The 225,662-nt window shown below is 65.0% G+C and carries 200 protein-coding genes, 4 tRNA genes, 3 rRNA genes and 4 pseudogenes (2 of these 211 cut by a window edge); 132 read left to right on the top strand and 79 right to left on the bottom strand.

All coding sequences use genetic code 11. From position 1 onward, the window contains the following. From fliD to fliJ, 13 genes are all read left to right on the top strand, one after another. Window positions 1-154 carry the end of a flagellar filament capping protein FliD gene (gene fliD, locus ACYCAX_RS05400; RefSeq protein ID WP_460247546.1) on the top strand. It extends 1,295 nt beyond the left edge of the window, so 154 of the gene's 1,449 nt are visible here — the last part of the coding sequence; the start codon falls outside the window, past its left edge; the stop codon is at window positions 152-154. A 131-nt stretch (window positions 155-285) separates the two neighbouring features. Then, entirely contained in the window at window positions 286-666 is a 381-nt protein-coding gene (fliS, locus tag ACYCAX_RS05405; RefSeq protein ID WP_460247547.1) for a flagellar export chaperone FliS, read from the top strand. A 14-nt stretch (window positions 667-680) separates the two neighbouring features. After that, the gene (fliT, locus tag ACYCAX_RS05410; protein WP_370601076.1) at window positions 681-977 is read left to right on the top strand and encodes a flagellar protein FliT; all 297 of its coding nucleotides are present in this window, start codon (window positions 681-683) and stop codon (window positions 975-977) included. 260 nt (window positions 978-1,237) lie between these two features. Further along, window positions 1,238-2,713 carry a sigma-54 dependent transcriptional regulator gene (locus tag ACYCAX_RS05415; protein ID WP_460247548.1) on the top strand — a complete coding sequence of 492 codons (1,476 nt, stop codon included), beginning with the start codon at window positions 1,238-1,240 and terminating at the stop codon, window positions 2,711-2,713. Between the two features lie 120 nt (window positions 2,714-2,833). Continuing rightward, a complete protein-coding gene (locus ACYCAX_RS05420; protein ID WP_294973487.1) occupies window positions 2,834-4,060 on the top strand; it encodes a sensor histidine kinase in 1,227 nt (408 codons plus the stop codon). Window positions 4,061-4,065: 5 nt separating this feature from the next. Continuing rightward, entirely contained in the window at window positions 4,066-5,472 is a 1,407-nt protein-coding gene (gene fleR, locus ACYCAX_RS05425) for a sigma-54-dependent response regulator transcription factor FleR (RefSeq protein ID WP_460247549.1), read from the top strand. 151 nt (window positions 5,473-5,623) lie between these two features. Continuing rightward, window positions 5,624-5,962: an endonuclease domain-containing protein gene (locus ACYCAX_RS05430; protein WP_294973483.1), complete on the top strand. Its 339-nt coding sequence runs from the start codon at window positions 5,624-5,626 to the stop codon at window positions 5,960-5,962. Window positions 5,963-6,354: 392 nt separating this feature from the next. After that, entirely contained in the window at window positions 6,355-6,687 is a 333-nt protein-coding gene (fliE, locus tag ACYCAX_RS05435; RefSeq protein WP_015476516.1) for a flagellar hook-basal body complex protein FliE, read from the top strand. Window positions 6,688-6,698: 11 nt separating this feature from the next. After that, window positions 6,699-8,489, top strand: a complete 1,791-nt coding sequence (gene fliF / locus ACYCAX_RS05440; protein WP_460247550.1) for a flagellar basal-body MS-ring/collar protein FliF — start codon at window positions 6,699-6,701, stop codon at window positions 8,487-8,489. 6 nt (window positions 8,490-8,495) lie between these two features. Beyond that, window positions 8,496-9,512: a flagellar motor switch protein FliG gene (gene fliG / locus ACYCAX_RS05445; RefSeq protein WP_460247551.1), complete on the top strand. Its 1,017-nt coding sequence runs from the start codon at window positions 8,496-8,498 to the stop codon at window positions 9,510-9,512. After that, window positions 9,513-10,295, top strand: a complete 783-nt coding sequence (gene fliH, locus ACYCAX_RS05450; RefSeq protein ID WP_294973477.1) for a flagellar assembly protein FliH — start codon at window positions 9,513-9,515, stop codon at window positions 10,293-10,295. After that, window positions 10,285-11,640, top strand: a complete 1,356-nt coding sequence (fliI, locus tag ACYCAX_RS05455; protein WP_015476520.1) for a flagellar protein export ATPase FliI — start codon at window positions 10,285-10,287, stop codon at window positions 11,638-11,640. The genes fliH and fliI overlap by 11 nt, the downstream gene beginning before the upstream one ends. Window positions 11,641-11,668: 28 nt before the next feature. Then, on the top strand, window positions 11,669-12,112 hold the full coding sequence (gene fliJ / locus ACYCAX_RS05460) for a flagellar export protein FliJ (RefSeq protein WP_294973474.1): 444 nt from the start codon (window positions 11,669-11,671) through the stop codon (window positions 12,110-12,112). A gap of 3 nt (window positions 12,113-12,115) precedes the next feature. Here the strand turns inward: fliJ and ACYCAX_RS05465 are convergent, their stop codons facing one another. Together ACYCAX_RS05465 and ACYCAX_RS05470 are read right to left on the bottom strand one after the other, a co-directional pair. Next, on the bottom strand, window positions 12,116-12,793 hold the full coding sequence (locus ACYCAX_RS05465) for a tetratricopeptide repeat protein (protein ID WP_015476522.1): 678 nt from the start codon (window positions 12,791-12,793) through the stop codon (window positions 12,116-12,118). A 13-nt stretch (window positions 12,794-12,806) separates the two neighbouring features. After that, entirely contained in the window at window positions 12,807-13,478 is a 672-nt protein-coding gene (locus ACYCAX_RS05470) for a hypothetical protein (RefSeq protein ID WP_015476523.1), read from the bottom strand. A 132-nt stretch (window positions 13,479-13,610) separates the two neighbouring features. Between ACYCAX_RS05470 and ACYCAX_RS05475 the strand changes: the two genes are divergently transcribed. Further along, the gene (locus ACYCAX_RS05475) at window positions 13,611-14,420 is read left to right on the top strand and encodes an aminoglycoside phosphotransferase family protein (RefSeq protein WP_460247552.1); all 810 of its coding nucleotides are present in this window, start codon (window positions 13,611-13,613) and stop codon (window positions 14,418-14,420) included. 146 nt (window positions 14,421-14,566) lie between these two features. Here ACYCAX_RS05475 and ACYCAX_RS05480 read toward each other — a convergent pair whose 3' ends face one another. Next, window positions 14,567-15,283 carry a TorF family putative porin gene (locus ACYCAX_RS05480; RefSeq protein ID WP_015476525.1) on the bottom strand — a complete coding sequence of 239 codons (717 nt, stop codon included), beginning with the start codon at window positions 15,281-15,283 and terminating at the stop codon, window positions 14,567-14,569. A gap of 323 nt (window positions 15,284-15,606) precedes the next feature. On the opposite strand from ACYCAX_RS05480, the gene ACYCAX_RS05485 reads away from it, so the two are divergent. The 28 genes from ACYCAX_RS05485 (at window position 15,607) to ACYCAX_RS05620 (ending at window position 41,857) form a co-directional block, all read left to right on the top strand. Continuing rightward, entirely contained in the window at window positions 15,607-15,912 is a 306-nt protein-coding gene (locus tag ACYCAX_RS05485; RefSeq protein ID WP_294973467.1) for an STAS domain-containing protein, read from the top strand. A gap of 28 nt (window positions 15,913-15,940) precedes the next feature. Then, entirely contained in the window at window positions 15,941-17,638 is a 1,698-nt protein-coding gene (locus ACYCAX_RS05490; RefSeq protein WP_294973465.1) for an ATP-binding SpoIIE family protein phosphatase, read from the top strand. 53 nt (window positions 17,639-17,691) lie between these two features. Beyond that, complete coding sequence (locus tag ACYCAX_RS05495; protein ID WP_015476528.1) at window positions 17,692-18,033, top strand: Hpt domain-containing protein; 342 nt, start codon at window positions 17,692-17,694, stop codon at window positions 18,031-18,033. Window positions 18,034-18,110: 77 nt separating this feature from the next. Continuing rightward, complete coding sequence (locus tag ACYCAX_RS05500) at window positions 18,111-19,385, top strand: flagellar hook-length control protein FliK (RefSeq protein ID WP_460247553.1); 1,275 nt, start codon at window positions 18,111-18,113, stop codon at window positions 19,383-19,385. A 307-nt stretch (window positions 19,386-19,692) separates the two neighbouring features. Further along, complete coding sequence (fliL, locus tag ACYCAX_RS05505) at window positions 19,693-20,217, top strand: flagellar basal body-associated protein FliL (RefSeq protein ID WP_460247554.1); 525 nt, start codon at window positions 19,693-19,695, stop codon at window positions 20,215-20,217. Between the two features lie 9 nt (window positions 20,218-20,226). Next, window positions 20,227-21,198: a flagellar motor switch protein FliM gene (gene fliM, locus ACYCAX_RS05510; protein ID WP_015476531.1), complete on the top strand. Its 972-nt coding sequence runs from the start codon at window positions 20,227-20,229 to the stop codon at window positions 21,196-21,198. A gap of 16 nt (window positions 21,199-21,214) precedes the next feature. Further along, entirely contained in the window at window positions 21,215-21,685 is a 471-nt protein-coding gene (gene fliN, locus ACYCAX_RS05515) for a flagellar motor switch protein FliN (RefSeq protein ID WP_460247555.1), read from the top strand. A gap of 1 nt (window position 21,686) precedes the next feature. Then, window positions 21,687-22,163: a flagellar biosynthetic protein FliO gene (fliO, locus tag ACYCAX_RS05520; protein WP_015476533.1), complete on the top strand. Its 477-nt coding sequence runs from the start codon at window positions 21,687-21,689 to the stop codon at window positions 22,161-22,163. A 59-nt stretch (window positions 22,164-22,222) separates the two neighbouring features. Continuing rightward, the gene (fliP, locus tag ACYCAX_RS05525; protein ID WP_086009603.1) at window positions 22,223-22,951 is read left to right on the top strand and encodes a flagellar type III secretion system pore protein FliP; all 729 of its coding nucleotides are present in this window, start codon (window positions 22,223-22,225) and stop codon (window positions 22,949-22,951) included. Between the two features lie 31 nt (window positions 22,952-22,982). Next, window positions 22,983-23,252: a flagellar biosynthesis protein FliQ gene (gene fliQ / locus ACYCAX_RS05530; protein WP_015476535.1), complete on the top strand. Its 270-nt coding sequence runs from the start codon at window positions 22,983-22,985 to the stop codon at window positions 23,250-23,252. After that, window positions 23,252-24,028, top strand: coding sequence for a flagellar biosynthetic protein FliR (gene fliR / locus ACYCAX_RS05535; protein ID WP_015476536.1), 777 nt, complete (start codon window positions 23,252-23,254; stop codon window positions 24,026-24,028). Before fliQ ends, fliR begins: the two co-directional genes overlap by 1 nt. A gap of 6 nt (window positions 24,029-24,034) precedes the next feature. Continuing rightward, a complete protein-coding gene (gene flhB, locus ACYCAX_RS05540; RefSeq protein ID WP_460247556.1) occupies window positions 24,035-25,171 on the top strand; it encodes a flagellar biosynthesis protein FlhB in 1,137 nt (378 codons plus the stop codon). 101 nt (window positions 25,172-25,272) lie between these two features. Beyond that, on the top strand, window positions 25,273-25,545 hold the full coding sequence (locus tag ACYCAX_RS05545; protein WP_460247557.1) for a hypothetical protein: 273 nt from the start codon (window positions 25,273-25,275) through the stop codon (window positions 25,543-25,545). 970 nt (window positions 25,546-26,515) lie between these two features. Then, window positions 26,516-28,639: a flagellar biosynthesis protein FlhA gene (gene flhA, locus ACYCAX_RS05550; RefSeq protein ID WP_294973446.1), complete on the top strand. Its 2,124-nt coding sequence runs from the start codon at window positions 26,516-26,518 to the stop codon at window positions 28,637-28,639. A 36-nt stretch (window positions 28,640-28,675) separates the two neighbouring features. Then, on the top strand, window positions 28,676-29,977 hold the full coding sequence (gene flhF, locus ACYCAX_RS05555; RefSeq protein ID WP_460247558.1) for a flagellar biosynthesis protein FlhF: 1,302 nt from the start codon (window positions 28,676-28,678) through the stop codon (window positions 29,975-29,977). 168 nt (window positions 29,978-30,145) lie between these two features. Further along, window positions 30,146-30,976: a flagellar synthesis regulator FleN gene (gene fleN, locus ACYCAX_RS05560; RefSeq protein WP_015476555.1), complete on the top strand. Its 831-nt coding sequence runs from the start codon at window positions 30,146-30,148 to the stop codon at window positions 30,974-30,976. Continuing rightward, the gene (fliA, locus tag ACYCAX_RS05565; protein WP_041711844.1) at window positions 30,973-31,722 is read left to right on the top strand and encodes an RNA polymerase sigma factor FliA; all 750 of its coding nucleotides are present in this window, start codon (window positions 30,973-30,975) and stop codon (window positions 31,720-31,722) included. The genes fleN and fliA overlap by 4 nt, the downstream gene beginning before the upstream one ends. 177 nt (window positions 31,723-31,899) lie before the next feature. Continuing rightward, window positions 31,900-32,274: a chemotaxis response regulator CheY gene (locus ACYCAX_RS05570; protein ID WP_085988857.1), complete on the top strand. Its 375-nt coding sequence runs from the start codon at window positions 31,900-31,902 to the stop codon at window positions 32,272-32,274. A gap of 66 nt (window positions 32,275-32,340) precedes the next feature. Further along, on the top strand, window positions 32,341-33,126 hold the full coding sequence (locus ACYCAX_RS05575) for a protein phosphatase CheZ (protein ID WP_015476558.1): 786 nt from the start codon (window positions 32,341-32,343) through the stop codon (window positions 33,124-33,126). Between the two features lie 31 nt (window positions 33,127-33,157). Then, the gene (locus tag ACYCAX_RS05580; RefSeq protein WP_460247560.1) at window positions 33,158-35,395 is read left to right on the top strand and encodes a chemotaxis protein CheA; all 2,238 of its coding nucleotides are present in this window, start codon (window positions 33,158-33,160) and stop codon (window positions 35,393-35,395) included. Window positions 35,396-35,451: 56 nt separating this feature from the next. Beyond that, window positions 35,452-36,564, top strand: a complete 1,113-nt coding sequence (locus tag ACYCAX_RS05585) for a protein-glutamate methylesterase/protein-glutamine glutaminase (protein ID WP_460247561.1) — start codon at window positions 35,452-35,454, stop codon at window positions 36,562-36,564. Then, window positions 36,564-37,304 carry a flagellar motor protein gene (locus ACYCAX_RS05590; RefSeq protein WP_015476561.1) on the top strand — a complete coding sequence of 247 codons (741 nt, stop codon included), beginning with the start codon at window positions 36,564-36,566 and terminating at the stop codon, window positions 37,302-37,304. Before ACYCAX_RS05585 ends, ACYCAX_RS05590 begins: the two co-directional genes overlap by 1 nt. Window positions 37,305-37,317: 13 nt before the next feature. Next, window positions 37,318-38,202 carry a flagellar motor protein MotD gene (gene motD, locus ACYCAX_RS05595; protein ID WP_015476562.1) on the top strand — a complete coding sequence of 295 codons (885 nt, stop codon included), beginning with the start codon at window positions 37,318-37,320 and terminating at the stop codon, window positions 38,200-38,202. 47 nt (window positions 38,203-38,249) lie between these two features. Further along, window positions 38,250-39,038 carry a ParA family protein gene (locus tag ACYCAX_RS05600; RefSeq protein WP_015476563.1) on the top strand — a complete coding sequence of 263 codons (789 nt, stop codon included), beginning with the start codon at window positions 38,250-38,252 and terminating at the stop codon, window positions 39,036-39,038. A gap of 91 nt (window positions 39,039-39,129) precedes the next feature. After that, window positions 39,130-40,026 (top strand): CheW domain-containing protein, encoded by an 897-nt coding sequence (locus ACYCAX_RS05605; RefSeq protein ID WP_460247562.1) that lies wholly within the window; start codon window positions 39,130-39,132, stop codon window positions 40,024-40,026. 71 nt (window positions 40,027-40,097) lie between these two features. After that, window positions 40,098-40,577 carry a chemotaxis protein CheW gene (locus ACYCAX_RS05610; RefSeq protein ID WP_015476565.1) on the top strand — a complete coding sequence of 160 codons (480 nt, stop codon included), beginning with the start codon at window positions 40,098-40,100 and terminating at the stop codon, window positions 40,575-40,577. Window position 40,578: 1 nt separating this feature from the next. Further along, a complete protein-coding gene (locus tag ACYCAX_RS05615) occupies window positions 40,579-40,989 on the top strand; it encodes a DUF2802 domain-containing protein (RefSeq protein WP_015476566.1) in 411 nt (136 codons plus the stop codon). 442 nt (window positions 40,990-41,431) lie between these two features. After that, the gene (locus ACYCAX_RS05620) at window positions 41,432-41,857 is read left to right on the top strand and encodes a hypothetical protein (protein WP_460247563.1); all 426 of its coding nucleotides are present in this window, start codon (window positions 41,432-41,434) and stop codon (window positions 41,855-41,857) included. A 9-nt stretch (window positions 41,858-41,866) separates the two neighbouring features. Here ACYCAX_RS05620 and ACYCAX_RS05625 read toward each other — a convergent pair whose 3' ends face one another. Both ACYCAX_RS05625 and fliK read right to left on the bottom strand, forming a co-directional pair. Continuing rightward, window positions 41,867-42,196, bottom strand: coding sequence for an EscU/YscU/HrcU family type III secretion system export apparatus switch protein (locus ACYCAX_RS05625; protein WP_460247644.1), 330 nt, complete (start codon window positions 42,194-42,196; stop codon window positions 41,867-41,869). A 2-nt stretch (window positions 42,197-42,198) separates the two neighbouring features. Beyond that, entirely contained in the window at window positions 42,199-43,770 is a 1,572-nt protein-coding gene (gene fliK / locus ACYCAX_RS05630; RefSeq protein ID WP_460247564.1) for a flagellar hook-length control protein FliK, read from the bottom strand. Window positions 43,771-44,028: 258 nt separating this feature from the next. Here fliK and ccmA point away from each other — a divergent pair, with 258 nt between their 5' ends. From ccmA to ACYCAX_RS05680, 10 genes are all read left to right on the top strand, one after another. Beyond that, window positions 44,029-44,685, top strand: a complete 657-nt coding sequence (gene ccmA, locus ACYCAX_RS05635) for a cytochrome c biogenesis heme-transporting ATPase CcmA (protein WP_086009555.1) — start codon at window positions 44,029-44,031, stop codon at window positions 44,683-44,685. Continuing rightward, window positions 44,682-45,353 (top strand): heme exporter protein CcmB, encoded by a 672-nt coding sequence (gene ccmB / locus ACYCAX_RS05640; RefSeq protein WP_015476571.1) that lies wholly within the window; start codon window positions 44,682-44,684, stop codon window positions 45,351-45,353. The genes ccmA and ccmB overlap by 4 nt, the downstream gene beginning before the upstream one ends. Window positions 45,354-45,420: 67 nt before the next feature. Continuing rightward, entirely contained in the window at window positions 45,421-46,167 is a 747-nt protein-coding gene (locus ACYCAX_RS05645; protein ID WP_086009556.1) for a heme ABC transporter permease, read from the top strand. After that, complete coding sequence (gene ccmD / locus ACYCAX_RS05650) at window positions 46,164-46,340, top strand: heme exporter protein CcmD (RefSeq protein WP_015476573.1); 177 nt, start codon at window positions 46,164-46,166, stop codon at window positions 46,338-46,340. The genes ACYCAX_RS05645 and ccmD overlap by 4 nt, the downstream gene beginning before the upstream one ends. After that, entirely contained in the window at window positions 46,337-46,822 is a 486-nt protein-coding gene (gene ccmE, locus ACYCAX_RS05655; RefSeq protein WP_015476574.1) for a cytochrome c maturation protein CcmE, read from the top strand. The genes ccmD and ccmE overlap by 4 nt, the downstream gene beginning before the upstream one ends. A gap of 1 nt (window position 46,823) precedes the next feature. Further along, entirely contained in the window at window positions 46,824-48,797 is a 1,974-nt protein-coding gene (locus ACYCAX_RS05660; protein ID WP_015476575.1) for a heme lyase CcmF/NrfE family subunit, read from the top strand. Window positions 48,798-48,799: 2 nt separating this feature from the next. Beyond that, the gene (gene dsbE, locus ACYCAX_RS05665; RefSeq protein WP_015476576.1) at window positions 48,800-49,342 is read left to right on the top strand and encodes a thiol:disulfide interchange protein DsbE; all 543 of its coding nucleotides are present in this window, start codon (window positions 48,800-48,802) and stop codon (window positions 49,340-49,342) included. After that, window positions 49,339-49,809, top strand: coding sequence for a cytochrome c-type biogenesis protein (locus ACYCAX_RS05670; RefSeq protein ID WP_294977063.1), 471 nt, complete (start codon window positions 49,339-49,341; stop codon window positions 49,807-49,809). Before dsbE ends, ACYCAX_RS05670 begins: the two co-directional genes overlap by 4 nt. Next, complete coding sequence (gene ccmI, locus ACYCAX_RS05675) at window positions 49,806-51,017, top strand: c-type cytochrome biogenesis protein CcmI (protein ID WP_015476578.1); 1,212 nt, start codon at window positions 49,806-49,808, stop codon at window positions 51,015-51,017. The genes ACYCAX_RS05670 and ccmI overlap by 4 nt, the downstream gene beginning before the upstream one ends. 23 nt (window positions 51,018-51,040) lie before the next feature. Beyond that, a complete protein-coding gene (locus ACYCAX_RS05680; RefSeq protein ID WP_294977065.1) occupies window positions 51,041-51,454 on the top strand; it encodes a hypothetical protein in 414 nt (137 codons plus the stop codon). A gap of 308 nt (window positions 51,455-51,762) precedes the next feature. Here the strand turns inward: ACYCAX_RS05680 and ACYCAX_RS05685 are convergent, their stop codons facing one another. After that, complete coding sequence (locus ACYCAX_RS05685) at window positions 51,763-52,965, bottom strand: GGDEF domain-containing protein (RefSeq protein ID WP_460247565.1); 1,203 nt, start codon at window positions 52,963-52,965, stop codon at window positions 51,763-51,765. 218 nt (window positions 52,966-53,183) lie between these two features. On the opposite strand from ACYCAX_RS05685, the gene ACYCAX_RS05690 reads away from it, so the two are divergent. Both ACYCAX_RS05690 and ACYCAX_RS05695 read left to right on the top strand, forming a co-directional pair. After that, complete coding sequence (locus tag ACYCAX_RS05690) at window positions 53,184-53,897, top strand: lipoate--protein ligase family protein (protein WP_294977068.1); 714 nt, start codon at window positions 53,184-53,186, stop codon at window positions 53,895-53,897. Between the two features lie 74 nt (window positions 53,898-53,971). Further along, on the top strand, window positions 53,972-55,786 hold the full coding sequence (locus ACYCAX_RS05695) for a monovalent cation:proton antiporter-2 (CPA2) family protein (protein WP_015476582.1): 1,815 nt from the start codon (window positions 53,972-53,974) through the stop codon (window positions 55,784-55,786). Between the two features lie 101 nt (window positions 55,787-55,887). Here the strand turns inward: ACYCAX_RS05695 and ACYCAX_RS05700 are convergent, their stop codons facing one another. Beyond that, entirely contained in the window at window positions 55,888-56,121 is a 234-nt protein-coding gene (locus ACYCAX_RS05700; RefSeq protein WP_460247566.1) for a hypothetical protein, read from the bottom strand. 246 nt (window positions 56,122-56,367) lie between these two features. After that, entirely contained in the window at window positions 56,368-57,054 is a 687-nt protein-coding gene (locus tag ACYCAX_RS05705) for an RNA pseudouridine synthase (protein ID WP_015476584.1), read from the bottom strand. Window positions 57,055-57,159: 105 nt separating this feature from the next. Between ACYCAX_RS05705 and ACYCAX_RS05710 the strand changes: the two genes are divergently transcribed. After that, window positions 57,160-57,783, top strand: a complete 624-nt coding sequence (locus ACYCAX_RS05710; protein WP_015476585.1) for a hypothetical protein — start codon at window positions 57,160-57,162, stop codon at window positions 57,781-57,783. Between the two features lie 63 nt (window positions 57,784-57,846). On the opposite strand, the gene ACYCAX_RS05715 is transcribed toward ACYCAX_RS05710, so the two are convergent. Further along, complete coding sequence (locus tag ACYCAX_RS05715; RefSeq protein WP_294977073.1) at window positions 57,847-58,947, bottom strand: AI-2E family transporter; 1,101 nt, start codon at window positions 58,945-58,947, stop codon at window positions 57,847-57,849. A gap of 163 nt (window positions 58,948-59,110) precedes the next feature. Beyond that, window positions 59,111-59,311 carry a hypothetical protein gene (locus ACYCAX_RS05720; protein ID WP_041711847.1) on the bottom strand — a complete coding sequence of 67 codons (201 nt, stop codon included), beginning with the start codon at window positions 59,309-59,311 and terminating at the stop codon, window positions 59,111-59,113. Window positions 59,312-59,464: 153 nt separating this feature from the next. Between ACYCAX_RS05720 and ACYCAX_RS05725 the strand changes: the two genes are divergently transcribed. Both ACYCAX_RS05725 and ACYCAX_RS05730 read left to right on the top strand, forming a co-directional pair. Continuing rightward, the gene (locus ACYCAX_RS05725; RefSeq protein ID WP_460247567.1) at window positions 59,465-61,234 is read left to right on the top strand and encodes an ABC transporter transmembrane domain-containing protein; all 1,770 of its coding nucleotides are present in this window, start codon (window positions 59,465-59,467) and stop codon (window positions 61,232-61,234) included. A 137-nt stretch (window positions 61,235-61,371) separates the two neighbouring features. Then, window positions 61,372-62,208: a CvfB family protein gene (locus ACYCAX_RS05730; protein ID WP_015476589.1), complete on the top strand. Its 837-nt coding sequence runs from the start codon at window positions 61,372-61,374 to the stop codon at window positions 62,206-62,208. Here ACYCAX_RS05730 and ACYCAX_RS05735 read toward each other — a convergent pair whose 3' ends face one another. From ACYCAX_RS05735 to ACYCAX_RS05745, 3 genes are all read right to left on the bottom strand, one after another. Then, window positions 62,209-63,042: an FkbM family methyltransferase gene (locus ACYCAX_RS05735; protein ID WP_294977079.1), complete on the bottom strand. Its 834-nt coding sequence runs from the start codon at window positions 63,040-63,042 to the stop codon at window positions 62,209-62,211. It lies immediately after the preceding gene. 77 nt (window positions 63,043-63,119) lie between these two features. Further along, window positions 63,120-63,533 (bottom strand): DUF5064 family protein, encoded by a 414-nt coding sequence (locus ACYCAX_RS05740; protein ID WP_015476591.1) that lies wholly within the window; start codon window positions 63,531-63,533, stop codon window positions 63,120-63,122. A gap of 199 nt (window positions 63,534-63,732) precedes the next feature. Then, window positions 63,733-64,287 (bottom strand): magnesium transporter, encoded by a 555-nt coding sequence (locus ACYCAX_RS05745; protein ID WP_460247568.1) that lies wholly within the window; start codon window positions 64,285-64,287, stop codon window positions 63,733-63,735. Between the two features lie 217 nt (window positions 64,288-64,504). Between ACYCAX_RS05745 and def the strand changes: the two genes are divergently transcribed. Beyond that, window positions 64,505-65,044, top strand: coding sequence for a peptide deformylase (gene def, locus ACYCAX_RS05750; RefSeq protein WP_294977083.1), 540 nt, complete (start codon window positions 64,505-64,507; stop codon window positions 65,042-65,044). A gap of 178 nt (window positions 65,045-65,222) precedes the next feature. On the opposite strand, the gene ACYCAX_RS05755 is transcribed toward def, so the two are convergent. From ACYCAX_RS05755 to ACYCAX_RS05765, 3 genes are all read right to left on the bottom strand, one after another. Beyond that, entirely contained in the window at window positions 65,223-65,351 is a 129-nt protein-coding gene (locus ACYCAX_RS05755; RefSeq protein ID WP_269078306.1) for a hypothetical protein, read from the bottom strand. An 82-nt stretch (window positions 65,352-65,433) separates the two neighbouring features. Next, window positions 65,434-65,622, bottom strand: a complete 189-nt coding sequence (locus ACYCAX_RS05760) for a hypothetical protein (protein ID WP_015476594.1) — start codon at window positions 65,620-65,622, stop codon at window positions 65,434-65,436. Window positions 65,623-65,633: 11 nt separating this feature from the next. Further along, window positions 65,634-66,080 carry a hypothetical protein gene (locus ACYCAX_RS05765; RefSeq protein ID WP_294977086.1) on the bottom strand — a complete coding sequence of 149 codons (447 nt, stop codon included), beginning with the start codon at window positions 66,078-66,080 and terminating at the stop codon, window positions 65,634-65,636. A gap of 225 nt (window positions 66,081-66,305) precedes the next feature. Here ACYCAX_RS05765 and ACYCAX_RS05770 point away from each other — a divergent pair, with 225 nt between their 5' ends. Further along, the gene (locus tag ACYCAX_RS05770; protein ID WP_015476596.1) at window positions 66,306-67,211 is read left to right on the top strand and encodes a YihY/virulence factor BrkB family protein; all 906 of its coding nucleotides are present in this window, start codon (window positions 66,306-66,308) and stop codon (window positions 67,209-67,211) included. Here ACYCAX_RS05770 and ACYCAX_RS05775 read toward each other — a convergent pair. The 4 genes from ACYCAX_RS05775 to ACYCAX_RS05790 all read right to left on the bottom strand — a co-directional run bounded on the left by ACYCAX_RS05775 (window position 67,208) and on the right by ACYCAX_RS05790 (window position 70,681). Beyond that, window positions 67,208-67,759, bottom strand: a complete 552-nt coding sequence (locus ACYCAX_RS05775) for a hypothetical protein (protein WP_294977090.1) — start codon at window positions 67,757-67,759, stop codon at window positions 67,208-67,210. The two genes, ACYCAX_RS05770 and ACYCAX_RS05775, sit on opposite strands and share 4 nt — an antisense overlap. Before the next feature lie 329 nt (window positions 67,760-68,088). Beyond that, window positions 68,089-69,213, bottom strand: a complete 1,125-nt coding sequence (locus ACYCAX_RS05780; RefSeq protein WP_015476598.1) for a PilT/PilU family type 4a pilus ATPase — start codon at window positions 69,211-69,213, stop codon at window positions 68,089-68,091. Window positions 69,214-69,581: 368 nt separating this feature from the next. Further along, window positions 69,582-69,863, bottom strand: coding sequence for a peptidylprolyl isomerase (locus ACYCAX_RS05785; protein ID WP_015476599.1), 282 nt, complete (start codon window positions 69,861-69,863; stop codon window positions 69,582-69,584). A gap of 227 nt (window positions 69,864-70,090) precedes the next feature. Beyond that, entirely contained in the window at window positions 70,091-70,681 is a 591-nt protein-coding gene (locus tag ACYCAX_RS05790; RefSeq protein ID WP_015476600.1) for an NADPH:quinone oxidoreductase MdaB, read from the bottom strand. Between the two features lie 169 nt (window positions 70,682-70,850). On the opposite strand from ACYCAX_RS05790, the gene ACYCAX_RS05795 reads away from it, so the two are divergent. Further along, complete coding sequence (locus ACYCAX_RS05795) at window positions 70,851-71,150, top strand: putative quinol monooxygenase (RefSeq protein WP_015476601.1); 300 nt, start codon at window positions 70,851-70,853, stop codon at window positions 71,148-71,150. A gap of 7 nt (window positions 71,151-71,157) precedes the next feature. On the opposite strand, the gene ACYCAX_RS05800 is transcribed toward ACYCAX_RS05795, so the two are convergent. Beyond that, the gene (locus tag ACYCAX_RS05800; protein ID WP_460247569.1) at window positions 71,158-72,600 is read right to left on the bottom strand and encodes a sensor domain-containing diguanylate cyclase; all 1,443 of its coding nucleotides are present in this window, start codon (window positions 72,598-72,600) and stop codon (window positions 71,158-71,160) included. A 239-nt stretch (window positions 72,601-72,839) separates the two neighbouring features. Between ACYCAX_RS05800 and ACYCAX_RS05805 the strand changes: the two genes are divergently transcribed. Continuing rightward, window positions 72,840-73,688 carry a CAP domain-containing protein gene (locus tag ACYCAX_RS05805; RefSeq protein WP_460247570.1) on the top strand — a complete coding sequence of 283 codons (849 nt, stop codon included), beginning with the start codon at window positions 72,840-72,842 and terminating at the stop codon, window positions 73,686-73,688. A gap of 319 nt (window positions 73,689-74,007) precedes the next feature. Here the strand turns inward: ACYCAX_RS05805 and ACYCAX_RS05810 are convergent, their stop codons facing one another. From ACYCAX_RS05810 to ACYCAX_RS05820, 3 genes are all read right to left on the bottom strand, one after another. Next, window positions 74,008-74,844, bottom strand: a complete 837-nt coding sequence (locus ACYCAX_RS05810; RefSeq protein WP_015476604.1) for a bifunctional allantoicase/(S)-ureidoglycine aminohydrolase — start codon at window positions 74,842-74,844, stop codon at window positions 74,008-74,010. A gap of 185 nt (window positions 74,845-75,029) precedes the next feature. Next, on the bottom strand, window positions 75,030-75,914 hold the full coding sequence (locus tag ACYCAX_RS05815) for a LysR family transcriptional regulator (protein ID WP_015476605.1): 885 nt from the start codon (window positions 75,912-75,914) through the stop codon (window positions 75,030-75,032). An 80-nt stretch (window positions 75,915-75,994) separates the two neighbouring features. Then, window positions 75,995-76,228: a hypothetical protein gene (locus tag ACYCAX_RS05820; RefSeq protein WP_015476606.1), complete on the bottom strand. Its 234-nt coding sequence runs from the start codon at window positions 76,226-76,228 to the stop codon at window positions 75,995-75,997. 268 nt (window positions 76,229-76,496) lie between these two features. Here ACYCAX_RS05820 and ACYCAX_RS05825 point away from each other — a divergent pair, with 268 nt between their 5' ends. Continuing rightward, on the top strand, window positions 76,497-76,820 hold the full coding sequence (locus ACYCAX_RS05825; RefSeq protein ID WP_460247571.1) for a hypothetical protein: 324 nt from the start codon (window positions 76,497-76,499) through the stop codon (window positions 76,818-76,820). Window positions 76,821-77,986: 1,166 nt separating this feature from the next. Here the strand turns inward: ACYCAX_RS05825 and ACYCAX_RS05830 are convergent. From ACYCAX_RS05830 to ACYCAX_RS05850, 5 genes are all read right to left on the bottom strand, one after another. Then, the gene (locus ACYCAX_RS05830; protein WP_460247572.1) at window positions 77,987-78,385 is read right to left on the bottom strand and encodes a BRO-N domain-containing protein; all 399 of its coding nucleotides are present in this window, start codon (window positions 78,383-78,385) and stop codon (window positions 77,987-77,989) included. A gap of 368 nt (window positions 78,386-78,753) precedes the next feature. Next, window positions 78,754-79,344 (bottom strand): HEPN domain-containing protein, encoded by a 591-nt coding sequence (locus ACYCAX_RS05835; protein WP_460247573.1) that lies wholly within the window; start codon window positions 79,342-79,344, stop codon window positions 78,754-78,756. After that, complete coding sequence (locus ACYCAX_RS05840) at window positions 79,344-80,378, bottom strand: ParA family protein (protein WP_460247574.1); 1,035 nt, start codon at window positions 80,376-80,378, stop codon at window positions 79,344-79,346. Before ACYCAX_RS05840 ends, ACYCAX_RS05835 begins: the two co-directional genes overlap by 1 nt. Before the next feature lie 132 nt (window positions 80,379-80,510). After that, on the bottom strand, window positions 80,511-81,758 hold the full coding sequence (locus ACYCAX_RS05845) for a ribonucleotide-diphosphate reductase subunit beta (RefSeq protein WP_460247575.1): 1,248 nt from the start codon (window positions 81,756-81,758) through the stop codon (window positions 80,511-80,513). Between the two features lie 238 nt (window positions 81,759-81,996). Beyond that, window positions 81,997-84,888 carry a ribonucleoside-diphosphate reductase subunit alpha gene (locus ACYCAX_RS05850; protein ID WP_460247576.1) on the bottom strand — a complete coding sequence of 964 codons (2,892 nt, stop codon included), beginning with the start codon at window positions 84,886-84,888 and terminating at the stop codon, window positions 81,997-81,999. A 768-nt stretch (window positions 84,889-85,656) separates the two neighbouring features. Here ACYCAX_RS05850 and ACYCAX_RS05855 point away from each other — a divergent pair. From ACYCAX_RS05855 to modC, 5 genes are all read left to right on the top strand, one after another. Then, window positions 85,657-86,361, top strand: a complete 705-nt coding sequence (locus tag ACYCAX_RS05855) for a response regulator (RefSeq protein ID WP_015476617.1) — start codon at window positions 85,657-85,659, stop codon at window positions 86,359-86,361. A 15-nt stretch (window positions 86,362-86,376) separates the two neighbouring features. Beyond that, a complete protein-coding gene (locus tag ACYCAX_RS05860; RefSeq protein WP_015476618.1) occupies window positions 86,377-87,993 on the top strand; it encodes an ATP-binding protein in 1,617 nt (538 codons plus the stop codon). A gap of 251 nt (window positions 87,994-88,244) precedes the next feature. Further along, complete coding sequence (modA, locus tag ACYCAX_RS05865) at window positions 88,245-89,000, top strand: molybdate ABC transporter substrate-binding protein (RefSeq protein WP_460247577.1); 756 nt, start codon at window positions 88,245-88,247, stop codon at window positions 88,998-89,000. A gap of 18 nt (window positions 89,001-89,018) precedes the next feature. Continuing rightward, window positions 89,019-89,699: a molybdate ABC transporter permease subunit gene (gene modB / locus ACYCAX_RS05870; RefSeq protein WP_015476620.1), complete on the top strand. Its 681-nt coding sequence runs from the start codon at window positions 89,019-89,021 to the stop codon at window positions 89,697-89,699. Window positions 89,700-89,724: 25 nt separating this feature from the next. Beyond that, window positions 89,725-90,810, top strand: a complete 1,086-nt coding sequence (gene modC, locus ACYCAX_RS05875) for a molybdenum ABC transporter ATP-binding protein (protein WP_015476621.1) — start codon at window positions 89,725-89,727, stop codon at window positions 90,808-90,810. 322 nt (window positions 90,811-91,132) lie between these two features. Here the strand turns inward: modC and ACYCAX_RS05880 are convergent, their stop codons facing one another. From ACYCAX_RS05880 to ACYCAX_RS05890, 3 genes are all read right to left on the bottom strand, one after another. Then, the gene (locus tag ACYCAX_RS05880; protein WP_460247578.1) at window positions 91,133-92,506 is read right to left on the bottom strand and encodes an OprD family porin; all 1,374 of its coding nucleotides are present in this window, start codon (window positions 92,504-92,506) and stop codon (window positions 91,133-91,135) included. A gap of 202 nt (window positions 92,507-92,708) precedes the next feature. Further along, complete coding sequence (locus ACYCAX_RS05885) at window positions 92,709-93,422, bottom strand: 4'-phosphopantetheinyl transferase family protein (protein ID WP_294977726.1); 714 nt, start codon at window positions 93,420-93,422, stop codon at window positions 92,709-92,711. Between the two features lie 237 nt (window positions 93,423-93,659). Then, on the bottom strand, window positions 93,660-94,451 hold the full coding sequence (locus tag ACYCAX_RS05890) for a dienelactone hydrolase family protein (RefSeq protein ID WP_460247579.1): 792 nt from the start codon (window positions 94,449-94,451) through the stop codon (window positions 93,660-93,662). Window positions 94,452-94,617: 166 nt separating this feature from the next. Between ACYCAX_RS05890 and ACYCAX_RS05895 the strand changes: the two genes are divergently transcribed. The 5 genes from ACYCAX_RS05895 to ACYCAX_RS05915 all read left to right on the top strand — a co-directional run bounded on the left by ACYCAX_RS05895 (window position 94,618) and on the right by ACYCAX_RS05915 (window position 99,564). Beyond that, window positions 94,618-95,292 (top strand): polysaccharide lyase family 7 protein, encoded by a 675-nt coding sequence (locus ACYCAX_RS05895; protein WP_294977729.1) that lies wholly within the window; start codon window positions 94,618-94,620, stop codon window positions 95,290-95,292. A gap of 11 nt (window positions 95,293-95,303) precedes the next feature. Beyond that, window positions 95,304-96,497, top strand: coding sequence for a lytic murein transglycosylase (locus tag ACYCAX_RS05900; protein WP_294977731.1), 1,194 nt, complete (start codon window positions 95,304-95,306; stop codon window positions 96,495-96,497). A 381-nt stretch (window positions 96,498-96,878) separates the two neighbouring features. Further along, window positions 96,879-97,490, top strand: coding sequence for a hypothetical protein (locus ACYCAX_RS05905; RefSeq protein WP_294977733.1), 612 nt, complete (start codon window positions 96,879-96,881; stop codon window positions 97,488-97,490). A 56-nt stretch (window positions 97,491-97,546) separates the two neighbouring features. Further along, entirely contained in the window at window positions 97,547-98,224 is a 678-nt protein-coding gene (locus tag ACYCAX_RS05910; protein ID WP_015476628.1) for a response regulator, read from the top strand. Next, on the top strand, window positions 98,221-99,564 hold the full coding sequence (locus ACYCAX_RS05915; RefSeq protein ID WP_015476629.1) for an ATP-binding protein: 1,344 nt from the start codon (window positions 98,221-98,223) through the stop codon (window positions 99,562-99,564). Before ACYCAX_RS05910 ends, ACYCAX_RS05915 begins: the two co-directional genes overlap by 4 nt. A gap of 260 nt (window positions 99,565-99,824) precedes the next feature. On the opposite strand, the gene ACYCAX_RS05920 is transcribed toward ACYCAX_RS05915, so the two are convergent. Beyond that, on the bottom strand, window positions 99,825-100,826 hold the full coding sequence (locus ACYCAX_RS05920) for an AraC family transcriptional regulator (RefSeq protein WP_015476630.1): 1,002 nt from the start codon (window positions 100,824-100,826) through the stop codon (window positions 99,825-99,827). A gap of 372 nt (window positions 100,827-101,198) precedes the next feature. Here ACYCAX_RS05920 and ACYCAX_RS05925 point away from each other — a divergent pair, with 372 nt between their 5' ends. After that, the gene (locus ACYCAX_RS05925; protein WP_460247580.1) at window positions 101,199-102,500 is read left to right on the top strand and encodes a dicarboxylate/amino acid:cation symporter; all 1,302 of its coding nucleotides are present in this window, start codon (window positions 101,199-101,201) and stop codon (window positions 102,498-102,500) included. 374 nt (window positions 102,501-102,874) lie between these two features. On the opposite strand, the gene ACYCAX_RS05930 is transcribed toward ACYCAX_RS05925, so the two are convergent. The 11 genes and pseudogenes from ACYCAX_RS05930 to gcl all read right to left on the bottom strand — a co-directional run bounded on the left by ACYCAX_RS05930 (window position 102,875) and on the right by gcl (window position 116,487). After that, window positions 102,875-104,266, bottom strand: coding sequence for an adenylate/guanylate cyclase domain-containing protein (locus tag ACYCAX_RS05930; RefSeq protein WP_015476632.1), 1,392 nt, complete (start codon window positions 104,264-104,266; stop codon window positions 102,875-102,877). Between the two features lie 151 nt (window positions 104,267-104,417). Next, window positions 104,418-105,002: an HD domain-containing protein gene (locus ACYCAX_RS05935; RefSeq protein WP_015476633.1), complete on the bottom strand. Its 585-nt coding sequence runs from the start codon at window positions 105,000-105,002 to the stop codon at window positions 104,418-104,420. Between the two features lie 161 nt (window positions 105,003-105,163). Continuing rightward, window positions 105,164-105,406 (bottom strand): annotated as a pseudogene (locus tag ACYCAX_RS05940) (helix-turn-helix domain-containing protein); the annotation flags it as partial. Between the two features lie 326 nt (window positions 105,407-105,732). Next, complete coding sequence (locus ACYCAX_RS05945; protein WP_015476635.1) at window positions 105,733-106,731, bottom strand: sulfate ABC transporter substrate-binding protein; 999 nt, start codon at window positions 106,729-106,731, stop codon at window positions 105,733-105,735. A 204-nt stretch (window positions 106,732-106,935) separates the two neighbouring features. Next, a complete protein-coding gene (gene sstT, locus ACYCAX_RS05950; RefSeq protein ID WP_041711853.1) occupies window positions 106,936-108,180 on the bottom strand; it encodes a serine/threonine transporter SstT in 1,245 nt (414 codons plus the stop codon). Window positions 108,181-108,563: 383 nt separating this feature from the next. After that, entirely contained in the window at window positions 108,564-109,466 is a 903-nt protein-coding gene (locus ACYCAX_RS05955) for an urea transporter (protein ID WP_015476638.1), read from the bottom strand. 427 nt (window positions 109,467-109,893) lie between these two features. Continuing rightward, on the bottom strand, window positions 109,894-111,324 hold the full coding sequence (gene pyk / locus ACYCAX_RS05960; RefSeq protein ID WP_015476639.1) for a pyruvate kinase: 1,431 nt from the start codon (window positions 111,322-111,324) through the stop codon (window positions 109,894-109,896). After that, complete coding sequence (locus ACYCAX_RS05965; protein ID WP_460247581.1) at window positions 111,314-112,585, bottom strand: glycerate kinase type-2 family protein; 1,272 nt, start codon at window positions 112,583-112,585, stop codon at window positions 111,314-111,316. The genes pyk and ACYCAX_RS05965 overlap by 11 nt, the downstream gene beginning before the upstream one ends. A gap of 289 nt (window positions 112,586-112,874) precedes the next feature. Next, a complete protein-coding gene (locus tag ACYCAX_RS05970; protein ID WP_460247582.1) occupies window positions 112,875-113,765 on the bottom strand; it encodes a 2-hydroxy-3-oxopropionate reductase in 891 nt (296 codons plus the stop codon). Between the two features lie 70 nt (window positions 113,766-113,835). Continuing rightward, window positions 113,836-114,618 (bottom strand): hydroxypyruvate isomerase, encoded by a 783-nt coding sequence (hyi, locus tag ACYCAX_RS05975; protein ID WP_460247583.1) that lies wholly within the window; start codon window positions 114,616-114,618, stop codon window positions 113,836-113,838. Between the two features lie 93 nt (window positions 114,619-114,711). After that, window positions 114,712-116,487 (bottom strand): glyoxylate carboligase, encoded by a 1,776-nt coding sequence (gene gcl, locus ACYCAX_RS05980; protein WP_460247584.1) that lies wholly within the window; start codon window positions 116,485-116,487, stop codon window positions 114,712-114,714. A gap of 339 nt (window positions 116,488-116,826) precedes the next feature. Between gcl and ACYCAX_RS05985 the strand changes: the two genes are divergently transcribed. Continuing rightward, complete coding sequence (locus ACYCAX_RS05985) at window positions 116,827-117,258, top strand: GlcG/HbpS family heme-binding protein (RefSeq protein ID WP_015476644.1); 432 nt, start codon at window positions 116,827-116,829, stop codon at window positions 117,256-117,258. Window positions 117,259-117,428: 170 nt separating this feature from the next. Here the strand turns inward: ACYCAX_RS05985 and ACYCAX_RS05990 are convergent, their stop codons facing one another. Then, window positions 117,429-118,082: a TetR/AcrR family transcriptional regulator gene (locus ACYCAX_RS05990; RefSeq protein ID WP_015476645.1), complete on the bottom strand. Its 654-nt coding sequence runs from the start codon at window positions 118,080-118,082 to the stop codon at window positions 117,429-117,431. A gap of 199 nt (window positions 118,083-118,281) precedes the next feature. Between ACYCAX_RS05990 and moaA the strand changes: the two genes are divergently transcribed. The 6 genes from moaA to ACYCAX_RS06020 all read left to right on the top strand — a co-directional run bounded on the left by moaA (window position 118,282) and on the right by ACYCAX_RS06020 (window position 122,529). After that, a complete protein-coding gene (gene moaA / locus ACYCAX_RS05995) occupies window positions 118,282-119,277 on the top strand; it encodes a GTP 3',8-cyclase MoaA (protein ID WP_460247586.1) in 996 nt (331 codons plus the stop codon). A 64-nt stretch (window positions 119,278-119,341) separates the two neighbouring features. Beyond that, window positions 119,342-120,169 (top strand): substrate-binding periplasmic protein, encoded by an 828-nt coding sequence (locus ACYCAX_RS06000; RefSeq protein ID WP_460247587.1) that lies wholly within the window; start codon window positions 119,342-119,344, stop codon window positions 120,167-120,169. A gap of 59 nt (window positions 120,170-120,228) precedes the next feature. After that, window positions 120,229-120,564: a low molecular weight protein tyrosine phosphatase family protein gene (locus ACYCAX_RS06005; protein ID WP_460247588.1), complete on the top strand. Its 336-nt coding sequence runs from the start codon at window positions 120,229-120,231 to the stop codon at window positions 120,562-120,564. Continuing rightward, window positions 120,561-121,046, top strand: coding sequence for a hypothetical protein (locus ACYCAX_RS06010; protein WP_015476649.1), 486 nt, complete (start codon window positions 120,561-120,563; stop codon window positions 121,044-121,046). Before ACYCAX_RS06005 ends, ACYCAX_RS06010 begins: the two co-directional genes overlap by 4 nt. A 131-nt stretch (window positions 121,047-121,177) precedes the next feature. Next, entirely contained in the window at window positions 121,178-121,573 is a 396-nt protein-coding gene (locus tag ACYCAX_RS06015) for a PA2779 family protein (protein WP_041711856.1), read from the top strand. A gap of 35 nt (window positions 121,574-121,608) precedes the next feature. Next, window positions 121,609-122,529: a PA2778 family cysteine peptidase gene (locus ACYCAX_RS06020; RefSeq protein WP_015476651.1), complete on the top strand. Its 921-nt coding sequence runs from the start codon at window positions 121,609-121,611 to the stop codon at window positions 122,527-122,529. A gap of 66 nt (window positions 122,530-122,595) precedes the next feature. Here ACYCAX_RS06020 and ACYCAX_RS06025 read toward each other — a convergent pair whose 3' ends face one another. Beyond that, window positions 122,596-123,879, bottom strand: coding sequence for an NAD(P)/FAD-dependent oxidoreductase (locus ACYCAX_RS06025; RefSeq protein ID WP_015476652.1), 1,284 nt, complete (start codon window positions 123,877-123,879; stop codon window positions 122,596-122,598). 185 nt (window positions 123,880-124,064) lie between these two features. Between ACYCAX_RS06025 and ACYCAX_RS06030 the strand changes: the two genes are divergently transcribed. Next, window positions 124,065-124,141: transfer RNA gene (locus ACYCAX_RS06030), tRNA-Val, on the top strand. Between the two features lie 118 nt (window positions 124,142-124,259). Beyond that, on the top strand, window positions 124,260-124,781 hold the full coding sequence (locus tag ACYCAX_RS06035; RefSeq protein ID WP_294980791.1) for a DUF4946 domain-containing protein: 522 nt from the start codon (window positions 124,260-124,262) through the stop codon (window positions 124,779-124,781). 79 nt (window positions 124,782-124,860) lie between these two features. Here the strand turns inward: ACYCAX_RS06035 and ACYCAX_RS06040 are convergent, their stop codons facing one another. Continuing rightward, window positions 124,861-125,085, bottom strand: a complete 225-nt coding sequence (locus ACYCAX_RS06040; RefSeq protein ID WP_015476654.1) for a hypothetical protein — start codon at window positions 125,083-125,085, stop codon at window positions 124,861-124,863. A 443-nt stretch (window positions 125,086-125,528) separates the two neighbouring features. Then, window positions 125,529-125,882, bottom strand: a complete 354-nt coding sequence (locus tag ACYCAX_RS06045) for a histone-like nucleoid-structuring protein, MvaT/MvaU family (RefSeq protein ID WP_015476655.1) — start codon at window positions 125,880-125,882, stop codon at window positions 125,529-125,531. A gap of 237 nt (window positions 125,883-126,119) precedes the next feature. Between ACYCAX_RS06045 and ACYCAX_RS06050 the strand changes: the two genes are divergently transcribed. The 10 genes from ACYCAX_RS06050 to ACYCAX_RS06095 all read left to right on the top strand — a co-directional run bounded on the left by ACYCAX_RS06050 (window position 126,120) and on the right by ACYCAX_RS06095 (window position 134,635). Continuing rightward, window positions 126,120-126,953: an alpha/beta fold hydrolase gene (locus ACYCAX_RS06050; RefSeq protein WP_460247589.1), complete on the top strand. Its 834-nt coding sequence runs from the start codon at window positions 126,120-126,122 to the stop codon at window positions 126,951-126,953. Between the two features lie 243 nt (window positions 126,954-127,196). Then, window positions 127,197-129,119, top strand: a complete 1,923-nt coding sequence (gene thrS / locus ACYCAX_RS06055) for a threonine--tRNA ligase (protein ID WP_015476657.1) — start codon at window positions 127,197-127,199, stop codon at window positions 129,117-129,119. Beyond that, window positions 129,119-129,670: a translation initiation factor IF-3 gene (infC, locus tag ACYCAX_RS06060; protein WP_169942760.1), complete on the top strand. Its 552-nt coding sequence runs from the start codon at window positions 129,119-129,121 to the stop codon at window positions 129,668-129,670. Before thrS ends, infC begins: the two co-directional genes overlap by 1 nt. A gap of 60 nt (window positions 129,671-129,730) precedes the next feature. Beyond that, window positions 129,731-129,925, top strand: a complete 195-nt coding sequence (gene rpmI / locus ACYCAX_RS06065; RefSeq protein ID WP_009617012.1) for a 50S ribosomal protein L35 — start codon at window positions 129,731-129,733, stop codon at window positions 129,923-129,925. A gap of 21 nt (window positions 129,926-129,946) precedes the next feature. Beyond that, window positions 129,947-130,303, top strand: coding sequence for a 50S ribosomal protein L20 (gene rplT / locus ACYCAX_RS06070; protein ID WP_003099086.1), 357 nt, complete (start codon window positions 129,947-129,949; stop codon window positions 130,301-130,303). 97 nt (window positions 130,304-130,400) lie between these two features. Then, window positions 130,401-131,417 carry a phenylalanine--tRNA ligase subunit alpha gene (gene pheS, locus ACYCAX_RS06075; protein ID WP_015476659.1) on the top strand — a complete coding sequence of 339 codons (1,017 nt, stop codon included), beginning with the start codon at window positions 130,401-130,403 and terminating at the stop codon, window positions 131,415-131,417. A 34-nt stretch (window positions 131,418-131,451) separates the two neighbouring features. Continuing rightward, window positions 131,452-133,830 (top strand): phenylalanine--tRNA ligase subunit beta, encoded by a 2,379-nt coding sequence (gene pheT / locus ACYCAX_RS06080; RefSeq protein ID WP_460247590.1) that lies wholly within the window; start codon window positions 131,452-131,454, stop codon window positions 133,828-133,830. Window positions 133,831-133,833: 3 nt separating this feature from the next. Beyond that, window positions 133,834-134,136: an integration host factor subunit alpha gene (gene ihfA / locus ACYCAX_RS06085; protein WP_003090661.1), complete on the top strand. Its 303-nt coding sequence runs from the start codon at window positions 133,834-133,836 to the stop codon at window positions 134,134-134,136. Continuing rightward, window positions 134,117-134,473: a MerR family transcriptional regulator gene (locus ACYCAX_RS06090; protein WP_015476661.1), complete on the top strand. Its 357-nt coding sequence runs from the start codon at window positions 134,117-134,119 to the stop codon at window positions 134,471-134,473. Before ihfA ends, ACYCAX_RS06090 begins: the two co-directional genes overlap by 20 nt. Before the next feature lie 85 nt (window positions 134,474-134,558). Next, window positions 134,559-134,635, top strand: a tRNA-Pro gene (locus ACYCAX_RS06095). A gap of 81 nt (window positions 134,636-134,716) precedes the next feature. On the opposite strand, the pseudogene ACYCAX_RS06100 reads toward ACYCAX_RS06095, so the two are convergent. Beyond that, window positions 134,717-134,863 (bottom strand): annotated as a pseudogene (locus ACYCAX_RS06100) (tyrosine-type recombinase/integrase); the annotation flags it as partial. Window positions 134,864-135,400: 537 nt separating this feature from the next. Between ACYCAX_RS06100 and ACYCAX_RS06105 the strand changes: the two are divergent. Then, window positions 135,401-135,785 (top strand): annotated as a pseudogene (locus tag ACYCAX_RS06105) (SDR family NAD(P)-dependent oxidoreductase). A gap of 170 nt (window positions 135,786-135,955) precedes the next feature. Here ACYCAX_RS06105 and ACYCAX_RS06110 read toward each other — a convergent pair. Further along, on the bottom strand, window positions 135,956-136,672 hold the full coding sequence (locus ACYCAX_RS06110; protein ID WP_294980720.1) for a GntR family transcriptional regulator: 717 nt from the start codon (window positions 136,670-136,672) through the stop codon (window positions 135,956-135,958). A gap of 171 nt (window positions 136,673-136,843) precedes the next feature. Here ACYCAX_RS06110 and ACYCAX_RS06115 point away from each other — a divergent pair, with 171 nt between their 5' ends. From ACYCAX_RS06115 to ACYCAX_RS06170, 12 genes are all read left to right on the top strand, one after another. After that, the gene (locus ACYCAX_RS06115) at window positions 136,844-137,677 is read left to right on the top strand and encodes a fumarylacetoacetate hydrolase family protein (protein WP_294980722.1); all 834 of its coding nucleotides are present in this window, start codon (window positions 136,844-136,846) and stop codon (window positions 137,675-137,677) included. 74 nt (window positions 137,678-137,751) lie between these two features. Further along, window positions 137,752-138,657, top strand: a complete 906-nt coding sequence (locus ACYCAX_RS06120; protein ID WP_294980725.1) for a VOC family protein — start codon at window positions 137,752-137,754, stop codon at window positions 138,655-138,657. A 167-nt stretch (window positions 138,658-138,824) separates the two neighbouring features. Continuing rightward, window positions 138,825-140,591 (top strand): FAD-dependent monooxygenase, encoded by a 1,767-nt coding sequence (locus ACYCAX_RS06125; protein ID WP_015476666.1) that lies wholly within the window; start codon window positions 138,825-138,827, stop codon window positions 140,589-140,591. 131 nt (window positions 140,592-140,722) lie between these two features. Then, window positions 140,723-142,081, top strand: a complete 1,359-nt coding sequence (locus ACYCAX_RS06130; protein ID WP_294980731.1) for an outer membrane beta-barrel protein — start codon at window positions 140,723-140,725, stop codon at window positions 142,079-142,081. Between the two features lie 69 nt (window positions 142,082-142,150). Next, window positions 142,151-143,383, top strand: coding sequence for an MFS transporter (locus ACYCAX_RS06135; RefSeq protein WP_015476668.1), 1,233 nt, complete (start codon window positions 142,151-142,153; stop codon window positions 143,381-143,383). A 306-nt stretch (window positions 143,384-143,689) separates the two neighbouring features. After that, window positions 143,690-143,845, top strand: coding sequence for a hypothetical protein (locus tag ACYCAX_RS06140; RefSeq protein ID WP_460247591.1), 156 nt, complete (start codon window positions 143,690-143,692; stop codon window positions 143,843-143,845). Between the two features lie 341 nt (window positions 143,846-144,186). Then, window positions 144,187-145,723, top strand: a 16S ribosomal RNA gene (locus tag ACYCAX_RS06145). A gap of 151 nt (window positions 145,724-145,874) precedes the next feature. After that, window positions 145,875-145,951: transfer RNA gene (locus ACYCAX_RS06150), tRNA-Ile, on the top strand. 27 nt (window positions 145,952-145,978) lie between these two features. Continuing rightward, window positions 145,979-146,054: transfer RNA gene (locus ACYCAX_RS06155), tRNA-Ala, on the top strand. A gap of 227 nt (window positions 146,055-146,281) precedes the next feature. Beyond that, window positions 146,282-149,172 (top strand): 23S ribosomal RNA (locus ACYCAX_RS06160). Between the two features lie 134 nt (window positions 149,173-149,306). Next, window positions 149,307-149,422, top strand: a 5S ribosomal RNA gene (gene rrf / locus ACYCAX_RS06165). The 16S, 23S and 5S rRNA genes sit together here with 2 tRNA genes alongside, the layout of an rRNA operon. A 416-nt stretch (window positions 149,423-149,838) precedes the next feature. Continuing rightward, window positions 149,839-150,741, top strand: coding sequence for a helix-turn-helix domain-containing protein (locus ACYCAX_RS06170; protein ID WP_460247592.1), 903 nt, complete (start codon window positions 149,839-149,841; stop codon window positions 150,739-150,741). A gap of 38 nt (window positions 150,742-150,779) precedes the next feature. Here ACYCAX_RS06170 and ACYCAX_RS06175 read toward each other — a convergent pair whose 3' ends face one another. Genes ACYCAX_RS06175 through ACYCAX_RS06185 form a run of 3 tightly spaced genes read right to left on the bottom strand, consistent with a single transcriptional unit; the run spans window position 150,780 to window position 154,578 of the window. Beyond that, window positions 150,780-152,075, bottom strand: a complete 1,296-nt coding sequence (locus ACYCAX_RS06175) for an NAD(P)/FAD-dependent oxidoreductase (RefSeq protein WP_460247593.1) — start codon at window positions 152,073-152,075, stop codon at window positions 150,780-150,782. A gap of 14 nt (window positions 152,076-152,089) precedes the next feature. Next, window positions 152,090-153,175, bottom strand: coding sequence for a polyamine ABC transporter substrate-binding protein (locus tag ACYCAX_RS06180; RefSeq protein WP_460247594.1), 1,086 nt, complete (start codon window positions 153,173-153,175; stop codon window positions 152,090-152,092). A gap of 44 nt (window positions 153,176-153,219) precedes the next feature. After that, entirely contained in the window at window positions 153,220-154,578 is a 1,359-nt protein-coding gene (locus ACYCAX_RS06185) for a glutamine synthetase family protein (RefSeq protein ID WP_460247595.1), read from the bottom strand. 218 nt (window positions 154,579-154,796) lie between these two features. Between ACYCAX_RS06185 and ACYCAX_RS06190 the strand changes: the two are divergent. Next, window positions 154,797-155,174, top strand: a pseudogene (locus tag ACYCAX_RS06190) (ATP-dependent zinc protease family protein); the annotation flags it as partial. A gap of 1 nt (window position 155,175) precedes the next feature. Here ACYCAX_RS06190 and ACYCAX_RS06195 read toward each other — a convergent pair. The 3 genes from ACYCAX_RS06195 to ACYCAX_RS06205 all read right to left on the bottom strand — a co-directional run bounded on the left by ACYCAX_RS06195 (window position 155,176) and on the right by ACYCAX_RS06205 (window position 156,027). Then, window positions 155,176-155,556 carry a YkvA family protein gene (locus ACYCAX_RS06195; RefSeq protein ID WP_460247596.1) on the bottom strand — a complete coding sequence of 127 codons (381 nt, stop codon included), beginning with the start codon at window positions 155,554-155,556 and terminating at the stop codon, window positions 155,176-155,178. A gap of 61 nt (window positions 155,557-155,617) precedes the next feature. Next, window positions 155,618-155,773, bottom strand: coding sequence for a hypothetical protein (locus ACYCAX_RS06200; protein ID WP_460247597.1), 156 nt, complete (start codon window positions 155,771-155,773; stop codon window positions 155,618-155,620). Next, window positions 155,770-156,027: a hypothetical protein gene (locus ACYCAX_RS06205; RefSeq protein WP_460247598.1), complete on the bottom strand. Its 258-nt coding sequence runs from the start codon at window positions 156,025-156,027 to the stop codon at window positions 155,770-155,772. The genes ACYCAX_RS06200 and ACYCAX_RS06205 overlap by 4 nt, the downstream gene beginning before the upstream one ends. A 354-nt stretch (window positions 156,028-156,381) precedes the next feature. Here ACYCAX_RS06205 and ACYCAX_RS06210 point away from each other — a divergent pair, with 354 nt between their 5' ends. Next, window positions 156,382-158,127, top strand: coding sequence for a SulP family inorganic anion transporter (locus ACYCAX_RS06210; protein ID WP_460247599.1), 1,746 nt, complete (start codon window positions 156,382-156,384; stop codon window positions 158,125-158,127). Here ACYCAX_RS06210 and ACYCAX_RS06215 read toward each other — a convergent pair. The 9 genes from ACYCAX_RS06215 to ACYCAX_RS06255 all read right to left on the bottom strand — a co-directional run bounded on the left by ACYCAX_RS06215 (window position 158,124) and on the right by ACYCAX_RS06255 (window position 168,064). After that, window positions 158,124-159,155, bottom strand: a complete 1,032-nt coding sequence (locus ACYCAX_RS06215; RefSeq protein ID WP_460247600.1) for a DUF2955 domain-containing protein — start codon at window positions 159,153-159,155, stop codon at window positions 158,124-158,126. The genes ACYCAX_RS06210 and ACYCAX_RS06215 overlap by 4 nt on opposite strands. Then, window positions 159,145-160,269, bottom strand: coding sequence for an HlyD family secretion protein (locus ACYCAX_RS06220; protein ID WP_460247601.1), 1,125 nt, complete (start codon window positions 160,267-160,269; stop codon window positions 159,145-159,147). Before ACYCAX_RS06220 ends, ACYCAX_RS06215 begins: the two co-directional genes overlap by 11 nt. After that, a complete protein-coding gene (locus ACYCAX_RS06225) occupies window positions 160,266-161,792 on the bottom strand; it encodes an efflux transporter outer membrane subunit (protein WP_460247602.1) in 1,527 nt (508 codons plus the stop codon). Before ACYCAX_RS06225 ends, ACYCAX_RS06220 begins: the two co-directional genes overlap by 4 nt. Window positions 161,793-161,805: 13 nt before the next feature. Beyond that, the gene (locus ACYCAX_RS06230) at window positions 161,806-162,909 is read right to left on the bottom strand and encodes an AI-2E family transporter (protein WP_294975992.1); all 1,104 of its coding nucleotides are present in this window, start codon (window positions 162,907-162,909) and stop codon (window positions 161,806-161,808) included. A 22-nt stretch (window positions 162,910-162,931) separates the two neighbouring features. After that, window positions 162,932-164,749, bottom strand: coding sequence for a monovalent cation:proton antiporter-2 (CPA2) family protein (locus tag ACYCAX_RS06235; RefSeq protein ID WP_460247603.1), 1,818 nt, complete (start codon window positions 164,747-164,749; stop codon window positions 162,932-162,934). A gap of 245 nt (window positions 164,750-164,994) precedes the next feature. Beyond that, entirely contained in the window at window positions 164,995-165,747 is a 753-nt protein-coding gene (locus tag ACYCAX_RS06240) for a hypothetical protein (protein WP_294975986.1), read from the bottom strand. A 156-nt stretch (window positions 165,748-165,903) separates the two neighbouring features. Beyond that, complete coding sequence (locus ACYCAX_RS06245) at window positions 165,904-166,374, bottom strand: arsenate reductase ArsC (RefSeq protein WP_294975983.1); 471 nt, start codon at window positions 166,372-166,374, stop codon at window positions 165,904-165,906. A gap of 28 nt (window positions 166,375-166,402) precedes the next feature. After that, complete coding sequence (locus tag ACYCAX_RS06250) at window positions 166,403-167,686, bottom strand: arsenic transporter (protein ID WP_294975980.1); 1,284 nt, start codon at window positions 167,684-167,686, stop codon at window positions 166,403-166,405. Between the two features lie 30 nt (window positions 167,687-167,716). Then, window positions 167,717-168,064, bottom strand: coding sequence for a metalloregulator ArsR/SmtB family transcription factor (locus ACYCAX_RS06255; protein WP_015477136.1), 348 nt, complete (start codon window positions 168,062-168,064; stop codon window positions 167,717-167,719). A gap of 425 nt (window positions 168,065-168,489) precedes the next feature. Here ACYCAX_RS06255 and ACYCAX_RS06260 point away from each other — a divergent pair, with 425 nt between their 5' ends. Both ACYCAX_RS06260 and cfa read left to right on the top strand, forming a co-directional pair. Continuing rightward, on the top strand, window positions 168,490-169,872 hold the full coding sequence (locus tag ACYCAX_RS06260; RefSeq protein WP_294975975.1) for a nitronate monooxygenase: 1,383 nt from the start codon (window positions 168,490-168,492) through the stop codon (window positions 169,870-169,872). A 34-nt stretch (window positions 169,873-169,906) separates the two neighbouring features. After that, window positions 169,907-171,064, top strand: a complete 1,158-nt coding sequence (gene cfa / locus ACYCAX_RS06265) for a cyclopropane fatty acyl phospholipid synthase (RefSeq protein ID WP_460247604.1) — start codon at window positions 169,907-169,909, stop codon at window positions 171,062-171,064. A 56-nt stretch (window positions 171,065-171,120) separates the two neighbouring features. Here cfa and ACYCAX_RS06270 read toward each other — a convergent pair whose 3' ends face one another. Beyond that, window positions 171,121-171,744: a TetR/AcrR family transcriptional regulator gene (locus tag ACYCAX_RS06270; protein WP_294975971.1), complete on the bottom strand. Its 624-nt coding sequence runs from the start codon at window positions 171,742-171,744 to the stop codon at window positions 171,121-171,123. Window positions 171,745-171,866: 122 nt separating this feature from the next. Between ACYCAX_RS06270 and ACYCAX_RS06275 the strand changes: the two genes are divergently transcribed. Both ACYCAX_RS06275 and ACYCAX_RS06280 read left to right on the top strand, forming a co-directional pair. Beyond that, window positions 171,867-172,769, top strand: coding sequence for a crotonase/enoyl-CoA hydratase family protein (locus tag ACYCAX_RS06275; RefSeq protein ID WP_015477140.1), 903 nt, complete (start codon window positions 171,867-171,869; stop codon window positions 172,767-172,769). A gap of 80 nt (window positions 172,770-172,849) precedes the next feature. Then, window positions 172,850-174,604, top strand: a complete 1,755-nt coding sequence (locus tag ACYCAX_RS06280) for an AMP-binding protein (protein WP_460247605.1) — start codon at window positions 172,850-172,852, stop codon at window positions 174,602-174,604. A gap of 99 nt (window positions 174,605-174,703) precedes the next feature. Here ACYCAX_RS06280 and ACYCAX_RS06285 read toward each other — a convergent pair whose 3' ends face one another. Continuing rightward, entirely contained in the window at window positions 174,704-176,206 is a 1,503-nt protein-coding gene (locus tag ACYCAX_RS06285) for an acyl-CoA synthetase (protein WP_460247606.1), read from the bottom strand. Between the two features lie 296 nt (window positions 176,207-176,502). Beyond that, window positions 176,503-178,149 carry an isovaleryl-CoA dehydrogenase gene (locus tag ACYCAX_RS06290; RefSeq protein ID WP_460247607.1) on the bottom strand — a complete coding sequence of 549 codons (1,647 nt, stop codon included), beginning with the start codon at window positions 178,147-178,149 and terminating at the stop codon, window positions 176,503-176,505. A 115-nt stretch (window positions 178,150-178,264) separates the two neighbouring features. Here ACYCAX_RS06290 and ACYCAX_RS06295 point away from each other — a divergent pair, with 115 nt between their 5' ends. The 5 genes from ACYCAX_RS06295 to ACYCAX_RS06315 all read left to right on the top strand — a co-directional run bounded on the left by ACYCAX_RS06295 (window position 178,265) and on the right by ACYCAX_RS06315 (window position 185,860). After that, a complete protein-coding gene (locus ACYCAX_RS06295; protein ID WP_015477144.1) occupies window positions 178,265-179,086 on the top strand; it encodes a PaaX family transcriptional regulator C-terminal domain-containing protein in 822 nt (273 codons plus the stop codon). A 247-nt stretch (window positions 179,087-179,333) separates the two neighbouring features. Continuing rightward, window positions 179,334-181,232, top strand: a complete 1,899-nt coding sequence (locus ACYCAX_RS06300) for a DUF1302 domain-containing protein (RefSeq protein ID WP_294975949.1) — start codon at window positions 179,334-179,336, stop codon at window positions 181,230-181,232. 16 nt (window positions 181,233-181,248) lie between these two features. Further along, window positions 181,249-182,619 carry a DUF1329 domain-containing protein gene (locus ACYCAX_RS06305; protein ID WP_294975946.1) on the top strand — a complete coding sequence of 457 codons (1,371 nt, stop codon included), beginning with the start codon at window positions 181,249-181,251 and terminating at the stop codon, window positions 182,617-182,619. Window positions 182,620-182,768: 149 nt separating this feature from the next. Continuing rightward, window positions 182,769-185,300, top strand: coding sequence for a LuxR C-terminal-related transcriptional regulator (locus ACYCAX_RS06310; protein ID WP_460247608.1), 2,532 nt, complete (start codon window positions 182,769-182,771; stop codon window positions 185,298-185,300). A gap of 143 nt (window positions 185,301-185,443) precedes the next feature. Beyond that, a complete protein-coding gene (locus tag ACYCAX_RS06315; protein ID WP_041712582.1) occupies window positions 185,444-185,860 on the top strand; it encodes a glycine zipper domain-containing protein in 417 nt (138 codons plus the stop codon). Window positions 185,861-185,944: 84 nt separating this feature from the next. On the opposite strand, the gene ACYCAX_RS06320 is transcribed toward ACYCAX_RS06315, so the two are convergent. The 8 genes from ACYCAX_RS06320 to ACYCAX_RS06355 all read right to left on the bottom strand — a co-directional run bounded on the left by ACYCAX_RS06320 (window position 185,945) and on the right by ACYCAX_RS06355 (window position 200,255). Further along, the gene (locus ACYCAX_RS06320) at window positions 185,945-186,616 is read right to left on the bottom strand and encodes a DUF3313 domain-containing protein (protein WP_460247609.1); all 672 of its coding nucleotides are present in this window, start codon (window positions 186,614-186,616) and stop codon (window positions 185,945-185,947) included. Window positions 186,617-186,689: 73 nt separating this feature from the next. Then, window positions 186,690-187,991, bottom strand: coding sequence for an OmpP1/FadL family transporter (locus ACYCAX_RS06325; protein WP_041711951.1), 1,302 nt, complete (start codon window positions 187,989-187,991; stop codon window positions 186,690-186,692). Window positions 187,992-188,595: 604 nt separating this feature from the next. Next, window positions 188,596-188,820 carry a hypothetical protein gene (locus ACYCAX_RS06330; protein ID WP_460247610.1) on the bottom strand — a complete coding sequence of 75 codons (225 nt, stop codon included), beginning with the start codon at window positions 188,818-188,820 and terminating at the stop codon, window positions 188,596-188,598. 17 nt (window positions 188,821-188,837) lie between these two features. Then, window positions 188,838-190,580 carry a ShlB/FhaC/HecB family hemolysin secretion/activation protein gene (locus tag ACYCAX_RS06335; protein ID WP_460247611.1) on the bottom strand — a complete coding sequence of 581 codons (1,743 nt, stop codon included), beginning with the start codon at window positions 190,578-190,580 and terminating at the stop codon, window positions 188,838-188,840. A 2-nt stretch (window positions 190,581-190,582) separates the two neighbouring features. Further along, window positions 190,583-196,504, bottom strand: coding sequence for an MBG domain-containing protein (locus ACYCAX_RS06340; RefSeq protein WP_460247612.1), 5,922 nt, complete (start codon window positions 196,502-196,504; stop codon window positions 190,583-190,585). A 100-nt stretch (window positions 196,505-196,604) separates the two neighbouring features. Further along, the gene (locus tag ACYCAX_RS06345) at window positions 196,605-198,290 is read right to left on the bottom strand and encodes a LuxR C-terminal-related transcriptional regulator (RefSeq protein WP_460247613.1); all 1,686 of its coding nucleotides are present in this window, start codon (window positions 198,288-198,290) and stop codon (window positions 196,605-196,607) included. Between the two features lie 113 nt (window positions 198,291-198,403). Beyond that, on the bottom strand, window positions 198,404-199,432 hold the full coding sequence (locus ACYCAX_RS06350; RefSeq protein WP_460247614.1) for an AraC family transcriptional regulator: 1,029 nt from the start codon (window positions 199,430-199,432) through the stop codon (window positions 198,404-198,406). A gap of 151 nt (window positions 199,433-199,583) precedes the next feature. Continuing rightward, entirely contained in the window at window positions 199,584-200,255 is a 672-nt protein-coding gene (locus ACYCAX_RS06355) for a DUF3313 domain-containing protein (protein ID WP_460247615.1), read from the bottom strand. A gap of 473 nt (window positions 200,256-200,728) precedes the next feature. On the opposite strand from ACYCAX_RS06355, the gene ACYCAX_RS06360 reads away from it, so the two are divergent. The 9 genes from ACYCAX_RS06360 (at window position 200,729) to ACYCAX_RS06400 (ending at window position 212,422) form a co-directional block, all read left to right on the top strand. Next, window positions 200,729-201,709, top strand: a complete 981-nt coding sequence (locus ACYCAX_RS06360) for an AAA family ATPase (protein WP_460247616.1) — start codon at window positions 200,729-200,731, stop codon at window positions 201,707-201,709. A gap of 10 nt (window positions 201,710-201,719) precedes the next feature. Then, window positions 201,720-202,670, top strand: a complete 951-nt coding sequence (locus tag ACYCAX_RS06365; protein ID WP_460247617.1) for a DUF58 domain-containing protein — start codon at window positions 201,720-201,722, stop codon at window positions 202,668-202,670. Next, complete coding sequence (locus tag ACYCAX_RS06370; protein WP_460247618.1) at window positions 202,667-203,173, top strand: DUF4381 domain-containing protein; 507 nt, start codon at window positions 202,667-202,669, stop codon at window positions 203,171-203,173. Before ACYCAX_RS06365 ends, ACYCAX_RS06370 begins: the two co-directional genes overlap by 4 nt. Continuing rightward, window positions 203,160-204,164, top strand: a complete 1,005-nt coding sequence (locus ACYCAX_RS06375) for a vWA domain-containing protein (protein ID WP_460247619.1) — start codon at window positions 203,160-203,162, stop codon at window positions 204,162-204,164. The genes ACYCAX_RS06370 and ACYCAX_RS06375 overlap by 14 nt, the downstream gene beginning before the upstream one ends. A gap of 1 nt (window position 204,165) precedes the next feature. Then, window positions 204,166-205,752: a VWA domain-containing protein gene (locus tag ACYCAX_RS06380; protein ID WP_015477159.1), complete on the top strand. Its 1,587-nt coding sequence runs from the start codon at window positions 204,166-204,168 to the stop codon at window positions 205,750-205,752. Continuing rightward, on the top strand, window positions 205,749-207,071 hold the full coding sequence (locus tag ACYCAX_RS06385; RefSeq protein ID WP_460247620.1) for a hypothetical protein: 1,323 nt from the start codon (window positions 205,749-205,751) through the stop codon (window positions 207,069-207,071). The genes ACYCAX_RS06380 and ACYCAX_RS06385 overlap by 4 nt, the downstream gene beginning before the upstream one ends. 37 nt (window positions 207,072-207,108) lie before the next feature. Next, the gene (locus ACYCAX_RS06390; protein ID WP_460247621.1) at window positions 207,109-208,098 is read left to right on the top strand and encodes an HAD family hydrolase; all 990 of its coding nucleotides are present in this window, start codon (window positions 207,109-207,111) and stop codon (window positions 208,096-208,098) included. A gap of 112 nt (window positions 208,099-208,210) precedes the next feature. Beyond that, entirely contained in the window at window positions 208,211-209,788 is a 1,578-nt protein-coding gene (locus tag ACYCAX_RS06395; protein WP_041711954.1) for an arylsulfatase, read from the top strand. A 123-nt stretch (window positions 209,789-209,911) separates the two neighbouring features. Next, window positions 209,912-212,422, top strand: a complete 2,511-nt coding sequence (locus tag ACYCAX_RS06400; protein ID WP_460247622.1) for a spermidine synthase — start codon at window positions 209,912-209,914, stop codon at window positions 212,420-212,422. A gap of 49 nt (window positions 212,423-212,471) precedes the next feature. Here the strand turns inward: ACYCAX_RS06400 and ACYCAX_RS06405 are convergent, their stop codons facing one another. Further along, window positions 212,472-213,605, bottom strand: a complete 1,134-nt coding sequence (locus ACYCAX_RS06405) for an AI-2E family transporter (RefSeq protein WP_294979492.1) — start codon at window positions 213,603-213,605, stop codon at window positions 212,472-212,474. Between the two features lie 408 nt (window positions 213,606-214,013). Here ACYCAX_RS06405 and ACYCAX_RS06410 point away from each other — a divergent pair, with 408 nt between their 5' ends. From ACYCAX_RS06410 to ACYCAX_RS06425, 4 genes are read left to right on the top strand one after another with little or no spacing between them, the layout of a single operon-like run. After that, window positions 214,014-214,610, top strand: a complete 597-nt coding sequence (locus ACYCAX_RS06410) for a paraquat-inducible protein A (RefSeq protein WP_294979489.1) — start codon at window positions 214,014-214,016, stop codon at window positions 214,608-214,610. Then, window positions 214,607-215,254, top strand: a complete 648-nt coding sequence (locus tag ACYCAX_RS06415) for a paraquat-inducible protein A (protein WP_460247624.1) — start codon at window positions 214,607-214,609, stop codon at window positions 215,252-215,254. The genes ACYCAX_RS06410 and ACYCAX_RS06415 overlap by 4 nt, the downstream gene beginning before the upstream one ends. Beyond that, the gene (locus ACYCAX_RS06420) at window positions 215,235-216,875 is read left to right on the top strand and encodes a PqiB family protein (protein WP_460247625.1); all 1,641 of its coding nucleotides are present in this window, start codon (window positions 215,235-215,237) and stop codon (window positions 216,873-216,875) included. The genes ACYCAX_RS06415 and ACYCAX_RS06420 overlap by 20 nt, the downstream gene beginning before the upstream one ends. Window positions 216,876-216,903: 28 nt before the next feature. After that, the gene (locus ACYCAX_RS06425) at window positions 216,904-217,455 is read left to right on the top strand and encodes a PqiC family protein (protein WP_294979480.1); all 552 of its coding nucleotides are present in this window, start codon (window positions 216,904-216,906) and stop codon (window positions 217,453-217,455) included. Window positions 217,456-217,491: 36 nt separating this feature from the next. Here ACYCAX_RS06425 and ACYCAX_RS06430 read toward each other — a convergent pair whose 3' ends face one another. Further along, window positions 217,492-218,535, bottom strand: a complete 1,044-nt coding sequence (locus ACYCAX_RS06430) for an AraC family transcriptional regulator (RefSeq protein ID WP_460247626.1) — start codon at window positions 218,533-218,535, stop codon at window positions 217,492-217,494. A gap of 126 nt (window positions 218,536-218,661) precedes the next feature. Between ACYCAX_RS06430 and ACYCAX_RS06435 the strand changes: the two genes are divergently transcribed. Then, window positions 218,662-220,248, top strand: coding sequence for a GMC family oxidoreductase (locus tag ACYCAX_RS06435; protein ID WP_294979475.1), 1,587 nt, complete (start codon window positions 218,662-218,664; stop codon window positions 220,246-220,248). A gap of 89 nt (window positions 220,249-220,337) precedes the next feature. Then, window positions 220,338-221,888, top strand: coding sequence for a long-chain-fatty-acid--CoA ligase (locus ACYCAX_RS06440; protein WP_460247627.1), 1,551 nt, complete (start codon window positions 220,338-220,340; stop codon window positions 221,886-221,888). Between the two features lie 42 nt (window positions 221,889-221,930). Here the strand turns inward: ACYCAX_RS06440 and ACYCAX_RS06445 are convergent, their stop codons facing one another. After that, on the bottom strand, window positions 221,931-223,523 hold the full coding sequence (locus tag ACYCAX_RS06445; RefSeq protein WP_460247628.1) for an arylsulfatase: 1,593 nt from the start codon (window positions 223,521-223,523) through the stop codon (window positions 221,931-221,933). Window positions 223,524-223,862: 339 nt separating this feature from the next. On the opposite strand from ACYCAX_RS06445, the gene ACYCAX_RS06450 reads away from it, so the two are divergent. After that, window positions 223,863-225,662, top strand: partial view of a DUF1302 domain-containing protein gene (locus tag ACYCAX_RS06450; RefSeq protein WP_460247629.1) — the 5' portion only. The gene runs 57 nt beyond the window's last position; 1,800 of the gene's 1,857 nt are visible here — the first part of the coding sequence; its start codon is at window positions 223,863-223,865; the stop codon falls past the right edge of the window.

A 225,662-nucleotide genomic window follows, 5' to 3' on the forward strand; every position in this document is an offset into this window, starting at 1 on the left:
GGCCGATCTGGATCGCCGCATCTCTGCCTTGCAGGATCGTCTGAACAAGCAGTTCTCGACCATGGACAATCTGGTCGCTCAGCTCACCAAGACCGGCAACAACCTCGCAAGCCAACTGGCCAGCATGCCCTTCGCCAACAAGAGCAGCAGCTAAGCCCATGATTCGCGCGACGCCCTGGCCGGGCTCGCGCGGCCACGGCAAAAAATTTCTCCAACCCGCCTTCAAGCTCCTGCTTCACTGGCCGATACCCTGGTCAGTAGATGAATTCCCCGCAGGAGCCTGCCATGTACGCCATGAGAGCCATGAAGCAATACCAGCAAGTCAGTCTGGAGTCGCGCGTTGCCGAGTCCTCGCCGCACGCTCTGATCCAGATGCTGATGCAGGGTGGTCTGGAGCGCATGGCGCAGGCTCGTGGCGCCATCGAGCGTGGCCAGCTGGCCGAGCGTGGCGAGCTGATCAGCAAGGCCATCGGCATCGTCGGCGGTCTGCGCGAGGCGCTGAACCTGGAGCTGGGCGGCGAACTGGCGTTGAACCTCGATCGACTTTACGGTTACATGACCGAGCGCCTGCTGGAGGCCAACCGCAGTGGCGATGCCGCGATCCTCGACGAGGTGTCCGGCCTGCTGCGTGAAGTGAAATCGGGCTGGGATGCGATCTCCGCCTGAAGGAAGGACGAGTCATGAATCAGGCCATGCAACAACTCAACGAAACCCGCGCCGCGCTCTCCGCAGCGATGCACAGCAAGGACTGGGACGCCATCGGCGAACTGGACCGCATGTGCCGCGAGCAGGTGGACGTGGCCATGCAGGACGCCGAGCGCGACGAGCAGGCCCTGCGTGACACCATGGAGCAGCTGCTGGCGCTCTACGGTGAGCTGGTCAAGGTCTGTACCGCCCAGCGTACCGCCATCGGCGAGGAACTGACCGCCGTGCGTCGCTCCAGCCAGGGCGCCAAGGTCTACCAGATGTTCGGCTGATCCGGTCGGATCAGCTTCCCCCCGGCGGCCCGCGGGCCGCCGCCGTGTTTGTGCGAACCGCTCCTCGGTTCGATTGCCATGATCCGGGTCAACGCCCTTCGTCGGGCAGTATCAAAAAAAGCACGCCATAAATTTGACTCTTCCCGTGTTTTTGACTTTACTAGTGGCCAAATGCTGGCGATCACGGGGAATTGTGTCATCGCCAGGCTCGTGTCAGCAGCCGTTCGACGGCCTCAAAGCCCCGGGATGACAAGCTAAAGATGTGGCGCGAAACCAAGATTCTCCTGATCGACGACAACCAGGATCGGTGCCGTGACCTCTCGGTCATCATCGGTTTCCTGGGTGAAGACCAACTCTCCTGCGGCAGCCGCGAGTGGCGCCAGGCGGTCGACGCGTTGCCCAACGGCAGCCGCGACGTGCTCTGCGTGCTGCTCGGCAACGTGGAAAGCAAGGGCGGATCGCTGGAACTGCTCAAGCAACTGGCGAGCTGGGACGAGTACCTGCCCGTGTTGCTGCTCGGCGAGCCGGCGCCCGGCGACTGGCCCGAGGAGTTGCGCCGCCGCGTGCTGGCCAGTCTCGAGATGCCGCCCAGCTACAACAAGCTGCTCGACTCCCTGCACCGCGCCCAGGTCTACCGCGAGATGTACGACCAGGCCCGCGAACGCGGCCGTCAGCGCGAGCCCAACCTGTTCCGCAGCCTGGTCGGCACCAGCCGTGCCATCCAGCAGGTGCGGCAGATGATGCAGCAGGTCGCCGACACCGACGCCAGCGTGCTGATCCTCGGCGAGTCCGGGACCGGCAAGGAAGTGGTGGCGCGCAACCTGCACTACCACTCCAAGCGCCGCGACGCGCCTTTCGTGCCGGTCAACTGCGGCGCGATCCCGGCGGAGCTGCTGGAAAGCGAACTGTTCGGCCATGAGAAGGGCGCCTTCACCGGCGCCATCACCAGCCGCGCCGGCCGCTTCGAACTGGCCAACGGCGGCACCCTGTTCCTCGACGAGATCGGCGACATGCCGCTGCCGATGCAGGTCAAGCTGCTGCGCGTGCTGCAGGAGCGCACCTTCGAGCGCGTGGGCAGCAACAAGACGCAGAACGTCGATGTGCGCATCATCGCCGCGACCCACAAGAACCTCGAGAAGATGATCGAGGACGGCAGCTTCCGCGAGGACCTGTACTACCGCCTCAACGTCTTCCCCATCGAGATGGCCCCGCTGCGCGAGCGCGTGGAGGACATCCCGCTGCTGATGAACGAGCTGATCTCGCGCATGGAGCACGAGAAGCGCGGGTCGATCCGCTTCAACTCCGCCGCCATCATGTCGCTCTGCCGCCACGACTGGCCGGGCAACGTGCGCGAGCTGGCCAACCTGGTCGAGCGCCTGGCGATCATGCACCCCTATGGCGTGATCGGCGTGGGCGAGCTGCCGAAGAAATTCCGTCACGTCGACGACGAGGACGAGCAACTGGCGAGCAGCCTGCGCGAGGAACTGGAAGAGCGCGCGGCGATCACCGCCGGCCTGCCGGGCCTCGACTCGCCGGCCATGCTGCCGGCCGAGGGCATCGACCTGAAGGACTATCTCGCCAACCTGGAGCAGGGGCTGATCCAGCAGGCGCTGGACGATGCCTCCGGCGTGGTTGCCCGTGCCGCCGAACGCCTGCGCATCCGCCGCACCACTCTGGTGGAGAAGATGCGCAAGTACGGCATGAGCCGTCGTGAAGAGGAAATGGCGGAGGATTGACGCCTCCGTCATGCTCGTTTCTATAAGTCATTGAAAGTAAACGATTAATTTTTAGGCACGCGGTTTGCTAAGACTCATCCGACCGACAGTTCTACGACGTCGGACGGATGAGAGAACCGCATGATGCCAGTCGCCCAACGCCAGCCCGAAACGACCTCCCACGCTCCCGTCGCCGTGAGCGGTTCGCTGGAGGAAAGTAGCCGCGCGAACCTGGAACAGGCTTTCGCCCTGTTCAACCAGATGTCCAGCCAGCTCAGCGAGTCCTACAGCCTGCTGGAAGCGCGCGTCACCGAGCTCAAGGGGCAACTGGCCCTGGTCAGCGCCCAGCGCATGCAGGAGCTGGCCGAGAAGGAGCGCCTGGCCAACCGCCTGCAGAGCCTGCTCGACGTGTTGCCCGGCGGCGTTATCGTGATCGACGGCCAGGGTGTGGTGCGCGACGCCAACCCGGTGGCGGTGGCGCTGCTCGGCAAGCCGCTGGTGGGCATGCTCTGGCGCGAAGTGATCGCCCGCAGCTTCGCCCCGCGCGCCGACGACGGTCATGAAGTGTCCCTGCGCGATGGGCGCCGCGTGTCCATCGCCATTCGCTCGCTGAACGGCGAGCCCGGCCAGCTCATCCTGCTCAACGACCTGACGGAAACCCGTCGCCTGCAGGACCAACTGGCCCGCCACGAACGCCTGTCCGCGCTGGGCCGCATGGTCGCCTCGCTGGCTCACCAGATCCGTACGCCGCTGTCCGCCGCCATGCTCTATGCCAGCCACCTGAGCGAGCAGGCCCTGCCGCTGGAACAGCAGCAGCGTTTCGCCGGGCGCATCAAGGAGCGCCTGCACGAGCTGGAAAACCAGGTGCGCGACATGCTGGTGTTCGCCCGTGGCGAACTGCCGCTGCCGGATCGACTGGCGCCGCCGCAGTTGTTCGCCAGCCTGCGTGCCGCCGCCGAATCCCATGTCACCGGCCTGAATGTCCGTTGGCAGTGCGACGCCCGCGCGGGCGACTTGCTGTGCAACCGCGACACCCTGGTCGGCACGCTGCTCAACCTGGTGGAGAACGCCATCCAGGCCGCCGGCCGCGAAGTGCGGCTGAAGGTGCACCTGTATGCGCGCGGCGACAGCCTGCGCCTGTCCATCAGCGACAACGGGCCGGGCATGAGCGCCGAAACCCTGGCGCGCCTGGGCGAGCCCTTCTTCACCACCAGGACCACCGGCACCGGCCTCGGGCTGGCCGTGGTCAAGGCCGTCGCCAAGGCCCACCAGGGCGAGCTGCGCCTGCGCTCGCGCCCCGGCCGAGGCACCTGCGCCACCCTGATCCTGCCGCTGATCGTGGCTCAATCCATCGCTCACAAGGAATGAACACCATGACCGCCAAAGTCCTGCTGGTCGAAGACGACCGTGCCCTGCGTGAAGCCTTGTCCGACACCCTGATGCTCGGCGGGCACGACTTCGTCGCCGTCGACTGTGCCGAGGCCGCGCTGCCGGCGTTGGAGAAAGACGCCTTCAGCCTGGTGATCAGTGACGTGAACATGCCGGGCATGGACGGGCACCAGTTGCTGGGCCTGATCCGCGCGCGTTATCCACAGCTGCCGGTGTTGCTGATGACCGCCTACGGCGCGGTGGACCGCGCGGTGGAAGCCATGCGCCAGGGCGCGGCGGATTACCTGGTGAAACCTTTCGAGCCGAAGGCCCTGCTGGAGCTGGTGGCGCGTCATGCCCTCGGAACCGTCGCCAGCGGCGAAGACGACGGGCCGGTGGCGCTGGAGCCGGCCAGTCGGCAATTGCTGGAATTGGCCGCCCGCGTGGCGCGCAGCGATTCCACCGTGCTCATCTCCGGCGAGTCCGGCACCGGCAAGGAAGTGCTGGCGCAGTACATCCACCAGCAATCGCCGCGTGCGGCCAAGCCGTTCGTGGCGATCAACTGCGCGGCGATCCCGGACAACATGCTCGAGGCCACCCTGTTCGGCCACGAGAAGGGCGCCTTCACCGGCGCCATCGCCGCCCAGCCGGGCAAGTTCGAACTGGCCGACGGCGGCACCATCCTCCTCGACGAAATCTCCGAGATGCCGCTGGGCCTGCAGGCCAAGCTGCTGCGCGTGTTGCAGGAGCGCGAAGTGGAGCGCGTCGGCGCACGCAAGCCGCTCAGCCTGGACATCCGCGTGCTCGCCACCACCAACCGCGACCTGCTCGGCGAAGTGGCGGCGGGGCGCTTCCGCGAGGACCTGTACTACCGTCTTTCGGTCTTCCCGTTGGCCTGGCGCCCGTTGCGTGAGCGTCCCGCCGACATCCTGCCGTTGGCCGAGCGGCTGCTGGCCAAGTACGTCCGCAAGATGAACCTGGCGCCGGTCAGCCTCGGTGCCGATGCCCGCGCCGCCTTGCTGGCGCACCCCTGGCCGGGCAACGTGCGCGAACTGGACAACGCCATCCAGCGCTCACTGATCCTGCAGCAGGGCGGTCAGGTGCAGGCTGCCGACCTGTGCCTGACCGCGCCTATCGGCCATGCGCCGCGTCCGGTGCTGGCCGCCGTGCCCATGCCGCAGGCTCCTGCCAGCGTCGAATTTCCGTCGCCGGCCGTGCAGGACGCGGGCGCGCTGGGGGAAGACCTCAAGCGCCGGGAGTTCCAGATGATCATCGACACCCTGCGCAGCGAGCGCGGCCGCCGCAAGGAAGCCGCCGAGCGCCTGGGAATCAGCCCGCGTACCCTGCGCTACAAGCTGGCGCAGATGCGCGATGCGGGGATGGATGTGGAGGCCTATCTGTACGCCAGTTGATGGATTGCGAGTTCCCCTCTTGGCCCGCCGTTGTGCGGGCTTTTTCTTGGTGGCGCTCGGTGGTTTCTTCGGTGAGAAACAACCCTCGTCCGGCAGCAGGCGGATTCGAAATGCCGGACCGTCTTCCTGGTTGGCTATCAGGGAGTGGGTTATGGACGACGTGGAATTTGCGAGGGAGCTGCGGCGACGGCAAACCGATGCGGAGCGGCGGTTGTGGGGATGTTTTCGAGATCGAAGATTTCTCGGATTGAAGTTTCGCCGGCAGGTGCCCTGCGGGATGTACGTTCTGGACTTCTACTGCCATGAGTTGAAGCTGGCGGTGGAGCTGGATGGTGGGCAGCACTTGGAGTCTGCATACGATGCTGAGCGGGATGCCTGGTTGGTGCGGCAGGGAATTAGGGTTTTGCGCTTCTGGAATCATGACGCTCTGGTGCGAACTGATAGTGTGCTGGAGGCTATTCGTTTGGTGGTCGAGTCCGGCGCGGGCTGATTGCCCTCACCCCAACCCTCTCCCGGAGGGAGAGGGGGCTGTCCTCTGCCTATCGGAATATTGGCGTTCGTCCTGATAGGTGCGCGGTGAAAGACTTGCGCTGGTAGCGAGGAACGCCTATTGAGTGGCAGCGGATTCATGATTCACGAAGTCTCACCGAAGTTTCCGGCGAAGCACCGTCCTTCACGCAGGCGCCGATCTACCCCCTCTCCCTCTGGGAGAGGGCTGGGGTGAGGGGCTCTTGCTCTGTTCCGGACTCGCCTTGAATGCCTGATTCCAGAGCTGTTGCTCAACGATCCCATCCATCCTGAAAACCTGGCACCCAAGTTGCAATCCCCTGTGCAAAGCGCCGCGTAGCGTCAAAAAACCGCGGCCAGTCGGAGGGGTAGGTAATGAGTCAGGGTGTCGAATTCAATCGTCTGCTGCTGGAAATGCGCTCCATGCAGATGGAGGCGATGGCCAAGTCGAAGGCGCAGGCTGCGCAACCGGCCGAGCCTGGCGCGCCGAGCTTTTCGCAGATGCTCACCCAGGCGGTCGACAAGGTGAACGGCACCCAGCAGGTCGCCACCGACATGGCTTCCGCCTTCGAAGTCGGCCAGAGCGGCGTCGATCTCACCGACGTGATGATCGCCTCGCAGAAAGCCAGTGTGTCCTTCCAGGCCATGACCCAGGTACGCAACAAGCTCGTCCAGGCGTACCAGGACATCATGCAGATGCCGGTCTGAGGTAGCAGGTCATGGCTGAAGCCACCGTAGACAGTCAGGTTCCCGCCAAGCTCGGCGCCGATGCGTCGAAAAAGCCGCTGCTGGGCCTGACCTTCCTCGAAAACCTCGCGGACATGCCGGTGCTGCGCCAGGTCGGCCTGCTGGTCGGTCTCGCCGCGAGCATCGCCATCGGCTTCGGCATGGTGCTCTGGTCGCAGCAGCCGGACTACAAGCCGCTGTACGGCAGCCTCAACGGCGTCGATGCCAACAAGGTGGTCGAAGCACTGGGCGCCGCCGACATCGCCTACAAGGTCGAACCCAATTCCGGCGCGCTGCTGGTGAAGGCCGACGACCTGGGTCGCGCGCGCATGAAGGTCGCCAGCGCCGGGGTTGCGCCGACCGACAACAACATCGGTTTCGAAATCCTCGACAAGGAACAGGCCCTGGGCACCAGCCAGTTCATGGAAGCGACCAATTACCGTCGCGGCCTGGAAGGCGAGTTGGCGCGCACCATCTCCAGCCTGAACAACGTCAAGGCCGCCCGCGTGCACCTGGCGATCCCGAAGAGTTCGGTGTTCGTCCGCGACGACCGCAAGCCCAGCGCCTCGGTGCTGGTGGAGCTGTATCCGGGCCGCAGCCTGGAGCCGAGCCAGGTGATGGCGATCGTCAATCTGGTGGCGACCAGCGTGCCGGAACTGGACAAGTCCCAGGTCACGGTGGTCGACCAGAAGGGCAACCTGCTGTCCGACCAGCAGGAGCTCTCCGAGCTGACGATGGCCGGCAAGCAGTTCGACTACACCCGCCGCATGGAAAGCAACCTCAACCAGCGCGTGCACAGCATCCTGCAGCCGGTGCTGGGCAGCGGCCGCTACAAGGCCGAAGTCTCCGCCGACGTCGACTTCAGCGCGGTGGAGTCCACCTCCGAATCCTACAACCCCGACCAGCCGGCGCTGCGCAGCGAGCAGAGCAACAATGAGGAACGGCAGAGCAGCAACGGCCCGCAAGGCGTGCCGGGGGCGTTGTCGAACCAGCCGCCGGGGCCGTCCAGCGCGCCGCAGACCACCGCGCAGAACGCGCCGTCCGATTATGTCGCGCCGGGCCAGCCGCTGAAGGACGCCAACGGCCAGCCGATCATCGATCCGAAGACCGGCAAGCCGGAACTGGCGCCGTACCCGACCGACAAGCGCCAGCAGAACACCCGCAACTACGAGCTGGACCGCTCGGTGAGTTACACCAAGCAGCAGCAGGGCCGCCTGCGCCGGCTTTCCGTCGCGGTGGTGCTGGATGACCGGATGATCACCGACGCCAAGACCGGCGAGGTGACCCACAAGCCGTGGAGCGCCGACGAATTGTCGCGCTTCACCCGCCTGGTGCAGGATGCCGTGGGCTACGACGCCAGCCGTGGCGACAGTGTCAGCGTGATCAACGCGCCGTTCGCCCCCGAGCAGGGCGAGGAGATCGTTTCCCCGCCGTTCTACTCGCAGCCCTGGTTCTGGGACGTGGTCAAGCAGGTGCTGGGCATCGTCTTCATCCTGGTGCTGGTGCTGGGCGTGCTGCGCCCGGTGCTGAACAACCTGTCCGGCAGCAAGGGCAAGGCCCTGATGGCCGGCGGCGTTGGCGCCGACGGCGGCCTGGGCGAGCTGGGCGGCCTGGACGGCGAGCTGTCGGACGACCGCGTCAGCCTCGGTGGCCCCGCCAGTATTCTGCTGCCCAGCCCTTCCGAGGGGTACGATGCGCAGCTCAATGCGATCAAGAGCCTGGTCGCGCAGGACCCCGGGCGTGTCGCTCAGGTGGTGAAAGAGTGGATCAATTCCGATGAGTGACCGCACATGAGCGAACCTCGGGCGAACGCCAAACTGAACAAGGTCGACAAGGCCGCCATCCTCCTGCTGTCCCTCGGCGAGACCGACGCGGCGCAGGTGCTGCGGCACATGGGGCCCAAGGAAGTACAGAAGGTCGGCGTGGCGATGGCGCAGATGCGCAACGTGCACCGCGAGCAGGTCGAGCAGGTGATGGGCGAGTTCGTCGAGATCGTCGGCGACCAGACCAGCCTGGGCGTCGGCGCCGACAGCTACATCCGCAAGATGCTCACCCAGGCCCTGGGCGAGGACAAGGCCAACAACCTGATCGACCGTATCCTGCTGGGCGGCAACACCAGCGGCCTGGACAGTCTGAAGTGGATGGAGCCGCGCGCCGTGGCCGACGTGATCCGCTACGAGCACCCGCAGATCCAGGCCATCGTGGTCGCCTACCTCGATCCGGATCAGGCCGCCGAAGTGCTCGGCCACTTCGACCACAAGGTGCGCCTGGACATCGTCCTGCGCGTGTCCTCGCTGAACACTGTGCAGCCGTCCGCGCTCAAGGAACTGAACCTGATCCTGGAGAAGCAGTTCGCCGGCAACGCCAATTCCACCCGCACCACGATGGGCGGCGTGAAGCGCGCGGCGGACATCATGAACTTCCTCGACAGCTCCGTGGAAGGCGCGCTGATGGACGCCATCCGCGACGTGGACGAAGACCTTTCCGGGCAGATCGAAGACCTCATGTTCGTCTTCGACAACCTGGCCGACGTCGACGACCGTGGCATCCAGGCGCTGCTGCGGGAGGTGTCCTCCGACGTGCTGGTGCTGGCGCTCAAGGGCTCCGACGAGGCGATCCGCGAGAAGATCTTCCGCAACATGTCCAAGCGCGCCGCCGAACTGCTGCGCGACGACCTGGAGGCCAAGGGCCCGGTGCGCGTCAGCGAAGTGGAGAGCGCGCAGAAGGAGATCCTCACCATCGCGCGGCGCATGGCCGAGTCCGGCGAGATCGTGCTCGGCGGCAAGGGCGGCGAGGAGATGATCTAAGTGGTGCCCCCGGCGAAAGACGAACAGGAGCTCAGCGAGCTGATCCGCGCCCGCGACGTCTCGGGCTTCGACCGCTGGTCGCTGCCCAGCTTCGACCCGGTCAAGCCGCTGCCCGAACCCGAGCCTGAGCCCGAACCCGTGGCCGAGGAGCCGCAGATCGAGGAAGTGCCGGAGGAAGAGGTCAAGCCGCTGACGCTGGAAGAGCTCGAGGCGATCCGCCAGGACGCTTACAACGAGGGGTTTTCCACCGGCGAGAAGGACGGCTTTCATGCCGGCCAGTTGAAGGCGCGCCAGGAAGCCGACGCCGCCCTGCAACTGCGCCTGCAATCCCTGGAAACCCTGATGGGGCAACTGTTCGACCCCATCGCCGAACAGGACCAGATGCTCGAGCAGGGCATGCTCAGTCTGGTGACCCACGTGGTGCGCCAGGTGGTGCAGCGCGAACTGGCCACCGATTCGAGCCAGATCCGCCAGGTGCTGCGCGAGGCGCTGAAGCTGCTGCCGATGGGCGCGGGCAATATCCGTATCCAGGTCAACCCGCAGGACTTCGAGCTGGTCAAGGCACTGCGTGACCGTCATGAGGAAAGCTGGCGTATCGTCGAGGACGACAGCCTGCTGCCGGGCGGCTGCCGTATCGAGACCGAACACTCGCGCATCGACGCGAGCATCGAGACGCGCCTGACCCAGGCGGTCAAGCAGCTCTTCGAACAGCAGCGCGAGCAGGCGACCCACGCGCTGGCGCCGGACCTGCATATCGACCTGGGCTCGACCGATGCGTCTTGAGCGGGTCAGTTTCGCCCGCCGCCTGCAAGGCTACAGCGAGGCGGTGACCCTGCCGGCGCAGCCGGTGGTGGAAGGCCGCCTGCTGCGCATGGTCGGCCTGACCCTGGAGGCCGAAGGCTTGCAGGCGTCGGTCGGCAGCCGTTGCCAGGTGATCAACGACGGCGGTTACCACCCGGTGCAGGTAGAGGCCGAGGTGATGGGCTTCTCCGGCAGCAAGATCTACCTGATGCCGGTGGGCAGCCTCGCCGGCATCGCCCCCGGCGCTCGCGTGGTACCGCTGCCGGATTCCGGCCGCCTGCCGATGGGCATGTCGATGCTCGGCCGCGTGCTCGATGGCGTCGGCCGCGCGCTGGACGGCAAGGGCGGCATGCGCGCCGAGGATTGGGTGCCGATGGAAGGCCCGATCATCAACCCACTGGCGCGCGACCCGATCCACGAGCCGATGGACGTCGGCATCCGCTCGATCAATTCCCTGCTCACCGTCGGCCGCGGCCAGCGCCTGGGCCTGTTCGCCGGTACCGGTGTGGGTAAGTCGGTGCTGCTGGGCATGATGACCCGCTTCACCAAGGCCGACATCATCGTGGTCGGGCTGATCGGCGAGCGGGGCCGCGAGGTGAAGGAATTCATCGAGCACATTCTCGGCGAGGAAGGCCTGAAGCGTTCCGTGGTCGTCGCCTCGCCAGCGGATGACGCGCCGCTGATGCGCCTGCGTGCCGCGCAGTACTGCACGCGCATCGCCGAATATTTCCGCGACAAGGGCAAGAACGTCCTGCTGCTGATGGACTCTCTGACCCGCTACGCCCAGGCCCAGCGCGAGATCGCCCTGGCCATCGGCGAGCCGCCGGCGACCAAGGGCTATCCGCCGTCGGTGTTCGCCAAGCTGCCACGCCTGGTGGAGCGCGCCGGCAACGGCGAGAAGGGCGGCGGTTCGATCACGGCCTTCTACACCGTGCTCAGCGAGGGTGACGACCAGCAGGACCCGATCGCCGACGCCGCCCGGGGCGTGCTCGACGGCCACTTCGTGCTGTCGCGCCGGCTGGCCGAGGAAGGCCATTACCCGGCCATCGACATCGAAGCCTCGATCAGCCGGGTGATGCCGCAGGTCACCAGCCCCGAGCACCTGCGCGACGCCCAGCGCTTCAAGCAGCTGTGGTCACGCTACCAGCAGAGCCGCGATTTGATCAGCGTCGGCGCCTACGTGGCCGGCGGCGACCCGGAGACCGACCTGGCGATCCAGCGCTTCCCGATCATGCGCCAGTTCCTCCGCCAGGCCCTGGACGAAAGCCAGAACCTCGACGACAGCCGTTTGCTGCTCGACGCCGTGGTCAGCGGCAAGGCCGGCTGATGCCCGGCGGCTTCCATAAGGACCGACCATGAACCGCCGCGCCGAACGCCTCGCGCCGGTGGTGGACATGGCGCTCAAGGCCGAGCGCGAAGCCGCGCGCCAGCTCGGCCTGGTGCAGAACCAACTGCTGCAGGCGCAGCGCAAGCTCGCCGAGCTCGAACGCTATCGCCTGGACTACCAGCAGCAGTGGATTCGCAACGGCCAGCAGGGCGTAACCGGGCAGTGGCTGATCAACTACCAGCGCTTCCTCTCGCAGCTGGAAACCGCTGTCGAGCAGCAGAACCGCGCGGTGGAATGGCACCAGGGCAGCGTCGACAAGGCCCGCGCCGCCTGGCAGGAGAAGTACGCCCGCCTGGAAGGCCTGCGCAAGCTGGTGGAACGCTACCGCGAGGAAGCGCGCGCCGCCGCCGACAAGTACGAGCAGAAGCAGCTCGATGAATTCGCCCAGCGTTTGAGGCCGGGCGGGCCCTGAGCCTCAGAGGCTGATCTGATACTGCTCCAACTGCTGCTTGTGTTCGGGCTCGACGTATTGCTTGTCGACGCTCTTGGCGAACGCCTGGAAGTCGCTGCGGGCGTCGGATCTCTGCCCCAGCCGGTCGTACGCGACGCCGCGATAGTAATGGGCCCAGGCGTAGTCGGGCTGTTTCATCAGCCCCGCGCTCAGCGCCTCGGCCGCCTCGCGGTTGCGCCCCAGATCGAGCAGCGCCAGGCCCTGGTGATAGTAGGTCGGCATGTGGAATCCGGCGCCAACGCCTGCTTCGCCCAGCCCCTTGTCGAGGTTCGACTCGACCAGTTCCAGGGCCTTCTGCGGATTACCCGCAACCCGGTAGTAGCGGCTCAGGGTCAGGACGTCGCGCCCATAGGTGTGCGGATCGACCTTGATGGACTTTTCCTGGGTGGCGATGGCCTCCGGGTAGCGTTTGAGCTGTTCGTAGGCGTCCGCCTGGATCGAGTACAGCGCGCTCAGCCCGCGAGGCGACAGGGTGTTCTTCTGCTGGCACAGGTCGGCCTGTTCCACGGCGCGCGCATAGTCGCCGTCCTTGTGCGCCTGGCTGGTCGCCGTGCAGTAGGCGAAGTTGGGGTCGGCCTGGCGGCCGGCGCAACCGGCGAGCAGGGCGGGGGTGGCGAGAAGGAGTATCCAGGTGGCTTTCATCGAAGCGTCCTTGTCAGTCGAACAGATGGGCGTCCAGATCGGGGCGATAGACCTGCAGCAGCGGTGCGGTGACGGTGCCCTGCAGCGAGCAGAACACCTTGGAGCCGCCGGCGAAGGGGGGCTTGTCGCCGCCGGACTCGACGCTCAGGATGCGCTCCACATTGCCGAAGGGCGTCGCATTGCCGGGGCCCGGCAGGTTCTCGGTGCGCCAGTGCTGGATCGGGTCGCCGACCCGGCGCATCTCCGGCCGCGTGACCGCGTTGCGTTGCGTCACGAAGCGCGCGTTGTCGGCGACCAGGGGGCGGAGTTTGCCAGCCACCTGCTCCACGTCGCCTTCGGCCACGAAGCCCCAGAACAGGAAGTTGCCGACCTCGGAGAGCGTCATGGCCTCGTCGTAATAACCCAGCAGGCGCACGCCGTTGACCACCAGCGGCTCGCGGAACGCCTGGTAGCGGCCGCCTTCCTGCAGGCGGTTGGCCACGCGCGGCGAACTGACGCCATTCTGGCTGGACAGCTCCATGTGGGCGGCGACGGTTGCGGGGTTGGCCTGCAGCGCCTGGAAGAAGCTGGCGTCGCAGCGCGAGAAGGTCGAGAACAGTTGCTCGGGCGTTTCATCCTGGGCATTCGCCGTGGCGGCGAACATCACGCCCAGCAGCAGGCCGGGGAAGCGCTGGAAATATCGCATCGGATCATCCATGACAGGGTTGGGGACACGGGGAGCGTACCGGAACAGAGCTGCCGACGCACCTGCGCAGGGGTATCCGTGTGGCTGTGTTAGGCTTTTTCCCCCCAGGCAGGCTCAACGGTCAGGCAGCGGATGTTCGACGACTTTCTGAAACGGTGGAACCTGGACATCGACGGCGATCCCATCGTTACCCACAGCAGCCACCTGCTGCCGGTGCGCTGGCAGGGCCGCGCAGCGATGATCAAGATCGCCCTCGAGGCGGAAGAACAGGCCGGCTCGCGGGTCATGCGCTGGTGGGACGGAGAGGGCGCGGCGCGGGTCTATGCCCACGACGGCGAGGTGATCCTGATGGAGCGCGCCGAGGGCACGCGCTCGCTGATGCACATGGCCCTGCACGGCGAGGACGACCAGGCCAGCCGCATCGCCTGCGACGTGGTGCGGCACCTGCACCGGCCGCGCGGCAAACCCTTGCCGGAGCTGATCGGCCTGCGCGCCTGGTTCCGCGACCTGGCGCCCGCCGCCGCACGCTACGGCGGCCTGTTCCCGCGCTGCCTGGACACCGCCGAAGCGCTGCTGGCCAGCGAGCACGACAAGGCCGTGCTGCACGGCGACATCCACCACGACAACATCCTCGACTTCGGCCCGCGTGGCTGGCTGGTGATCGATCCCAAGCGCCTCCACGGCGAGCGTCTGTTCGACTACGCCAACCTGCTCTGCAACCCGGACCTGCCGACCTCCCGCGAGCGTTGGCGCTTCCTTCGCCAGCTGGACGTGCTGGTCGAGCACGGCGGGCTGGACCGGCGCCGCCTGCTGGAGTGGGTGCTGGCCTTCGCCGGGCTGTCCGCCGCCTGGTTCCTCGACGATGACATGGCCGCCGACAGCGACCTGGCGGTGGCGCACCTGGCTGCGGCGGAACTGGACCGGATGTCATGCCGTGCCTGATCGACGCGGGTCACGCCTCCTCATCGGCATGGCCAGGATGGCGACCTGCAGGAGCGAGCTTGCTCGCGAACGGGTTTCCCCGGCGACATCGGCGTTGGGTGGGTTCGCGAGCAAGCTCGCCGCGACGAAATGCGTTGGTGCGCGAGTCAGAAAAACGGCCGCGAAGCCTTGAACATGAAGGCGGTATCGCAATAGGTGTTGTGCCCGGAGTAGGCGCTGCAATCGCTGCCGGTCAGGCTGCTGCCGCTGTAGGAAAAGTTCAGGTCGATGCCCAGCCAGGGCCGGCTGAGGTTCACCGACCAGTCGCCGAAATCGCTGACGCTGCCGCCGCCGCTCAGGCTCGCCGGCTCGGCGAGGCTGTAGGTGGAGTACTTGAAGGACAGGTCGAAGCCCACGTCCTGTTCCAGGCCCAGGTCGGTGAACAGCGTCGCGCTGCTGCGGCCGCCCTGGCTGCTGTAGGCCGCGCCGAGGCGGCTGCCGAACACCGAGAGGCCGCCGTACAGCGCCTGGCTGTCGAAGTCCGGCTGCTCGGGGCGGGTGTAGCGCAGGGTGCCCAGTTCGTAGCCCAGCTTGCCGTTGCCCAGCGGGTGCTTGAAGCCCGTGTAGGTGTCGATCTCCAGTGGCTTTTCCTGCTCGAGGTTCGAGGTCCAGCTGCCGACGTACCAGCCGCTGGAGTGGCTGACGTCCACACCGCCCTGGGCGCTGTTCGCCTGGCCGGGCTGGACCAGCCCCTGGGCCATGCTGCGGGTCGGTGAATTGGCGAGTTTCAGCTCGAAATCGCCCAGCTCGCGCTGCATCACCTGGGCATTCGCATACGGCACCGTGCAAACAGCGCAGGCCACGATGAGAATGGACTTGTGCATGCTCCCCTCCATTGCAGAGCGCAACCCGGCGCAGGCTTCTGGCGAGCCTCGGTCGGGTATCGCAGCACAAAAGGGTAACGGCATTTGCCCTGTCCGTGTGGGCCGATGGTCCATTTCGCTGAAATTCGGCAGGGCCCGGTGATGGCTTTCCGATAGCTTCCGAGGTTGCCGCTGCCATGACTTGCTGCTACATCTTCAGACGCGCCGTGCTCGCCCTTCGGAGCGGTCTCGGGCTTGCCACTGCGCTACGCTTCGTTTCACTCGTTTCCACTGCGCCCGGCTGAGCCCGGCGTGACCTTGAACAGGCCCCAAAGGAGAACCGCATGGCCATCACTTCCGTACCTTCCGCTGACGGGCAGGAACTGACCATCGTGATCCAGGGGCGTTTCGATTTCGGCGCGCACCAGGAGTTTCGCGACGCCTACGAACGCGTCGATACCACGCCCAAGCGCTACGTGGTGGACCTCAAGGGCGCCACCTACCTGGACAGCTCGGCGCTGGGCATGCTGCTCCTGCTGCGCGACCATGCCGGCGGCGAGAACGCACAGATCAGCCTGGAGCACTGCAACCCGGACGTGCGCAAGATCCTCGCCATCTCCAACTTCGAACAGCTGTTCACGATCAGCTGAACCGGCTGTCTGCCAGACGAGCGCGGACATGGCTGACTTCCTCACGGTCCTGATCGCCGACGACAACGCCGCCGACCGCCTGCTGCTGTCCACCATCGTCAGCCGCCAGGGGCATCGGGTGATTACCGCCGCCAATGGCCTGGAGGCGTTGGCATTGTTCGCCCAGGAGCGCCCGCAACTGGTGCTGATGGACGCGCTGATGCCGGTGATGGATGGCTTCGAGGCCGCGCGCAGGATTCGCCGGCAGGCCGGCGAAGAGCTGGTGCCGATCATCTTCCTCACTTCGCTGAGCGAGACCGAGGCGCTGGTGCAGAGCCTGGAGGCGGGCGGCGATGACTTCATCTCCAAGCCCTACAACCGCGTCATCCTCGAAGCCAAGATTCGCGCGATGGGCCGCCTGCACCACCTGCAGCGGATGGTGCTGGAGCAGCGCGACCTGATCGCCCGGCACAACGAACACCTGCTCAACGAGCAGCGGGTGGCCAAGGCGGTGTTCGACAAGGTGGCGCACTCGGGCTGCCTCAACGCAGCGAACATCCGTTACCTGCAATCGCCCTTCGCGCTGTTCAACGGCGACCTGTTGCTGGCGGCGTTCAAGCCCTCCGGCGGCATGCACGTGCTGCTCGGCGACTTCACCGGCCACGGCCTGCCGGCGGCCATCGGCGCCATGCCGCTGGCCGAGGTGTTCTATGGCATGACCGCCAAGGGCTATCCGATGGCGGACATCCTTCGCGAGATGAACGCCAAGCTCAAGCGCATCCTCCCGGTGGGCGTGTTCTGCTGCGCGACCATGCTCAACCTGAGCTTCCAGCGCGGCCTGGTTGAGGTGTGGAACGGTGGCCTGCCCAATGGCTACCTGCTGCGCGAGGACAAGCGCGAAGCGCTGCCGCTGGTGTCGCGCCACTTGCCGCTGGGTATTCTGGATGCGGCGGCGTTCAATGAACACTGCGAGGTCTACGGCATGGAGGAGGGCGACCGCGTGTTCCTCTTCTCCGATGGCGTGACCGAGGCGCGCAATGCCGCCGGCGAGATGTTCGGCGAGCAGCGCCTGCGCGAGGTCTACGAAAGCGAGCCGTCGCCGTCGCGCCTGTTCGACAGCATCCAGTCGGCGCTGGCGCGCTTCCGCGGCGAGGTGCAGGACGACGTCAGCATGCTGGAAGTCGTGCTGGTGCCGGAGCACTCGCTGCAACGGCCGCCGCTGGCCTTCTCCGACAGCGGCCTGAGCGGCCCGCTGGACTGGTCCGCCAGCTTCGAGTTTCGCGCGCCGACCTTGCGCCATTTCAACCCGCTGCCGTTCCTGCTGCAGCTGTTGATGGAAGTGCAGGACCTGCGGCCCAAGGGTGGTGCGCTCTACACTGTGCTGGCCGAGCTGTATTCCAACGCCCTGGAGCACGGCGTGATGGGCCTGGATTCCTCGCTCAAATGCGACGCCGCCGGTTTCGCCCGCTATTACCAGCAGCGCAGCCAGCGCCTGGCGGAATTGCGCGACGGCTTCGTGCGCTTCCACCTCGACCTCGCGCCCCACGGCGAGGGCGGGCGCCTGCTGGTGCGGGTGGAGGACAGTGGCGATGGCTTCGACGTTGGTGCGGTACTGGCCTCCCAGCGCGCCGCCGGCAGCCTCTGCGGGCGCGGCCTGGCGCTGGTACGGCAGTTGGCGGACCGCTGCCAGTGGTCGGCTGATGGCACATCGGTCTCCGTGGAGTTCTTCTGGTCGGCTCAGGCATAATCCGGCCTTCGCTCGCCCCGCCGGGTGGCGAGCTGACCTACCGGGAGTGCCGAATGTCCGAGCCGCATCTCGATGGCGCCGTGCTGAGCAACCTGCTGTCGATCATGGAAGACGAGTACCCGTTGCTGGTGGAGACCTTCCTGAGCGATTCCGAGGAGCGTCTGCGTGGTATCCGTGCGGCCTTCGCGACGGCCGATGGCGCTGCGTTGCGCCATGCGGCGCACAGCTTCAAGGGCAGTTGCGGGAACATGGGCGCCACCGTGCTGAGCGGCCTGTGCAAGCAGCTCGAAGAGGCTGCCCGGCACAACGACCTGGCCGCCGCGCAGGGGCTGATCGCGAAAGTCGAGCGCGAATTTTCCATCGTCCGCACCCTGTTGCTGCCCGGCCGCACCTGACCCTCCCTACCTGAAGAGCGACTTGGCCCGCCCCTTGCTATCTCCGTGATGGATATTCACATCAACGGAGAACTCCGATGGCTGTCGCCCCGGATATTTTATTGACCCCCACGCCGGACCCCAGGCCCAAGGCGGCGCTCTCCAAGCCTGCGCAGAATTTGCCCGACCCCGCCAACGACAGGGGTTCCAGCTTTGCCGACGTCTACGCGCAGGAGAAGCGCCCGGCGGCCAGTGAGCGCCCCGACAAGGCGGCCAAGTCCAAGGTCGAGAAGCCCAAAGACGCCTCCGACAAGGACGCCAAGGCCAGCGACACTCGGAATGCCGCTGCCGCCGACAAGCCAACGGTTGCCGAAGACGGCAAGGCCTTGCCGGCCGACGGCGAGGAGAAGCCCGAGGCGACCCTCGACCCGCTGCTGATGCTGGGCATGACCGGCCAATTGCCGGCCCCGGCCAGCGAAGCGCCGCCCCTGGTGATCAGCACTGGCGTGGGCCAGCAGACCGTGGCCAGCACGGATGGCGACCTGGAAAAGCTCAACGCGCTGCCGGGCGTGACCCTGGCCCTCGACCAGGGCGCGCAGGACCAGGCGCTGCAACTCCAGCAGACGCAGGTGGCCGGTGACGTGGCGGCCAGGGCCGGTGACAAGCCGGTGGACGGCAACGGCAAGGCCGACCTGTCGGCAATGCTCTCGGCACTGAACCCGGATGCGGCGGCGAAAGCTGCCGACGGCAAGCTGGCCGACGGCGCCTTGCAGGCCACGGACCTGGGCCAGGCGTTGCCGGAGTTGCAGGCCCAGGCCAAGCCCGAGGCGCCACGCAACGAGTCCTTCGCCGCGCGGCTGGAGTCGCTGACCCAGGCACTCAATACGCCGCAGGCCATGACCAATCGCCCGGTGAATCCGCTGGTGCCGGGGCAACCGGTGTCGGTGCAGCAGAACGGCTGGACCGACCAGGTGGTGGACCGGGTGATGTGGATGTCGTCGCAAAACCTCAAGTCCGCCGAGATCCAGATGGACCCGGCCGACCTCGGGCGCCTGGAGGTGCGCATCCACATGAGCGCCGACCAGACCCAGGTGAACTTCGTCAGCGCCAACGCCAACGTGCGCGAAGCGCTGGACAGCCAGCAGCACCGTCTGCGCGAGATGTTCAGCCAGCAGGGCATGGGGCAGCTCGACGTCAACGTTTCCGACCAGTCCGCCCGCGGCTGGCAGCAGCAACAGGGTGGTGATGATCGCGGTGGTTCGCGCCGGGTTGCCGGCTCCGATGGCGACGACGAGCCGATGATCGGCGGTGTGTCCGAGATTCGCCCGCGGGTGGCGGCGCAGGGCCGGGGGCTGGTGGATTACTACGCCTGATAGCGGCTCGGGCGTTCTTGTAGGAGCGAGCTTGCTCGCGAACAGATTTCCCCGGCCACATCGGTGCCGGGCGATTCGCGAGCAAGCTCGCTCCTACAGAATGGCTACTTGGCCACTGCCTGCGAGCCGCCGTCGAAGTCCACGGCTAATTCCCACGCCCCGGAAATTTCTCTCCCCGCCCCGTGACATCCTCCGTCTAGCCTGTAATATCCGCGGCGGCGCCAGTCCGACAAGTACAAACTGGCACAGCCCTTGCTCCTACCTCCGGTATCTGCGCATCGCGCCGGAAAAGTGACGGATATTTGGCATGGCCAAGAAAGATCAGACGCCTCCCTTCCCTGATGACCAGGCCCCCGGCAAGGGCAGGCTGAAGCTCATCATCCTTATCGCCCTGGCGTTCCTGCTGGCGGTGGGGCTGTCGGTCGGCGGTACCTGGTTCTTCCTCAGCAAGGGCGCCAAGCCCGCCGCCGAGGCCGAGGCGAAAGCCGAGGACGGCGCGGTGCCCGCCCGCAAGCAGGCGATCTACGAAATCCTCGCACCATCCTTCGTGGTCAACTTCAATCAGAACGGCCGCCAGCGTTACCTTCAGGTGTCGGTGGCGCTGATGGGCCGCGACCAGGGGCGGATGGATGCGCTGCGCGAGCAGATGCCGCTGGTGCGCAACCAACTGGTGATGCTGTTCTCCAGCCAGAATTTCGACTCGCTGGTGACCCCGGTGGGCAAGGAAATGCTGCGCCAGCAGGCCACGGCCAGCCTTCAGGAACTGGCGAAGAAGGCCACCGGTCAGTTGACCGTGGAGCAAGTGCTTTTCACCAACTTCGTATTGCAGTAGGTGCCCGTCATGGCCATGCAGGATCTACTTTCCCAGGACGAGATCGACGCGCTGCTGCACGGCGTCGACGACGGCTTGGTGGAAACCGAGTCCGACGTCGAGCCGGGGACGATCAAGTCCTACGACCTGACCAGTCAGGACCGTATCGTCCGGGGTCGCATGCCGACCCTGGAGATGATCAACGAACGCTTCGCCCGTTACACCCGCATCAGCATGTTCAACCTGCTGCGCCGTTCGGCGGACGTCGCCGTGGGCGGCGTGCAGGTGATGAAGTTCGGCGAGTACGTGCACTCGCTGTACGTGCCCACCAGCCTCAACCTGGTGAAGATGAAGCCGCTGCGCGGCACCGCGCTGTTCATCCTCGACGCCAAGCTGGTGTTCAAGCTGGTGGACAACTTCTTCGGCGGCGACGGCCGGCACGCCAAGATCGAGGGCCGCGAGTTCACCCCCACCGAGCTGCGAGTGGTGCGGATGGTCATCGAGCAGGCCTTCGTCGATCTCGCCGAGGCCTGGCACGCGGTGATGCCGATCACCTTCGAGTACGTCAACTCCGAGGTGAACCCGGCGATGGCCAACATCGTCAGCCCCAGCGAAGTGGTGGTGGTGTCCACCTTCCACATCGAACTGGACGGCGGCGGCGGCGACCTGCACATCACCCTGCCGTATTCGATGATCGAGCCGATCCGCGAGATGCTCGATGCCGGCTTCCAGTCCGACGTGGACGATCAGGACGAGCGCTGGATCAACGCCCTGCGCGAGGACATCCTCGACGTCAGCGTGCCGCTGGGCGCCACCGTCGTGCGCCGCCAGCTCAAGCTGCGCGACATCCTGCACATGCAGCCGGGCGACGTGATCCCGGTGGAGCTGCCCGAACACATGATCATGCGCGCCAACGGCGTGCCTTCCTTCAAGGTCAAGCTGGGTTCGCACAAGGGCAACCTGGCCTTGCAGATTCTCGACCCGCTCGAGCGCCCGCGCTGAGCAAGAGGACCCACCAATGGCAGACGAAGACAACGTGACTCCCGAAGAACAGGCCCTGGCCGATGAGTGGGCCGCCGCGCTCTCCGAGGCGGGCGACGCCACCCAGGACGACATCGATGCGCTGATGGCCCAGGGCGGCGCCACCCCGGTGGCACCGGCCGCGCCGCGCGCGCCGATGGAAGAATTCGGCATGGCGCCCAAGGCGCCGACCATCGCCGGCCTGGAAGGTCCGAACCTGGACGTGATCCTGGATATTCCGGTGACCATTTCCATGGAGGTCGGCAATTCCGACATCAGCATCCGCAACCTGCTGCAGCTCAACCAGGGCTCGGTGATCGAACTCGATCGCCTGGCCGGCGAGCCGCTGGACGTGCTGGTCAACGGCACCCTGATCGCCCACGGCGAGGTGGTGGTGGTGAACGAGAAGTTCGGCATCCGCCTCACAGATGTGATCAGTCCCAGCGAACGCATCAAGAAGTTGCGCTGACATGGCCCGCCTGTCCGCGATCCTCAGCGCCCTGCCGCTGGCGGGGCTGTCCCTGCTGGCGTTCGGCGAGGACGGCAAGGCGCCGGTGTCGACGCCCGCCATCGTCCATGCCAGCTCCACGCCCAGTGTGATCACCGGCAGCGCCGGCGCACAGCTGATGCAGTTGCTGCTGGGCCTGGTGCTGGTGGTCGGCCTGATTTTCCTGCTCGCCTGGTTGGTGCGTCGCGTGCAGCAGGTCGGTCCGCGCGGCAACCAGGCGATCCGCCTGGTGTCCAGCCAGGCCCTCGGCCCGCGTGACCGGCTGGTGCTGGTGCAGGTGGGCGAGGAGCAGATCCTGCTCGGCCTGACCCCCGGCCGCATCACCCCGTTGCACGTGCTGCGCCAGCCGGTGCACGCCGCCGACTCGGAACCGGCGCAGCCGGAATTCGCCCAGCGCCTGCTGGAGTTGCTGAACAAGGACAAGGGCCGCCCGCAGTGACCCGTTCGCCGAATCCTTCCGCTCTGCTCGGCGCGCTCAAGCGCAGCGCGCCGTTACTTCTGGGACTGCTGGCGCTGGTCGTGCCGCAGGCTTTTGCCGCCGATCCGACGCAGATCTCGGCGATCACCGTGACCACCAACGCGCAGGGGCAGCAGGAGTACTCGGTCAGCCTGCAGATCCTGCTGATCATGACCGCGCTGAGCTTCATCCCGGCGTTCGTCATGCTGATGACCAGCTTCACCCGGATCATCATCGTCTTCTCCATCCTGCGCCAGGCGCTGGGCCTGCAGAGCACGCCGTCGAACCAGGTACTGATCGGCCTGGCGCTGTTCCTCACCCTGTTCGTCATGGCGCCGGTGTTCGACAAGATCAACGCCAACGCGCTGCAGCCCTACCTCAACGAGCAGATCCCGGCGCAGGAGGCGATCAGCCGCGCCGAGGTGCCGCTGAAAGCCTTCATGCTGGCGCAGACCCGGCAGTCGGACCTGGAGCTGTTCGTGCGCCTGTCCAAGCGCACCGACATCCAGAGCGCCGACGCCACGCCGCTGACGATCCTGGTCCCGGCCTTCGTCACCTCGGAGTTGAAGACCGCGTTCCAGATCGGCTTCATGATCTTCATCCCGTTCCTGATCATCGACCTGGTGGTATCCAGCGTGCTGATGGCGATGGGCATGATGATGCTGTCGCCGCTGATCATCTCGTTGCCGTTCAAGATCATGCTGTTCGTGCTGGTGGACGGCTGGGCGCTGATCATCGGCACCCTGGCCGGCAGTTTCGGGACGGTGTAGCGATGCACGCTGCTGAACGACTGGAGCAGATATGACCCCCGAAGTCGCGGTAGACCTGTTTCGCGAAGCGCTCTGGCTGACGGCGATGATCGTCGCCATCCTGATCCTGCCCAGCCTGCTGGTGGGCCTGGTGGTGGCGATGTTCCAGGCCGCCACCCAGATCAACGAACAGACCCTGAGCTTCCTGCCGCGCCTGATCGTGGTGCTGCTCACCCTGATCGTGCTGGGGCCCTGGCTGATTCGGCAGCTGATGGAGTACACCCAGACGCTGTTCAACAGCATTCCGACGCTGATCGGCTGATGCTGGAGCTCACCAACGCGCAGATCGGCGGTTGGGTCGGGGCCTTCCTGTTCCCGCTGTTCCGCATCGCCGCGCTGCTGATGGTGATGCCCATCATCGGCACGCAACTGGTGCCGACCCGCGTGCGCCTCTACCTGTCCCTGGCGATCGCCGTGGTGCTGGTGCCGAACCTGCCGCCCATGCCGCAGGTGGACGCGCTGAGCGTGAAGGCCATGTTGCTGATCGGCGAGCAGATCCTCATCGGCGCCATGCTCGGTTTCACCCTGCAACTGATGTTCCACGCCTTCGTCATCGCCGGGCAGATCATCTCCATGCAGATGGGCCTGGGCTTCGCCTCGATGGTCGATCCCACCAACGGTATTTCGGTTCCGGTGCTCGGGCAGTTCTTCACCATGCTGGTGACCTTGCTGTTCCTGGCCATGAACGGACACCTGGTGGTGTTCGAGGTGCTGGCGGAAAGTTTCGTCACCCTGCCGGTGGGCGAGGGGCTGTCGAGCAATCACTTCATCACCGTGGCCGGCAAGCTCGGCTGGATCATCGGCGCCGGCCTGCTGCTGGCGTTGCCGGCGATCACCGCGCTGCTGGTGGTCAACCTGGCCTTCGGCGCCATGACCCGCGCCGCGCCACAGCTGAACATCTTCTCCATCGGCTTCCCGCTGACCCTGGTGATGGGCTTCATCATCGTCTGGATCGGCAGCGCCGACATTCTGTCGCAGTACCAGTCCCTCGCCAGCGAAGGGCTGCAACTGCTCCGCGAACTGGTTCGAGCGAGGTAGCCGGTGATGGCTGAAAGCGAGAGCGGTCAGGACAAGACAGAGGAACCCACGGAGAAACGGCGCCGGGAGGCGCGCGAGAAAGGTCAACTGCCGCGTTCGCGGGAGCTGAATACACTCGCCGTGCTCGTCGCCGGCGCCGGCGGCCTGCTGATCTATGGCGCGGGCCTGGCGGACGCGCTGATGCGCCTGATGCGCGGCAGCTTCGAGCTGTCCCGCGAGACGGTGATGAACAGCGACAACATGCTCAGCCTGCTGGCCACTGCCGGACGGATCGCCGGCGAGGGCTTGTGGCCGATCCTCGCGCTGCTGCTGGTGGCGGCCCTGCTGGGGCCGGTGGCCCTGGGCGGCTGGCTGTTCTCCAGCGAGGCGCTGGCACCCAAGTTCAACCGCCTGAACCCGCTGGAAGGGGTCAAGCGGATGTTTTCCGCCAAATCCCTGCTGGAACTGTTCAAGGCGCTGATCAAGTTCACCGTGGTGCTCGCCGTGGCGATCCTGGTGTTGCAGTCGGACAAGGACGACCTGCTGGCGATGGCCCACGAGCCCACTGGGCAGGCGCTGCTGCACTCCGCCAAGGTGGTCGGCTGGAGCGCCTTCTGGCTGGCCTGCAGCCTGATGCTGATCGCCGCCGTGGACGTGCCCTACCAGCTCTGGGACAACCGCCAGAAGCTGATGATGACCAAGCAGGAAGTGCGCGACGAGTACAAGGACTCCGAGGGCAAGCCGGAGGTCAAGGCCAAGGTCCGCCAGATGCAGCGCGAGATGGCACAGCGGCGGATGATGCAGGCGGTGCCGGACGCCGACGTGGTGATCACCAACCCGACGCACTTCGCCGTCGCCCTCAAGTACGACCCCGCAGCCTCCGGTGCGCCGCGCCTGCTGGCCAAGGGCAACGACTTCATGGCGCTGAAGATCCGCGAGGTGGCCCAGGAGCACAAGATCACGGTGCTGGAGTCGCCGGCGCTGGCGCGGGCGGTGTACTACTCCACCGAACTGGAGCACGAGATTCCCGCCGGTCTCTACCTCGCCGTCGCCCAGGTGCTGGCCTACGTCTACCAGCTCAAGCAGTTCCGCGCCGGCAAGGGCAAGCGCCCGGGGCCGATGCCGGACCTGCCGATCCCGCCGGATTTGCGGCGCGACGATTAGTGCGGCGCGTCCCGTTCCGACGGCTTGCGGGCTGTTTTTCAGCACGATGCCTGGGTAGTATCGCGTCACCCTGATTAGCGCCAGGAGGCGCAGGAAACGCTATGGAAAGCACTGTTCGTGACCGGGGGATCGCCGCAGCTTCTCCCCTCATCTATCTGGCCCTCAGCCTTGTACTGCCGTGGTGGTCGTTGGTGGCGCTGGTGGTCGCCTACATCGCTCTGTGTCGGACTGCACTCATCCTCACCCGCGACGTGGTGTTGAAGATGCTCGACCTGTTGCTTTCCATCGTGCTGATCTCGCTCGGAGTAGGAGCGCTGGTTGCGGGGATGCAGGTGGTGGCCTCGGACGGGGCCTTCGGTGGCTCTTCCAACTGAATCGACTGCTGATCAATCTGCTATCGACACTGGCGCTGATCTACCTAGTGCTCAGCCTCGGTTTCACTTGCGTGCGGGCCTGGCGTGGGCAGTTGCATACGCCGAAGCTGTCGATGGGGATCATTGAGGCGCTGCGTGGGCGGCGAGTGACCGCTTCCTGATTGGATGCTTCCGGGAGCTCCCGGGGGAGGGGGCGTCAAACCGCCCAATTCAGTTCGTAGGGTGGATAACTCTGAGCGCTATCCACCGTCTTGCTCGGTGTTTCTGCGCCGCTTCGGCGTGTGCGGAGAGGTTTTGTTTCGCCCTCCCGGGCGAGTCCCTTTTGCCAAACGTCGGATAGCCGCCCTCACAAAAGGAACCAAAAGGTCTTGCCCCTGCATCCGGCCCCGGCTTCGCCGGGGTGATTCGCTTCGCTCACTCTTCGGGCCAGCCTTCGGCTGTTACTTCGCAGCGCTTCGTTCCCCCCGCTCCATCGAAGTTTCAGGGGCCCGAACTAGGCGTCCCCCCACGAAGGGCCATCCCTGGCCCATCGCGGCTCTCGCGGCATCCATGCCGCTCGACCCCTGAAACTCCGATTCCACTCGGCCTCCTGAAGGGGCGCTCCGGTGCGTGCGGAGTTTTCTCTGGAAACCGCTTTGCTTTTCGTAGGAGCGAGCATGCTCGCGAACCCGCTTGCCGGCCTTGCCGGCCTTGCCGGCGGATCGCGGACGAAGTCCGCTCCTGCGGTGGAATCGGCTTTCGTACAAGCGGACTCCGTCCGCGATTCCCCATCCAGCATGGTGCTGGGCGGTTCGCGAGCAAGCTCGTTCCTACAGGTAATGGCGCGGGTGCCAAGTCGTCAAGACCGGGTATTTCCTTCGTTTCGAAGAAGTTGGAACGCTTCCTGCTAAACCCTCTGCAAACGCCCGCTTGGGCGTCAAAAGTTTGATCCGGCGGGCGCGAGTCCCGCCGCAGGGCAGGGGAGTCGAGGGTGGACCGCACGCAACTGATCAGCAACGTTCGCAGCAATCTGGCGGGCCTGGGCCGGGGCAATCTCGGCGTGCCGCTGCTGCTGCTGGCCATGCTGGGCATGATGACCCTGCCGATTCCACCGTTCCTGCTGGACGTGCTGTTCACGTTCAACATCGCCCTGTCCATCGTGGTCCTGCTGGTCTGCGTGTATGCGCTGCGGCCGCTGGACTTCGCCGTGTTCCCGACCATCCTGCTGGTCGCGACCCTGCTGCGCCTGGCGCTGAACGTCGCTTCCACCCGCGTGGTGCTGCTCCACGGCCATGACGGCCACGCCGCCGCCGGCAAGGTGATCCAGGCATTCGGCGAGGTGGTGATCGGCGGCAACTACGTGGTCGGCATCGTGGTCTTCGCGATCCTCATGATCATCAACTTCGTGGTGGTCACCAAGGGCGCCGGGCGTATCTCCGAGGTGAGCGCGCGCTTCACCCTCGACGCCATGCCCGGCAAGCAGATGGCTATCGACGCCGACCTCAACGCCGGCCTGATCGAGCAGGCGGAGGCCAAGAAGCGCCGCGCCGAGGTGGCCCAGGAGGCGGACTTCTACGGTTCGATGGACGGTGCCAGCAAGTTCGTCCGTGGCGACGCCGTCGCCGGCCTGCTGATTCTCTTCATCAACCTCATTGGCGGCGTGGCCATCGGCATGGTCCAGCACTCGATGAGCTTCGGCGACGCCGGCAAGGTCTACGCCCTGCTGACCATCGGTGACGGTCTGGTGGCGCAGCTGCCCTCGCTGCTGCTGTCCACCGCCGCGGCGATCATGGTGACCCGCGTTTCCAGCGCCGAGGACATGGGCCAGCAGGTCAACCGGCAGATGTTCGCCTCGCCCAAGGCGCTGGCGATTTCCGCCGCGATCCTGATCGCGATGGGGCTGGTGCCGGGCATGCCGCACGTTTCCTTCATTGGTCTCGGCGGTCTGGCTGCTGGCGGCGCGTACCTGATCTGGCAACGCCAGCGCCAGGCGGCGCAGCAGGCCGAGCAGGAAACCCAGCGCCAGCAGGAACTGCTGCCGGCCCAGCGCGCCCAGGAAACCAAGGAACTGGGCTGGGACGATGTGACCCCGGTGGACATGGTTGGCCTGGAGGTCGGTTACCGCCTGATTCCGCTGGTGGACCGCAACCAGGGCGGCCAGTTGCTGGCGCGGATCAAGGGCGTACGCAAGAAGCTGTCCCAGGACCTGGGCTTCCTGATGCCCTCGGTACACATCCGCGACAACCTCGACCTGCTGCCCAACGCCTACCGCCTGACGCTGATGGGCGTGAGCGTGGCCGAAGCCGAGATCTACCCGGACCGCGAGCTGGCGATCAACCCTGGCCAGGTGTTCGGCACCCTCAACGGTATTGCCGGCAAGGACCCGGCATTCGGGCTTGAAGCGGTGTGGATCGAGCCGTCCCAGCGCGACCAGGCGCAGTCCCTGGGCTACACCGTGGTGGACGCCAGCACCGTGGTCGCCACCCACCTCAACCAGGTGCTGCACAAGCACGCCCACGAGCTGCTCGGCCACGAGGAGGTCCAGCAACTGATGCAACTGCTGGCCAAGACTTCGCCCAAGCTCGCCGAAGAGCTGGTGCCGGGGATGATTTCCCTGTCGACTCTGCTCAAGGTCCTGCAGGCGCTGCTGCAGGAGCAGGTGCCGGTGCGTGACATCCGCACCATCGCCGAGGCCATCGCCAACGTTGCCGCCAAGAGTCAAGATCCCGCCGCGATGGTGGCGGCGGTTCGCGTCGCGCTGTCCCGCGCAATCGTGCAAACCATTGTGGGACTAGAGCCGGAGCTGCCTGTGATTACCCTGGAACCCAGGTTGGAACAGATATTGCTCAATAGTCTTCAGAAGGCCGGACAGGGCTCCGAAGACGGCATGTTGCTGGAGCCCGGAATGGCCGAAAAGCTGCAACGCTCGATGGTCGAGGCGGCGCAGCGCCAGGAAATGCTCGGCAAGCCGGCGATCCTGCTGGTGGCCGGTCCGGTCCGCGCAATGATGTCCCGATTCGCGCGGATGGCGGTCCCCACCATGCACGTGCTGGCTTACCAGGAAATCCCGGACAACAAACAAGTCACTATCGTTGCCACCGTTGGGCAGCAATAGTCGGAAGTTGGATAGAGTGCATCGAGGTCCCAGGCCATGCAGGTAAAACGCTTCTTCGCCGCCGATATGCGTCAGGCCATGAAACTGGTCCGCGACGAGTTGGGCCCGGACGCCGCGATCATCGGCAATCGCCGTGTCGCCGGCGGCGTCGAGCTGACCGCGGCGCTGGACTACCAGGCCCCGGTGGCGGCGAGCAAGCCGAACCCGGCACTGGAAGCCGAACTGCGCAAGACCCAGGCGCGCATCGCCGAGGCCAAGGCCGAACTGAGCGAGCCGGCCCGCATGAGCGAGGCCGTGCGCAAGGACCGTCAAATGTACGGCGCCGAAGCGCCGCGTCGCAGCGCTGCCGAAACCCTCGCCGAAACCATGACCGCACCGGCGGCCGCCAGCGTCGGCCAACAGGCGCTGGACGCCATGCGCTTCGAGCTCAACGGCCTGCGTGAACTGATCGAAGTGCAACTGGGCTCCATTGCCTGGAGCCAGTTGCAGAACCAGCGTCCGAAGCAGGCCAACCTGTGGCGTCGCCTGCAGCGTATGGGCCTGCCGGCGGACCTGTCGCGCAGCCTGCTGGAGAAAGTGGCCTCCATCGCCGAGCCGAAACAGGCCTGGCGCATGCTGCTGGCGCACCTGGCGCGCTCGATCAGCACCCCGGAAATCGACCTGCTGGAGCAGGGCGGAGTGGTCGCGCTGGTCGGTCCGGCAGGCATGGGCAAGACCACCACCCTGGCCAAGCTGGCCGCTCGCTACGTACTGAAGTACGGCGCGCAGAGCATCACCCTGGTGTCGATGGACAGCTTCCGCATCGGCGCGCAGGAGCAGATCAAGACCCTCGGCCGCATCCTCAACGTGCCGGTGACCCTGATCGATCCGGGCCAGTCGCTGATCCAGGCGATGGCGCCGCTGGCGCGCAAGCGCCTGGTGCTGATCGATACCGCCGGCCTGCCCGCCAACGATCCGGCGCTGCGCATGCAGCTCGAAGCGCTGGCTGCGCAGAGCCTGAACGTGAAGAATTACCTCGTGCTGGCCGCGACCAGCCAGAGCCAGGTGCTCAAGGCCGCCTGGCAGAACTATCGTTCGTGCGGCCTGGCCGGGTGCGTCCTGACCAAGCTGGACGAAGCCGGCAGCCTCGGCGAAGCTCTGGCTCTGGCTATCGGTCAGCGTCTCCCGGTAGCCTATCTGGCGGATGGTCCGCGGATTCCGGATGATCTGCAGGTGGCGCGCAGTCACCAGTTGGTCAGCCGCGCGGTGAGTCTGCAGGCGTCGGAAGAACCGAGCGAGGATGCGATGGCCGACATGTTCGCCGGCCTGTACCAGCAGCCGGTGCGTTGCGCCGGTTGAGCGAATTGAACGGCCCCGTGGTGGGGCGAAGGGCGGCCGACAGGGCCACCCGGCGATGCGGATGCTCTGGGAGACGATCCGCGAACGCCGGAAGCGGTAGAGCACCGCGGCCGGCAGGACCGCAGCGCCAGGGGGCGCGGCGGTCGAACGACGAGACAAGGTATTGATATGGGCATGCATCCTGTACAGGTAATCGCAGTCACCGGCGGCAAGGGTGGTGTCGGCAAGACCAATGTGTCGGTGAACCTGTCGCTGGCGCTGGCCGATCTGGGCCGTCGCGTCATGCTGCTGGACGCCGACCTGGGCCTGGCCAACGTCGACGTGCTGCTGGGCCTGACGCCCAAGCGCACGCTGGCCGACGTCATCGAAGGCGAATGCGACCTGCGCGACGTGATCCTCCAGGGCCCCGGCGGCGTGCGCATCGTCCCGGCGGCCTCCGGCACGCAGAGCATGGTGCACCTCACGCCGATGCAGCACGCCGGCCTGATCCAGGCCTTCAGCGACATCAGCGACAACATCGACGTGCTGGTGGTGGACACCGCCGCCGGCATCGGCGACTCGGTGGTGAGCTTCGTCCGCGCAGCGCAGGAAGTGCTGCTGGTCGTCTGTGATGAACCCACTTCCATCACCGACGCCTACGCTTTGATCAAGCTGCTCAACCGCGACTACGGCATGACCCGCTTCCGCGTACTGGCGAACATGGCGCACAGCCCCCAGGAGGGCCGCAACCTGTTCGCCAAGCTGACCAAGGTCACCGACCGCTTCCTCGACGTGGCGCTGCAGTACGTGGGCGCCATCCCGTACGACGAATCGGTGCGCAAGGCGGTGCAGAAGCAGCGTTCGGTGTATGAGGCGTTTCCGCGCAGCAAGGCTTCCCTGGCCTTCCGCGCGATAGCGCAGAAAGTCGACAGCTGGCCGCTGCCGGCCAATCCGCGAGGGCACCTGGAGTTCTTCGTCGAACGCCTGGTGCAGCATCCGACCACGGGTTCGGCCGTATGATGACGGCCTCCGGAGCGCGTATGTACAGCAAGGCGCAGGCGCAGAACTCCCAGGACCAACTGATCCAGCGGTACGCGCCGCTGGTCAAGCGTATCGCCTACCACCTGCTCGGCCGCCTGCCGGCCAGCGTGCAGGTGGAGGACCTGATGCAGGCCGGCATGATCGGCCTGCTGGAAGCCTCGAAGAAATACGACGCCGGCAAGGGCGCGAGCTTCGAAACCTATGCTGGCATCCGCATCCGTGGCGCCATGCTCGACGAGGTGCGCAAGGGCGACTGGGCCCCGCGTTCGGTGCATCGCAACACCCGCATGGTCAGTGATGCGATCCGCGCCGTCGAGGCCAGAACCGGTCGTGACGCTAAAGATCAGGAAGTTGCTGCCGAACTCAATATGAGTCTCGAAGATTATTACGGCATCCTCAGCGACACCCAGGGCAGCCGGCTGTACAGCTTCGACGATCTGCTGCAGGACGGCGAGCAGGGCAGCGGCCTGGCCGAAGATGCTTCGCACCAGGGCAACGAGCCCGCCCACGGTCTGGAAGACGAACGCTTCCAGGCGGCGCTCGCCGACGCCATCACCAAGCTGCCCGAACGCGAGCGGCTGGTGCTGGCGCTGTACTACGACGAGGAACTGAACCTCAAGGAGATCGGCGAAGTGCTGGGCGTCAGCGAATCCCGGGTCAGCCAGTTGCACAGCCAGTGCGCCGCGCGCCTGCGGGCACGCCTGGCGGAGTGGCGAGCGCACTGAGCTTCGGGTAGTTTCGCGTCGGATTTTTCTTGCGAGAAAGCCTCAGGTCTTGAGTTTTCTCCTGGGCGCCGTCCCTTTGACGCCGCCCACACGGGATGAGCGCACGCCGCTCAATGAATTGACGGTACGCCCGCCAGGACGTGCCTGGTATCGATGGAGGTCGGTTTGGACAAGAATATGAAAATTCTCATCGTGGACGATTTTTCCACGATGAGGCGCATCATCAAGAACCTCCTGCGGGACCTGGGGTTCACCAACACCGCGGAGGCCGACGACGGCACCACCGCGCTGCCGATGCTGCACAGCGGCAATTTCGACTTCCTCGTCACCGACTGGAACATGCCCGGCATGACCGGCATCGACCTGCTGCGCGCGGTGCGCGCCGACGAGCGCCTGAAGCACCTGCCGGTGCTGATGGTCACCGCCGAGGCCAAGCGCGACCAGATCATCGAAGCGGCCCAGGCCGGGGTCAACGGCTATGTGGTCAAGCCTTTCACCGCTCAGGTGCTGAAAGAAAAGATCGAGAAGATTTTCGAGCGGGTCGGCAGCTAGTAGGGTCTGTTGATGTTTCGCCGCTTGCGCCGAAACACCAACAGCCCCTCGCATCAAGAGGGCGTCATGGATCTCGTCAACGAATCCGCGGGTGACTTCGAGTCGACCCTGAAAAAACACGCGCGCGAATTGGTCGATTGCCTGGAGCAGGGTGATGTGCAGACCGCCGTGCAACTGATCTCCGAGCTCAACCAGGCGCGCGATCGCGGGCTCTACCAGGAAGTCGGCAAGCTCACCCGCGAGCTGCACAACGCCATCGTCAACTTCCAGATCGATCCCAGTTCCCCGCGCGCCCAGGAAGTCTCGCAGATCGCCGACGCCACCGACCGCCTGTCCTACGTGGTGACGATGACCGAGAAAGCGGCCAACCGCACCATGGACCTGGTGGAAGAGTGCACCCCGGTGGTGATGCACATCGAGACCCAGGCCAAGGCGCTGCAGGAAGACTGGTCGCGCTTCATGCGTCGCGAGCTGGGCCCCGACGCCTTCCGCGACCTGGCCAAGCGCGTCGAGCAGTTCCTCTACATCAGCGCCCAGGACAGCCGCAAGCTCTCCGCGCACCTCAACGACATCCTCCTCGCACAGGACTTCCAGGACCTCACCGGGCAGGTGATCAAGCGCGTCACCAGGCTGGTCACCGAGGTCGAGGCGAACCTGGTCAAGCTGGTCTGGATGGCCGGCCAGGTGGACCGTTACGCGGGCATCGAGCACGACCACGACGGCATGCGCGACGCGGTGGAAAAAGAAAGATCGTCCAAGGGTGAAGGTCCGCAGATCGCTGCCGATACAAGAAAGGACGTCGTATCCGGTCAGGACGATGTCGACGATCTGTTGTCCAGCCTTGGTTTTTAAGCGTCCGCTGACGCTGTAGAGGGAGCACCGAATGAGCTTCGACGCCGATGACGAGATCCTCCAGGACTTCCTGGTGGAGGCCGGCGAGATCCTCGAGCAACTGTCCGAGCAACTGGTCGAGCTGGAAAGCCGACCCGATGACATGGACCTGCTCAATGCGATTTTCCGTGGGTTCCACACCGTCAAGGGCGGCGCGGGCTTTCTCCAGCTGAACGCGCTGGTGGAGTGCTGCCACATCGCCGAGAACGTGTTCGACATCCTGCGCAAGGGCGAGCGCCGCGTGGATGCCGAACTGATGGACGTGGTCCTGCAGGCGCTGGACACCGTCAACGTCATGTTCCAGCAAGTGCGCGATGCGCAAGAGCCGACCCCGGCCACGCCTGAGCTGCTGGCGGCGCTGTCGCGCCTGGCCGAGCCGGGGGCCGCTCCCGCCGAAACTCCCGCTGCGGTCGTTGCCGAGCCTGTCGTTGAAGAAGCCCCGGCCGCTGCGGCCGCGTATGGCGACATCACCGACGCCGAGTTCGAACAGCTGATGGATGCCCTCGAGCCTGCCGCAGAAGCCCCTGCCGCGCCGGTTGGCAGCGGTGGCGACGACATCACCGACGACGAATTCGAAGCACTGCTCGACCAGTTGCACGGCAAGGGCCAGTTCAGCGCTGCTGCCAAGGAACCCGTCAGCGCGGCTCCGGCACCGGTTGCCGAGGCGCCCGCCGCCGGTGCTGGCGACGAGATCAGCGACGACGAGTTCGAAGCGCTGCTCGACCAGCTGCACGGCAAGGGCCAGTTCACCGGCGCGAAGGAAGAAGCCGCCGCTCCCGTCGAGGCTGCTGCTGCCGAGGTCAAGCCCGAGGAAGCTCCGGCTGCCGGTGGCGACGACAACATCACCGACGACGAATTCGAGAAGCTGCTCGACGAGCTGCACGGCAAGGGCCAGTTCACTGGCGCGAAGGAAGAGCCGGTCGCAGCTGCACCATCCAATGCACAGCCCAAAGCGGCTGCTGCACCTGCGCCCAAGCCCGCTGCCGCTCCGGCGCCGGCCGCTGCCGCCAAGCCTGCTGCGGCCAAGCCCGCCGCTGCCGCTGCAGAGAAACCGGCCAACGAAGCGGAAACCACCGTGCGCGTGGACACCGCGCGCCTGGACGAGATCATGAACATGGTCGGCGAACTGGTGCTGGTGCGTAACCGCCTGGTGCGCCTGGGCGCCAACAGCGGCGACGAGGCGATGGCCAAGGCCGTCTCCAACCTCGATGTGGTCACCGCTGACTTGCAGTCAGCGGTCATGAAGACCCGCATGCAGCCGATCAAGAAGGTCTTCGGGCGCTTCCCGCGCCAGGTCCGCGACCTGGCTCGCAGCCTGAAGAAAGAGATCAACCTGGAACTGATCGGCGAAGAGACCGACCTCGACAAGAACCTGGTCGAGGCCCTGGCCGACCCGTTGGTGCACCTGGTGCGCAACGCCGTGGACCACGGCATCGAAGGCCCCGACGAGCGCGAGGCCGCCGGCAAGTCGCGTTCGGGCAAGGTGGTGCTGTCCGCCGAGCAGGAAGGCGACCACATCCTGTTGTCGATCTCCGACGACGGCAAGGGCATGGACCCGGACGTGCTGCGCGCCAAGGCCGTGGAGAAGGGCCTGCTGGACAAGGATGCGGCCGATCGCCTGTCCGAGTCCGACTGCTACAACCTGATCTTCGCCCCGGGCTTCTCGACCAAGACCGAGATCTCCGACGTCTCCGGCCGTGGTGTCGGCATGGACGTGGTGAAGACCAAGATTTCCCAGCTCAACGGCATCATCAACATCTACTCGACCAAGGGCCAGGGCTCGAAGATCGTCATCAAGGTCCCGCTGACCCTGGCGATCATGCCGACCCTGATGGTGATGCTGGGCAACCAGGCCTTCGCCTTCCCGCTGGTCAACGTCAACGAGATATTCCACCTCGACCTGTCGAACACCAACGTGGTCGACGGCCAGGAAGTGGTGATCGTCCGCGACAAGGCCCTGCCGTTGTTCTACCTCAAGCGCTGGCTGGTGCCGGGCGCGCAGTATGACGAGCCGGGCGAGGGCCATGTGGTGATCCTCTCCGTGGGCACCCAGCGCATCGGCTTCGTGGTCGACCAACTGGTGGGCCAGGAAGAGGTGGTGATCAAGCCGCTGGGCAAGATGCTGCAGGGCACGCCGGGCATGGCCGGGGCCACCATCACCGGGGACGGGCGCATCGCGCTGATCCTCGATGTGCCGAGCATGCTCAAGCGCTACGCGCGGCGTATCTGATTCTTGCGCGTGTGGGGGCGCCCGCGCGCGTGGCAAGGCTTCATTCAGGAGTGTCTATGGCTGTCAAAGTCCTGGTGGTGGACGATTCGGGATTCTTCCGTCGCCGTGTCTCGGAGATCCTCTCCGCCGATCCGCAGATCCAGGTGGTCGGCACGGCCACCAATGGCCGCGAGGCGATCGACCAGGTGCTGGCGCTCAAGCCCGACGTGATCACCATGGACTACGAGATGCCGCTGATGGACGGCATCACCGCCGTGCGGACCATCATGCAGCGCTGCCCGACGCCGGTGCTGATGTTCTCCTCGCTGACCCACGAGGGCGCGCGGGTGACCCTGGACGCGCTGGATGCCGGCGCGGTGGACTACCTGCCGAAGAACTTCGAGGACATCTCGCGCAACCCGGACAAGGTCCGCCAACTGCTGTGCGAGAAGGTCCATACCATTGCCAAGAGCAATCGCCGCTTCGCCGCCTACGCCTCCTACTCCGGTAGCGCTTCGGCTTCCGCGCCCGCCGCCGGCGGTACCCCGCGCCAGGCCGCGACGGCCCCCTCCGGCGGCCAGGCGCCCGCCGCTCCCGCGCCGGCGACCTCCGCCGCCCCAAAGCGTAAGGCCTACCGGCTGGTGGCCATCGGTACGTCCACCGGTGGGCCGGTGGCGCTGCAGCGGGTCCTGACCCAGTTGCCCGCCAATTTTCCCGCGCCGCTGGTGCTGGTCCAGCACATGCCGGCGGCCTTCACCAAGGCCTTCGCCGAGCGCCTGGACAAACTGTGCAGGATCACCGTCAAGGAAGCCGAGGACGGCGACCTGCTGCGCCCCGGCGTGGCCCTGCTGGCCCCCGGCGGCAAGCAGATGATGGTCGACGCCCGTGGCGCGATCCGCATCCTGCCCGGTGACGAGCGCCTGAACTACAAGCCCTGCGTCGACGTGACCTTCGGTTCCGCGTCCAAGGCCTACGGCGACAAAGTGCTGGCGGTGGTCCTCACCGGCATGGGCGCCGATGGCCGCGAAGGTGCGCGCATGCTCAAGCAGGGCGGTGCCCAGGTGTGGGCGCAGGATGAAGCCAGCTGCGTGATCTACGGCATGCCGATGGCGATCGCCAAGGCGGGCCTGGCCGACGCGGTGTACAGCCTGGACGACATCGGCCGCCACCTCACCGAGGCCTGCGGCTGATGGATGTGCTCAGCCTGGTCGGCCTGATCCTCGCGCTGGTCGCCATCATCGGCGGCAACTTCCTCGAGGGCGGGCATGTCGGCGCGCTGGCCAACGGCCCGGCGGCGCTGATCGTGGTCGGTGGCACCCTGGCCGCCGCGCTGCTGCAGACCCCGGTGGCGGTGCTCAAGCGTTCGCTGCACATGCTGCGCTGGATCATCCTGCCGCCCAGAGTGGACCTGGTCGGCGGCATCGGCCACGTGGTCGGCTGGAGCATGACCGCGCGCAAGGAAGGCCTGCTGGGCCTGGAAGGCGTCGCCGACGCCGAGCGCGATCCTTACGCGCGCAAGGGCCTGCAATTGCTGGTGGACGGCGCCGAGCCGGAAGCCATCCGCAGCATTCTCGAAGTCGACCTGTACAACCAGGAAAGCCGCGATCTGGCGGCGGCCAAGGTGTTCGAAAGCATGGGCGGCTACTCGCCGACCATCGGCATCATTGGCGCGGTCATGGGCCTGATCCACGTGATGGGCAACCTCGCCGACCCCAGCCAGCTGGGCAATGGCATCGCCGTGGCCTTCGTTGCCACCATCTACGGCGTGGGCCTGGCCAACCTGTTGCTATTGCCGGTGGGCAACAAGCTCAAGAGCATCGTGCTGCGCCAGTCCTGCTACCGCGAAATGCTGATGGAGGGCCTGCTGTCCATCGCCGAGGGTGAGAACCCGCGCTCCATCGAATTGAAGCTGCAAGGCTTCGTCGGCTGAGGAGGGGACATCAATGCCTCGCCGTCGCCGCCACGAGGAGCACGAGAATCACGAACGCTGGCTGGTGTCCTACGCGGACTTCATCACCCTGCTGTTCGCCTTCTTCGTGGTGATGTACTCGATCTCCTCGATCAACGAGGGCAAGTACAAGATCCTCTCGGAAACCCTGACCGGCGTGTTCAACCAGGCCGACCGCTCGGTGCGTCCGATCCCCATCGGCGAGGAGCGGCCACGCACCCAGCAGCCGGACCAGTCGCTGAACGAGCCGCAGGACGAAGGTCAGGCCCAGGGCAGCCCGGATACCTTGCAGCAGATATCCAGCAGCATGCGCGAGGCGTTCGGCGAACTGATCAAGAGCGATCAGGTCAGCGTGCGCGGCAACGAGTTCTGGATCGAGATCACCCTCAATTCCAGCCTGTTGTTCCCCAGCGGCGATGCGATTCCCAATGACACTGCCTTTGGCATCATCGAGAAGGTCGCCAGGATTCTGGCGCCTTACCGCAACCCGGTGCATGTCGAAGGCTTCACCGACAACGTGCCGATCCACAATGCCCAGTACCCGACCAACTGGGAACTGTCGGCGGCCCGCGCCGCGAGCATCGTGCGCATGCTCGCCCAGGACGGGCTGGATGCCGGCCGGCTGGCGGCGGTGGGCTATGGTGAGTTTCAGCCGGTGGCCGACAACGCCACGGCGGACGGGCGAGCCCGCAATCGCCGGGTGGTGCTGGTGATTTCCCGCAACCTCGAGGTGCGCCGCAGCGTGAGCGGCGTGGGCAGCGGCAAGGCGCAGCCCGATCCGGCGCTGCGTCACGCTGGCACGCAACCTGCACCGGTGGTTGCCAGCGAGGCGCCCGGCAGTGGCGCCGTCAATTCTTCGACGTCGGTTGCGGGAGAGTGAAACGTGACGACCCTGAACCGATCCTGTGCAAGCGGGGAGCGAGCACTATGAAAGTCTGGGCGGTAGCCAACCAGAAAGGTGGCGTCGGCAAGACCACATCCTCCATCGCCCTGGCGGGCCTGTTGGCCGACGCCGGCAAGCGTGTGCTGATCGTCGACCTCGATCCGCACGGCTCGATGACCAGCTATTTCGGCCACGACCCGGACACCCTGGAGCACAGCGTGTTCGACCTGTTCCTGCACCAGGGCAACGTGCCCGAGGGGCTGCCGGAGTCGCTGCTGCTGCCCACCAGTCACGAGAACATCCGCCTGCTGCCGTCGAGTACCGCGCTGGCCACCCTGGAGCGCCAGTCGCCGGGGCAGAACGGCCTGGGCCTGGTGATCGCCAAGAGCCTGGCGCAGTTGTGGAGCCAGTTCGACCACGCGATCATCGACAGCCCGCCGCTGCTCGGCGTGCTGATGGTCAACGCGATGGCGGCCAGCCAGCACCTGGTGATCCCGGTGCAGACCGAGTTCCTCGCCCTGAAGGGCCTGGAACGCATGGTCAACACCCTGAAGATGGTCAACCGCTCGCGCAAGCAGGCGCTGCCCTTCACCATCGTGCCGACCCTGTTCGACCGTCGTACCCAGGCATCGCTGGGCGCGCTGCGGATGTTGCGCGACACCTATCCCGAGACGCTCTGGCAGGCCTTCGTGCCGGTGGATACCAAGCTGCGCGACGCCAGCCGCCACGGCCTGGTGCCCTCGCGCAACGAGGCCGGCAGCCGGGGCGTGATCGCCTACCGCGCCTTGCTCAAGCACCTGCTGACCCAGGTGCCGGCGGCGCAGGTGGCTTGAGCATGGCGAGCCTGAATTTCCGACGAGAGCGTTCAAGTCTCGTCACCCAGCGGCCGATAGGCTGGAAAGTCCCTTTGCGCGGTCATCAACCATGAGTCGTTCCGCTACCGCCACGCGCCCCCAGCTTGCGTTGCAGTCCTATCTGGACGCGCTGCTGCAGGATGCTTTCGAAGAGTTCGCCGACGAACCGCCGGCGCCCGTCGTCGCGCCCGAAGCTCCGGCAGCGGTTGCCCTGGCCAGTGCCGAGATCGTGGCGCCGGCCGTTGTCGAGCCCCCGCCGACCCTGGTGTCGCCGCAGCGCGACAGCGTCAGCCTGGATGAATTTGAAGCCGCGGTGCTCGAGGAGCAGGTGCGTGATGCCCGGCTGAGCGTTGCCCACGAGCCCGCTGCTCGTCCGGTCGGGGCCGAGCCGCTGGTGGTGCCGCACACCGCGTCTCCGGCGCAGAGCGCGCAGGTCATCGAACTGCGCCAGCCGGGCAGCGCCGAACTGCCGGTCGCGCCGCTGGCGCTGCTGGACGACGGCCGGCCGGTATGGGCCGCCGAACCTTTCGAATGCCTGCTGTTCGACGTCGCCGGGCTGACCCTGGCGGTGCCGCTGGTCTGCCTGGGTTCGATCTATCCGCTGGCGGGCCACGATCTGACTCCGCTGTTCGGCCAGCCGGACTGGTTCCTCGGCATCCTGCCGGGTCAGGCCGGCAACCTGAAGGTGCTGGACACCGCGCGCTGGGTGATGCCCGAGCGCTACCGCGACGACTATCGCGAAGGCTTGCAGTATGTGATTTCCGTGCAGGGCTACGAGTGGGGGCTGGCGGTGCACCAGGTCAGCCGCTCGGTGCGCCTGGATCCGTCCGAGGTGAAGTGGCGCACCCAGCGCCAGCAACGCCCGTGGCTGGCCGGCACGGTGATCGAGCAGATGTGCGCGCTGCTGGACGTCTCGGCGCTGGCCGAACTGATCGCCAGCGGCGCAACGCGGCGCCCTCGGCATTGAGTGCGCGCCGATCCATTTAACGAAATTCACCATGCCCCCGGCGGCGTGGTTCGACGAAGAGGCGAGGGGATATGAAGAAAACGTCAGCGCAAGGTGCCGAAGATCCGATTCTGCAGTGGGTCACCTTCCGCCTGGACAACGAGACCTACGGCATCAACGTGATGCAGGTCCAGGAAGTGCTGCGCTACACCGAGATCGCGCCGGTGCCGGGTGCCCCGAGCTACGTGCTGGGCATCATCAACCTGCGCGGCAACGTGGTCACCGTGATCGACACCCGCCAGCGCTTCGGGCTGGACCCGGCGCCGGTCTCGGACAACACCCGCATCGTCATCATCGAGGCGGACAAGCAAGTGGTGGGCATCCTGGTCGACAGCGTCGCCGAGGTCGTCTACCTGCGTCAGTCCGAGATCGAGACCGCGCCGAACGTCGGTAACGAGGAATCGGCCAAGTTCATCCAGGGCGTGTGCAACAAGAACGGCGAACTGCTGATCCTGGTCGAGCTGGACAAGATGATGACCGAGGAAGAGTGGTCGGAGCTGGAGAGCATCTGAGGTGCTGTCGATTGCACTGGTGATCCTCGGGCTGGCCTGTGCGGGCCTTGCCGGGACCTGCGTCTGGCTGGCGGGGCGTCAGCGCGTCCAGCAGGCGCAGGCGGCGGAACAGGCCGGACGGATCGCCGAGCTGGAGCAGCGCCTGAAGGAGCTGGGCAAGCGCATCGAGTCCTACCAGCAGATCAACGTCCGCATGGGCGAGGAATTGCGCGAACTCGGCAAGCAGGTTGCGCCCTTGCCCGAGCGCCTGACGCGCATGGAGCAGCGCGATCCCGCCAGTCTGACCTTCAGCCAGGCCGCGCGCCTGGTCGGCATGGGGGCGAGTCCTGAGGACCTGACCCAGAGCTGCGGCCTGTCCCAGGCCGAGGCCGAACTGGTCGCTCGCCTGCATCAGGGCAAGGCGCGCGACTAGCCCGTCGTCCGCAAAAACAAGGCCCCGGAAGCGGGGCCCTGTTTTCAGCCCGCGTTCGCTCAGGCTTTGCGGTTCTTCGTGCCGGTATCGAAGCGCTGCGCGACAAGTCCCAGCGCGACGATGACCGCGGCGAGCAGCAGCGTGTAGACCATTGCTGAACGGGTTCCAGCTTTCGTTCGAAGGCTTCCGCCGCGCGCTGCCGGGGAGCGAATGCTCGCGGCCCTGTACGGGGTGGGAGGCTCTGTAGTGGGGCCAGGGCGTCCGATGGATTCTTCGGAATCGTTCGTTGTAGTGCATTAGCTACGCGTATTTCGGATTTGCCTGATAAAAATTTGGTCGGATCATCGTTAGATTGGCCCTGTCAGAAACTTTCCTGAGGGCCACCGATATGGCCGCCATTTCGCGACGGGCTATGGTGTTGTGCGCGCATCCGGGCCGACTGATGGATTACGGCGCACTGCTCAATTGCCTGGAGTTCTATCACCTGAGCCTCTGCCAGGACCTGGACGAGGTGCGCAAGGTGCTGGCCAGCCAGCAGCGCTACAGCTTGTTCATCCACGACGACTTCGTGCCCGGCCCCGATGAGCTGGTGAGCTTGAAAGCCCTTGGCCAGAGCAACGCCTTCCGCCAGTTCGTGCTGGTCGGGAGCTACAGCGCTGAAGAAAAGACCGGGCTCTTCCAGTGGGCGTGGCGGCATCGCGTGCCGCTGCTGCGGGTACTGGACAAGCCGCTCTCCCTGGCGCAGTTGCGTGAGATCACCGACAGCCTGGTGCTCTACCACGGCGAGGATGAGCAGCCGATTCGAGCATCCGTGAGCGAGCTCCAGGATTACCAGGTGCCCGAGACGCCGCGCCGAGGCCGTGCCTGAGGTCGAGCGCTATCGGTCGGTCCAGGGGGCGGGCCCTTCCAGCAGCAGCGGTTCGCCAGCGGGGGCCGTTGCGTCCAGCGGGCTCTTGCCTTTCAGGTACCAGGCGAAGGCGATGATCTCGGCAATGGTGCGATAGAGCGCCTCGGGAATCGCTTCGCCCAGCTCCAGCCGAGCCAGCAGGCGCACCAGGTCGGCGTTCTCGTAGATCGGCACGTCGTGATGGCGCGCGATGGCGAGGATGGTTTCGGCCAGTTCGTCGTCGCCCTTGGCCGCGAGGGTCGGTGCGCTCTGCCCGTCGTAGTTGAGGGCGATGACCTGGCGCGGGGCTTTCTTCGACATGCTCATGCGGTTTCATCCACCCAGCGTTGCTCCACGGCGGTCCGTGTACCCTGGGGCGGTTTGCCCAGGTTGCAGGACAGTTCGCCAACGCTGAGTCCGGCGTCGTTCAGGCGCTGGCGCAGGGTGCCCAGCTCGCGGTCGATCAGGCTGGCGGTGCTGGCGCGCTCGGCCCAGAGCTGGCTGGCGATGCTGCCGTGGGCGAGGGTGGCCTGGGCTTGCAGCGGACCGAGCGGGTCGAGGTCGAAGGCCAGTTCCACGCGCCAGAGCGTGTCGGGCTGCTCGCGTTCGCTGCCTTGTCGTTCTTCCTGCTGAATGCGTACTTGCAGTGGCACCAGGTTGTGCTGCTGGCGCAGGGGGATTTCCATCTGCCAGGTGTTGAGCAGGGTGCCGTCGGGCAGCACTTCGTTCTGCGACAGGCTGGACAACTGGTGGGTCTGCAGGCGCGCCACCGCGGCGGCGGCCAGCTTGAGCAGGGATTCCAGGTCGCCGTCTTCCTCCAGTTGGCGCGCCAGGCGGCTGGGCAGCGGGAAACCGACCGGCGACGGCGTACGTCCGCCCGTCTGGCCGATTACGCCAAGGGCATTGCGTACGAAGGCCGGCAGCGACTGCGCCAGATGGCTGGCTCCGGCCAGGGCGTTGCCCGAGAGATTGCCCAGCACCGAGGCGGCGGTGCCGTTCTGGGCGGGCAGCAACTGGGCGATCAGGCGCAGCAGATTGCCCTTGAGGTCCTGTGGCAAACCTTCCGCACCGCGCAACAGTTGGGCTTCGAGGAATACGCCGCTCTGCTGGATGGCCTGGGCCACGCCCTTGGCGTCGCCGAGCTGGCGGGGCTCGGGGAGGGCGCTCAGCAGCTTGTCCACCGCCTGTCGCAGCTCGGGGCTGAGCGATTGGCCGCGTCCCGCGCCCTGCAGCGCGTGGAACAGTCCTTCCAGCGAGCCTTGCCGGCCCTGCTGGGCGGCCAGTTGCTGGTTGAGGTCGAGCTGGTCGAGACGGCTGGTCAGCGGCAGGAACTGCAGGGCCTGCTGGTCCTGTACCCGCGCGCTGAGCAGGCTGCCCAGGGGCAGCGAGTGGGGCGACTCGAGACTCAATTGGCGTCCCGCCAGTGGTGTGTTCAGCAGGCGGACCAGCACCTGGTAGAGGGCCTGGTCCGCCTTGCCCTGGGCGATCAGTTGGCTGGCTTCGACCTTGCCCTGCAGCAGGGTGCCTACCGGCAGCAGGTCGAGGTCCAGGCTGTCCAGGGGCGCCTGTCCGGCCATGCCCTGGTTCAGCAGGGTGACGGCAAGGTGGGTCTGGGACAGCGCCGACAGTTGCAGCGTGCTGCCCTGGGGCAGGGCTTGCGGGCTTTCCGCGCTGACCAGGGTCTGTTGGCCGCTGGCCAGCGTCAGGCGCAGCAGGAGTTGGAAGCTGACCTGGGTGTCGCGTACCGCGACGACTTCGGCCAGCGCCTTTTCACCCGGCGGTAGCAGGTCGCCCAGGCTCTGCGCGAGCTTGAGGGTCAGCTCCGCGGCGCTTGGGGCGCTGCGCGACGGCGGCGTGGGAGGGAGCGGGCGGGGAGCGCCAATTTCGCTCGGCATCGGAGACCTGCAGGGTAGCGGGACGGGTTGACGCCCAGTGTATCGGCGTGCGCTGCGGGCACTTTAGACCGTCCGGCGGCGACGGAGCGGCTCAGGGAAGGGCGGGGTGCGCTGTTTTGACGTTACACCCTGTCGAAAAACCTGACGTCGGGCGTAGGAACGGCTGTGTATAATGCGCCGCCCGAGGCCGTGCTTGGCGGCCCGGACGGTATGGCCGCATTTTTGCTCCACTGACTGTTTTCTGCCCGACGGTTGCCGATGTCCTTGACCCATCCACTTCTCGAAACCGTGGCGCTCGCTTGCGAGCGGGACTGGCGCATGCTGTTCGAGCGTCTCGATTTGCGACTGGGCGCTGGCGAGATGCTACAGATCGTCGGCCCCAACGGTAGCGGCAAGACCAGCCTGCTGCGCCTGCTCAGCGGGCTGATGCAGCCCACCGCCGGCGACGTGCTGCTCAATGGCAAGCCCCTGCGCGATCAGCGCGGCGAACTGGCCCGCCTGCTGCTGTGGATCGGTCACGCCGCCGGCATCAAAGGCCTGCTCAGCGCCGAGGAGAACCTCGCCTGGCTCTGTGCCCTGCACCAGCCGGCCAGCCGCGACGCCATCTGGGAAGCCCTGGCCGCCGTCGGCCTGCGCGGTTTCGAAGACGTTCCCTGCCACACCCTGTCCGCCGGCCAGCAGCGCCGCGTGGCCCTGGCGCGCCTGTACCTGGATGCGCCGCCGCTGTGGATCCTCGACGAACCCTTCACCGCCCTCGACAAGCAGGGCGTGGCGCAGCTGGAGGAGCACCTGGCCGGCCATTGCGAGCGCGGCGGCCTGGTCGTGTTGACCACCCACCACACCCTGGAGCGGATGCCCGAGGGTTATCGGGCGCTCGATCTCGGCCAGCATGCGCGTGAGGTAGCGGCCCGATGAGCAGCGTCTTCACCCTGTTGCTCGCTCGCGAGACCCGCCTGCTGTTCCGCCGTCCGGCGGAGTTGGCCAACCCGCTGGTGTTCTTCGCCATCGTCATCGCGATGTTCCCGCTGGCGGTCGGCCCCGAATCGGAAATGCTCAAGAACCTCTCGCCGGGCCTGGTCTGGGTCGCGGCATTGCTGGCGGTGCTGCTGTCGCTGGATGGCCTGTTCCGCAGCGACTTCGAGGATGGTTCGCTGGAGCAGTGGGTCCTTTCGCCGCATCCCCTGCCACTTCTGGTACTGGCCAAAGTACTGGCACACTGGCTGATTTCGGGGCTGGCGCTCGTGCTGCTGTCCCCGCTGTTCGCGCTCATGCTGGGTCTGCCGGCGCGCTGCCTGCCGGACCTGCTGTTGTCACTGTTGCTGGGTACGCCGGTCCTGAGCCTGCTGGGCGCGGTGGGTGCGGCACTGACGGTGGGCCTGAAGCGCGGCGGCCTGCTGCTGGCGCTGCTGATCCTGCCGCTGTACATACCCGTGCTGATCCTCGGCAGCGGTGCGCTGCAGGCCTCCCTGCAGGGGTTGCCGACCGCCGGGCACCTGTTGTGGCTGGCCAGCCTGACGGCGTTAGCATTGACGCTGACGCCCTTTGCCATCGCCGCCGGGCTGAAGATCAGCGTCGGCGAGTGAACGAACGATCGCCGGATCGGGAAACGGTACCGGCGACTGAAACTAGAGCCCTGAATTACAGAGCCTGATGATGAACTGGACTTGGTTTCACAAGCTTGGGTCGCCCAAGTGGTTCTACGAGATCAGCGGACGCTGGATGCCCTGGTTCGCCGTCGCCGCGGCGCTGCTGATGAGCGTCGGCATCGTCTGGGGCCTGGCCTTCGCGCCGCCGGACTACCAGCAGGGCGACAGCTTCCGCATCATCTATATCCACGTTCCGGCGGCGTTCCTCGCCCAGTCCTGCTATGTGATGCTGGCAGTGGCCGGCGCCATCGGCCTGATCTGGAAGATGAAGATCGCCGACGTCGCCGTGCAGTGCGCCGCGCCCATCGGTGCCTGGATGACCTTCGTCGCGCTGGTCACCGGCGCTATCTGGGGCAAGCCGACCTGGGGCGCCTGGTGGGTGTGGGACGCGCGCCTGACCTCGATGCTGATCCTGCTGTTCCTCTATTTCGGCGTCATCGCCCTCGGCCAGGCGATCACCAACCGCGACAGCGCGGCCAAGGCCTGTGCGGTGCTGGCCATCGTCGGCGTGGTGAACATCCCGATCATCAAGTACTCGGTGGACTGGTGGAACACCCTGCACCAGCCGGCCACCTTCACCCTCACCGAGAAGCCGCCGATGCCGCCGGAGATGTGGATTCCGCTGCTGCTCATGGTCGCCGGCTTCTACTGCTTCTTCGCCGTGGTGCTCTTGATGCGCATGCGCCTGGAAGTGCTCAAGCGCGAGGCCCGTGCGAGCTGGGTCAAGGCTGAAGTGGAGCGCGTGCTATGAGTTTCCAGTCCTTCGGTGATTTCCTCGCTATGGGGCATCATGGCCCTTATGTGTGGTCCGCCTACGCCATCAGTCTGGTGGTGCTGGCGATCAACGTCGTCTCGCCGCTGCTGGCGCGCCGGCGATACCTGCAAGAAGAGGCGCGTCGTCTGCGCCGGGAGGCCAACAAGTGAATCCGGTCCGCAAGAAGCGCCTGTACATCGTACTCGCCATCGTCGCCGGCGTGGGCGTCGCCGTCAGCCTGGCGCTGTCGGCGCTGCAGCAGAACATCAACCTGTTCTACACCCCGACCCAGATCGCCAACGGCGAGGCCCCGCACGACACGCGTATCCGCGCCGGCGGCATGGTGGAGAAGGGCTCGCTCAAGCGCTCCGCGGATTCGCTGGACGTGGAGTTCGTGGTCACCGACTTCGCCAAGGAAGTCACGGTGAAGTACCGCGGCATCCTCCCGGACCTGTTCCGCGAAGGGCAGGGCATCGTCGCCCTGGGCAAGATCGACGCCAATGGCGTGCTGACCGCCGATGAAGTGCTGGCCAAGCACGACGAGAAATACATGCCGCCGGAAGTCACCAAGGCGCTCAAGGACAGCGGCAAGCTGGAGCACTACGAAGCCAGCCAGAGCGGCAACGCCGCGCCTCAGCAGGGGAGCAACTGACATGGTTCCCGAACTCGGCCACCTTTCGCTGATCCTCGCGCTGTGCATGGCGCTGGTGATGTCCTTCTTCCCGCTGATCGGCGCCTGGCGCGGCGATCGCCAGTGGATGAGCCTGGCGCGCCCGGCGGCCTGGGGGCAGTTCGCCTTCCTGCTGTTCTCCTTCGGCTGCCTGAGCTGGGCCTTCCTCCACGATGATTTCTCGGTGGCCTACGTCGCCAGCAACTCCAACAGCGCGCTGCCCTGGTTCTACAAGTTCAGCGCCGTGTGGGGCGCCCACGAAGGCTCGCTGCTGCTCTGGGCGCTGATTCTCGGCGGCTGGACCTTCGCCGTGTCGGTGTTCTCCCGCCAGTTGCCGGAAGTGATGCTGGCCCGCGTACTCGCCGTGATGGGCATGATCAGCACCGGCTTCCTGCTGTTCCTGATCATCACCTCCAACCCCTTCAGCCGTTTGCTGCCGCAGGTGCCGGCCGACGGCAACGACCTCAACCCGTTGCTGCAGGACCCCGGCCTGATCTTCCACCCGCCGATGCTCTACATGGGCTACGTGGGCTTCTCGGTGGCCTTCGCCTTCGCCATCGCCGCGCTGCTCGGCGGCCGCCTCGACGCCGCCTGGGCGCGCTGGTCGCGTCCGTGGACCCTGGTGGCCTGGACCTTCCTCGGCATCGGCATCGTGCTCGGCTCCTGGTGGGCCTACTACGAGTTGGGCTGGGGCGGCTGGTGGTTCTGGGACCCGGTGGAAAACGCCTCCTTCATGCCCTGGCTGGTGGGCACCGCGCTGATCCACTCGCTGGCGGTGACCGAGAAGCGCGGCGTGTTCAAGAGCTGGACCGTGCTGCTGGCCATCGCGGCCTTCTCCCTGAGCCTGCTGGGCACCTTCCTGGTCCGCTCCGGCGTACTGACCTCGGTGCACGCCTTCGCCTCCGACCCCGAGCGCGGCGTGTTCGTCCTCGCCTTCCTGCTGATGGTGGTCGGTGGCTCACTGACGCTGTTCGCCCTGCGCGCGCCGGTGGTCAAGAGTCAGGTCGGCTTCGCCCTGTGGTCCCGCGAGACCCTGCTACTGCTGAACAACCTGATCCTGGTGGTCACCGCCTCGATGATCCTGCTGGGCACCCTCTACCCGCTGGTGCTCGACGCCATCAGCGGCGCCAAGCTGTCGGTCGGTCCGCCGTACTTCAACGCGCTGTTCGTGCCGCTGATCGCCATCCTCATGCTGGCCCTGGCGGTCGGCGTGCTGGTGCGCTGGAAGGACACCCCGACCCGCTGGCTGCGCGGCATGCTCACCCCGGTGCTGATCGGTACCCTGGTGCTGGGCGTGGCCGGCAGCTTCCTCTATGGCGAGTTGCACTGGGAAGTGCTGACGGTGTTCCTGCTGGCCGCCTGGGTGGTGCTGGCCGGCGTGCGTGACTTCTTCGACAAGGTCCGCCACAAGGGGGTAATCGCCGGTGCCGCGGGCCTCAATCGCAGCTACTGGGGCATGCAGCTGGCGCACTTCGGTATCGCCATCTGCGCCATCGGCGTGGTCCTCACCAGCCAGTTCAGCGCCCAGCGCGACCTGCGCATGGAGCCGGGTGAGTCGGTGGAGCTGGCCGGTTACCAGTTCCGCTTCGAGGGCACCCATCACTTCGAAGGCCCGAACTTCACCTCCGACAAGGGCACCATCCGCGTGACCCGCGACGGTTCCGAAGTGGCGGTGCTGCACCCGGAGAAGCGTCTGTACAGCGTGCAGAACTCGATGATGACCGAGGCCGGCATCCACGGCAGCCTGACCCGCGACCTCTACGTCGCCCTGGGTGAGCCGCTGGAGAACGGTGCCTGGGCGGTGCGGGTGCACATCAAGCCGTTCGTGCGCTTCATCTGGCTGGGCGGCCTGATGATGGCCCTGGGTGGCGTGCTGGCGGCGCTGGACCGTCGCTACCGCCTGAAAGTGAAAACGCGTGTACGCGAGGCCCTGGGCCTCGCCGGACAGGGAGCCTGAGTGTGAAGCGTGCGATCCTGCTGTTGCCCCTGGCGATCTTCCTGGTCGTCGCGGTATTCCTCTTCCGTGGCCTGTGGCTGGACCCCAGCGAGCTGCCCTCGGCGTTGATCGGCAAGCCGTTCCCGGCGTTCTCCCTGCCCAGCGTCACCGAGCCGGGCAAGACCTATACCGAGGCCGACCTCAAGGGCAAGCCGGCGCTGGTCAACGTCTGGGGCACCTGGTGCCCGACCTGCCGCTTCGAGCATCCGGTGCTCACCGACCTGGCCGCCAAGGGCGTGGTGATCTACGGCATCAACTACAAGGACGATGGCGCTGCCGCACAGAAGTGGCTCAAGGAGCTGCACAACCCCTACCTGATGAACATCGCCGACGCGCAGGGCACCCTGGGCCTCGACTTGGGCGTCTACGGCGCGCCGGAGACCTACATCATCGACAAGGACGGCATCATCCGCCACAAGCTGGTCGGCGCCGTCGACGAGAAGGTCTGGCGTGAACAGCTGGCGCCGATCTACCAGGGCCTGGTCGACGAGGCGGAGGGCAAATGAAGCGTCTGCTTGCCGCCGCCGCGCTGGGGTTGTGCCTGACCGGCATCGCCCATGCCGCCATCGATACCTACGAGTTCGCCAATGACGCCGAGCGCGAGCGCTTCCGCGACCTGACCACCGAGCTGCGCTGCCCCAAGTGCCAGAACCAGGATATCGCCGACTCCAACGCGCCCATCGCCGCCGACCTGCGCAAGCAGATCTACACCCAGTTGCAGGCCGGCAAGAGCAAACAGCAGATCATCGACTACATGGTCGACCGCTATGGCGAGTTCGTGCGCTACAAGCCCGAAGTCAGCGAGCGCACCTGGCTGCTCTGGTTCGGCCCTGCCGCGCTGCTGGGCCTGGGCGTGATCGTCATCGGCGCCATCGTCGTCCGTCGCCGTCGCCCGGCCGCTGCCACCTCCACCACGCTGTCCGCCGAGGAGCAGGCGCGTCTCGACCAATTGCTGGATAACCAAGACAAATGATCGATTTCTGGCTCGCCGCCGGCCTGCTGTTGCTGGTAGCCCTGGCATTTCTCCTCGTCCCTCTGCTGCGCGGTCGCAAGGCCCAGGCCGAGGAAGACCGTACTGCCCTCAACGTCGCCCTGTACCAGGAGCGCCTGGCCGAGCTGGGCGCCCAGCGTGACGCTGGTACCCTGGATGCCGCGCAGTTCGAAGCCGGCCGCGCGGAAGCGGCTCGCGAGCTGCTCTCCGACACCGAAGGCAGCAGCGACGACCGCCGCTCCCGTCTCGGTCGCGCCGCGCCGCTGGCTGCCGCGCTGATCCTGCCGTTCCTCGGGCTTGGCCTGTACCTGCATTGGGGCGCCAGCGACAAGGTCGAGCTGGCCCGCGAATTCGCCACCGCGCCCAAGTCCATGGAGGAAATGACCTCCCGCCTGGAGCGCGCGCTGAAGGCGCAGCCGGATTCCGCCGAGGGCTGGTATTTCCTCGGCCGCACCTACATGACCCAGAACCGCGCCGCCGACGCCGCCAAGGCCTTCGAGGAGGCCGCGCGCCTCTCCGACCGCCAGCCGGAAGTGCTCGGCCAGTGGGCCCAGGCGCTGTACTTCGCCGGTGACAAGGCACTGAGCCCAGAGGTTCGCGCCCTGGCCGACGAAGCGCTGAAGAAGGACCCGCAGGAAGTCACCACCCTCGGTCTGCTCGGTATCGCCGCCTTCGAGGACGAGAAGTACGCCGATGCCGTCGACTACTGGGAACGCCTGGTCGCCGTGCTGCCGCAGGACGATCCGTCCCGCGAGGCCATTGCCGGTGGCATCGAGCGCGCCCGCCAGCGCATGATCGAGAAGGGCCAGACGCCGCCCGAGGCGCCAGCTGCCGCCGCCACTGCCGGCGTGACCCTGAAGGTGAAGGTCGACCTGACCGCCGCCGTGAAGGGCCAGGTCAAGCCGGACGACAGCGTGTTCGTCTTCGCCCGCGCCGTGAGCGGCCCGCCGATGCCGCTGGCGGTGAAACGCCTGAAGGTATCCGACCTGCCCAGCGAAGTGGCGCTCAGCGATGCCGATGCGATGATGCCGCAGCTCAAGCTCTCGGCCTTCCCGCAGGTGCAACTGGTGGCACGGATTTCTCGCGCCGGCAATGCGACCGCCGGGGAATGGATCGGACGCAGCGAAGCGTTGTCTACTACCGGGGCCGGCGAACAGGCTGTCACTATCGACAGCCCGGATCAGCGCTGAAACGGATAGGAGAGGGTAGGGTGATGAAGGGTCGATTGCTGGCGTTGAGCGCCTTGCTGGTATTGGGTGGCTGCGTGGTGCAACCGCCGCAGCCGGAACAGCCGCCTGTGCAGACGCCGGCTCCGACGCCGCCGGGCACGATCACCAAGCCGCCGGTCAAGTCGTCGTCCTCGCCGATCACTCCGCAGCCGAGCAAGCCGCAGTCCACCTCCAGGCGTCCACCCCAGTTCGCCCCGCCGCCCGGCGGCAACGGCCGCTGGGATGCCAGCCTGGGCGTCTATGTGATCCAGGGGCAGCGCGATGTCTACTATCGCCAGCGGACTTACTACCACTGGGACAACGGCTGGTACTGGAGCGTCGCTCCTCAGGGACCCTGGACCGAAACCGACAGCACCGGCGTGCCGCCGGGGCTGACGCGCAAGTACAGCGCGCCGTAAGGTCGTCCCCAAAGAGGTAACCAGGAAGGCTCGTCCCGACATCCGGCCCCGGCTTCGCCGGGACTCCGTCCTTCCGGTATTGCTCCGAGGATTGGCGTACAAGGGCCGGTCCTGGTCCTTCATGCCTCTCGCGCACTACCTCCCTCGGCCTCCTGACGGGGGCGCCGGGCTGCTCTTCGTAGGAGCGAGCTTGCTCGCGAACAGAGTTCCCAGGCCGTATCGGTGCTGGGCGGTTCGCGAGCAAGCTCGCTCCTACGAAAAGCGAAAAGCGAAAAGCGAAAAGCGAAAAGCGAAAAGCGAAAAGCCCCTCAATCGAACGTCCCCATCTGCGCCCCCACCTCGATCACCTCAACCCGGTTGCGCCCGCTCGCCTTGGCCCGGTACAGCGCCTTGTCCGCCGCCGCGTAGAGCAGTTCGTAGGTGCTGGGTATTCCTGCCTCCAGAGTGGCAATGCCGAAGCTGGCGGTCAGGTAGAGCAGCCCATCCTTCATCGGCAGCGGCGTTTCCTCCAGCAGCTTGCGAATCTTCTCGGCGATGCTGTGCGCCTGCGCGTGGCCGGCGTCGGGCAACAGCAGCAGGAACTCTTCCCCACCCAACCGCGCCACGCTGTCGCCGGTGCGGGTGTAGTTCCTCAGCAGGCTGGCGGCATGGCGGATCACTTCGTCGCCCAGGGGGTGGCCGTAGCGGTCGTTGATGAACTTGAAATGATCCAGGTCCACCATGAGCAGGCTGACCGGCGCCGGCTGCCGGGACACCCGTGACAGCTCCATGCCCACCAACTGGTCGAACTGGCGGCGGTTGAACAGTCCGGTCAACGGATCATGGCCGGCGAGGTATTCCAGCTGGCGGTTCTTTTCTTCCAGTTCCAGCCGCTGCTGGCGGAGGAACTCGCGCTGGCGCAGATTGCGCACGTGGCCGTGCCAGAGGATCAGCGACAGTATCAGGCCGATGCCGCAGATGGTCAGTCCGCCCATCTGGTTGGACAGGCGCAGCTCCGGTGTCGCCTGGGTCAGCGTCATCGTCACCTCGAAGGCGCCGAGGGCGAGGATGTAGAGCGTGATGGCATGGCGCGGGCGCGTCAGGATGATCAGCGCGGCGCCCACCGAGGCCATGAGGAAGGGGGTGATGCTGCTGGTGACCTGCTGGTCGGCGCCGGTGATGGCGATGCCGAAGCCGAGCAGGATGGCGCTGGCCAGGATGCTCAGCAGGTTCATGAACCACAGCGGCGTGGTGTGCTGGGAGCGCGAGGCGAGCCAGGCGAGCAGGCCCAGGCCGCTGAACAGCACGGCGACCGTGGCGTGGATGGTGATGATGTCCAGGCGCCAGTCGTCGTATTCCGGGGTGGAGCCCTGCAGGTTGAGCCAGAACACCAGGATGTGGATCAGATCGAACGCGACGGCGAAGGCGGCGGCGAAGTACAGCCGCCGCAGGTTTTCCCAGGCAACCGCCAGCGCCAGCGCGTCGTTGACCGCGATGGAGTGTTGCAGGCGCTGGAGCCAAGTCCTGGACACGATTTCTGCCCCTCCAGAGCAAGGCCGGGCAGTTGGAGAATAGACAGCTGTGATGGCACTGTCGTGGCGGGCTGAAAAGATGTGCCTGGGTTGTTCTGATGAGCTGTCTGAAGCTACCTTCGAGAAATCGCTATTGCCTGCAACTATCTGTCTTTGATGATTGTCGGATTCGCCTCCCGCGGGCATAGTCCGCCCCCTGAATGCTGAAGGAATCGTTCATGAACACAGTGCAACGCTTGCCGGTGGAAGACGGCCTGGATGCCGAGCGAGCCCTGCTGGATGATGCCTTCCGTGGCGACAGGGACAGTGGGCTGCTGTTCTGGCGCCCGCTCCAGCAGGCGCTGGTGATGCCGCGCCGGCTCAGCCGGCTGGAGGGTTTCGGTGCGGCGGAGCAGGCCTGCGCCGGGCTCGGTTGGCCGATCGCCCTGCGCGATACCGGCGGCGAGCCGGTGCCGCAATCGCCCGCCGTGCTCAACGTCGCCCTGGTCTATGCGATTCCACCCGCGGACAACGAACAGACCCGCATCGAAACCGCCTACCGACGCCTGTGCCAGCCGCTCTGCGACTGGCTGGCCGCCCAGGGCCTCGATCCGGGGCTGGGCGAGGTGGATGGCGCCTTCTGCGACGGCCGCTATAACGTCAACCTGGCCGGACGAAAACTGGTCGGCACCGCCCAGCGCTGGCGCCGCCGGCCCAGCGATGGCCGTTACGTGGTGCTGGCCCACGGCGCGATCCTGATGGAAAACCAGCGTGAGCCGATGGTCGAGGTGGTGAACGCCTTCTACCAGCACTGCGGACTCGACGCGCGCTGCCGCGCCGCCAGCCACGTGGCGCTGGATGAGCGTCACACACAGCCGTGGGAGCAGGTGGAGGCGCTGGCCGGGCAGTTCCAGCGGCACCTGCTGGCCGAAGGCGTGGCCCTGGATGCTTGAGCTGAAAACGGCCTGATTTGAACGACATGGGTGGATCTTCGCTTCGCCCCAATCCTTCCAAGGAGTCTTGATACATGGAACATGGGACGAATTACCTGCAGTCGGCAGTGGTCTTCCTGCTCGCTGCAGTGTTCATGGTGCCGCTGGCCAAGCGCATGCAACTGGGGGCCGTGCTCGGTTATCTGCTGGCCGGCGTGTTCATCGGCCCCTCGCTGCTGGGCCTGATCGACAACCCGGAAAGCGTCGCCAGCCTGTCCGAGCTGGGCGTGGTGTTGCTGCTGTTCATCATCGGCCTGGAGCTCTCGCCCAAACGCTTGTGGGTGATGCGCAAGCAGGTGTTCGGCGTGGGCCTGGCCCAGGTGCTGCTCACCGCGCTGGCGCTCGGCAGCCTGGGCGTGCTGGCCTTCGATCTGCCGGTGAATACCGCCGTGGTGATCGGTGGCGGCCTGGCGCTGTCATCCACCGCCTTCGGCCTGCAGATACTCGCCGAGCGCAAGGAGCTGAACAGCGCCTATGGCCGCCTGGCGTTCGCCATCCTGCTGTTCCAGGACATCGCGGCCATCCCGCTGATCGCCATGATCCCGCTGATGGGCGCTCGTGCCGATTCGACGGCGGCCGGCGGCGACCTGGCCCACGTCATGGAAGTGGTCGGCAGCATCGCCGTGGTGGTGATCGGTGGGCGCTTCCTGCTGCGCCCGGTGTTCCGCTCGGTGGCGCGTACCGGCCAGGCTGACCTTTCGACCGCCACCGCGCTGCTGGTGGTGGTCGGCACGGCCTGGCTGATGGAATGGGCCGGAGTGTCGATGGGGCTGGGGGCCTTCCTGGCCGGCCTGCTGCTGGCGGATTCCGAGTACCGCCATGAGCTGGAAGCGCAGATCGAGCCGTTCAAGGGGCTGCTGCTGGGGTTGTTCTTCATCAGCGTCGGCATGAGCGCCGATCTCGGCCTGCTGCAGAGCGAGCCGTTGCAGGTGATTGGCCTGACCCTGCTGCTGGTAGGCATCAAGCTGCCGCTGCTGTTCGTCATCGGGCGTCTTGCCGGCGGCCTGGACAAGGTTTCCGCGCTGCGCCTGGGCGTGCTGCTGGGCGCCGGCGGGGAATTTGCCTTCGTGGTGTTCAAGCTGGCGCGGGCACAGGGGCTGATGGACGCCGACCTGCATGCGCTACTGGTACTGGGCATCACCCTGTCGATGGCGATGACGCCGCTGCTGGTGCTGGCCCTGGCGCGCACCATCAAACCCAAGCCGGCGGTGCTGCGCGAGCCGCCGCCGGAATATCGCCAACTGCCCGACGACGCGCCCCGCGTGGTGATCGCCGGCATGGGCCGGATGGGCCAGGTGGTCGCGCGTATCATGCGCGCCCAGGGCGTACCGTTCGTGGCGCTGGATACCTCGGTGGATACCATCGAGCTGACCCGCAGCTACGGCAATATCCCGATCTTCTACGGTGATCCGTTGCGCCCGGAAATCCTTCGCGCCGCGCAGGTGGAAAAGGCTGAGTTCTTCGTGGTCGCCACCGACGATCCACAGACCAACATCGAAACCGCTCGCCTGGTGCGCAAGCTCTACCCGCACATGAAGATCATCGGCCGGGCGCGCAACCGCCAGCACGTCTATCACCTGCTCGACGCCGACGCCAGCCCGGTGCGCGAGACCTTCCACTCCAGCCTGGAAATGAGCCGCCTGCTGCTCACCGGCCTCGGGCTGAACGAGGAGCAGGTGGCGGCGCGCATCCGCCGCTTCAAGCGTCACGACGAGGCGGTGCTGATGGCCCAGTACCATGTCTACGACGACGAGAAGGCGGTGATCCAGACCGCCCGCGAGGCGCGCAAGGAACTGGAGACGCTGTTCGAGGCGGACCATCTGGAAGACCAGGGCATCGGTCACCACTGACCGCTCATTCCGGGCATCGTTGGCGCAGCGCAACGGCTGGAGCAACCGCGCGTAGCCGGACGAGGAACTGGAGCGCTTCCGGCCCGGCGTCGGGGGCTGGCTCAGGCGGCTTCCGCCAGCGCCGGCTTGCGTTCGGCGGCCACGGCGCGCGGCTTGCGGACGACCGGGCGGCGGCGTTCGGGAATGCTGATCGGCTGGCCCGGCGAGCGCAGGGTCAGCACCGCCACCGCGCCGAGCAGCGCGACGGTGGCCAGGACCACGCTGGCCAGGGCGATATAGAGCAGCAGCTCCACCAGGGAGCCAATCAGCAGCAGGAAGTCCAGCACGATTTGCATGATTCAATCCTCTTTCGAGCCGTGGGCGAATGTCGCGGGTTGTGGGTTCGCCCCTGCGGCCTGGAAGAGGGGCCGGCGAATCGGATGCCTGCGAGCTGATGGGTCGAAGATGCCGCGCAGGAGCGGCCAAGAGAACTGAAAGAGCCTGCTGTTCACTATCGATGCCATCGATAGCCGCGCGAGGTGGCGCGCCAGAGCGGCGCCCCGCGTTGCACGGGGCGCCTTGGACCTTGGTCGAATGGCGCTTTAGAAGCGCTCGCCCGGCTGCAGGTAGCGCCAGTGGCCAGCCGGCAGCTTGGCCATCGCCACGCCGCCCAGACGGATGCGACGGATCGACTCGACGCGCAGTCCGGCCTCCCGGCACAGCTTGCCGATCAGTCCCGGACGCACCTGTTTGCCGGCGATGCGCAGCCGCTGCTCGCTCTGCCAACTGGCCTTCAGCGGCAGGCCCTGGGTCATCTGCTTCAGGCCGTGGGCATCCAGCTCGCCGCTGACCTCGATCACGTACTCGTGCTCGACCCGCGCGGCGTCGTCGAGCAGCTTGCGGGTGACGCCGTAATTCTGGGTGAACACCAGCAGGCCGCTGGCGCCGTCTTCCAGCGGAGTGGTCGGGCGCTGCTGGCGGAAATGCTTGCGCAACAGGCGTTGCGGCGAGGGATCGTCGCTCCAGCGCTGTTCCGCCCGCAGCAGCGCCACCGCATCCTCGACGCTGTAGCCGGCGGGCTTGTGCAGCAGCAGGGTGACCGGCGGCAGGGGTTCGGGCACGGCGCCGGGCAGCAGTTCGATGCGCTGGGTATCGACCTTGAACTGCGGCTCTTCCACCACTGCGCCATCCACCGTCACCCAGCCGCCTTCGATGTACAGCTCGGCTTCGCGGCGCGAGCAGGGCAGCAGCTCGGCGAGGCGCTTGGACAGGCGGATGGGTTCGGACATGACGGAAGACCGGGGCAGGAAAAGGGGCACCATTGTAACCGCAAGCCGCCGGAATGATCCGTACCTCCGCCGGTCAGACCTACTAACGAATGGGGAGCGACGACGATGCGGATTACCCTGATCGACGGCCTGCACTGGGATGTCGAGGTGGACGGCAGTGGCGGCCTGTGCAACGCGCGCGGCGACAAGGTACACCTGCGGCAGGGCGACATGGACGGCGCCTGCGGTCCCTATTGCCTGGTGATGGCGATGCTGGCGCGCAACCAGCTGGGGCGCCGGCAGGCCAAGGGGCTGGCGCCGGTGGATTCGCGCACGCGCTACGGCCGCCTGATGCAGGCGCTGGAGCAGCATGAGACGCTGATCCGCGTCGGCACCACCGGCGATGATCTGCTGGAGCTGCTGCGAGTCATCAGCGACAAGGAGTTCCGCGTCGAGCGCGGCAACGGCCGGCGCATGGTCGAACTGACGCGCCGTCACCTGGATGCGAACATTCCGGTGGTGCTGGGCTTCCATGGCCGCAAGGACAGCGACATCCGTCACTGGGGGTTGGCGGTCGGCATGAGCGACGACGCCTTTTTCCTGCTCGATCCGGCCCATGACCTGCAGCGTGGACTGGCCTGGAACGCGGTGTTGACGGCCCGCGCCAACGGCTCGCGGTTCGGCTACCGCTATCTCAACCCGAAGGGCACCTGGGCGGTGACGCTGAAGGAGATGGTGGCGCTGCTCTGATACCTGGGCCCGCGCAGGCTCATGGAGGAACGCCCGTGGCGCAGGCCACGGGCGAAGATCACATCAGGAAGAGGGGGGGACGGGTGGCTCGGCCAGGGTTTCGCGCTCGCGTACCCAGGACATGAACAGCTCGTAGCCCAGGGCCAGGACCACCGGACCGACGAACAGGCCGATGATGCCGTTGCTGAGCATGCCGCCCAGGGCGCCGATGAGGATCACCGGCATCGGCACCTTCACCCCGCGACCGAACATCAGTGGCTTGAGCACGTTGTCGGAGAGGCCGCCGGCCACGGTCCAGACAGTGAACAGGATGGACACCGGCAGCGAGTCGTTGGTGGCGAAGACGTAGACGATCGCCGGGATGGTGATCAGCACCACCGGCAACTGGGTGATGCCCAGCAGCAGTACGCCCAGGGCCAGCAGGCCGGCGCCGGGGATGCCCATGACGATGAAGCCGATGCCCAGGATCAGCATCTGGATGAAGGCGACGCCCACCACGCCCTGCGCGACGGTGCGGATGGTGGCGGTGCACAGCTGTGCCAGCCCCGGGCCCCGCTCCGGACCGGAGATGCGGATGGCGATGTCCTGGGCCGTGGTGGTGCCTTGCCTGCCATAGGCCATGATGACGCCGGCGATGACGAAGGCGGCGAGGAACTGCATCAGCGACATGCCGACGCCGGCCGCCTGGGCCAGCAGGCCCTTGGCGAAGCCTTGCAGGTGCGGCGCCACCTGGTGCACTACCCCCATGAAGTCGGTGGCGACGCGGCTCCAGAACGCATGGATGTATTGCCCGACCACCGGCCAGGTCGCCACCGAATCCGGCGGCAGGGGGATCCGCAGGGTGCGGTTCTGGATGCCCTGCACCACATCGCGCACCGAGTCGGCGATGGACAGGCCGAGTACCACCACCGGCACCAGCAGGAGCACCAGGCCGATCAGCACGATCAGGGTCGCGGCGCTGTTCGGGCGTTCACCCAGAACGCGGCTGAGCAGTTGGTGCAGGGGGTAGAGCGTGATCCCGAGGATCACCGACCACAGCATCAGGTCGAGGAAGGGGTGGAAGATCCTGAAGCAGAAGAGGGCCAGCAACAGAATCAGGCCGGCGCGGATGAGCACATCCAGCAGGTTGCGGGACAGCAGCTTTTCCGGGGGCGGGGGTAACATCGAGAGCTCCTTGCGGCGGGGGCCGGTGCGGCCCAGTCCTAACTATTGGCGGACTCTGCCCGAGTGCAAGGCGCGGAGGCAATAAAAGATGTTTGGAATGACGCGAGGGGGCGGAAGTACAAAACGGGCAGCCTGCCGGGGGGGCGGCAGGCTGCCGGAAGAATTATTTCTTGCCGAGGCTGATGTGGCGGCTCGGTGCGCCGTAGTTCTGACCGGTGACGCCCTTGGCGATCTGCTGGATCTCGCCGCCGGACTTCAGGAAGGCGGCAACCTGGGCTTCCAGGGCTTCGCTGGTCGCGGTCGCGGCGGGTGCCTTGGGGGCGGCTTTCTGGCGGGTGGAGGGCTTGGAGGTCATGTCTGCCATACCTGTCTTCGCAAATTGGCCGCCCATTGTACACGAAATGAGCATCCTTCGGGGCAGGTAATCGCATGAGCGGTTTCGCACCGTGCCGGTCGTCGCCTGCAAGCGCCTGGCGGTGCTACGCTCGGAGGCCCTGATGCGCGCATCGAGTCGCCCATGCCCTTGTTGTCGTCCCGCCAGCGCAACGCCCTGCGCCTGGCCCGCGCGTTCCTCGCGCCGTATCGCTGGCACGCCCTGGGTGCGCTGGTCGCCCTGCTGTTCACCGCCGCGATCACCCTGTCGCTGGGCCAGGGTATCCGCATGCTGGTGGACCAGGGCTTCGTCACCCAGTCCGAACCGTTGCTCAACCGCGCCATCGGGGTCTTCTTTGTCCTGGTGGCCGGGCTTGCGGTGGGCACCTTCGTGCGTTTCTACCTGGTGTCGTGGATTGGCGAGCGCTTCGTCGCCGACATTCGCCAGCGGGTCTTCGATCACCTGATCGAGCTGCACCCGGGCTTCTACGAGAACAACCGCGCCTCGGAAATCCAGTCGCGCCTGACCGCCGACACCACCCTGCTGCAGACGGTAATCGGCTCATCGCTGTCGATGGCGCTGCGCAACACGCTGATGCTGATCGGCGGCGTGATTCTGATGTTCATCACCAATGCCAAGCTGACCAGCATCGTGGTCGCCTCGCTGCCGCTGGTCATCGCGCCGATCCTGCTGTTCGGCCGCCGCGTGCGCAGCCTGTCGCGGCTGAGCCAGGACCGCGTCGCCGATGTCGGCAGCTACGTCGGCGAAACCCTCGGGCAGATCAAGACGGTGCAGGCCTACAACCACCAGGCCCAGGATCGCCAGCACTTCGGCGCCACCGTCGAGCAGGCCTTCGATACCGCGCGCCGACGCATCCTGCAGCGCTCCTGGTTGGTCAGCGTGGTGATCCTGCTGGTGCTGGGCGCGGTGGGCGTGATGCTCTGGGTCGGCGGCATGGATGTGATCGCCGGCCGGATCAGCGCCGGCGAACTGGCGGCCTTCGTGTTCTACAGCCTGATCGTCGGCATGGCCTTCGGCACCTTGAGCGAGGTCATCGGCGAACTGCAGCGCGCCGCCGGTGCGGCCGAGCGCATCGCGGAACTGCTGCGGGCACGCAGCGACATCCAGCCGCCGGCCAGCGGCCTGCTGCAACTGCCGCAGCGAGTCAGCGGCAGCCTCTCGCTGGAAGGGGTGCGCTTCGCCTATCCCTCGCGCCCGGAACAGTGGGCCATCGACGGCATCGAGCTGCGCGTGGAGGCGGGGGAAACCCTGGCGCTGGTCGGGCCCTCCGGCGCCGGCAAGTCCACGCTGTTCGACCTGCTGCTGCGCTTCTACGACCCGCAGGAAGGGCGCATCCGCATCGACGGGCAACCGATCGCCCAGCTCGATCCCGCCGACCTGCGTCGCAGCTATGCCCTGGTGTCGCAGAACCCGGCGCTGTTCTTCGGCAGCGTGGAGGAGAACATCCGCTATGGCCGGCCCGATGCCTCCGATGCCGAGGTCGAGGCCGCCGCCCGCGCCGCCCACGCGCATGAATTTATCCTGCGCCTGCCGCAGGGCTATCGCACGCATCTGGGCGAGAGCGGCCAGGGACTTTCCGGTGGGCAGCGCCAGCGCCTGGCGATCGCCCGCGCGCTGCTGGTGGACGCACCGATCCTGCTGCTGGACGAGGCCACCAGCGCGCTCGATGCGGAGAGCGAACACCTGATCCAGCAGGCGTTGCCGGGGCTGATGAGCGGCCGGACCACGCTGGTGATCGCGCACCGGCTGGCCACGGTGCTCAACGCCGACCGTATCGCGGTGATCGACCACGGCCGGCTGGTGGCGCTGGGGCGGCATACCGAACTGGTGAACAGCAGCCCGCTGTATGCGCGCCTGGCCGAGCTACAGTTCGGGCAGGCGGAGAGCCTGTAGGAGCGAGCTTGCTCGCGAACTGCTTGACTGCGGAGCTACCGGGAAGCACGGTTCGCGAGCAAGCTCGCTCCCACACTTGTCCGGCAATCCGCATTCAATGCGCGTAGAATGCCCGCCCCGTTCACGAGGTAAGCGTCATGGCAGTCATAGGTCGGTTCAATTCGTTGCAGGTGGCCAAACACACCGAGTTCGGTCTCTACCTGGATGGTGGCGACCGTGGCGAGATCCTGCTGCCCAAACGCTACGTGCCGAAGAACGAACCCACCGAGGTGGGCGACTGGCTCAACGTCTTCCTCTACTTCGACAGCGAAGACCGCATCATCGCCACCACCCTCAAGCCCAAGGTGCAGGTCGGCGGTTTCGCCAGCCTGAAGGTGGTGGAGGTCAACCGCGTCGGCCTGTTCCTCGACTGGGGGCTGCCCAAGGACCTGCTGCTGCCGCACTCGGAGGAGAAACGTCCGCTGCAGGTCGGCGACTACGTGGTGGTGCACGTCTACCTCGACGAACGCACCCGCCGCATCACCGCCACCGCGCGCCTGGATCGCTACCTGGACCGCACCCCGGCCGGTTACCGCGTCGGCCAGGCGGTCGACCTGCTGGTGGTGGAGCGTACGGACCTCGGCTACAAGGCGATCATCGACGGCAAGCACTGGGGCCTGATCCACAAGAACGAGATCTTCAAGTTCCTGCGCAACGGCCTGCGCGAGACCGGCTATATCAAGGAACTGCGCGCCGACGGCAAGATCAGCCTGAGCCTGCAGCCGGTGGGCGCCGGCGTGGCCGACGCGCTGGGCGAGCAGATCCTCGCCGCCTTGCGCGAGGCCGGCGGCAGCCTGCCCGTGAGCGACAAGAGCCCGCCGGACCTGATTGCCCGCCAGTTCGGGGTCAGCAAGGGCAACTTCAAGAAGGCTATCGGCGGGTTGTACAAGCAGGGCTTGATCGTCATCCATGACGATCGCATCGAACTCGGCTGATCAGCGCCCGGCGAACCTGGCGAGGGTGCCGGCCAGCTTCCAGCGGCGGCTGCCGCGCAGCAGGGCCAGTTCGCGCTCGGCCCGTTCGGCCCGCTGACAGGCGTCTTCCAGCTGTCGTAACAGGGCATCGTTGTCCGGCTGGTCGCGCATCAGGAAATGGCTTCGGGTGACCTGGAAGCCATCGAGGATGTTTGGCGGCATGCTCAGCGGCACGGCCAGTCCGGCATGTTCCCGGGCGACATAGAAGCGGTTGATCGCGTCGAACTGGACGAACTGGTAGCCGGCGTCGAGCAGCAACGGCTCCCACTCGGGAATCCGGTTGAAGGGCGATTCCAGCAGCACGATCCAGGGACGCCAGCGCTGGAAGTCCATCCCTTCCAGTACCTGCATCTCGAAGCCTTCCACATCGATCTTGAGGAAGTGCAGCGGGCGATCCTCCGCCAGGTGCTCGGCACAGATATCGGCCAGGCGCCGCACCGGAACCTGGTAGGGGGTGACCTGCATGCCGGCGCGGCGGTTCTGCTCGGCAACGGCGGTATCGAGGGTCGAAAGGCCGGTGTCGGCGATTTCGTGCAGGGTCAGCAGCTCTTCCCGGGCGCCCACCGCCATGCACAGGTTGATGTCGTCAATGCGCTCGGCGGCCAGCGCCTGGTAGTAGGCTGCGACCGGCTCGATGTTGATGCCGCGCCAGCCCCGCTCGTACAGGGCGCGGGTGACGGAGTCGTGGGTGGGATGGTTGGCGCCGACGTCGATGTAGTAGCCGGGCCCGAACAGCTGTAGTGAACGCCAGAGGGTGAGATCTTCGAAGTTCTGCGCGTAGGAGATGAAAGCCATCCGTGTTTCCCGTCGTTATCGCTGTTATTGGAATGAGGCAGGCGAGTGTCGCAGCCGTCGCAGTCGATGGCAATTGCTCAGTCCCGCTTGCCTATCAGTGACTGGGCCACCGCACAGCGCGGTTGCGCCGGCGCCAGCGACGCCATGCGCTGCAGGTCCACGGGCTTGCCGGGTTCGGCCCGGAGCTGGCGGCGCAGGTCGTCGAAGACCTGGTCGTGCTCCTTGCGAAAGCGCACCACCGGCCCCGGGCACAGGCGCAGGCCGTGACGGCGCAGCAGGCGGGCGGCGCTGCTGGCGAAGTTGAAGGCGATGTCGCCGGGCAGGTCGAAGCCATCGTTGAACGGCTGGCCGTCGATCTCGCCGTCCAGCTGGAATCTCACCAGCGCATCGCGGCTGGCCGGGTTCTCCACCTGATAGCTCAGGCGGATGATGTACTGCTGTCGGTCGATGCCCTGGCTGGAGTGGAGGGTGACCTGGGCGGGTGTGGTCATGCGCTTCTCCTGACGAGCGATGGGGCGCAGGCCGTCATGGAACGCGTGGCCTGTCGGGAGGCTCGATGTAATCCTAGTGTCGAGTTCGCGGGTTGCCACCTGGCTGACATGCATCAAGGGGGCGCCGGGCAGGTTGCTCCCAGCCGCAGGGTGCCTGTCCGCGGCGTGGGGGTGGCGCGGAGAGAGAGGCGCCGACGCGTCACATCATGTGACGGAAGCGGTTCCAGGCCTGCTCGACGGACAGCAGCCAGCTCGGCGTGGCCGAGCCGAAACCGGCGATTTCCAGGCGCGGATGGTGGCGCACCACCATGTCCAGCAGGGGTTCCTGCTCGGGTTTCACGTCGACGAAGAACACATGCCGGCCGGCATGCAGGCTGGGTTCGAAGCGGCGCACGTCATTGCTGGGGCGCTGCAGGCCGACGAAGCTGCCTTCCCACAGGCTGAAGCCCATCAGCACCGCGGCGAGGAACAGGACCGGAATCCAGCCCGCGGCGGTCTGCGTCCAGCCGCTCAGGTAGCCAGCCAGCAACACCAGCACTGCCAGCGAGGCGCCGATCAGCAGGCCGACCTTGCCCCAGTGCACCACGTCCTTTTTCATCACCGAGGGCACTTCATGCAGCCGATGCTCGTCCAGCTCGGCATCCTGGTCGCTCAGCACGTGCATTTGCTCCATGCTGATGCCGCTTTCCTGCAATTCGTGTTCGACCTCGTCCAGGTCGTCCAGATTGTCGCTGATGTAGTAATGCCTGTTCATGACGAACCTCCGCTCCCCCGGTCGTACCCCCTGGGTTTGACACCGATCTGCCGGGAATTTCGGCGGATCGCCGCCATTTGCTGAACTTCGTCAGTCTGAGTCTAGCACCGGCGAAATGGCTTCCGTGGCGCGGGGGCCCAGTGGTCGCGTGGCTTGCGCGCGGTTGGCGCATGATCGAGGATTGCCGCTTTCCGGCGAGGCCAGGAGCAGGACCGATATGATCCGCGAGATTCTCAAGATGGGTGACGAGCGCCTGCTGCGCGTAGCGCCGCCGGTGCCCGCGTCGATGTTTGGCAGTGCCGAGCTGCGGGCGCTGATCGACGACATGTTCGAAACCATGCACCACGTCGGCGGCGTCGGGCTGGCCGCTCCGCAGGTCGGGGTGGACCTGCAACTGGTGATCTTCGGTTTCGAGCGCAGCGAGCGTTACCCGGATGCCCCGGCGGTGCCGCCGACCATTCTGCTCAACCCGCTGATCACACCGCTCGATGAGGTGATGGAGGAGGGCTGGGAAGGTTGTCTGTCGGTGCCCGGCCTGCGCGGCGCGGTGGACCGCTACCGGCGCATCCGCTACCAGGGCGTCGACCCGCAGGGGCAGCCGATCGACCGCCGCGTCGAGGGGTTCCATGCCCGTGTGGTGCAGCACGAGTGCGATCACCTGATCGGCCGGCTGTATCCGTCGCGGATCACCGACTTCAGCAAGTTCGGCTTTACCGACGTGCTGTTTCCGGGGCTCGATCCGAGGGCGGATGACTGAGCGTGGGCCGTCCTTCGTAGGAGCGAGCTTGCTCGCGAACGGCTTTTCCGGCGGTACAGGCAGGTATCAGGTGGGTTCGCGAGCAAGCTCGCTCCACAGGTGGGGCGCGTCGTGTTGGGGCTGAATCGGTAGGCGGATAGCCTCTCCCAAGGCTATCCGCGTGACGAGGGGCGAGCCCTCAGGAGGGTTGCTGCGGGGTGCCCAGCAGCGTCTTGCCGGTTTTCTTCTGCCGCTTGGCCATGCGCTTTTCGTGCGCGGTTTTCAGCGGCTTCTTCTTGCTTTGCTTCTTCGCGTCGAGACCTTTCATGAGCTTGTCCTCCGACGGGACGCCCTCGATCCGAGAGCTGACAGCTTCAGCATAGCCCTCGGGCGGCGCGCCGCGCGGCCGTTCAGCCGGCGGCGAGACGTTCCAGTTCGCGGCGCACCATCGCGGCGAAATGGGGCGGGCTCAGGCGGTACAGCTCGCTGGCCACCCAGGGCAGCCAGCGCGCGCCGAGGGTTTCGCGTTCGGCCAGCAAGCGCCGGGCTTCGGCCTCGGCGCGCTGGGCGTGTTCCCGATGGTAGTCGGCACGGCTCATGGGGCGCGGATTCAGCTCTTGGCGCAGTTCAGCGTCAGCGGATCGATGGTGATGCTGGCCAGCGGCTTGCCGTCGCTGCCGGTGTAGGCGTGGGTGACGCTCAGGTGGTGTTCGCGAAAGCGCTGCAGCAGGTCGGTCTGCTGGCAGGTGGTGCTTTCCAGCTGCGATTTCAGACCGTTCTCGAACTTGGCGCGGGCGCCCAGATCCATCTGCTCCAGGCGCAGGCTGGAAATCGCGTAGCGGTAATACAGCATCTTCTTCGCCGGGTCGAGCTGCACGCTGTTGAGGGTGGTGACCTTGTCCACCTGGCGCGGCAGGTTGGTGCGGGTGACCTGGTCGAAGTAGTTCACCGACTCCTTGAGGAACGTGGCTTCATCGGCGGTCTCGTCGGCCTGTACGGCAAGGCTGGTGAGCAGCAGGAAGGGCAGGGCGAGGCGGGGGATCAGGCGGATCGGCATGCGGTTGTCCTGTACGGCGGTCGGAGGTAAAGGCGCGGGCGCGCCAGGGAGTTTATAGGCCATGACGCGCCGTTGCGCCTGGCATCGGCCGCCCGCCTGCGGTTATGGTTGGACCTGGAGCGCGCCACGCCTGGCTGCGCGAATCCGATGCAACAGCGCTCGCCTGGCGTGGGCGTACCCAGCGGCGAGCCGTCACCGGGGCGGCCATCACGAAGGACATCCGGGATGCGATTCATGGACATGCGCGGGCTCAGGTTGGGGCCCTGGACCTTGACCAGGCTGACGGTGAAGGCGTTTATCGACGACGAGATGCCCACCTATGCCGCCGCGCTGGCCTACCAGGGACTGTTTTCGCTGTTTCCCTTCCTGCTGTTCCTCATCGCCCTGCTGGGCTTCCTGCACCTGCCGGAGTTCTTCGACTGGTTACGCGGGCAGGCCGACTACGTCCTGCCGGCACAGGCGCTGGAGCAGGTCAATCCGGTCATCGACCAGCTCCAGCAGCGCCAGGGCGGCCTGCTGTCGATCGGTATCATCGTCGCGCTGTGGTCGTCCTCGGCGGCGGTGCGCTCGCTGATGACCGCGCTGAACGCGGCCTACGACGTGCGCGAGGCGCGCCCGGCATGGAAGCGCATCCCGCTGTCGGTGCTCTACACCTTCGGTATCGTCGGCATGCTGCTGGCCATCGCCGCGCTGATGATCCTCGGTCCGCAGGTCATGGGCTGGATCGCCGGGCGGGTGGGGCTGGAGGACTACGTGGTGATCCTCTGGAGCGTGCTGCGCTGGCCGGTCATCGTCCTGCTGATGATGATGGCGGTGGCGGTGATCTACTACGTCACGCCCAACGTGAAGCAGAAGTTCCGCTTCATCACCCCCGGTTCGGTGCTGGCGGTCGTGCTGTGGATTTCCGCGTCCCTGGGGTTCGGCTTCTACGTGAAGAACTTCGCCGACTACAACGCCATGTACGGCAGCGTCGGCGCGATCATCGTCCTGCTGCTGTATTTCTATCTTTCTTCGGCGGTACTGCTGCTGGGCGCGGAGCTCAATGCGGTGATCGAGCACCACCTGCCCCACGGCAAGAGTCCCGGCGAGCGGACCTTCGAGCAGGCCGCTTCGGTGCCCGACGGGCGCTAGGGCTGCGCCTGCCGGCTGGCGACGGCGGATGGGGCGGCCAGCAGGCCGTCGACCAGCGTCAGGGCCTGTTCGAAGGACGGGTAGCCACTCCGGGCGACGTCCAGGCTGGCGTAGGCGTGCTGGTAGCGCCGGGCCTTGTTCGGATCGGCGTTGTCCACCAGATAGGGCTGGGACCAGATCTTGTACAGCAGCGCCACGGCATAGGGCTGACCCGCGCCGGCGGCCTGCTCCAGCAGCGGCAGCACCTCGTCCACCTGCGGGCCTTCCTTGATCTTCAACAGCGCCCTGTAGAAGCTCGCCTCGCCGCGCACATCGTTGGCCCGGGCGCGATCGAGCAGGGCTGCGGCCAGTTCGTAGTTGCCCAGGTCGCCGGAGACGATCAGCATCTTCGCCTGCAGCATGTCGTTCCGGTAGAGCAGGCGTTCGACGTGGCAGCGCTGGCTGTTCACGGGGGCGTCGCAGGGGGCGGTGGCGGAGCTGGAGCAGCCGGCCAGCAGCAACGACAGGCCCAGAATGGTCGGCAGGCAAGGCGGTTGAGGTTGGCCCATGCAAGTCCTCCGGAAGCCAATGGCAGGGTTCGACCGGTCTGTGTGCGCCGGTTCCCTGTGATGGCCAACAGCATAGTCGCTACCCCCTCACATGGCTTCGAAAACGGGTAACTTCGGCAGGCGGTCGATGAGGTAACCGATCAGGTCACGGCTCCTGGTCGGCAGATAGCGGCGAGAATCTGCGAGGGATCTGCTTTCGTAGCAGCGAGCTTGCTTGCGAACCCACTTAACGCCGGCCCTGCCGGCGAATCGCGGACAAGGTCCTACGACAAGCCGTCCCGGCTGGGCGTACAGCCGTTCGCGGTGGTATGTCGCTCTTGCGAGCCTGCTCAGGCCCCGAACACCGAGCCCATGCTGTCGTCGTCCATCCCGCGCTCCAGCTTTATCCTCAGCGCCAGGTCCGTGCGCGAATCGGCGAACTTGAGCGCGTCGGCGAGGCTGATGCGGCCTTCCTCCAGCAGCTTGTAGAGGCTCTGGTCGAAGCTCTGCATGCCGCTTTCCAGGGCGCGTTCCACCGCGCCCTTGAGTTCCGGCAGCTCGTCGCGCTGGATGATGCCGCGGATATGCGGCGTGCCCAGCATCAGCTCCACTGCTACCGCGCGGCGCTGGCGCGTGCCGGGGACCAGGCGCTGGCCGACCAGCGCCAGCAGGTTTTGCGACAGGTCGGCGAGCACCTGTGGACGGGCTTCGTCGGGGAAGAAGCGGGTGATGCGCTCGATGGCGTGACGGCAACTGGTGCCGTGCAGGGTGGCCACGCACAGGTGGCCGGTTTCGGCGTAGTGCAGGGCGTTCTGCATGGTCGGCGCGTCGCGGATCTCGCCGAGCATGATCACGTCCGGCGCCTCGCGCAGCACGTTGCGCAGGGCATCTGCGTAGCTGTGGGTGTCCAGGCCGACCTCGCGCTGGTCGATGATCGACTTCTGGTGGGAGTGGAGAAATTCGATCGGGTCTTCGATGCAGACGATATGGCCCGAGCGGTGGCGGTTGCGGAAGTCCAGCATGCTCGCCAGCGTGGTGGACTTGCCTGAGCCCGCCGCGCCAACCACCAGGATCAGCCCGCGATCCTGCATCGCCAGCTTGTCGAGGATCGGCGGCAGGCCGAGGGTGGTCACATCCGGGATCACCTGCTTGATCAGCCGCACCACCATCGCCACTTCGCCGCGCTGGTAATAGATGTTGGCGCGGAAGCGGCCGAGCTCCGGCACGCCGATCGCCAGGTTCATCTCCAGGTCGCGCTCGAACTCCGTCGCCTGTTCAGGCGTCATCAGTTGCCAGGCCAGGGTCTTCACTTCGCCATTGGCCAGCACGCGCTCGCCGACCGGCCGGCTGTGTCCCTCGACCTTGATGTGCGGCGGCGCGCCGACGCTGAAGAACATGTCGGAGCCGGCGTGTTGCGGCAGTTGGCTCAGGTAGGCGAAGACGTCGGGCAGGTCGGTGGTGCGGGCATCGCTCATGGGAAATCCTTCGTGCGGCGGTGAGTCCCTGCGAGGGGGCGCGTCTGTATTCAGCCTAGCCGGGATGTGGTTGTGGGACGCGAGCGTAGGAAAGGTTCGAGCACTGCGCCTTGACGCACCGCAGGAGGGGCAACTGAGGATGCCAGCCGGAGGGTGGATGGGTGAACTGGCCGGCAGTATTGATCACGTTGCCGCTCAACCCGAGGATGTTGCTCTGCCGCCGACATGTTCGGCGTACCCCGGTGACCGGCGTGGCAAGCGCCTGGTGCCGCCGGTGTGCGACTCGATTAGGGGATGCAAGTGCCGGGGCGAGCCGGCATGAGGGGCGGCGCCGGGCCCATCGACGGGCGCGGCGCGGACGAAGCGGATCAGTCTTCGCGGCTGGTCACTTCCACCAGGTGGTAGCCGAACTGGGTCTTTACCGGACCCTGCACGACGTTCAGCGGCGCGCTGAATACGACCTGGTCGAACTCGCGAACCATCTGGCCCGGACGGAAAGTGCCCAGGTCACCGCCGCTGCGGCCGGACGGGCAGGTGGAGTTGTCGCGGGCCACCTGGGCGAAATCGGCGCCGCCTTCGATGGCAGCTTTGAGTTCATTGCACTTGGCTTCGCTGGAAACCAGGATGTGACGGGCGGATGCACGAGCCATGAGGTAACTCCTGAACAGGCGGTAGGAAAGGGCGAAGCCTAGCTGATTCGCGGCTGGAACCCAATGCCCGTTGGCGCGGCGAAGCCTCTCCGAGGGCGTACATCCTGGCGAGTTGGCGCGAGGCGAACCTGCTCTCGTAGGAGCGGGCTCCGCCCGCGACCAGCCCGGCACCGGAGCCGCCGGTAAATCCGTTCGCCAGCAGGCTCGCCCCCACAGGGTGCGGTTTCTCAGTCCCGGGTGCCGAACACCTTGGCCAGGTGCTGCTGGTAACGCTTCACATCGCCCTCGATGTCCGGGCGCTTCATCACGTCCACGCAGAGGAAGGTCGGCAGCGGGCTCATGCCGAGGAACTGGTTGGCCTTGTGGAAGGGGAAGTACACCGCGTCCACGCCCTTGCCCTCGAAGAAATCGGTCGGATCGTCGAAGGCTTGCTGCGGCGCGTTCCAGGTGGCCGAGATCATGTACTGCTTGCCCTGCAGCAGGCCGCCGCTGCCGTACTTCTGCGAGGCGTCGGAACGGGTGCGGCCGTCGTTGGCGTAGAGGCTGCCGTGGCCGGCGGTGAACACCTCGTCGATGTACTGCTTCACCGTCCAGGGCGCGCCCATCCACCAGCCGGGCATCTGGTAGATCACCACGTCGGCCCAGAGGATCTTCTGGACTTCCTCGGCAATGTCGTAGCCGCCATCGACGAAGGTTTCCTTCACGTCGCAGCCGGCATGGTCGAGGTAGGCCAGCGCCGCTTCGTGCAGGGTCGCGTTGTAGCGGCCGTCGGAATGGGCGAATTGCTTGCCGCCATTGATCAGCAGGATCTTTTTCATGAAAGGGACTCTCGAAGTGGCACATTCTGGATGGCGGCAGGATAGCGACCGGGCAGCAGGGGAAAAACCCATTCCGGGGCAAAGGATACGTGCGTGAAACTCACGAATTGTGGGAATTGATTTGCGTCAGGATAAGGCAATTCTTTCCGCCTACCCGGAGCCCAGTTGCATGTACGCCTTCATCCTCCAGGCCCATACCCGTCCAGAGAAAGCCGAAGCCTTCGAGAACCTGTTCCGCGCCTACCTCGCACCGAGCCGCGCCGAGAGCGGCTGCCTCCAGTACCACATGCTGCGCGACGCCCATGATCCGACCCTGTTCACCTTCTTCGAGGTCTGGCAGAGCCGCGAGCACCTGGCCGTGCACATCGCGCTGCCACACATGCGCGAGTTCCACGAGCGGCGCATGGATTACCTGCGCCGCGATTTCGACATCCAGGACGTCGAGGTGATGGCGCCGTTGGCGCCCTGAGCCGCGCTCACGCCACCACCCGGTTGCGTCCCGTCGCCTTGGCCTTGTAGAGGTTCGCGTCCGCCGCAGCGATCAGCGCTTCGACGCTGTCCGCCGGGGTGTCCGACGTGCTCGCCACGCCGACACTGACGGTCACCACGCCGCGCTCGCCTTTCGCGTGGGGCAGGGCGGTGTCCTCCAGGGCGCTGCGGATCGATTCGGCCACGCGCTCGGCGTCGGCGGTGTTGCAACCGGGGAGGATCACTACGAACTCCTCGCCGCCGTAGCGTGCCGCGCCGTCGTCCGCGCGGCGGCAGCCCTGGCCGATCAGGTGCGCCACGTTGATCAGCGCCAGGTCGCCGCGCGGGTGGCCATAGTGGTCGTTGTAGGCCTTGAACTGGTCGATATCCAGCATCAGCACCGCCAGGTGCCCGTCGCCGCCGCGACGGCGCTGCCATTCGAGTTTTGCCTTCTCGTCGAACCAGCGCCGGTTGTGCAGGCCGGTCAGCGGGTCGGTGCTGGCTTCGGTGCGCAGGCGGTTTTCCTTGGTGTCGCGGCGGCGCAAGTGACGGCTCAGGCGGTAGGCGAAGAACAGGGTCGCGCCGTTGATCGCCAGCAACAGGCCGCTGGTGATCCAGGTGCGTTCGGCCCAGGTCTGGAAGATTTCCTCCCGGTACAACTCGACCGACACCGTCACTGGGTAGTCGCCGACGCGCCGATAGCCACGCCAGTAGGCGCCCGAGCCCTTGGGGTGCTGGCGGAAGGACTCTTTCTCGCCGCTGGCGACGAAGTTGCGGAACATCCTGCCCTCATCCTCGCGCTCGTACGTTGGCGCCGACGGCCACCGGGCCAGGACCGTGCCATCGAGCAGCCGGATCGACACCACTCCGCGCTTGCCCAGGTCCAGTTCGCGAACGAAGGTCTCCAGATGCCGCAGTTCCTTGATCGCCGCGACCACGCCGAGGACTTTGCCGTCCTTGTCCTGCACGGCGCGGCTGAGCGCGATGCTGGGCGAGGGATCCGGATAGGCGGGCATGAAGGGGTGGCTCAGGAACAGGCGCGAAGGGTTGGCGCGCGGGACTCTGAAGTACTCGCGCCGGGACAGGTCCTTGTGCGTTTCGCTGACGTGGTTGAGGTCCACCAGCAAGTGGCCGTTCGCATCGGTCACCACCAGCGTGCCCGCCATCATGGAGCTGGCGACGTGCCCCTGCACCAGTTCCTGCAGCACCTGGCGGGACAGTTCGGGGGTGGCCGAGCCGGCGATGACGTTGGCGAGGGTCTGCAGTGTCTGCTGGTGCACATCCAGGTCGCGGTGAAGATCCCGCTCCACCAGTATCAGGGTGTTCTTGCCGCTGGCATGGGCATAGGCCAGCGCATCCTGCCTCATCTGCAGCATGTGCCAGCCGGCCAGCAGCGACGCAGCCACCGCCAGCAGGAAGGTAATGAAGAAAATCCGTCGCGGGTAGAACACAGCAGCACCTCGCGCCTCGTTCGGAGCCTGTTCGGAAAACGTTCGGTTTCTTCTATTGTCCGACGCTCCGGAGGGCGTGCAATTGAAGTCAATCAAACCTTTGCCATAGATCAGGCCGCCCCGGGAAATACCCGTCGTTTGGGCCGCAAAGGGCCTGACGCGTCCCGGATCGCTTGCCAGCGCAGCCAAACGCCAGAGAATCACGCATCATGTACGCCATTTCGCCAAGGGAGTCCCGCATGGGTGCCACGTCTTTCATTCCGCGTAGCCTGCTGGTGTCGCTGGGGCTGCTGTCCGCCACCGTCGCTGTCGCCGCCGAGCAGGAGCAACTGGTCGCCGCCATCAACACCTATCGCGGCGAGGTACAGTCCTGCGCCGGCAGCGCCTCGCAGATACTCCCGCCGCTGGCGGTGGAGCAGCGCCTGGCGATTCCCGCCGGCGCCGGCGACTGGAAGGCCGCGCTGAACCAGACCGGCTACCCCATGAGCAGCGTGCGCATGCTCAGCCTCACCGGCCCGCGCGATGCAAACGCGGCGATGAAAGCCTTGCAGGAAAGTTTCTGCCAGGTACTGCTCGACCCGCAGTTCGTCGACGTCGGCGTGAGCCACGAAGGCGACGACTGGCGCATCCTGCTTGGCCGCCCGCTGCTGCAAGGCAAGCTCGGCACCTGGGAGGCCGAAGGCCAGCAACTGCTGCAGGCCATCAACGCCGCCCGTGGCCAGGCCCGCCAATGCGGCGGACAGAACTTCGGCAACGCCCCCGCGCTGAGCTGGAACGCCACCCTCGGCACCATCGCCGAAGGCCATAGTCGCGACATGGCCAACAACAACTACTTCGACCACAAGGGCCGCGACGGCAGCACCCCTGGCGACCGCGCCGAACTGGGCGGCTACAGCTTCCAGCAGATCGGCGAGAACATCGCCGCCGGGCAGGGCAACGCCCGCAAGGTCGTGGACAGCTGGCTATCCAGCCCCGGCCATTGCGCCAACCTGATGAACCCGCAGTTCCGCGAACTGGGCGCGGCCTACGCCGCCGACCCGAAGAGCGACGCCGGCATCTACTGGACGGCGATGTTCGGAGCACAGTAAGCATTCAGACCGACCCGCTCCCCCTGTAGGAGCGAGCTTGCTCGCGAACTCGCCGAAAGGCGGCCATCGCGGAGAAGCTCCGCTCCTACGAGAGCCAGCCAGCTCCGTGCATCAGGCCCTCATAGGATGGGGTTTTTGCAATACCCATCAGCGTCGCCGCCCACCTTCGATGGACATCGCTCCACGCCATCCTGCGGTGCTGTCGAAAGCCCAGGTCGCTCCATCCCCGAATGCCGCTCAAAGAAAAACCGGCGCCTGGGCGCCGGTTTTTCGTTTGTCGCTGCGGTAGTCGAAGAGACTTCCCGCCCGAACCATACACTTAGTGCGCTTGGTTCAGGGTCAGGCGCATATGACGGTTCACATCCTTGTACAGCAGGTAGCGGAAGCGACCCGGACCACCGGAGTAGCAAGCCTGCGGGCAGAAGGCGCGCAGCCACATGAAGTCGCCGGCTTCCACCTCGACCCAGTCCTGGTTCAGACGGTAGACCGCCTTGCCTTCCAGCACGTACAGGCCGTGTTCCATGACGTGGGTTTCGGCGAACGGAATCACGCCGCCCGGCTCGAAGTTGACGATGTTGACGTGCATGTCATGACGCATGTCGCTCATGTCCACGAAGCGAGTGGTGCTCCAGCGGCCTTCGGTATCCGGCATCACCTTCGGCTCGATGTCCTGCTCGTTGGTGACGAAGGCTTCCGGCAGCGGTACGCCGTCGACCTTCTGGTAGTGCTTGCGGATCCAGTGGAAGCGCGAGTGCTGGTCGGAGGTGTTGCGGAGTTTCCAGTCGGCGCCCGGCGGAATGAAGGCATAGCCGCCCGGCTGCAGGTTGTGCACCTGGCCCTGCAGGGTCAGGGTCAGCTCACCTTCGACCACGAACAGCACGGCCTCGGCGTTGACGTCCTGCTCCGGCTTGTCGCTGCCGCCGTTGGGGGCCAGCTCGACGATGTACTGGGAGAAGGTCTCGGCAAAGCCGGACAGCGGGCGGGCGATGACCCACATGCGCATGTTGTCCCAGAAGGGCAGGTGGCTGGTGACGATGTCACGCATCACGCCCTTGGGGATCACGGCATAGGCTTCGGTGAACATTGCGCGGTCGGTGAGCAGCTCGGTCTGTGCCGGGTGCCCGCCGTGCGGCGCGTAATAGCTGGTTTTGGCCATAGGACGATTCCTCATTGTTGTCTTGCTGCCCGGCGCCTGGCGCCGGGTCGAACAATTCGTGCGGAGCGGTGCGCCACCGGGGCGCTGTCCGTCGCTGGAAACCACGATATCCAGCGGCGGGTTCATGCACAAATTAAATGTTGGAATCCGCTGTATTCATTTTTTAAATGTTAGAGTCGCACCGCTCAGCCCTGCGTGTCCTGGGCCAGAACCCGCGACAGCACGCGGGCGAGCTCCTTCACCTTCGGGTCCGCCGCCGGGCGGTGCAGCAGCGCCACCTCGAATACATCCACCGAGGGCAGGCCGGTGTTCTTCGGCAACACCGCGTGCTCCGCCGTCACCGCCCGCTGCGGCAGCAGGCCGATGCCCATGCCGTCGGCGATGGCCGACTGGATGCCGGAGAGGCTCGAACTGGTGAAACTGATATGCCAGCGCCGACCCACGGCCTCCAGCGCGGCGATCATCTCGTCGCGGTACACCCCGCGCGGCGGGAAGGTTACGATGGGCAGCGGGTCCAGCTCGATGCAGGGATTGCGGGCGCTGTCCACCCAGCGCGTCTTCTCCGGCCAGCAGGCCACCGCCTCGCGGGCATTCTGCCGTTGCTTGAGCAGCACCAGGTCCAGCTCACCCCGGTCGTAGCTGGCGGAGATGTCACGGCTCAGGCCGCTGGTGACCTCCAGCTTCACCTGCGGGTAGCGCCGGTTGAAGGCGGCCAACTGCTCGGTGGTGCGGCCGCTGGCGAAGTCATCCGGCACGCCGATACGCACCGTCAGCGCCACCGTGGCGCCGGACAGCGCCTCGACCATCTCGTCGTTCAGCGCCAGCAGGCGCCGCGCATACCCCAGCAGCGTCTCGCCGGCGTCGGTGGGCAGCACGTCGCGGTTGCCGCGCTCCAGCAGGCGGTGCCCGGCCATCTCCTCCAGGCGGCGAATCTTCTGGCTGATGGTGGATTGGGTCGAATGCAGGCGCGTGGCGGCCGTGGTGAAACTGCCGCAGTCGGCCACCGTGACGATGGCCCGGAGCAGGTCGAGGTCGAACAGGCGGGTATTCGATTTTTCACTTTCGCTCATGGCGGTATCGGCTTTCTGAATGTCGATTCCGCTTTTAACAGCTCGCCCGCAACCCGGCAATCATCCCTGACGGGCCATGATCAGTGGGTGGTGAACTTCGACCAGGGATCTCCCGACCCCGCGCGCCGGTCACCCTTGCGTCGGTCCTCCTCGAAACGGATGCTCTGGCGCCGGTCGGTGCCGCTGCGCCGCTCCTTCCCGTGACGGGTATCGACCTGGACCTTCGGCTTGGCAGGCGTAGCCGGCGCCGCCTCGGCGGGCTCCAGGGGGATCAGGGTGAGTTCGTCGAGGTTCAGCTTGTCATCGGTGCTCATCGCATCGCTCCTGTGCGTCGCACAGCACTGAGCGTAGATCAGGCTTCGGCGCTCTTGTAGGCGCGAACCTGCTCGCGAAGCGCGCCGTCCGTCACCCGAGAACAAGGCGTGCGACCGTTCGCGGTAGTACGCTGTTTCGCTTTGGTCAAGCGTCAGCCTCGGAGTGCCTGGTGACAGGTCTGTGATCGATACGCAGAACGACCTCCGCGGCGGCATCTAGACTCTGAATGCCCAGGACATACCCCGTGGCATCACAAGGAGCGTCACCATGAAAGGTCTTCCCAAATTTCTGCCGTTGCTGGCAATCGCCGCCACGCTGGCCGGTTGCATGAGCGACCAGGAGTTCATCGCTTCCAACCAGCAGGCCGCCATTGCCGCCACCGAGTCGCGGGCGAAGTTCGAGCTCAATTGTCAGCAGGTGAGCTCCAGCATCCTGTCGAGCAAGGTCACCCAGAACCGCATTGGCTACCAGCGCACCGAATACACCATCGGGGTGCGCGGCTGCGGTCGGCAGGCGACCTATCTCACCTATTGCCTGGACACCACCAACTGCAATGCCCTGAGCGATACCGCACGCGTGGGGAACGAGTAGACCTGCGGCGCGGCAGGGCAATTATTGCCAGCGTATTCTGCGGAGATAGGGTGGAGCGGTGTGTTCCGTTGAGGGAGCAGTGCAGGCCCCTGAGTGGCTGGGGCCTGATTTTCGTGAGGCGGCAGAGAGCCCTGAGCGGGTTTGGCCGGGGCTTCTTGAGTGTTTGCAGTCGCTGCGGGGTTGAGTAGGAGTGCGCTAGCTCGCGAGTTGCATATCTGCCGATGTTGGGTTGGGTGTTCATGCGCCGCTTCGGCGTGTGCTGAAAGCTTTGGTTTCGCCCCCTCGGGCGAGTCACTTCTTCCAAACGCCGAAGAAGTAACCAAGAAGGCTTGCCCCTGCATCCGGGTCCGGCTTCGCCGGACTCCCCTCGCTCCATCGGAGTTTCAGGGGCACGCGTCGACGGGCCATCCATGGCCCAACGACGCTCTCGCGACATCCATGTCGCTCAACCCCTGAAACTCCGATTCCACTCGGCCTCCTGAAGGGGCATTCCGGTGCGCGCGGATAGTTCTCTGGAAACCGCTTTTCGTAGGAGCGAACATTGTCCGCGAAGGCTCACCATTGCACCCACGTTGCAGGATGAATCCCCGTAGGGCGAATAGCGCGCAGCGTTATCCGCCTTTGTAGGAGCGAGCTTGCTCGCGAACCGCTTGACTCTGATGCGTCCGGATACTCGGTTCGCGAGCAAGCTCGCTCCTACGAAAAGCAATCTGTGCACGAAGCGGCCACAGTCCCAGGCGCGCGCAGAGTCCCGTCAGGAGGCCGAGTGGAGGTATTGCGCAGAGGAGCGAGCGGCATGGATGCCGCGAGAGGCGTAGAGGGCCAGGGATGGCCCTTGTACGCCGACCCTCGGAGCAATGCCGGAAGGAGGGAAGTCTTCGCGAAGCGAAGACCCGGATGTCGGGACGAGACCTTTTGGTTCCTTTTGTGTCGTTTGACAAAAGGGACTCGCCCGAGGGGGCGAAACAAAATCTTTCAGCACACGCCGAAGCGGCGCAAAAACACCCAATCCGAAGCAAACAGAAATACAGGGCATGGCATAGCCCATGATCCGCCCACAACACGAAACGATGGGTTTCGCTCCGCTCTACACCATCCTACGAAGCCCCCTCCGGCCCGGAACTCAACACCGGCCACTGCTGATACGGCACCCAGACCACCCCCTGCTACTTCAACACCGACAAGCTCGTCGGCTCCTGCAGTATTTCCCGGCGCGGCTCGCCAAGGCTGATGGGGTGCTGGTCGCGCAGGGCGGGGATGACGTGCAGCGATATCCACTGGCGGATGCTGCGGTTTTCCGGGTCGAAGTAGTGGATCAGCGTGGCGTACACCGCCGATTCGCCGAGCAGCAGTTCATCGATGTACTCGCCGCTGCCGTCGAGCATCCAGGCGTGTCGGCACTGGTCCTCGTCCAGGTTGCGCTCCACACGCTCGGCCAGCCATGGAACGCCGATCAGTCGGCCCAGGTCGTGGGCGCAGAACCAGCACTGGTCTTCCAGCAGCACGGCGCGCAACAGGCGCTTGTGGCGGACGAATTCGGTAGGGATCAGAACCTCTTCAGACATGGCGCACCTCCGGGAAGGAGGGCGAAGAGGGCGGGTACAGCGAAGTGCCTTCGGGGCGAAGGCTGGGGGTGAAAGGCATATCCATTACCTCTACGTGATGTGGCCAGCTTTCTTAGGGCTGGGTGCCGGGAGCTAAGAAACCCCACGTAGAGGGCCGGACGTATTCCCCTTTCGGGTCTTGTATTAGCCCACTCCCGACGTCGCAGAGGGTTTTTCGAGGACGAATGAATCCAGCGTGCTCGAAAAAGCCGCTTAACTTTCGGGAGCGGTCTGGCCGCTACGTGACAGGCGTTTCTTAGGCGCCGGACGCGAGGGTAAATGGAAGCCTTGCTTTGGTCAAGAAATAAGGGGTTTGGTTTTATTTGTCTTTAGAAATTCATTCCGAAGTTATCGAAAAGATGTTTCTCCAGGCTTTTGTCTGTGATTTTGGCTAGGTGGGCTATAAAGCTTTCATTAAACCTAGTGTCTTCACTGGTCAGCCTTGGTGGTCCCCCATTTGGCGAGGTTGTCCATGAGAGTGATGGAGTGGGGAATCCATGTGCGAAGCTGTGTCGGATTTTTAGGATTTCATCAAGCCTGACTTTTGCTTGAATGGAGTTCCAATTTAATGGCGGGTAGTTCCAGTCGCCTATTGGATCATAACCAGTGAATTCCAATATATGGTTTCTGGCGTTATCGAAATTTGGGGTGTTTAATCTCTTCGTCTTTTCATCGAGTTGCGCTTTAAGGGATGTGTGTATTATTAGGTAGGAGCTATCTTGGGACTTGGAGAATGTGCGAGCTATAAATTCTTTAGTAGCAGATTTAATAAATGAATCCCAAGCGGCAACTGTTGCCGCTAGGGAGGCTTGGTAGTAGATTTGCTTCTCTTTATTAATGTTGTGGTCGGTTTTTGTGCTTCTGAGTTGTACAGAGCTTTCCAGTTGCTGGCGAAACCGAGAAAGAGCGACCGAGGGCATTACAGTAGGTCCACGAAGTCGGAGAGAGCGTCCTTGTATTTTCTGAGGGGGTCTGCGTTAATCTGAACTCGCTCGCCACCAATATTTTTGGGGCCAGCTTTCAGCTTAAATAGAGGTGTTCCCGTAAACGCCGAGACAATACAGGCGCCGTGATAGTCGGGGATTTCAATGAAGTTGTCGGATGCTTGCTTTTTTCCATTTGTGAAAAAGTTTTTATGTTTCTTGTGATACTTGTCAACCATGTCCTTGATTATTTGATTTATTGCTTTGAATGCCTTGCTCGGCTCGCCATCAAAGATGGTTTGTCGATTGCTAATGAAGGTATAGAGTTTTGGTTGCTCTACAAAGTTTTCAACTGCCTTCTTGCTGAAGCTTAGTTTTGCATATGCTTCAGTGCGAGCATCGCCTACTCCATAGAGTAGGGCAAAAATATTTTCAATTGCTCTTCGAGAGCTATCATCTGCAGTGTAGGGGATGATCAGTTTTTCAGCCGCAACAAGTGCAAGCTGGGTGTAGATAGAGAAACTTGGGTTGCAGTCGATAATGAAAATGCTGTTTCTGCTCGGGTTTCTAAGTTTCAGGGCTCCGACCAAGTCTTTAACCCATTCCATTACTTTTTTCCATGCGTCAAATGGAATTGGAAGTGATGAAGTCTGCCGGATGGCCTCGGAAAGGATTTCTACAAAATAATCACCGCAAACCAAGTAAAGGTTATCGGGGATTTTTTTGTTATGGTCGCTGGGGCGAGTAAGAAAGTCCTCAACGTTTTTTACGGGCGTAAAGGGAGAGTTTAGCCGGGCTTCAAGGTAGCCGGCTATTGTGCGTCGAGGGGTGCTTGAAATAAGGCTTTTTACAGCTTTTGCACTTTCTTCATGACCGCCAAGGAGTGTTTCAGAAACGTTTGCTTGAGGGCAAAGGTCGATAACATATACATCTGATTCAGGATTCTGGTGCGCATATTCGGAGGCGGCGATGAACGACAAGTAAGTTTTACCTACCCCGCCCTTGTTGTTCCAGAATGCATAAGCTGTCATGTTTTTTCCTTTTATAAGAAATAGCCCCGCACTAAGGCGGGGCTATTCGTCTTTCTAATCACTGCCCCAAAAATCCATTTCGGTCTACAGCGTTTCTAATGGTCTTGACTTGCCGTCTTGCTACTACTTCCGTCAGTCCCAGCTCAGCGCGCCGCCGGTCTGGTACTCGATCACGCGGGTCTCGAAGAAGTTCTTCTCTTTCTTCAAGTCCATGATTTCGCTCATCCACGGGAACGGGTTGCTGGTGCCCGGGTATTCCTCTTTGAGGCCGATCTGGGTCAGGCGGCGGTTGGCGATGAACTTGAGGTAGTCCTCCATCATCGCGGCGTTCATGCCCAGTACGCCGCGCGGCATGGTGTCGCGAGCGTATTCGATCTCCAGCTGGGTGCCCTGGAGGATCATCTGGGTGGCCTCGTCCTTCATCTGGGCATCCCACAGGTGCGGGTTCTCGATCTTGATCTGGTTGATCACGTCGATGCCGAAGTTCAGGTGCATGGATTCGTCGCGCAGGATGTACTGGAACTGCTCGGCGGTGCCGGTCATCTTGTTGCGGCGGCCCATGGAGAGGATCTGGGTGAAGCCGCAGTAGAAGAAGATGCCTTCCAGAACGCAGTAGTAGGCGATCAGGTTGCGCAGGAACTGGCGGTCGGTCTCCGGGGTGCCGGTCTGGAACTGCGGGTCGGAGATCGAGCGGGTGTACTTCAGGCCCCAGGACGCTTTCTTCGCGACGCTCGGGATCTCGTGGTACATGTTGAAGATTTCGCCCTCGTCCATGCCCAGCGACTCGATGCAGTACTGGTAGGCGTGGGTGTGGATCGCTTCCTCGAAGGCCTGGCGCAGGATGTACTGGCGGCACTCGGGGTTGGTGATCAGGCGGTAGACGGCCAGCACCAGGTTGTTGGCCACCAGGGAGTCGGCGGTGGAGAAGAAGCCGAGGTTGCGCATGACGATGCGGCGCTCGTCTTCGGACAGGCCGTCCTTGCTCTTCCACAGGGCAATGTCGGCGTTCATGTTCACTTCCTGGGGCATCCAGTGGTTGGCGCAACCATCCAGATACTTCTGCCAGGCCCAGTCGTACTTGAAGGGTACGAGCTGGTTGAGGTCGGCGCGGGCGTTGATCATCTGCTTGTCGCCGACTTGTACGCGGGCGGCGGAGCCTTCGAGATCGTCCAGGCCTTCCTGGATGTCCAGGGCGTCGAGGGCCTGCTTGGCGCGGGCGATGGCGTCGGAGTCGTCGGCGGATACGGCGCGCGCTTCTTCGACGGAGCCGGCGGCGTCGGCGTCGAGTTTGTCAGCGTTCTGCGCGGCGGCCTGGGCGACGGCCGGGGCGGCCTTGGCTTCGGTGGCGTCTTCTTTGTCGAATTCGTCCCAGCTCAGCATGGGTCCTCTCCTGTTCTGGATGGCCGTTCTAGGGCGGCCTGATGTCTGGTGGCGTGTGGTGCACGCTAAGAGCTTGTGCGTCTTCCGTCCTGCGCGGTGCGCGGCGGAGGAGGCTGTTGTTCGGTGGGGAAAAGGGGCCCGGAAGAGCCCCTCACCCTGGCCCTCTCCCAGAGGGAGAGGGGACAGTCCGTGCGGTCTGCCGTTTCGGTGTTGGCGCCGCCGGGGCGGCGCGCTCACCTTATTGGCAGGCTTCGCAGTCGGGGTTGTCGATGCTGCAGGCCTTGGGTACCGGAGCCGGCTGCGGCGCGGCGGCCGGAGCGGCTTGCAGGCCTTCGTTGCCACCGGCCGACACGGCGTTGAGCTTGCCGGTGTTGATGGTGGACTTCTCGGTGCTGGTGGCGGCCAGGGCACGGAGGTAATAGGTGGTCTTCAGACCACGGTACCAGGCCATGCGGTAGGTCACGTCCAGCTTCTTGCCCGAGGCGCCGGCGATGTAGAGGTTCAGGGACTGGGCCTGATCGATCCACTTCTGGCGGCGGCTGGCGGCGTCGACGATCCACTTGGTCTCGACTTCGAAGGCGGTGGCGTACAGGTCTTTCAGGTCTTGCGGGATGCGCTCGATCTGCTGCACGGAGCCGTCGTAGTACTTCAGGTCGTTGACCATGACCGGGTCCCACAGGCCGCGCACTTTCAGGTCGCGAACCAGGTAGGGGTTGATCACGGTGAACTCGCCGGAGAGGTTCGATTTCACGTACAGGTTCTGGTAGGTCGGCTCGATGGACTGCGATACGCCGGTGATGTTGGCGATGGTCGCGGTCGGCGCGATGGCCATGATGTTCGAGTTACGGATGCCTTTCTGTACGCGGGCACGGACCGGAGCCCAGTCGAGGGATTCGCTCAGGTCGACGTCGATGTACTTCTGGCCACGGGCTTCGATGAGGATCTGCTGGGAGTCCAGCGGCAGGATGCCCTTGGACCACAGGGAGCCGTCGAAGGTCTCGTAGGCACCACGCTCGTCGGCCAGGTCACAGGAAGCCTGGATGGCGAAGTAGCTCACCGCTTCCATGGACTTGTCGGCGAACTCGATGGCCGCGTCGGAGCCGTAGGCGATGTGCTGCAGGTACAGCGCGTCCTGGAAGCCCATGATGCCCAGTCCGACCGGACGGTGCTTGAGGTTCGAGTTGCGGGCCTGCGGGACCGAGTAGTAGTTGATGTCGATAACGTTATCGAGCATGCGCACGGCGGTCTTCACGGTCTTCTCGAGCTTGGCGGTGTCCAGCTTGCCGTCGACGATGTGGTTGACCAGGTTGATCGAGCCCAGGTTGCAGACCGCGATCTCGTCCTTGTTGGTGTTCAGGGTGATCTCGGTGCACAGGTTCGAGCTGTGGACCACGCCCACGTGCTGCTGCGGGCTGCGCAGGTTGCACGGGTCCTTGAAGGTCAGCCACGGGTGGCCGGTCTCGAAGAGCATGGAGAGCATCTTGCGCCACAGGTCTTTGGCCTGGACGACCTTGAACACCTTGATCTTGTTGTACTCGGTCAGGGCTTCGTAATACTCGTAGCGCTCTTCGAAGGCCTTGCCGGTCAGATCGTGCAGGTCCGGAACTTCGGACGGGGAGAACAGGGTCCACTTGCCGTCGTCGAAGACGCGCTTCATGAACAGGTCCGGAATCCAGTTCGCGGTGTTCATGTCGTGGGTGCGGCGACGGTCGTCACCGGTGTTCTTGCGCAGTTCGAGGAATTCCTCGATGTCCAGGTGCCAGGTTTCCAGGTAGGCGCAGACGGCGCCCTTGCGCTTGCCACCCTGGTTCACGGCGACGGCGGTGTCGTTCACCACCTTGAGGAACGGAACCACGCCCTGGGATTTGCCGTTGGTGCCCTTGATGTAGGAGCCCAGCGCACGGACCGGAGTCCAGTCGTTGCCCAGGCCGCCAGCAAACTTGGACAGCATGGCGTTGTCGTGGATGGCGTTGTAGATGCCCGACAGGTCATCCGGAACGGTGGTCAGGTAGCAGCTGGAGAGCTGCGGACGCAGGGTGCCGGCGTTGAACAGGGTCGGGGTCGACGACATGTAGTCGAACGAGGAGAGCAGGTTGTAGAACTCGATGGCGCGAGCTTCACGGTCCTTCTCTTCGATGGCCAGGCCCATGGCCACGCGCATGAAGAAGACCTGCGGCAGTTCGAAACGGATGCCGTCCTTGTGGATGAAGTAGCGGTCGTACAGGGTCTGCAGGCCGAGGTAGGTGAACTGCTGGTCGCGCTCGTGGTTGATCGCGGCGCCCAGTTTGGCCAGGTCGTAGCCCTTGAGCTTGCTGTCGATCAGCTCGAACTCGGAGCCTTTCTCGACGTAGGCGACCAGGGCCTGCGCGTAGAGGTCAGCCATCTCGTGGTGAGTGGCGCTCTCGGCGACGCCCAGGAAGCCGAGGGCTTCGGCGCGCAGGGTGTCCATCAGCAGGCGGGCGGTGACGTAGGAGTAGTTCGGCTCGCGCTCGACCAGGGTACGGGCGGTCATCACCAGGGCGGTGTTGACGTCCTTCTCGGCCACGCCGTCATACAGGTTCTTCAGGGTTTCGCGTTCGATCAGCGCGCCATCGACTTCGGCCAGGCCTTCGCAGGCTTCGCGGATGATGGTCTGCAGGCGGCCCATGTCCAGCGGCTGGGTGCTGCCGTCGGCCTTGGTGATGCGGATGCTCGGGTGCGGCTGGGCGATGCCTTCGGCGGTGCCGGCGGTCTTGCGCTCGTTGGCACGGGCTTCGCGGTAGATCACGTAGTCGCGGGCGACTTTCTGCTCGCCGGCACGCATCAGGGACAGTTCGACCTGGTCCTGGATCTCTTCGATGTGGATGGTGCCACCGGAGGGCATGCGGCGCTTGAAGGTCGCGGTGACCTGCTCGGTCAGGCGGCGCACGGTCTCATGGATGCGCGACGAGGCGGCGGCGGTGCCGCCTTCCACGGCGAGGAACGCCTTGGTGATGGCTACGGTGATCTTGTCATCGGTGTAGGGAACTACGGTGCCGTTGCGCTTGATCACGCGCAGCTGGCCGGGCGCGGTGGCAGCCAGATCCTGAGCGGATTCGGCGGCCGTGGGCGCTGCGGCCTGCGGGTTCTCGCGAGTGGTGTCGATTTGCATGGGTGGTTGTCTCCACGTTCTCGTAATTGGTGTGTCACTGGCACCAGCGGTGCCGTCCCGAAAATAAAGAGCGAAAAGAGCAGTGGCCCGCGGCAGGACCGCGAGCTGAAATTTTTTCTGGAGCAGGGGGATAGAGACCCGAAGCGCCTCCCTGGCTCAAGTCGGGTGCCGGCTTTACGGGCCGGGACCACAATACCTAGTGGTGTTGAACGTATGGTTGCAACACCCGTACCGCGTTTCCATCGACATGAATCGCTCCTTGCGGGGACGGCCCGCCTGGCCCATCAGTACGGCTGGAATACGTTGTGGTTGAACCGGAGGAGCCGTGGAACAGGCTCGCGACTGCGATGTTTTTCTAGTGTCCGGTCCACTGTGGTAACCCCAATATGTAGGGGTGTACCGCAACGGGGATACAAGATAATGCGCTAATGGGGGGTTTGCAAGGCGAGAGGCTTGGGAAAAGCTGTGGATAAAATGTGGGTGAAATGTGGGTGAAGCGGGGTAACTCGCGCCAGCCCGCATGCTGAGCGCCTTTCACCGTTCGTCGTGGCTCGTGACAGAATTTTCACTCGCCGGGGCGGCATCGCGGGGGAACGAACACTACCACAATATGTAGTGTTTTTGCCGCTTCGGCTCTTGACCTTTTCGGGCAATGTCTACCTATGCCCGCGGCGTGCGGCCGGTGGAGCAATCTGGCTACAATGCCGGCCGCTTTCGCGGGCTTCTGCTTCAGTCATCAGGAGGGCCCGCTCTGCATCAGGAGGCAAGGTGGAACAAGAAGCGCGCATTCTCATCGTCGAGGACGACCAGCGATTGGCCGAGCTGACCCAGGATTACCTGGAAAGCAATGGGCTGGCGGTCTCCATCGAGTCCAACGGCGCGGCGGCGGTGGCGCGGGTGCTGGCCGAGCGCCCGGATCTGGTGGTGCTGGACCTGATGCTGCCCGGCGAGGGCGGCCTGTCGATCTGCAAGCGCCTGCGCCCGGACTACGACGGCCCGATCCTGATGCTCACCGCGCGTACCGACGACATGGACCAGGTCCAGGGCCTGGAGATGGGCGCCGACGACTATGTGTGCAAACCGGTGCGCCCGCGCCTGCTGCTGGCGCGCATCCGCGCTCTGCTGCGGCGCAGCGAGCCGGCCGAAGCCGCTCCAGCGGTTGGCGGCAAGCGCCTGACCTTCGGCAAGCTGGTGATCGACAATGCCATGCGCGAGGCCTGGCTGGACGAGCAGACCATCGAGCTGACCAGCGCCGAGTTCGATCTGCTCTGGCTGCTGGCGTCGAACGCCGGGCGCATCCTCTCCCGCGAGGAGATCTTCAACCTGCTGCGCGGCATCGAGTACGACGGCCAGGACCGTTCCATCGACGTGCGCATTTCCCGCATCCGCCCGAAGATCGGCGACGACCCGATGCACCCGCGCCTGATCAAGACGGTGCGCAGCAAGGGTTACCTGTTCGTCGGGGAGCTCTGAGGCTAGGGCCCCGCGATGAAATCCATCTTCCTGCGCATCTACGGCGGCATGCTGCTGACCCTGGTACTGGTGGCCGTCCTCGGCGTGCTGACCCTGCACCTGGTCAACGAGGTGCGCGGCGAGCGTTACCGCGAGGAGTTGGCGCGCGGCACGTTCCGCCTGATGGCCGATGAGCTGCTACCGATGACCGAGGTGGATCGCAAGCGCGCGCTGACCCAGTGGAGCCGCCTCCTGGGCATTCCGCTGGCGCTGACCGAGCTGGATGGATTGGGCATGGACGGGCGCAGCCGGGCGCGACTGATGAACGACCAGGTGCTGGTGCAGGCCGTAGAGCCGCACAGAGTGCTGGTGCTCACCCAGGTCAGCGCGGCGGAGGGGCTGATCCTCACCGGCGAGGTGGAGCAGGTCAGCGAGCAGTTGGCGCGCGCCACCATCTACCTGCTGATGGATGAGCTCAAGCGCTACCCCGCCAGCGAGCAGCCCTATCACCTGGCGCGCATCGTCCGCGACAAGCGCTTTGGCTACGATGTGCACCTGCTGCGGCTGAAGGAGGTCGACCTGGACGACGACCAGAGCCGCCGGGTGGAGGAGGGCGACACGGTAATGGCGCTGGGCAAGGGCGGCGACTCCATCCGTGTGCTGACCGGCATCCTCGACACACCCTGGGTACTGGAAATAGGCCCGATCTATCAGATGAATCCGTATCCGCCGCAGTTGCTGTCGATCATCGTGGTCGTCGCTCTGAGCCTGATCGGCCTGACCCTGTATCTGCTGATCAGCGGCCTCGAGCAGCGCCTGCGCAGCCTGGAATCGGCCGCCACGCGCATCGCCCGCGGCAGCCTGGATACCCGCGTGGAGGCGCGCGGCGCCGACTCGGTGGGGCGCCTGTCGGGCGCGTTCAACCATATGGCGGAGCAATTGCAGCTGTTGCTGACGGTGCAGCGCGAACTGGTGCGCGCGGTGTCCCACGAGTTGCGTACGCCGGTGGCGCGCCTGCGTTTCGGGCTGGAAATGATCGAGTCGGCGGAAACCGATGCGGCGCGTCGCAAGTACATGGACGGCATGGACGGCGATATCCAGGACCTCGACCAACTGGTGGACGAGATGCTCACCTATGCGCGCCTGGAGCAGGGTTCGCCAGCGCTGACCTACCAGCACCTGGAGCTGGCGGTTCTGGTGCAGCAGGTGGTTTCGGAAATCGCGCCGCTGCGGCGGGAGATCAGCGTCACCATCGAGCCGGGCTCGCTGGTGCCGTTCGACCAGGGCAGTTGGGTGGAGGCCGAACCGCGCTACCTGCACCGCGCGCTGCAGAACCTGTTGACCAATGCCCTGCGCTACGCCGAGGGGCGCGTACGGATCAGCTTCCGGGTCAGCGTGGACCGCTGCCAGGTGGATGTCGAGGACGATGGTCCGGGGGTGCCGGAGTCGCAATGGCCGCGCCTGTTCGAGCCGTTCTTCCGGGCCGACGACAGCCGCGCGCGGGTCACCGGCGGGCATGGGCTGGGGCTGTCGATCGTGCGGCGGATCGTCCATTGGCACGGCGGGCGGGCCTCGATCGCGCGCAGCGCGAGCCTGGGCGGGGCCTGTTTCACGCTGGTCTGGCCGCGCCGGCAGGCACCGAAGGTCGAGTGAACGTTCAGCCGCGCATTCGCAAGGTTTGACCTTTAGGTCAGAAAATGCAGAATGCTGCGGTGCCACCGACCTTGGCCGGTGACCATTCCGGTCTGCGCTGCTTTCTCCCTTTCGCTTTTTATCCCATGAGGGGTATTGCAGCTTCACCGCTATCGTTATGTAATTTTAGTTATAGCGATGGCTTGCCATTGTCGCCGGCATGTCCGTCCGATCTCGAAGCCTTGATAACAACGACCCACTGGAGCATCACGATGAAACACCGCTTCGCCCGCCTTTCCCTGCTGGTCGCTTCCTGTTTCGCCCTGCACTCGGCGCTGGCCGATGAGGTGCAGGTCGCCGTCGCCGCCAATTTCACCGCGCCGATCCAGGCGATCGCCAAGGACTTCGAGAAGGACACCGGGCACAAGCTGGTCGCCGCCTACGGCGCCACCGGCCAGTTCTACACCCAGATCAAGAACGGCGCGCCGTTCGAGGTTTTCCTCGCCGCTGACGACAGCACGCCGAAGAAGCTCGAGGAAGAGCAGGAAATCGTCCCTGGCTCGCGCTTCACCTATGCCGTCGGCACCCTGGCGCTGTGGTCGGCGAAGGACGGCTACGTCGACGCCAAGGGCGACGTGCTGAAGAAGGACGCATTCAAGCACCTGTCCATCGCCAACCCGAAAACCGCGCCCTACGGGCTGGCCGCCACCCAGGTGCTGGACAAGATGGGCCTTGCGGACAAGGTCGCCGGCAAGATCGTCGAGGGCCAGAACATCACCCAGGCGTTCCAGTTCGTTTCCACCGGCAACGCGGAACTGGGCTTCGTGGCGTTGTCGCAGATCTACAAGGATGGCAAGGTGACGAGTGGTTCCGCGTGGATCGTGCCGGGCGACCTGCATGAGCCGATCCGCCAGGACGCGGTGATCCTCAACAAGGGCAAGGACAGTGCTGCCGCCAAGGCGCTCGTGGAGTACCTGAAGGGCCCGAAAGCCGCCGCGGTGATCAAATCCTACGGCTACGAAATCTGACTCTCTAAGGAACAGGCGATGCCCCTCACGCAGGAGGATTTCCAGGCCATCTGGCTCACCATCGAGCTGGCGGCCCTGAGCACGGCGATTCTCCTGTTGATCGGTACGCCCATCGCCTGGTGGCTGGCGCGCACCCGCTCCTGGTTCAAAGGCCCGCTGGGGGCGGTGGTGGCGCTGCCGCTGGTGCTGCCGCCGACGGTGATCGGCTTCTACCTGCTGATCACCCTGGGCCCCAATGGCGCCATCGGGCAACTCACCGAGAGCCTGGGGCTGGGGCGGTTGCCCTTTACCTTCGCCGGGCTGGTGGTGGGCTCGGTGTTCTACTCGCTGCCCTTCGTGGTGCAGCCGTTGCAGAACGCCTTCGAGGCGATCGGCGACAAACCGCTGGAGGCCGCCGCGACGCTGCGGGCGAGCCCTCTGGATACTTTCTTCTCGGTGGTCCTGCCGCTGGCGCGGCCGGGCTTCATCACTGCCAGCATCCTCGGCTTCGCCCACACCGTCGGTGAGTTCGGCGTAGTGCTGATGATCGGCGGCAACATTCCGGGCAAGACCCGCGTGGTGTCGGTGCAGATCTTCGATCACGTCGAGGCGATGGAGTACGCCCAGGCGCACTGGTTGTCCGGAGGCATGCTGGTGTTCTCCTTCATCGTCCTGCTGGCGCTCTACGCGAGCCGCCGCAGCCGTTCGGCCTGGGCGTGAGGTGGGGATGAACGAAACCGTCGACATGCGGGCCATCGAGGCGCGTTTCCAGATCGCCTACCCGGGCTTCAGCCTGGACGTGGACCTGCAACTGCCGGGGCGCGGCGTCACCGCGTTGTTCGGCCATTCCGGCTCGGGCAAGACCACCTGCCTGCGCTGCGTGGCGGGGCTTTCGCGCGCGCCGCTCGGCCGCCTGGTGGTGAATGGGGAGCTCTGGCAGGACAGCGCCACGGGTGTGTTCCTGCCGCCGCACCAGCGCGCCCTGGGTTATGTGTTCCAGGACGCCAACCTGTTCGAGCACCTGTCGGTACGGCGCAACCTCACCTACGGCATGAAGCGTGTGCCGCGCGACCAGCACCGCGTGAAGCTGGAGCAGGCCAGCGAGCTGCTGGGCATCGGCCATCTGCTGGAGCGCATGCCGAGGCACCTGTCCGGCGGCGAGCGCCAGCGCGTCGGCATGGCCCGCGCGCTGCTGACCAGCCCGCGCCTGCTGCTGATGGACGAGCCGCTGGCGGCGCTGGACCTCAAGCGCAAGGCGGAAATCCTGCCGTATCTGGAGCGTCTGCACGACGAGCTGGATATCCCGATTCTCTACGTCAGCCATTCGCCGGATGAAGTCGCGCGGCTGGCCGATCACCTGGTGCTGCTCGACCAGGGCAAGGCCATTGCCAGCGGGCCGGTGATGGAGACGCTGGCGCGCACCGATCTGCCGATCTCGCACCTGGAGGATGCCGGCGTGGTGATCGACGGGCATGTGCTGGCCCACGACGCCGGCTACGGGTTGCTGACCCTTGAGCTGCCCCGTTGCGAACAGCGCATTCGCCTGGCCCATGCGCCGATGGAAAAGGGCAGGGCGCTGCGCATCAAGGTGCAGGCGCGGGACGTCAGCCTGAGCCTCGAGCCAGCGGCGCACAGCAGTATTCTCAACGTACTGCCGGCGACGGTGGTGGAGATGGTGCCGACGGACAATCCCGCGCACTTGCTGGTGAAGCTGGATGTGGCCGGCACGCCGCTGCTGGCGCGGATCACCCGCTATTCCCACGACCAGCTTGGCCTGCGCGCCGGGCAGGCGGTGTGGGCGCAGATCAAGTCGGTGGCGCTGCTGGCCTGAGGCTGTGGGCTTTCCGCATGAGCGGACTTCGTCCGCGATGTTCCTGCTTTTTGTGGGGCGTGCCCGTTGCAGGAAACAAGGCATAGCGTTATCCGCTGTGATGGGTGCCGCTTTGTTCCACGCCACTCCCTGGGTCTGGCAGTGATCGCTGCCGTTGCTCTTCGTAGGAGCGAGCTTGCTCGCGAACAGATGTGGGGGCGGCGGCGGGGCGGCGGGAACAGCTTCGCGAGCAAGCTCGCTTACAGGGGCCGGAAGCTCGGTAGAGGGGATAAAGAACAAGGGCGGCCAACGAAGGCCGCCCTTTTTTCTTTCAGGTTACGCCTTACAGCAGCGGAATGGTGTAGCTGACGATCAGGCGGTTCTCGTCCTGGTTGCGCTGGCTGGCGGAGCCAGCGGTCGTGGCGGCGGGCAGGCCGCTGCGCATGGTGGCGTTCTTCCAGGCCAGGCCCAGGCCCTTGAAGGTACCTTCCGGCACCACGTAGCCGAGCGCGATATCGCGTTCCCACTCGCCCTGGTCGCCTTGCTTGGTGTCGATGTTGTCGGCGTTCAGGTAAAGCACGCTGAAGGTCAGGCCGGGCATGCCGAGGTTGGCGAAGTCGTAGGCGTAGCGACCGATCCAGGTGCGCTCGCCGGCGTGGTTGAACTTCAGCAGCTGGGCGTCGGAGATCAGGTAGGTGCTGGTGCCTTCGCCGTCGCCGCGGTTGAGGTAGGGGAAGTCGCTGTCGCCGGTCATGACCTGGTAGCCGGCACCGAGGCTATGGCCGCTCAGGGCGTAGGTGAACATGCCGCTGTAGACGTTGTTGTCCACTTCGCCCTTGGTGCTGTTGCCGCCGTAGTAGCCGCTGCTGACGTAGCCGTCGGCGCGGCCGGAGGCGCTGCCGTTCTTGCCGTCGGAATCGCTGATGAAGACGCGGATGTCGGACTTCAGGGTGCCCGGGCCGATACCCCAGTTATGCACCAGGCCGAAGTAGTTCTGCTTGTAGAAGTTGTCCAGCTCGCCGTAGTAGTACGACAGGGTCAGGTTCTTGGCGGCCTTGTAGTCGCCGCCGGCGAAGTAGAACTTGTTGCTGTCGCGCGAAGAGGCGCTGCTGCCGTTGGCACCGGCGATGGACATGCTGCGCCAGTCGGTGGAGTTGCGGCCCTTGGTGTGGGTCAGTTGGCCGCCGGTCAGGGTCAGGTTGTCGATGTCGCTGGAGGTGACCTGACCGCCCTCGTAGGTCATCGGCAACAGGCGGGCGTCGTTGTAGACCACCACCGGCAGCTTGGGCTGCAGGGTGCCGTAGCGAAACTCGGTCTTGGAAATCTTCGCCTTGGCGGTGAGTCCCAGGCTGCTGAACTCATCCACCGCGCTGCCGTCGCTCTCCAGCGGAAAGATGGTGCCCGGCTGGCGGTCGATGCCCGGCTTGCCGGCCTTGCCGCCGCCGTCCAGGCGCACGCCGAGCAGGCCCAGGGCGTCGACGCCGAAGCCCACGGTGCCTTCGGTGAAGCCCGAGGCATAGTTGAGCATGAAGCCCTGGCCCCATTCTTCCTGCTTGCTGGGCGAGGCGGGGCCGTTGCGGTTGTCGGTGTTGATGTAGAAATTGCGCAGGGTGAGGCTGGCCTTGCTGTCCTCGATGAAGCCGCCGGCGGCCGCCGATTGCGCGATGAGACCGAGCGAGCTGGCTGCGATGGCGAGCGCCAGGGTGTTTCTGGTCATTCCGTTTGCTCCGATGTGCGGTTCTTCTTGTGGATACCCCAGTCGCCAAGGTTTTTGACTTGGCTGTATAGGATTTTATATAGCGGTGGACCTGCTGACGACTCCCCGAGCGGTAAAACCTGAGGTTCAAAAGAGGTAGATGAGCGTCTGAGCGGCGTGCATGACGCCAAATTCTGACTTTTAAGTCAAGACATTATGGCCGTCAGATATCGGCGGGAATCGCCACCAGGCTGAGCAGGCGGTCGTCCTGCAGGCTGAATTGCCCGTCGATTTCCTTGCCGCGATGCCATTCCGCCGAGAGGTCGGTGAGCAGTCGCAGGCGGGCATGGCCGCCGGCCGACCACTGGATCAGTTCGGCGTGCTCGAAGTAGAAGCGTTGGCGCACCAGTGGGAAGAGCGCCTTGAACAGGCTTTCCTTGAGCGAGAAGGTGAGGGTGATTTGCAGCGCGGCCTGTTCGGGGTCGAGCCGCGACAGTTCGTCCGGGGTGAGGATTTCTCCGGCCAGGTGCTGGGCGCGGGCGCTGTCGAGACGGCTTTCCACGTCCAGCCCCAGCCCGCGCCAGGCGTTCGCGCGGGCCACCACCGCCGCTGCCCAGCCGTCGCCGTGGGTGATCGAGCCGCAAAAGCCTGGCGGCCAGATGGGCGCCCGCTCTTCATCGGTACCGGGCACTACGGCGTCGGCGCCGCTGGCCTGCAACGCCGCGCGGGCGCAGAGGCGGCCGGCGAGGTATTCGGCCTGGCGCTTGGCAACGGCGCGCTGGATATTCGCCGGGGCCTGCACCTGGCTGTGCTGGAAGTCAGCGGGCAGCAGGCGCTGGCGATCGAAGCGGGTGCTGCGCATCTGGCAGCCGGCCAGTGGGACGGGTAGCGGCCAGTCGGCGGAGAGCGGGGTGCAGAAGACGGGAAGGGTGGTCATGGGGAGCATTCTGCCGCGCCGGAACGTGGCTCACCAGTCACGCGGCGCTTACATTCCTTTGCAAACCTTCACCAAAGGCGTACGGATTCGCCGGACGAGCTTTGCCACACTGCCGACCGCGTTCCCTGTGGGGACGCAGGTGAGGTTGTTGTTGGGGTGCCGCCACGGTGGGCTCCGACCTTTACACTTGATTGAGTGCGGGAGCCCCCAGGGGCTCCCGTTTTTTTTGTGCTGCGCTCAGGACTTCTCGTCGAAGAGCTCCTTGAAGAACGCCTGCAGGTCCGCCCAGGACTTCTGGTCGGCGGCCTTGTCGTAGCCCACGTCGAGGCCGTGGCCCTTGTGCATGTCGGCGTCCGGGTTGGTGAAGCTGTGCTTGGCGCCCGGCAGCACGACTAGTGTGTAGTCGGCCTTGGCGTTGTCCATCTCGGCCTTGAAGGCGGCGACGCTTTCTGCCGGCACCAGGGTGTCGGCGCCGCCGTGCTCGACCAGTATCTTCGCCTTCACCGCGCCCGGCTGTGCCGGCGTATCGGTGGCCAGCACGCCGTGGAAGCTCGCCACGCCGGCCAGCGGCAGGCCGGTGCGGGCCATGTCCAGCACCACCTTGCCGCCGAAGCAGTAGCCGATCGCGGCGATCTTGCCCGGGTCGGTCTGCGGTTGTTTCCTCAGCAGGTCGAGGCCGGCCTGGAAGCGTGCCTTGGCGGCGTCGGCGTTCTTCAGCGCTTCGCTCATGAAGGCCTTGGCGTCGTTGGGGTGCTCGGTGTGCTTGCCGCCGCCGTACATGTCGATGGCCAGCGCGCTGTAGCCCAGCGCGGCGAGGTCGCGGGCGCGGCGTTTGGCGTAATCGTTGAGCCCCCACCATTCGTGTACCACCAGTACGCCGGGACGGATGCCGGGTTTGGCGTCGTCGTAGGCGTAGTAGCCGACCATCTTCGTGCCGTCGGCGGACTGATAGGGGATTTCCTGGGTCTTGATCGCGGCGCCGGCGCTGGCGGCGAACGCGAACAGCAGCAGGGCTGTGAGCAGGCGCATGGGGGTTCTCCGTGGCGGTGGCCGAAGGTGGCCCTGAGAAGATAGTCGCTTCTGCGGCACCTGCCCGGCGCAGGGACAACCGTTCAATCCTGCGGCGATGGATGAAATGTAAGATGGCCTCGTCTACCCTTGGCGCCACTCCCCGACCCCGGAAAGCGATTGGCTGATGCTGGACCTCAGTACCTGGAACCTGACCACTCCCCAGCGCGGCCCCGCCGCGACCATTTCCACCGCGAGGCTGAATCGCGATTACCAGAGCCCCTACTTCCAGCGCAGCGTCAACGGCGTGGAAATCTGGGTGCCGGTCAACGGCGCGCACACCAACGGCAGCGAATACCCACGGACCGAGCTGCGCGAGACCGCGCCCAACGGCGCGTTGTCGTTCTGGCGCTACCCGAAGGCCGACAATAACCTGCTGGTGGCCACCTTGCGGATCGATGCGGTTCCCTCTACCCGGCGCATGGTGATCGGGCAGATCCACAGCAACGGCAGCAACAGCGCCGAGGCACTGCCGCTGGTGAAGCTGGTCTACCAGCAGCGTCTGAACCTGGGGCGCGTGCAGGCGTTGGTGCGCGAGCATCCCGATGATGTCTCCACCCGCACCTACACCGTGTACGAAGGCCTTCCGCTGGGCGAGGCGTTCAGCTACCGGCTGGGCGTGTCGCGCAGCGGGCTGTTGACCGTCCAGGTCAACGACGGCCACGTGACCCAGCAGTTGAACCCACAGTGGGCCTTCCAGGGCCTGTACTTCAAGGCCGGGCTCTATCTGCAGGACAATCGCGGGCCCGCGAGCGAGGGTGGCCGGGCCACCTTCAGTAACCTGACGATCTACCACCAATGAGGATGTCTTTCATGGCAGTGCGCATTTCCCTGGCCCTTTCCCTCCTGCTGCCGGTCGCGCTGGCGCAGGCGGCGCCGGGCGATGACTTCGGCGCCTGCCTGGACCGCCTGCAGGACAAGGCCCAGGCCAGCGGCGTCAGCGCGGCCAGCTACGCGCGCTTCACCCAGGGCCTGCAGGCGGACATGAGCGTGCTCCCGTTGCTCGATGCGCAGCCGGAATTCACCACGCCGATCTGGGATTACCTGGCGGGGCTGGTGGACGAACAGCGCGTGGCCGACGGCAAGGCGATGATGACCGAGCACGCCGATCTGCTGCGCAAGGTCGCCGCGCGCTACCACGTCGATCCGGCCGCCGTGGTGGCGGTATGGGGCGTGGAGAGCGATTACGGGCGCATCACTGGCAAGCGGCCGCTGCTGGTGTCGCTGTCGACGCTGTCCTGCTATGGGCGCCGCCAGGCATTCTTCCAGGGCGAGTTCATCTCCACCCTCAAGCTGTTGCAGGCCGGCGATATCCGCGACAGCGGCATCACCGGCTCCTGGGCCGGCGCCTTCGGCCAGACGCAGTTCATGCCGTCCACCTACGCGCGCATCGCCGAGGACTTCGATCGCGACGGCCACCGCGACCTGGTGGGTAGCACCGCCGATGCCTTGGCGTCCACCGCCAACTACCTGCGCAAGTCGGGTTGGCGCGAAGGCCAGCCCTGGGGGTACGAAGTGAAGCTGCCGGCGGGCTTCGATGCGTCGCTGGCCGGGCGCACCAAGCGCCGGCCGATTGCCGACTGGAGCGCGCGCGGTGTGAAGCGTATCGATGGCCAGCCGATCCCGAACCTGAACTCCAGGGCGGCCATCCTGCTGCCGGCCGGGGCGCAGGGGCCGGCTTTCCTGGTACTGCGCAACTACGATGCGATCTATTCCTACAATGCGGCGGAGAGCTACGCGCTGGCCATTGCCCTGCTGTCCGACCGCCTGCGTGGCGAGCCTGGGCTGCGCGCATCCTGGCCGACCGACGATCCGGGGCTGAGCCGGATGCAGCGCAAGGAGTTGCAGGAGTTGCTGATCCAGCGCGGTTATGACATCGGCAAGGCCGACGGCATGATCGGCGACATGACGCGCCGGGCGATCCAGGAAGAGCAGCGCAAGCGCGGCCTGACGCCCGCGGATGGGCGGGCAGGGCAGAAGATCCTGAAGGCATTGAAGAGCGGGTAGGCGATACCGTTCTGGCGGTCCGAAGCCCTGGCGCAAGCCGGGGCTTTTGTCTCTCGTAAGAGCACCTTGTCCGCAAAGGACGCTCCGTGCCGCTCTGGTTCTGGTTCTGGTTCTGGTTCTGGTTCTGGTTCGCGAGCAAGCTCGCTCCTACAAAGAGCATGGAGCAAGACTGCAGGAGCGAGCTTGCTCGCGAACCCAAGGCATCGATGCTCGCGAAAAGTCCCATCGCGGACAAGGTCCGTTACTACGAAAGCTGCTGGCGGTTTCCTTCATCCAGCTCGTTCAGCTTGGGTTCAGCGCCCCGACAGGTTCCGTTCAGTACCCTCCTCGTAACCTTTTCCCCGTCAACCCATTACGCAGATCCTTGACGGGAGAATCCCCATGAAAACCATGAAGAAAATCGCCCTCGCCAGTGCCATCCTCGGTGCCAGTGTCGCCGCCACTGCGGCCAGCGCCGCCGACACCTTCGTCGGTATGACCTGGGGCGAAACCAGCAACAACATCCAGAAATCCGACGCGCTGAATCGCAACCTCGGCAACCCGAAATTCGACAGCGTGATCAACAACAGCGGTACCTGGGGCGTTCGCGCCGGCCAGCAGATGGAACAGGGCCGCTACTACGTCACCTACGAGAACGTTTCCGATACCGACAGCGGCCTGAAGCTGCGCCAGCAGAACCTGCTCGGCAGCTACGACGCCTTCCTGCCGCTGGGCGACCAGGGCACCAGGCTGTTCGGCGGCGGCACCGCCGGCCTGGTCAAGCTGGAGCAGGACTCCAAGGGCTACAGCCGCGACAGCGATGTGGGTTACGCCATCGGCGCCCAAGCCGGTATCCTCCAGGAACTCGGCAAGAACGCATCCGTGGAAGGCGGCTACCGTTACCTGCGTAGCAACGCGAGTACCGAGATGAGCCCGCACGGTGGCAGCAAGGTGGGATCCCTTGACCTGCACAGCAGCTCCCAGTTCTACCTGGGCGCCAACTACAGGTTCTGACCGGTACCGTAACCGGGCCTCGCGTGGCCCGGTTGCCTGACTCAGGGAGCACGCGCATGAAATTGCTGGTGGTGGAAGACGAGGCGCTGCTGCGCCATCACCTGTACACCCGGCTCGGCGAACAAGGCCATGTGGTCGATGCCGTGGCCGATGCCGAAGAGGCGCTGTACCGCGCCAGCGAATACCACCACGACCTGGCGATGATCGACCTGGGCTTGCCGGGCATGAGCGGCCTGGACCTGATCCGCGAGTTCCGCAGCCAGGGCAAGACCTTCCCGATCCTCATCCTTACCGCGCGCGGCAACTGGCAGGACAAGGTCGAAGGCCTGGCCGCCGGCGCCGACGACTACGTGGTCAAGCCCTTCCAGTTCGAGGAGCTGGAGGCGCGCCTGAATGCCTTGTTGCGCCGCTCCAGCGGCTTTTCCCAGTCGAGCATCGAGGCCGGCCCGCTGCTCCTCGACCTCAACCGCAAGCAGGCGCTGGTCAATGGCGAGTCGCTGCAACTGACCGCCTTCGAATACCGCATCCTCGAATATCTCATGCGACATCACCAGCAGGTGGTGGCCAAGGAGCGGCTGATCGAGCAGCTCTACCCCGATGACGACGAGCGCGATCCGAACGTGATCGAGGTGCTGGTCGGCCGCCTGCGCCGCAAGTTGGAAATGGCGCCCGGCTTCAAGCCCATCGATACGGTGCGTGGCCAGGGCTATATCTTCAACGAGTTGTGCAAATGATTCGTTCGCTGCGCCTGCGCTTGATGATCGGCGCGGCGACGCTTGCCATCCTGTTCATGGCGGCTTTGCTGCCGGCGCTGCAGCGGGCTTTCAGCATTGCCCTGGAGAACGCCATCCAGCAGCGCCTGGCGGCCGATGTGGCGACGCTGGTGTCGGCGGCGCGCATCGAGGGCGGGCGGCTGAGCATGCCGGACCATTTGCCGGTGGAGGATTTCAACCTCCCCGAATCCAAGCTGCTGGGCTACATCTACGACCAGAATGGCCGATTGGTCTGGCGCTCCACCTCGGCGCAGGATGAGAGCGTGGAGTATGTCCCCAAGTACGATGGCCTGGTCGACGAGTTCACGCGCATCCGCGATCGCTCCGGCCAGGAATTTTTCGTCTACGACGTGGAAATCGACCTGCTCGGGGGGACGCAGGCGGCCTACAGCATTGTCACCATGCAGCCGGAGAGCGACTTCCGCGAATTGGTACGGGGTTTCCGCGAACAGCTCTACGTGTGGCTGGGCGGAGCGCTGCTGGTACTGCTGGGGATGCTCTGGCTCGGTTTGAGCTGGGGCTTTCGCTCGATGCGCGGGCTGCGTGCCGAGCTGGATCAGATCGAGGCTGGCGAGCGTGAGCGCCTGAGCGATGAGCACCCGGACGAGATGCTGCGCCTGACCGGTTCGCTGAACCGCCTGCTCGACAGCGAGCGCGCCCAGCGCGAGCGCTACCGCAATTCCCTGGGCGATCTCGCCCACAGCCTGAAGACGCCGCTGGCGGTGCTGCAGGGCGTCAGCGAGAACCTCGCCGCGCAGCCGCAGAACCGCGAGCAGGTGCAGGTGCTGCAGACTCAGATCGAGCGCATGAGCCAGCAGATCGGCTACCAGTTGCAGCGCGCCAGCCTGCGCAAGAGCGGCCTGATCCGGCATCGTGCGGCGCTCGAACCCTTGCTCGACACCCTCAGTGGGGCGCTGGACAAGGTCTACCGCGACAAGCGCGTGCTGCTGGAGCGCGACATGCCCGAGGGATTCGCCCTGCCGCTGGAGCAGGGCGCGCTGCTGGAAATGCTCGGCAATCTGCTGGAAAACGCCTACCGCCTGTGCCTGACGACAGTAAAGGTCAGCGCCCGCAAGCAGGGCCGTTTCTTCGAGCTCGTCGTCGAGGACGACGGTCCCGGCGTTCCGGGCAGCCAGCGCGAGCGTATCCTCAAGCGCGGCGAACGCCTGGACACCCAGCACCCCGGCCAGGGCATCGGCACGGCGGTGGTGAAGGACATCATCGACAGCTACGACGGCGAACTGGCGCTGGAGGATTCCGAGTTGGGTGGGGCGTGCTTCCGGATTCGCCTGCCGGGGTGATCGGGCGCCGGTGCGGGTTCGCGAGCGAGCTCGCTCCTACAGAAAGCCGGTCGACCTGTGCTGCCGAAGACCGCTATGCAGGGCCCGCTCTTCGTAGGAGCGAGCTTGCTCGCGAACGCCCACGCACCGGAGCCTCGTTTTAGGTCGTAGGGCGCATAACGCGCCAGTGTTATCCGCCGCGAGAGCAATCGGCGGATAATCCGTTCCGGGTTATGCGCCCTGCGGCCTGGGCGCCGGCGCTCCTACAGGTTGAAACCGAGCTATTCCCCCTGCTGCGCCCTGTAGGCGCCGGGCGTCAGCCCCGTCCATTTCTTGAACGCCCGGTGGAAGGCCGAGGGCTCGGAGAAGCCGAGCTGGTCGGCGATGTCCTGGATCGACAGTTCGTCGCGCCCCAGGTAGTAGATCGCCAGGTCGCGGCGCAACTGGTCCTTCAGCTCCTGGAAGTTCGGCCCTTCTTCGCGCAGGTGACGACGCAGGGTCTGCGGACTCATGTGTAGTTGCGCGGCGACCTGCTCCAGGTCCGGCCAATTGCGGCAGTCGCGGCCAAGCAGGCGGCGGATCTGGCTGGTCAGGCTGTCGCCGCCGTCGGGACGGGCGAGCAGGTCGGCGGGAGAGTCCTTGAGGAAATGCTTGAGCGTGCGTTCGTCCTGCAGCAGCGGCATGTCCAGGTAGCGCGCCGGCAGCAGCAGGCTGGTGCTGTCGGCGGCGAAGCGGCGTGGGCAGGGGAACAGCAGGTCGTACTCGGCCTGGTGCTCCGGCGCGGGGTAGCTGAAGGTGGCTTCTTCCAGGCGGATACGCTGGCCGATCAGCCAACTGGCCAGGCGGTGCCAGATCAACAGCAGGCTCTCGGTCAGGAAGTGGTCGGGGTCGTGCAGGTGGCGTCCGTCCAGGGTCAGGCGCGCCCGGTCGCCCTCGCGGACCAGGTGGATCGACGGGGCTCCGGGAAACAGGCCGTAGAACAGTATGCCCCGGATCAACGCCTTCTCCAGCGTGCGGCAATGGATGATGGCGTTGCACATCATGGCGAAGGTGCCGCGTTTGCTGGGGACGTTGCCAAACCCCATGTACTCGTCGTCCAGCGCCTCCCACAAGCACTGTATCAACCGTGTGAGCTGGCTGGGGTCGATCCGTGCGCGGGGTTCGTCGAGCACCGCCTGGGCGATACCGGCATCGCGCAGCAGACGCGCGGTATCCAGCCCCTGGCGCCGAGCACCCTGCACGGCGGCGCGGATGAAATGGCTGGCAATGGTGCGTTCTCGCATGGGGAGTCCTTGTTGTTCTGTCCGTGCGTCATTCGTGCGCGCGGTGTGTCCGGGCCGTCGTTGGGGAGCCGTCGCGGGGCTCTACACTACGGTACGAAGGCCCTGGCGGATACCCGCCAGAGGGCGGGAAATCCGCCAGCCGGAAGGCGGGTTTCCGCCATTTCTGGCTGCCTGCGTACCGTGTCTTTAATGGCAAGTTATTGAAAATAAAGGATTAGATTGATTTTTAACGGTCTGGCACAGCACTTGCGATAAGCGCTCAAGGCTTGCCTGTGGGCATGCCCTGAAAACAAATTCTCCCAGTGCAGGGAGATAACGCGTTCGGTATTGCCTCCCCCGGCGGGAGTGCATGCCCGTGAGGACAGAGCTGCCATGACCAAGCAACCCTTCTACAAGAGCCTGTACGTACAGGTGCTGATCGCCATCGCCATCGGTATCGCGCTGGGCCACTTCTATCCCGATACCGCCAAGCTGATGAAGCCGCTGGGCGATGGCTTCGTCAAACTGATCAAGATGGCCATCGCGCCGATCATCTTCTGTACCGTGGTCACCGGCATCGCCGGCATGCAGAGCATGAAGGCCGTGGGCAAGACGGGCGGCATGGCGCTGCTGTACTTCGAAATCGTTTCCACCATCGCGCTGCTCATCGGCCTGTTCGTGGTCAATGTCGTGCAGCCGGGTGCCGGCATGCACGCCGACGTTGCCAGCCTCACCGCCGAAATGAGCAAGAACGCCACGCTGACGGCCTACGTGGCGTCCGGTGAGAAGCAGAGCACCATCGAGTTCTTCATGAACGTGATCCCGAACACCGTGGTCGGCGCCTTCGCCAATGGCGACATCCTGCAGGTGCTGTTCTTCTCGGTGCTGTTCGGCTATTCGCTGCACCGCCTGGGCGATTACGGCCAGCCGGTGTTCCAGTTCATCGATCGCATCACCCACGTGATGTTCAACATCATCAACGTGATCATGAAGGTCGCTCCGCTCGGCGCCTTCGGCGCGATGGCCTTCACCATCGGCGCCTACGGCCTGGGTTCGCTGGTGCAGCTCGGCCAGCTGATGCTGTGCTTCTACATCACCTGCATCCTCTTCGTGCTGGTCGTGCTCGGCAGCATTGCCCGCTATCACGGTTTCAGCATCCTGCGCTTCATCTCCTACATCCGCGAGGAGTTGCTGATCGTGCTGGGCACTTCGTCCTCCGAGTCGGCCCTGCCGCGCATGATCGCCAAGATGGAGAAGCTGGGCGCCGACAAGAGCGTCGTCGGCCTGGTGATTCCCACCGGCTACTCGTTCAACCTGGACGGCACTTCGATCTACCTGACGATGGCGGCCGTGTTCATCGCCCAGGCCACCGACACGCCGATGGATATCTCCCACCAGATCACCCTGCTGGTGGTGTTGCTGATCGCCTCCAAGGGCGCCGCCGGCGTCACCGGCTCGGGCTTCATCGTGCTGGCCGCGACCCTGTCCGCCGTGGGCCACCTGCCGGTTGCGGGGCTGGCGCTGATCCTGGGTATCGACCGCTTCATGTCCGAAGCCCGCGCGCTGACCAACCTGGTGGGCAATGGCGTGGCTACCCTCGTGGTCGCCAAGTGGTGCAAGCAGCTGGACGAGAAGACCCTGTCCAAAGAACTGGCCGCTGGCCCGGGCAACTCCGTGGAGCTTCAGCCTTCCTGATGAGTGTCCCAACGAGCAATTCGGCCCGGTGAACGTGAAGCACCGGAGCCATTCCAGCCCGCTCATTTGAGCGGGCTTTTTTATGGGCTGATGGGGTGTGTCGGCGGCTTCTGGCCGCGAATGGTTTATCCGGCGGCTCCGGAGCCGGGTGGTTCGCGAGCGAGCTCGCTCCTACAGGTTGGGGCTCGTGGCGGGGTATCACGGACGGAGTCCGCTGCTACGCTCATCGGCCGGCACCGTGCGCTCCCGTAGGTGCGGACCTTGTCCGCGATGCAAGGCGTAGCCTTGCGCTCCTCGGGAAAGCGCCATACTTCCCGGCACGGGCCCAGCCAGGCGAAGACGGCGCGCAGGCCGGGCGGCCTGCGTTGGAAGGATCAGAGAATGATCTTGTCCTTGAGCTTCTCGGCGGCCTGTTGCAGCGCCTCGATGACCCGTTCCTTGTCGTAGTTCTGCACGTTGTTGGTGTCCAGGTACATGGAGAAGCCCGGCACTTCGTGCTCGATGAAGCTGGGGTTGGAGCCCAGGTCACGGCGGAAGTCGACCACCTGGTAGATCTGCACCGGCTTGCTGAAGCCCTTCACCGTGATCTGGCCCTTGTCGCGGCACATCAGCACATCCTTGACCAGCGAGTAGGTCTCGTGGCTGATGAGGATTTCGCCGGCCTCGGCAGCGTTTTCCAGGCGGCTGGCGAGGTTCACTTCGCGGCCGATGATGGTGTAGTCCATGCGCGTCTCGGCGCCGAAGTTGCCCACGGTGCAGTAGCCGGTATTCAGGCCCATGCGCACTTCCAGCGGCTTGGTGATGCCCTGGGCGCGCCATTGCTGGCGCATGACCTTCATGTGCTTGCGCATGGCCACGGCCATCGACACCGCGGCGGCGGCGTCCTTGCGCGCGCCCTGGGTGGCGGGGTCGCCGAAGAACACCATCACGCAGTCGCCGACGAACTTGTCGATGGTGCCGCCGTACTTGAGGGCGATCTTCGACATTTCGTTCAGGTAGTTGTTGAGCATGTCGGTGAGGGCTTCGGCCTCCAGTTCCTCGGACAGCTCGGTGAAGCCCTTGATGTCGGAGAAGAACACCGTGAGCTTCTTGCGCTGGGTTTCCAGGCGCACGCTCTTCTTGCCGCTGAAGATCGATTCCCACACCTGCGGCGACAGGTACTTGGCCAGGTTGTTGGCCAGCCGCGCGGCCTTCTCCTGTTCGCGGGCGATCTCCACGCGGGCCAGGCCCAGGCGCAGGCCCTGCTGATGGACGAAGAAGGCGGTGATGCAGATGTACAGGGTGGAGAACAGCACGCTGATCAACGCCACGACGGTCGGCGTACCGCCCTTGTAGGCCGGAGACAGCAGGGCCGCGGTGAACACCGACGCGCTGAGCATGACCAGCAGGACCAGGCCGAGGGAGCGCAGGCCGCCGATGATCAGCGAGGAGAAGGCCAGCACCAGCACCAGCATCAGGCTCGGCACTTCCGAGAAGCCCATCAGCGCGGTGGCGGCGCCGGCGTGCACGGCATCGATGAACATCAGGATCAGGCGGGTGCGCTGCGGGTGGTCGTGCTTGAAGCGGCGGCTCAACTGCTGGGCAAGATGCGGGTAGAGCAGGGCGTAGGGGACCATCCAGAGGATGTCGTAGCCGAAGTGCTGGCTGAAGGTGCCGGCGGTGATGGTTGCGGCGACGGCAATATAGGCCAGCACGCGGGAATGGTATTCGCGCAGGGGGGCGGGGGTGAGCGTGCCGTCGGAACGCTCGGTGACAATAGGCTTCATGCGCAGGAAAAGTCCCTGGTTAGTTTCGGCGCAATCCTGATTGACGCCTCCCACGCGATTGCGGGTGTAGGGATCTTATTCCATGCGCAGCCCGCTGGGCCAGTGGCGGTTCGCCACTCGTCGTCGCGGGCTGCCGCGGGTTCGGCGCGGGTCAGGCCATGCTGCCGTCGGGCTTGCGGTAGATCGACCGGCGGGGCTGGGCGAAGACCCGGCGCAGCATGGGTTCGAAGAACTCCAGGGGCAGCACTTCGGCATCCGGATCGAAGGCTGCGGCGTCGTAGCGTGCGCAGAATTCGATGGTCTGTTCGAACTGTGGGTGGTCCTTGAACTGCTCGCGCAGGTGCCGGTCCAGGCCCAGGTGGTGGAAGAAGTAGTAGCCCTGGAAGATCGCGTGTTTCTCGATCATCCACAGGTTCTCTTCGCTGACGAAGGGCTTGAGGATGGCCGCGGCGATGTCGGCGTGGTTGAACGAACCCAAGGTGTCGCCGATGTCGTGGAGCAGGGCGCAGACCACGTATTCCTCGTCGCGACCGTCGCGGTGGGCCAGGGTGGCGGTCTGTAGCGAGTGGGTCAGGCGGTCCACCGGGAAGCCGCCGAAGTCGCCGTCGAGCAGGCGCAGGTGGGTGAGGATGCGGTCCGGCAGGAGGGTGGCGTAGTGGGCGAAGTCCTTGGCGATGATCGCCCAGTCTTCGGCGCTGCCGTCTTCCATATGGGTGAAGTGGGCGCGTGCGTTCATCGGGCTGTGCTCTTGTGATTGTTGTGGGAGGGGCTGGATGGCACTGCTCCAGTCTAGAAGCCCGGACGGCGCGCGGTAGTGTCCCCAGGGCGCCAGCGGGGTGTCCCGGTGGGCGCGAATGGCGCGGTATCAGCCGCGCCGATGGCTGGCGAGGCCTCTTGGGGGTTCTGCGGGTCGTGCCCCAGGGACTGCAGGAACAGCGAGAACAGCTCCGGCTGCGAGAAGATGTCGAGCTTGTTGTACGGGTGGCGGTGGTGGACCTTGATGGTCTCCGGCGAGATCGCCAGGCGCTCGGTCATGGCCTTGGAGGAGTAACCCCGCAGGATCAGCCGGGCGATCTCCAGCTCGCGTTCGGAGAGCACGCCGGCGCCGAAGTGGCTCACGGCGTCGCGTACCTGCACCGCCACGCCGGCGTTGGGTGCGGAGCGTCTGCTGGCGGCGTTGCGCGAGGTCGGTTGGAAGGGATGACGCGAGGTATCCTCCGGACTGCGGCCCGTCGATTGGCCACACCCTGTAGGAGCGAGCTTGCTCGCGAACGGATTTCCCGGCCGCTCTGGAGTGGGGCGGGTTCGCGAGCAAGCTCGCTCCTACGAAAGGCAATAAAAAAGCCGGAGCTGCTGAGCAGCTCCGGCTTTCGTGTTTTTGTAGGAGCGGACTTTGTCCGCGATGGGGCGAACGCTGGCTTTGGGCCGGATCGCGGACGGAGGGCGCTCCTACGTCATGCCCCGGATCAGTTCGGGGTGTAGATCTGGTCGAACACACCACCGTCGGCGAAGTGGGTCTTCTGCACGGTACGCCAGTCGCCGAAGGTCTTCTCCACCGAGAAGAAGTCCACTTTCGGGAAGCGGTCGGAGAACTTGGCGAGGATTTCCGGGTTGCGCGGGCGCAGGTAGTTGTTCGCCGCGATGGTCTGGCCCTCGTCGGACCACAGGTACTTCAGGTAGGCCTCGGCCTGTGCGCGAGAGCCTTTCTTGTCGACCACCTTGTCCACCACGGTCACCGGTGGCTCGGCTTCAGCGGATACGCTCGGGTAGACCACTTCGAAGCCGCCACGGCCAAATTCGCGGGCGATCATCTCGGCTTCGTTCTCGAAAGTGATCAGCACGTCGCCGATCTGGTTCTGCATGAAGGTGGTGGTCGCCGCGCGGCCGCCGGTGTCCAGCACCGGTACGTGCTTGAACAGCTGGGCGACGAATTCCTTGGCCTTGGCTTCATCGGCGCCGTGTTTCTGCGCGTAGCCCCAGGCGGAGAGGTAGGTGTAGCGGCCGTTGCCGGAAGTCTTCGGGTTCGGCACCACGACCTGCACGCCGTCCTTGATCAGATCCGGCCAGTCCTTCAGGGCCTTGGGGTTGCCCTTGCGCACGATGAACACGGTGGCGGAGGTGAAGGGTGCGCTGTTGTTGGGCAGGCGCGCGGACCAGTCCTTGGGCACCAGGCCGCCGTTGTCGGCCAGGGCGTCGATGTCGGTGGCCTGGTTCATGGTGATGACGTCGGCCGGCAGGCCGTCGATGACCGCGCGAGCCTGTTTGCTGGAGCCGCCGTGGGACATCTGGATGACGATGTTCTCGCCTTTCTCCGCCTGCCAATGTTTCTGGAAGGCGGCGTTGTAGTCCTTGTAGAAATCGCGCATCACGTCGTAGGAGACGTTGAGCAGCGGCTGGGCGGCCTGGGCTGCGGAGGCCAGGGCGAGGCCGGCGGCGAGCAGCGAGGCGCTGAACAGTCGTTTCACAATCCGATCCTTTTGGCAGTGTTGTTGGGGGTGAATTATGCCGTCGGGTTATATGCCGATTAAATACTTAAAGGCTATTTGCTTATTCATCCGCGCATGCGGGCAGCCGGAATGTGCAGCGTCATCAGGCTGCCGGACAGGGCGCGGATCGAAAATCGGGGAGGATTGACGGGACGGCGGGGTGCTCCGCCGTCCCGGCCGGGGTCAGGCGCGTTCGCCGGCCTCTGGGCTGTCGGTGTCGCCTTCGGCCATGCAGGCCGCGGCGGTGAACAGCACGTCGGTGGAGGAGTTCAGCGCGGTTTCCGCCGAATCCTGGAGGATGCCGATGATGAAGCCGACCGCCACCACCTGCATCGCCACCTCGCTGGAGATGCCGAACAGGCCGCAGGCCAGCGGGATCAGCAGCAGCGAACCGCCGGCCACGCCGGAGGCGCCGCAGGCGCAGATCGAGGCGACCATGCTGAGCAGGATGGCGGTGGGCAGGTCCACGGCGATGCCGAGGGTGTGCACCGCCGCCAGGGTCAGCACGCTGATGGTGATGGCCGCGCCGGCCATGTTGATGGTGGCGCCCAGCGGGATCGACACCGAGTAGGTGTCTTCATGCAGGCCCAGGCGCTCGCACAGTTGCAGGTTGACCGGGATGTTGGCCGCCGAGCTGCGGGTGAAGAAGGCGGTGATGCCGCTCTCGCGCAGGCAGGTGAGCACCAGCGGGTAGGGGTTGCGGCGGATCTTGCTGAAGACGATCAGCGGGTTCACCACCAGTGCCACGAACAGCATGCAGCCCAGCAGCACGGCCAGCAGGTGCAGGTAGCCGAGCAGCGCGTCGAAGCCGGATTCGGCGAGGGTGTTGGCTACCAGGCCGAAGATGCCCAGCGGGGCGAAGGCGATTACCACGCGGACGATCAGGGTCACGCCGCTGGCCATGTCCTCGAGCAGGTCGCGGGTGCTCTGCCGCGCGTGTCGCAGGGCGATCCCCAGGCCGATGGCCCAGGCCAGGATGGCGATGAAGTCCGCCTCCAGCAGTGCCTTCACCGGGTTGGTGGTGATGCTGAACAGCAGCGCGCGCAGGACTTCCCCGATACCGCCGGGAGGCGTCAGTTCGCTGGTGGGGGCGTGCAGCACCAGGTTGGAGGGGAAGGCGAAGCTGGCAATCACCGCGACCACCGCGGCGGAAAAGGTGCCGATCAGGTACAGCAGCAGGATCGGCCGGATATGCGTGCGTTGGCCTTGCTTGTGGTTGGCGATGGAGGACATCACCAGCACCAGTACGAGTACCGGTGCGACGGCTTTCAGGGCCGAGATGAACAGGCTGCCGAGCAGGCCGACGGCCTTGGCCGCCTCCGGCGACAGGAGCGCCAGGGCAATGCCGGCGAGCATCCCGATGAAAATCCGCATGACCAGGCTGGTGTGCTTGAGTCGTTGCAGGAAGGTGGGGGCTGGAAGAGTCATGACATCGTTCGCTGCGTTGGAATGGGATCGCACCCGCTACCGGGTACGGAAGGGGGCGGATTATGCCGTCTGCGATGGGGAAATGCGCGGTTACCCGTCGATTGAGCGGCCAGCGTCCGTTCTGGCAGGCATCGGGGCGCAGTCTGGACGCCTGCACGCGGACCGGTATTGATCCATGACGGTCGCCGCGTGAATCGCGCCGGGCCCAGCCCGGTTCGCGGAATGCCCCCGGGACCCGGATCGATATCGGCGACCGGCAGCACCGTGCCGCGCGTGGTCACCTGGAAGTTGTCCCCGGCATGGGCCGGGTAGCCGTTACCCGGTGCCTGGTATTTCACGAAATGCGTGGCCGCGATCCCTCGCTGAAGGAGGTGGCCGGCTGACTATGGACGCGGCCCGACCTTTTCCGTGGGCGGGTTACGCAGCAGCACCGACAGCAGGCGCTGCCCCAGGATCACCAGCCAGCAGGCGAAGATGAAGGGCGCGGTGAAGGCCGGTAGGCCGATCAGCGCGAAGCCGGGCTGCAGCAGCACGGCGAGCAGGATGCCGCACAGCGGCGCCAGCGGAGCGCGGTAGCGCGGCGACAGGGCGATGCCGGCCAGCGCGCCGTTCAGGCCGAGCAGGCCGGCTTGCGTGGAGGCGGCCGGCAGCCCGAACAGCGGTGCGATCAGCAGGGCGCTGGCGGCACCGGCCAGGGCCCAGAAGGCAGCGCGACGGTCGGCCAGCAGCAGGCCGAGGGCGATGGTCAGGCCGGCCAGCGGTTCGCCGAGGAAGATCACTTCGCCAAAGCCCAGCACCGTGGAGTCCAGGTAAGGATTGACCAGGTTGCAGGATAGGCAACCCAGCCCCGTCGCGGGCGCCAGCCCGATGGTCTTGCCCAGTGCCGCGCTGATCCAGCCCGGCAGCACGAAGGCCAGCGTATAGGCCGGCAGGCCGAAGCGCAGGCGCGACTGGCGCAGCAGCCCGGCCTGCAGCGCCACGGAACCGAGGATGGCCGCGACGCAGAGCGCCAGCATCGCCGGCGACCACTGGAACAGGAAGGGCAGCAGCAGGCCGACGAGAATCGGGTTGTAGTCGTGCAGGCCGGCGTCGATGTCCGCCTGCGCTACGCGCAGGAAGCGCGCGGCGAGCGGGCCGAGCAGGGCACCGAGGAGCGCGCCGGGCAACAGGCGCGGCGCCGACCAGGCGATGCTGAGCAGCAGGATCAGGCCGAAGCGGGCATCGGCCTGCAGGTAGATCTGACCGAATCCGATCAGCCGGGTACGAGCGAACTGAATGAGTGGCATGGTGCTACAGGGTGGTTGGAAACTGGGGCTCGGTTGCGTCTCGGGCCGGGCGCGTCGAGGCGGCGCAACGTAGAGCATCTTGTGACGCCGGCATACGGGGCCGCGCCATACGGTTGAAAAGAAAAGAGGCTGTCGGCGGGGTAGCCGCTGACAGCCTCGAAATTCCATGACCAGCATTGGGAGTTGCTGCGTGGGGGGCATGGACCGACAAGCATTCGGTGCTCAAGTATTCAATAGCAAGGTCAAACCCGGACGGACGGGGACGCGGCCCCGTATTCCCGGCCCCGTCCGTCCGGGAGTGACTCGGTGCGGAGGCACGCTTGCAGCTGCGTGGCTCCTGAACTCGGTGTTTCTCCTGTCAGCCAGTTCCCTTCAACCCGCTCCTCTCCCGAGGGAGAGGGCTGGGGTGAGGGCGCTCTTCCAACGCTTAACCTTCCAGCGCCGGTGCGACAGTCTCGATGCGCAGCATGTTGGTGCTGCCCGGCTGGCCGAAGGGTACGCCGGCGGTGATCACCACGGTGTCGCCACGGCGCGCCATGCGCTGGGCCAGGGCGATGTCCAGGGCGGTGGAGCAGATCTCGTCGACATGGGCGAGCTGGGCGTTGACCACCGAATGGACGCCCCAGGCCACGGTCAGGCGGCGGGCGGACTTGAGCTGCGGCGTCAGGCTGAGGATCGGTGCCTTGGGCCGTTCGCGGGAGGCACGCAGGGTCGAGGCGCCCGACTCGGTGTAGTTCACCAGCACCGCGACCGGCAGGATGCGGCTGATCCGGCGGATCGCGCAGCTGATGGCGTCGGAGACGGTGGCGTCCGGCTCCGGGCGGTTGAGTTCGAGCTGGCCCTGGTAGTCCGGTTCGGCTTCCACCTGGCGGATGATCTTCGCCATCATTTCCACCGCTTCACGCGGGTACTGTCCGGAGGCACTTTCGGCGCTGAGCATCACGCAGTCGGCGCCCTCGCTGACGGCGTTGGCGACGTCGGTCACCTCGGCGCGGGTCGGCGCCGGGGAGAAACGCATGGATTCGAGCATCTGGGTTGCCACCACCACCGGGCGGCCGAGCTGGCGACAGACCTGGATGATGCGCTTCTGGATACCCGGCACGCTCTCGGCCGGCATTTCCACGCCCAGGTCGCCACGGGCGACCATGATGGCGTCGGCCAGGCGGGCGATGGCTTCGATGGACTGCACCGCCGACGGCTTCTCGATCTTGGCCATGAGGAAGGCCTTGTCGCCGATCAGCGCGCGGGCTTCCTCGATGTCTTCTGGACGCTGCACGAAGGACAGTGCGACCCAGTCCACGCCCAGTTCCAGGCCGAACTCGAGGTCACGGCGGTCTTTGGCGGTCAGCGGGCTGAGCTTGAGCACGGCTTCGGGCACATTGACGCCCTTGCGGTCGGACAGCTCGCCGCTGTTCATCACGCGGGTCTCGATGGCATCGCTGTGGGCGTTGACCACCTGCAGGCGGATCTTGCCATCGTCCAGCAGCAGGCTCATGCCCGGCTCCAGCGCCTGGATGATTTCCGGGTGGGGCAGGTTGACGCGCTTGTCGTCGCCCGGCACGTCGCTGAGGTCCAGGGTGAAGCTCTGGCCCTTTTCCAGCTGCACCGCGCCCTCGGCGAAGCGGCCGACGCGCAGTTTCGGGCCCTGCAGGTCCATCAGGATGCCGATGGGGTAGTTCAGCTCGGCTTCCACTTCGCGGACCCAGGCGAAACGCTGGGCGTGGTCGCCGTACTCGCCGTGGCTGAAGTTCAGACGGAACAGGTTGGCGCCGGCTTCCACCAGGGCGCGGATGTCGTCGCGGCTTTTGATCGCCGGGCCCAGGGTGGCGAGGATCTTTACTTTTTTATCAGGAGTCATTTTCGAGGACCAGGATGGCGCGGAAGTCGTTGACGTTGGTGCGGGTCGGCGTGGTGATCACCAGGTCGCCCAGTTCGGCGAAGAAGCCGTAGCCGTTGTTGTTGTCGAGCTCGTGCAGCGGATTCAGGCCGGCCTTGAGGGCGCGGCTGTAGCTGCACGGGCTCATCAGGGCACCGGCGTTGCTTTCCATGCCGTCGATGCCGTCGGTGTCCCCCGCCAGGGCCCAGATGTTCGGTTCACCCTTGAGGTCGGCGGTGAGGCTGAGGAGAAATTCTGCATTGCGTCCGCCACGGCCATTGCCGCGCACGGTCACGGTGGTCTCGCCACCGGAGAGGATCAGGCACGGCGCCTTGAGCGGCTGGCCATGCTTGCGGATCTGCCGGGCGATGCCGGCGTGGACCTTGGCGACCTCGCGGGATTCGCCTTCCAGGTCGCCCAGGATCAGCGCCGGGATGCCGGCGGCTTCGGCCTTGGCGGCCACTGCATCGAGGGCGTGCTGGGGCGTGGCGATCAGCTTGAAGTGGCTGCGCGACAGGCACTCGTCACCGGGTTTGACGGTTTCCGAGCGCGGGTCTTCCAGCCAGGCGCGCACGTTCGCCGGAACCTCGATGGCGTAGCGCTTGAGGATCGCCAGGGCGTCGGCGGAGGTGGTCGGGTCGCCCACGGTGGGGCCGGAGGCGATCACCGTGGCCTCGTCGCCGGGGACGTCGGAGATTGCGTAGGTGTACACGCTGGCCGGCCAGCAGGCGCGGGCCAGACGCCCGCCCTTGATGGCCGAGAGGTGCTTGCGCACGCAGTTCATTTCGCTGATGGCGGCGCCGGATTTGAGCAGCGCCTTGTTCACGCTGCGCTTGTCGTCGAGGCTGATGCCGTCGGCCGGCAGGGCGAGCAGGGCGGAGCCGCCGCCGGAGAGCAGGAAGATCACCCGGTCGTTCTCGGTCAGCCCGCTGATCAGCTCCAGCACGCGGCGCGCAACGCGCTCGCCGGCATCGTCCGGCACCGGGTGCGAGGCTTCCACCACTTCGATGCTGCGGCAATCGGCGCCGTAGCCATAGGGCGCCACGACCAGGCCCTGGACCTGGCCGTTCCAGTGCTTCTCGGCGACTTCGGCCATCGCCCCGGCGGCCTTGCCGGCGCCGATGACGATGGTGCGGCCGCCCTGGTCGGTGGGCAGATGCTGCGCCAGTACCTGGGCCGGATGCGCGGCGGCGATGGCGGTGTCGAACAGCTCGCGCAGGAAGGCGCGTGGGTCCAGGCTCATGACGGGGCTCCCGTGATTCTTGTTGTGGTGTATCCATGACTCAGGCTTCTGCGGGGCAGAAGGTTCTCTGCGCGCAGAAGACTCAGCGATGGATTCGAACGCCCCGGCCGGCGAGGCCGTGATTCCCTCCGGCCGGGTGTTCGAGTCGCTTTGCAGCGTGACGGGCGACGTCACTCCCATAACTTCGCCTGTCACTTTGCTCTGTGGCGGATAACGCCTTTGGCGTTATGCGCCCTACGTTGGCGTACCTCGTAGGGCGCATGAAGCGGAACGCTTCATCCGCCGATTCTCAGTCCTTGCGGATCGAGAAGTTGGCCATGTGCTCCAGGCCCTTGATCAGGCCGGAGTGGTCCCAGTTGCTGCCGCCGATGGCCGCGCAGGTGCTGAACACTTGCTGGGCGTTGGCGGTGTTGGGCAGGTTCAGGCCCAGTTCGCGAGCGCCGGCCAGGGCCAGGTTGAGGTCCTTCTGGTGCAGGCTGATGCGGAAGCCCGGATCGAAGGTGCCCTTGACCATGCGCTCACCGTGCACTTCGAGGATACGCGAGGAGGCGAAGCCGCCCATCAGCGCTTCACGCACCTTGGCCGGATCGGCGCCGTTCTTGGCGGCGAACAGCAGGGCTTCGGCGACGGCCTGGATGTTCAGGGCGACGATGATCTGGTTGGCTACCTTGGCAGTCTGGCCATCGCCATTGCCGCCGACGCGGGTGATGTTCTTGCCCATGGCCTGGAACAGCGGCAGGGCGCGTTCGAAGGTGTTCGGGCAGCCGCCGACCATGATGCTCAGGGAAGCGGCCTTGGCGCCGACTTCACCGCCGGAGACCGGGGCGTCCAGGTACTGGGCGCCGGTGGCCTTGATCTTCTCGGCGAAGGTCTTGGTGGCGGTGGGGGAAATCGAGCTCATGTCGATCACGACCTTGTTCGGGCCCACGCCTTCGGCGATACCGTCCTTGCGGAACAGTACGTCGTCGACCTGCGGGGTGTCCGGAACCATCACGATGATGAATTCGGCTTCCTGGGCGACTTCCTTGGGGGTGGCCAGGGCGACGGCGCCGGCTTCTACCAGGGAGGCCGGGGCTGCATCGTGGTGGGTGGAAACGAAGATCTGGTGACCCGCTTTCTGCAGGTTCAGTGCCATGGGCAGGCCCATGATGCCGGTGCCGATGAATCCGATTTTGGCCATGAGGAATTCTCCTGGTTGTTCTTGTTGGGCTGACTGGCGCGGTGCGTACCCACCGCGCCTGCGAGCGGAATCAGATGACGTTGTGGCTCTTCAGCCAGCCGAGGCCGGCTTCGGTGGTGGTCTTGGGCTTGTATTCGCAGCCGATCCAGCCCTGGTAGCCGATGCGGTCCAGGTGCTCGAACAGGAAGCGGTAGTTGATCTCGCCGGTGCCCGGCTCGTGGCGGCCGGGGTTGTCGGCCAACTGCACGTGGTTGATCGAGGCGAGGTTCTTCTCGAGGGTCCGCGCCAGGTCACCTTCCATGATCTGCATGTGGTAGATGTCGTACTGCAGGAACAGGTTGGCGCTGCCGACCTTCTCGCGGATGTCCTGGGCCTGCTTCGTGGTCTGCAGGTAGAAGCCGGGAATGTCGATCGTGTTGATCATTTCCATGACCAGCTTGATGCCCGCGGCTTCGAGCTTGCCCGCCGCGTACTCCAGGTTGTTCAGGAAGGTGTTCTCGATGGTGGCGCAGTCATGACCCTGCGGGCGGATGCCGGCCAGGCAGTTGACCTGCTTGTTGCCCAGCACCTTGGCGTAGGCGATGGCCTTGTCCACGCTGGCGCGGAATTCCTCGACGCGATCCGGGTGGCAGGCGATACCGCGCTCGCCCTTGGCCCAGTCGCCGGCGGGCAGGTTGAACAGCACTTGTTCCAGCTTGTTGGCGTCCAGGCGGGCCTTGATCACCTCGGCCTCGACGTCATACGGGAAGAGGTACTCGACACCGCTGAAACCGGCCTTGGCGGCGGCGTCGAAACGGTCGAGGAAGTCCACCTCGGTGAACAGCATGGACAGGTTGGCGCAGAAACGGGGCATTGTGTGACTCCTTGATGGCGTGTTGCTCGAACAGCCCCCTCTCGCAAGGAGAGGGTCAGGGGAGAGGACCTTGCGGCGCCTCTCCCGCGGGGATCAATCCAGCAGCGAGATGGCGGTCGGCGCGTCGATACCCTTGAGCGCCAGTTCCTCGAACTCGTTGACCGCGTTGATCTCGGTACCCATGGAGATGTTGGTGACACGCTCCAGGATGACTTCCACCACAACCGGTACGCGGTGCTGTTGCATCAGCTCGCGAGCCTGGGCGAAGGCGGCGCCGATCTGGTTCGGGTCGAATACGCGGATCGCCTTACAGCCCAGGCCCTCGACCACGGAGACGTGGTCCACGCCGTAGCCGTTGAGTTCCGGCGCGTTGACATTGTCGAACGCCAGTTGCACGCAGTAGTCGATGTCGAAGCCACGCTGCGCCTGACGGATCAGCCCCAGGTAGGAGTTGTTCACCAGTACGTGGATGTACGGCAGGTTGAACTGCGCACCGGCGGCCAGTTCTTCGATCATGAACTGGAAGTCATAGTCGCCCGACAGCGCGACGACCTGACGGCTCGGGTCGGCCTTGACCACGCCCAGCGCTGCCGGAATGGTCCAGCCCAGCGGGCCGGCCTGGCCGCAGTTGATCCAGTGGCGCGGCTTGTAGACGTGCAGGAACTGCGCGCCAGCGATCTGCGACAGACCGATGGTGCTGACGTAGCAGGTGTCCTTGCCGAAGAACTCGTTCATCTCTTCGTAGACGCGCTGCGGCTTGACCGGCACGTTGTCGAAGTGGGTCTTGCGCTGCATCGTGCGCTTGCGCTCGCGGCAGGCGTCGACCCAGGCGCTGCGGTCCTTCAGCTTGCCGGCGGCTTTCCACTCGCGGGCCACTTCGAGGAACACGTCCAGAGCGGAGCTGGCGTCGGACACGATGCCCAGGTCCGGGGTGAATACGCGGCCGATCTGGGTCGGTTCGATGTCCACGTGGACGAACTTGCGGCCGGCGGTGTAGACGTCGACCGAACCGGTGTGGCGGTTGGCCCAGCGGTTGCCGATGCCCAGCACCATGTCCGACTCCAGGACGGTGGCGTTGCCGTAGCGGTGCGAGGTCTGCAGGCCGCACATGCCGGCCATCAGCGGGTGATCATCCGGGATGGTGCCCCAGCCCATCAGGGTCGGGACTACCGGTACGCCGGTCAGTTCGGCGAACTCGACCAGCTTGTCGGAGGCATCGGCGTTGATGATGCCGCCGCCGGCGCAGATCAGCGGACGCTCGGCGTCGTTGAGCAGGGCCAGGGCTTTTTCGGCCTGGGCGCGGGTGGCTTTCGGCTTGTTCACCGGCAGCGGCTCGTAGGCGTCGATGTCGAATTCGATCTCGGCCATCTGTACGTCGAACGGCAGGTCGATCAGCACCGGGCCCGGACGGCCGCTGCGCATTTCATAGAAGGCCTTCTGGAAGGCATAGGGCACCTGGCCCGGTTCCAGAACGGTGGTCGCCCACTTGGTCACCGGCTTGACGATGCTGGTGATGTCCACGGCCTGGAAGTCTTCCTTGTGCATGCGTGCACGAGGCGCCTGGCCGGTGATGCAGAGAATCGGGATGGAGTCGGCGGAGGCCGAGTACAGGCCGGTGACCATGTCGGTGCCAGCGGGGCCGGAGGTGCCGATGCACACGCCGATGTTGCCGGCGTTGGTGCGGGTGTAACCCTCGGCCATGTGCGACGCGCCTTCGACGTGGCGGGCCAGGACGTGATCGATGCCGCCGAGTTTCTTCATGGCCGCATACATGGGGTTGATGGCGGCGCCCGGCACGCCGAAGGCGGTATCGACGCCTTCGCGACGCATCACCAGTACGGCAGCCTCGATTGCTCTCATTCTGGCCATATTTTGTTCCTCGGTTCTTATACTGATTGTGTACAAAAGTTGAGGCGATTCTAGGCAGGCTCTGTTGCGAAGGTCAAGACGAGTTGTATACGAGGAACTGAAGAGTCATTTTTGTTAAAAATCTATATAAATCAGATAGTTAATTTAAAAGCTGATCCATAAGTCAAACTATTGTTTGAAAAAATGTATACAAAAATAGGTGCTCATTGTCCTTTTGTGTTGCTTTGGGCGGGGCGTTCGGCTACTAGATTGCGTACAGATTTCTGATGCGGATGTCTGCGGGCGATTTGCCAGCGCCGTCCGTACCTCCGATTTATCAACCTTGAAGAGGAACACCTCATGAGCACCATCAGTCTGGAAACCGCGCTGGACATCACCCGCCAGGCCCTGGCCGCCAGTCGCGAACTGTCCACCGCGCCGCTGACCATTGCCGTGCTGGATGCCGGCGGACACCTGGTGACCCTGCAACGGGAGGATGGCGCGAGCATGCTTCGTCCGCAGATCGCCATCGGCAAGGCCTGGGGCGCCGTGGCGCTGGGCAAGTCGTCGCGCGTGCTGGCGGCGGACGCGCAGCAGCGCCCGTCCTTCATCGCGGCGGTGAATACCCTGGCGCAAGGCAACGTGGTGCCGGCGCCGGGCGGCGTGCTGATCCGCAATCAGGCCAATGAAGTGATCGGCGCCATCGGTATCAGCGGCGACCTCTCGGATGTCGACGAGCAGTGCGCGATCCGTGGCGTGCAGGCGCTGGGCCTGGTGGCCGACGCGGGCTGATCGACGAAGGGAAGGGCGCGCGCTCGCCGCGCGCCGGATGCTTTTGTAGGAGCGAGCTTGCTCGCGAACCTTCGATTACGCCGGACGTTTCAGGTGTGAAGCGGGTTCGCGAGCAGGGACCAGGCGTCCCCCTCGGTTCTACGTTTCCAGCGGGTAGAAAGTGCGATCGATCAGATCGGCAACGGCCGCAAACGCCCCTGGGGCTTGTGCTCGCCACCGTTGTCCGGAGCGGTGCCGCGCAGTACCAGGCGGGTGATGGTCTCGGTGGCGGCCTCGAAGTCGGCGTCGCTGAGGCTGGTCTTGCCGGTGACTATCGAGATCTGCCAGTCGAAATCGGCGTAGGTCTGGGTCGCCGCCCAGATGGTGAACAGCAGGTGATGCGGGTCCACCGGAGCGAGCAGGCCTCGGTCGATCCAGCTCTGCAGACAGGCAATGTTGCGCTGCGCCTGGGTGTTCAGTTCGTCCAGATACTCCTTCGGCAGGTGCGGCGCGCCGTGCATCAGTTCGCTGGCGAATACCTTGGAGGCATGCGGCAGCTCCTGGGAAATCTTCACCTTGGAGCGGATGTAGGCGCGCAGCGCCTCGCTCGGCTCGTCATCCTCGCGGAATGGCGCGGAGGCCTGGAGCAAGGGTTCGACGACGCTTTCCAGAACGCAGCGGTAGAGATTTTCCTTGGTCTGGAAGTAGTAGTAGACGTTGGGCTTGGGCAGGCCGGCGCGAGCGGCGATGTCGCTGGTCTTGGTCGCCGCGAATCCCTTTTCGGCGAACTCCTCACTGGCTGCGCGCAGGATCAGGCGCCGGTTACGCTCGCGAATACTGGTCATGGATGCTGGTCTTCTTGTGCTGCTGTTGTTGCCCAACCGAGCCGGGCATGGTAGCACCGGCCTTGCGGCCCTCTCAAGACGAGAGGTTTTGGGTAAATTCCTGACTTGCGGGTCGAAATCGTGTATACATCGATTCACAGCTAAGGTATTCCTAACGCACTTTCGTCTGGCCCGCCTGCCAACCGGAACCTGATTGCCCATGCCTGATTCCCAACTGGTCGATCCTTTCGGCCGACGCATCACCTACCTGCGCCTGTCGGTCACCGACCGCTGCGACTTCCGCTGCACCTACTGCATGAGTGAAGACATGCAGTTCCTGCCGCGCGACCAGGTGTTGAGTCTGGAAGAACTCGAAGCGGTGGCGGATGCCTTCATTGGCCTGGGCGTACGCCGTATTCGCATCACCGGCGGCGAGCCGCTGGTGCGCAAGGGGCTGGCCGGTCTGCTGGCGAAGCTGGGCGCCCGCGCGGAACTGGACGATCTGGCCATTACCACCAACGGCTCTCAATTGCGCGAACGCGCCGCCGAGTTGCGCGCCGCGGGTGTGCGTCGTCTGAACATCAGCCTCGACTCCCTGCGCCGCGAGCGTTTCGCCGCCTTCACCCGTACCGACAGGCTGGAACAGGTTCTCGACGGTATCGACGCCGCGCGCGAGGCGGGTTTCGAGCGGATCAAGCTGAATACCGTGGTGCAGAAGGGGCGCAACGACGACGAAGTCTGCGAGCTGGTGGCCTTTGCCCTGAGCAAGGGGCTGGACATCAGCTTCATCGAGGAAATGCCGCTGGGCAGCATCAGCAGCCACGAGCGCAAGGTCACCCTGTGCAGCAGCGACGAGGTGCGCGCGCACCTGGCCGGGCGCTGGTCGTTGCTGCCGACGCCCGAGCGCAGCGGCGGGCCGTCGCGCTATTACCGCATCGATGGCCACGACAGCCGCATCGGCTTCATTTCTCCGCACAGCAACAACTTCTGCGGCGACTGCAACCGCGTGCGGGTGACCGCCGAGGGCAAGCTGGTGCTGTGCCTGGGCCATGAAGGCGCGCTGGACCTGCGCCGCCTGCTGCGCGAGCACCCGGGCGACGTCGCGCGCCTGCGTGCCGCGCTGATGGAAGCGCTGCGCCTGAAGCCCGAGCGCCATCACTTCGAAGCCGATCAGCAGGTACAGGTGCTGCGGTTCATGAGCATGACCGGCGGCTGAGTCCGCCACGGCGGGCTGCCTGGCCCGCCTGACAGAACAACAACAATGTCACCAGGAGGGTACTTTGAAGCTCAAGGCTTTTTGCTGGGCGCTTGCCAGCATCTTTTCCACCGGGGCGATGGCGCAGACCTATGTGGTCGGCGTCGAGAACCTGCCATTCGCGCCACACTACGTCACTGACGATCAGGGGCACTACCAGGGGTTTGCCCGCGATCTGCTGGATCTGTTCGCCAGCAGCAGCGGCATCACCCTGGAATACCGCCCGCTGCCGGTGGATGCGCTGTTGCCGGCGCTGCTTTCGGGCGACGTCGATTTCAAGTACCCGGACAACCGTGACTGGGCGCCGGAGCAGAAAGCCGCCAGCTCGCTGCGCTATAGCCAGCCGGTGACCCAGTATGTCGACGGTGTGCTGGTGGCCCCCGATCGCGTGGGGCAGGGTGTCGGGGCGTTGAAGCGGCTGGCGCTGGTGGAGGGCTGGACGCCGCGCGGCTACGAGGCGCCGGTGCAGTCCGGGCAGATCGGCATCGCTCCCAGCGCCGACCTGCGGCAGATGATCCATACCGCGCTGAAGAAGCAGGCCGATGGCGCCTACTTCAATGTGGTGGTCGCGACCTATTACCTGGACAACATTCGCGCGCGCCCTGGCGCGCTGGTGTTCGATCCGTCCCTGCCGCACACCCGCAGCACTTTCCAGCTCTCGACGGTGAAGCACGGCGAGTTGATCGAGCGCTTCGATCGCTTCCTCGTCGAGCATGCCAAGGAGGTTGCGCTGCTCAAGGCCAAGTACGGCGTCGAGGCGAGCCTGGACTCCGAGCATCTGGGTGTCGAGCAATGGAAGGTGGATTTCCTCGAGCGGCAGAAGGCCAGGCAGAAAGCGGCGGCCTCGCCCTGAGCGTATATCTTCCCTAGAATCGCGGCTGCCGTTCGCGCGCCAGCCGTAGGGAGGATGAAGTGCGCCGCGCTTTGTTCATCTGCAGCCGCAATCGTTTGCGCAGCCCCACTGCCGAAACCGTCTTCGCCAACTGGCCGGAGGTCGAGACCGACTCCGCCGGGCTGGCACCGGACGCGGACGTTCCGCTGAGCGTCGAGCACCTGGACTGGGCCGATCTGGTCTTCGTCATGGAGCGCCGACAGCGGCAGGCACTGCTGCGCCGGTTTCCGCTGGCGATGCGCGGTAAACGCTTGGTCTGCCTGGATATCCCCGACGACTACAGGTACCAGCAGCCGGAACTGGTGCTCCTGCTGGAGCGCAAGGCCGGCCCCTTCCTGCGCCGGGAGGGAGCATGAGCGAGATTCGCATTTCACTGCGCGAGGGCGTGCTGGTCTGCCCCGGTTTCCGCATTCAGGCGCAGCCCGAGCCTTCACTGGAAATCGACGGTGACCTGCTCTGGGCCCTGGAGCAACCATTGTGGTGCGACCTGGCTGTCGAGCTGGATACGCGCGACGGCGCCTGCTGGGTCACGCCCCTGCCGCTGGAGCGGCAGGCTGGCTTCGATCCACGGCGGGTCATCGGCTGGTGCGACGAACCGGTGCGCATCGAGCAGCCCGAAGGCGTCGAGGATGCCGAAGGCGCCATTCACTGGTGGCGTGGCGGCACGGTTGCCGATGTGCGCGGGCGCATCAGTCATCATCCCTGGGGGCGACTGCTGCGCGTGGAGGGTGGCGGTTTCGGGCCCGAGCACATGCTCTTTCCCCGAGACTGCGCCTGCGTCTACCTGGGGCGTCTCGACGCCGACTGGCGTGCACTGCGCTTCGAACTCTTTTCCTGACCTGGCATCTTAATAGATAGCGGCCCAGCAGTTGGCGCCGATAGGGCGGGAACGTTGCGGCCGGCCGGCTCTTGCGCCGAGCGGCAGCACCTCGCGCCTTTTGCATGTAGTCAATGATGAGGTGACCCTTAATGATCATAACAAAGCGGGTGAAGAGCCTTGCAGCCGTGTTGGTGCTGGCGCAGTTGGGCGTGGTGGCGGAGATTCCGCTGGCGCAGGCGAGCATGGTCGGTACCGGTGAAGTGCTGCAGGCGCAGCAACAGCAGGTCGACCGTGAGCAACTGCTGAAAATGCTCGATGACCAGGGTGTGCAGCAGAAGCTGCAGTCTATGGGCGTCGAGCGCAGCAAGGTGGAGCAGCGCATCAAGAGCCTCTCCAATGAGGAACTGGCGCAATTCAACCAGCAGCTGGACCAGGCTCCCGCCGGCGGCATCATCGGCATCATCCTGCTGTTCCTGCTGATCTTCGTCATTACCGACATGCTCTGCATTACCCACATCTTTACCTTCGTCCGGTGCCAGCGTTGAGTCGCTGGGCCGTGGCTGCCGCATTGGCGGCGGTCATGGCGCTCGGCGGCTGCGCGCAGGCGCCGAAGTTGCCGGCCAGCGTGGCGGCGCTACCGGAACGCGTGGAGCTGCGTGATGTGCAGTTTTTCCCGCAGCAGGAGTTCCAGTGCGGGCCGGCCGCGCTGGCGACCATGCTCAACCAGCGCGAGGTGCGAGTGACGCCGCGCCAGTTGAAGGATCGCGTCTTCCTTCCGCAGCGCCAGGGCAGCTTGCAAGTGGAGCTGGTGGCGGCGGCGCGGGAGCAGGGCATGCTGGTCTATCCGTTGCGGCCGCGCCTGGAGGATGTGCTGAGCGAAGTGGCAGCGGGCAACCCGGTGCTGGTCCTGCAGAACCAGGGGTTGGACTGGTTGCCGGTGTGGCATTTCGCGGTGGTGGTCGGCTTCGATCGGCAGCGTCACGAGTTGATCCTGCGTTCGGGCATTACCGAGCGGTTGGTGATCGACTTCACCGCCTTCGATGTCACCTGGGCTCGTAGCAAACGCTGGGCGGTACTGACCGTGCCGGCGGATCGCCTGCCGGCCACGGCGCAGCCGACCGCCTGGTTGCGCGCGGCCCATGACCTGGAGGAAACCGGCCAGCCGGCGCTGGCCGAGCAGGCTTACCGCACCGCGACACAGGCCTGGCCACAGGATGCGCTGGGCTGGTTCGCCCTGGCCAATGCGCAGTATGCGGGTGGTCACCTGGCCGAGGCGGAATCGGCTTTGCGGCAGAGCGTGGGCGTGCGTCCCGACTTCGCCGCCGGCTGGTTCAACCTGGGGAACGTGCTGGGTGAGCGGGGTTGCCCGCAGCAGGCGCGCGAGGCGGGTAGCTGTGCGGCCCGTCTGGCGCCGGCGGATTCGCGCTTTGCGGTGGCTCCCGGTGGCGCTTCGAATGCCGCGGCGCGCTGTGAATCGCTGCCGGCCTGCCCGGGCGGCTGAATCCTTTGGGTGAGTAAAAGAAAACGGCGCCTCGCGGCGCCGTTGTTCTTCGTGCGGTACGGGGCGTCAGACGCCCAGTTTGTCGCGCAGGTTGTAGTACCAGGCGCCGATTGCGGAGAACGGTACCTGGAACATGCGGCCACCCGGGAACGGGTAGTGCGGCAGGTCGGCGAAGGCGTCGAAACGCTCGGCCTGGCCGCGCAGCGCCTCGGCCAGTACCTTGCCGGCGAGGTGGGTGTAGGTCACACCGTGGCCGGAGCAGCCCTGCGAGTAGTAGATGTTGTCGCCGATGCGGCCGACCTGCGGCAGACGCGACAGGGTCAACAGGAAGTTGCCGGTCCAGGCGAAGTCGATTTTCACGTTCTTCAGCTGCGGGAACACCTTGAGCATCTTCGGACGAATGATCGCTTCGATGTTCGACGGATCGCGCGCACCGTAGACCACGCCGCCACCGAAGATCAGGCGGTTGTCGCCGGTCAGGCGGTAGTAGTCGAGCAGGTAGTTGCAGTCCTCGACACAGTAGTCCTGCGGCAGCAGGGTCTTGGCCAGGTCGGCGCTCAGCGGCTCGGTGGTGATTACCTGGGTACCGCACGGCATGGACTTGGACGCCAGCTCCGGCACCAGGCCGCCGAGGTAGGCGTTACCGGCCACCACGATGAACTTGGCCTTCACGCGGCCTTGCGGGGTGTGCACCACCGGGTTGGCGCCACGGTCGATCTTCACGGCAGGGGACTGCTCGTGGATCACGCCGCCCAGGGACTCCACGGCCGCCGCTTCGCCCAGGGCGAGGTTCAGCGGGTGGATGTGACCACCGCTCATGTCGAGCATGCCGCCGACGTAGCTGTCGGTTGCCACGACTTCGCGGATGCGCTTGGCGTCCATCAGTTCCAGCTGGGTGTGGCCGAAGCGCTCCCACAGTTTCTTCTGGGACTCCAGGTGGCCCATCTGCTTGGCGCTGAGGGCTGCAAATACGCCGCCGTCCTTCAGGTCGCACTGGATGTTGTACTTGGCGATGCGCTCGCGAATGATACGGCCGCCTTCGAAAGCCATCTGGCCCAGCAGTTGAGCCTGCTTGGCGCCGACGGTGCGTTCGATGACGTCGATGTCGCGGCTATAGCTGTTGACGATCTGCCCACCGTTACGGCCCGAAGCGCCGAAGCCGACCTTGGCGGCTTCCAGTACGGTGACCTTGAAACCGTTTTCCAGCAGGAACAGGGCAGTGGACAGGCCGGTGTAGCCTGCGCCGATCACGCAGACGTCGGTTTCCACCTCGCCCTGCAGTTCAGGACGGGCCGGGACCGGGTTGGCCGAGGCTGCGTAATAGGAAGAGGGGTAGGGGGTGTGCGGCATAATGCACCTGTGTTTGTTATTTTTTACGAGATGAGTGGATGCTACCTGAGTCGAATCTGGCCGGCTAGTAGCCGTGCAAAATAATTTACGGACGGTCGAACATAAAAAAATTCACTTTTTCAGTGGCTTAGCTGAAAAAATGCTTGACGCTCCAAATTCATCGCGTAGAATGCGCCCACATCGACAGGCACATAGCTCAGTTGGTTAGAGCACCACCTTGACATGGTGGGGGTCGTTGGTTCGAGTCCAATTGTGCCTACCAAACATGGCCGCTTCGGCGGTTGCAAAAAGGGCGATCCGAAAGGATCGCCCTTTTTGTTTGCCTGCGGAAAAGTTGACGCGCCTGCTAGGGTGTCTTCTGGGGTGTGTCGGAGGTGGTGATGGGCGGTCTGCGATTCTGGTTGTTGCTCGGCGCGTTGCTGGCGTCCGGGGCGGCGTGGGCGGACATGCAGGTGGTCTGGCCGGAGGGCTGGAGTGTCTCGCGCACTCCGGAGGATGCGGCGGTCGATGCTCCGGTGATTCGCCAGCGCGGTGTGCGCATGGCAGAGGATGGTTCTCAGGCGTTGGTCATGGAGGTTACGCGTAGTCGTTTGGCTGCCGACGCTTCCGTCAATGTGGAGAAGGTCATCGTCGAGATGCGCAAGGCGCTGCAGAAGGACTTTCTTCGTCAGGGCTTCCAGGCGGCCTGCAGCAGGCCGCAGGCGGTGAAACTGGGCGGCCTTGAGGGGCTGGAGGTGCGCTGTGGTATCAGTCGAAACGGTACCGAGGTGCTGAAGCAGGCGTTGCAAGTGGCGCTGGGAGCTGGAGCGGCCTATTCGCTGACCTATGCGGCGCCGGCGGAGCGCTATGCGGCGCTTGCGGGGGAGATTGAGTCGGTCAAGGCGGGGATCAGTCTGCGCTGACCTTTGTGCAAATCGCTGCCTTTATATAGAAGGCAGAAAGCAAGAAGCCCCGCTTCGGCGGGGCTTTTCATTGTCAGGCTCAAGCGGCGAGGGTGGCTTGCACGCGCTCGATGACTGCTTGCAGCGGTGCTTCGTCCTGATACTGCTGGGGATAGAGGCGCTCGGTGTGCTTGGCGATGCCGTGCTCGTTCACCAGCGTGAAGCTGAAGCCGTGCTTGCGCTTGGCCTGGATGATGCAGTTCAGTGGGGCGAAGGCTGCCGATAGGGCGTGAATCGCCTCCTGGATATGCGGGGAGGTTTTCATTGTCTTGTCTTTCCAAATAGGTAACGGTCTTGTGACCGTTGAAATCGTAAAAAGCTCCGGGTGCGCTCTGAGGATGCAGAAGGCGTGTGACCGGAATATGGCAGCGAATGGAAACTTGAGGGTCGGTTCGCGTCAGTCTGCAGTGTTGGGTGAAGGCAGTTGAACTGACGTGGGCGCTATCGCTCGGGCAAACTTTCCTGGCACGGCTGACGTGCTCTGGAATCGATGCGGAGGAGGCGCTGGCCGTGGCCCTGTGGTGCCCAGCTCCAACCCTGGATCAAGGTAGGGAAGTGCTGGGAGGGGCGACCTTAGGTTTGGTGCTCGCTTTTAGAATTATAGGGGTTTCTGTTGATAATGGCCAGACGATGTTGGGCCGCTGGTCAGAATCATTGCGAGTCTGTAAAGAAAAGCCGCAGGGCGGGAGCGCTCTGCGGCTTTGGGGCTTACTTCTGCAGCCAGGATTCGACGGTTTCGGCGCCGTATTGTTGCTTCCAGGCTTTCAGGGTCTTGTGATTGCCGCCCTTGGTCTCGATGATTTCACCGGAGTTCGGGTTCTTGTAGGTTTTCAGCTGGCGGCTGCGGCGATGCTGGATCGGCGCCGGTTCACCGGTGGGTTGCGGGTCAAGAATGTTGATGACGTTCCGCAGGTTCATGCCGTACTGGTCCATCAGGGCTTGCAGTTGGTCCTTGAACTCCAGTTCCTTTTTCAGGCTGCTGTCGTTCTTGAGTTTCTCCAGCAGTGCGAGTTGTTCTTTAAGCTGGCGTTCGGCTTCGCGGAACTCCGCAAGTTTGGACATCATATGCTCCCGTCGGCAGGGGTGAATTGTGGGGCGATTTTCTGTTCTTGCCGTTATCGCCGTCAACTATGGATATGAATTGTTGCGATTCGGAAAATATGCCTTAAACCTTCCGGGCTGTTATCCAGGGGCACGGCTTAGTTGTTTTCTGGGGATAATGCGCGGACTAAGGGAGGCTTCGTCAAATCCCTGTGAAAGCTGTGTGATTCATTGTGGTGCGTTGAGTGCGAGAGCGGGATGAATAGCGAGAGTGTGCGGTATCGGGTCAATGATTATGAACTCGCGTGCCTGGTGGCGGGGCGGGGGGTGCCGCTTGTGCTGGTTCATGGTTCTCTCTGTGATTACCGCTATTGGCAGGGGCAGTTCGCTGCGTTATCTGGCCGCTATCATGTAGTGGCGCCTAGCCTGCGGCACTATTTTCCCGAGCAGTGGGATGGTAATGGGACGGGTTTTACTACTGAGCAGCATATGAGCGATCTGCTTGCATTGTTGGATCAATTGCCCGGTCCGGTGCATCTGTTGGGGCATTCGCGCGGTGGCAACCTTTGTCTGCGCGTGGCCCTGGCGGCGCCGGAGAAGTTGCGCTCCCTGACATTGGCCGATCCTGGCGGGGATTTTGCGGAAGACGTATTCCGTATGGTGGGCTTGGTATCGCCAATATCCCCGCTTGAGCGCAATCAGTTCCGTCAGCAGGCGCTGATGATGATACGCGCGGGGCAGGTTGGCGAGGGGCTGCAGCTCTTCGTGGATACGGTGAGCGGTGCGGGCGTGTGGGAGCGTTCTTCCCGACAGTTCCGTGAAATGGCCACGGCCAATGCCATGACCCTGGTAGGGCAGGTGGCGGACCATCCGCTGCCGATTTCCCGTGCTCAACTCGAGCAACTGCAATTGCCGGTGCTGCTGATCGGCGGGGCAAAAAGCCCGGAGCCTTTTCCGCGGATCATCCAGGCGCTGCAATCGACCCTGGCGGGCGCCCGTACTTCAATGATTTCCGGTGCTTCTCATGGCATGAATGTCATCCGTCCGGCGTCCTTCAATCGCACCGTGCTGGAATTTGTCGATCAATACTGAGCGAAGTCGGGGGTGGCCGCTCGTCAGTTACCCAAAGTTGCAGTAACATCCCACGCCTTGCCCGCTATCGCTTGCGGGCAGGTTTTCCGATTTCTTCCAGTGATCTCCGTCCGCGCGCTAAGGCGCAGGGTGCCGACAAGGCGCCTGCCACTGTGAGGCAGGCCTACCCGGCGGGCGACGCTTACTGGCACATCCCAACCCATGTGGCCTTTCGTAGGGGTCACCACTAGGAGAGGAGGCGCCATGCCCATCATTACTCTTCCCGACGGTAGTCAGCGTTCCTTCGATCATCCGGTCAGCGTGACCGAGGTGGCGCAATCCATTGGCGCGGGATTGGCGAAAGCTACCCTGGCCGGCAAGGTCAACGGCCGTCTGGTCGATGCCTGCGACATCATCGACAGCGACGCGACCCTGCAGATCATTACCCCGAAGGACGAGGACGGGCTGGAAATCATCCGCCACTCCTGCGCTCACCTGGTGGGCCATGCGGTCAAGCAACTGTATCCGACCGCCAAGATGGTCATCGGCCCGGTGATCGACGAAGGCTTCTATTACGACATCGCCTTCGAGCGCCCCTTCACGCCGGAAGACATGGCTGCCATCGAAAAGCGCATGGCCGAGCTGATCGAGAAGGACTACGACGTCATCAAGAAGATGACGCCGCGTGCCGAAGTCATCGAGACCTTCAAGGCTCGTGGCGAGGAATACAAGCTGCGCCTCATCGACGACATGCCGGACGAGAAGGCCATGGGCCTGTACTTCCATGAGGAGTACGTGGACATGTGCCGCGGCCCGCACGTGCCGAACACCCGTTTCCTGAAAGCCTTCAAGCTGACCAAGATTTCCGGTGCCTACTGGCGCGGCGACTCGAAGAACGAGCAACTGCAGCGCGTCTACGGCACCGCCTGGGCGGACAAGAAGCAGCTGGCTGCCTACATCCAGCGCATCGAGGAAGCCGAGAAACGCGACCATCGCCGCATCGGCAAGCAGCTCGACCTCTTCCACCTCCAGGAAGAAGCGCCGGGCATGGTCTTCTGGCATCCGAACGGTTGGACCGTCTATCAGGTGCTCGAGCAGTACATGCGCAAGGTGCAGCGCGACCACGGCTACGTGGAAGTGCGTACCCCGCAGGTCGTCGACCGCATCCTCTGGGAGCGTTCCGGCCACTGGACCAACTACGCCGAAAACATGTTCACCACGGCGTCGGAAAGCCGCGACTTCGCGGTCAAGCCGATGAACTGCCCGTGCCACGTGCAGATCTTCAACCAGGGCCTGAAGTCCTACCGCGACCTGCCGCTGCGCCTCGCCGAGTTCGGCGCCTGCCACCGCAACGAGCCGTCCGGCGCGCTGCATGGCATCATGCGCGTGCGTGGCTTCACCCAGGACGACGCCCATATCTTCTGCACCGAAGAGCAAGTGAAGAAGGAAGCGGCCGACTTCATCAAGCTGACCCTGCAGGTCTACTCGGACTTCGGTTTCACCGATGTCTCCATGAAGCTGTCCACTCGTCCGGCCAAGCGCGTTGGTTCCGAGGAGCTGTGGGATCGCGCCGAAAGCGCGCTGGCCGACGCTCTGAACGAATCCGGCCTGGAGTGGGAGTACCAGCCGGGCGAGGGCGCGTTCTACGGTCCGAAGATCGAGTTCACCCTGAAGGACTGCCTCGGCCGTAACTGGCAGTGCGGCACCCTGCAGTACGATCCGAACTTGCCGGAGCGTCTGGATGCCAGCTATATCGCCGAAGATAACAGTCGTACCCGTCCGGTCATGCTGCACCGCGCGATCCTCGGCTCCTTCGAGCGCTTCATCGGCATGCTGATCGAGCACTATGCCGGCCTGTTCCCGGCCTGGCTCGCACCGACCCAGGCCGTGGTGATGAATATCACTGACAAGCAGGGCGAATGGGCTGAAGAAGTGGTGCGCCAGCTCGAGCAAAGCGGATTCCGTGCCAAGTCCGACTTGAGAAACGAGAAAATTGGCTTTAAAATCCGCGAGCATACTTTGCTCAAGGTTCCCTATCTCCTGGTTATTGGAGATCGGGAAGTTGAATCGCAGGCCGTCGCCGTACGTACGCGCGAAGGGGCAGACCTCGGCTCGATGCCGGTCGCCCAGTTCGCTGAGCTGCTCGCTCAGGCGGTTTCCCGGCGTGGTCGCCAAGACTCGGAGTAATCATTATTAAGCGTGAAATGAGACAGGATAAGCGGGCTCTCCCGAAACCGCCGATCAACGAGAATATCACCGCCCGTGAGGTTCGTCTGATTGGTGCTGACGGTCAGCAGATAGGAGTGGTGTCCCTCGACGAGGCCCTCCGTCTAGCCGACGAGGCCAAGCTGGACCTGGTGGAAATTTCTGCTGATGCGGTGCCCCCTGTCTGCCGCATCATGGACTACGGCAAGCACCTCTTCGAAAAGAAGAAGCAGGCCGCTGCTGCGAAGAAGAACCAGCACCAGCAACAGATCAAAGAAATCAAGTTTCGTCCAGGGACGGAAGAAGGGGATTACCAGGTAAAACTACGCAACCTGGTACGTTTCCTTAATGAAGGGGACAAGGCCAAGGTATCGCTTCGATTCCGTGGTCGTGAGATGGCCCACCAGGAGCTGGGCATGGAGCTGTTGAAGCGGGTCGAAAACGACCTCGCCGAGATCGGCACCGTGGAACAGCATCCCAAGCTGGAAGGACGCCAGCTGATGATGGTCATCGCTCCCAAGAAGCGTAAATAACCTCCCGGGCACTGGCAGGCCTGATGGTTATCAGTTGTTAACGAATGCGGAGTACTAAACATGCCAAAGATGAAAACCAAGAGTGGCGCCAAGAAGCGCTTCAAAGTGACTGCTGGTGGCATCAAGCACAAGCACGCTTTCAAGAGCCACATCCTGACCAAAATGACCACCAAGCGTAAGCGTCAGCTGCGCGGCACTTCGATGCTCGCTGCTTCCGACGTTCGCCGTGTAGAACGCTCCCTGCGTCTGCGTTGATTTCTGGTAGAGGATAAATAAATGGCTCGTGTTAAGCGTGGCGTGATTGCCCGTCGTCGTCACAAGAAGATCCTGAAGCTCGCAAAAGGTTACTACGGCGCGCGTTCGCGCGTGTTCCGCGTTGCCAAGCAGGCGGTAATCAAGGCTGGCCAATACGCCTACCGTGACCGTCGTCAGCGCAAGCGTCAGTTCCGCGCCCTGTGGATCGCCCGTATCAACGCTGGTGCTCGTCAGAACGGTCTGTCCTACAGCCGTCTGATCGCTGGCCTGAAAAAGGCGGCCATCGAGATCGACCGTAAGGTCCTGGCCGATCTGGCTGTGAACGAAAAAGCGGCGTTTACCGCGATTGTCGAGAAAGCGAAGGCCAGCCTGGCTTAAGCCCCACGACAGTTACCGGATCTCGGTCCGGACGTAACGTCACCGATAGGGGAAGAGCCTTACCGCTCTTCCCCTATTTTGTATCTGGAGTTGGTACATGGAAAACCTGGACGCGCTGGTTTCGCAGGCCCTGGACGCCGTGCGAAACACCGAAGACGTCAACGCCCTGGAGCAGATCCGGGTTCACTACCTCGGCAAGAAGGGCGAGCTGACCCAGGTCATGAAGACCCTGGGCGACCTGCCGGCCGAAGAGCGCCCCAAGGTCGGCGCGCTGATCAACGTCGCCAAGGAACAGGTTCAGGATGTGCTGAACGCCCGTAAGGCCGAGCTGGAGGGCGCCGCCCTCGCCGCCAAGCTGGCTGCCGAGCGCATCGACGTGACCCTGCCGGGGCGTGGCCAGACCTCCGGCGGCCTGCATCCGGTCACCCGCACCAAGGAACGTATCGAGCAGTGCTTCACCCGCATCGGCTATGAAGTCGCCGAGGGGCCGGAGGTCGAAGACGACTACCACAACTTCGAAGCGCTCAACATTCCGGGTCACCACCCGGCTCGTGCCATGCACGACACCTTCTACTTCAATGCGAACATGCTGTTGCGCACCCATACCTCGCCGGTACAGGTCCGCACCATGGAAAACCAGAAGCCGCCGATTCGCATTGTCTGCCCGGGCCGCGTCTACCGCTGCGACTCCGACCTGACCCACTCGCCCATGTTCCACCAGGTGGAAGGTCTGCTGGTCGATGAAGACGTCAGCTTCGCCGACCTCAAGGGCACCATCGAGGAATTCCTTCGCGCCTTCTTCGAGAAGGAGTTCTCCGTTCGCTTCCGTCCGTCCTTCTTCCCCTTCACCGAGCCTTCGGCGGAAGTCGACATCCAGTGCGTGCTCTGCAGCGGCAAGGGTTGCCGCGTCTGCAAGCAGACCGGCTGGCTGGAAGTCATGGGTTGCGGCATGGTCCACCCCGACGTGCTGCGCATGTCCGGCATCGACCCCGAGAAATACCAGGGCTTCGCCTTCGGCATGGGTATCGAACGCCTGGCCATGCTGCGCTATGGCGTGAACGACTTGCGCCTGTTCTTCGATAACGATCTGCGGTTCCTCGGCCAGTTCCGCTAGCCCGCACGACCGTCAACACATTTAGGAGAGCAGGATGAAATTCAGTGAACAGTGGCTGCGGAGCTGGGTAAATCCGCAGGTATCCCGTGACGAGCTGGTCGCTCGTCTGTCCATGGCTGGCCTCGAGGTCGACGCCGTGATCCCGGTTGCCGGCCAGTTCAGCGGCGTGGTCGTGGGCGAAGTGCTGTCGACCGAGCAGCACCCGGACGCCGACAAGCTGCGCGTCTGCCAGGTCAGCAACGGTTCGGAGACCTTCCAGGTCGTCTGTGGCGCGCCCAACGTGCGCCCAGGCCTGAAGATCCCCTTCGCCATGATCGGCGCCGAGCTGCCGGGCGACTTCAAGATCAAGAAAGCCAAGCTGCGCGGCGTTGAATCCAACGGCATGCTCTGCTCGGCCAAAGAGCTGGAAATCAGCGAAGAGAACGCCGGCCTGATGGAGCTCGCCGCTGATGCGCCGGTGGGCGCCAACATCCGCGACTACCTCGAACTGGACGACGCCTCCATCGAAATCGGCCTGACCCCCAACCGCGGCGACTGCCTGTCCCTGACTGGCCTCGCTCGCGAAGTCGGTGCGTTGTACAGCGCCGAGGTCAAGCCGGTGGTGGTCAACGCCGTTGCTCCGCACATCGACGAAGTGCGCAGCGTCGAGCTGCTCGCGCCCAAGGCCTGCCCGCGCTACCTCGGTCGCGTTGTCCGCAACGTCGACCTGAGCAAGCCGTCCCCGCTGTGGATGGTCGAGCGCCTGCGCCGTTCCGACATCCGCAGCATCGACGCTGCCGTCGACATCACCAACTACGTGATGATCGAACTGGGCCAGCCGATGCACGCCTTCGACCTCGACGAGATCAAGGGCGGCGTGCGCGTGCGCATGGCGGAGGAGGGCGAGAAGCTCGTCCTGCTCGATGGCCAGGAAGTCACCCTGCGTGCCGACACCCTGGTGATCGCCGACCACGAACGCGCCCTGGCCATTGCCGGCGTGATGGGTGGCGAGCACAGCGGCGTCAGCGCCAAGACCCGCGACCTGTTCCTCGAAAGCGCCTTCTTCGACAACATCGCCGTGGCCGGCAAGGCTCGCTCCTACGGCCTGCACACCGATGCCTCGCATCGCTTCGAACGTGGCGTGGACTCGCAGCTGGCCCGTCGCGCCATGGAGCGCGCCACCGAACTGCTGCTGCAGATCGTCGGCGGCGAAGCCGGCCCGATCGTGGAAGCGGTCAACGAGGCTGACCTGCCCAAGGTCGCTCCGGTCACCCTGCGTGCCGAGCGCGTCACCCAGATGCTGGGCATGACCCTGGAAAACGCCGAGATCGAGCGTCTGCTCACCGCGCTGGAGTTCGACGTCCAGAAGGCCGGCGCCGATGCCTGGACTGTGGGTGTACCGAGCCACCGCTTCGACGTCTCCATCGAAGTCGACCTGATCGAAGAACTGGGTCGTCTGTATGGCTACAACCGTTTGCCGGTTCGCTACCCGCAGGCCCGCCTGGCGCCGAATACCAAGTCCGAGTCCCAGGCCGAACTTCCGGCGCTGCGCCGCCTGCTGGTCGCCCGCGACTACCAGGAAGCCATCACCTACAGCTTCATCGATCCCAAGCTGTTCCAGCTGTTCCACCCCGGCGTCGAGCCGCTGATGCTGGCCAACCCGATCTCCGCCGACATGGCCGCCATGCGCGCCTCGCTCTGGCCGGGTCTGGTGAAGTCCCTACAGCACAACCTCAACCGCCAGCAGACCCGCGTGCGCCTGTTCGAAAGCGGCCTGCGCTTCGTCGGTCAGTTGGAAGGGCTGGTGCAGGAAAACATGCTCGCCGGCGTCGTCTGCGGTGCCCGTCAGCCGGAAGGCTGGGCCAACGGCCGCGAGAGCGTCGACTTCTTCGACGTGAAAGCCGACGTCGAAGCGCTACTGGGTAGCGCCGGCGCCATCGATGCCTTCACCTTCTCCCCGGCGGAGCACCCGGCGCTGCATCCGGGCCAGACCGCCAGGATCGAGCGCGACGGCGTGCTCGTTGGTTATCTGGGTGCCCTGCACCCGGAGCTGGCCAGGGCGTTGGACCTGGATCGCCCGGTCTATGTCTTCGAGCTGGTACTGACCGAGGTCGCCAAGGGCCGCCTGCCGAAATTCAGCGAACTGTCGCGCTTCCCTGAAGTGCGCCGTGACCTGGCGCTGATCGTCGATCTGGATACCCCGGCCGAATTCGTCCTGGCAAATATCCGTGAAATGGCGGGCGAATGGCTGACGGACCTCAGGCTGTTTGACGTCTACCACGGTAAAGGCATTGATCCGCTTAGAAAAAGCTTGGCGGTTGGCTTGACCTGGCAGCATCCATCACGCACTCTTAACGATGACGAGGTGAACGCGACTACGCAGAATATCGTCGCCTCGCTGGAACAAAGGTTCAACGCCACGTTAAGGAAGTAGCGTATGGGGGCTCTGACGAAAGCTGAAATTGCTGAACGTCTGTACGAAGAGCTGGGCCTGAATAAGCGGGAAGCCAAGGAACTGGTGGAGCTCTTCTTCGAAGAGATCCGCCAGGCGCTGGAGCATAACGAACAGGTGAAGTTGTCGGGTTTCGGCAACTTCGACCTGCGTGACAAGCGCCAGCGTCCGGGACGCAACCCGAAGACGGGAGAGGAAATCCCGATCACAGCCCGGCGCGTCGTCACCTTTCGTCCAGGGCAGAAACTGAAGGCCAGGGTTGAAGCTTATGCTGGAACCAAGTCATAACGACGAGTTGCCCCCCATTCCGGGCAAGCGCTATTTTACCATCGGTGAAGTAAGCGACCTTTGCGCGGTAAAGCCGCACGTGCTGCGGTACTGGGAACAGGAATTCCCGCAACTCAACCCGGTCAAGCGACGAGGCAACCGGCGCTACTACCAGCGTCAGGACGTGCTGATGATCCGCCAGATCCGCGCGCTGCTCTACGATCAGGGCTTCACCATCGGTGGTGCCCGCCAGCGCCTCACTGGCGATGAAGCCCGCGAGGACGCCACACAGTACAAGCAACTGATCCGGCAGATGATCGCCGAATTGGAAGACGTGCTGCACGTCTTGCGCAAGTAACTGAAAAAAATGAAAAAAGCACTTCTCCGAAGCAAATGCTTGGGGTATAGTGCGATCCGCTTCTGAGGGAACTCAAAAGCAACGTCGGGGCGTAGCGCAGCCTGGTAGCGCACTTGCATGGGGTGCAAGGGGTCGAGTGTTCGAATCACTCCGTCCCGACCAATATATTCAATGACTTAGCCGCCTTCGGGCGGTTTTGTCGTTTCTGGGCAGTGACTTTTCAAGTGGCACGCCCCTTTTCGACTAGCCCATCCTCCTCTTTAGAATCGTAAGCGCCGGTGCGCGACGGTCGGTTGCTGATACCTTGTTGGCTGCCTCAATCAGCTTGTCCAGCTCCGCCGCGGAGTAGTGGCTGGTGATGCTGCCGTTCTTGTGGCCCAGTAGCCCTCTCTCTCCACAACACGCTTGATAGTCAAGAAGGGAGGCGGGCTGTAGTCCGCATACTCCAACGGGGAATAGGAGCGGATAGGCTTGCCTCTGTAGGCGAGCGCCGAAGTGTAACGTCGCCAGCAGGGGAGCGTCAGGCTGCAGTCCTGAATCATGAGCGGGATTGATACGCGGGCCTGAGGAGCTCCTTGTATATTGGGGATGATATCTGTCGGTCTGTGGGCGACTACTCCAGTTACGGCGGCGAGGTGTCCTTCGGTAGGCGCTGCGATGGGTGTCCGCGGGTTAGCCGGGGCGTACGAGAGCCTATGGGTTCAACAGCTTTCCAGGTGGATCTACACACGAGCTCCAGCGGGGCCGCCCCTCATTGCCATCATTGGGACCCCATACGCTTAGAGTTGGCATTCGTACGACATATGGGAAGACTGGACGTTGCCTTCAACAGCGCGGGGATTCCGGCGAACTGCTGCCGGTTGATGCGCTGGGCCTGGAAACCTGGCGACGGGTGATCGATGTGAACCTGGTCGGGGTATTAAGTGCATGCTTCATCAGATCGCGGCGATGAAGGCTCCGGGCAGTGGGGCAATCATCAATGCGGCGTCGATCGCGGGTGTCCGCTCGATGTCGGGTGGTGTCGCGTATCGTGTGTCCAAGCATGGCGTGATCAGTTTGGCGCGTGCTGCGGCGATGGATTGCGGGCGCTACAACATCCGGGTCAATGCCGTGTGTCCGGGCCTGATCGCCACGCCGATGACGGTGAGCACAGGGGGACGACAAGAGCGTGAAGGTGCTGCTGGCCAACGCCGCGATTCGTCGCGCAGCAAAGCCCGAGGAGGTCGGTGAGCTGGTCATGTGGCTGGCGTCGGAGCGAGCTTCGTTCGTCACCGGCGCTCACTATCTGGTCGACGGTGGTCTTACGGCCTGATTGCCGCCTCTGTGGGCTGGTTTCGACGTTCCCCGGGCCAGCCACTTATTCCCCCGCGCCACCGCTTGCGGAGGCTTCTGCGATTGGCTGCGCTCCCGTCGCCTGTGGGAAAGGCATTGTGACGTCCAGCTCCTTCAAGGGGCTTTTCTGAGTGCTCAGAGAGGCCGGAGTCAGCTCTGAGTGGAAGCCTTCAGGCGCTCATGCTTGAGCACATTGCGCGTGGTGGTCTCGTAATGTTCGGTGAGCAGCTCGCAGGCCCGCTCCACGTCACGTGCCAATGCCGCGTCCAGCAGGGCGCGGTGTTCACCCGGTACATCGCGATCGATGCTGCCGGCGTACAGCAGCGACAACTGGCGATAACGCGCGGTCTGGTCGCGGAGCATTCCGGCAAAGCGCATCAGCCAGTGCGAGTCGCAGGCCGAGAGCAGGATAGTATGGAAAGCCTCATGGGCCTGCTCCCAGTCCGGCCGCAGCATTCTCTCGGGGCCTTCCACCACCGGCAGGCGGTCCAGGCGGTGGTGGGCGGCAATCAGCCGGCTCTCCCAGTCCAGGTCGCCTTGGGTGATGGATAACCGCAGTGCCTGGCATTCGATTAGCAGACGGGTATGGGTGATGTCGCGGATTTCTTCGGCGGAGATGCGGCCGACGCTGAAGCCTTTCTGCTCGGTGGCGAGTACGAAGCCGGTGGCAGCCAGGCGCGACAGGGCCTCGCGCAACGGGATCACGCCGGCGTCGTAGGTATCGGCGAGCTCCTTGAGGCGCAACTTGCTGCCTGGTGCCAGGCGGCCGCTGATGATGTCCTGGCGGACACGGGATTCAAGCTGGGAAGCCATCGTGCGCTTGTCGACGCCTTCGACCGATTCCATCCAGCGTTCAGGTTGGTTCATGGCAGATACCCAGTGTGCGTCAGCGTTAGCAGGATCATACACGCAGAGCCTTTTGTAGAAAATCTGAAGAAAATATATTTTTTAATTGACGATATATTTTAACGGGTTTAGCTTTCTCTCCATGCCGTTCTGCGTGACGGTGCCGTACAACACAACAAGAGGTCCTGATCCATGCGCTATGTATCGTTCAATCATCAAGGCCGCGCCGTGCTGGGCGTTCGCACTCCTGAAGGCGTGAAGGTGCTGGGTGAGGAAACCCTGGAGTCGCTGCTGACGCGTGGCGAGGACCTGGCCACCTATGGCGAGAAGGCCAAGGGGGACGTCGTGGAGGTTGGCGAACAGGACTACCTGCCGTTGATGCGCAAGCCGGGGAAGATCGTGTGTGTCGGCCTCAACTACGCCGACCACACCAAAGAGTCGCCCTATGCGCAGCCGGACTATCCCACCCTGTTCCCGCGCTTCAACAGCAGCCTGACCGCTCATAACCAGCCGCTGGTGCGGCCGCGCGTTTCCGACACGCTGGACTACGAAGGCGAGATGGCGGTGGTGCTCAAGAGTGGCGGCCGGCATATCCCGAAAGACAAGGCTCTGGACTGCGTGGCCGGCTACGCGCTGTTCAATGAGGGCTCCGTGCGTGACTATCAGTTCAAGTCGCCGCAATGGACAGTCGGCAAGAACTTCGACGACACCGGCGCCTTCGGTCCTGATCTGGTCACCGCGGACGAACTGCCGCTCGGCGGCAAGGGCCTGCTGTTGCAGACCAGGGTCAATGGCAAGGTGGTGCAGTCAGCCAACACCCAGGACATGCTGTTCGACGTGGCAACGATCATCTCCACCCTCAGCGAGGCGGTGACCCTGGAAGCCGGCGACGTGATCGTCAGCGGTACGCCCGCCGGCGTCGGCTTCGGCATGGACCCGAAGGTCTATCTCAAGGCCGGCGATGTCGTGGAAGTTTCCATCGAAGGCATTGGCACGCTGGTCAATCCGGTGGTCGACGAGGCCTGAGCGGTCGCCGCAACCGATGAGCAGAGAAGCCCCCTCCCTGGGGCTTCGACTACAACAAGATGAGGGAGGCGATCATGGGCATCACGAGTCGTGGCGTGCATTCGATCGATCATTACGCGCTGTACGTCCCGTCGCTACAGCAGGCCCGGCATTTCTTCGAGCACTTCGGTCTGGATGTGCAGGGGAGCGAGGCGTGGCTGGACATTTCGGCGGCCGACGGCCATCGCTGGGCGCGCATATTGCCGGGGCCGGGCAAGTCACTGGCCTGGATCAGCTTCAATTGCTTCGAGGACGACTTCGCCACGCTGCGCGAGCAGGTGGAGCGTAGCGGCGCGCTGCTCGAAGAAGGCGCTGGCGGCGGTTTCTGGTTCCGCGATCCGGACGGCAACCTGATACAGGTCCGGGTAGGTGAGAAGACCATGCCGGATTCGCGCCCCACGAGTCCCCAGGTTGTTCGCGACCTGCGTGGCGTGGGCAGCCGGGACGCGGTGTGCCAGGTCCGGCCAAGGCGCCTGTCCCACGTCCTGTTCTTTTCTCCAGACGTGCCGCGGGCCGTGGCTTTCTATGAGCAGGCGCTGGGTTTGAAACTTTCCGACCGCTCCCAGGACATCATTGCCTTCACCCATGCGCGACACGGTTGCGATCACCATCTGGTGGCCTTCGCCAAAAGCAGCGCCAAGGGGTTCCACCACGCGGCCTGGGACGTCCCGACCATCGATGACGTGGGCAATGGGGCGGAGCAGATGGCCGCCGCGGGCTATGTCGAAGGGTGGGGCACGGGCAGGCATTGCCTGGGTTCCAACTACTTCCATTACGTCCGCGACCCCTGGGGCTCCTTCAGTGAGTACTCCACGGAAATGGACTTCATCAAGGCCGGGAGTGAGTGGCCGGCGGGAGACTTCCCAGCGGAGAGCTCGTTGTATCTCTGGGGGCCGCCGGTCCCCGACTACTTCATCCTGAACACCGAGCCGGGCGGCTGACCGGCATGCCAGCAACTCCCTGACGCCATTCATTTCGTATTCGCTGATTGCCTTCGGGCAAGCGGCGCGGGTTCGGCTTGCCCGATCCTGGATAAGTGGCGCAGGCAATAGCGCCCGCCCTGGTGGGTAACTTTCCGATTTCAAGAACAAGAGTGCGGAGTACAACCATGAAACTGCAAAACACCTCCGAAATCATCGAAGTCCCCGTCCTGATTGTCGGAGGTGGTCCCTCCGGCCTCACGGCTTCCCTGCTGCTGTCGCGCTACGGTATCCGCAACCTGCTGATCAACAAGTATCGCTGGACCGCCAACAGCCCGCGGGCGCACATCACCAACCAGCGCACCATGGAGGTGTTCCGGGATGCCGGTGTCGAATCGCAGGTCGTCGCCGCCGCAAGTCCCCATGAGCTGATGGCCAACAACGTCTGGGCCACCAGTTTCAGTGGCCAGGAGTTCGGCCGCCTGCTGACCTGGGGGAATGCCATCGAGCGCAAGTCCGACTACGAATTGGCCAGCCCGTCGGCCATGTGCAACATCCCCCAGCACCTGATGGAGCCGATTCTCGCCAACGAAGCCTTGCGCGCCGGCAGCGAGATGCGTTTCAACAACGAACTCGTGGACTTCACCCAGGATGCCGAGGGGGTTACCGCCCGCGTCCTTGATCGCGGTACCGGGCGCGAGTTCACCGTGCGCGCCCGCTACATGATCGGCGCAGACGGTGCCCGTAGCCGGGTGATGGAGTTGCTCGGCATCCCGCTGGAAGGCGAGATGGGCCTGGGCTGCGCGGTGAATGTCTGGCTGCGCGCCGACCTGCGCCGCTACTGCGAAAGCCGCCCTGGCGTGCTCTATTGGATGGTGCAGCCGGGCAACGACTACTGGGTGGGCAGCGGTACTTTCATCTGCGTTCGACCCTGGAACGAGTGGGTGATGCTGTTCATGTACGATCCCGCACAGGGGGAACCGGACCTCAGCGAGGCAGCGGTGATCGAACGCGCCCGCCGGGTCATTGGCGACGCCGATATTCCTGTGGAGGTGCTCGCCACCAGCAAGTGGCAGATCAACCACGTGGTCGCCAGCCACTATTCCGAAGGTCGGGTGTTCTGCTGTGGCGACGCGGTGCACCGTCATCCGCCGGCCAATGGCCTGGGCACCAATACCTCGGTGCAGGATGCCTATAACCTGGCCTGGAAGCTCGCGATGGTCCTTAAGGGGGAAGCCGGCACGGGGTTGCTGGACAGCTACAACCAGGAGCGTCAGCCGGTGGGGCGCGAGGTCGTGGACCGCGCGATGGAGAGCGTACGCAACATGTTGCCGATCTCCAGCGCGCTGGGTTTCAAGCCAGGCCAGACCGAGGCCGAAGGCTGGGCGAGCCTGCAGGAGCTCAGCGCGGACTCGGCAACCGGCCGTGAGCGCCGCGCGGCCCTGGAGCAAGCCATTCAACTGCAGCACTATCAGTTCAACTGTCATGGCGTGGAGCTGGGCCAGCGTTATCAAGGCTGCGCGGTGTCGGGAGATGGCAGCGAGGCGCCGGCCTATGGTCGGGACCGTGAACTCTACTATCACCCCACCACCTGGCCCGGTGCGCACCTGCCGCATGCCTGGTTGCATGACGCCGCCGGACACAAGCTCTCCACCCTGGATGTCTGCAGCCAGGGGCGGTTCACGCTGCTTATCGGGCACGGTGGAGAGGCCTGGCGCCATGCCGCCCAACTGGCTGCCCAGGAGCTGGGCATCGATCTGGTCGTACGCCGCATCGGGCTGGGCCTGGAATATACCGACAGCTATGGCGATTGGTCGCGGCTGCGTGAGATCCATGAGGACGGCTGCGTACTGGTCCGTCCTGACAAGCATGTCGCCTGGCGTGCGCAGCGTGTTTCACCATCTGCCGATGCATTGCTGCTGGATGCCTTGAAGGCCGTGCTGGCTCGCCACTGAGTTTCCCTTCCCGTTCATGAGTCCCTTCCCGCCGGGCCGGTCACGCGGCCCGGTTCGGGAGTGTTTTGCCCCGCGAAGGCCTTCCGGGAGGGGACTCGCCCTATCCGCGAAAACAAGAACAAGAGGCAGATATGTTGAACAACGTGATGCTGTCCATGAGCGCCGGTTTGCTCGCCGTTGCGGCGATGAGCGCTCACGCTGAAGTCGAAGAAAAGGGGGAGGGCTCCCTGGCGCGCTGGTTGCTCGGTCCCGAGCTGGAGCATGACCACGGCATACGGATTTCCGGTCTGCTGGATGTCGGCTATGCCCGCAACAACCGCTCCAGTCATGCCGAGCGAGAGGACGGTCTGAGCAACCTGCCGCTGACCGGCTTCTCCGATGAAGGGCTGGAGCTGGCATCGGTGCATATATTTGCCGACAAGCCGCTGGTGGCCAATGTGGTACCCAGGGTCACGCCGCTGCCCGGCCCCAAACCCGAAGAGGTGTCCTTCGGATTCAGCATGGAGACGCTCTATGGGCGCAACGCCCAGTTTGCGCGGACCTTCGGCTGGGACATGCACTGGCCCGCCAACTCACCGGGCGACGACGATGCCGAGCGGGCCAAGCGCGACAAGGAGAAGTTCGTCGCCACGCCGAACCTGTTCGCTTCCATATACCTGCCCTATGGTCCCGGCTTCAGCCTGATCGCCGGGATCTTCGGCCCGGCGACGGGCTACGAGATCCCACCGAACATCCGAGAGGCGCGCAACCCATTCGCCAGCAAGACCTACGCCTTCGTCTCCGAAGCCAGCACCGTGTCGGGATTCCTGGCCAGCACCCGGTTACTCGATGACGAGAGCGGTCTTCTCGGCGTCGAGCTGGGGGTGGTACAGGGACGCAACAACCTGCGGGACAACAACAGCGGCAAGTCGGTCCTGGGCGCGCTACGCTGGCGCACGCCAGACATGCAGACCTGGATCGACTACGAGTTCATGGTTGGCGATGAGGAGAACCATGACTTCGACGACGTCCAGGCCCCTACCGCGCGGTTGGTCTCTCACGATGGCCAGTTGCGTCAGCAGCATTCGCTGAACGCCTGGCACGCTTTCGATACGCGTTGGTCGATGGGCGGGGAGGTGGTCTACGGTCGCCAGTCCGGGGATGGGAAGGCAGACACCGTCGATATCGTCACCGGGCCTGGTTTCGACGGAGCCTCATGGTGGGGCGTCAACGGTGTGCTGACCTACCAGCACCGCAAGGACCTGGCCTTTTCCGTTCGCGGCGAACACTTCCGCGATCGCGACGCCTTCGTGCTGTTCCCCACCAGTAGCGCTCGGGGCGACTTCAACGCTCTGACGATGGGCCTCCGATGGGACGCCACGCGCCACATCAGCATCCGTCCCGAACTGCGTTACGACTGGTTCGATCCCATCGAACATGACCGAGTCTACGGCAATGGTCGTGACCGCACCCAATTGACCGGTCTGGTCGAAGCCCTCGTGTACTTCTGATCCACCCCGCAATCCTACCTGCGCAAGCGTTCATTCCATCCATGCCCTTGGCGGCGGAGGAGTACCCGTATGTTCGATAAAAAGTACGAATGGAAGGCCGTGGCACTGTTGGCCATCGGTTTCGGTCTGGTCGGGCTGGACCGCTTCATCATCTTGCCGTTGTACCCGGTGATGATGCGCGACCTTGGGCTGGACTATCAGGATCTTGGCAATATCTCGGCGATCCTGGCCCTGGCCTGGGGGATTTCCTCGATCTTCATGGGGCGCCTGTCGGATCGTATTGGCCGGCGCAAGGTGATCATCCCGGCGGTGATCGTCTTCTCCTTGCTGGCCGGCCTTTCAGGGCTTGCCAGCGGTGTCGGGGGGCTGCTGCTCATTCGCGCCGTGATGGGCGTGGCGGAGGGCGCCTTCACGCCGACCTCCATTGCCGCGACCGCTGAAGCATCGCATCCCTCGAGACTGGGGATGAACATCGGGATTCAGCAGGCGTTCTTCCCTCTGCTGGGGCTGGGACTGGCGCCCATCATCGCCACCCAGTTGCTGTTGGTGGTGCCATCCTGGCGTTGGGTCTTCGTGCTGGTCTCGGTGCCGGGGTTCCTCCTGGCATGGGCGTTGTATAAGGTCCTGCGCGAGCCTGCTGTCCAGCGTCCGGCGAATGACACCTCGCACGACATCGGGAGTGATTGGCTGGCAGCGTTGCGCTATCGGAATGTACTGCTCAATTTGGCGGGCATGTTCTGCATGCTTACCTGTCTGTTCGTCAGCTCGGTGATGTTGCCCAGCTATCTGACGGACTATCTGCATCTGGGGATGCAGCAGATGGGCTTCGTCATGTCCGCCATCGGCTTCGGCGGTTTCTGCGGCATGGTGCTGATGCCGACCCTGTCGGATCGTCTGGGCCGCAAGCCGATTGCGCTGATCTCATGCGTTGCGACAAGCATAGCGCTCTGGCTGATGATCCATACCGGCGCCGAGCCCATGAAGTTGTTCCTGCTGCTGTTCGCGACCACATTCTTCAACTTCAGCATGATCTGCATGATCGTTGGGCCGCTCACCAGTGAGTCGGTGCCGCCCGCGCTGATATCCACGGCTACCGGGTTGGTCGTCGGCATTGGCGAGGTATTCGGAGGTGGCGTCGCACCGGCGTTGGCGGGCTACATCGCCCAACACTATGGCATCGAGAAGACCCTCTACCTGGCCTTGGCCGGCGTCGTATTGGGATTACTGGTGGCGGTGTGCCTGCGCGAAACCGCACCTGCGCATTTCCGGTTGAAGCCACTGGAATCTACGAAATTACCCTGACCTTATTCGTTTACTGATCAAGGACGGGGGACAGGGAGGTTGGCGTCGAGCGGAAAGTTGCCTCGACTCGCGTCACGCTCAGGAAGTGCGTGCCATTGCCTGACGTCACAAGCGCTGGGTAATGCCTTTCGATAACGGTAAGCAAGCTGCGGGCCTGGCCACAAGCTATGGCTCGCCAGCTTTCCAAGTGAGGTTCAGTTCGCCGGCGGGCTTCTCCTTCCGCTCCATATAGAGAAGGGAAGGGGGCGAAGCGGTTTTGTCATCTTTCTGCAAAAAGTCGTTGACGGGTCGTTTCAAGTCCCTATAATGCGCACCACTTCCAGCGGCGAAGCGCTGAAAGAGCTTGAAAATCAAGCACTTACAGTGGTTCTAGTTGAGAGTGGTGATCAGGCAAGTGAGTCACTTGCCGCTTTCAGCTCGCCGCTCCGGCAGCGGTTGAAAGAAGATCATCGAGGTGCTTGACAGCGAGTTTGATCGCTGTAGAATGCGCCTCCCGCTGATGCGAAGGTTTCCTTCGCAGAAGCACAAGCGATTGAGTAGAAAAGAAATTTTCGAAAAATAAAGCTTGACGGAAAGAGAGGTTAGCGTAGAATGCGCGCCTCGGTTGAGACGAAAGCCTTAACCAACTGCTCTTTAACAAGTCGAATCAAGCAATTCGTGTGGGTGCTTGTGATGTAAGACTGATGATCGACTGATTATCAGCAACGCAAGTAACACTCGTGAATTCGAGAGTTTTAGCTCATTAAATTGAGCATGCGATTGCTGAGCCAAGTTTAGGGTTTTCGCAAAACCCAAGCAGTATTGAACTGAAGAGTTTGATCATGGCTCAGATTGAACGCTGGCGGCAGGCCTAACACATGCAAGTCGAGCGGATGAAGGGGGCTTGCTCCCGGATTCAGCGGCGGACGGGTGAGTAATGCCTAGGAATCTGCCTGGTAGTGGGGGACAACGTTTCGAAAGGAACGCTAATACCGCATACGTCCTACGGGAGAAAGCAGGGGACCTTCGGGCCTTGCGCTATCAGATGAGCCTAGGTCGGATTAGCTAGTTGGTGGGGTAAAGGCCTACCAAGGCGACGATCCGTAACTGGTCTGAGAGGATGATCAGTCACACTGGAACTGAGACACGGTCCAGACTCCTACGGGAGGCAGCAGTGGGGAATATTGGACAATGGGCGAAAGCCTGATCCAGCCATGCCGCGTGTGTGAAGAAGGTCTTCGGATTGTAAAGCACTTTAAGTTGGGAGGAAGGGCAGTAAGCTAATACCTTGCTGTTTTGACGTTACCAACAGAATAAGCACCGGCTAACTTCGTGCCAGCAGCCGCGGTAATACGAAGGGTGCAAGCGTTAATCGGAATTACTGGGCGTAAAGCGCGCGTAGGTGGTTTGGTAAGATGGATGTGAAATCCCCGGGCTCAACCTGGGAACTGCATCCATAACTGCCTGACTAGAGTACGGTAGAGGGTGGTGGAATTTCCTGTGTAGCGGTGAAATGCGTAGATATAGGAAGGAACACCAGTGGCGAAGGCGACCACCTGGACTGATACTGACACTGAGGTGCGAAAGCGTGGGGAGCAAACAGGATTAGATACCCTGGTAGTCCACGCCGTAAACGATGTCGACTAGCCGTTGGGATCCTTGAGATCTTAGTGGCGCAGCTAACGCGATAAGTCGACCGCCTGGGGAGTACGGCCGCAAGGTTAAAACTCAAATGAATTGACGGGGGCCCGCACAAGCGGTGGAGCATGTGGTTTAATTCGAAGCAACGCGAAGAACCTTACCTGGCCTTGACATGTCCGGAATCCTGCAGAGATGCGGGAGTGCCTTCGGGAATCGGAACACAGGTGCTGCATGGCTGTCGTCAGCTCGTGTCGTGAGATGTTGGGTTAAGTCCCGTAACGAGCGCAACCCTTGTCCTTAGTTACCAGCACGTTATGGTGGGCACTCTAAGGAGACTGCCGGTGACAAACCGGAGGAAGGTGGGGATGACGTCAAGTCATCATGGCCCTTACGGCCAGGGCTACACACGTGCTACAATGGTCGGTACAGAGGGTTGCCAAGCCGCGAGGTGGAGCTAATCCCAGAAAACCGATCGTAGTCCGGATCGCAGTCTGCAACTCGACTGCGTGAAGTCGGAATCGCTAGTAATCGTGAATCAGAATGTCACGGTGAATACGTTCCCGGGCCTTGTACACACCGCCCGTCACACCATGGGAGTGGGTTGCTCCAGAAGTAGCTAGTCTAACCGCAAGGGGGACGGTTACCACGGAGTGATTCATGACTGGGGTGAAGTCGTAACAAGGTAGCCGTAGGGGAACCTGCGGCTGGATCACCTCCTTAATCGAAGATCTCAGCTTCTTCATAAGCTCCCACACGAATTGCTTGATTCACTGGTTAGACGATAGGTTTGCTGCTCGGTTGGTTTGAGCGCGCCCCCGGCTCTTGGATAGAGAGCGGGTGAGGTCGACAAGCTGCCAAAGCCCGAACGATTGGGTCTGTAGCTCAGTTGGTTAGAGCGCACCCCTGATAAGGGTGAGGTCGGCAGTTCGAATCTGCCCAGACCCACCAATTGTTGTGGTGTGCTGCTGATCCGATGGGGCCATAGCTCAGCTGGGAGAGCGCCTGCTTTGCACGCAGGAGGTCAGGAGTTCGATCCTCCTTGGCTCCACCATTAATCGTCGAAAGCTCAGACAGGAATGTTCGGTGAACGAACCTTGCTGTCTGGTCTTTGTGCCAGAACCGTTCTTTAAAAATTTGGGTATGTGATAGAAGTAGACTGAATAATCTCTTTCACTGGTGATTATTCAAGTCAAGGTAAAATTTGCGAGTTCAAGCGCGAATTTTCGGCGAATGTCGTCTTCACGTTCGAGACAATAACCAGATTGCTTGGGGTTATATGGTCAAGTGAAGAAGCGCATACGGTGGATGCCTTGGCAGTCAGAGGCGATGAAAGACGTGGTAGCCTGCGATAAGCTTCGGGGAGTCGGCAAACAGACTTTGATCCGGAGATCTCTGAATGGGGAAACCCACCTGGGATAACCTAGGTATCTTGTACTGAATCCATAGGTGCAAGAGGCGAACCAGGGGAACTGAAACATCTAAGTACCCTGAGGAAAAGAAATCAACCGAGATTCCCTTAGTAGTGGCGAGCGAACGGGGACTAGCCCTTAAGCTTCTTTGAATCTAACAGAACGCTCTGGAAAGTGCGGCCATAGTGGGTGATAGCCCCGTATGTGAAAGGTTCTTTGAAGTGAAATCGAGTAGGACGGAGCACGAGAAACTTTGTCTGAATATGGGGGGACCATCCTCCAAGGCTAAATACTACTGACTGACCGATAGTGAACCAGTACCGTGAGGGAAAGGCGAAAAGAACCCCGGAGAGGGGAGTGAAATAGAACCTGAAACCGTATGCGTACAAGCAGTGGGAGCCTACTTGTTAGGTGACTGCGTACCTTTTGTATAATGGGTCAGCGACTTATATTCAGTGGCGAGCTTAACCGAATAGGGAAGGCGTAGCGAAAGCGAGTCTTAATAGGGCGAATTAGTCGCTGGGTATAGACCCGAAACCGGGCGATCTATCCATGAGCAGGTTGAAGGTTAGGTAACACTGACTGGAGGACCGAACCCACTCCCGTTGAAAAGGTAGGGGATGACTTGTGGATCGGAGTGAAAGGCTAATCAAGCTCGGAGATAGCTGGTTCTCCTCGAAAGCTATTTAGGTAGCGCCTCACGTATCACTCCAGGGGGTAGAGCACTGTTTCGGCTAGGGGGTCATCCCGACTTACCAAACCGATGCAAACTCCGAATACCTGGAAGTGTCAGCGTGGGAGACACACGGCGGGTGCTAACGTCCGTCGTGAAAAGGGAAACAACCCAGACCGTCAGCTAAGGTCCCAAAGTTATGGTTAAGTGGTAAACGATGTGGGAAGGCTTAGACAGCTAGGAGGTTGGCTTAGAAGCAGCCACCCTTTAAAGAAAGCGTAATAGCTCACTAGTCGAGTCGGCCTGCGCGGAAGATGTAACGGGGCTCAAACCATACACCGAAGCTACGGGTGCATCGCAAGATGCGCGGTAGAGGAGCGTTCTGTAAGCCTGTGAAGGTGAGTTGAGAAGCTTGCTGGAGGTATCAGAAGTGCGAATGCTGACATGAGTAACGACAATGGGAGTGAAAAACTCCCACGCCGAAAGACCAAGGGTTCCTGCGCAACGTTAATCGACGCAGGGTTAGTCGGTCCCTAAGGCGAGGCTGAAGAGCGTAGTCGATGGGAAACAGGTTAATATTCCTGTACTTCTAGTTACTGCGATGGAGGGACGGAGAAGGCTAGGCCAGCTTGGCGTTGGTTGTCCAAGTTTAAGGTGGTAGGCCGAACACTTAGGCAAATCCGGGTGTTCAAGGCCGAGAGCTGATGACGAGCTTTCTTTTAGAGAGCGAAGTGGTTGATGCCATGCTTCCAGGAAAAGCTTCTAAGCTTCAGGTAACTAGGAACCGTACCCCAAACCGACACAGGTGGTTGGGTAGAGAATACCAAGGCGCTTGAGAGAACTCGGGTGAAGGAACTAGGCAAAATGGCACCGTAACTTCGGGAGAAGGTGCGCCGATGAGGGTGAAGCATTTACTGCGTAAGCCCATGTCGGTCGAAGATACCAGGCCGCTGCGACTGTTTATTAAAAACACAGCACTCTGCAAACACGAAAGTGGACGTATAGGGTGTGACGCCTGCCCGGTGCCGGAAGGTTAATTGATGGGGTTAGCGAAAGCGAAGCTCTTGATCGAAGCCCCGGTAAACGGCGGCCGTAACTATAACGGTCCTAAGGTAGCGAAATTCCTTGTCGGGTAAGTTCCGACCTGCACGAATGGCGTAACGATGGCGGCGCTGTCTCCACCCGAGACTCAGTGAAATTGAAATCGCTGTGAAGATGCAGTGTATCCGCGGCTAGACGGAAAGACCCCGTGAACCTTTACTGTAGCTTTGCACTGGACTTTGAGCCTGCTTGTGTAGGATAGGTGGGAGGCTTTGAAGCGTGGACGCCAGTCTGCGTGGAGCCATCCTTGAAATACCACCCTGGCATGCTTGAGGTTCTAACTCTGGTCCGTCATCCGGATCGAGGACAGTGTATGGTGGGCAGTTTGACTGGGGCGGTCTCCTCCTAAAGAGTAACGGAGGAGTACGAAGGTGCGCTCAGACCGGTCGGAAATCGGTCGCAGAGTATAAAGGCAAAAGCGCGCTTGACTGCGAGACAGACACGTCGAGCAGGTACGAAAGTAGGTCTTAGTGATCCGGTGGTTCTGTATGGAAGGGCCATCGCTCAACGGATAAAAGGTACTCCGGGGATAACAGGCTGATACCGCCCAAGAGTTCATATCGACGGCGGTGTTTGGCACCTCGATGTCGGCTCATCACATCCTGGGGCTGAAGCCGGTCCCAAGGGTATGGCTGTTCGCCATTTAAAGTGGTACGCGAGCTGGGTTTAGAACGTCGTGAGACAGTTCGGTCCCTATCTGCCGTGGACGTTTGAGATTTGAGAGGGGCTGCTCCTAGTACGAGAGGACCGGAGTGGACGAACCTCTGGTGTTCCGGTTGTCACGCCAGTGGCATTGCCGGGTAGCTATGTTCGGAATAGATAACCGCTGAAAGCATCTAAGCGGGAAACTAGCCTCAAGATGAGATCTCACTGGGACCTTGAGTCCCCTGAAGGGCCGTCGAAGACTACGACGTTGATAGGTCGGGTGTGTAAGCGCTGTGAGGCGTTGAGCTAACCGATACTAATTGCCCGTGAGGCTTGACCATATAACACCCAAACAATTTGCGTGTTGTACGGTGAAGACGTAACGAACCGAAAGTTCGTGAGAACCGCAAATTACCTGTCACATACCCGAATCGGGATGAGCGTGTGCGCAAGCCACGAGCATCCGAAAGAATTGCTTGACGACCATAGAGCGTTGGAACCACCTGATCCCATCCCGAACTCAGTAGTGAAACGATGCATCGCCGATGGTAGTGTGGGGTTTCCCCATGTGAGAGTAGGTCATCGTCAAGCTCCTATCCCAAAGCCCCTGATCAGCACTGCTGGTCGGGGGCTTTGCTTTTGCGCGCGGGAAAGTTGGGTTGCGCTGCCGGCCTGTCAAAGCCCACTTGGAGTGGCGGGGCGGACTGAACAATGGCAATCGCGGACGGAGTCCGTTCCGACGGGGTGCAAGGCCCGGGTTGGGGGCGCGAATAACCGCGTTCGGGTATGCGCTTCGCGGGTGTCATTTCATCGAATATGACGGTGTGCTCTCGCCGGGTTCGCGAGCAAGCTCGCTCCTACAGAAGAGTTACGGCTGTTTTGTTCTTTTTGTTTGGGCATTAACACGGTCGGGATTAAGTGGTGCGGGATGCTATCTGCCTTGCGGGAAGATAGCCCCGGTTGTTAGTCTAATAATCAATAATTTTAATAAATATCCGGGTACGAAGATGGCGATCAAGGTGATGGAGGCTCGCGAGGTTGATGAGCCGCGTGCGGTGCTGCCGGGGTGGGAGGAGCAGTACACGCAGATGTCAGCCGGTCGCTTTTGTGGTCGAGTCGTACATGCGGAAACAGGGGCTGTTCAACTCTATGAAGAGCGTATGAACCTGCGGGTCGAGCAGGAGTTTCATGCCCCGGCCGATACCCTGGTTTTCAGCTTCGACATGAGTGAAGGCGTCCTCTACCTGCTGGATGGGCACACGCACAACGCCTGGGTCACTCCTGAGAATTACCGTGAAGTCGCGGTGGTCCTGAAGGATGCATCCGCCTGGGGACGGTCCGCTGCGGACTTCGAAGGGCTGCTGCTCCAGCCGCTGCGGTCGGCCAACTGCAGTGCTTTTGCAACGTCCTTGAGCAGCCTGTTGGCCGGGGCTGTAGAGGGGCATGTCAACGTGGATGCCCCAGGGTTCGCCCAGCAGGTTGCCGATGGCTGCTTTTCGCTGTTGGAAGAGGCCGTTGAGGTCGGGCAGCGCCGTCGCTCCGAGCGTCACGCCAAGCGGGTCGTCGAGCGGGTGAAAGAGGTGGTCAACGACTGCCCGCAGGATAGCTTTGGCGTCCTGGAGCTTGCGGAGATCGCCGGTGTCTCGGTGCGGCAGTTGCAGCAGTCGTTCGTCCAGTATGCCGGCATGCCTCCCACGGTCTGGCTGCGTAATCGTCGGCTGAATGCCGCACGGCGCGATCTGCTCGCCGCCGGTGCCGCGGGAGTCAACGTGGCCGAGGTTGCGATGCGTTGGTCGTTCTGGCATCTGGGCCGCTTCTCGCAGGCCTACCAGACGCTCTTCGGCGAGTACCCGAAAGCGACGCTCAAGCGCGGCGCCGAGCGTTGCGTGGTGAGCATGCTGCCCAGCTAGAAAACAAGCGGAGCATCGAGATGCTCCGCGTGGCTCGTTCAGCCGATCGCTTCGCGAATCCGGTACCAGAGCATCCCCAGCGCCAGCAGGGGCGAGCGCAGCAGCTTGCCGCCCGGGAAGGTCAGGTGCGGAACCGCGCTGAAGACATCCAGTCCCTGGCTCTGGCCGACGGAGATCGCTTCTGCCAGGAGCTTGGCGCTCCAGTGGGTCACGTTGAGCCCATGCCCCGAGTAACCCTGTGCAAAGTACACATTGGGGTGTTGGGCCAGGCGACCCACCTGCGGAAAGCGGTTGGCCGTGATTCCGATCATGCCACCCCACTGGTAGTCGATGCGCACATCGGCCAACTGCGGGAAGACCTTCAGCATCTTCGGCCGCATGTACGCGCCAATGTCCTTCGGATCGAACCCGGAGTAATGGCAGGCGCCGCCGAACAGCAGGCGGCGGTCGGCGGTCAGCCGGTAGTAGTCCAACCCCACTTTCTGATCGCACAGGGCCAGGTTTTGCGGAATCAGCTTCGCGGCAACCTGCTCGGGGAGCGGTTCGGTGACGATCACATAGCTGCCCGCCGGCAGGACCTTGCCTGTCAGGCGAGGCTCCAGGTCGTCCAGGTGGGCATTGCATCCAAGCACCAGCTTGTCCGCGCGGACTCGACCGTTGGCGCAGTGGAGCGTGACCGAACTGCCGTGGGTGATGCGCTGGACCGGGCTTTGCTCGAAGATCCGCACACCGAGTTGGCTGGCGGCCCGCGCTTCCCCCATCACCAGGTCCAGTGGATGGAGGTGGCCGGAGCCCATGTCGATCAGCCCACCGGCATAGCAGTCACTGGCCACCACATCATGAATCCGGTCCGCCCCGACGAGCCTGGTCTGATGCGGATAGCCCATCGATTGCAGCTCGTGCTGTTCCTCCGTCATGGCGGCGAACTGCGCAGGAGTATTGGCCAGTTCGCAGAAGCCCCAGCGCAGGTCGCAGGCGATGTCGAACCTGCGGATGCGCTCCGCCACCAGCGTCACCGAGTCGAAACCCGCCTGGTTCAGATAGCGAACGCCGTCCTCGCCGACGTATCTGGCGAAGCCGCTGACGTCGTGGCCGATACCGCGGATCAACTGGCCGCCGTTGCGGCCGCTGGCTCCCCAGCCGATGCGACGGCCCTCCAGAAGCACCACGGAGTGGCCCCGCAGGGCCAGCTCCAGGGCTGTGTTGACGCCGGTCAGGCCGCCGCCGATGACGCAGACCTCTGCGTGAACCTCGCCTTCGAGGGAAGGGTACGGCTGCTTGTCGCGTGCAGTGGCCGCGTAATAGGACGCGGCATGTTCGCCGGCATGAATCATGGGACGCTCTCGAGTCATTGGTTGAACTTGATCTTGCTCCAGCTGCGGGTCATCAGGCGCATGATCTTCGGCGGCGGAGCGTTGGAGATGTACAGCTTGTCGAGCACGGCCTGGCTCGGATAGACCTCGGGGTTGTTCAGCGTTTGGGCATCGAGGAAGGCCTTGGAGTCGGCGTTGGCGTTGGGGTAGCCGACGTACTCGCTGACGCCGGCGATCACCTTGGGCTCCAGCACGTAGTTGATGAACGCCAGGGCCTGATCCGGGTTCTTCGCATCCGAAGGAATGGCCATCAGGTCGAACCAGAGGTTGGCGCCTTCCTTGGGGATGCTGTAGGCGATCTGGATGCCGTTATTGGCTTCCTTGGCCCGCGCGGCCGCCTGGAAGACGTCGCCGGAATAGCCGAAAGCCACGCAGATGTTGCCGTTGGCGAGGTCGGAGATGTATTTCGAGGAATGGAAGTAGGTGACGTAGGGGCGCAGCTCGATCAGCTTGGCCTCGGCTTTCGCGTAGTCCGCCGGGTTGGTGCTGTTGGGATCCAGGCCCATGTAGTTGAGCACCGAGGGAATCAGCTCGTCGGCGGAGTCCATGAAGGCGACGCCGCACGCATTGAGCTTCCTCAGGTTTTCCGGCTCGAACAGCGCCGACCAGGAGTCGATCTTGTCGACGCCCAGTACCTGCTTGACCTTCTCGACGTTGTAGCCGATGCCGTTGGTGCCCCACAGGTAGGGCACCGAATGGCGGTTGCCCGGATCGTTCTGTTCGAGCAGCTTGAGCAGTGCCGGGTCCAGGTGCTTCCAGTTCGGCAGCTTGCTGCGGTCGAGCTCCAGGAAGACCCCGGCCTGCACCTGGCGGGTGAGGAAGTGGTTGGAAGGCACCACCACGTCGTAGCCCGAGCGGCCCGCCAGCAGCTTGCCTTCCAGGGTTTCGTTGGAATCGAAGACGTCGTAGATCGGTTTGATCCCGGTGGTCTTCTGGAACTCGGCGAGCGTGTTGGGGGCGATGTAGTCCGTCCAGTTGTAGATACTGACAGTCTGTTCCGCGAGGGCGCTCTGGGTCATCGCCGCAAAAGCGAAGGCCGCAAGGGGCTTCAGCAGTCTCATGTCGACTCCTATCGGTCTTGTTGTAATGAAGTGGGGCGAGGACGTCAGACGCTCAGCAGCAGGAACTCTCTTTCCCAGGAACTGATCACACGCTTGAAGTTCTCGTGCTCGGCGCGTTTCACCGCGACATAGCCCTGCACGAACTTGCGCCCCAGGTGCTGTTCCAGCGCCTGGCACTCTTCCATGTGGGCCAGCGCGTCTTCGATGGTGATCGGCAGGCGCAGGTTGCGGCGCTCGTAGGCGCGGCCCTCGACCGGGGCGCTGGGAGCGATCTGCTCCAGCATCCCCAGGTAACCGCACAGCAGGCTGGCGGCCAGCGCCAGGTAGGGGTTGGCGTCGGCGCCGGGCAGGCGGTTTTCCACGCGCATCGCTTCGGGGGGGGCCGCGGGCACGCGCAGGCCGACGGTACGGTTTTCCACGCCCCATTCGACGTTCACCGGCGCGGAGGTGTCCGGGAGGAAGCGGCGGAAGGAGTTCACGTTCGGCGCGAACATCGGCAGTACTTTCGGGATGTATTTCTGCAGACCGCCGATGTAGTGCAGGAACAGTTCGCTCATCGAACCATCGGCATTGGCGAAGATGTTCTTGCCCGTCGCCACGTCCAGCACGCTCTGGTGGATGTGCATGGCGCTGCCGGGCTCGTCGGTGATCGGCTTGGCCATGAAGGTCGCCGCCACGTCGTGCTTCAGCGCCGCCTCGCGCATGCTGCGCTTGAATACGGTGATCTGGTCCGCCAGGTCCAGGGCATTGCCGTGGCGGAAGTTGATCTCCATCTGCGCCGGGCCGTCCTCGTGGATCAGGGTGTCCAGATCCAGGCCTTGCGCCTCGCACCAGTCGTAGACGTCCTCGAACAGCGGGTCGAACTCGTTGGCCGCGTCGATGGAGAAGCTCTGCCGGCCGCTTTCCGGACGGCCCGAGCGGCCCACGGGTGCTTCCAGCGGGAAGTCCGGGTCGCTGCTGCGCTTGGTCAGGTAGAACTCCATTTCCGGCGCGACGATCGGGTTCCAGCCCTTGTCCGCGTACAGCTTCAGCACGCGCTTGAGCACGTTGCGCGGCGACAGCTCGACGGGGTTGCCGTACTTGTCGTAGGTGTCGTGGAACACCATTGCGGTCGGCTCGATGGCCCAGGGCACCAGGAACACCGCGTCCGGATCGGGACGGCAGACCATGTCGATGTCTGCTTCGTCCAGCAGGTCGTAGTAGATATCGTCGTCGACATAGTCTCCGGTGACCGTCTGCAGCAGCACACTCTCGGGGAGACGCATGCCTCCCTCGCCGAGGAACTTGTTGGTCGGGGAAATCTTGCCGCGGGCGATACCGGTCATGTCACTGACGACGCACTCGACTTCGGTGATCTGGTGTTGCTTCAGCCAGGAACTCAGCTGATCGGCGGGGGTGCTCATGCAAGCCTCTGATGGGTAGATGGAAGGCACTGGAAGGAAGTCGACCCCTGTTGGATCGACGCCCGGCTAGTGTTGGGGAGAGCCGGGGCTGGGTTCTATCCACTTTCCGCAGATTCCAGTCATGCGTGGTCTTTTTGCAGGCAATGAACGAGGGCCTGCGGGCCCCGGATGGTCTGGGGGGCGCGGCTGTGCCTCACCCGCCTCTCGCTTCGTGACCGGTCAAAGCCAAGCTGGATACTGGCGCCATGACATCATCGATGGACGCGAAGGACATCGAGTACTTCGAGAAGGATGCGAAGAAGTGGGTGCGATTCAAGGTCATTGCGAAGAACAGCGACACCGGGAACGAGACGGTGCAGCAGTTCGAGCGCGTCGTACTGCGCAAGGTGAAGGTCCGCGGTGCCGGGGGCGCGGAGCATCGACCGGTCGTGTCGATGAAGGTCTGCATCGGCAACCAGTTGCTCGATGAAGAGTTCTCGCTCCGCGACCGCAAGAGGATGATCTACCCGGTGCTGATAGGCCGCAAGGCGCTGGAGCACCTGGGGTCGGTCGATGTGCGGCGCACCTTTACCCAGGAGCCCCGTTGCAAGGTTTGACCTAACGCCACAGCCACCGGTAGCAGAGCACGGCCAGCAGTAGCCAGATGGTGACGATGGCGATTACGGCCACCGGGCTGCCGGGGCGTCGAGCCTGGGTGCGCTCGAAATCATCCGCCTGAGTTTTGCTCGCCGCGTACACCTGCGCAGGCATGAGGCGGATGATCGGCCAGATGGATGCCGGCAGGATCAGCAGGTCATCCAGCAACCCCGGGACCGGAATGAAGTCGGGTATCAGGTCGATGGGGCTCAGCGCATAGGAAACCACCAGCAGGCAGAGCAGCTTGACCGGCAGGGGCGTTTCCGGATTCTTCCAGCAGAACCACAGGATCATGGTTTGCCGTTCGATCGAACGGGCCCACTGCTTGAGTCGCGCGGGCATGCTGCTTCACCGGTGAGAGGGAGTGCTCGACCTACACCGCCGACTGTGAAGAACCGGTTGGCTAGTGAAGGATCGCCCGGAACAGCGACACTCGCGCGGCACCGATGATCGGGGAAAGCCACAGCCCCAGGATCTGCCGGATGAAGTCCTGCAGATAGGTGGTCGGTTGAAGGTCGTACGGCGGCATGTCGGTGGAGTACTTGGCATAGCCGATCATCGCCAGGACAAAACCGCCCCCACGAAAAGGCCGGCCATTCTCGGCACCACGCCATTGTCCCGGGTGTAGGCGGACAACGCCCCGCATAGCGCGCCGCAGAAAGCTGCCAGGTCTTCGAATGCGTACTCGGGCTCGGCCAACCACTGATCGCCGTACAGGCCGGCCAGCCGTCCGACCCACCAACCCGCCAGACCTCCGAACAGCAGCGCGGTCGAAAGAAGCGAGGGGTTCCGCAAGCCCTGACTGAGCTGCATGTCGCCAACCAGCTCATCTCCAACGAAGAGGCGGGATTATACGCCCATCCCTGCCTGGCGGCGTGCCGCAACGGGGCGGGCATCCTTGCCGTACCGCGCTGCATGCGCCATATGACGTCCTACACGCCCGGTCACGCGGGCGCCAGGGCGATCAACGCCCACTTGGCAGCGGTAGTCCTGAAGCCTCGGAAACGCTTGCATGGAGCAACTGGCGGTACCCTCGTTCTCGAAAAAACATGAGCCCGACGAGCCGGCCGTGCGCGAAGGGGCCGATCTACGCTGAATGGCAAAAAGCCCGCATTGCACGGCGTTTTTCGCGATACTGCCTCCCAAGATCCCTGGAGCCCTTCCGATATGTCCGACACGCCCCAGCCGGGCTCTTCCGCGCAGCAGCAACGACCGGGTTTCGACTGGCAGCGCTGGCTGCCGGGGCTCGTCACCCTGCGGCATTACCAGGCGGCGTGGCTGCCGAAGGACCTTGCGGCCGGGCTGGTGCTGACCACCATGCTGGTGCCGGTGGGCATCGCCTACGCCGAGGCGTCCGGCGTGCCGGGGATCTACGGCCTGTACGCGACCATCATTCCGCTGCTGGCCTATGCGCTGTTCGGCCCCAGCCGGATCCTGGTGCTCGGCCCGGACTCGGCGCTGGCCGCGCCGATTCTCGCGGTGGTCGTGCAATACGCGGCGAGCGATCCGCAGCGCGCCATTGCCATCGCCAGCCTGATGGCGCTGGTATCGGGCGTGGTCTGCATGGTCGCCGGGCTGCTGCGCCTGGGCTTCATCACCGAACTGCTGTCCAAGCCGATCCGCTATGGCTACATGAACGGCATTGCGCTGACGGTGCTGATCAGCCAGTTGCCCAAGCTGTTCGGCCTGTCCGTCGACAGCCAGGGGCCGCTGCGCGATCTCGGGTCGCTGGGCCAGGCGCTGCTCGATGGCCGCGCCAACTGGCCGAGCTTCGCGGTGGGGGCCGGCAGCCTGGCGCTGATCCTGCTGCTCAAGCCCTACCAGCGCCTGCCGGGCATTCTCATCGCGGTGATCCTGGCGACGCTCTCGGTGAGCCTGTTCGATCTCGGCAGCCTGGGCGTCAAGGTGCTCGGTGAGCTGCCCCAGGGGTTGCCGTCCTTTTCCTTCCCGTGGGTGACGGACATCGATCTGGTGGAAGTGGTGCTCGGCGGCGTGGCGGTGGCGCTGGTGTCGTTCGCCGACACCAGCGTGTTGTCGCGCACCTACGCGGCGCGGCTGAAAACGCCGGTGAACCCGAACCAGGAGATGTTCGGCCTGGGCGTGGCGAACGTCGCTTCCGGGCTGTTCCAGGGCATTCCCATCAGCAGCAGCTCGTCGCGCACGCCGGTGGCCGAGGCGGCCGGCTCGATGACCCAACTCACCGGTATCATCGGCGCGCTGGCGGTGACGCTGCTGTTGCTGGTAGCGCCCAGCCTGATGCAGCACCTGCCCAACAGCGCGCTGGCCGCCGTGGTGATCGCCGCGGCGCTGGGGCTGTTCGAATTTGCCGACCTCAAGCGCATCTACCGCCTGCAGCAGTGGGAGTTCTGGCTGTCCATCAGTTGCTTCGTCGGCGTGGCGGTGTTCGGCGCGATTCCGGGCATCTGCATCGCCGTGGTGATCTCGGTGATCGAGTTCCTCTGGGACGGCTGGCGTCCGCACCACGCCGTGCTCGGGCGGGTCGACGGCGTCCGTGGCTACCACGACGTGGCACGCTACCCGCAGGCCCGGCGCATCCCCGGCCTGGTGCTGCTGCGCTGGGATGCGCCGCTGTTCTTCGCCAACGCCGAGCAATTCCAGAACCAGGTGCTGGCGGCGCTCGATGACTCACCCACGCCGGTGCAGCGCCTGGTGATCGCGGCGAGCCCGGTGACCAGCATCGACGTCACCTCCGCCGACATGCTCGCCGAGCTGGACAGGGTGCTGGAGCGGCGCGGCGTCGAATTGCAGTTCGCTGAGATGAAGGACCCGGTGAAGGACAAGATGAAGCAGTTCGAACTGTTCGAAGGCTTGGGGGCAAATGCCTTCCACCCCACGCTCGGCGCCGCCGTGGATGCCTACCTGGCCGACTCCGGGGTGGACTGGAAGCCCTAGGCCGTGCGTGTCCGCGTGCGGCGGCTGTCGATCCAGACCAGCATGCCGCTGGCGTACAGCGACACCGCGAGGAACAGCGTCAGGCGCACGGCGAAGGCGCGGTAGACGTCTTGGCCTGCTGCGCTGTCCTGTACCGACTGGCCGAGCAGGATGAGCATGGTGGTCAGGCAACTGACCCAGAAGGCCGGGCTCTGCCGGGTCGCCACCGCCGCGTACAGGCGGCGCCCTTGCCAGAGGGTGAGCAGCAGCACCCAGAGGAAGAACATCCAGAGGTGGACGAACAGGCTCAGCGCGCTCCAGACCAGGATCGCCAGCAGTCCGGCCAGCAGGGTGGAACCGATCAGCTCGCGGCTGGCGTGGCGCGCGCGGGTTTCCTCGGCCTGCTGGCCAAGGCTCACCGATTTCATGATCAGCGGCATGAAGCGGTCCGGCGCGATCAGCGCGAGAAGGAACGCCGGCATCACGATCAGGGTGGCGCGCAGGGCGATCCAGCCGACGTCGCCCTCGCTGGGCCTGGGCGGCGCAGGAGGCGCGGGCGCACTGGCCGGCTCGGGGAACAGCGCATGGGCCACGGCGCTGCTAAGAACGGCCAGCAGCATGCCCTTGGCCAGCGCCTCGACCACCGACAGCGCCAGGGTGAAATCGCTGGCGCCGGCGGCGGCGATCATGGTCAGGCCGATCACCAGCAGGTTCGCCAGCAGGCCGTTGCCGCCACGCAGCGCATAGCGGAACACGCCGTACAGGCCGATGCCCACCAGCAGCACGCCGCTGAGCGGGGCATGGCGCAGCAACGGGATCAGCAGCAGGCCGCTGCCGCAGCTGAGCAGCACCAGCACCGCCAGGGCCGGAGCCGCCTTGAGCGGCAGGGCCTGCGCGCGCATCGCCAGCAGGAGGACGGCGAGCACCGGCGCGAGGAAGGGGATCGGCAGCCCGATGCCGAAGCTCGCCACCAGGCACAGCGCGGTGCCCCAGGCCAGGCGCAGGGCGCGCCGGCGGCGCAGTTCAATAGGTCTGAGCTCAGTAGGCATAGCTCAGCCAGCTCATCAGCCACATGAACACGCGACCCAGCAGGTTCAGCGGGTTGCCCTCGGTGGGCAGCGCCATCACCTCGGCCTGGCCGCCCACGCGCAGGCTCGCCGGATTCACCTGCTGGTCGCGATCCAGCTCGACGATCACCGGGAAGCGCTGCGCCGAGCGCAGCCACTCGCGGCTGTTCTGCACCGTCGGCAGCGAGCCCGGCGGCGTACTCTGGCCGACACTCACGCCATAACCGATACTGCGGACCCGCCCACGCAGCAGCTCGCCGGGCAGGGCGTCGAGCACCACCAGTACCGGCGTGCCGTTGCTCAGGTGGCCGAGGTTGTTCTCGGTCATGTCGGCGCTGATCCACAGGTCGTGGATGGCGATCAGCGTCATCACCGGGCTGCCGGCACCGACGTAGTGGCCGACGTCGGTGCGCAGGTCGGTGATCAGCCCGTCCGAATCGGCGCGCACCGTGGTGCGGGCGAGGTCCAGGCGGGCCTTGGCGACGTTGGCCGTGGCGCTGCGCAGCTGGGCGTTGTCTTCATCGAGGCCGCCTTGCTGCTCGCGCGCCCGCTCGACTTCGGCACGAGCCGCCGCCACCTGGCTGGCCGCCTGTTCGCGGGTGGCCTGGGCGCCTTCCAGGCGGCGCACGGAAACCGTGCCGGGATCCTCCTGGTAAAGCCGTTGCAGGCGCTCGGCATCCTGCCGCGCCTTGCGCTCGCTGGCCTGGGCGGCGGCCAGCGAGGCCTGGGCGGAGTCGATGCCGGCGGTGCTGGCGCCGATCTGTCGGTGCACCGTGTCCAGGTCCGCTTCGGCGCGCTGCAAGGCGATGCGGTACTGCTCCTGGTCCAGTTCGAAGAGCACGTCACCCTTGCGCACTTCCTGGTTGTTACCCACCGCCACGCGTTTCACTTGTCCGGCCACCTCGGCGCTCACCGGCACCACGTAGGCCTGCAGGCGCGCCTGCTGGGTATAGGGTGTGAAGCGGTCGGCGAGCAGGTACCAGACCAGGCTGACGACGATCAGCAGCAATACCACGCGCATGCCGCGATCCGGCGCGGACTTGCCGGGTACGGGGGGCGAGGGCGGTGCCGACGGCGTGGCGGGGGTATCGCTCATTGCTGCTTTCCTTGTCCTGAGGTGCCGGAGGCCGGGGCGGGGTCGTCGAGCAGATCGCCCCAGTCGGTGCGTTGTTGCATCCGTTGCCGGGTGCTGGAATCGATCGGTGCGCGCGGGCTGTCCCAGCCGCCGCCGAGGGCCTTGTACAGTGCCACCAGGCTGCTGACCGCGTTGCCCCGGCTGACCAGGTAGCCGTCCTGCTGTTGCAGCAGCAGTTGCTGGGCATCGAGCACGCGCTGGAAGTCGGCGAAGCCTTCGCGGTACTGCGAACTGGCCAGGCCCAGCGAGCGCTGTGCCGCCTGCGAGGCCTGTTCGCGGATGCCGGCGCTCTGCAGCGAGCGCAGCAGTCCGCTGGCGGCGTCGTCAGCCTCGCGCGCGGCGTTGCGCACGTCCTGGTGATACAGCTCGATGAGCTGTTGCAGGCGCGCGTCTTCCACGCGTACGGCGTTCTTGCGCCGGCCGTAGTCGAAGGGATTCCAGATCAGGCTCGGTCCGGCGGCGAGGTTGAAGCTGTCGGGCAGGTTGTTGGCCGAGACGAAGCTCCAGCCGATGCTGCCGAGCAGGCTGATCGACGGATACAGGTCGGCCTCGGCGACGCCCACCCGCGCCGATTGCGCTGCCACCGCCTGCTCGGCGGCGCGGATGTCCGGGCGGCGCTGCAACAGGCTGGCCGGTACATCCTGGAGGATCGCGGCATTGGGCGTCGGCAACTGGCCGTGGTGCGCCGCCAGCTCCGGCATCGCGCCCGGTGGTCGTCCGAGCAGCGCGCAGAGGATGTTGCGCAGGGCGTTCACCTGGTTCTCGAACTCGGGAATGGTGGCCTGGGTCGCCAGGTACTGGGTGCGCGCCTGCTGCCAGTCCAGTTCGTCGTTCTCGCCGTGACGAAACAGCCGCTCGGTGATCTGCAGGCTGCGCTCCTGGCGCCGGGCGTTCTCGCGGGCGATGTCCAGGCGCGCCTCGGCGGTGCGCAGGCCGAAGTAGGTGTCCGCCACCTGGGCGCGCAGCAGCACCAGGGCATCGGCGTAGTTGGCCTGGGAGGCGAAGTAGGCGGCGTCGGCGGACTCGATGGCGCGGCTGAAGCGGCCCCAGAAGTCGATCTCCCAGCCGATGTCGAAGCCGGCGCTGGACTGCCAGAACACCGAGTCGCGGGCGCTCGGCGCGCCGGACTGGTCCTGCTTGAGGTACAGGCTTTCCGCGCGGATCTGCTGCAACTGCGGGTAGCGTCCGGTTTCGGCGATGGCCAGTTGCGCACGTGCCTCGGCGATGCGCAGGCCGGCCACCCGCAGGTCGGTGTTGTGCGCGTCGGCTTCGGCGATCAGCGCATCCAGGGTCGGGTCGGCGAACACCGTCCACCACTGGCGCAGGTCCGGGGTGGCGGCGTTGCGTCCCGCCTGGCCCAGCAGCGGCGTGTTCCATTCGGCCAGCCACGGATCCTGCGGCGGCTGGAAGTCCGGCCCGACCTGGGTGCAGCCGCCCAGCAGGGTCGTGAATATCAGTGTGCAGCGTCTGACGCGCTTGGACATGGCAATCCTTGGCTTATTCGGACGGCTTGGCAGGGCTGTCCATCTTCGGCACCTGCTGGTCGACCCACTGCCAGAACAGCTTGTAGGTCACCGCGAGGATCACCGGACCGATGAACAGGCCGATGATGCCCTTGACCACCATGCCGCCGAGGGCGCCGATCAGCACCACCGGCATTGGCACGTCGACGCCACGCCCCAGCAGCAGCGGCTTGAGCACGTTGTCGGCCAGGCCGGCGACGAAGATGTAGATGGCGAACGCGATGGTAGCAGCGCTGAAGCCCTCGGCGCTCAGCACATAGATGATCACCGGCAGGGTGACCAGGCTCGCCGGCGCCTGGGCGATGCCCAGCACCAGCACGACCAGGGCCAGGATTCCCGCGCCAGGCACACCCTTGACCACGAAGCCGAGGCCGATCAGCAGCATCTGGATGAAGGCGATGCCGATCACCCCCAGGGCGACCGCGCGGATGGTGGCCGTGCACAGCGCCGAGATGTGCTTGCCGCGCTCCTCGCCGGAAATCCGCATGGCGATGCGTTGCGCGGCGACGGTGCCTGTTTCACCGAAGGCCATGATGATGCCGGAGATGATGATCGCGCCGATGAACAGTACGAAGGCGCCACCGGCACTGGCGGCGGCGCCCAGCAGCATGCGCCCGGTGTCCTTGAGATTTGGCAGCAGGCCGCGCAGCACGTCGCTCAGGCTGGTGGATGCCGCCAGCCAGAAGTCATACAGGCGCGGGCCGATCAGCGGCCACTCGGCCACCGACCGCGAAGGCGCCGGCACGCTCCAGGTGCCGCTCTTGAGTACGACGGCGAGACTGTCGACGGACTCGCCGATGGAGGTCGCCAGCAGATAGATCGGCGCCAGCAGCACCAGCAGGACGACGAGCACGATCAGCGTCGCCGCGTGGCCGTCCTTCAACCCGGTGCGCGCCTTGACCCAGCGCAGCACGGGGTAGAGGGTGACCGCAAGGATCACCGACCAGAGCATCAGTTCCATGAACGGCTGGAACACCTGAAAGGCGAAGATCGCCAGCGTGGCGACCAGTCCCGCCTTGATGAGAACATCGAGCAGCCCCTGGGACAGGACGCTATCGAGTTTGAAACCTGGTTGCATGGTTTCCTCCGGATCGACGACTTCAGGTCGGACGATCATCGCGCCGCGTGGCGCTTTCCAAGGGTTGCTCCGGGGTGGGCGAGGTGACGCCGGCGACGATAACGCCGGCATCATCGAATCGGCCGCCCGTTTCGTCGTCGCGGCCTTGGCGATGCAACTCCAGCAGTGATTGCGCTTCCTGCTGCTGGTAGCGGCGTACCCAGGTCGTGGCCTGTTCTTCGCTCGCGCCCAGTTCGATGAAGGCGCGACGACCCATCTCCAGGCTGGAATGGAAAGTTTCGCGCACCGGGTTGGCGCCCCGGTCGAGCAACTGCAGCACCTGCTTGCGGTTGTGCGCCCTGGCGATCACCCGCGTTTGCGGGTAGAGGCGGGCGAGGGCGTCCACCGTGCCCAGGTTGATCTGCGGATCGTCAGTGGCGACGATCACCAGTTCGGCCTGGCCGACCTTGGCGGCGTGGAGGATTTCCGGGCGCGTCGGATCGCCATAGAAGACCGGCACGCGGCCTTCCTCGCCCTGGCGGCCCAGGGCGTCCATCGAGGTATCCAGGGCGACCACCGGCACGCCCTGGGCCTGCAGCAGATTGGCGATGACGTGGCCCATGCGACCCATGCCGGCGATCACCACCTTCGGCTCGTCACTCACCTCCGGTGGCCCATCCGGTACGGCGGCGGCCGCCGTGTCGCCACGCAACTGGCGCGCCAGCGCCATCATCACCAGCGGCACCACGGCCATCGACAGGGTGATGGCGAGCACCAGCACGTCGTGCATCCGCTGTTCCAGCAGGCGGTGCTCCAGCGCCAGCTTGAACACCACGAAGGCGAACTCGCCGCCGGACGCCAGCACCACGCCCAGGCAGGTCGCCTCCGCCCGGTTCAGGCCGCCGAAGAGACGGCCGATGCCATACAGCAGCGGCAGTTTGATGCCCACCAGCAACAGAGTGAGGCCCAGCACCAGCAGCGGTGCGCCGAACAGCAGGCGCAGGTCGGCGGTCATGCCCACGCCGACGAAGAACAGCCCCAGCAGCAGGCCCTTGAGCGGTTCGATCTGCGATTCCAGTTCGTGGCGGAACTGCGATTCGGCCATCAGCATACCGGCCAGGAAGGCGCCCAGCGCCATAGAGACGCCGACGTGCTCCATCACCCAGGCCGTGCCCAGGACCACCAGCAGGGCGGTGGCGGTGGAGAGCTCGCGCAGCCCGGAGCCAACCGCCCAGGTGAAGACCGGGCGCAGCAAGTAACGACCGCCGACGATCACCACGCCGATGCCAAGCGCGACCGTCAGCAGGGGCCGTACGCCTTCGCTGGTGGCGCTGCCACCGCCGCCCAGCAGCGGTACGATGGCGATCAGCGGAATGGCGGCGATGTCCTGGAACAGCAGGATGCCCACGGCCAGGCGACCGTGCGGTTTACCCAGCTCCTTGCGCTCAGCCAGAACTTGCAGGCCGAAGGCGGTGGACGACAACGCCAGGCCCACTCCCAGCACCAGGGCGGCGGCCGGTGACTGGCCGAACAGCAGGTACGCCAGCAGGCCGAGGACGACCGCGGTCAGCCCTACCTGGAGGGAACCGACGCCGAACAGCGAGCGGCGCATCATCCAGAGTCGACGCGGCGAGAGCTCCAGGCCGATGATGAAGAGCAGCATCACCACGCCCATTTCCGAAAGCCGGCCGACATTCTGCGGATTGCTGACCAGGCCGAGCAGCGAAGGGCCGATCAGGATGCCGGCCAGCAGATAGCCCGGTACCGCGCCGAGCTTCAGGCGTTGCGCCAGCGGCACCAGAATGACCACCGCCAGCAGGAAAATCACCGTGGCCTGCAGCAGGCTTCCGTCATGTGGCATTCGTCAGCCTCCTTGTAGCTCGTTCATCACTCGCTGCCCCGTATGCCGCAGGGCACGGATGCAGAATGAGTATGGGTGATCCCTGGCAACTTGCCGGCCGGCAAGCATAGGCGGTGAACGGCCTGTCTGGTAAGGAAAATCCAGTAGATTCAAAGAATTACGAGATGGTTGCGGGCGTCCGGAGGCGCACTCGGCAAGGCAAAATGGCAGCCGCGTCCGGCGCTGACCGGGGGAGCGCCGGGGACCTAGAGCTTCCAGATCGGGCCATAGGAGCCGAAGCAGGCATTGGAGAGCGCGTCGGCCCGGACCCCATGCGTTTCAACGGCACCCCATTCGTTGATTTCCAGGGTCAGCTGGGGCGTGAGTTCCTTCCCGCTCTTCAGGCGAACGCTGTCGAAAACCTGGATGCCGTTCCCGTGGTTGACCACACTGGTTTCCATCCAGGCGTCCGCTGTGCTCGCTTCATCCAGCCGCGCCAGCAGCGCGTTGTACAGGGGCAGGTAGCGGCCATCCGGGGCGTTGCAGTCGATGTTGATCTTCCTGACCATCGCCTCGGCCTTGGACGAGCTGAAATAGATTCTCTGTCCGAAATCGCGCTGCAGCCGCTCGACATAGCTCGAGCTTTCCACGGGGCTTTTCACCGGGGGGGTGGCTGCCGTGCTGCCCGGACGCAAGCCCGGCCTTTGGGAAAGGTCTTTCTGGCAGGTCTCCCTGTTCTTGTAGAACGCATGGGAAACCCGCTCGCCGGTGGCGGTGTAGATGGCCGAGGCGACCAGGATGTCGCCATTGCCCATGAGCCGCTCGGTCTTCTGCCCATAGTCTCCGGCGCTGCCCCAGACGCCGTCCGGCAGGCCGGACGGCCACTCGACGCAGGATGGCGGGGAGGTGTCTTCGCGCAGTTCGTAGACGCGGCTCTGCAGGAATCGTCCATTGTCTGCAAAGGCCAGGAGCGAGGTTGCCGACAGGCAGGAGGCAATGAGCAACTGAGTCCGATTCACGAAGCGTCTCCTTGTGGGCCACCTGGCCCGGAAGCCGATGGGCACCGCCATCATGATAGCCCGGCTCGCTTCGTGCGCTGTGTGAAGTTTCAGGCGGTTTTAGGCTGTTGTGGCCGGACGCCGGTTTTCCCGTGGAACTCGCTAGCCATCGGCCGCTCAGAGCGTGCCGATACGGTCCAGCTCACGCTTGAGCCCGTCGCGTCCGAGGCGCTCGAAGGGAACTGCGAAGAAAGCGCGGCAGCGCAGATCGATGTGGGCCAGCGTGGCGCGGAAGGCAGCATCGATAGAGGCCTCGTCGCCAACCGCCTCGGATGGGTCTTCCAGCCCCCAGTGGGCCTTCAGGGCCGGGCCGAAGTACGCCGGGCAGGCTTCGCCAGCGGCCTTGTCGCAGACAGTGATGACGATGTCCGGCGGGTTGTCTTCGAAGGCGTCGTTGCCTTTGCTGCTCAGGCCTTCGATGGAGATTCCGGCGTGCTGCAAGGTGTCGAGGCTGCGCGGCAGCACCTGGCCCCTGGGAAAGCTGCCGGCGCTCACCGCCTCGAAGCCTTCCGGCGCCAGGTGATTGAACAGCGCTTCGGAAAGGATGCTGCGACAACTGTTGGCCGTGCACATGAACAGGACTCGCATGGGGGCTCCTGCCGCTTCGGGGCGGACGTCAGAGGCTCAGGCGCAACGCCAGGGCCGAAAGGGTGATCAGCAGAACCGGAAGGGTGAGCAGGATGCCAACCTTGAAGTAGTAACCCCAGGTGACCCGCATGCCCTTGCGCTCCAGCACATGCAGCCAGAGCAGGGTTGCGAGGCTGCCAATGGGTGTGATCTTCGGGCCGAGGTCGCAGCCGATGACGTTGGCGTAGATCATCGCCTCGCGGATCAGGCCCTCGGCACCGCTCGCTTGAATCGACAGGGCGCCGATCAGCACGCTGGGCATGTTGTTCATCACCGAGGACAGCAGCGCCGAGAGCAGGCCGGTACCGATGGCGGCGCTCCACAGTCCCTGCCCGGCAAGACGGTCGAGCAGGTGAGTGAGGAAGTCCGTGAGGCCGGCGTTCTTCAGGCCGTACACCACCAGGTACATGCCAAGGGAGAAGATCACCACCTGCCAGGGCGCCTCGCGCAGTACGCGGCGGGTGGAGATGCGGTGACCGCGAGCGGCGACGGCGAAGAGGATCGCAGCGCAGGCGGCGGCCACGGCACTGACTGGAATGCCCAGCGGCTCCAGGGCGAACAGGCCGGCCAGCAATACCAGCAGCGTCCACCAGCCGACGATGAAGGTGGCGCGGTCGTGGATCGCCGCCTTCGGCTCCTTCAGCGCATCGGCTGCGTATTGCCTCGGGATGTCGCGGCGGAAGAACAGGAACAGCACCAGCAGGGTGGCCGCCACACTGGCGAGGTTCACCGGCACCATCACCGAGGCGTATTCGGCGAAGCCCAGGCCGAAGTAGTCGGCCGAGACGATGTTCACCAGGTTGGAGACCACCAGCGGCAGGCTGGCCGTGTCGGCGATGAAGCCGGCGGCCATGACGAAGGCCAGGGTCGCGGCGGGCGAGAAACGCAGGGCCAACAGCATGGACATGACGATGGGCGTGAGGATCAGCGCCGCGCCGTCATTGGCGAACAGTGCGGAAACGGCCGCGCCGAGCAGTACGCAGAAGGCGAACAGGCGGTAGCCGCTGCCCTTCGCCCAGCGCGCCACGTGCAGGGCCGCCCATTCGAAGAAGCCTGCCTCGTCCAGCAGCAGGCTGATGATGATGACGGCGATGAAGGTGGCGGTGGCGTTCCAGACAATGGCCCACACCGTGGGGATGTCGTGCAGCGACACCGCACCGGTCGCCAGGGCGATGATCGCGCCGGCAGCGGCGCTCCAGCCCACACCCAGGCCCCTGGGTTGCCAGATGACCAGGACGAGGGTGAAAACGAAGACGGCGACAGCGATCAGCATGGGAGACCTGCTCGAAGGGAGGGGGAGGAATCAGCAGCAGGCGGCGTCACGGACGGGGCGGCCGTCCATGTTCTGCAGGCGGAGGGTGTTGTCGGCCAGCCATTGCGCGTTGGCCTGCAGGGTGACCTGCAGCATCTCGTGCACCCAGGCGGGCAATTGCGGATTGAGGCGGTAGTAGACCCACTGGCCCTGGCGGCGATCCATCAGCAGTCCACTGCTGCGCAACTGGGCGAGGTGGCGGCTGATCTTCGGTTGGCTGTCATCGAGGGCGCACACCAGCTCGCAGACGCAGAGTTCGCCCAGGTTGGCGATCAGCAGGGTGGCGCGGGCGCGGGTCTCGTCGGCCAGGCTCTTGAAAACTTCGGGAGGGGTGATCACGGGCAGGTGCCTTCACATATGGATAATCAAATATACGGATATCCATATGTTTATGGCAAATCGCGAGCGCACGGCGACGGCTATCGGCTGTGCGCCAGAACTATCGGCAACCGGGGGCACGAAGGGGCATGCGTTCTGGGGCCTGGCCATTTGAGCGGCCCGGCCTGCAACAAACTAATAATAATGAATGCTGAATGAACTAATTTTTATATCAACGCGGCCAGGGGGCCGTGCGTGACCCTTTGCCGCATCCCTGCACAGGCAGAAGGAGCAAGGGCTGTAGCGGGGAGGGTAGTGAGTACTGAGGCGCTGATCCATTCATTTTAGTGAACTCATGCGCCATTAAATTTCATTTAAGTTCAGTTAAGCACCCGGCCTAGTATTGACCTGTCGCCGCTCTGCCATGCGGCTTCAGGAGTACCACCATGCCGCACGCCGCTCTGCAAACTCCCCTGGTCGAACTCCTGGGATGCCAGGTACCGATCATCTGCGCCGGCATGGGCGGCGTGGCCCGTCATGAACTGGCCGCCGCGGTCGGCAACGCGGGTGGCTTCGGCTGCCTGGGCATGGTTCGTGAGCCGGTTGCGCTGATTCGCCGCGAGGTCGCCGCCTACCGGGCGCTGAGCCAGCAGCCGTTCGCCGTGAACCTGATCCCGGCCGCGACCCCGGCGGACCTGTTCGACGCACAGCTGAGCACCTGCCTGGAGTTGCAGGTTCCTGCGGTGGCGTTGTTCTGGGATGTACAGGCGGACGTGATCCGCCGCCTCAAGGAGGCCGGCGTGCTGGTGCTGCACCAGGTGGGCAATCGCGCCGACGCCGAGGCTGCGCTGCGCGCCGGGGTCGACGTACTGATCGCCCAGGGCTTGGAGGCCGGCGGCCACGTGCGCGCCGAGATCTCGACCCTGGCACTGGTGCCGCAACTGGTGGCCCTGGGCGAAGTGCCGGTGGTGGCCTGCGGCGGAATCGCCAGCGGCGCCGCCGTGGTCGCCGCGCTGGCCCTGGGCGCCCAGGGCGTGGCCTGCGGATCGGCGTTTCTCGCCACCGACGAGTCCTATGCCCACACATACCACAAGCGCTGCCTGGTGGAGGCCGAGGCGGAGCAGACCCTGCTTACCGAAGCCTTCTTCCGCAACTGGCCGATGCCGGCGCCGGTGCGCGTGCTGTCCAACGCCGTCACCCGCGGCGACTACGCTGAGCTCCATGCGCGCCGTGAAACGCCGGTTATCGGCGAGCAGGACGGCGGCGCCATCTACCTGTTCTCTACCGATTCGCCGCTGCGCGATGCCAAGGGGCGCCTGGAGGATATGCCGATCTACGCCGGGCAGTCCTGCACCCAACTGCACGACATCCGCCCGGCCGCCGCGCGCCTCGCGCAACTGGTGGACGAAGCCGAAGCCTGCCTGGCCCGCCTGCATGCGCAGGGCCCGTGCGACGCCGACCTGATCGACTGGCTGCAGGAGCTGCTGCGCGCCGAGCGCGCCGGGGCCCGGGTGATGCAAGACAGTTCCCGGCAGACCGAAGACCCGCAGCTGTTGCGGCGTCTGCACGAATTGCACCTGGGCGAGGCGGAGAGCTGCCGCCGCCTGCGGCGCAGCCTGGAGCGCCTGGGCGCCGAGCCCGGCCACGAACTGGGCGCCTTCCACGCCAAGGCCATGAGTATCGACGACCTGGCCGAGCGCTTGCGGTTCATCGCCCGCGGCCAGCGCTGGGTGGCGCGGCGCCTCGCCGAACGCCTGCCGCACATCCGCCAGGCCTGGCTGCGCGAGGAACTGCGCGCGGTCCTGCGTCTGCACCGCGACGACGCCTGAGCGCAGACGGAAATTCAGAAAAAAAGGAAAACCCATGCCTTCCGAGCTCTCCACCACCAGCCCGATCCATCCGGCTGCAGACAGCCGCGCCCATCGTTTCGCCCGTTCGCTGCTCGCCCAGGCCGGTCTCGGCCTCGACGGCGAGCGTCCCTGGGACATGCGCCTGAACCATCCCGACGTGCCGCAGCGTGCCCTGGCCCAGGGCAACCTCGGCCTCGGCGAGGCCTACATGGCCGGCGACTGGGACAGCGACCAGCTCGACGAATTTTTCTCCCGCCTGCTGCGCAGCGGCGTGGTTGACCAGGTCAGCCCCACCTCGCTGATCCTGCACGCCTTGCAGGCGCGCCTGTGCAACCTGCAGACCACCCAGCGCGCCTGGGCGGTGGGCGAACGTCATTACGACCTGGGCAACGCCTTCTACGCCGCCATGCTCGATCCGCGCATGACCTACACCTGCGGCTACTGGAAGGATGCCGATGACCTGTCCGCCGCCCAGGAGGCCAAGCTCGACCTGGTCTGCCGCAAGCTCGACTTGCGTCCGGGGATGCGCGTGCTGGACATCGGTTGCGGCTGGGGCAGCTTCATGGCCTTCGCCGCCGAACGCTACGGCGTGGAGTGCGTCGGCGTGACCATCTCCCGCGAGCAGTGCGAGTGGGCGCGCGAGCGCTATGCCGGGCTGCCCCTGGAGTTCCGCCTGCAGGATTATCGGGACCTCGACGAGCGTTTCGAACGCATCGTCAGCATCGGCATGTTCGAGCACGTCGGGCGCAAGAACCACCGGACTTTCATGGAAGTCGTGTCGCGCTGCCTGGACGACGACGGCCTGTTCCTGCTGCACACCATCGGCAAGAACCAGCGCCGCAGCGTGCCTGACCGCTGGATCGACAAGTACATCTTCCCCAATGGCGACCTGCCTTCCATCGGCCAGATCGGCGACGCCGCCGACGGCCTGCTGGTGGTGGAGGATCTGCACAACTTCGGCGCCGACTACGACCGCACGCTGATGGCCTGGGCACGCAACTTCGAGGCGAGCTGGCCGCGCTTCGCCGAGGAACTGGGCGAACGCTTCCGGCGCATGTGGCGCTATTACCTGCTGTCCTGCGCCGGAGCCTTCCGCGCCCGCGACATCCAGTTGTGGCAGTGGGTGCTGTCCCGCCGTGGAGTGGCCGGCGGTTACCAGCGGGTCAGCTGAGCGGGATGCCCAGTGCGTCCCGCGGACGCTTCTCCTGCCCACAGGCCGAAGCCCCGTCAGTTGTCCTCCCGGAAGGGCGGGGCGTCGAGCAGCACGCGCACCGCCCACACCCATTGGGCGATGAGCTTTTCGTGGTATTCCCGATTGCTCGCCAGAACGCTCGAGAGCGCCATCCCGCGCAGAAACGCAATGCTCAGGGATTTGACGACCTCGTAGTTCGGGCTGTCCTGCACGGCCGCGAGGAGACTCTCCACGACGCGTTCGCGCTCCACCCGCGCCGCTCTCTCCGCGCCTCGGATGGCCGCCTGCAGATCGCTGTCCGTCCGCGACGCTCCCCAAAGTTCCAGCTCCGCCAGGAACGCCGGCTGCAGGCTCATCGTCGACAGGATGCGGATCGCCCGCTCCAGCGGATTCAAGATATCCCCCATCGTCAACTCGGCCTGGCGCACCGCTTCATCGTTGCGGCGAACCAGTTCCTCGATGGTGGCCGAGAGCAGGGCGGCATGCGTGGGGAAGTGGTGCAGCAGCGCGCCCCGGCTGGCGCCCGCTCGGCGCTGCACTTCCAGCGTCGTGGTGCTGGCGACACCCAGTTCGATCAGTGAGGACACCGCCGCGTCCAGCAGGCGCTGGCGGGTGGCGAGTTTTCTGGAGGGGGCGGTGGGGCTGGTGGCTGTCTGCATGCAGGGACATTTACTCGATGAATGATGGCTACAGTCAGCGTTGACTGTTTTGTTGTGCGCTCATACAGTCAATTTTGACTGTTTTCTCCCGATCAACCAAGACCATCTGCCTGGAGTTTGATATGCCCACCTTCGCCACCGTCTCCATCGAACAGGATCGCCAGTCGCCTCGCATTGCGCGCCTGCTGCTCAACCGCCCGGAACGGCTCAACGCAATCACCAACCAGACGCCCCGCGACATCCGCGCCGCCGTGGAGTGGGCGGAAGGCAACGATGAGGTGCATGTGATCATCGTCGAAGGCGCCGGCAAGGGGTTCTGCGGTGGTTACGACCTGGCGGAGTCCGCCGAGCAGATGCAGGATCACCCCTGCCAGCAGGAGAGCACCCCCTGGGACCCGATGGTCGATTACGCCTTCATGAAGCGCAACACGGAGGACTTCATGAGCCTCTGGCGCTGCAGCAAGCCGACCATCGCCAAGGTGCATGGCTATGCCGCGGCGGGCGGCAGCGACATCGCGCTGAGTTGCGACCTGCTGGTGATGGCCGAGGACGCCAGGATCGGCTATATGCCGACGCGCGTCTGGGGCTGCCCGACGACCGCCATGTGGACGTTCCGCCTGGGCTTCGCGCGGGCCAAGCAGCTGATGTTCACCGGCGATCCCATCGATGGGGTCACGGCCGCCGCCTGGGGGCTGGCCAACGAGGTGGTGCCGAAGGATGACCTGGAAGCCGCCACGATGAAGCTCGCCGAGCGGATTGCCGGCGTGCCCAAGTCGCACCTGGCCATGCACAAGATGGTGGTGAACCAGGTGATGCTGACGATGGGACTGGAGCAGACCCAGATGATGGCCACGGTGTTCGACGGCATCACTCGCCACAACCCGGAAGGTGTCTGGTTCCGCCGCTACGCCCAGGCCGAGGGTTTCAAGGCGGCGGTGCAGTGGCGTGACAGCGGTCGACCGATCCCGGAGCGGGAAGAGGCCCGTGAGTTGATCAAGGAGCTGGAAGCCCGGCTCCAGCGCTGACGCGATCAACCCATATGCGCCGCGCGGCGCCTGTTCCGGCCGCGCGGCGGTAGATTCCCTGCTGGCCCAAGGAGTACTCGATGTCGACTGCCACCTCCAACAGCTCCTGCATACAACATCGCATGGAGTCGACGACCACCCCCTTCGAACTGCTTGCCTGCACGGCGCGGCAGATGCCCACCCAGACCGCGCTGGAGTTCCTTCCCGGCGACCTTGCCGGTGCGCCGCTGACGATCAGCTACCAGCAACTGTTGCAGGACGTGCGGACGGTCGCGGCGGCGCTGAAGGCGACGGGAATTGGCGAAGACGAGTCCGTCGCCATTCTGCTGCCCTTCGTCCCCCAGGCCGTGTCCACGCTCATCGCCGCGAGCGCCGTGGCCGTGGCGTTTCCCGTCAACCTGCTGCTGTCGGCGGAGGCCATACGCTCGCAACTGACCCTCGCGCGTTGCCGTGTGGTCGTGACCCTGGGGCCGCACCCGGCCCTGGATGTGCATGCGCGTGTCCTGCGCGCGGTGGAGTCGATGGCGATTGCGCCCACGATCATTGAGGTGCCCCTGGCCTGGGACGCCTTCGTCGGCCATCCCGTCGCGGAATTTGAAGCAGTGGGCTCGTCTGACCGGATTGGCGCGCTGGTGCATACCGGCGGCACCACCGGGCATCCCAAGCTGGCCCGGCTCTCGCTGCGCAATATGGCCGCGGCGGCGCTGATGGCGAGCGCCGGCCTGGGTATCCAGCCGTCCGAACGCTTGCTCAGCGGACTGCCGCTGTTCCATGTGGGCGGCGCCATCGATGCCCTCATGGCGGCATTGGCGGTGGGCGCGACGGTCGTCTTCCCCACGGCCCTGGGCATGCGGAACCCCGAGGTGGTGCAGCGGATCTGGGAGGTGATCGCCCGCTACAGGATCACCTTGCTGGGCGCCGTTCCGACCTCCCTTGCGGCCATCCGGGACAGTCCGCTCGGGGTGTCGGACCTCAGCGGGTTCCGGGCGATCATGACCGGCGGCTCCCCCTTGTCGGAAGACCTCTCCCAGACGATGCAGGCCTGGCTAGGCAAACCCATCTTCCAGCTCTACGGGATGACCGAGTCCAGCGGGATCGCGACCGCGCAACTGATCGGCGACCGGCGTGCCGCGCACGCGGCGGGCGCTCCGGTCCCGGGCGTCGAGATCAGCCTGGGCGAACCCGGTGCGGCGTACCGGCCAGGCGCTAAGGGTGAAGTCCTGGTTCGGGGGCCGAACGTCTTCCACGGCTACCTGACCGATCAAGGCATCACCGACGACCCGCAAGGAGGCTGGTTCGCCTCCGGCGATCTGGGCGAGGTCGCGGTGAATGGCGAGCTGAGGATCGTCGGCCGCTCCAAGGACGTGATCATCCGGAGCGGGCACAACATCGATCCCCAGGTCATCGAAGACGTCGCGCTGCAGTACCTGTCCGTGGGCCAGGCGGCAGCGGTGGCGATGCCCGACGACTATGCCGGCGAAGTCCCCGTGCTCTTCGTGGCCGCCCGCACCGGTACGACCGTCCGGCCCGAGGAGCTTTCCGACTTCGTGACGCAGCACATCGCCGAGCCGCCGGCACGGCCCAAGCACGTCTTCGTGCTCGATGAGCTCCCGCTGACCCCGTTCGGCAAGGTCGCGCGCTTCCGCCTGCGCCAGCTGGCGGTTGAATACAAGGTCAGGGATCTGCTGGGAGAGGTTTTCGACGCCCTGTCGGTGACCTGCAACGACCCGACGGCCAAGCGCGTGGCCATCGGGTCGGAGCAGCGCCTGACGGCCTCCCAGAGGCGGGACATCGACCGTATCCTGAGGCGTCTGGATCTGCTGGTGGAGGGATAGCGGGCGTACAGGGGGCGGGGCAGCGATCGTCGCTGCTCCCCCTCGGGTGTGGAGTGCGGGCTCGGCGGGAAGGCCGTGTCCGAGCCCGCTGGCGGACTACTACGCAAGCAACGCGCGCTTGAGCACTTTGCCAACCGCGCTGCGTGGCAGCGCCTCGATGAAGCGAACCTCTTTCACGCACTTGAAGCCGGCGAGTTTTTCGCGACACACCTGCATCACCGCATCGGCGGTCAGTCCGGCGCCCGCCTCGGCGACGACGAACGCCACGGGAACCTCGCCCCAGCGCTCGTCGGGACGGCCCACCACCGCCACCTCCGCGATACCGGGCAGGCCCAGGATCACCGCTTCCAGCTCGGCTGGATAGATGTTCTCCCCGCCGCTGATGATCATGTCCTTGCAGCGATCCACCACGTGGATGAACCCGTCGTCGTCCAGGTAGCCGACGTCGCCGGTGCGATACCATCCGTCACGCAATGCGCTACGGGTGGCGCCGGGATTCCCCCAGTAGCCATCGAACATCATGGGCCCACGGCAGCAGATTTCACCCTTCTGGCCGGGCGCCAGGGCGTCGAAGGTTTCGATATCGACCACCTTCACCTCGCCGCCGAGCAGCGCCTTGCCCTGGGAGCCCGCCTTATCCAGGCCCATCTCTGCGGTCCAGAAGCTGATGGCGCCGCCGAACTCGGTCGATCCGTAGACCTGCTGGACCGCTATGCCGGCGGCCATGCCGGCTTCGATCAGCGGCCTGGGTACGGCGGACGCGCCGCAGGTCACCCATTGCAGGCTGCTGCTGTCCACCTGTGTCTTTTGCGCCACGCCAAGGAGGGCCTGAAGCATGACCGGCACGGTCATCAGGCTGGTGACGCGCTCCTGCGCGATCGTCCGCCAGACCTGGAGAGGCTCGAAGTCAGGCTGCAGGATCGTCGTGCAACCCTTGAGCACATTGGTCACCAGGGGCGACAGGCCGCCAATGTGGAACATCGGCGCAATCAGCAGGAAGCGATGGTCCTGCCTCCAGTCCAGGGTACAGACGTTGGCCTGGGAACTCGCCATCATCGCCTTGTGCGAAATCATCGCGCCCTTCGGATGCCCGGTGGTTCCCGAGGTGTACATGATCACCGCCGGGTGCTCGCCGCCGTGGCTGCCGAGGAGGGGGGAGACGTCCCGGGGCATGCCGACGATGCTTTCGTACGGCGCAACCGAGTCGTGCGGCCCGGAGCCGATCAGGAGGAGTCGAGGTCGCGATACCGCCAGTTGCCCGACGGTCTGGGCAAAGTCGTCCTCATAGACCAGGACGGTCGGGGTGCAGTCGGACAGTATGTACTCCAGCTCCTCGACCTTGAGGCGCCAGTTCAGGACAACCAGCGTGGCACCCAGGCGCCCGGCAGCGAAGAGCGTGCTGCCCAGCATCTCACTGTTCCGGGCGAGCACGGCGATGCGATCACCCTGGGTCACGCCCCGGCTATCCAGGTAACTCGCCAGCCTGCCGACTCGCTGATCGAGTTGCTTGTACGTCCATCGCCCGGTGGGTGTGACGAGCGCTTCTCGCGAAGGGCTCAGTACGGCTCGCTGCGAAAGCAGTTGACCCAGATGCACGCTCATGGTTGTTCTCCTTGTTCGCTTTGCTTCAGACCTGGTGCCCGGCGGGATGCATTCGAACTGCAGCACGCAACGGATGAGCCGCGAAGACACCGGGAGGGGATGGGGACGTGAACGAAGTCATCGTTCACAAATTACATTTTATGTATTTATTTGATTTGTTTTGTAATTTTTAAAGGCGCAATAGACGGGACGTAGCGGGTACACAGGGGGGAGATTTCCCCCCTGTGTACCCGCTCGAACTGCCCAGGATCGACCTGGCTACGCCTGGAAGCCTGTCGGCCAGGCGGGTTCGCCCATCACACGGCAGGTTTTGCCCGGGCAATGAGCAGATCCAGCGGGGCGCTGGGGTCGAGCGTGCCGTAGGCAAAACCCTGCTCCCGCGCCAGACGGGAGCGGCAGAAGGTTTCCGCGATCTGCGGATCGCCGGTGTTGAGCAGAAGCGCGGCCTGGATTGCCAGGGCGGCGCGTTCGACCACCAGGCGGCTGCGGACCTCCAGGGTGGCCACGTCTTCGAACGCGTGCTTGAGCCAGGCCACATGCTGGTCGTAGAGAGCATTCTTGCCCAGCGCGCCTTGCAGTTCGACGAACAGCGCGTGGCGTACCTCTGGCTCTTTCTGCAGCGCGCGCAAGACATCGAGGCACTGCACGTTGCCGCTTCCCTCCCAGATGGAGTTCAGCGGGGCCTGGCGGTACAGGCGGGGCAGGATGTTCTCTTCCACGAAGCCAATGCCACCCAGGCACTCCTGGGCCTCGTTGACGTATGCCGGGGTTCGTTTGCAGATCCAGTACTTGCCGATGGCCGTGGCGATGCGGGCGAAGGCTGCCTCATGGCTATCACGCCCCGCGGCATCCACCGCGCGTGCAACGCGCAGGGTCAGCGCAACGCTGGCTTCGCATTCGAGCGCGAGGTCGGCCAGCACGTTACGCATCAGCGGCTGCTCGATCAGCACGCGGCCGAACGCCTCGCGGTTGCTGGTGTGGTGAAGGGCCTGGACGAGCGCCTGGCGCATCAGGGCGGTGGAGCCGATCATGCAATCCAGACGGGTCAGCGAGACCATCTCGATGATCGCCGGGACGCCACGGCCTTCCACACCGATCAGGTGCGCGGTGGCACCCTGGAACTCCACCTCGGACGAGGCGTTGCTCCAGTCACCCAGCTTGTCCTTCAGGCGCTGGATGCGGACGTCGTTCAGCGAGCCATCGGGCAGCACGCGCGGCAGCAGGAAGCAGCTCAGGCCACCCTCCGCCTGGGCGAGGATCAGGTGGGCGTCGCACAGCGGGGCGGAGAAGAAGAATTTGTGACCAACGATCCTGTAGCTGCCATCGGCCTGGGCAATGGCGCGGGTGGTGTTCCGGCGCACGTCGGAGCCTCCCTGCTTCTCGGTCATGCCCATGCCGATGGTCAGCGCGGTTTTCTGGTTCGCCGGCAGTGTTCTCGGGTCGTATTCGGTAGCCAGGATGCGCGGGATCCACTCCTTCGCGATTTCAGGAGAGTGCATCAGCGACGGGATGCAGGCGTGGGTCATGGTGAGCGGGCAGCACGTACCGGCATCCGCCTGGCTACACATGTAGAGCAGCGCAGCGCGGACCACGTGGGCGCCTGCTTGCTCCTTGTGGCGCCAGGAGAAGCTGTGCACCTGGCCGCGCATGGCCTGGCGCATCAGCTCATGGTAAGCGGGGTGAAACTCCACGTGGTCGATGCGGCGGCCATAGCGATCGAAGGGGTGAAGCACCGGCTTGTTGCGGTTGGCCTGCTCGCCGGCCTCCATCTGCTCGCGGCCGGCAACCTGGCCAAAATCGGAGAGGTGCTTTTCCGCCCAGATCCCGCCGTTCTTCTCGACGGCCTCCTGTAGTGGTTTATCGCTCAGCCAGGCGTTGAGCGGCGCCATCGGCAGTGGTTGGTTCTCTACCTCGTGGGTCTTAAACTGGACATCGGCAGACATGGCGCATCTCCATTGGGGTTGTGGCGACAAATTACACATGAAGTGATTATTTGGTCAATGAATGTAATATTCATTGGGCCGCCAGATGTTGCTTTCCGCTTATCGAGGCTCTCTCTTGCTTGATCTGATTCCTGATTCCGCCGCCGAGCAGGCCGCGCCCACACCTCGGCAACTGCTACTTAAACTTCTTGGCAGCGGGAAGGACGAGGAACTGGATGCCGCCAGTGCCGTGCGGGCTGGCGCGCTGTTCGGCATCTCGGCGAACAACACCCGCGTTGCCCTGGCGAGACTCCAGGCCGCGGGCCTGATCGAAACGGTGGCGCGGGGCGCCTACCGCCTGGGGGCCGATGGCCAGGCGCTGGCCCAGGAAGTCAGCGCATGGCGAAACGCCGAGCAGAGCCTGCGCAACTGGGACGGCGGCTGGGTGACCGTCTCGACTTCCGCGCAGGGCCGCAGCGACCGCAAGGAGCTGCGCGCGCGCCAACGGGCACTGGCGTTCCTGGGGATGCGCGAACTGGAAGAGGGCCTCCATGTGCGCCCGGACAATTTCGCCGACGGCGTGCCCTTCGTTCGCGCGCGCCTGTTGAGCCTCGGCCTGGAGGCACAGGTTCCCGTGTTCCTCGTCACGCACCTCGATGCCGAACGCGAAGCGAAGGCCAGGGGGCTCTGGGATTCCCAGCAGTTGGAGCACACCTATCGGGACGGTCAGCGGCGGATCGAGGACTCCCTCGCGCGCCTGCGGGACATGCCGCTGGACGATGCGGCCCGTGAAGCCTACCTCCTGGGTGACCAGGCGATACGCCAATTGGTGTTCGACCCCCTGTTGCCGGCCCCCCTGGTCAGCGTGGCGAGCCGCCAGACCTTCCGGGAGGCGGTCAAGCACTACGATGGCGTAGGCCGCCAGATCTGGCGCGACTTTCTCGCCTCGGCTGCCTGACGGGCGGGTGCGGTAGCGGTGAAGCCGTTCGTCGCCGGCTGTCGGCGAGCGATGCCATGCCCAGGGGCAGGGCCAGGCCGTCGCGGCCGCCTGGCCGGGCTTGCCGTACCGATTTCCGTCCTCCCGTTCGAGGTCCCGCGCCGCACTCATACCAAAGTATGAGTCCTGGAATCCCTACTTCGTCGCTTACGTGGATTCCGTGCACTGATTAGCTTTCCCGGGCCAATACCAACCACGGGAAAGCCGCATGACAACAAAAACAGCGCGCGCTGGATCATTCAGCCCCAATGCCCTTGCACTCGCCATTGCAATGAGCTGCGCCGCCCAGGCGCAGGCAGTGACCTTTACGATCGGGGAGATCGAGGGGACGTTCGACTCGTCGCTATCGGTGGGGGCCAGTTGGGCGCTTCGCGGGGGTGACCCGGACCTGATCGGGGTCAACAATGGCGGCAAGGGGCTGTCGCAGACCACCGACGATGGCCACCTGAACTTCAAGAAGGGCGAAACCTTCTCGAAGATCTTCAAGGGCATTCACGACCTTGAACTGAAGTACGAAGACACCGGCGTGTTTCTGCGCGGCAAGTACTGGTACGACTTCGAACTCAAGGACGAAAGCCGGCTGTTCAAGGACATCGACGACAGCGGCCGCAAGGAGGGCGCGAAGTCCTCGGGGGCGCAGCTGCTGGATGCCTTCGTCTATCACAACTACACCATCGCCAATCAGCCGGGCTCGGTGCGCCTGGGCAAGCAGGTGGTGAGCTGGGGTGAAAGCACCTTCATCCTGAACAGCATCAACTCGGTCAACCCGATCGACGTTGCGGCGTTCCGCCGGCCAGGCGCCGAGATCAAGGAAGGCCTGATCCCGGTGAACATGTTCTACGTGTCGCAGAGCCTGACCGACAGCCTGTCCGCGGAAGCCTTCTACCAGTTGGAGTGGGACCAGACGGTCGTCGACAACTGCGGCACCTTCTTCTCCCAGGTGGACGTGGTGGCCGATGGTTGCAGCAACAACCTGCGCCTGCTGACCAACAATCTGGCCGCCGGCAATGCCATCAACGCCGCGCTGCCGGGCACGACGCTGGACATCGACCAGAACGGCGAGGGCACCCGGGTGCGCCGTGGCCCGGATCGCGATGCCCGCGACGGCGGCCAGTGGGGCATGGCGCTGCGCTACATGTTCGACCCGCTGAATACCGAGTTCGGCGCCTACTTCATCAACTACCACAGCCGCGCGCCGTTCCTCAGCCTCACGGCGCCGGGGCAGGGCGTCTACAGCGTCGCCTCCCGGACCGGCGCCGCCGCGCCCCTGGTCGTGGCGGGCAACTCCAGCTACTTCATGGAGTACCCGGAGGACATCCGGCTGTACGGTCTGAGTTTCTCCACGACCCTGCCCACGGGCACGGCCTGGAGCGGCGAGGTGAGCTACCGGCCGAATGCGCCGGTGCAGCTCAATACCACCGACCTGCTGTTCTCCGGAGTGGGGCCGCTGGCGGGGCTCAACCCGACGGCCTACGCGGCGTTCGGCAACGCCTCCGTGCTCCAGACGACCCCCGGCAACGACCTGCATGGCTATCGTCGCAAGGAGATCACCCAGTTCCAGACCACCCTGACGCATTTCTTCGACCAGGTGATGGGTGCGGAACGCCTGACGCTGGTGGGCGAACTCGGGGTCGTGCACGTCGGCGGGCTGGAGTCCACCCGCGAGGCTCGCTACGGCCGCGACCCGGTATACGGTCCGGGCCCGCTGCCCGCCACCGGCCCGGTCAATACCTGCCGCGCGCTCAACCAGACGACGATCGCCGGGGCGGTGGGCAACAACGACTACACCAACCTGACCAGCAACTGCGTCGACGATGGCTACGTCACCGCCACCTCCTGGGGTTATCGCGCCCGTGCGATCTGGGACTACAACAGCGTCTTCGCCGGCGTGAACCTGCGGCCGAACATCAGTTGGTCCCACGACGTGGACGGCTACGGCCCCAACGGCCTGTTCAACGAAGGCAGCAAGGCCGTCAGCGTTGGTCTGGATGCGGACTACGCCAACACCTACACCACCAGCCTTTCCTACACGGACTTCTTCGGCGGCGACTTCAACACGTCGGTCGACCGGGACTTCGTCGCACTCAGCTTTGGCGTGAACTTCTGACGCAGAGGACTATGCAATGCTTACTCAACGACTCCTGATGACTTCCAGCGCCCTGGCGCTGTCGCTGCTGGCCGGCAGCGTAATGGCCGCGGTTCCCGCCGCGGAAGTGGCCCAACTGGGCGACAAGCTGACGCCGATGGGCGCGGAGAAGGCCGGCAACGCCGATGGCAGCATCCCGGCCTGGACCGGCGGCCTGCCGACGAACGCCGGCGCGGTCGATGGCAAGGGCTTCCTGGCGGATCCGTTCGCCAGCGAGAAGCCGCTGTTCACCATCACCGCGGCCAATGCCCAGCAGTACAAGGACAAGCTGACCGAAGGCCAGATGGCGCTGTTCAAGCGCTACCCCGACACCTACAAGATCCCGGTGTACCCGTCCCACCGTACGGCGGCGCTGCCGGACGACATCTACGCGGCGATCCGGACCAGCGCGCAGCGCACGGAACTGGTGGGCAATGGCAACGGCCTGCAGAACTTCGATAGCCACTACTATGCGTTCCCGGTCCCGAAGACCGGCGTGGAACTGGTCTGGAACCATGAGACGCGTTACCGCGGCGGTAACATCCACCGTTACATCACCCGCGTGCAGCCGCAGGTGGACGGTTCGTTCTCGATGGTGCACTTCGAGGACGAGGTTTCCTACCCGGCCAATCTTCCCGACCTCGACAAGAGCAAGGGCGACAACGTCCTCTTCTACTTCATCCAGCGCGTGACGGCGCCCGCGCGCCTGGCGGGCAACGTGCTGCTGGTCCACGAAACCATCGACCAGGTGAAGGAGCCACGCCAGGCCTGGCTCTACAACGCAGGGCAGCGCCGCGTGCGGCGGGCTCCGCAGGTGGCCTACGACGGCCCGGCGACCGCGGCCGATGGTCTTGCGACCTCCGACAATTACGATATGTACAACGGCTCGCCGGATCGCTACGAATGGAAGCTGGTCGGCAAGAAGGAGCTGTACATCCCCTACAACAGCTACAAGCTCGATTCGCCCTCGCTGAAGTACGAGGACATCATCAAGCCCGGTCACATCAACCAGGACCTGACGCGCTACGAGCTGCACCGCGTGTGGGAAGTGGTGGGCACGCTCAGGAGCGGCGAACGGCACATCTATGCCAAGCGCCACATGTACTTCGACGAGGACACCTGGCAGTTGGCGGAAGTCGACCACTACGACGGTCGCGGCCAGCTCTGGCGCGTGGGCGAAGGGCACGCGCAGCAGTACTACAACCACAAGGTGCCGGGCTACACCGCCGAAACCCTGTACGACCTCATCTCCGGCCGATACTCGGTCGTGGGGCTGAAGAACGAGGAAAAGCAGAGCATCGTGTTCGGGGCGAAAGCCATCGCGGCGGACTACACCCCGGCGGCGCTGCGCCAGACAGGAGTGCGTTGACGCCTGAGATTTTCATTGGCAACTCCTGACCTTGGGCGGCCGATTGGCCGCCCCTTTTTGATCCCGGCCTCCGGTAATTCGGGTGCAATTTGGGGGGGCTGACCGTACCATTGATTCCTTTGCAGTCCCGGAATCCAATGAGTAGTGCCATGTCCACGGCGAAACGATACAGCGGCCCGAGCCGAACACCTGCGTTGCCTTCGGGGTTCCTGCCACGCCCACGCCTGAGTCATGCCCTGCTCGCCACCACCTGTCGCCTGCGCCTGATCTGGGCTCCTGCCGGCAGCGGAAAGAGCGTCCTGCTGCGCGAATGCGCGCAGGCCTGTCCGGTGGGCACTCGCCTGCACTGGCTGGACCTCAACGGACGCGCCATCGACGGACCTTCGCTGCTGCGCATGCTGGCCTCGGCTCTCGGCCTGCAAGACAGCGACGAGCGTGCGGTCCAGGCTTTCCTGGCGCATCAGGACAGCCCGTTGTGGATCATGCTCGACGATCTCCCGCGCGCGCCCGACGAAACCCTCGACCCACTGCTCGACCGCCTGATGCAGGCCTGCTCGCCGAATGTCCACTGGTGGGTCGCCAGCCGCCGTCGTCCGGCCTGCAAGCTGGAGCGCCTGCTGCTCGAAGGGGACCTCTTCGAGATCGGCCCCGGCGATCTGGCGATGACGTCTTCCGAGCTGGACGAGCTGCTCCGCAACCTCTACGGCGACGCGCCCGCCGCCACCGCGGAGGCGCTGATGGCGCAGACCGGCGGATGGTTCGCCGGCGTCCGCCTGCGCCTGTACGGCCGCGAGCTGGCGCAATCGGACGCGCAGCAGGGCAACGCCCTGGTGCGCCGTTATCTCGAACGCGAGGTACTGGCGGAGCTCCCCGGGGAACTGCGCGATGCGTTGCACAGGCTGTCCTGCCTGCGGGAGTTCGATGCCTCGTTGTGCGAGCACCTGCTCGGTGTCGGCGAGGGTGCGCAACTGCTCGACCGCCTGGTGGCAGCGGGCGTGTTCATCGAGACCCTGGATGGCGATGCGGGACTGTTTCGCGTCCAGCCGGCGGTGGCCTCGCTGCTGGCCGCCGATGTCTCGGAGCGCATCAAGCGCAGCCTGTTTCGCCATGCCTGCCAGTGGGCCGCGGGACGGGGACAGGTTCGCCAGGCCATCGACTACGCGCTCCTGGCGGACCAGCCGGACGTGGCCGCCAACCTGCTGCAGCATTTCAGCAAGGACCGCCTGCTGCAGGGCAGCCAGATGGCCCGGATGCTGCAGTGGCGCAACGAACTGCCGGCCGAGCTGCTCGCCAGCACGCCGCGCCTGCTGATCCTCAACGCCTGGGCCCTGATCATCTGTGGCCGGCTGGAGGAAGGCGAGCTGTGCATTGCACAACTGCAACGCTTTCTGCCGCAGCCCAGCGCACAGCGCCAGCGCGAGCTGCTGGGGCAGTGCCAGGCGCTGCTCGGCAAGCTGGAATACCACCGGGGCCGGGTGGACGCGCCGCACCTGGTCGAAGCCCTCGAGCACCTCCCGGAGTCCGCCTGGGCGCAGCAGGTGCTCCTGCTGTCCGCGCTGATCGAGCTGGAACTGGTCGACGGCCGGATCGACAAGGCCCGCGAGCTTCATCGCGATGCCATCAAGCTGGCGCGCCGGCACGGCAGCCGGGTGCTGGAAGCGTTGCTCCTGCTGCAGCAGGTGCAGTTCATGGAAATGTGCGGCGAGCTCCAGGATGCGCTCCGGCTGGTCGAGCGGCTGCACCAGGAACTCCAGGCGGAATGGAAGGGCGAGGCCAATCCCTTGCGGGGCCGGACACGGCTGCGCCTGGCGGTGATCCTCATGCGCCTGGGACACTACGAGAGCGCGCGCGAACATTACGAGGCAGGACTGCAGGAATGCCTGGAGTGCGAGGATCCCGCCGCCTGCTGGGGCTACATCGGGTTGGCCGAACTGGATGCGATGGGCAATTCGCTGACGCAGGCGCAGCTACGCCTGGCCGACGCCGAGCGCCTGCTACAGTTCCGCAACATCACTGAACCGCTGTACCAGGGCCTGCTCCTGTTGGGCTACGCCCGCCTGTGGATCCAGGAAGGGCAGTTCGAGCGGGCGCGCAGTTCGCTGGAGAGCTGCCTGATGCAGTACACCGGCCCCGAGCGGCACCGGCCGCCCTATGGCAATCCCGAACTGGTGCAACGCCTGCAACTGGCGCTGGCGCTGGCTCGCCTGGCGGCGGGCGAGGACATGATCCCGGCGTTCGAGGAGATGCTGCAGGAAGCCCTGGACGAGGGCCGGCGCGCGCTCGCCGTGGAGCTCTGGTTCGGCCTTGCCGAGGCCTGCTACGCGAAGGGCCAGAAAAGCACGGCGCAGCGTGCGCTGCTCGATGCCATGACGCTCTCGCGGCAGATCGGCATGGCCAGCGCGGAGCACGGCTGCAGCCTTCGGAATCCCGGCCTGATCCGCTGGGGACGGGAAACCCTGAGCGCGGACGCCCGGCAGTCCGCCGCGGTGCTGCTCAGCCGGCGGGAGCTGGCCGTGCTGAAGATGATCGCCCAGGGGCTGTCCAACCATGAGATCGCCGAGCAGTTGTTCATCTCGCTGCACACCGTCAAGAGCCATGCGCAGAGCATCAACACGAAGTTGGGCGTGGCGCGCCGTACCCAGGCCATCCTGCGCGCCAAGGAACTGGGGCTGGTGAAGTAACCACCCGCAAGGCGATTGAGCGATAGGCGGCCAGGCTAATCCGCGCACCCTTGATTCAAGTCCATGAACCCCCGGACTTGCGTTGTTCGCTGGCTGCGGATACTACAGACTTGCGGTCTTGCTTCCGTTTTGAGGTCCGAATGATGCGTAAATCACTCTCTGCACTTGCTTTCAGCATTCTTGCGGCGCAGTACGCCATTGCTGACGAAACCACCAACACGGCAGTCGGCGGTGGCGTTGGCGGCGCCCTCGGCAGCGTAGTCGGACAGGCCGTCGGCGGCAGCACGGGCGCGGCGATCGGTGCCGGCGTCGGCGGCGCGGCCGGTGGCGCGATGAGCGCGAAGGACGGCAAGAAGACTGAAGCGGCCATCGGCGGCGGCCTCGGCGCGGCGGGTGGCCAGGTGGTCGGCAACAAGGTGGGCGGCTCCACCGGCGGCGCCATCGGCGCTGGCCTGGGCGGCGCGGCGGGCAGCGCCATCGGCAACAACCTGGCCGACGACGATGACCACCACGACAACCACAAGTCCCGTTACAAGCATAAGCACAAGCACCGCGACTGATCGCCCGTCGCGTTCGTACCATACAGAAAGCCCGCATGTCGCGGGCTTTTGCGTTATCAGGAGCGCTGATGTGCGCGGCGGGGATTACTTGCCTTTCAGGCCCTGGTAGGACTTCAGCATGTCCAAGGCCCAGCCATCGAGCACGGCGCGGGCGTCCGTGGCCTGCATGACCTGGGAAGAGTTCTCCAGCTCCGTGCCGGCGCCCTTGCGCACCACTTCGGCGACGACCTTGCCGCTGCCGCCGTCGAGGAAGGCCGCTTCGGTGGCGACGCTGGTGTCCTGGTCGCGGATGCCGGCGGCGGTGCTGATGCCGGCGGCCACCAGGGCGATCGGGATGACCTCGTAGGGTTGCAGGCCCTGGGTCGAGGCGCTGACGGCGGTAATCGCCGGGCGCACCACCAGCACGCCCGGACCGGGGGCGCTGGCCAGCGGCAGGGCCTTGGCGAACTGGGTTTTCAGGGCCTGGTCGTAGTAGCTGGTGATCCCCGTGAGGGTGCTCTGCGGAATCTTCTCGGTGGGCTGCGGCTGCGGATAGAGCTGGCTGGGCTCGACGTAGACGCTGCTGAAGCGGCTCACGTCCACGCTCGGATCGATCCAGCGCATGACCGGCGCGCCGGACGGCGATTTTTCTTCCTTGAGGACGCTGTAGTCCTTGAGGAAGCAGGAGTATTTCTCGGGCTCGACATACTTGCTGGCACAGCCGGCCAGGGTCAGAGTGGCCAGGCACAGCGGTAACGCCAACAGCTTCCAGTTCATCACAGGGTTCCTTTTGGATGAGTGCGTGTTCAATGGGGGTGGTGTCGCAATAGGCGTCGTCATCGGCCGGGCCTTAGAAGCGCCAGGTCGCGCCGCCGCCGATGATGTGCAGGGCCGCGTTGTGGTAAGTGCCCGACAGGGTGGTGCCCGAGCGCGCCTTGGTCTGTTCGTCGTCCATGTCGCCGAGCCAGACCAGCGTGTAGGCCAGGTGGAGGTCCAGGCCCTCGTCGAGCTGGTAGTTCACCCCGGTCGCCAGGCGCCAGCTCTCGGCCATCGGGTTGTCGACGGTGCGGTCCTTGTCGTCGACCGCCGAGCTGTCGTAGCCCAGGCCCATGTTCCAGCGCAGTCGCGGCGTAGCCTGGTACTGCGCGCCGACGGAGGCGTGCCAGGTGTCCTTGTACTGACGGTCGACGGTGCGCTCGACACCCCCGGCATTGGCGTCCACTTCCACACCGAACTCGCCGAAGTCGCTCCAGTCCTGCCAACCCAGGCTGCCGAGCAGTTTCCAGCGCGGATCGAGCTGGTGGGCCACGCTCAACAGCACGGTCTGCGGCACGTTCATGTCCAGTTCGAGGGAGTCGACATCGAGGCGGTTCAGGGCGGCATTGATGATCGGGTTGCTGACGTTGCGCACGTCGGGGCTGTCCTCGAACTCCAGCTTCACCTTGCTGGTGTAGGCGAGGCCGATCCGGGTGCGCTCGTCGAGGTGGTAGAGGAGCCCGAGGTTGACGCCGACGCCGGTGTCGGTGTCCTTGTATTCGAGCTGGCCATCCGGACGGTCCCGCAGGCCGAGCAGGTTGTTGTCGATGGCCATCTCGTTGCGGTAATAGCCGTAGACGATGCGCGGACCGATGCCAATGGACAGGTCGTCGGTGAACTTGTGGGCGAAGGTGGGTTGAAGGGATACCCCGATGACCGCCGCTTCCTGGGTGAAATAGCGGCCCGCCCAGTCATCGTCATAGTTCAGCGCCAGGCCGAAGTTGCCGTACATGCCAAAGCCGATCGCCGAGCGGTCGTCGATCCGGTGGCTGATGAACAGGCTGGCGCCGGGCAGCCATTGCAGGGCATTGCCGCCTTCGTTGCCGCTGAACTGGTTGTTGCCGTCGCGAGAGAACTGAATGTCGCCAAGGATGACCTGCGCGTTGGCGCTGACCTGCGTTCCGGTCAGTTCAGCGATACCCGCCGGGTTGCTCATCAACACGCTCGGGTCGGTGGCCAGCGCGGCGGAGCCGGCGTTGGCCAGGCCACTGCCTTCCTGACCGGCCTCGTAGATCATGATGCCCCCAGCGACGACATTCCCGGCAAACAGTCCACACAGGGATGTCAGGGACGCCGCGCAAGCGATCCGTGTGGGGTGAATCTTGTTGCCCTTCATCGAGCATCCTCTGCTGCTTGTTATCTGCTCGGAGGCCCTGCGTCGGGGCTTGCGAAATGAAAGCCCAGCCGGCGCAGCTAGCCAACGGTGAGCGAGAGCCTAGGCGTTAAGGGAAGATGTACAAGTGGAATTGGCTGAGGATGCGCATTTGGTGACAGCCCCTGGTTTGCAAAGAGAACTTTTTCCGACTCCTGATTTCGCGCGATTTCCAGACGAAATGCCGTTATTCCGGGGCTTTTCTTTTCAATTGCCGAAAATCGGGTGTCGCGAAAAGAAACGACTTCAGACTTGTCCTGGGACGAGTCATGCGCAGCGATAGCCGCTGTACGACAGTTCTGCCACGGCAGTGTCGCGAGCCAGGTGGCTATCAGGGGACGCAGGCCGCCGTGCTTCGGAGACCGCCACGGGCCCGCCAAGGCTAGCGGCCGGCCAGGTTCAGCAGCAGGTGGACGGTAGCGCTGCAGCCGTGTTCGGGCAGGGGGTAAGCTGGAGTTCGCCGCCGATGCCGGCGGCGGGCGGCGTCCTGCCCCTTGAACCAGGACGCCCTGCCGGGACGGTGAGCCGGGAGGAACGGGCCCGCCGCTGTCACCGTCCCTTAGCGCCGCTATTGCTCGCGGATCAGCAGCAGTTCCCGCCGGACGATGGACTGAAAGAGTGCCTCCAGCGCCCGCGCATCGTTATCCATGTGCTGCACTACGTCGGCGATGCGGGCGGTGAGATCGGGCGGCGGCAGGTAGCGGTGCTGCAACTCCAGCAGCAGTTCGGCCGCGACATCGCTGTTGAAGGAGGCGCTGCGGATCGTACGGAGAGGGTCGAGTGGCGGTCTCATGGCATTGTCCCCGGTCCTCAGAACAGCTTCAGGAAGTTGATGTAGAAGCGCGGAGCCTTGCCGTTGTCGTCGTCGATCTCCTTGGCGGATACCGAGCGCGTCAGCGGGAAGGCGACTTCCGGCGAGACGTAGGTGTCCTGGTAGACGTTGTAGTGGGCGCCGAACCCGGTGGAGGACAGGCTTTCCGAGCTGACCCAGGAGGGATCCTTGCTCCAGACTTTGCCGAAGTCCCAGTAGGTGTAGTACTGGGTCGGAATCGCGTAGTCCCTCCAGGTGTGGATGCGGTTGTACTGCAGCTCGGTCTTGACCGCGAAACCGCTGTCGCCGGTGATCTCGGACGGATCGTAGCCACGGCCGAACTCACTGCCGCCGACGCCGAACTGCTCGGGCGAGAGCAGCCGCTGGCCGAAGGCGGTCTGCGCGGTGCCGGCGACGTAGAGGTTCAGGCCGTCCATGAGTCTGGACAGATCCTGCAGGCGCTGGGCGTCGACCTGGAGCTTGCTGAAGTCGGTCTCGCCGCCCTCGCGGGACGGGTTGGCGCGGCTCTCGCTGCTTGAGCCCATGATGGCCAGGCCCTTGCTCAGTTCGGCCTTGACCAGGTTCTTGCCGCCGAAACTGTCGAACCAGTCATAGCTGGCGCCCAGGCGGATCGCGCGGATACGGTCTTCGCTGGAGGGCGGCAGGTTCTTGTCGTCCAGGTACTCGGAGGTGCCGTTGTAGTAGGTGAAGGCGGCCGAGGTCTTGAACGTCTGGTCGCGCTGGCGAATCCACGGTCGGGTGATGCGTACCGCGAAGGTGTCGCCGGAGCTGTTGGCGTTGAGGAACGAGTAGGTATCGGCATGGCCATCGTTGTGTTGGGCGAGGAAGCTCACCACATCGCCTTTGCTGCCCACCGGCAGCTCGTACTGGCCCTCGAAGAAGGTCATCTTGTCGCCTTCGATGGACTGGCCGGCGCGGATGCCCAGATGGTCGCCGTGGCCGGTGAGGTCGTTGACGCCGACACCACCATAGACCTGCCAGGGGCCGAAATAGCGGCTGTCGCGGTTGTCGAAGCCGAAGAAGCCTTCGTACTTGCGCAGGGTGTTCTCGACGGCGAGGTCGGTGCCGTTCTCGACCGGGGAGGCCTGCAGCGTCCCCCGGCTGTCGTTGCCCGACACATCGTTCATCAAAAGGAGGTTGCGCTCGATGGTCTTGCTGGTCGGCGGCGTCTCTTTCCTGATGTTGTCGGCGTAGCGTTCCAGGGCCTTGTTGGTCGGGCCCTGGAAGCTCACGTCATTGACCTTGCCTTCGAACACCCGCAGCACCAGCTTGCCGCCTTCGAGCCGCTGCTGCGGGACGTAGGTCCTGGCCAGCAGGAAGCCGGCCTTGCGGTAACGCTGGGTGATGGTGTCGGTCACCGCCTGGATTTCGCCCAGGGTCACCCGGTGGCCTTCCAGGCGCTTGAGTACCGCGTCGAAAGTGCCGGGCGGATAGCTGGTGGCGCCTTCGAGGGTGACCTTGTTGACCAGGAAGCGCGTGCTCGGCAGCGCCTCCAGTTCCCGAGGCTCGGGTTGCAGCTCGGGGGTGATCACGGTTTCCGGCAGTTCCAGGGTGCCGGGCATCTGGGTGGGCGAGGTGCGCACGCCGGTGCGGTCCGGCACTTCCACGCGACCGGGGTCGAGCTGCCCCAGCGGGGCGGCCTGGGCCTGGGAGCCCAGCAGCAACAGGCCGGAGAGGACCGCCGTGGCGAGACGCGTAAGGGTAGAGGGATGGGTTTTCATGACTATTTACCTCCCTTGTTCGGAACCTTCAGGTCGTGAGGGATCACGCTGCGGTTCCAGTCCGGGACGATGAACTTGCCGTCCTTGATGAGGCTGTTGGCGTAACTGAGCACGTCGCGGATGTCTGGCGTGGTGCTGGTCTTGTCGCCATAAGCGCGGGGTTTGCAGATCAGTTGCACGGCGTAGGTGCGGGCCACCGCCGGGGACACCGTGTAGTTGGCCGAGGCCGCCGAAGGCGATTCCAGGGCCGTGCAACGGGTGTTGCCGGGGGATTGCGCGGTGACGGGCAGCGGGCCGAGCGGCATGGCCGGGTCCGGCGGCGCCAGCGGACCGGTGATGGTCATGGCGCCATCGCGGAAGACCACGGTGTAGTTGCTGCCGGCCTCGAAGGCCTGGCCCTGTCCTATGTCGTAGGTGCCGGCGGCCTCGCCGGGTTCCCGGCTCAGCGAGCCTTTCACCACGCCGGCGCTGTCGCCGTTCTTCAGCCCGTTCACCTGGTAGGTCAGGGCCGGGTCGGCCTGGCCAACGGCCTTGGTCTTGTTGTCCGCGCTCACCACCAGTTGTGCCGGGGTGACCTGCAGGTTGCCGTCCTTGAACACCATGCGGTAGTTGCCGCTGCTCAGCGCCACGTTGCCCTGGGTGATGGCGTAGCCGCCGTCCTTCACATTCTCGCCGGAGGTCCGCGCGAGGTCGCCGCTGACCACGCTGCTGGCGCTGTCGCCGCGTTTCAGGCCTGCGACCGAGTAGGTCAGCTTGGGATCGAGATCGCCATAGACCTTGGTTTTGTGGTCGGCGGTCACGGTCAGTTCGGCGGGAGTGATCGCCAGCTGGCCATCCCTGAAGGTCAGGATGTAATTGCCGCCCTTGCCATCGTTCAACCCGAGGCTGCCCTGGCCGATGCCGTAGGTGCCGACGTTCTCGCCGGCGCCCCGACTGGCCGATCCGCCATTGAGCACGGCCTGTGCGGTGTCGCCGTTGACCAGTCCGCTGATGCGATAGCTCAGGTGCGGGTCGATTTCGCCGTAGACCTTGGAGTGGCTGTCGAAATCGATCTGCAGCGACGCCGGAGTGATGGTGAAGGTGCCGCTTTCATAGTGCAGGATGTAGTTCTGGCTGGTGCTCGCCATGTCGCCCTGGCCGATGGCGTAACCGCCGGCCTTCACGTCCTCGCCGGCCTGACGCGCCAGGTTGCCACCCAATGCCGATGCCTGATCGTCACCGCGCTTGAGTCCGGAGACCTTGTAGCTGAGCGCCGGGTCGATCTCGCCGTAGACCTTGCTCTGGTCGTCGGCGCGCACCAGCAGGGTGGCGGGCGTGATGGTGAAGGTGCCGGCCTCATAGCTGAGGATGTAGTTCTGCCCCTTGCCATCGTTCAGGCCCACCGAGCCCTGGCCGATGCCGTACTGGCCGACGTTCTCGCCGGTCTGCCGGCCCAGTTGCCCTGCATTGAGTACGTCGGCAGTGCTGTCCTTGCCTTTCAGCCCGCTGACCTGATAAGTCAGTTTCGGGTCGAGGTCGCCATAGACCTTGCCGGTGTTGTCGGCGCTGATCTTCAGCGAGGCGGGGGTGACGGTCAGCTTGCCGTCGACGAATGCCAGTACGTAGTTGCTGCCCTGGCCGTTGTTCAGCCCCAGGCTGCCCTGGTGGATCGCGTATCCGCCGGCGCGGACGTCCTCGCCGGCTTCACGGCCGAGGCGGCCGCCGTTGAGCACCGTGTCGGCGCTGTCGTTGAACTTCAGGCCGGAAACCACATGGGTGAGCGCCGGGTCCGCATCGCCGTAGACCTTGCTCTTGTCCTGCGCCTGTACGGTCAGGGTCGCGGGGGTGATCGCCAGGTTCCCGTCGACGAAGGTCAGTACGTAGTTGCTGTTGCCGGCCAGCTTCAGATCGCCCTGGCCGATGGCATAGTCGCCGACGTTCTCGCCTGCCTTGCGGCCGAGGGCGCCGTCATTGAGCACCTGCGCCTGGATGTCATTGCGCTTGAGGCCGGACACCTGATAGGTCAGCGTCGGATCGACGTCGCCGTATACCTTGGTCTTGCTGTCTGCGCGAACGGTCAGGGTCGCCGGAGTGATACTGAAGGTGTTGCCCTGGAAGCTCAGGACATAGTTCTCCCCGAGCACGTCGAGGGAGCCCTGGTTGATGCCGTAGTCGCCGACGTTCTCGCCCGCCGTGCGGTCGAGGGCACCGCCATTGAGCACTTTCTCCTGGGTATCGTTGAGCTTGAGGCCGGAGACCTTGTAGGTCAGCGCCGGGTCGAGGTCGCCATAGACCTTGGTCTTACCATCCGCCGTGAGGGTCAGGGTGGCGGGTGTGATTTCGAAATCGCCCTTCACATAGCGCAGGATGTAGTTGCTGCCAGCCTGGCCGTTGAGGTCGAGCCCGCCCTGGCCTATGCCGTAGTGCCCCACGTTCTCGCCGCTGGCGCGGGACAGGGTGCCGTCATTAAGCACCGACGCGGAGGTGTCGTTGCCCTTGAGGCCGGACACCTTGTAGGTCAGCGCCGGGTCGGCGTCGCCGTAGACCTTGGCCTTGCCATCGGCGGTGACGGTGAGTTCGGCGCGCGTGATGGTGAAGATGCCGTCTTCATACTGCAGGATGTAGTTCGAGGCCTTGTCGCCGGTGAGCGCCAGAGAGCCCCGGTTGATACCGTAATCCCCGACGTTCTCGCCGTCCTCGCGGCTGATGTCGCCGCTGAACAGCTGGCCCTGGGTGTCGTCGCGCTTCAGGCCCGACACCTGGTAGGTCAGCGTCGGGTCCTGGTCGCCGTAGGTTTTCTGCTTGTCGTCCGCCTTGACGGTGAGAGTGGCGGGGGTGATCTGCAGCGTGCCGTCCACGAAGGTCAGCTTGTAGTTCCCACCCAGGCCGTTGTTCAGCGCCAGTTGGCCCTGGTTGATGCCGTACGCGTCGACATCCTCGCCGGCCCGGCGGGAAAGGGCGCCGCCATTGAGCAAATCATCGCCGGTCTGGCCAAGTTTGGCGCCGGAGAGGCCATAGTCCAGTTTCGGATCGTCATCGCCGTAGACCTTGCTCTTGTCCCTGGCGGTCACGGTGAGTTCGGCCGGGGTGACGCTCAGCGTCCCCGGCGTGACCGCGACCTCGTAGCGCTTGCCGACGAAGCCGTCGGTGTCGATTTTGCCGTCGAGCTTGTAGTCGCCGACATTGGAGCGCTCGGTCGCGTCGGTGTGGGCGGTGAGCCTGGCGTCGAAGCGGTTCTGGTTCAGTTGGCGATCGACGAAATCGTCCACGCCCTTGACCGCCCGGCTGTTAGTCGAGGGGCCGGCGGTGAGACCGCCGACGAGCTGCGGTGCGGGATTGGTTTCGCCGTACTCGCGCTGGATGTCGCCGATCTTGCCTTCGAGCTGCGCCTTCTGCGTGTTGAGCTGGACACCGCCCGTGGCACTGTTGTCGCGGCTGCCGAGGAAGGTCACGACCCCGCGCTCGTATGCGTTGCCGCTGTGCCACATGCTGGTGAAGTTGGCCTGGGCCTCGGTGCTGTTGGTGCCCAGGTCCACCAGCAGTTGGTCGCGTTTCCCCGTGGTGCGGTTGTCGGTGATGCCCGGCGCCTGCGGGTTCTTGCCCTGGTCGCCGGCACCGCCGAGTACGCCCCAGCCGTCGATATCGGAGACCACCGCGCCCTGGGCCGCGCTCAGGCTGAAGCCCGGCGGCAGCTCGGTGGTGGCGACGCCGTTCTTGAGGACGTTGAGCAGGCTGGCGGCATTCGGATTGGAGCTGATGGTCCAGCGGTCGCCAGTGACCGAGTCTATGAAGCTGATGGACTTGACCTTGTAGTCGGTGTCGGGGAGCGCGCTATAGTTCTTGTTGCTCATGTCGAGCGGATTGCCCTTGTTGTCGACGTAGTCGATGGCTTCGAAGATCAGGTACTCGAAGCTCTGGCCGTTGTAGCCGAGGGTGTGGATCTGTTCGCCTTCGCGGTTCCAGATGGTCGTCTGGCCGAGTTTCTCGATGGTCTGCGCCTTGACCCCGTCGAGGCTCTCGGTGAGGCCCTCATGCTGGATGTCCACCTTGCCGGTGTTCACCTCGCCATTGGAGGTCTGGTTGTAGTGGAAGACGCCGTTGCCGGCCTTGCCGGCCAGGGTGCCGGCATGGTTCAGCGGGCTTTGCAGCAGGACGCTGGCGCCCTGCACGGCCACCTTGTCACCGATCAGCGCGGTGTTGTCCTGTTGGATCACCGAGGCGCTGTTGGAGGTCTTGATCCACACGGTGCCCTGGCCGACGTCGATGATCGCGCGGCCCAGGTAGGCGGCATCGCCGGTCTTGCCGGCGGAGTTGTCGTTGAGCAGCACATCGCCGGTGGCGAGGATGAACAGGTGGCCGTCCCTGAGCAGGATCGGTGCGTTGATGTAGACCGAGCCGCTGTCGTTGCGCTTGGCGTCCGCCAGGGGGTTGCCGGTGTTCTGGTAGTCGCTGACCGCCGCTACGCTGCCGTTGGCCAGCAGGCGCAGGGTGTGGCCCGCCGCATCCGGCGCGACGATGGCCGAGTTGACGTTGATCCGCTGGCTGGCGTTGATCTCCACGTCGCTGTTCTTCAGGCCTGAGGCGATGGCGCTGGCGGAAATCGTGTCGCTACCCGGGGCGCCGCCCTCGGCCTCGATGTTCACGGTGTCCGGGTCCAGCAGCCACTTGCCCGACTGCTGGCCGCCGTGGGCGCTGACCCGGGCCTCGGGGGCGATGGTCAACTGCTTGCCGGAGGTCTCGACCACGCCGCCTTTCTGTCCGCCCTGGGCGCTGGCGCTGCCGGCGAAGTGGGTCTTGCCGTCGCTCCAGACCACCACCTGCCCGCCGTCGGTCTTGCCGTCGGCCTTGAGCTGCGCGCCCTGGGCGACGCTGGTGGTCTTCGCGGCCTGTTCCGGGCCCCGGCCCTGGTAGCTGCCGCCCACCAGTACCTTGCCGCCGGCGCCCTGGGTGCCACTGGCGTCGACCTTGGCGGTGCCGGCGACGTTCACCTCGTCGCCCAGCACCTTGATCTGGCCACCATTAGTGCCTTTGGCGCTGAGGTTGCCGGTCACGTTGGTCCGGGCCGAGTTGCCGAGCACGATGGTGCCGCCGTCGTGGCTGACCGAATCGGCCACCACGTTGCCGCCGACGTTGATCACCGAGTCCAGGTGCTTGGCCGCGCGCTGGGCGCTCATGGCGATCGTGCCGTTGCCGACATCGATCTCGCCGCTGTTGTGTACGCCGCCGGCGACGTCGCCGTTGACGCTGCCGCGCTCGCCGGGTTCGCCGTTCACCGCGATGTTGAGCAGGCCGTCACCGTGGAAGTCGAGGGTCGCCCTGGGACCGGTGGCCAGCTGCACCATGCCTTTGCGGGCCTGGATCACTCCGGCGTTGTTCACCTGGGCGCCGAGCAGCGCGACCATGCCGTTGTCGTGGACGGTGATGCGCCCCTGGTTGGTCACCAGGCCGGTGAGCTGGATGTCCAGCTTGCCGGTCGCGGCAAACTGCCTGGCCTGCTCCTCGGTGAGGAAGCCGGCGCTTGCCACCAGGGCGCTGGATGAGATGTGAGCCTTGGGCCCAACCATGATGCCGTTGGGGTTCACCAGGATCAGTTGGCCGTTGGAGGTAATGGCCCCGTAGATCTTCGACGGATCGGCACCGATCACCCGGTTGAGGGTGACGGATTTGCCGTCAGGCTGGTTGAAGGTGATCTTGTTGTCGGGACCGACGTTGAAGCGCTGCCAGTTGATCGCGGTGCGGGCGCTGGACGTGTTGATGTCCATGTTTTTGCCCTGCTGGCTGATGGTCGCCTGGCCGCCGACGACCTGGCCGCCCTGCGGCAGGTTGTCGGCGAGCACGTAGGTCACCGGGAAGGTGGCTCCGGCGGAGGCCAGGGCGATGGCGATGCAGAGGGTGGTTAGCGGAGAGCAAGGGTGTCCTTTTTCCGCCTTCGATTGGGTGCTCATCGCTTTCTCCTGATTAGGTTTAGCTAGGAGAAATGATTCGCCTCGGGTCGAAGCCGGGTAAGCGTGCGTTCAGGCAATGCCTTGTAGTGCGATTCCTAACCTAGGGGACAGGTTGCGTCGATGCGATGGGGACCGAGAGGGTGGCGGTTGCCTCGAAGACCTGGCCGTCGTCGCGGACGATCTCCAGGCTGCCGTGCAGCAGGTCGCACAGCTTGCCGGCCAGGGCGAGGTAGAGGACGGGCGCGGCTCCCGCGTGCATTGGCGCGGTGGTGCCCTTGACGTTCAGCGTCCAGTCCAGGTGGCCGGCTTCCCGCTCGAACGACTCGACCTGCACCGTGGCGCCCAGAGCACCCTCATGCTTCATGTGCAACAGCAGGGCCTTGAGCAGGTAGGCGTAGCGCGAGGGGTCGATCCAGCCGCGCGACTGGGCGTGGTCGGTGATGAGTGTCCAGGCCGGGACGCTGTCGCCGGGCAGGACCTTGAGCGAGTCCTGGGTCAACTGGTTCAGGCTCTCGGGGAAGGGCGTCAGCGGAACCTCGCCCAACTCCATGCGCACTAGTTCGGAAACCATCTGCACATTGTCCTGGGCGCGCTCCAGCAGAACGGCGATGCCGCCCTGGTAATCCGGGCTCTGGCGCCCCTGAAGAATCATCCGGGCGCTGGCGATGAGGCTGGCGACCTCTTCCCCATGCTGCAGCAGGTAGATGCCGCGGCGCTTCTGGATCGAGGAGAAATAGGAGACTTGATTGCGCAGGGCCTGGATCTTCTGCGCTTCCTCGTCCAGGTCCACCGAGGTACAGAGCATGCCTAGCAGCTCGCCGTTCTCATCCAGCACCGGGTGACCGCTGTGCCGGATCACCCGCCGCTGGCCACGGAGATACATCGGGACCAGCATCATGTAGGGGATGCGCTTCTGGACGGCGTCCTCGAAGGTGGCCCGCGCATGCAGGATGTGTTCCTCGTCGATGATCCCAAGATCCCGTTGCCAGGTATTCAGCACCTCATCCTGCGTCAGACCGAGATAACTCAGGAAGGCCTGGTTGGTTGCGAGTATCCGGCCGTCCGGCGCGCGCAGGCAGATGGGGTAGGGGACCTGATGGAGGAGGTCGGCGAAGCGGGAGGTGTCTTTTTCCGTGACGGCGTCGTGCGCCGTTATTCCCGGCCTGTCGTCGAGCAGCCCGCGCTGTGCGGCAACCTGGAGCAGCTCGACCAGCGAGTGGGTGCCGGTCTTTTCCAGCAGGCGGGTCTTGTAGGTGCTGACGGTGCGGTCGCTGAGCGCCAGCTCACCGGCGATCTGCTTCACCCGGTAGCCGTCGGCGAGGTAGCGCAGCACCGTGAGCTCCCGCGCCGTCAGTTGCTCCGCTCCGGCCTCGGTGGCGTTCGCACCGGCGTCGAGATGCAGGGCCCTGGCCTGGAAATAGGTGCGTCCGGCCAGCACCTTGGCCACGGCGTCGAGGAAGGTTTCGAGGGCGTCGTCCTTGGACACGAAGCCAGCGGCGCCGGTCGCCAGGCAAAGGTGTTCGTACACGTCGGCGGGCAGCGAGGTCAGCACCAGCACCTTGGTGTCGGACTTCCTGGACACGATCCGCTTGATCACATCGAGGCCGCCCAGCTTGGGGATGTCGAGCTCCAGGATGACCAGGTCCGGCGACCGGGCGCGAAACGCGGCGAGCCCGTCCAGGCCGTTCCGCTCGGGGCCGATCACGCTGTGCCCGGCATTGCGCAGGACAGTTTCCACGCCCAGGGAGCTCAGCGGTTGCTGATCGATGAGGAGTATGTTGGCCATGCTGTCGTCCGCGGCTCCGGGATCCATTGGCCTTGATGATAGACGCTGGATGCGGCGATCCCTTGAATCATGGCAGAGCGCCCCCGGCGATCGACGGCGGCGCTCCGTTCCGCTCAGTCGTCCGTCGAGCTGCCAGCGTGGAACGGGTGCTTGCCATGCAGCCGGCGGTGCTCCAGCGGCGACATGCCGAACCAGCGCAGGTGCGCGCGGCAGAACGATGCCGTACGGTTGTAGCCCAGTTCACGGGCGATCTGGCCCACGGTCAGGGTCGTGCGGCACAGCAAATGCTCGGCCTGCTGGCGGCGGATCTGTTCGACGTGCCCCTCGAAGTCGATGCCGTCGTTGGCCAGTCGCCGTTGCAGGGTTCTCGGGTTCAGGCCCAGGTTGTGGGCGACCTGCTGGAGGCTGCAGCGGCACTTGGGCAGCAGCATCTGGATGTGGCGTTCCACCTTGCTGCGCAGGTCGTCGTCCGACGAGCTCTGGGCTTCCAGGTAAAAGCGCACGATGGAGTGCAGCACCGGATCGTGCTGGATGCAGGGATGCTGCAGGGAAATCGGCGACAGGGCGAGGGCGTTGTGCTCCTGGCCGAACAGCACCGGGCAGCCGAAGTAGCGGCGATAGAGGGCGATGTCGGCTTGCGGTTGATGGCGCAGCAGCACCGACCGGGGGCGGAACGCGGCGCCCATCAGCTCGGAGACCAGCAGCTTGCCCTGCAGCAGCGACTTCTCGACGATCTGCGGGATTGCCTCGGGGCAGGGCAGGGAGTTGTCGAAATAGAGCAGCACGTTGCCGGGGCGGCGTTCGAGGCGGTAGTGGATGGAGGGGCTGTACAGGTGCATGTAGCGCAACACCGCGACCAGGCCATCGCCCACGGTCGGCGCCGATCGCGCCAGGTGCTGCAGGGGACCGAGCAGCGAGGAGCCCTGGCGTGCCGCCAGCTCCAGGCCCAGTTCCGGCATGTGGACGGCGCGTGCGCTGCCCTCGAAAATCTGCGCAAGGCTCTTATAGGAAAACTTCTTCTCGAAGTTGCCGACCACGTCCAGGTCGACGTGATGGGGAGCCAGGTGCTCGCGCAATGTTGCGCCTTGCTCGGAGAGCAATTCGCCAAACTGAAGGAAGGCGGTACCGCGGATGCTGTCCATGTGATCACACTTGATAGGTATTGCGGGCTAACGGGGCGCTGCAAGCCCTGGTTCCTGCCAGGGGCTCGGGTGTAGGGTGAAACAAGTATTGCGGGATGACACAAAAGTGCAAACAAAGCCCGGACGCGCGGCGCGCTCCGGGCCTGTCGGATCATTTGTTCTTGAGCGACTGGAAGGTCTTGAGCATGTCCGAAGCCCAGCCATCGAGCACGGCGCGGGCGTCCTTGGCCTGCATGACCTGGGAAGAGTTCTCCAGCTCCGTGCCGGCGCCCTTGCGCACCACTTCGGCGACGACCTTGCCGCTGCCGCCGTCGAGGAAGGCCGCTTCGGTGGCGACGCTGGTGTCCTGGTCGCGGATGCCGGCGGCGGTGCTGATGCCGGCGGCCACCAGGGCGATCGGGATGACCTCGTAGGGTTGCAGGCCCTGGGTCGAGGCGCTGACGGCGGTAATCGCCGGGCGCACCACCAGCACGCCCGGAGCGGGGGCGCTGGCCAGCGGCAGGGCCTTGGCGAACTGGGTTTTCAGGGCCTGGTCGTAGTAGCTGGTGATCCCCGTGAGGGTGTTCTGCGGAATCTTCTCGGTGGGCTGCGGCTGCGGATAGAGCTGGCTGGGCTCGACGTAGACGCTGCTGAAGCGGTTCACGTCCACGCTCGGATCGATCCAGCGCATGACCGGCGCGCCGGTGGGTGACTTGTCTTCCTTGAGAATGCTGTAGTTCTTCAGGAACCCGGAGTAACTCTCGGGCTCCACGTATTTGCTCGCACAACCAGACAACGCGAGAGATGCGCCGCACAGCGTGGCCAGCAGAAACTTCGACTTCATCGTATGGCTCCTTAAAGGTCTTGGGGTCAGGCAGTGATAGCAGTTTGTTGTCATGGAAATGTTGCAGGTAGCCGCAAAAACATCAGCTCACCCCGCCGCCCAGTGCATGCAGCGCGCAGTCCTTGTGGATCCCCAATGGCGTGGCGTCGGTGCGCCGTCTGGATTGCCCGGCGTCCGGATCGCCCGGCCACCCAAGAGTGTAGGCGGCATGCGTGGCCAGTCCATCGCCGGGTGGTAATTGACCCCGCTGAAGGCTGCGCCACTCTGCAGCGTCCGCGACCTTCGGTGCGTGTTCATTTCGCGACATCGATTTCGTAGGAATTCGATTCCTCGCGGTACGGGTGGCGTGATCTGATCGGGATTACAGTAGAAAAGCTTCGTTCTGCGGCACAGTGCGTGGCAGAGTGTGCCGATCAGGATTCCGGCACGCGCGGAATCGACTCGATAAAAATAATCGAACAAGGAAGAACGCGGTGGACACTCGTGAGCAGATCGCCAAGCTGGAATCCAGCATCGGATCGCAGGTGCTGGGCCAGCAGCAAGGTATCCGCCATATCCTGCTGGGCCTGCTGGCCAACGGTCACGTCCTGCTGGAAAGCCTTCCGGGCCTGGCGAAAACCCGAACGGTCAAGGCGCTTGCCACTCACCTGGATGCGCACATGAGCCGCATCCAGTTCACACCGGACCTGCTGCCCTCCGACATCACCGGCGGGGAAATCCTCCAGCAGACCGAATCCGGCAACCAGCTCAAGTTCCAGGCGGGCCCGCTGTTCGGCAACGTCATCCTCGCCGACGAGATCAACCGCGCGCCGGCCAAGGTCCAGGCCGCGCTGCTGGAGGCGATGGAGGAACGGCAGATCACCGTGGCCGGGCAGACCCACGCCATGCCGGGGCTGTTCATGGTGCTGGCCACGCAGAACCCCATCGAGCAGGAAGGCACCTACCCGTTGCCCGAGGCGCAGATGGACCGCTTCCTGATGAAACTGCTCATCGACTACCCGAAGGTGGAGGACGAAACCCAGGTCCTGCGCCTGGTGCGCGAGGAAGAGCAGCGCCAGCAGACGGGCGAGGCGCAGGAGCGTCCCGAGCTGCTGCCCCAGGAGGTGATCTTCGCCGCGCGCCGCGAGGTGGGGCGCGTGCACGTCTCCGAGCCGCTGGACCGCTACCTGATGGACCTGATCCACGCCACGCGCCAGCCCGCCGACTACGATGCGGACCTGGCGCGCTGGATCCGGGTCGGCGCCAGCCCGCGCGGCGGCATCAGCCTCGACCGCGTGGCACGCGCCCATGCCTGGCTCGACGGGAACGACTACGTCTCCCCCGACGACGTCCGCGCGGTGCTCCATCCGGTGCTGCGCCACCGGTTGCTGCTTTCCTATGACGCGGTGGCCGACGGCGTGGGCGCCGATCAGGTGCTCGACCGCCTGCTCGATAAAGTGGCGGTTCCGGCGTAGAGGAGGGGCCATGCAGGAGCAACGCCCCATCGCCGACGGCTTCGTCTACGCCTCGTTGCCGCAGTTGATGCTGCTGGAGCATCGCGTGCGCGGCCTGAGCTTCCTCTCGCGGCAGCCGCTTTCCAGCGTGCTTTCCGGCAACCATGCCGCGCGCCTGCGCGGTCGTGGCCTGAGCTTCGACGAGCTGCGCCAGTACAACCCCGGCGACGACCTGCGCCACCTGGACTGGCGGGCCTCCCTGCGCTACGGCAAACCCTTCGTGCGCAGCTACACCGAAGAACGCGACCGGCCGACCCTGTTGCTGGTCGACCAGCGCATGAGCATGTACTTCGGTTCGCAGCGCAACTTCAAATCGGTGACCGCCGCCGAACTGGGCGCCATCGGCGCCTGGATGGCCTTCCATGCCGGCGACCGGGTGGGCGGCATCGTGTTCGGTGACCATCACATCGAGTACGTGCGGCCGTTGCGCAGCCGGGCGCGGGTGGAGGCGCTGTGCTCGGCCATCGTCCACCACAACCACGCCTTGCACGCCACGCGCAGCGAAGACGAAGCGCCCGGCCAACTGGACCGCGTGCTGAGGGAGTGCCTGGGCATCGCCGGACACGACCACCTGATCGTGATCGTCAGCGACTTCGCCGGCGTCTCCGCGCAGACCTTGCAGTTGCTGCGCCAGCTCAGTGCCCACAACGATGTGCTGGCCCTGCAGGTATTCGACCCCATCGCGCTCAAGCTGCCCGACAGGGGCCGGGTGACGGTGACCCAGGGCGAGCTGCAGGTCGAGCTGGAAATGGAGCGGCGCCAGGTGCATCGGCCCCTGGGGGAGTTTCTCTCCGGTCGCCTGAAGGACGTGGCCACCTTGCTGCGCCGCAGCCAGGTACCGCTGATGATGTTCAGCTCCGGAGGCGACAGCCTCGACCAGCTGCGTGCCGAATTGGGCCGGCTGGCGGTGGTGCCGCGATGAGTGCGGCCGCCGTTCCCAGCATCGACCAGTTGCGCGAGTTGGCCCTGCCGGCGCCGGTGACCAGCTACTGGCCGCAGACCTGGGCCTGGCTGGTGTTGGCGCTCATCCTGTTGGCCATGCTGCTGGCCTGGGGCGTCTGGCGCTACCTGCGCTGGCGCCGCGATCGCTACCGGCGCGAGGCGCTGGCCCGGCTCGACCAACTGGTGCTGGCGCTGGACGACCCGCAACGCCGCCTGGCCGCCCTGCGTGAACTGCCGCAGTTGCTCAAGCGCGTGGCCCTGTCGATGCCGGCGGGGGAGGTGGCGGCGAGCCTGGACGGGGCAGCGTGGCAGGCCTTCCTCCAACGTCACGGCACGGCGCCGCTGCCGGCGGATTTCGCCCAGCGCCTGGCATTCCTGGCCTACGCCCCGGCAGCCCGTATCGAGGCACTGGAGGCCCATGACGTGAACGTCCTGCTCAACGCGAGCCGGCAATGGATCGAGGCTCATCGTGTGGCAGTTTGACTATCCCTGGCTGCTCCTGTTGCTGCCATTCCCCTGGCTGGCCTACCGCTACCTGGGACGCTATGTCGAGGCGCGCAGCGCGCTGCGCGTTCCCTTCTTCGCGGCCATGAGCCAGGCCACCGGACAGTTGCCAGGCAGCGCCAGCGCTGCCGGCGGACGCTGGCAACTGCCGCTGAACCTGCTGGTGTGGGCGCTCATCCTGGCCGCCTGCGCGCGGCCGGTGCTGGTGGAGAAACCCATCGAGCGGGAGCAGCCGATCCGCGATCTGATGCTCGCCATCGATATTTCGCAGTCCATGCAGACCACCGACTACAGCGCCCCGGATGGTACCAGGGTCGACCGCCTGACCGCCGTGAAACGCGTGGTGCGCGACTTCATCGCCAAGCGCAAGGATGATCGCATCGGCCTGATCGTCTTCGGCACCGGGGCCTATCCGCAGGCGCCGCTGACCCTGGACCACGCCAGCCTCGGCATCCTGCTCGACGAAGTCGGCATCGGCATGGCCGGGCCGAACACCGCCCTGGGCGACGCCATCGGCCTGACCGTGAAGCTGCTGGACAAGGCCCGGGAGCAGGAGAAGGTGCTGGTGCTGCTCACCGACGGCAACGACACCGGTAGCGCCATCACCCCTGAGCACGCGGCGAGCATCGCCCGCGATCGGGGTATCGTGGTGCACACCATCGGCATCGGCGATCCCGAGGCGAGCGGTGACGCCAAGGTGGACCTGAAGACCCTGCAGGACATCGCCTCCGCCACCGGTGGGCGCTTCTTCCGCGCCGACGACCGCGATGCGCTGCAAGCGGTCTACACCACCCTGGACCAGATCACGCCACACCGGGTGAAAACCCTTAGCCACCAGCCCAAGCGCGATCTGTTCTGGCTGCCGCTGGGCGCAGCACTGCTCGCCCTGCTGGTGGCCCACGGCATGGCGGCCCTGGCCTCGCGCCTGGGCACGCCGCGTCGGCGGCGAAACCTGGCGGAGGAGGGCTGAGATGGACATCGACCTGGGCGCCTTCCACTTCCTGCGCCCGCTGTGGCTGCTGATGCTGATTCCCGGCGTGCTCCTGCCCCTGTTGTGGGAGCGTCGCCATGACCTGACGCGCCGCCTCAGCGGCGTCATCGCTCCGCACCTGCTACAGCATCTGGTCATCACCCCGCGCGACAACCAGCGGCTGCGCCCGGCGCATCTGCTCGGCGCGGTGCTGGCGCTGGGCGGCGTGGCCGCCGCCGGCCCCACCTGGGAGCAGGACCGCCCGGATTTCCTCGACAACCGCGCGCCGCTGATCCTCGCGCTGGATCTGTCCGCCTCGATGGACGCCGACGACGTGCCGCCGTCGCGCCTGGCGGCCGCCCAGCACACGTTGCGCGACCTTATCCAACGCCGCGCCGGCAGCCGCGTCGGGCTGATCGCCTACGCCGGCAGCGCCCACCTGGTGCTGCCGCCCACCGACGATCCGGCGCTGCTCGACAGCTTCCTGCAAGCCCTGTCGACCCGGCTCATCGAGCGCAGCGGCAAGGACGCGCTGGGCGCCATTCGCCTGGCCAAGCGCCTGCTGGCCGCCGAACAGGCACCGGGCACGCTGGTGCTGGTCACCGATGGCGCGGATGCCAGCCAGTTCGACGCCATCGGCCAGCAGTTGCGGGGCAGCGACCTGCAGGTGCTGGTACTGGCCGTGGGCAGCCGGGATAGCGGCCTGCTGCCAGGGCGCGACGGCCAATCGCGGCTCGATGAACAGGGCCGGCCAGAGCTCGGCCGCTTCGATTCGGAGGGGCTCAAGCGGCTGGCCGATGCGGCGGACGCCCCGCTGGGCAGCCTGACCCTGAACGACGACGACCTGGACTGGATCGAACTGCACGCGCAGCAGCACTTCCAGGCGGTACGCGGCGACGACCAGACCCTGCACTGGAAGGACGCCGGCTACTGGCTGTGCTGGCCGCTGTTGCTGCTGGCGCTGCTCAGTGTCCGCCGCGGCTGGCGAGTGCACTGGCTGAGCGGCGTGCTGCTGGCGCTGAGCCTGGGCTTCCCGCCGCAGCCGGCCCACGCCGGTGTCCTGGCAGATGCCTTTTTCACCCCGGACCAGCAGGGGCGCTGGGCGTTCGAGCACGGCCACTACCCGCAAGCGGCCGGGCATTTCGAGGACACCTACTGGAAGGGGCTGGCGGCCTACCGCGCCGCCGAGTTCGACGTCGCGCTGGCCAATTTCGCCCGGCTGGACAGCGCACCGGGGTATTTCTACCTGGGCAATACCTACGTGCGCCTGTCGAAGTTCGAACAGGCCATCACCGCCTACCGCCAGGCGTTGCGCGTCCAACCGGACTTCCCGGAAGCCCAGGCCAACCTGGCCCTGGCCCTGGCGCTGCAGAAGGACCGGGATGACCAGCAGGAGGCCGGTCCACCGGACGAGAAGGCCGACAAGATCGAGTACGACAACGACGCCGGCAAGGGCAAGACGGTGCAGCAGAAGAGTCAGCAGGCCAGTTCGGACCAGATGTGGCTGAACAACCTGACCACCTCGCCGGCGCAGTTCCTCAGGCGCAAATTCCAGTTGCAGGATGCCTCCAGGGAGCGCGCGCCGTGAGAATCTTCAGCGTCCTGTTGATGCTTTTCATGCCACTCTGGGCGCTGGCCGCCGAGCCCCAGGTCAAGGTCCGCAGCCAGTTGCTGCCGGCGGATTCGGTCCTGGTGGGCGGGACCCTCAGCCTGCAGGTCGATCTCCTGGTGGACACCTGGTTCAGCGACGCGCCCCGCCTGCCCAAGCTGAACCTGGACGGCGCGGTGGTTTCCGAACCCGGCGGAGAGGCCGTCCACCTGAACGAGCAGATCGAAGGCACGCCGTTCTTCGGCCTGCGCTTCACCTACCAGATCACCCCGCAGCAGGCCCGGTCCTTCGAGATTCCGGCGCTGGCGATCCAGGTTTCGCCCGGCCAGGGCAGCGGCCCGGTCACCGTGCACAGCCAGCCGCAACGCTTCGTCGCGCGGCGGCCAGTGGGGGCCGAGGGGGGCGAGGGGGGCGAGCAGCGCCTGGTGGCGCGGCAGGTCAGCGTCACCCAGACACTCAAGCGCTCCCACGAGCCGCTGCGGGTGGGCGACAGCGTGGAGCGCCGCCTGCACATCGAGGCCGAAGGGGCCCAGGCGATGCTGATTCCACCGCCCGGCTTCGCCGAGATCAGTGGTTTGAAGCGTTACCTGCAGTCACCCAGCGTCGGTCCCCTGAGCGACGGTCGTGGTGGGAGCGACGGCGGCGTGCGTGACGATGGGGTGACCTATGTGATCGCCGAGGCCGGCGAATACCGGCTGCCAGCCATCGAACTGCACTGGTGGGACGCTACGACCGGCGAGGCCCGCACGGCCTCCGTGCCGGCGCTGGAGATTGAGGCGAGCGCTGCCGCCGGCTACCAGGCGCCATTCTCGATCACCGAGGATCTGCGCGAGCTGGGCCGCAAGACACAGGTCCGCATCGCTGGTCATTGGCTGCTCCTGCTGGGCGCGCTGCTGCTCGTGGGCGTGCTGGGCTATGCCTGGCGCAGCCAGGGCGCCGCGCTGCTCGGCACCTGGAAGCGCTGGCGCCAGGCACGTCGCCAGGCCTGGCTGGAGTCTCCGGAATACGCCTGGCGGCAGGTCCGCAGCCAGCTCGAAAGCACGCCAGCCGAGCTTGGCGCGCTCTATCTGTGGATTCGTCGGATGAGTGGTTGTCGCGAAATGAGTAGGCACGCGAGTGAGTTTCCCGACGCCCCACGCAATGCTTTGCTAGGGTTCCTGAGGGCTCGCTACGGGCGTGAGCGCAACGTGGGCGCAACGACCGAACTGATCGACGCGCTGCCGGCGCTGCACCGGACTACCCTCGAGCGAGCCGAGGACTCTTCCAGAAAGGACGGTCTGAAGCCGCTGAACCCCTGAATCATTGAACCGCGCCGTTTCCCATCTAGGACGTCACATGCACCGACACGTTGCTTCACGCTGGCTGTTCACCCTGTTGCTGGCCCTGCCGCTGCTGAGCCAGGCCGCCGCTCCGTTGCCGTCGTGGAACGACGGCCCGTCGCGCCAGGCCATCGAGGGCTTCGTCGAGGCCGTGACCCGCGAAGGCGGTCCGGACTTCGTCCCTCCGGCCGAACGCATCGCGGTGTTCGATAACGACGGCACGCTGTGGAGCGAGCAGCCGATGTACTTCCAGGTGCTGTTCGCCCTGGAGGAAGTGAAGCGCCAGGCGCCGCAGCATCCGGAGTGGAAGACCCAGCAGCCATTCAAGGCGGTGCTGGAGAACGACCGCAAGACTCTCGCCGAAAGCGGCATGAAGGGGATCCTGGAAATCGTCGCCGCCACCCATTCGGGCATGAGCACCGACGACTTCATCGGCAATGCCCGCCGCTGGCTGGCCAGCGCGAAACACCCCCGCAGCCAGAAGCCCTACACCGAGATGGTGTTCCAGCCGATGCTGGAGCTGCTCGACTACCTGCGGGCCAACGGCTTCAAGACCTACATCGTCTCCGGCGGCGAAGTGGCGTTCATGCGTGCCTTCGCCCAGGAGGTCTACGGCATTCCGCCGGAACAGGTGATCGGCACCACCCTGGGCAGCCGCTTCGAGGATCGCGACGGGCAACTGTCGATCCAGCGCCTGCCCAAGCTGGCCCACAGCGATGACGGCCCGGGCAAGCCGGAAAGCATCGACAGCATCATCGGCCGCCGGCCGATCCTGGCCTTCGGCAACTCCGACGGCGACCTGCAGATGCTGCAGTGGACCGCCGCGGGCCAGGGCAAGCGCCTGGCCGCGCTGGTCCACCACACCGATGGCAAGCGCGAATGGGCCTATGACCGGGAGAGCAAGGTCGGTCGGCTGGACAAGGCGCTCGATACGGCGAAGAGCAAGGGCTGGGTGGTCGTGGACATGGCCACGGAATGGAAGCGCATCTATCCGTTCGACCAGTAATCAGGGCGAGTAGCAGAAAACCGCAGCAGTCCGGGGGATTCCAGCCGCGCATTCGGCATCTCTCGCGCGCAGTCGTGGGCATGACACAGTGACTGAAAATGGAGAGACAACAATGAATCGCACGGGAAGATTGTTATCGCGGTTCGCCCTGGCGGCGACGGCGATAGTAGGGTGCTCCGTCGCCCAGGCTGCGGACAAGCCGAACATCCTGGTGATCTTCGGCGACGACATCGGCCAGACCAACATCAGCGCCTACTCGTTCGGCGTGGTGGGCTATGAAACGCCGAACATCGATCGCATCGCCAAGGAAGGCATGATGTTCACCGACTACTACGCGGAGAACAGCTGCACCGCCGGCCGCTCGACCTTCATCACCGGCCAGGCGGCGCTGCGTACCGGGCTGTCCAAGGTCGGCATGCCGGGCGTACCGGTCGGCCTGCAGGCACGCGACGTGACCATTGCCCAGGCCCTCAAGGCCCACGGTTATGCCACCGGCCAGTTCGGCAAGAACCATCTGGGCGACCGCGACGAGTACCTGCCGACCAACCACGGCTTCGATGAGTTCTTCGGCAACCTGTACCACCTCAACGCCGAAGAGGAGCCCGAGCGTCCGTACTGGCCGAAGGACGACCCCGAGTTCGTCAAGGCCGCTTCGCCGCGCGGCGTGATCCACTCCTTCGCCGACGGCAAGATCGAGGACACCGGTCCGCTGAACAAGAAGCGGATGGAAACCATCGATGACGACACCACCCAGGCCGCCATCAACTTCATGGACAAGCAGGTGAAGGCCGACAAGCCGTTCTTCGTCTGGATGAACACCACCCGCATGCACGCCTTCACCCACGTGCGTGACTCGATGCAGGGCCAGAGCGGCATGCCCGGCAACGAGTACGCCGACGGCATGCTCGAGCACGACGGCGACGTCGGCAAGCTGCTCAAGGCGGTGGATGACCTGAAGATCGCCGACAACACCATCGTCATCTACACCACCGACAACGGCCCGAACCAGTGGTCCTGGCCGGATGCGGCGACCACGCCGTTCCGCAACGAGAAGAACTCCAACTGGGAAGGCGCCTACCGGGTGCCGGCGATGATCCGCTGGCCGAACCACATCAAGCCGGGCCGCGTCTCCACCCAGATGTTCTCCGGACTGGACTGGTTCCCGACCCTGCTGGCCGCCGTGGGCGACACCGACATCAAGGACCGTCTGCTCAAGGGCACCGACGTCGGTGGCAAGAACTTCAAGGTGCACCTGGACGGCTTCAACCAGTTGGATTACCTGACTGGCAAGAGCGACAAGAGTGCGCGCAAGGAGTTCTACTACTTCAACGACGATGGCGAACTGGTGGGCATGCGCTTCAACGACTGGAAGATCGTCTGGTGCGAACAGCGCGCGCCGGGTGGCCTGAAGGTCTGGAGCGAACCCTTCACCTGCCTGCGGGTACCCAAGCTGTTCAACCTGCGCATGGACCCGTACGAGCGGGCGGACGTGGTTTCCGACCAGTACTACGACTGGCTGACCAAGAACGATTACCTGCTCTTCCAGGGCACTCGCAAGGCAGCGGGCTTCCTGCAGACCTTCGTTGACTACCCGCCGAGCCAGAAACCGGCCAGCTTCAGCATCGACCAGATCCGCGAGAACGTGGACAAGCAGATCGAAGCGAAGATGAAGCAACAGGGCGCCAAGTAACGTAAGGTGCCACCCGGACCTCCTTCGCGGACGTCCCCCCCAGCCCGCGACGGTTCATCCGCCGCGGGCTTTCCTCTGTCTGACAAGGCGTAGTCGATGTCCTCAGCCGCCGGTTCCTCCCGTATGAGTTCCTCCCGCAGCGCAGAACGAACCACCCGTCCGGGTAAACAGTCGCGACTGCTGATTCCCGCGCTGTTGCTGTTCGTCTCGGGGGGCGCGGCGCTGGTCTACCAGGTGCTGTGGGTCAAGCAACTGTCGCTTGTGGTCGGCGTCGAAGTCTTCGCCGTGACCACGGCGATCAGTGCCTTTTTCGCCGGGCTGGCCCTGGGTGGGCTGGCCTTCGGGCGCTGGGCCGACCGCCTGCGGCGTCCGATCCTCCTGTATGCGGCCCTCGAGCTACTGGTCGCCGTCCTCGGTGTCGCCGCCACGCTGGCACTGTCCGCCGCCGCGGAGCCCTTCGCCCGCCTGGAGGAGCGTGTCGGCCTGCTGGCCTGGCTGCTGCCGTTCCTGCTGGTCGGCGGACCTGCGTTCTTCATGGGCGGCACACTGCCGGTGCTGATCCGCGCCGTGCAACCCGATACCGAACACATGGGCCGCGCCGGCGGCGGACTGTATGCCGCCAACACCACCGGCGCCATCGCCGGAACCCTGCTGGCGGCCTTCCTGTTGCTGCCAACCCTGGGCGTGATGGGCAGCGCCTATGCCGCTGCCGCGCTCAATCTGCTGGCCGCCGTGGGCGCGCTGATCGCCCAGCGTGGCGCCGTCGAACCGGCTGCCCAGGCTGTCGCCGCCAGCGGGAAACGCAGCCCGGCGGCGCGCCTGGCGATTGCGCTGTACTGCCTCGCCGGGGGCGTGGCGCTGGGCTACGAGGTGGTGTGGACGCAGTCCATCGTACAGTTCATGAGCACCCGCGCCTTCGCCTTTGCGGTGGTGCTGGCCACCTACCTGCTCGGCCTGGTGCTGGGCAGTGCGCTCTACGCGCGGCGAGCCGATCGGATCCGCGATCCCTGGGGCGTGTTCGCGATGCTGATCGCCGCCGCCGGCCTGCTGGCCATCCTGCAGATCGCCGGGCTCGGCCAGTGGCTGGTGGCGGCGCAGGGTCGCGCTGAATACTGGGTGCTGAGCCTGGGTGGCAGCGAGCTGGCGGGGATGTCCGCGCGCTTCGCGGTGGCCGCGCTGTGCGTGGTGTTCCTGCCGACCACCTTGCTCGGCGCGGCGTTCCCCCTGGCGCTGCGCCTGTCGGTGGACAGCGGTCACGTTGGCCGCGATGTCGGTCTGGTGGTGGCGTTGAACACCCTGGGCGGCATCCTCGGCGTCATCCTGACCGGTTTCGTGCTGGTGCCGACGCTGGGCCTGGTGCGCACCCTGGCGGTACTCGCCATCCTGGCCGCGGCCATCGGCCTGCTGGCGGTCTGGCGCGGGGTGGGCGTAGGGAAGGGCGGGCGCCTCGCCGTCGTGGCGATCGCCCTCGCGACCCTGGCGACCAGCGTGCTGACCTCGCCGCGCCATCTCGCCGAGCTGATGCCGGCGGCACGCCACGGCCAGATCACCTTCTACCAGGAAGGGCGCGGCGGCACCGTCGCCGTGGTGGAGCAGGGCAAGGGCGATCGACGCTTCAACCGTCTGTACATCCAGGGCGTTTCCAATACCGGCGATGCCATGCCTTCACTGCGCTACATGCGCCTGCAGGCGCTGTTGCCGCTGCTGATCCATCGTGGCGAGCCGCGTTCCTCGCTGGTCATCGGCTTCGGCACCGGCATCACCGCCGGCGCGATGCTGCGCTACCGCGACCTGCGGCATCCGGTGGTGGCCGAACTGCTGCCCGAAGTGCTGGCCGCCGCGCCCCATTTCCAGGGTACGTTCGGCGCCATCAGCGATCCGCGCCTGGAAATCCGCCTGCGCGACGGGCGCCGCGAACTGCTGCGCAGCGACGAGCGCTACGACATGATCACCCTGGAGCCGCCACCACCGTCGGCCGCCGGGGTGGTCAACCTGTACTCGCGGGACTTCTACCGCCTGGCCGCCCGGCGCCTGCAGGAAAACGGCGTCGTCGCCCAATGGCTGCCGCTGCCGACGCAGAACGACGAAGACAGCCGCTCGCTGGTGCGCAGCTTCATCGACGTATTCCCCTACGCCTCGCTGTGGACCACCGAGTTCCACGAGATGCTGATGGTCGGCTCGTTGCAGCCCCAGCAGTTGGATGTCCCGCGTATCCGCCAGCGCTTCGAGCAACCGGAAGTCGCCGCGGCCCTGCGCGAAGTGGGGGTCGATTCGCCGCAAGCGCTGCTCGCCACCTGGATCACCGACCGCGATGGCCTGCAGCGCTACGCAGGCGATGCCCCGGCGGTGACCGACGACCAGCCGCGCATCGAATACGCACCCTGGGTACGCTCCCGGGAAATCACCCGGGTGTTGCCGACCCTGCTGGCGTTGCGCTCGGCGCCGCCGCTGGAAGCGGCCGAACCCTCGTTCCGGGGTGCGGTGGACGACCAGTGGCAAAGCCTGCGCCGCTTCTACGGCCTGAGCCTGCACGCCTACCGTGGCGAGCGCGACGCCTGGGCGCGGGATGTACGGCAGATCGCCCGGGAGGAGGGCGATAACCCGTACTACCGCTGGTTCCTGGGAGGGCCCTGATACGACGAGGCGCCGGGGATACCGGCGCCTCGCTCTGCTGCTCGACGGATCAGCGGGAGCTGTCGCTGCGCTCGGCTTGCCCGTCATCGACCTCCACGGCCGCCGCCTGTTGCGAGGCGAGCTGATCCACCCACGAATTGAACAGCTCATAGCCCACGGCCAGCACCACGGGACCGATGAACAGGCCGATGATGCCGTTGCTGATCATCCCGCCCAGGGCGCCGATCAGGACCACCGGCATGGGCACGGCGACGCCGCGCCCCAGCATCAGCGGCTTGAGCACGTTGTCCGAGAGCCCGGCGGCGATGGTCCAGATGGCGAACAGGATGGTGGTGGCACCCACGCCGTCCTGGCTGAAGACGTACAGCACCACCGGCAGGGTGATCAGCAGTACCGGGAGCTGCATGATGCCCAGCAGCAGCACCAGCAGGGCGATCAGGCCCGCGCCCGGTACGCCCATCAGCACCAGCGCCACGCCGATCAGCAGCATCTGGATGAAGGCGATGCCCACCACGCCCTGGGCCACCGCGCGAATGGTGGCGGCGCACAGCGTGGCCAGTTCCTGCCCCCGTTCCGGGCTGAAGATACGCTGGGCGATGACCGTGGCGCGGTGTGCGCCGCGTTGGCCGTTGGCCATGATCACGCCGGCGATGATCAGGGCGACGACGAAGACCAGCACGCCAGTGCCGACCCCGGCCAGTTTCACCAGCAGCGTCTTGCTGAGGTCCTTCAGGTGCGGCGCTACCTGCTGCAGGGCCCAGCTCAGGTCCCCGGAGGCGTGGTTCCAGATGCGGAAGAGCGGTTCGCCGATCACCGGCCACTCCTGTACCGCCGGGGTGGGCGGCGGGATTTCCAGCTTCCAGTCCTGGGCCGAGTGCAGGGCCGCCTGCACCGAGCTGGCGATGGATTCGCCGAGGAACGCCAGCGGCGCGATCAGGCAGACCAGAGCCAGCAGCACCAGCAGGATGGCCGCCTTGCCGGGGGAGATACCGATGCCGTTGGCGATGCGTGAATTGAGCGGGTACAGGGTGACGGCCAGTATCACCGCCCAGAGCATGACGCCGAGGAAGGGGCGAAAGATCTCGTAGCAGAAGATCACCAGGCCGGCGATCAGGCCCGCCCGGATCAGGACATCCAGGTATTCGCGGGCGCCGCTGATCTCGAGGAATTTTCGACTGGTCATCGTGTGTTGCTCCTTCTGCCTTGGCTGCCCGGTATGGATCGACGGCGCACGGCCCGTCCATGCCGTCTATTTCGCTACTAGCAGGCTAGACGAGCGCACCTGCCGTTCAAGTGAGCGGAGGGAGGAAGTGCTCATTTAACGACAGCGATCGCTCAGGCCGCCGTCAACGCGATGATGATCGGCCCGCAGACCGCCAGCGGCACATTGGAAATCGCGTAGCACACGGTGAAGCTGATGGCTGTGCCCAGCGTCCGGCGGCGCACTGTCGCGAAATGAAAACGATAAAACCGGCAAGCCCGGAATCTTCGACTAGGCTTGCGCTGCGTAGTCGTTCGAGCATTCCCGTATCCGCCTCGCCGGAGGGCTGACACTCGCGTCGAACGTTGAAATCACCGCTCGGAAGCCCGCATGCCCCAGGCCCATGACCTGATCATCTGCGAATACTGCGACGCCGTTTACCAGCGCGCTTCGTTGCAGCGTCACCAGCGCGCGCTTTGTGTGCGTTGCGGCGGCGTGCTGCAGCGGCATATCGCGCTGACCATCCAGCAGCGCCTAGCCCTGAGCCTGACCGGCGCGGTGCTGCTGGCCTTCGCCAACCTTTACCCGGTGATGACCATCAACATGCAGGGGCTGAGCAATTCGGCGACCCTCTGGGACTCGGTGATGATCCTCAGTACCGGCAGCATCACCTTCATCGCCCTGGTGGTGGCCCTGGCCATCATCCTCGCGCCCATGCTTCAGGTGGCGCTGCTCATCTGGGTGCTGGGGTTCGCCCTGGGAGGGCAGCGCGCGCCGGGCTTCGCTCTGTGCATGCGCGCCCTGGAAGGGGTCCGCCCCTGGAGCATGCTGGAGGTTTGCCTGCTCGGCGCCCTGGTGGCGGTGATCAAGCTGGCCGGGCTGCTGGAAGTGATTCCGGGCATCGGCCTGGTGGCCCTGGCCGCCTTGAGCATGCTGCTGATCTATGTGGCCGGACGCGACATCCGCGACCTCTGGGGGCAGGTGTGAGCTCGCCACCACTGGCCCCGGAACTGAACCTCTGCCTGTGTCACGGCTGCGGCCATGCCTGCGACCTGGGTCTTGGCGCGCACCAGTGCGAGCGCTGCGGCGCGCCGTTGCATGCGCGCAAGGCCGATGCCATCCATCGCGGCTGGGCCTACCTGATCGCCGCCCTGGTGTTCTATGTGCCGGCGAACCTGCTGCCGGTGATGCGCACGGAAATGCTTGGCCAGGGCGTCGACAGCACCATCGGTGGCGGCGTGCTGGAGTTCTGGGAAGCGGGCGCCTGGGACATCGCACTGATCATCTTCATCGCCAGCATCGGTGTGCCGGCGATCAAATTCTTCTCCCTGGGCCTGCTGCTGTTCACGGCCCAGCGCCACAGCACCTGGGCGCGCCGGCAGCGCTCGCAGCTGTTTCGCTTCGTGGAACTGATCGGCTACTGGTCGATGCTCGACGTGATGGTCGTGGCGCTGGTCGCCGCCCTGGTGCAGATGCACGGGCTGGGTACCATCGAGCCGCGTCCCGGCATCCTGTTCTTCGGCCTGGTGGTGGTGCTCACCATGCTCTCGGCCATGAGTTTCGATCCACGTCTGATCTGGGACAGCGATCCGCAGAAGGGAGACCGAGTCGATGGTGCAGGACACCGATAAGCAGGCGCAGCCAGGACACGGGGACGTGCAGACCCGGCGCTGGAACGTATCGCTGGTCTGGATAGTGCCGATCGTCGCGCTGCTGATCGGCGCTTCCCTGGTGGTCCGCAACTGGATGCAGGAGGGGCCGACGATCTCGATTTCCTTCCGCACGGGCGAGGGCCTGGTGGCGCACAAGACCCAGGTGAAGTACCGCAGCGTGGTGATCGGCGAGGTGAGTTCGGTGGAACTGGCGCCCGACCGCAAGAGCGTGATCGCCAAGGTGCAGTTGTCCAAGGAGGCCGAGTCCTTCGCCAGCCGCAGCGCGCGGTTCTGGGTGGTGCGCCCGCGCATCGGCGCCGGAGGTGTTTCCGGCGTGGACACACTGCTGTCGGGCAGCTTCATCGGCGCCGACTCCGGCGATTCGAACATCCCCGAGAAGAGTTTCACCGGCCTGGAGTCGCCGCCGCCGATCACCTATGGCGAGAAGGGCAAGCGCTTCATGCTGACGGCTGGCGACCTGGGCTCGCTGGATATCGGCTCGTCGATCTACTACCGGAAGATTCCGGTGGGGCAGGTGGTGTCCTATGCCTTGAAGGCGGACGGCAAGGGCGTGGACATCGGCGTCTTCGTCGAGGCGCCCTACGACGCCTTCGTCACCCAGGACTCGCGCTTCTGGAACGCCAGCGGCGTGGATGTGGCGGTGGATGCCAACGGCCTGAAGGTCAACACCGAATCGCTGTCCTCGGTCCTGGTCGGCGGCCTGGCCTTCGGCACCCCTGACTATGCCGGCGACGCCAAGCCGGCGCCGGACCAGCAGGCCTTCGAGCTGTTCGCCGACCGCGACACGGCACTGGCGCCGCCCAGCGGCAAGCCGCTCTACCTGCGCCTGCGTTTCGACCAGGCCATGCGCGGCCTGTCCGTGGGCGCGCCGGTGGAGTTCATGGGTGTGCCGTTCGGCAAGGTCACCTCGTTGAAGCTGGACTACGACCAGGCCAAGCAGAGCTTCCCGGTCATGGTCGATGCGGTGGTTTACCCGGAACGCCTGGGGCCCGTGCACCAGAAGATGCTCAAGATCTTCCACCACGCGCCGGAGGACGAGGCCGGCACCCGGAGGCTGCTCGGCGCGTTCGTCGAGCATGGCCTGCGGGCCCAGGCGCGCAGCGGCAACCTGATCACCGGGCAGATGTACGTTTCCCTGGACTTCTACCCCGACGCCAAACCGGTCGCCTTCGATGCCGGCGCCCAGCCATTCTCCATTCCCACCGTCCCCGGCAGCCTGGACAAGCTGCAGGAGCAGTTGCAGCAGGTGGTGGAACGCATCAGCAAACTGCCGCTGGAACGTATCGCCAACAACCTGGACGGCAACCTGCGCGAACTGCAGGCCAGCCTGAAGCAGTTCAACACCCAGACGCTGCCGGGCGTGACCAGCACCCTGGCCGAGGTAAGGCAGACCTTGCAGACGGCCAACTCGGCGCTGGCGGAAGATTCGCCGCAGCGCGAGAAGCTCAGCGACACGCTGAACGAACTGGATCGCATGTCGCGCTCGCTGCGCGACCTCTCCGACTACCTCGGCAGGCACCCCGAATCGCTGCTTCGCGGCCGCCCGAAGTCCTCGGACGCGAACAACCTGCAGCCCTGATAGCGCATTGCCAAAGGAGTGAATACAGATGCCGAAGCTGCCGACGCTGCTCATTGCCGGGCTGCTCCCGTTGTTCTGGGGATGCAGCAGCGCGCCGATCCACTACCACACCCTGGTGCCGTCGCAGCCGGAGCGGGGGACGGGCAGCAACATCCGTGTCGAGCGGGTTAGCCTGCCGCCCCAGGTGGACCGCTCGCAGATCGTCGTGCGCCAGGGCGGCAGCGGCCTGGCCATCCTGGAAACCGAATGGTGGGGTGCCAATCTGGTGGACGAGTTCCAGAACGCGCTGCAGGACCAGCTTGGCAGCCCCAGCGGTGGCCTCGCCCCTGCGCTGGTGCGGGTCGAGGTACAGCGCTTCGACTCGGTGCCCGGCCGCTATGCGCTGCTGGACGCCACCTGGCGCCTGAAACGCCCCGGCGTCCAGGAGGACCTGACCTGCCGCACCACCGTGCAGAGTCCGGCGGATAACCGCGTGGAGAGCCTGGTGAGCGCGCACCAGGCCAACCTGCGCAAGCTGGCGGACGCCGTCGCCCAGGCCGCGCGCTCCGGGCAGGGGCGTTGCCCGGCATCCGCGGGTTGAGGCGTCGGGCTCGGTGGACGGGGGCGGACGGGGCGTTCACGCGGACTCGCCCGGCCCCGTGTCCGGCACAACGGTAACCTCGAGAAGCCGGCGCCGCATGGCCAGCGGCGTCATGCCGAACCAGCGCCGGCAGGCCCGGTTGAATACGCTCTGTTCGCTGTAGCCCAGAAGGCCGGCGACCTGAGACATGGGCATGTGGCGCTCGGCGAGATAGCTCTCGGCGCGTGAGCGCCGGGCCTTTTCCAGCAGCGCCTCGAATCCGCAGCCCTGTTCGGCCAGGCGCCGCTGCAGGACCCGCTCGTGCAACCCCAACTGCTCGGCGATCAGCGCCAGGCGGCAGCGCTGGGTCGGCAACATCCGCAGGATCAGACTCTCGACCTGATGCACCAGGCCCGCCGGGGCCTGGGCATCGAAGGGGCTGAGGTAATCGAGCAGCACGCGGTGCAGTTGCGGGTCCTGCTGCTCCACCCGCTGGCTGAGGTGTTCCTTGCGCAGTACCAGCGCGTTGCAGGCCTGCCCGGTGTAGACCGCGGTATTGAAGTAGCGCCGGTAACGCGCCGCGGAGAGCGGCGTGAGGCCGCCCAGCAACAGGGATTTCGCACTGAACCGGGCGCCGCAAAGCAGCTTCATCGTGTTGTGCGCCACCCCCATCGCCAGTTCCTGCATCTGCCGCTGCTGCAACTGGCCCGGCAGGCGGAGATCGATCACCAGTCGCGGCGCCTCCGGGTCGTTGCGGTCGAGTTGAACGTCGATGCCGGGGCTGTGGTAGCCGATGAACCGCGAGACCTCCCCCAGCGCCTGGCCGACGGTGGCCGAGTTGCGTGCGATCAGGGCCACCGGCCCAAGGACATGCAGGTCCTGGTACTCCGCCAGGCGCAGCCCGAAATCCGCGCAGTTCAGCTCGCCTGCGGCGTACTCCAGGACATCCACCAGGGCGCGAAACGGTACCCGGGCCTCATCGTCCTCGAGCAGCCTCGGGTCGATGTGGAAGCGCCTCAGCAGTTGAGCGGGGTTGCCGCCCAGTTGGCCCACCAGCTCGGGGAAACCGGTGAAGGAGGTGATACGGATGAGAGTTGTCACAGTCGCCAAAGATCAAAAGTGAGTCGTCAAAGATCAATTAATCTGCGCTTCGCCGGCGAAAAATTCCAGTCCAATGCACCGAGGCCTGTTCCCGGTGCGCCTCTTCCGCAAACCGAGAACAACAATATGGAATTCGATTACATCATTGTGGGTGCGGGTTCGGCCGGCTGCGTCCTGGCGAACCGCCTGAGCGCCGATCCTTCGGTACGGGTCTGCCTGCTGGAGTCGGGTCCGGAAGATCGCTCGCCGCTGATCCATACACCGCTGGGGGTCGCCGCGATCCTGCCGACGCGGCATGTGAACTGGGCGTTCAACACCGTTCCCCAGCCCGGCCTGAACGGCCGGCTGGGCTATCAGCCGCGTGGCAAGACCCTCGGCGGAAGCAGCTCGATCAACGGCATGATCTACATCCGTGGCCATCGGAGCGATTACGACGACTGGAGCGCGCTGGGCAACAGCGGCTGGTCCTACGCAGACGTGCTGCCATACTTCCGCAAGAGCGAGCAGCATCACCGGGGCGAATGCGACTTCCACGGCGGCGATGGCGAGCTGTATGTCGGCCGTGTGCAGCCGCACCGCGCCACGGATGCCTTCCTCAGCGCCGCGCAGCAGGCGGGGCACCGTCGCAACGCGGACTTCAATGGCGCCGAGCAGGAAGGCGTCGGGCACTACGACGTAACCATCCGCGAAGGTCGTCGCTGGAGTACTGCCAGCGCCTTCCTCAAGCCGATCCGCGAACTGCGCGGCAACCTGAGCGTACTCACCGGTGCCCACGCGCAGCGCATCCTGTTGCAGGGCAAGCGGGCGTCCGGCGTTCAGGTGTCGATCAAGGGTGAGCGCCTGGAGCTCACGGCGCGCAAGGAGGTACTGCTCTGCGCCGGCGCGTTCGGCAGTCCGCAGTTGCTGATGCTCTCGGGCATCGGCAAGGCCTCCGAGCTCAAGCCCCACGGCATCGCGATGCAGCATGAGCTGCCGGGGGTCGGGCAGAACCTCCAGGACCACCCGGACAGCGTGCTCTGCTACAAGAGCCACGACACCTCGCTGCTGGGCATTTCCGCCAGGGGCACGCTGCGCATGGGCAAGTCCTTCGTCGATTACCTGCGGCATCGGAACGGCCCCTTCGCCAGCAACTGCGCCGAAAGCGGCGGCTTCCTCAAGACCTCGGCGGACCTGTCGCGTCCGGACATCCAGCTGCATGCGGTCATCGGGACGATCGACGATCACGGCCGCAAGCTGCACTGGGGACACGGTTTCAGCTGCCATGTCTGTGTGCTTCGCCCCAAGAGCATCGGCAGCGTGGGCCTGCAATCCGCCAACCCGTTCGCGCCGCCGCGCATCGACCCGAACTTCCTCGGCCACGAGGACGACGTGCAGACCCTGCTGAAGGGCTACCGCATGACACGGGAAATCATCGAGCAGGCCCCATTGGCCCATTACGGGCTGAAGCCCATCTACGGCAAGGACCTGCACAGCGATGAGCAACTGATCGAGTTGCTGCGCCAGCGCACCGACTCCGTCTACCACCCGATCGGCACTTGCAAGATGGGCAACGACGAAATGGCCGTGGTGGATGACCGCCTGCGTGTCCGTGGGATCGAGGCGCTACGGGTGGTCGATGCCTCGATCATGCCCACGCTGGTCGGCGGCAACACCAACGCGCCGACCATCATGATCGCCGAGCGAGCGGCGGAGTGGATCATCGACGCCGCCTGAGGTCTCCATTTTCCGCGCCAGCGCGCCAGAGGCCGATTACCGCCGGCCCCTGGCCGATTCTCCAGAACAATCAGCAAGGTCGACGATTCATGCTTCTCACCCAAGCCCTGCACACCGCCGCGCAGCTCTATCCCGAGCATCCCGCCACTCTCTGCCACGGTCGCGAGCGTACCTACCGGCAGGCCCTGCAACGGGTCGCCCGCCTGGCTGCCGGCCTGCGCAATCATGGGCTGGAGGAGGGTGGGCGGATCGCGATCCTGGCATTGAACTCCGACCGTTACCAGGAAGGCCTGTTGGCCTGCTGGTGGGCCGGCGGCGTGGTGAACCCGGTGAACATTCGCTGGAGCGCCGGGGAGATCACCTACTCCCTGGAGGACAGCGGCGCCCGCGTGCTCATTGTCGATGACCAGCACCTGCCATTGCTCAGCCAGGTTCTTGCCAGCCTGCGCCACCCGCCGCTGCTGGTCTACGCCGGCGAGGGCGCGACGCCGAGCGGCATGCTCGGCTTCGAGGCGCTGATCGCCGAATCGGCACCCATCGCTGACGCCGGCGCCGGCGGCGAGTCGCTGGCGGTGATCCTCTATACGGGCGGCACCACCGGCAGGCCCAAGGGCGTGATGCTCTCCCACGGCAACCTGCTGTCGGGCGTGCTGATGCGTCTTGCGGACCTGCCGCCGGTGGCGGGCCGGGTAGGGTTGTCCGTCGCGCCGCTGTTCCACATCGCCGGACTGGCGTCCGCCTATGCGCGGATCCTGACGGGGGCGAGCAACATCTACCTGCCGTTGTTCGACGCGCTCCAGGTGCTGGAAACCGTGCAACGCGAGCGTGCCAACGAAATACTGCTGGTGCCGACCATGCTCCAGGCGCTGCTCGATCACCCGCGCTTCGCCGAGTTCGACCTGTCGTCGCTCGAGCGCGTGCTGTATGGCGCATCACCCATCAGCGCCGCTCTGCTGGACAGGGCCGTCGCCGGCCTGCCCTCGGCGGGTTTCGTCCATCTCTACGGCCTGACCGAGAATGGCGGGCAGATTTCCGCCAATCCACCGTGCAACCACAAGGCCGACGGCGGTCTCAGCCGCTCGGTGGGCCGGCCCACGCTGGGGCAGTGGGTGCGGATCGTCGACGAGCAGGGCCATGAGGTGCCGCGCAATACCGTCGGCGAGCTCATCGCCAGGGGGCCGTCGGTCATGCAGGGGTACTGGAATCGTCCGGAGGATACGGCCGCGACGCTACGCGACGGCTGGTTGTACACCGGAGATGCGGCCTACATGGATGACAGCGGTCACCTGTTCGTCGTCGATCGCATCAAAGACATGATCATCAGCGGCGGCGAGAACATCTATTCCGCGGAGGTGGAGAACGTGCTCGCTCGCCATCCCGCCGTTGCGCTGTGTGCCGTGATCGGGGTTCCCCATGATGCCTGGGGCGAGGCCGTGTATGCCGTGGTGACGCTCAAACCGGGCCGGCAGACGGATGCCGAGGGGCTCATCCGGCATTGCCGGGAGGCGCTGGCTGCCTACAAGTGCCCGAAGTCCATCGAGTTCCGTGAGAGTCTGCCGCTGTCGGGCGCCGGCAAGATCCTCAAGCGCGACCTGCGCGAGCCGTACTGGCAGTCGGTGCGGCAAGGCGCGAGCGCCTGACCGGGGGAGGCCACGCCCCGGGACCGGGGCGTGGCGGGTGGCTCACTGCTTCTGTGCGGCGGCCTGCTGTTTCATCTTCTCGGCGATCTTCTGGTACACCGACTGCTGTACCTGGTCGATGGTGAAGCTGGCCGGGCGCTGGCTCGGCGGCCACTCGATGAAGGTCTGCAGGAACTGCGTGGACTTCATGGTAGCGATGCCCATCAGGTAGGCGTTCTTCACCAGCCAGTCGTTGTACTGGTCGGAGACGATGTCGGCCGTCTCGTACGGGTCCATGCGCAGGTGGTAGAGCTTGGGAATGCGCAGGCAGACGAAGGGTTCGCTCCACACCTCGAAGCCGCCGGGCTTGCGCTGTTCGCAGAACACCGCCTTCCAGTTGCCGAAGCGCATGGCCACCAGTTGGCCCTCGTCGTTGAAGTAGTAGAACTCGTCGCGCGCGCTCTTCTTCGCCTTGCCGGTAAGGTAGGGGAGCTGGTCGTAGCCGTCCAGGTGGACCTTGAAGGTCGGCCCGCCCGCCGTCGGCGCCCAGCCCTTGAGCAGCTTCTCCTTCGCGTCAGGCACACCCGCGGCGGAGAGCAGGGTCGGGAACCAGTCCAGGCCGGAGACCAGATCATTGGACACCTGGTCCGCCTTGATGTGGCCCGGCCAGCGGATCATCGCCGGTACGCGGAACGCACCTTCGTAGTTGGAGTTCTTCTCGTTACGGAACGGCGAGGTGGCGGCGTCCGGCCAGGTGAAGCGGTTCGGGCCATTGTCGGTGGTGTAGATGACGATGGTGTTGTCGGACAGCTTCAGGTCGTCGAGGGTCTTGAGCAGCTTGCCGACGTCGCCGTCGTGCTCGAGCATGCCGTCGGCGTACTCGTTGCCGGGCATGCCGCTCTGGCCCTTCATCGAATCGCGCACGTGGGTGTAGAGGTGCATGCGCGTGGTGTTCATCCAGACGAAGAACGGCTTGTCGGCCTTGGCCTGCTTGTCGATGAAGTTGATGGCGGCCTGGGTGGTCTCGTCATCGATGGTTTCCATGCGCTTCTTGGTCAGCGCACCGGTGTCCTCGATCTTGCCGTCGGCATAGGAGTGGATCACCCCGCGCGGGGAGAAGTGCTTGACGTAGGGATCCTTCGGGTCCTTCGGCCAGTACGGGCGCTCGGGTTCCTCTTCGGCGTTGAGGTGATACAGGTTGCCGAAGAACTCGTCGAAGCCGTGCTTGGTCGGCAGGAACTCATCGCGGTCGCCCAGGTGGTTCTTGCCGAACTGGCCGGTGGCGTAGCCTTGTCCCTTGAGGGCCTGGGCCAGGGTGATGTCGCGGTCCTGCAGGCCCACTGGCGAGCCGGGGATGCCGACCTTGGTCAGGCCGGTGCGCAGCGAGGCCTGGCCGGTGATGAAGGTGGAGCGCCCGGCGGTGCAGCTGTTCTCCGCGTAGTAATCGGTGAACAGCATGCCTTCCTTGGCGATGCGATCGATGTTCGGCGTGCGGTAGCCGACCACCCCTTGCGAGTAGGCGCTGATGTTGGTCTGGCCGATGTCGTCGCCGAAGATCACCAGGATGTTCGGCTTGTCGGCGGCCTGGGCGCCAGCTCCGGCCAGCAGGCCGACGGCCAGAGCCAGCCGCGGCAGCCAGCTGCGGTTGCGGGTCATAACACGGTTCTCCGTGATGCTTGTTGTTGTGGATGACAGGCCCTGACCGCAGACGGCCGGACACTGGTTGTCATTGAACGCGGCATGGGGTGGAGTGCAAATCACCCGATCGGGTGGTTTGCCAACAGAGTGGGGGGCGGTTGGGGAGGGGTGTTACGCACCGTATCGCGCGTTTCGTCCGGTACCGGGGCAGGGTCTGCCGACAATGGCGCAAGCGCGAGAAAAAGGGACTTCGCCACCCTCTCGGGTGATGCGAAAAATCACCTGTTCAGGCGCTTTTTCGCGCTACCGGCGACTGACAGCATGCGCACTCCAACACATGGATCACTGGAGTACCGCATGCCAACAATAACAATGCGCGGAAGCTTCCGACCGCAGGCCCTGGCTGTCGCCGTGGCGCTGGCCTGGACTGCACAGGCGCAAGCCGTAAGCTTCAACATTGGCGAGATCGAAGGGCAATTCGACTCGTCGCTTTCCCTGGGCACCAGTTGGGCCCTGCGCAACCCCGATCCGGATTTCGTCTCCAATTACAACGTGGTCGGCGCCAAGGGCAAGGCCGCCTCGCGGACCAACGACAACGGCCGGCTGAACTTCAGCAAGGGCGACACCTTTTCGAAAATCTTCAAGGGCATCCACGACCTCGAGCTCAAGTACGGTGACTCCGGCGCCTTCCTGCGCGGCAAGTACTGGTACGACTTCCAGCTCAAGGACGAGGACCTGCGCTACTACAATATCGATGACCGTGGTCGCGACCAGTCGGCCAAGGCCTCGGGCGCCGAGTTCCTCGATGCCTTCGTCTACCACAACTACCAGGTGGCCGACCTGCCGGGCAACGTGCGTTTCGGCAAACAGGTGGTGAGCTGGGGCGAGAGCACCTTCATTCCCAACTCGATCAACTCGATCAACCCGGTGGACGTCTCCGCGCTGCGCCGCCCCGGCGCCGAGGTCAAGGAAGCGCTGGTGCCGGTCCAGCTGTTCTACCTCTCCCAGGGGCTCAGCGAGAACGTCACCGCCGAGGGCTTCTACCAGATCAAGTGGGACAAGACGATCACCGAGAACTGCGGCACCTTCTTTGCCGTCGACGCGGTGGCCAAGGGGTGCGACGACCGCCTGGTGATCGCCGGTCCCGACTTCGCTCCGGGCGACCCGCGGGCCAACAGCGGCAGCATCCTGGATGTGGCCGGGGGCCGCGCCAACGCCTACATCCCCCGTGGCGACGACCACGAGCCGGGCGACTCGGGACAGTTCGGCCTGGCCCTGCGCTGGTTCATTCCGGACTTCAACGACACCGAGCTGGGTGCGTACATGATGAACTATCATAGTCGCAACCCCTCCCTGAGCTTCACCCGCACCACCTTCGCGGGGCCCTCCAACGCGCTGACCACCGCCAGCCGCGTGCGTGGCGCCAGCTACTTCGTCGATTACCCCGAAGATATCCGTCTGTACGGCCTGAGCTTCCAGACCAACCTGGCCGGCGTCGCGCTCGGCGGCGAGATCAGCTACCGGCCGAACATGCCGATGCAGATCAACACCGGCGACCTCAACCTCGCGGCGGTGAACCAGCTCGGCCTGGTCAACGGCGTGCCCACTGCCGTGTCCCCGGTGTTCGTCGACGGCCAGGCGGTCAATGCGCCGGGCTCGGCGATCCAGGGCTACAAGCGCCTGCCGTTCACCCAGATGCAGGTCACCGCCACGCAGTTCTTCGATCAGGTGATGGGCGCCGAGCGCCTGACCCTGGTGGGCGAGGTCGGCTACGACCACATCAGCGGCATCGACAACTCCCTGGGCAGCCTGCGCTTCGGCCGCAGCCCGACCTACGGCGCCGGCGAGCTGCTCGACCAGTCGGTGTGCGTCGGTACCGCCGCCGGTACGGCCGGGGCCAGCAACCCGCAGCAGGAGTGCAACAGCGACGGCTTCTACACCAGCAGTTCGTGGGGCTACCGGGTACGCGGCATCCTCGACTACCCGAACGTGATCGCCGGCATCAACTTCAAGCCGAACATCGCCTGGTCGCACGACGTCAACGGCACCGGGCCGAGCTTCGAGGAAGGTGCCAAGGCCGTCAGCCTGGGCCTGGATGCGGACTACCGGAACACCTACACGGCGAGCCTGAGTTACACCAACTACTTCGGTGGGGAT

This window comes from Pseudomonas sp. MT3, from assembly GCF_054720805.1.

Excerpts from the sequence above, each read along its gene's own strand:
- fliS (WP_460247547.1), top strand. The coding sequence starts at position 286 with ATGTACGCCATGAGAGCCATGAAGCAATACCAGCAAGTCAGTCTGGAG.
- fliT (WP_370601076.1), top strand. The coding sequence starts at position 681 with ATGAATCAGGCCATGCAACAACTCAACGAAACCCGCGCCGCGCTCTCC.
- ACYCAX_RS05415 (WP_460247548.1), top strand. The coding sequence starts at position 1,238 with ATGTGGCGCGAAACCAAGATTCTCCTGATCGACGACAACCAGGATCGG.
- ACYCAX_RS05420 (WP_294973487.1), top strand. The coding sequence starts at position 2,834 with ATGATGCCAGTCGCCCAACGCCAGCCCGAAACGACCTCCCACGCTCCC.
- fleR (WP_460247549.1), top strand. The coding sequence starts at position 4,066 with ATGACCGCCAAAGTCCTGCTGGTCGAAGACGACCGTGCCCTGCGTGAA.
- ACYCAX_RS05430 (WP_294973483.1), top strand. The coding sequence starts at position 5,624 with ATGGACGACGTGGAATTTGCGAGGGAGCTGCGGCGACGGCAAACCGAT.
- fliE (WP_015476516.1), top strand. The coding sequence starts at position 6,355 with ATGAGTCAGGGTGTCGAATTCAATCGTCTGCTGCTGGAAATGCGCTCC.
- fliF (WP_460247550.1), top strand. The coding sequence starts at position 6,699 with ATGGCTGAAGCCACCGTAGACAGTCAGGTTCCCGCCAAGCTCGGCGCC.
- fliG (WP_460247551.1), top strand. The coding sequence starts at position 8,496 with ATGAGCGAACCTCGGGCGAACGCCAAACTGAACAAGGTCGACAAGGCC.
- fliI (WP_015476520.1), top strand. The coding sequence starts at position 10,285 with ATGCGTCTTGAGCGGGTCAGTTTCGCCCGCCGCCTGCAAGGCTACAGC.
- fliJ (WP_294973474.1), top strand. The coding sequence starts at position 11,669 with ATGAACCGCCGCGCCGAACGCCTCGCGCCGGTGGTGGACATGGCGCTC.
- ACYCAX_RS05465 (WP_015476522.1), bottom strand. The coding sequence starts at position 12,793 with ATGAAAGCCACCTGGATACTCCTTCTCGCCACCCCCGCCCTGCTCGCC.
- ACYCAX_RS05470 (WP_015476523.1), bottom strand. The coding sequence starts at position 13,478 with ATGCGATATTTCCAGCGCTTCCCCGGCCTGCTGCTGGGCGTGATGTTC.
- ACYCAX_RS05475 (WP_460247552.1), top strand. The coding sequence starts at position 13,611 with ATGTTCGACGACTTTCTGAAACGGTGGAACCTGGACATCGACGGCGAT.
- ACYCAX_RS05480 (WP_015476525.1), bottom strand. The coding sequence starts at position 15,283 with ATGCACAAGTCCATTCTCATCGTGGCCTGCGCTGTTTGCACGGTGCCG.
- ACYCAX_RS05485 (WP_294973467.1), top strand. The coding sequence starts at position 15,607 with ATGGCCATCACTTCCGTACCTTCCGCTGACGGGCAGGAACTGACCATC.
- ACYCAX_RS05490 (WP_294973465.1), top strand. The coding sequence starts at position 15,941 with ATGGCTGACTTCCTCACGGTCCTGATCGCCGACGACAACGCCGCCGAC.
- ACYCAX_RS05495 (WP_015476528.1), top strand. The coding sequence starts at position 17,692 with ATGTCCGAGCCGCATCTCGATGGCGCCGTGCTGAGCAACCTGCTGTCG.
- ACYCAX_RS05500 (WP_460247553.1), top strand. The coding sequence starts at position 18,111 with ATGGCTGTCGCCCCGGATATTTTATTGACCCCCACGCCGGACCCCAGG.
- fliL (WP_460247554.1), top strand. The coding sequence starts at position 19,693 with ATGGCCAAGAAAGATCAGACGCCTCCCTTCCCTGATGACCAGGCCCCC.
- fliM (WP_015476531.1), top strand. The coding sequence starts at position 20,227 with ATGGCCATGCAGGATCTACTTTCCCAGGACGAGATCGACGCGCTGCTG.
- fliN (WP_460247555.1), top strand. The coding sequence starts at position 21,215 with ATGGCAGACGAAGACAACGTGACTCCCGAAGAACAGGCCCTGGCCGAT.
- fliO (WP_015476533.1), top strand. The coding sequence starts at position 21,687 with ATGGCCCGCCTGTCCGCGATCCTCAGCGCCCTGCCGCTGGCGGGGCTG.
- fliQ (WP_015476535.1), top strand. The coding sequence starts at position 22,983 with ATGACCCCCGAAGTCGCGGTAGACCTGTTTCGCGAAGCGCTCTGGCTG.
- fliR (WP_015476536.1), top strand. The coding sequence starts at position 23,252 with ATGCTGGAGCTCACCAACGCGCAGATCGGCGGTTGGGTCGGGGCCTTC.
- flhB (WP_460247556.1), top strand. The coding sequence starts at position 24,035 with ATGGCTGAAAGCGAGAGCGGTCAGGACAAGACAGAGGAACCCACGGAG.
- ACYCAX_RS05545 (WP_460247557.1), top strand. The coding sequence starts at position 25,273 with ATGGAAAGCACTGTTCGTGACCGGGGGATCGCCGCAGCTTCTCCCCTC.
- flhF (WP_460247558.1), top strand. The coding sequence starts at position 28,676 with ATGCAGGTAAAACGCTTCTTCGCCGCCGATATGCGTCAGGCCATGAAA.
- fleN (WP_015476555.1), top strand. The coding sequence starts at position 30,146 with ATGGGCATGCATCCTGTACAGGTAATCGCAGTCACCGGCGGCAAGGGT.
- fliA (WP_041711844.1), top strand. The coding sequence starts at position 30,973 with ATGATGACGGCCTCCGGAGCGCGTATGTACAGCAAGGCGCAGGCGCAG.
- ACYCAX_RS05570 (WP_085988857.1), top strand. The coding sequence starts at position 31,900 with ATGAAAATTCTCATCGTGGACGATTTTTCCACGATGAGGCGCATCATC.
- ACYCAX_RS05575 (WP_015476558.1), top strand. The coding sequence starts at position 32,341 with ATGGATCTCGTCAACGAATCCGCGGGTGACTTCGAGTCGACCCTGAAA.
- ACYCAX_RS05580 (WP_460247560.1), top strand. The coding sequence starts at position 33,158 with ATGAGCTTCGACGCCGATGACGAGATCCTCCAGGACTTCCTGGTGGAG.
- ACYCAX_RS05585 (WP_460247561.1), top strand. The coding sequence starts at position 35,452 with ATGGCTGTCAAAGTCCTGGTGGTGGACGATTCGGGATTCTTCCGTCGC.
- ACYCAX_RS05590 (WP_015476561.1), top strand. The coding sequence starts at position 36,564 with ATGGATGTGCTCAGCCTGGTCGGCCTGATCCTCGCGCTGGTCGCCATC.
- motD (WP_015476562.1), top strand. The coding sequence starts at position 37,318 with ATGCCTCGCCGTCGCCGCCACGAGGAGCACGAGAATCACGAACGCTGG.
- ACYCAX_RS05600 (WP_015476563.1), top strand. The coding sequence starts at position 38,250 with ATGAAAGTCTGGGCGGTAGCCAACCAGAAAGGTGGCGTCGGCAAGACC.
- ACYCAX_RS05605 (WP_460247562.1), top strand. The coding sequence starts at position 39,130 with ATGAGTCGTTCCGCTACCGCCACGCGCCCCCAGCTTGCGTTGCAGTCC.
- ACYCAX_RS05610 (WP_015476565.1), top strand. The coding sequence starts at position 40,098 with ATGAAGAAAACGTCAGCGCAAGGTGCCGAAGATCCGATTCTGCAGTGG.
- ACYCAX_RS05620 (WP_460247563.1), top strand. The coding sequence starts at position 41,432 with ATGGATTACGGCGCACTGCTCAATTGCCTGGAGTTCTATCACCTGAGC.
- ACYCAX_RS05625 (WP_460247644.1), bottom strand. The coding sequence starts at position 42,196 with ATGTCGAAGAAAGCCCCGCGCCAGGTCATCGCCCTCAACTACGACGGG.
- fliK (WP_460247564.1), bottom strand. The coding sequence starts at position 43,770 with ATGCCGAGCGAAATTGGCGCTCCCCGCCCGCTCCCTCCCACGCCGCCG.
- ccmA (WP_086009555.1), top strand. The coding sequence starts at position 44,029 with ATGTCCTTGACCCATCCACTTCTCGAAACCGTGGCGCTCGCTTGCGAG.
- ccmB (WP_015476571.1), top strand. The coding sequence starts at position 44,682 with ATGAGCAGCGTCTTCACCCTGTTGCTCGCTCGCGAGACCCGCCTGCTG.
- ACYCAX_RS05645 (WP_086009556.1), top strand. The coding sequence starts at position 45,421 with ATGATGAACTGGACTTGGTTTCACAAGCTTGGGTCGCCCAAGTGGTTC.
- ccmD (WP_015476573.1), top strand. The coding sequence starts at position 46,164 with ATGAGTTTCCAGTCCTTCGGTGATTTCCTCGCTATGGGGCATCATGGC.
- ACYCAX_RS05660 (WP_015476575.1), top strand. The coding sequence starts at position 46,824 with ATGGTTCCCGAACTCGGCCACCTTTCGCTGATCCTCGCGCTGTGCATG.
- ACYCAX_RS05670 (WP_294977063.1), top strand. The coding sequence starts at position 49,339 with ATGAAGCGTCTGCTTGCCGCCGCCGCGCTGGGGTTGTGCCTGACCGGC.
- ccmI (WP_015476578.1), top strand. The coding sequence starts at position 49,806 with ATGATCGATTTCTGGCTCGCCGCCGGCCTGCTGTTGCTGGTAGCCCTG.
- ACYCAX_RS05680 (WP_294977065.1), top strand. The coding sequence starts at position 51,041 with ATGAAGGGTCGATTGCTGGCGTTGAGCGCCTTGCTGGTATTGGGTGGC.
- ACYCAX_RS05690 (WP_294977068.1), top strand. The coding sequence starts at position 53,184 with ATGAACACAGTGCAACGCTTGCCGGTGGAAGACGGCCTGGATGCCGAG.
- ACYCAX_RS05695 (WP_015476582.1), top strand. The coding sequence starts at position 53,972 with ATGGAACATGGGACGAATTACCTGCAGTCGGCAGTGGTCTTCCTGCTC.
- ACYCAX_RS05700 (WP_460247566.1), bottom strand. The coding sequence starts at position 56,121 with ATGCAAATCGTGCTGGACTTCCTGCTGCTGATTGGCTCCCTGGTGGAG.
- ACYCAX_RS05705 (WP_015476584.1), bottom strand. The coding sequence starts at position 57,054 with ATGTCCGAACCCATCCGCCTGTCCAAGCGCCTCGCCGAGCTGCTGCCC.
- ACYCAX_RS05710 (WP_015476585.1), top strand. The coding sequence starts at position 57,160 with ATGCGGATTACCCTGATCGACGGCCTGCACTGGGATGTCGAGGTGGAC.
- ACYCAX_RS05715 (WP_294977073.1), bottom strand. The coding sequence starts at position 58,947 with ATGTTACCCCCGCCCCCGGAAAAGCTGCTGTCCCGCAACCTGCTGGAT.
- ACYCAX_RS05720 (WP_041711847.1), bottom strand. The coding sequence starts at position 59,311 with ATGGCAGACATGACCTCCAAGCCCTCCACCCGCCAGAAAGCCGCCCCC.
- ACYCAX_RS05725 (WP_460247567.1), top strand. The coding sequence starts at position 59,465 with ATGCCCTTGTTGTCGTCCCGCCAGCGCAACGCCCTGCGCCTGGCCCGC.
- ACYCAX_RS05730 (WP_015476589.1), top strand. The coding sequence starts at position 61,372 with ATGGCAGTCATAGGTCGGTTCAATTCGTTGCAGGTGGCCAAACACACC.
- ACYCAX_RS05735 (WP_294977079.1), bottom strand. The coding sequence starts at position 63,042 with ATGGCTTTCATCTCCTACGCGCAGAACTTCGAAGATCTCACCCTCTGG.
- ACYCAX_RS05740 (WP_015476591.1), bottom strand. The coding sequence starts at position 63,533 with ATGACCACACCCGCCCAGGTCACCCTCCACTCCAGCCAGGGCATCGAC.
- ACYCAX_RS05745 (WP_460247568.1), bottom strand. The coding sequence starts at position 64,287 with ATGAACAGGCATTACTACATCAGCGACAATCTGGACGACCTGGACGAG.
- def (WP_294977083.1), top strand. The coding sequence starts at position 64,505 with ATGATCCGCGAGATTCTCAAGATGGGTGACGAGCGCCTGCTGCGCGTA.
- ACYCAX_RS05755 (WP_269078306.1), bottom strand. The coding sequence starts at position 65,351 with ATGAAAGGTCTCGACGCGAAGAAGCAAAGCAAGAAGAAGCCGCTGAAA.
- ACYCAX_RS05760 (WP_015476594.1), bottom strand. The coding sequence starts at position 65,622 with ATGAGCCGTGCCGACTACCATCGGGAACACGCCCAGCGCGCCGAGGCC.
- ACYCAX_RS05765 (WP_294977086.1), bottom strand. The coding sequence starts at position 66,080 with ATGCCGATCCGCCTGATCCCCCGCCTCGCCCTGCCCTTCCTGCTGCTC.
- ACYCAX_RS05770 (WP_015476596.1), top strand. The coding sequence starts at position 66,306 with ATGCGATTCATGGACATGCGCGGGCTCAGGTTGGGGCCCTGGACCTTG.
- ACYCAX_RS05775 (WP_294977090.1), bottom strand. The coding sequence starts at position 67,759 with ATGGGCCAACCTCAACCGCCTTGCCTGCCGACCATTCTGGGCCTGTCG.
- ACYCAX_RS05780 (WP_015476598.1), bottom strand. The coding sequence starts at position 69,213 with ATGAGCGATGCCCGCACCACCGACCTGCCCGACGTCTTCGCCTACCTG.
- ACYCAX_RS05785 (WP_015476599.1), bottom strand. The coding sequence starts at position 69,863 with ATGGCTCGTGCATCCGCCCGTCACATCCTGGTTTCCAGCGAAGCCAAG.
- ACYCAX_RS05790 (WP_015476600.1), bottom strand. The coding sequence starts at position 70,681 with ATGAAAAAGATCCTGCTGATCAATGGCGGCAAGCAATTCGCCCATTCC.
- ACYCAX_RS05795 (WP_015476601.1), top strand. The coding sequence starts at position 70,851 with ATGTACGCCTTCATCCTCCAGGCCCATACCCGTCCAGAGAAAGCCGAA.
- ACYCAX_RS05805 (WP_460247570.1), top strand. The coding sequence starts at position 72,840 with ATGGGTGCCACGTCTTTCATTCCGCGTAGCCTGCTGGTGTCGCTGGGG.
- ACYCAX_RS05810 (WP_015476604.1), bottom strand. The coding sequence starts at position 74,844 with ATGGCCAAAACCAGCTATTACGCGCCGCACGGCGGGCACCCGGCACAG.
- ACYCAX_RS05815 (WP_015476605.1), bottom strand. The coding sequence starts at position 75,914 with ATGAGCGAAAGTGAAAAATCGAATACCCGCCTGTTCGACCTCGACCTG.
- ACYCAX_RS05820 (WP_015476606.1), bottom strand. The coding sequence starts at position 76,228 with ATGAGCACCGATGACAAGCTGAACCTCGACGAACTCACCCTGATCCCC.
- ACYCAX_RS05825 (WP_460247571.1), top strand. The coding sequence starts at position 76,497 with ATGAAAGGTCTTCCCAAATTTCTGCCGTTGCTGGCAATCGCCGCCACG.
- ACYCAX_RS05830 (WP_460247572.1), bottom strand. The coding sequence starts at position 78,385 with ATGTCTGAAGAGGTTCTGATCCCTACCGAATTCGTCCGCCACAAGCGC.
- ACYCAX_RS05835 (WP_460247573.1), bottom strand. The coding sequence starts at position 79,344 with ATGCCCTCGGTCGCTCTTTCTCGGTTTCGCCAGCAACTGGAAAGCTCT.
- ACYCAX_RS05840 (WP_460247574.1), bottom strand. The coding sequence starts at position 80,378 with ATGACAGCTTATGCATTCTGGAACAACAAGGGCGGGGTAGGTAAAACT.
- ACYCAX_RS05845 (WP_460247575.1), bottom strand. The coding sequence starts at position 81,758 with ATGCTGAGCTGGGACGAATTCGACAAAGAAGACGCCACCGAAGCCAAG.
- ACYCAX_RS05850 (WP_460247576.1), bottom strand. The coding sequence starts at position 84,888 with ATGCAAATCGACACCACTCGCGAGAACCCGCAGGCCGCAGCGCCCACG.
- ACYCAX_RS05860 (WP_015476618.1), top strand. The coding sequence starts at position 86,377 with ATGAAATCCATCTTCCTGCGCATCTACGGCGGCATGCTGCTGACCCTG.
- modA (WP_460247577.1), top strand. The coding sequence starts at position 88,245 with ATGAAACACCGCTTCGCCCGCCTTTCCCTGCTGGTCGCTTCCTGTTTC.
- modB (WP_015476620.1), top strand. The coding sequence starts at position 89,019 with ATGCCCCTCACGCAGGAGGATTTCCAGGCCATCTGGCTCACCATCGAG.
- modC (WP_015476621.1), top strand. The coding sequence starts at position 89,725 with ATGCGGGCCATCGAGGCGCGTTTCCAGATCGCCTACCCGGGCTTCAGC.
- ACYCAX_RS05880 (WP_460247578.1), bottom strand. The coding sequence starts at position 92,506 with ATGACCAGAAACACCCTGGCGCTCGCCATCGCAGCCAGCTCGCTCGGT.
- ACYCAX_RS05885 (WP_294977726.1), bottom strand. The coding sequence starts at position 93,422 with ATGACCACCCTTCCCGTCTTCTGCACCCCGCTCTCCGCCGACTGGCCG.
- ACYCAX_RS05890 (WP_460247579.1), bottom strand. The coding sequence starts at position 94,451 with ATGCGCCTGCTCACAGCCCTGCTGCTGTTCGCGTTCGCCGCCAGCGCC.
- ACYCAX_RS05895 (WP_294977729.1), top strand. The coding sequence starts at position 94,618 with ATGCTGGACCTCAGTACCTGGAACCTGACCACTCCCCAGCGCGGCCCC.
- ACYCAX_RS05900 (WP_294977731.1), top strand. The coding sequence starts at position 95,304 with ATGGCAGTGCGCATTTCCCTGGCCCTTTCCCTCCTGCTGCCGGTCGCG.
- ACYCAX_RS05905 (WP_294977733.1), top strand. The coding sequence starts at position 96,879 with ATGAAAACCATGAAGAAAATCGCCCTCGCCAGTGCCATCCTCGGTGCC.
- ACYCAX_RS05910 (WP_015476628.1), top strand. The coding sequence starts at position 97,547 with ATGAAATTGCTGGTGGTGGAAGACGAGGCGCTGCTGCGCCATCACCTG.
- ACYCAX_RS05915 (WP_015476629.1), top strand. The coding sequence starts at position 98,221 with ATGATTCGTTCGCTGCGCCTGCGCTTGATGATCGGCGCGGCGACGCTT.
- ACYCAX_RS05920 (WP_015476630.1), bottom strand. The coding sequence starts at position 100,826 with ATGCGAGAACGCACCATTGCCAGCCATTTCATCCGCGCCGCCGTGCAG.
- ACYCAX_RS05925 (WP_460247580.1), top strand. The coding sequence starts at position 101,199 with ATGACCAAGCAACCCTTCTACAAGAGCCTGTACGTACAGGTGCTGATC.
- ACYCAX_RS05930 (WP_015476632.1), bottom strand. The coding sequence starts at position 104,266 with ATGAAGCCTATTGTCACCGAGCGTTCCGACGGCACGCTCACCCCCGCC.
- ACYCAX_RS05935 (WP_015476633.1), bottom strand. The coding sequence starts at position 105,002 with ATGAACGCACGCGCCCACTTCACCCATATGGAAGACGGCAGCGCCGAA.
- sstT (WP_041711853.1), bottom strand. The coding sequence starts at position 108,180 with ATGACTCTTCCAGCCCCCACCTTCCTGCAACGACTCAAGCACACCAGC.
- ACYCAX_RS05955 (WP_015476638.1), bottom strand. The coding sequence starts at position 109,466 with ATGCCACTCATTCAGTTCGCTCGTACCCGGCTGATCGGATTCGGTCAG.
- pyk (WP_015476639.1), bottom strand. The coding sequence starts at position 111,324 with ATGACTCCTGATAAAAAAGTAAAGATCCTCGCCACCCTGGGCCCGGCG.
- ACYCAX_RS05965 (WP_460247581.1), bottom strand. The coding sequence starts at position 112,585 with ATGAGCCTGGACCCACGCGCCTTCCTGCGCGAGCTGTTCGACACCGCC.
- ACYCAX_RS05970 (WP_460247582.1), bottom strand. The coding sequence starts at position 113,765 with ATGGCCAAAATCGGATTCATCGGCACCGGCATCATGGGCCTGCCCATG.
- hyi (WP_460247583.1), bottom strand. The coding sequence starts at position 114,618 with ATGCCCCGTTTCTGCGCCAACCTGTCCATGCTGTTCACCGAGGTGGAC.
- gcl (WP_460247584.1), bottom strand. The coding sequence starts at position 116,487 with ATGGCCAGAATGAGAGCAATCGAGGCTGCCGTACTGGTGATGCGTCGC.
- ACYCAX_RS05985 (WP_015476644.1), top strand. The coding sequence starts at position 116,827 with ATGAGCACCATCAGTCTGGAAACCGCGCTGGACATCACCCGCCAGGCC.
- ACYCAX_RS05990 (WP_015476645.1), bottom strand. The coding sequence starts at position 118,082 with ATGACCAGTATTCGCGAGCGTAACCGGCGCCTGATCCTGCGCGCAGCC.
- moaA (WP_460247586.1), top strand. The coding sequence starts at position 118,282 with ATGCCTGATTCCCAACTGGTCGATCCTTTCGGCCGACGCATCACCTAC.
- ACYCAX_RS06010 (WP_015476649.1), top strand. The coding sequence starts at position 120,561 with ATGAGCGAGATTCGCATTTCACTGCGCGAGGGCGTGCTGGTCTGCCCC.
- ACYCAX_RS06015 (WP_041711856.1), top strand. The coding sequence starts at position 121,178 with ATGATCATAACAAAGCGGGTGAAGAGCCTTGCAGCCGTGTTGGTGCTG.
- ACYCAX_RS06020 (WP_015476651.1), top strand. The coding sequence starts at position 121,609 with ATGGCGCTCGGCGGCTGCGCGCAGGCGCCGAAGTTGCCGGCCAGCGTG.
- ACYCAX_RS06025 (WP_015476652.1), bottom strand. The coding sequence starts at position 123,879 with ATGCCGCACACCCCCTACCCCTCTTCCTATTACGCAGCCTCGGCCAAC.
- ACYCAX_RS06035 (WP_294980791.1), top strand. The coding sequence starts at position 124,260 with ATGGGCGGTCTGCGATTCTGGTTGTTGCTCGGCGCGTTGCTGGCGTCC.
- ACYCAX_RS06040 (WP_015476654.1), bottom strand. The coding sequence starts at position 125,085 with ATGAAAACCTCCCCGCATATCCAGGAGGCGATTCACGCCCTATCGGCA.
- ACYCAX_RS06045 (WP_015476655.1), bottom strand. The coding sequence starts at position 125,882 with ATGTCCAAACTTGCGGAGTTCCGCGAAGCCGAACGCCAGCTTAAAGAA.
- ACYCAX_RS06050 (WP_460247589.1), top strand. The coding sequence starts at position 126,120 with ATGAATAGCGAGAGTGTGCGGTATCGGGTCAATGATTATGAACTCGCG.
- thrS (WP_015476657.1), top strand. The coding sequence starts at position 127,197 with ATGCCCATCATTACTCTTCCCGACGGTAGTCAGCGTTCCTTCGATCAT.
- rpmI (WP_009617012.1), top strand. The coding sequence starts at position 129,731 with ATGCCAAAGATGAAAACCAAGAGTGGCGCCAAGAAGCGCTTCAAAGTG.
- rplT (WP_003099086.1), top strand. The coding sequence starts at position 129,947 with ATGGCTCGTGTTAAGCGTGGCGTGATTGCCCGTCGTCGTCACAAGAAG.
- pheS (WP_015476659.1), top strand. The coding sequence starts at position 130,401 with ATGGAAAACCTGGACGCGCTGGTTTCGCAGGCCCTGGACGCCGTGCGA.
- pheT (WP_460247590.1), top strand. The coding sequence starts at position 131,452 with ATGAAATTCAGTGAACAGTGGCTGCGGAGCTGGGTAAATCCGCAGGTA.
- ihfA (WP_003090661.1), top strand. The coding sequence starts at position 133,834 with ATGGGGGCTCTGACGAAAGCTGAAATTGCTGAACGTCTGTACGAAGAG.
- ACYCAX_RS06090 (WP_015476661.1), top strand. The coding sequence starts at position 134,117 with ATGCTGGAACCAAGTCATAACGACGAGTTGCCCCCCATTCCGGGCAAG.
- ACYCAX_RS06110 (WP_294980720.1), bottom strand. The coding sequence starts at position 136,672 with ATGAACCAACCTGAACGCTGGATGGAATCGGTCGAAGGCGTCGACAAG.
- ACYCAX_RS06115 (WP_294980722.1), top strand. The coding sequence starts at position 136,844 with ATGCGCTATGTATCGTTCAATCATCAAGGCCGCGCCGTGCTGGGCGTT.
- ACYCAX_RS06120 (WP_294980725.1), top strand. The coding sequence starts at position 137,752 with ATGGGCATCACGAGTCGTGGCGTGCATTCGATCGATCATTACGCGCTG.
- ACYCAX_RS06125 (WP_015476666.1), top strand. The coding sequence starts at position 138,825 with ATGAAACTGCAAAACACCTCCGAAATCATCGAAGTCCCCGTCCTGATT.
- ACYCAX_RS06130 (WP_294980731.1), top strand. The coding sequence starts at position 140,723 with ATGTTGAACAACGTGATGCTGTCCATGAGCGCCGGTTTGCTCGCCGTT.
- ACYCAX_RS06135 (WP_015476668.1), top strand. The coding sequence starts at position 142,151 with ATGTTCGATAAAAAGTACGAATGGAAGGCCGTGGCACTGTTGGCCATC.
- ACYCAX_RS06140 (WP_460247591.1), top strand. The coding sequence starts at position 143,690 with ATGCGCACCACTTCCAGCGGCGAAGCGCTGAAAGAGCTTGAAAATCAA.
- ACYCAX_RS06170 (WP_460247592.1), top strand. The coding sequence starts at position 149,839 with ATGGCGATCAAGGTGATGGAGGCTCGCGAGGTTGATGAGCCGCGTGCG.
- ACYCAX_RS06175 (WP_460247593.1), bottom strand. The coding sequence starts at position 152,075 with ATGATTCATGCCGGCGAACATGCCGCGTCCTATTACGCGGCCACTGCA.
- ACYCAX_RS06180 (WP_460247594.1), bottom strand. The coding sequence starts at position 153,175 with ATGAGACTGCTGAAGCCCCTTGCGGCCTTCGCTTTTGCGGCGATGACC.
- ACYCAX_RS06185 (WP_460247595.1), bottom strand. The coding sequence starts at position 154,578 with ATGAGCACCCCCGCCGATCAGCTGAGTTCCTGGCTGAAGCAACACCAG.
- ACYCAX_RS06195 (WP_460247596.1), bottom strand. The coding sequence starts at position 155,556 with ATGCCCGCGCGACTCAAGCAGTGGGCCCGTTCGATCGAACGGCAAACC.
- ACYCAX_RS06200 (WP_460247597.1), bottom strand. The coding sequence starts at position 155,773 with ATGATCGGCTATGCCAAGTACTCCACCGACATGCCGCCGTACGACCTT.
- ACYCAX_RS06205 (WP_460247598.1), bottom strand. The coding sequence starts at position 156,027 with ATGCAGCTCAGTCAGGGCTTGCGGAACCCCTCGCTTCTTTCGACCGCG.
- ACYCAX_RS06210 (WP_460247599.1), top strand. The coding sequence starts at position 156,382 with ATGTCCGACACGCCCCAGCCGGGCTCTTCCGCGCAGCAGCAACGACCG.
- ACYCAX_RS06215 (WP_460247600.1), bottom strand. The coding sequence starts at position 159,155 with ATGCCTACTGAGCTCAGACCTATTGAACTGCGCCGCCGGCGCGCCCTG.
- ACYCAX_RS06220 (WP_460247601.1), bottom strand. The coding sequence starts at position 160,269 with ATGAGCGATACCCCCGCCACGCCGTCGGCACCGCCCTCGCCCCCCGTA.
- ACYCAX_RS06225 (WP_460247602.1), bottom strand. The coding sequence starts at position 161,792 with ATGTCCAAGCGCGTCAGACGCTGCACACTGATATTCACGACCCTGCTG.
- ACYCAX_RS06230 (WP_294975992.1), bottom strand. The coding sequence starts at position 162,909 with ATGCAACCAGGTTTCAAACTCGATAGCGTCCTGTCCCAGGGGCTGCTC.
- ACYCAX_RS06235 (WP_460247603.1), bottom strand. The coding sequence starts at position 164,749 with ATGCCACATGACGGAAGCCTGCTGCAGGCCACGGTGATTTTCCTGCTG.
- ACYCAX_RS06245 (WP_294975983.1), bottom strand. The coding sequence starts at position 166,374 with ATGCGAGTCCTGTTCATGTGCACGGCCAACAGTTGTCGCAGCATCCTT.
- ACYCAX_RS06250 (WP_294975980.1), bottom strand. The coding sequence starts at position 167,686 with ATGCTGATCGCTGTCGCCGTCTTCGTTTTCACCCTCGTCCTGGTCATC.
- ACYCAX_RS06260 (WP_294975975.1), top strand. The coding sequence starts at position 168,490 with ATGCCGCACGCCGCTCTGCAAACTCCCCTGGTCGAACTCCTGGGATGC.
- cfa (WP_460247604.1), top strand. The coding sequence starts at position 169,907 with ATGCCTTCCGAGCTCTCCACCACCAGCCCGATCCATCCGGCTGCAGAC.
- ACYCAX_RS06270 (WP_294975971.1), bottom strand. The coding sequence starts at position 171,744 with ATGCAGACAGCCACCAGCCCCACCGCCCCCTCCAGAAAACTCGCCACC.
- ACYCAX_RS06275 (WP_015477140.1), top strand. The coding sequence starts at position 171,867 with ATGCCCACCTTCGCCACCGTCTCCATCGAACAGGATCGCCAGTCGCCT.
- ACYCAX_RS06280 (WP_460247605.1), top strand. The coding sequence starts at position 172,850 with ATGTCGACTGCCACCTCCAACAGCTCCTGCATACAACATCGCATGGAG.
- ACYCAX_RS06285 (WP_460247606.1), bottom strand. The coding sequence starts at position 176,206 with ATGAGCGTGCATCTGGGTCAACTGCTTTCGCAGCGAGCCGTACTGAGC.
- ACYCAX_RS06290 (WP_460247607.1), bottom strand. The coding sequence starts at position 178,149 with ATGTCTGCCGATGTCCAGTTTAAGACCCACGAGGTAGAGAACCAACCA.
- ACYCAX_RS06300 (WP_294975949.1), top strand. The coding sequence starts at position 179,334 with ATGACAACAAAAACAGCGCGCGCTGGATCATTCAGCCCCAATGCCCTT.
- ACYCAX_RS06305 (WP_294975946.1), top strand. The coding sequence starts at position 181,249 with ATGCTTACTCAACGACTCCTGATGACTTCCAGCGCCCTGGCGCTGTCG.
- ACYCAX_RS06310 (WP_460247608.1), top strand. The coding sequence starts at position 182,769 with ATGTCCACGGCGAAACGATACAGCGGCCCGAGCCGAACACCTGCGTTG.
- ACYCAX_RS06315 (WP_041712582.1), top strand. The coding sequence starts at position 185,444 with ATGCGTAAATCACTCTCTGCACTTGCTTTCAGCATTCTTGCGGCGCAG.
- ACYCAX_RS06320 (WP_460247609.1), bottom strand. The coding sequence starts at position 186,616 with ATGAACTGGAAGCTGTTGGCGTTACCGCTGTGCCTGGCCACTCTGACC.
- ACYCAX_RS06325 (WP_041711951.1), bottom strand. The coding sequence starts at position 187,991 with ATGAAGGGCAACAAGATTCACCCCACACGGATCGCTTGCGCGGCGTCC.
- ACYCAX_RS06330 (WP_460247610.1), bottom strand. The coding sequence starts at position 188,820 with ATGAGACCGCCACTCGACCCTCTCCGTACGATCCGCAGCGCCTCCTTC.
- ACYCAX_RS06335 (WP_460247611.1), bottom strand. The coding sequence starts at position 190,580 with ATGAAAACCCATCCCTCTACCCTTACGCGTCTCGCCACGGCGGTCCTC.
- ACYCAX_RS06340 (WP_460247612.1), bottom strand. The coding sequence starts at position 196,504 with ATGAGCACCCAATCGAAGGCGGAAAAAGGACACCCTTGCTCTCCGCTA.
- ACYCAX_RS06345 (WP_460247613.1), bottom strand. The coding sequence starts at position 198,290 with ATGGCCAACATACTCCTCATCGATCAGCAACCGCTGAGCTCCCTGGGC.
- ACYCAX_RS06350 (WP_460247614.1), bottom strand. The coding sequence starts at position 199,432 with ATGGACAGCATCCGCGGTACCGCCTTCCTTCAGTTTGGCGAATTGCTC.
- ACYCAX_RS06355 (WP_460247615.1), bottom strand. The coding sequence starts at position 200,255 with ATGAAGTCGAAGTTTCTGCTGGCCACGCTGTGCGGCGCATCTCTCGCG.
- ACYCAX_RS06365 (WP_460247617.1), top strand. The coding sequence starts at position 201,720 with ATGCAGGAGCAACGCCCCATCGCCGACGGCTTCGTCTACGCCTCGTTG.
- ACYCAX_RS06370 (WP_460247618.1), top strand. The coding sequence starts at position 202,667 with ATGAGTGCGGCCGCCGTTCCCAGCATCGACCAGTTGCGCGAGTTGGCC.
- ACYCAX_RS06380 (WP_015477159.1), top strand. The coding sequence starts at position 204,166 with ATGGACATCGACCTGGGCGCCTTCCACTTCCTGCGCCCGCTGTGGCTG.
- ACYCAX_RS06390 (WP_460247621.1), top strand. The coding sequence starts at position 207,109 with ATGCACCGACACGTTGCTTCACGCTGGCTGTTCACCCTGTTGCTGGCC.
- ACYCAX_RS06395 (WP_041711954.1), top strand. The coding sequence starts at position 208,211 with ATGAATCGCACGGGAAGATTGTTATCGCGGTTCGCCCTGGCGGCGACG.
- ACYCAX_RS06400 (WP_460247622.1), top strand. The coding sequence starts at position 209,912 with ATGAGTTCCTCCCGCAGCGCAGAACGAACCACCCGTCCGGGTAAACAG.
- ACYCAX_RS06405 (WP_294979492.1), bottom strand. The coding sequence starts at position 213,605 with ATGACCAGTCGAAAATTCCTCGAGATCAGCGGCGCCCGCGAATACCTG.
- ACYCAX_RS06410 (WP_294979489.1), top strand. The coding sequence starts at position 214,014 with ATGCCCCAGGCCCATGACCTGATCATCTGCGAATACTGCGACGCCGTT.
- ACYCAX_RS06420 (WP_460247625.1), top strand. The coding sequence starts at position 215,235 with ATGGTGCAGGACACCGATAAGCAGGCGCAGCCAGGACACGGGGACGTG.
- ACYCAX_RS06425 (WP_294979480.1), top strand. The coding sequence starts at position 216,904 with ATGCCGAAGCTGCCGACGCTGCTCATTGCCGGGCTGCTCCCGTTGTTC.
- ACYCAX_RS06435 (WP_294979475.1), top strand. The coding sequence starts at position 218,662 with ATGGAATTCGATTACATCATTGTGGGTGCGGGTTCGGCCGGCTGCGTC.
- ACYCAX_RS06440 (WP_460247627.1), top strand. The coding sequence starts at position 220,338 with ATGCTTCTCACCCAAGCCCTGCACACCGCCGCGCAGCTCTATCCCGAG.
- ACYCAX_RS06445 (WP_460247628.1), bottom strand. The coding sequence starts at position 223,523 with ATGACCCGCAACCGCAGCTGGCTGCCGCGGCTGGCTCTGGCCGTCGGC.